At 57.2% G+C, this 230686-nt stretch carries 190 protein-coding genes, 3 tRNA genes and 5 pseudogenes (1 of these 198 only partly in view); 124 read left to right on the top strand and 74 right to left on the bottom strand.

Going from position 1 to position 230686, the window contains the following annotated elements; all coding sequences use genetic code 11:
* The 4 genes from ACOYW2_RS11990 to ACOYW2_RS11975 all read left to right on the top strand — a co-directional run.
* Positions 1–1146 carry the 3' portion of an outer membrane beta-barrel protein gene (locus ACOYW2_RS11990; RefSeq protein ID WP_482770546.1) on the top strand. Its footprint begins 93 nt before the window's first position, so only the last 1146 of its 1239 coding nucleotides appear in the window; its start codon lies beyond the left edge, outside the window; it ends in the stop codon at positions 1144–1146.
* 149 nt (positions 1147–1295) lie between these two features.
* Positions 1296–1832 (top strand): polysaccharide biosynthesis/export family protein, encoded by a 537-nt coding sequence (locus ACOYW2_RS11985; RefSeq protein WP_482770545.1) that lies wholly within the window; start codon positions 1296–1298, stop codon positions 1830–1832.
* A 1-nt stretch (position 1833) separates the two neighbouring features.
* On the top strand, positions 1834–4026 hold the full coding sequence (locus tag ACOYW2_RS11980) for a GumC family protein (protein WP_482770544.1): 2193 nt from the start codon (positions 1834–1836) through the stop codon (positions 4024–4026).
* 393 nt (positions 4027–4419) lie between these two features.
* A tRNA-Leu gene (locus ACOYW2_RS11975) sits at positions 4420–4504 on the top strand.
* A 145-nt stretch (positions 4505–4649) separates the two neighbouring features.
* On the opposite strand, the pseudogene ACOYW2_RS11970 reads toward ACOYW2_RS11975, so the two are convergent.
* The 8 genes and pseudogenes from ACOYW2_RS11970 to ACOYW2_RS11935 form a co-directional block, all read right to left on the bottom strand.
* Positions 4650–4772, bottom strand: a pseudogene (locus tag ACOYW2_RS11970) (tyrosine-type recombinase/integrase); the annotation flags it as partial.
* Between the two features lie 130 nt (positions 4773–4902).
* Entirely contained in the window at positions 4903–5070 is a 168-nt protein-coding gene (locus ACOYW2_RS11965; protein WP_482770543.1) for a hypothetical protein, read from the bottom strand.
* Positions 5071–5990: 920 nt separating this feature from the next.
* Positions 5991–7211, bottom strand: a pseudogene (locus ACOYW2_RS11960) (IS256 family transposase).
* A 317-nt stretch (positions 7212–7528) separates the two neighbouring features.
* On the bottom strand, positions 7529–7747 hold the full coding sequence (locus ACOYW2_RS11955) for a hypothetical protein (RefSeq protein WP_482423107.1): 219 nt from the start codon (positions 7745–7747) through the stop codon (positions 7529–7531).
* 95 nt (positions 7748–7842) lie between these two features.
* Complete coding sequence (locus ACOYW2_RS11950) at positions 7843–8079, bottom strand: hypothetical protein (RefSeq protein ID WP_482770542.1); 237 nt, start codon at positions 8077–8079, stop codon at positions 7843–7845.
* Between the two features lie 285 nt (positions 8080–8364).
* Entirely contained in the window at positions 8365–8694 is a 330-nt protein-coding gene (locus ACOYW2_RS11945) for a nuclear transport factor 2 family protein (protein WP_482770541.1), read from the bottom strand.
* A gap of 19 nt (positions 8695–8713) precedes the next feature.
* Positions 8714–9841, bottom strand: coding sequence for an NADH:flavin oxidoreductase (locus ACOYW2_RS11940; RefSeq protein ID WP_482770540.1), 1128 nt, complete (start codon positions 9839–9841; stop codon positions 8714–8716).
* Positions 9842–10214: 373 nt separating this feature from the next.
* Entirely contained in the window at positions 10215–10814 is a 600-nt protein-coding gene (locus ACOYW2_RS11935; RefSeq protein WP_482423103.1) for a TetR/AcrR family transcriptional regulator, read from the bottom strand.
* A gap of 1156 nt (positions 10815–11970) precedes the next feature.
* Between ACOYW2_RS11935 and ACOYW2_RS11930 the strand changes: the two genes are divergently transcribed.
* From ACOYW2_RS11930 to ACOYW2_RS11885, 10 genes and pseudogenes are all read left to right on the top strand, one after another.
* Entirely contained in the window at positions 11971–13992 is a 2022-nt protein-coding gene (locus tag ACOYW2_RS11930) for a molybdopterin-dependent oxidoreductase (protein WP_482770539.1), read from the top strand.
* Between the two features lie 154 nt (positions 13993–14146).
* Complete coding sequence (locus tag ACOYW2_RS11925; RefSeq protein ID WP_482771020.1) at positions 14147–14485, top strand: molybdopterin dinucleotide binding domain-containing protein; 339 nt, start codon at positions 14147–14149, stop codon at positions 14483–14485.
* 119 nt (positions 14486–14604) lie between these two features.
* Positions 14605–15093 (top strand): NADH-quinone oxidoreductase subunit NuoE family protein, encoded by a 489-nt coding sequence (locus ACOYW2_RS11920; protein ID WP_482770538.1) that lies wholly within the window; start codon positions 14605–14607, stop codon positions 15091–15093.
* A 151-nt stretch (positions 15094–15244) separates the two neighbouring features.
* Positions 15245–18424: pseudogene (locus ACOYW2_RS11915) on the top strand (FAD-dependent oxidoreductase).
* Position 18425: 1 nt separating this feature from the next.
* Positions 18426–19079, top strand: coding sequence for a methylenetetrahydrofolate reductase C-terminal domain-containing protein (locus tag ACOYW2_RS11910; protein WP_482770537.1), 654 nt, complete (start codon positions 18426–18428; stop codon positions 19077–19079).
* A 394-nt stretch (positions 19080–19473) separates the two neighbouring features.
* Positions 19474–20361, top strand: a complete 888-nt coding sequence (locus ACOYW2_RS11905) for a methylenetetrahydrofolate reductase (protein ID WP_482770536.1) — start codon at positions 19474–19476, stop codon at positions 20359–20361.
* Between the two features lie 123 nt (positions 20362–20484).
* Positions 20485–20766 carry a PilZ domain-containing protein gene (locus tag ACOYW2_RS11900; protein ID WP_482770535.1) on the top strand — a complete coding sequence of 94 codons (282 nt, stop codon included), beginning with the start codon at positions 20485–20487 and terminating at the stop codon, positions 20764–20766.
* A 237-nt stretch (positions 20767–21003) separates the two neighbouring features.
* A complete protein-coding gene (locus tag ACOYW2_RS11895; protein ID WP_482770534.1) occupies positions 21004–21264 on the top strand; it encodes a TetR/AcrR family transcriptional regulator in 261 nt (86 codons plus the stop codon).
* Positions 21216–21572: a TetR family transcriptional regulator C-terminal domain-containing protein gene (locus ACOYW2_RS11890; RefSeq protein ID WP_482770533.1), complete on the top strand. Its 357-nt coding sequence runs from the start codon at positions 21216–21218 to the stop codon at positions 21570–21572. The genes ACOYW2_RS11895 and ACOYW2_RS11890 overlap by 49 nt, the downstream gene beginning before the upstream one ends.
* A gap of 511 nt (positions 21573–22083) precedes the next feature.
* Positions 22084–23079 (top strand): YhdH/YhfP family quinone oxidoreductase, encoded by a 996-nt coding sequence (locus ACOYW2_RS11885; RefSeq protein ID WP_482770532.1) that lies wholly within the window; start codon positions 22084–22086, stop codon positions 23077–23079.
* A 109-nt stretch (positions 23080–23188) separates the two neighbouring features.
* Here the strand turns inward: ACOYW2_RS11885 and ACOYW2_RS11880 are convergent, their stop codons facing one another.
* Positions 23189–23584: a QcrA and Rieske domain-containing protein gene (locus ACOYW2_RS11880; RefSeq protein ID WP_482770531.1), complete on the bottom strand. Its 396-nt coding sequence runs from the start codon at positions 23582–23584 to the stop codon at positions 23189–23191.
* Between the two features lie 750 nt (positions 23585–24334).
* Between ACOYW2_RS11880 and ACOYW2_RS11875 the strand changes: the two genes are divergently transcribed.
* From ACOYW2_RS11875 to ACOYW2_RS11865, 3 genes are all read left to right on the top strand, one after another.
* Positions 24335–24697 carry a hypothetical protein gene (locus tag ACOYW2_RS11875; RefSeq protein WP_482770530.1) on the top strand — a complete coding sequence of 121 codons (363 nt, stop codon included), beginning with the start codon at positions 24335–24337 and terminating at the stop codon, positions 24695–24697.
* 118 nt (positions 24698–24815) lie between these two features.
* Positions 24816–25814 (top strand): ATP-binding protein, encoded by a 999-nt coding sequence (locus ACOYW2_RS11870; protein WP_482770529.1) that lies wholly within the window; start codon positions 24816–24818, stop codon positions 25812–25814.
* Positions 25815–26201: 387 nt separating this feature from the next.
* Complete coding sequence (locus ACOYW2_RS11865; RefSeq protein ID WP_482416161.1) at positions 26202–26762, top strand: outer membrane beta-barrel protein; 561 nt, start codon at positions 26202–26204, stop codon at positions 26760–26762.
* Positions 26763–26918: 156 nt separating this feature from the next.
* Here the strand turns inward: ACOYW2_RS11865 and ACOYW2_RS11860 are convergent, their stop codons facing one another.
* The 4 genes from ACOYW2_RS11860 to ACOYW2_RS11845 form a co-directional block, all read right to left on the bottom strand.
* Entirely contained in the window at positions 26919–27578 is a 660-nt protein-coding gene (locus ACOYW2_RS11860) for a LutC/YkgG family protein (protein ID WP_482416162.1), read from the bottom strand.
* Positions 27571–29001 carry a LutB/LldF family L-lactate oxidation iron-sulfur protein gene (locus ACOYW2_RS11855; protein WP_482770528.1) on the bottom strand — a complete coding sequence of 477 codons (1431 nt, stop codon included), beginning with the start codon at positions 28999–29001 and terminating at the stop codon, positions 27571–27573. The genes ACOYW2_RS11860 and ACOYW2_RS11855 overlap by 8 nt, the downstream gene beginning before the upstream one ends.
* Entirely contained in the window at positions 28994–29746 is a 753-nt protein-coding gene (locus ACOYW2_RS11850; RefSeq protein ID WP_482423088.1) for a (Fe-S)-binding protein, read from the bottom strand. The genes ACOYW2_RS11855 and ACOYW2_RS11850 overlap by 8 nt, the downstream gene beginning before the upstream one ends.
* 297 nt (positions 29747–30043) lie before the next feature.
* Positions 30044–30244 (bottom strand): cold-shock protein, encoded by a 201-nt coding sequence (locus tag ACOYW2_RS11845; protein ID WP_180144650.1) that lies wholly within the window; start codon positions 30242–30244, stop codon positions 30044–30046.
* 505 nt (positions 30245–30749) lie between these two features.
* Between ACOYW2_RS11845 and ACOYW2_RS11840 the strand changes: the two genes are divergently transcribed.
* The 3 genes from ACOYW2_RS11840 (at position 30750) to ACOYW2_RS11830 (ending at position 33001) form a co-directional block, all read left to right on the top strand.
* Positions 30750–31166: a DUF2721 domain-containing protein gene (locus tag ACOYW2_RS11840; protein ID WP_482770527.1), complete on the top strand. Its 417-nt coding sequence runs from the start codon at positions 30750–30752 to the stop codon at positions 31164–31166.
* A 92-nt stretch (positions 31167–31258) separates the two neighbouring features.
* Complete coding sequence (locus tag ACOYW2_RS11835; protein ID WP_482416166.1) at positions 31259–31450, top strand: hypothetical protein; 192 nt, start codon at positions 31259–31261, stop codon at positions 31448–31450.
* A gap of 120 nt (positions 31451–31570) precedes the next feature.
* On the top strand, positions 31571–33001 hold the full coding sequence (locus ACOYW2_RS11830; protein WP_482770526.1) for an MATE family efflux transporter: 1431 nt from the start codon (positions 31571–31573) through the stop codon (positions 32999–33001).
* Between the two features lie 15 nt (positions 33002–33016).
* Here ACOYW2_RS11830 and ACOYW2_RS11825 read toward each other — a convergent pair whose 3' ends face one another.
* The 4 genes from ACOYW2_RS11825 to ACOYW2_RS11810 all read right to left on the bottom strand — a co-directional run bounded on the left by ACOYW2_RS11825 (position 33017) and on the right by ACOYW2_RS11810 (position 37137).
* Entirely contained in the window at positions 33017–34879 is a 1863-nt protein-coding gene (locus ACOYW2_RS11825) for a response regulator (RefSeq protein ID WP_482770525.1), read from the bottom strand.
* The gene (locus ACOYW2_RS11820) at positions 34876–36468 is read right to left on the bottom strand and encodes a HAMP domain-containing protein (RefSeq protein WP_482770524.1); all 1593 of its coding nucleotides are present in this window, start codon (positions 36466–36468) and stop codon (positions 34876–34878) included. Before ACOYW2_RS11820 ends, ACOYW2_RS11825 begins: the two co-directional genes overlap by 4 nt.
* 259 nt (positions 36469–36727) lie before the next feature.
* Positions 36728–36814, bottom strand: a tRNA-Leu gene (locus ACOYW2_RS11815).
* Between the two features lie 236 nt (positions 36815–37050).
* Positions 37051–37137, bottom strand: a tRNA-Leu gene (locus tag ACOYW2_RS11810).
* 167 nt (positions 37138–37304) lie between these two features.
* On the opposite strand from ACOYW2_RS11810, the gene ACOYW2_RS11805 reads away from it, so the two are divergent.
* Entirely contained in the window at positions 37305–38246 is a 942-nt protein-coding gene (locus ACOYW2_RS11805) for a bifunctional riboflavin kinase/FAD synthetase (RefSeq protein WP_482770523.1), read from the top strand.
* Between the two features lie 85 nt (positions 38247–38331).
* On the opposite strand, the gene ACOYW2_RS11800 is transcribed toward ACOYW2_RS11805, so the two are convergent.
* Positions 38332–38766, bottom strand: coding sequence for a 3'-5' exonuclease (locus ACOYW2_RS11800; protein ID WP_482770522.1), 435 nt, complete (start codon positions 38764–38766; stop codon positions 38332–38334).
* Positions 38697–41684: a UvrD-helicase domain-containing protein gene (locus tag ACOYW2_RS11795; protein WP_482770521.1), complete on the bottom strand. Its 2988-nt coding sequence runs from the start codon at positions 41682–41684 to the stop codon at positions 38697–38699. The genes ACOYW2_RS11800 and ACOYW2_RS11795 overlap by 70 nt, the downstream gene beginning before the upstream one ends.
* 410 nt (positions 41685–42094) lie before the next feature.
* Here ACOYW2_RS11795 and ACOYW2_RS11790 point away from each other — a divergent pair, with 410 nt between their 5' ends.
* The 6 genes from ACOYW2_RS11790 to ACOYW2_RS11765 all read left to right on the top strand — a co-directional run bounded on the left by ACOYW2_RS11790 (position 42095) and on the right by ACOYW2_RS11765 (position 49454).
* Complete coding sequence (locus tag ACOYW2_RS11790; protein ID WP_482770520.1) at positions 42095–42298, top strand: hypothetical protein; 204 nt, start codon at positions 42095–42097, stop codon at positions 42296–42298.
* Positions 42299–42634: 336 nt separating this feature from the next.
* Positions 42635–43441, top strand: a complete 807-nt coding sequence (locus ACOYW2_RS11785) for a hypothetical protein (RefSeq protein ID WP_482770519.1) — start codon at positions 42635–42637, stop codon at positions 43439–43441.
* 53 nt (positions 43442–43494) lie between these two features.
* A complete protein-coding gene (traF, locus tag ACOYW2_RS11780) occupies positions 43495–44571 on the top strand; it encodes a conjugal transfer protein TraF (protein ID WP_482416172.1) in 1077 nt (358 codons plus the stop codon).
* 476 nt (positions 44572–45047) lie between these two features.
* Complete coding sequence (locus ACOYW2_RS11775; RefSeq protein ID WP_482770518.1) at positions 45048–45845, top strand: hypothetical protein; 798 nt, start codon at positions 45048–45050, stop codon at positions 45843–45845.
* A gap of 32 nt (positions 45846–45877) precedes the next feature.
* A complete protein-coding gene (locus ACOYW2_RS11770; protein WP_482770517.1) occupies positions 45878–46981 on the top strand; it encodes a hypothetical protein in 1104 nt (367 codons plus the stop codon).
* Between the two features lie 304 nt (positions 46982–47285).
* A complete protein-coding gene (locus tag ACOYW2_RS11765) occupies positions 47286–49454 on the top strand; it encodes an acetate--CoA ligase family protein (RefSeq protein WP_482770516.1) in 2169 nt (722 codons plus the stop codon).
* A 60-nt stretch (positions 49455–49514) separates the two neighbouring features.
* On the opposite strand, the gene ACOYW2_RS11760 is transcribed toward ACOYW2_RS11765, so the two are convergent.
* Entirely contained in the window at positions 49515–50312 is a 798-nt protein-coding gene (locus ACOYW2_RS11760; RefSeq protein WP_482770515.1) for a pterin-binding domain-containing protein, read from the bottom strand.
* 468 nt (positions 50313–50780) lie between these two features.
* On the opposite strand from ACOYW2_RS11760, the gene ACOYW2_RS11755 reads away from it, so the two are divergent.
* Positions 50781–51239, top strand: a complete 459-nt coding sequence (locus ACOYW2_RS11755) for a hypothetical protein (protein WP_482416177.1) — start codon at positions 50781–50783, stop codon at positions 51237–51239.
* Between the two features lie 99 nt (positions 51240–51338).
* Here the strand turns inward: ACOYW2_RS11755 and ACOYW2_RS11750 are convergent, their stop codons facing one another.
* The 5 genes from ACOYW2_RS11750 to ACOYW2_RS11730 all read right to left on the bottom strand — a co-directional run bounded on the left by ACOYW2_RS11750 (position 51339) and on the right by ACOYW2_RS11730 (position 56300).
* Positions 51339–52046: an ABC transporter ATP-binding protein gene (locus ACOYW2_RS11750; RefSeq protein ID WP_180144692.1), complete on the bottom strand. Its 708-nt coding sequence runs from the start codon at positions 52044–52046 to the stop codon at positions 51339–51341.
* Positions 52039–52836, bottom strand: coding sequence for an ABC transporter ATP-binding protein (locus tag ACOYW2_RS11745; protein WP_482423071.1), 798 nt, complete (start codon positions 52834–52836; stop codon positions 52039–52041). The genes ACOYW2_RS11750 and ACOYW2_RS11745 overlap by 8 nt, the downstream gene beginning before the upstream one ends.
* Before the next feature lies 1 nt (position 52837).
* Positions 52838–54091, bottom strand: a complete 1254-nt coding sequence (locus ACOYW2_RS11740; protein WP_482416180.1) for an ABC transporter permease subunit — start codon at positions 54089–54091, stop codon at positions 52838–52840.
* Between the two features lie 65 nt (positions 54092–54156).
* Positions 54157–55065 carry a branched-chain amino acid ABC transporter permease gene (locus tag ACOYW2_RS11735; RefSeq protein ID WP_482423070.1) on the bottom strand — a complete coding sequence of 303 codons (909 nt, stop codon included), beginning with the start codon at positions 55063–55065 and terminating at the stop codon, positions 54157–54159.
* 104 nt (positions 55066–55169) lie between these two features.
* Positions 55170–56300, bottom strand: a complete 1131-nt coding sequence (locus ACOYW2_RS11730) for a branched-chain amino acid ABC transporter substrate-binding protein (RefSeq protein WP_482770514.1) — start codon at positions 56298–56300, stop codon at positions 55170–55172.
* 548 nt (positions 56301–56848) lie between these two features.
* Here ACOYW2_RS11730 and ACOYW2_RS11725 point away from each other — a divergent pair.
* Positions 56849–57520 carry a CBS and ACT domain-containing protein gene (locus ACOYW2_RS11725; RefSeq protein WP_482416183.1) on the top strand — a complete coding sequence of 224 codons (672 nt, stop codon included), beginning with the start codon at positions 56849–56851 and terminating at the stop codon, positions 57518–57520.
* A gap of 102 nt (positions 57521–57622) precedes the next feature.
* Positions 57623–57955 carry a hypothetical protein gene (locus ACOYW2_RS11720; protein WP_482416184.1) on the top strand — a complete coding sequence of 111 codons (333 nt, stop codon included), beginning with the start codon at positions 57623–57625 and terminating at the stop codon, positions 57953–57955.
* A 124-nt stretch (positions 57956–58079) separates the two neighbouring features.
* On the opposite strand, the gene guaD is transcribed toward ACOYW2_RS11720, so the two are convergent.
* Positions 58080–59399 carry a guanine deaminase gene (guaD, locus tag ACOYW2_RS11715; protein WP_482770513.1) on the bottom strand — a complete coding sequence of 440 codons (1320 nt, stop codon included), beginning with the start codon at positions 59397–59399 and terminating at the stop codon, positions 58080–58082.
* 365 nt (positions 59400–59764) lie between these two features.
* On the opposite strand from guaD, the gene ACOYW2_RS11710 reads away from it, so the two are divergent.
* The 10 genes from ACOYW2_RS11710 to dnaE all read left to right on the top strand — a co-directional run bounded on the left by ACOYW2_RS11710 (position 59765) and on the right by dnaE (position 72818).
* On the top strand, positions 59765–60826 hold the full coding sequence (locus tag ACOYW2_RS11710) for a BMP family ABC transporter substrate-binding protein (protein ID WP_482423066.1): 1062 nt from the start codon (positions 59765–59767) through the stop codon (positions 60824–60826).
* Between the two features lie 46 nt (positions 60827–60872).
* Positions 60873–62015 (top strand): ABC transporter permease, encoded by a 1143-nt coding sequence (locus ACOYW2_RS11705; RefSeq protein ID WP_482770512.1) that lies wholly within the window; start codon positions 60873–60875, stop codon positions 62013–62015.
* The gene (locus tag ACOYW2_RS11700) at positions 62012–62932 is read left to right on the top strand and encodes an ABC transporter permease (RefSeq protein ID WP_482770511.1); all 921 of its coding nucleotides are present in this window, start codon (positions 62012–62014) and stop codon (positions 62930–62932) included. The genes ACOYW2_RS11705 and ACOYW2_RS11700 overlap by 4 nt, the downstream gene beginning before the upstream one ends.
* A gap of 83 nt (positions 62933–63015) precedes the next feature.
* Positions 63016–63507: a xanthine phosphoribosyltransferase gene (gpt, locus tag ACOYW2_RS11695; protein ID WP_482416189.1), complete on the top strand. Its 492-nt coding sequence runs from the start codon at positions 63016–63018 to the stop codon at positions 63505–63507.
* On the top strand, positions 63504–64994 hold the full coding sequence (locus ACOYW2_RS11690) for an ABC transporter ATP-binding protein (RefSeq protein WP_482416190.1): 1491 nt from the start codon (positions 63504–63506) through the stop codon (positions 64992–64994). The genes gpt and ACOYW2_RS11690 overlap by 4 nt, the downstream gene beginning before the upstream one ends.
* Before the next feature lie 205 nt (positions 64995–65199).
* Positions 65200–65349, top strand: coding sequence for a hypothetical protein (locus ACOYW2_RS11685; RefSeq protein ID WP_482770510.1), 150 nt, complete (start codon positions 65200–65202; stop codon positions 65347–65349).
* The gene (locus ACOYW2_RS11680; protein WP_482770509.1) at positions 65327–65584 is read left to right on the top strand and encodes a GGDEF domain-containing protein; all 258 of its coding nucleotides are present in this window, start codon (positions 65327–65329) and stop codon (positions 65582–65584) included. Before ACOYW2_RS11685 ends, ACOYW2_RS11680 begins: the two co-directional genes overlap by 23 nt.
* A 299-nt stretch (positions 65585–65883) precedes the next feature.
* Entirely contained in the window at positions 65884–66819 is a 936-nt protein-coding gene (locus ACOYW2_RS11675; RefSeq protein WP_482771019.1) for a polysaccharide deacetylase family protein, read from the top strand.
* Positions 66820–67564: 745 nt separating this feature from the next.
* Positions 67565–69028, top strand: a complete 1464-nt coding sequence (gene guaB / locus ACOYW2_RS11670) for an IMP dehydrogenase (protein ID WP_482770508.1) — start codon at positions 67565–67567, stop codon at positions 69026–69028.
* A 238-nt stretch (positions 69029–69266) separates the two neighbouring features.
* Positions 69267–72818: a DNA polymerase III subunit alpha gene (gene dnaE / locus ACOYW2_RS11665; RefSeq protein WP_482770507.1), complete on the top strand. Its 3552-nt coding sequence runs from the start codon at positions 69267–69269 to the stop codon at positions 72816–72818.
* Positions 72819–72929: 111 nt separating this feature from the next.
* Here dnaE and ACOYW2_RS11660 read toward each other — a convergent pair whose 3' ends face one another.
* From ACOYW2_RS11660 to ACOYW2_RS11635, 6 genes are all read right to left on the bottom strand, one after another.
* Positions 72930–74408 (bottom strand): hypothetical protein, encoded by a 1479-nt coding sequence (locus ACOYW2_RS11660; RefSeq protein WP_482770506.1) that lies wholly within the window; start codon positions 74406–74408, stop codon positions 72930–72932.
* Between the two features lies 1 nt (position 74409).
* Positions 74410–76116, bottom strand: a complete 1707-nt coding sequence (locus ACOYW2_RS11655) for a hypothetical protein (protein ID WP_482770505.1) — start codon at positions 76114–76116, stop codon at positions 74410–74412.
* Positions 76113–78197, bottom strand: a complete 2085-nt coding sequence (locus ACOYW2_RS11650; protein WP_482770504.1) for a hypothetical protein — start codon at positions 78195–78197, stop codon at positions 76113–76115. The genes ACOYW2_RS11655 and ACOYW2_RS11650 overlap by 4 nt, the downstream gene beginning before the upstream one ends.
* A 3-nt stretch (positions 78198–78200) precedes the next feature.
* Positions 78201–79604, bottom strand: coding sequence for a hypothetical protein (locus ACOYW2_RS11645; protein WP_482770503.1), 1404 nt, complete (start codon positions 79602–79604; stop codon positions 78201–78203).
* Positions 79605–79667: 63 nt separating this feature from the next.
* Entirely contained in the window at positions 79668–80129 is a 462-nt protein-coding gene (locus tag ACOYW2_RS11640; protein WP_482416199.1) for a hypothetical protein, read from the bottom strand.
* Positions 80130–80144: 15 nt separating this feature from the next.
* On the bottom strand, positions 80145–80786 hold the full coding sequence (locus tag ACOYW2_RS11635; RefSeq protein ID WP_482770502.1) for a MotA/TolQ/ExbB proton channel family protein: 642 nt from the start codon (positions 80784–80786) through the stop codon (positions 80145–80147).
* 336 nt (positions 80787–81122) lie between these two features.
* Here ACOYW2_RS11635 and ACOYW2_RS11630 point away from each other — a divergent pair, with 336 nt between their 5' ends.
* The 4 genes from ACOYW2_RS11630 to ACOYW2_RS11615 are packed head-to-tail and all read left to right on the top strand — an operon-like array spanning position 81123 to position 87929.
* A complete protein-coding gene (locus tag ACOYW2_RS11630) occupies positions 81123–81668 on the top strand; it encodes an exodeoxyribonuclease V subunit gamma (protein ID WP_482770501.1) in 546 nt (181 codons plus the stop codon).
* Positions 81668–84376 (top strand): exodeoxyribonuclease V subunit gamma, encoded by a 2709-nt coding sequence (gene recC / locus ACOYW2_RS11625; protein WP_482770500.1) that lies wholly within the window; start codon positions 81668–81670, stop codon positions 84374–84376. Before ACOYW2_RS11630 ends, recC begins: the two co-directional genes overlap by 1 nt.
* Entirely contained in the window at positions 84373–87414 is a 3042-nt protein-coding gene (locus ACOYW2_RS11620) for a UvrD-helicase domain-containing protein (RefSeq protein ID WP_482770499.1), read from the top strand. The genes recC and ACOYW2_RS11620 overlap by 4 nt, the downstream gene beginning before the upstream one ends.
* Positions 87369–87929, top strand: a complete 561-nt coding sequence (locus ACOYW2_RS11615) for a PD-(D/E)XK nuclease family protein (RefSeq protein WP_482770498.1) — start codon at positions 87369–87371, stop codon at positions 87927–87929. The genes ACOYW2_RS11620 and ACOYW2_RS11615 overlap by 46 nt, the downstream gene beginning before the upstream one ends.
* A 22-nt stretch (positions 87930–87951) precedes the next feature.
* Here the strand turns inward: ACOYW2_RS11615 and ACOYW2_RS11610 are convergent, their stop codons facing one another.
* Entirely contained in the window at positions 87952–88512 is a 561-nt protein-coding gene (locus ACOYW2_RS11610) for a DUF3334 family protein (RefSeq protein WP_482416203.1), read from the bottom strand.
* Between the two features lie 104 nt (positions 88513–88616).
* Between ACOYW2_RS11610 and ACOYW2_RS11605 the strand changes: the two genes are divergently transcribed.
* The 11 genes from ACOYW2_RS11605 to ACOYW2_RS11555 all read left to right on the top strand — a co-directional run bounded on the left by ACOYW2_RS11605 (position 88617) and on the right by ACOYW2_RS11555 (position 98536).
* Positions 88617–90107 carry an AAA family ATPase gene (locus ACOYW2_RS11605; protein ID WP_482770497.1) on the top strand — a complete coding sequence of 497 codons (1491 nt, stop codon included), beginning with the start codon at positions 88617–88619 and terminating at the stop codon, positions 90105–90107.
* Positions 90070–90453: an ATP-binding domain-containing protein gene (locus ACOYW2_RS11600; RefSeq protein ID WP_482770496.1), complete on the top strand. Its 384-nt coding sequence runs from the start codon at positions 90070–90072 to the stop codon at positions 90451–90453. The genes ACOYW2_RS11605 and ACOYW2_RS11600 overlap by 38 nt, the downstream gene beginning before the upstream one ends.
* The gene (locus ACOYW2_RS11595; protein ID WP_482770495.1) at positions 90450–91442 is read left to right on the top strand and encodes a hydantoinase/oxoprolinase N-terminal domain-containing protein; all 993 of its coding nucleotides are present in this window, start codon (positions 90450–90452) and stop codon (positions 91440–91442) included. Before ACOYW2_RS11600 ends, ACOYW2_RS11595 begins: the two co-directional genes overlap by 4 nt.
* Positions 91439–91834 carry a hydantoinase/oxoprolinase family protein gene (locus ACOYW2_RS11590; RefSeq protein WP_482770494.1) on the top strand — a complete coding sequence of 132 codons (396 nt, stop codon included), beginning with the start codon at positions 91439–91441 and terminating at the stop codon, positions 91832–91834. Before ACOYW2_RS11595 ends, ACOYW2_RS11590 begins: the two co-directional genes overlap by 4 nt.
* Before the next feature lie 13 nt (positions 91835–91847).
* On the top strand, positions 91848–92408 hold the full coding sequence (locus tag ACOYW2_RS11585; protein WP_482770493.1) for a hydantoinase/oxoprolinase family protein: 561 nt from the start codon (positions 91848–91850) through the stop codon (positions 92406–92408).
* 5 nt (positions 92409–92413) lie between these two features.
* On the top strand, positions 92414–92584 hold the full coding sequence (locus ACOYW2_RS11580) for a hypothetical protein (protein WP_482771018.1): 171 nt from the start codon (positions 92414–92416) through the stop codon (positions 92582–92584).
* 37 nt (positions 92585–92621) lie between these two features.
* Positions 92622–94208 (top strand): hydantoinase B/oxoprolinase family protein, encoded by a 1587-nt coding sequence (locus ACOYW2_RS11575; protein ID WP_482770492.1) that lies wholly within the window; start codon positions 92622–92624, stop codon positions 94206–94208.
* Positions 94209–94318: 110 nt separating this feature from the next.
* Positions 94319–95863: an acetolactate synthase large subunit gene (locus ACOYW2_RS11570; RefSeq protein WP_482770491.1), complete on the top strand. Its 1545-nt coding sequence runs from the start codon at positions 94319–94321 to the stop codon at positions 95861–95863.
* A 61-nt stretch (positions 95864–95924) separates the two neighbouring features.
* Entirely contained in the window at positions 95925–96668 is a 744-nt protein-coding gene (locus tag ACOYW2_RS11565; protein WP_482770490.1) for a dienelactone hydrolase family protein, read from the top strand.
* 157 nt (positions 96669–96825) lie between these two features.
* Positions 96826–97407, top strand: coding sequence for a cache domain-containing protein (locus ACOYW2_RS11560; RefSeq protein ID WP_482770489.1), 582 nt, complete (start codon positions 96826–96828; stop codon positions 97405–97407).
* 55 nt (positions 97408–97462) lie between these two features.
* Positions 97463–98536: a methyl-accepting chemotaxis protein gene (locus ACOYW2_RS11555; protein ID WP_482770488.1), complete on the top strand. Its 1074-nt coding sequence runs from the start codon at positions 97463–97465 to the stop codon at positions 98534–98536.
* Between the two features lie 235 nt (positions 98537–98771).
* Here ACOYW2_RS11555 and ACOYW2_RS11550 read toward each other — a convergent pair whose 3' ends face one another.
* Genes ACOYW2_RS11550 through ACOYW2_RS11540 form a run of 3 tightly spaced genes read right to left on the bottom strand, consistent with a single transcriptional unit; the run spans position 98772 to position 102611 of the window.
* Positions 98772–99560, bottom strand: a complete 789-nt coding sequence (locus tag ACOYW2_RS11550; protein WP_482770487.1) for an alpha/beta hydrolase — start codon at positions 99558–99560, stop codon at positions 98772–98774.
* A gap of 43 nt (positions 99561–99603) precedes the next feature.
* Positions 99604–101763 carry an acetate--CoA ligase family protein gene (locus ACOYW2_RS11545; RefSeq protein ID WP_482416210.1) on the bottom strand — a complete coding sequence of 720 codons (2160 nt, stop codon included), beginning with the start codon at positions 101761–101763 and terminating at the stop codon, positions 99604–99606.
* 2 nt (positions 101764–101765) lie between these two features.
* Positions 101766–102611, bottom strand: a complete 846-nt coding sequence (locus tag ACOYW2_RS11540; RefSeq protein WP_482770486.1) for an enoyl-CoA hydratase/isomerase family protein — start codon at positions 102609–102611, stop codon at positions 101766–101768.
* 315 nt (positions 102612–102926) lie between these two features.
* Here ACOYW2_RS11540 and ACOYW2_RS11535 point away from each other — a divergent pair, with 315 nt between their 5' ends.
* Positions 102927–103337: a hypothetical protein gene (locus tag ACOYW2_RS11535; RefSeq protein ID WP_482416212.1), complete on the top strand. Its 411-nt coding sequence runs from the start codon at positions 102927–102929 to the stop codon at positions 103335–103337.
* Positions 103338–103412: 75 nt separating this feature from the next.
* On the opposite strand, the gene ACOYW2_RS11530 is transcribed toward ACOYW2_RS11535, so the two are convergent.
* Complete coding sequence (locus ACOYW2_RS11530; RefSeq protein ID WP_482770485.1) at positions 103413–104741, bottom strand: UDP-glucose dehydrogenase family protein; 1329 nt, start codon at positions 104739–104741, stop codon at positions 103413–103415.
* 356 nt (positions 104742–105097) lie between these two features.
* Here ACOYW2_RS11530 and mfd point away from each other — a divergent pair, with 356 nt between their 5' ends.
* The 17 genes and pseudogenes from mfd (at position 105098) to ACOYW2_RS11445 (ending at position 124592) form a co-directional block, all read left to right on the top strand.
* Positions 105098–108613 (top strand): transcription-repair coupling factor, encoded by a 3516-nt coding sequence (gene mfd / locus ACOYW2_RS11525; protein WP_482770484.1) that lies wholly within the window; start codon positions 105098–105100, stop codon positions 108611–108613.
* On the top strand, positions 108591–108875 hold the full coding sequence (locus tag ACOYW2_RS11520; RefSeq protein ID WP_482423035.1) for a hypothetical protein: 285 nt from the start codon (positions 108591–108593) through the stop codon (positions 108873–108875). The genes mfd and ACOYW2_RS11520 overlap by 23 nt, the downstream gene beginning before the upstream one ends.
* Positions 108875–109264, top strand: coding sequence for a hypothetical protein (locus ACOYW2_RS11515; RefSeq protein WP_482423034.1), 390 nt, complete (start codon positions 108875–108877; stop codon positions 109262–109264). The genes ACOYW2_RS11520 and ACOYW2_RS11515 overlap by 1 nt, the downstream gene beginning before the upstream one ends.
* Positions 109265–109384: 120 nt before the next feature.
* Positions 109385–110068 carry a SurA N-terminal domain-containing protein gene (locus ACOYW2_RS11510; RefSeq protein ID WP_482770483.1) on the top strand — a complete coding sequence of 228 codons (684 nt, stop codon included), beginning with the start codon at positions 109385–109387 and terminating at the stop codon, positions 110066–110068.
* 35 nt (positions 110069–110103) lie between these two features.
* A pseudogene (locus tag ACOYW2_RS11505) lies at positions 110104–110211 on the top strand (hypothetical protein); the annotation flags it as partial.
* Positions 110212–110224: 13 nt separating this feature from the next.
* Positions 110225–110485, top strand: a complete 261-nt coding sequence (locus tag ACOYW2_RS11500; protein ID WP_482771120.1) for a hypothetical protein — start codon at positions 110225–110227, stop codon at positions 110483–110485.
* A gap of 61 nt (positions 110486–110546) precedes the next feature.
* Entirely contained in the window at positions 110547–110813 is a 267-nt protein-coding gene (locus ACOYW2_RS11495; RefSeq protein WP_180144811.1) for a RodZ domain-containing protein, read from the top strand.
* A 269-nt stretch (positions 110814–111082) separates the two neighbouring features.
* On the top strand, positions 111083–112447 hold the full coding sequence (mgtE, locus tag ACOYW2_RS11490) for a magnesium transporter (RefSeq protein ID WP_482416218.1): 1365 nt from the start codon (positions 111083–111085) through the stop codon (positions 112445–112447).
* Between the two features lie 6 nt (positions 112448–112453).
* The gene (recO, locus tag ACOYW2_RS11485) at positions 112454–113233 is read left to right on the top strand and encodes a DNA repair protein RecO (protein WP_482770482.1); all 780 of its coding nucleotides are present in this window, start codon (positions 112454–112456) and stop codon (positions 113231–113233) included.
* A gap of 13 nt (positions 113234–113246) precedes the next feature.
* Positions 113247–114317 (top strand): GHMP family kinase ATP-binding protein, encoded by a 1071-nt coding sequence (locus ACOYW2_RS11480; protein ID WP_482770481.1) that lies wholly within the window; start codon positions 113247–113249, stop codon positions 114315–114317.
* A 419-nt stretch (positions 114318–114736) separates the two neighbouring features.
* On the top strand, positions 114737–115615 hold the full coding sequence (gene glyQ, locus ACOYW2_RS11475) for a glycine--tRNA ligase subunit alpha (RefSeq protein WP_482770480.1): 879 nt from the start codon (positions 114737–114739) through the stop codon (positions 115613–115615).
* 80 nt (positions 115616–115695) lie between these two features.
* Complete coding sequence (gene glyS / locus ACOYW2_RS11470) at positions 115696–117762, top strand: glycine--tRNA ligase subunit beta (protein WP_482770479.1); 2067 nt, start codon at positions 115696–115698, stop codon at positions 117760–117762.
* A gap of 139 nt (positions 117763–117901) precedes the next feature.
* Positions 117902–118162, top strand: coding sequence for a hypothetical protein (locus tag ACOYW2_RS11465; protein WP_482416222.1), 261 nt, complete (start codon positions 117902–117904; stop codon positions 118160–118162).
* 303 nt (positions 118163–118465) lie between these two features.
* On the top strand, positions 118466–119197 hold the full coding sequence (locus tag ACOYW2_RS11460; RefSeq protein WP_482416223.1) for a nucleoside phosphorylase: 732 nt from the start codon (positions 118466–118468) through the stop codon (positions 119195–119197).
* A gap of 102 nt (positions 119198–119299) precedes the next feature.
* Positions 119300–121138 carry a BRCT domain-containing protein gene (locus ACOYW2_RS11455; RefSeq protein ID WP_482770478.1) on the top strand — a complete coding sequence of 613 codons (1839 nt, stop codon included), beginning with the start codon at positions 119300–119302 and terminating at the stop codon, positions 121136–121138.
* 224 nt (positions 121139–121362) lie between these two features.
* Positions 121363–123597 (top strand): dynamin family protein, encoded by a 2235-nt coding sequence (locus ACOYW2_RS11450; RefSeq protein WP_482770477.1) that lies wholly within the window; start codon positions 121363–121365, stop codon positions 123595–123597.
* A 500-nt stretch (positions 123598–124097) separates the two neighbouring features.
* Positions 124098–124592 carry a GNAT family N-acetyltransferase gene (locus tag ACOYW2_RS11445; protein WP_482423029.1) on the top strand — a complete coding sequence of 165 codons (495 nt, stop codon included), beginning with the start codon at positions 124098–124100 and terminating at the stop codon, positions 124590–124592.
* 77 nt (positions 124593–124669) lie between these two features.
* On the opposite strand, the gene panF is transcribed toward ACOYW2_RS11445, so the two are convergent.
* The 4 genes from panF to ACOYW2_RS11425 all read right to left on the bottom strand — a co-directional run bounded on the left by panF (position 124670) and on the right by ACOYW2_RS11425 (position 129932).
* Positions 124670–126160: a sodium/pantothenate symporter gene (gene panF / locus ACOYW2_RS11440; protein WP_482416227.1), complete on the bottom strand. Its 1491-nt coding sequence runs from the start codon at positions 126158–126160 to the stop codon at positions 124670–124672.
* Positions 126157–126444, bottom strand: coding sequence for a YhdT family protein (locus ACOYW2_RS11435; protein ID WP_482416228.1), 288 nt, complete (start codon positions 126442–126444; stop codon positions 126157–126159). Before ACOYW2_RS11435 ends, panF begins: the two co-directional genes overlap by 4 nt.
* A gap of 569 nt (positions 126445–127013) precedes the next feature.
* On the bottom strand, positions 127014–128609 hold the full coding sequence (locus ACOYW2_RS11430) for a hypothetical protein (RefSeq protein ID WP_482416229.1): 1596 nt from the start codon (positions 128607–128609) through the stop codon (positions 127014–127016).
* Positions 128610–128993: 384 nt separating this feature from the next.
* Positions 128994–129932 (bottom strand): DMT family transporter, encoded by a 939-nt coding sequence (locus ACOYW2_RS11425; protein WP_482770476.1) that lies wholly within the window; start codon positions 129930–129932, stop codon positions 128994–128996.
* A 528-nt stretch (positions 129933–130460) separates the two neighbouring features.
* Between ACOYW2_RS11425 and ACOYW2_RS11420 the strand changes: the two genes are divergently transcribed.
* The 6 genes from ACOYW2_RS11420 to uvrC all read left to right on the top strand — a co-directional run bounded on the left by ACOYW2_RS11420 (position 130461) and on the right by uvrC (position 140803).
* Complete coding sequence (locus ACOYW2_RS11420; protein WP_482770475.1) at positions 130461–132443, top strand: alpha/beta hydrolase; 1983 nt, start codon at positions 130461–130463, stop codon at positions 132441–132443.
* A 457-nt stretch (positions 132444–132900) separates the two neighbouring features.
* Positions 132901–134577, top strand: a complete 1677-nt coding sequence (locus ACOYW2_RS11415) for a glutamine--tRNA ligase/YqeY domain fusion protein (protein ID WP_482770474.1) — start codon at positions 132901–132903, stop codon at positions 134575–134577.
* Positions 134578–134697: 120 nt separating this feature from the next.
* Complete coding sequence (ispF, locus tag ACOYW2_RS11410) at positions 134698–135177, top strand: 2-C-methyl-D-erythritol 2,4-cyclodiphosphate synthase (protein ID WP_482771017.1); 480 nt, start codon at positions 134698–134700, stop codon at positions 135175–135177.
* A gap of 240 nt (positions 135178–135417) precedes the next feature.
* Positions 135418–136860 (top strand): cysteine--tRNA ligase, encoded by a 1443-nt coding sequence (cysS, locus tag ACOYW2_RS11405; protein WP_482416234.1) that lies wholly within the window; start codon positions 135418–135420, stop codon positions 136858–136860.
* Positions 136861–136979: 119 nt separating this feature from the next.
* Positions 136980–138980: an excinuclease ABC subunit UvrB gene (gene uvrB, locus ACOYW2_RS11400; RefSeq protein ID WP_482416235.1), complete on the top strand. Its 2001-nt coding sequence runs from the start codon at positions 136980–136982 to the stop codon at positions 138978–138980.
* Entirely contained in the window at positions 138977–140803 is a 1827-nt protein-coding gene (uvrC, locus tag ACOYW2_RS11395) for an excinuclease ABC subunit UvrC (RefSeq protein ID WP_482770473.1), read from the top strand. Before uvrB ends, uvrC begins: the two co-directional genes overlap by 4 nt.
* Before the next feature lie 9 nt (positions 140804–140812).
* Here the strand turns inward: uvrC and ACOYW2_RS11390 are convergent, their stop codons facing one another.
* From ACOYW2_RS11390 to ACOYW2_RS11375, 4 genes are all read right to left on the bottom strand, one after another.
* On the bottom strand, positions 140813–141577 hold the full coding sequence (locus ACOYW2_RS11390) for a PilZ domain-containing protein (RefSeq protein ID WP_482423021.1): 765 nt from the start codon (positions 141575–141577) through the stop codon (positions 140813–140815).
* Positions 141578–141888: 311 nt separating this feature from the next.
* Positions 141889–142158, bottom strand: coding sequence for an HU family DNA-binding protein (locus ACOYW2_RS11385; RefSeq protein WP_092211056.1), 270 nt, complete (start codon positions 142156–142158; stop codon positions 141889–141891).
* Between the two features lie 571 nt (positions 142159–142729).
* Positions 142730–144724, bottom strand: coding sequence for an acyl CoA:acetate/3-ketoacid CoA transferase (locus ACOYW2_RS11380; protein ID WP_482770472.1), 1995 nt, complete (start codon positions 144722–144724; stop codon positions 142730–142732).
* A gap of 153 nt (positions 144725–144877) precedes the next feature.
* Positions 144878–145648: a prepilin peptidase gene (locus ACOYW2_RS11375; protein ID WP_482770471.1), complete on the bottom strand. Its 771-nt coding sequence runs from the start codon at positions 145646–145648 to the stop codon at positions 144878–144880.
* A 392-nt stretch (positions 145649–146040) separates the two neighbouring features.
* Between ACOYW2_RS11375 and lon the strand changes: the two genes are divergently transcribed.
* The 6 genes from lon (at position 146041) to rpoZ (ending at position 151976) form a co-directional block, all read left to right on the top strand.
* Positions 146041–148518 (top strand): endopeptidase La, encoded by a 2478-nt coding sequence (gene lon, locus ACOYW2_RS11370; protein ID WP_482416240.1) that lies wholly within the window; start codon positions 146041–146043, stop codon positions 148516–148518.
* A complete protein-coding gene (gene tsaB, locus ACOYW2_RS11365; protein ID WP_482770470.1) occupies positions 148515–149225 on the top strand; it encodes a tRNA (adenosine(37)-N6)-threonylcarbamoyltransferase complex dimerization subunit type 1 TsaB in 711 nt (236 codons plus the stop codon). The genes lon and tsaB overlap by 4 nt, the downstream gene beginning before the upstream one ends.
* Before the next feature lie 301 nt (positions 149226–149526).
* Entirely contained in the window at positions 149527–150198 is a 672-nt protein-coding gene (locus ACOYW2_RS11360) for a phosphatidylserine decarboxylase family protein (RefSeq protein ID WP_180144874.1), read from the top strand.
* On the top strand, positions 150195–150932 hold the full coding sequence (pssA, locus tag ACOYW2_RS11355; RefSeq protein ID WP_482770469.1) for a CDP-diacylglycerol--serine O-phosphatidyltransferase: 738 nt from the start codon (positions 150195–150197) through the stop codon (positions 150930–150932). The genes ACOYW2_RS11360 and pssA overlap by 4 nt, the downstream gene beginning before the upstream one ends.
* Before the next feature lie 206 nt (positions 150933–151138).
* The gene (gene greA / locus ACOYW2_RS11350) at positions 151139–151606 is read left to right on the top strand and encodes a transcription elongation factor GreA (RefSeq protein WP_180144880.1); all 468 of its coding nucleotides are present in this window, start codon (positions 151139–151141) and stop codon (positions 151604–151606) included.
* Between the two features lie 163 nt (positions 151607–151769).
* Positions 151770–151976 (top strand): DNA-directed RNA polymerase subunit omega, encoded by a 207-nt coding sequence (rpoZ, locus tag ACOYW2_RS11345; protein WP_482423016.1) that lies wholly within the window; start codon positions 151770–151772, stop codon positions 151974–151976.
* Here the strand turns inward: rpoZ and ACOYW2_RS11340 are convergent.
* Positions 151938–152069 carry a hypothetical protein gene (locus ACOYW2_RS11340; protein WP_281374543.1) on the bottom strand — a complete coding sequence of 44 codons (132 nt, stop codon included), beginning with the start codon at positions 152067–152069 and terminating at the stop codon, positions 151938–151940. The genes rpoZ and ACOYW2_RS11340 overlap by 39 nt on opposite strands.
* Before the next feature lie 63 nt (positions 152070–152132).
* Here ACOYW2_RS11340 and ACOYW2_RS11335 point away from each other — a divergent pair, with 63 nt between their 5' ends.
* Both ACOYW2_RS11335 and folE2 read left to right on the top strand, forming a co-directional pair.
* A complete protein-coding gene (locus ACOYW2_RS11335) occupies positions 152133–152864 on the top strand; it encodes a PP-loop family protein (RefSeq protein ID WP_482416243.1) in 732 nt (243 codons plus the stop codon).
* Positions 152865–152924: 60 nt separating this feature from the next.
* Positions 152925–153842 carry a GTP cyclohydrolase FolE2 gene (gene folE2, locus ACOYW2_RS11330; RefSeq protein ID WP_482770468.1) on the top strand — a complete coding sequence of 306 codons (918 nt, stop codon included), beginning with the start codon at positions 152925–152927 and terminating at the stop codon, positions 153840–153842.
* Here folE2 and ACOYW2_RS11325 read toward each other — a convergent pair.
* The 4 genes from ACOYW2_RS11325 to ACOYW2_RS11310 all read right to left on the bottom strand — a co-directional run bounded on the left by ACOYW2_RS11325 (position 153795) and on the right by ACOYW2_RS11310 (position 157823).
* Positions 153795–155009, bottom strand: coding sequence for a D-alanyl-D-alanine carboxypeptidase/D-alanyl-D-alanine-endopeptidase (locus ACOYW2_RS11325; RefSeq protein ID WP_482770467.1), 1215 nt, complete (start codon positions 155007–155009; stop codon positions 153795–153797). The genes folE2 and ACOYW2_RS11325 overlap by 48 nt on opposite strands.
* 13 nt (positions 155010–155022) lie before the next feature.
* Positions 155023–155463 (bottom strand): D-aminoacyl-tRNA deacylase, encoded by a 441-nt coding sequence (gene dtd / locus ACOYW2_RS11320; RefSeq protein WP_482416246.1) that lies wholly within the window; start codon positions 155461–155463, stop codon positions 155023–155025.
* A gap of 94 nt (positions 155464–155557) precedes the next feature.
* Positions 155558–156514 carry a helix-hairpin-helix domain-containing protein gene (locus tag ACOYW2_RS11315; RefSeq protein WP_482770466.1) on the bottom strand — a complete coding sequence of 319 codons (957 nt, stop codon included), beginning with the start codon at positions 156512–156514 and terminating at the stop codon, positions 155558–155560.
* A 97-nt stretch (positions 156515–156611) separates the two neighbouring features.
* A complete protein-coding gene (locus ACOYW2_RS11310; RefSeq protein ID WP_482770465.1) occupies positions 156612–157823 on the bottom strand; it encodes a Tex-like N-terminal domain-containing protein in 1212 nt (403 codons plus the stop codon).
* A gap of 760 nt (positions 157824–158583) precedes the next feature.
* On the opposite strand from ACOYW2_RS11310, the gene ACOYW2_RS11305 reads away from it, so the two are divergent.
* From ACOYW2_RS11305 to ACOYW2_RS11230, 16 genes and pseudogenes are all read left to right on the top strand, one after another.
* Positions 158584–159504 carry a hypothetical protein gene (locus tag ACOYW2_RS11305; protein ID WP_482770464.1) on the top strand — a complete coding sequence of 307 codons (921 nt, stop codon included), beginning with the start codon at positions 158584–158586 and terminating at the stop codon, positions 159502–159504.
* Between the two features lie 90 nt (positions 159505–159594).
* Positions 159595–160203, top strand: coding sequence for a GTP-binding protein (locus ACOYW2_RS11300; RefSeq protein WP_482770463.1), 609 nt, complete (start codon positions 159595–159597; stop codon positions 160201–160203).
* 118 nt (positions 160204–160321) lie between these two features.
* A complete protein-coding gene (locus tag ACOYW2_RS11295; protein ID WP_482770462.1) occupies positions 160322–161485 on the top strand; it encodes a cyclic nucleotide-binding domain-containing protein in 1164 nt (387 codons plus the stop codon).
* Positions 161486–161634: 149 nt separating this feature from the next.
* The gene (locus tag ACOYW2_RS11290; protein WP_482416250.1) at positions 161635–161970 is read left to right on the top strand and encodes a PilZ domain-containing protein; all 336 of its coding nucleotides are present in this window, start codon (positions 161635–161637) and stop codon (positions 161968–161970) included.
* A gap of 290 nt (positions 161971–162260) precedes the next feature.
* Positions 162261–163131, top strand: a pseudogene (locus tag ACOYW2_RS11285) (phosphoribosylaminoimidazolesuccinocarboxamide synthase).
* Between the two features lie 418 nt (positions 163132–163549).
* Positions 163550–163945, top strand: coding sequence for a roadblock/LC7 domain-containing protein (locus ACOYW2_RS11280; RefSeq protein ID WP_180144915.1), 396 nt, complete (start codon positions 163550–163552; stop codon positions 163943–163945).
* A 62-nt stretch (positions 163946–164007) separates the two neighbouring features.
* Complete coding sequence (locus ACOYW2_RS11275) at positions 164008–164628, top strand: GTP-binding protein (RefSeq protein WP_180144918.1); 621 nt, start codon at positions 164008–164010, stop codon at positions 164626–164628.
* 2 nt (positions 164629–164630) lie between these two features.
* The gene (locus ACOYW2_RS11270; protein WP_482770461.1) at positions 164631–165179 is read left to right on the top strand and encodes a hypothetical protein; all 549 of its coding nucleotides are present in this window, start codon (positions 164631–164633) and stop codon (positions 165177–165179) included.
* An 18-nt stretch (positions 165180–165197) separates the two neighbouring features.
* On the top strand, positions 165198–165659 hold the full coding sequence (locus ACOYW2_RS11265; RefSeq protein ID WP_180144923.1) for a DUF8082 domain-containing protein: 462 nt from the start codon (positions 165198–165200) through the stop codon (positions 165657–165659).
* 136 nt (positions 165660–165795) lie between these two features.
* Positions 165796–166968 carry a HAMP domain-containing protein gene (locus tag ACOYW2_RS11260; RefSeq protein ID WP_482770460.1) on the top strand — a complete coding sequence of 391 codons (1173 nt, stop codon included), beginning with the start codon at positions 165796–165798 and terminating at the stop codon, positions 166966–166968.
* Positions 166969–167131: 163 nt separating this feature from the next.
* On the top strand, positions 167132–168136 hold the full coding sequence (locus ACOYW2_RS11255; RefSeq protein ID WP_482770459.1) for a hypothetical protein: 1005 nt from the start codon (positions 167132–167134) through the stop codon (positions 168134–168136).
* Between the two features lie 86 nt (positions 168137–168222).
* Positions 168223–169260 (top strand): response regulator, encoded by a 1038-nt coding sequence (locus ACOYW2_RS11250; RefSeq protein WP_482416254.1) that lies wholly within the window; start codon positions 168223–168225, stop codon positions 169258–169260.
* Between the two features lie 34 nt (positions 169261–169294).
* Complete coding sequence (locus ACOYW2_RS11245; protein WP_180144937.1) at positions 169295–169675, top strand: hypothetical protein; 381 nt, start codon at positions 169295–169297, stop codon at positions 169673–169675.
* 39 nt (positions 169676–169714) lie between these two features.
* A complete protein-coding gene (locus tag ACOYW2_RS11240) occupies positions 169715–172096 on the top strand; it encodes a GspE/PulE family protein (protein WP_482770458.1) in 2382 nt (793 codons plus the stop codon).
* Positions 172097–172192: 96 nt separating this feature from the next.
* Positions 172193–172660 carry a PilZ domain-containing protein gene (locus tag ACOYW2_RS11235; RefSeq protein WP_482416256.1) on the top strand — a complete coding sequence of 156 codons (468 nt, stop codon included), beginning with the start codon at positions 172193–172195 and terminating at the stop codon, positions 172658–172660.
* 26 nt (positions 172661–172686) lie between these two features.
* Positions 172687–173154 (top strand): PilZ domain-containing protein, encoded by a 468-nt coding sequence (locus ACOYW2_RS11230; protein ID WP_482422997.1) that lies wholly within the window; start codon positions 172687–172689, stop codon positions 173152–173154.
* 95 nt (positions 173155–173249) lie between these two features.
* On the opposite strand, the gene ACOYW2_RS11225 is transcribed toward ACOYW2_RS11230, so the two are convergent.
* The 9 genes from ACOYW2_RS11225 to ACOYW2_RS11185 form a co-directional block, all read right to left on the bottom strand.
* Complete coding sequence (locus ACOYW2_RS11225; RefSeq protein ID WP_482770457.1) at positions 173250–174590, bottom strand: pyridoxal phosphate-dependent aminotransferase; 1341 nt, start codon at positions 174588–174590, stop codon at positions 173250–173252.
* Between the two features lie 97 nt (positions 174591–174687).
* Positions 174688–176745: an elongation factor G gene (gene fusA, locus ACOYW2_RS11220; protein ID WP_482770456.1), complete on the bottom strand. Its 2058-nt coding sequence runs from the start codon at positions 176743–176745 to the stop codon at positions 174688–174690.
* A gap of 215 nt (positions 176746–176960) precedes the next feature.
* Positions 176961–177683 carry a TlyA family RNA methyltransferase gene (locus ACOYW2_RS11215; RefSeq protein ID WP_482416260.1) on the bottom strand — a complete coding sequence of 241 codons (723 nt, stop codon included), beginning with the start codon at positions 177681–177683 and terminating at the stop codon, positions 176961–176963.
* 40 nt (positions 177684–177723) lie between these two features.
* Positions 177724–179634 (bottom strand): 1-deoxy-D-xylulose-5-phosphate synthase, encoded by a 1911-nt coding sequence (gene dxs / locus ACOYW2_RS11210; protein WP_482770455.1) that lies wholly within the window; start codon positions 179632–179634, stop codon positions 177724–177726.
* A 75-nt stretch (positions 179635–179709) separates the two neighbouring features.
* Positions 179710–179898 carry a hypothetical protein gene (locus ACOYW2_RS11205; RefSeq protein WP_482770454.1) on the bottom strand — a complete coding sequence of 63 codons (189 nt, stop codon included), beginning with the start codon at positions 179896–179898 and terminating at the stop codon, positions 179710–179712.
* Complete coding sequence (locus tag ACOYW2_RS11200) at positions 179870–180499, bottom strand: polyprenyl synthetase family protein (protein ID WP_482770453.1); 630 nt, start codon at positions 180497–180499, stop codon at positions 179870–179872. The genes ACOYW2_RS11205 and ACOYW2_RS11200 overlap by 29 nt, the downstream gene beginning before the upstream one ends.
* 102 nt (positions 180500–180601) lie before the next feature.
* On the bottom strand, positions 180602–180844 hold the full coding sequence (xseB, locus tag ACOYW2_RS11195) for an exodeoxyribonuclease VII small subunit (protein WP_482770452.1): 243 nt from the start codon (positions 180842–180844) through the stop codon (positions 180602–180604).
* On the bottom strand, positions 180825–182174 hold the full coding sequence (xseA, locus tag ACOYW2_RS11190; protein ID WP_482770451.1) for an exodeoxyribonuclease VII large subunit: 1350 nt from the start codon (positions 182172–182174) through the stop codon (positions 180825–180827). Before xseA ends, xseB begins: the two co-directional genes overlap by 20 nt.
* A gap of 470 nt (positions 182175–182644) precedes the next feature.
* A complete protein-coding gene (locus ACOYW2_RS11185) occupies positions 182645–182917 on the bottom strand; it encodes a hypothetical protein (protein WP_180144961.1) in 273 nt (90 codons plus the stop codon).
* Positions 182918–183326: 409 nt separating this feature from the next.
* Between ACOYW2_RS11185 and ACOYW2_RS11180 the strand changes: the two genes are divergently transcribed.
* Positions 183327–184028 (top strand): Bax inhibitor-1/YccA family protein, encoded by a 702-nt coding sequence (locus tag ACOYW2_RS11180; RefSeq protein WP_482416264.1) that lies wholly within the window; start codon positions 183327–183329, stop codon positions 184026–184028.
* A 161-nt stretch (positions 184029–184189) separates the two neighbouring features.
* Here ACOYW2_RS11180 and glmM read toward each other — a convergent pair whose 3' ends face one another.
* On the bottom strand, positions 184190–185533 hold the full coding sequence (gene glmM, locus ACOYW2_RS11175; RefSeq protein ID WP_482770450.1) for a phosphoglucosamine mutase: 1344 nt from the start codon (positions 185531–185533) through the stop codon (positions 184190–184192).
* Between the two features lie 39 nt (positions 185534–185572).
* On the bottom strand, positions 185573–186823 hold the full coding sequence (locus tag ACOYW2_RS11170) for a protein GlmU (RefSeq protein WP_482770449.1): 1251 nt from the start codon (positions 186821–186823) through the stop codon (positions 185573–185575).
* Positions 186824–187156: 333 nt separating this feature from the next.
* Between ACOYW2_RS11170 and pgi the strand changes: the two genes are divergently transcribed.
* A complete protein-coding gene (gene pgi / locus ACOYW2_RS11165; protein WP_482770448.1) occupies positions 187157–188791 on the top strand; it encodes a glucose-6-phosphate isomerase in 1635 nt (544 codons plus the stop codon).
* Between the two features lie 484 nt (positions 188792–189275).
* On the opposite strand, the gene ACOYW2_RS11160 is transcribed toward pgi, so the two are convergent.
* Complete coding sequence (locus ACOYW2_RS11160; RefSeq protein WP_482416268.1) at positions 189276–190289, bottom strand: 3-oxoacyl-ACP synthase III family protein; 1014 nt, start codon at positions 190287–190289, stop codon at positions 189276–189278.
* A gap of 16 nt (positions 190290–190305) precedes the next feature.
* Positions 190306–191235, bottom strand: a complete 930-nt coding sequence (locus ACOYW2_RS11155; protein WP_482422985.1) for a foldase protein PrsA — start codon at positions 191233–191235, stop codon at positions 190306–190308.
* Between the two features lie 1258 nt (positions 191236–192493).
* Here ACOYW2_RS11155 and ACOYW2_RS11150 point away from each other — a divergent pair.
* The 5 genes from ACOYW2_RS11150 (at position 192494) to ACOYW2_RS11130 (ending at position 197598) form a co-directional block, all read left to right on the top strand.
* The gene (locus ACOYW2_RS11150) at positions 192494–193777 is read left to right on the top strand and encodes an MFS transporter (RefSeq protein ID WP_482422984.1); all 1284 of its coding nucleotides are present in this window, start codon (positions 192494–192496) and stop codon (positions 193775–193777) included.
* A gap of 138 nt (positions 193778–193915) precedes the next feature.
* A complete protein-coding gene (locus ACOYW2_RS11145; protein ID WP_482770447.1) occupies positions 193916–194659 on the top strand; it encodes an alkaline phosphatase family protein in 744 nt (247 codons plus the stop codon).
* Positions 194656–195249 (top strand): alkaline phosphatase family protein, encoded by a 594-nt coding sequence (locus ACOYW2_RS11140; protein ID WP_482770446.1) that lies wholly within the window; start codon positions 194656–194658, stop codon positions 195247–195249. Before ACOYW2_RS11145 ends, ACOYW2_RS11140 begins: the two co-directional genes overlap by 4 nt.
* A 188-nt stretch (positions 195250–195437) precedes the next feature.
* Entirely contained in the window at positions 195438–196718 is a 1281-nt protein-coding gene (locus tag ACOYW2_RS11135) for a Y-family DNA polymerase (RefSeq protein WP_482770445.1), read from the top strand.
* A 64-nt stretch (positions 196719–196782) separates the two neighbouring features.
* Positions 196783–197598, top strand: coding sequence for an SDR family NAD(P)-dependent oxidoreductase (locus ACOYW2_RS11130; protein ID WP_482770444.1), 816 nt, complete (start codon positions 196783–196785; stop codon positions 197596–197598).
* A 91-nt stretch (positions 197599–197689) separates the two neighbouring features.
* Here ACOYW2_RS11130 and ACOYW2_RS11125 read toward each other — a convergent pair whose 3' ends face one another.
* Entirely contained in the window at positions 197690–197983 is a 294-nt protein-coding gene (locus ACOYW2_RS11125; RefSeq protein WP_482422979.1) for a hypothetical protein, read from the bottom strand.
* 1217 nt (positions 197984–199200) lie between these two features.
* Here ACOYW2_RS11125 and ACOYW2_RS11120 point away from each other — a divergent pair.
* Entirely contained in the window at positions 199201–201306 is a 2106-nt protein-coding gene (locus tag ACOYW2_RS11120; RefSeq protein ID WP_482770443.1) for a SulP family inorganic anion transporter, read from the top strand.
* Positions 201307–203040: 1734 nt separating this feature from the next.
* Here the strand turns inward: ACOYW2_RS11120 and ACOYW2_RS11115 are convergent.
* The 5 genes from ACOYW2_RS11115 to ACOYW2_RS11095 form a co-directional block, all read right to left on the bottom strand.
* Positions 203041–204597, bottom strand: a complete 1557-nt coding sequence (locus ACOYW2_RS11115) for a hypothetical protein (protein WP_482770442.1) — start codon at positions 204595–204597, stop codon at positions 203041–203043.
* A 17-nt stretch (positions 204598–204614) separates the two neighbouring features.
* On the bottom strand, positions 204615–206345 hold the full coding sequence (gene ade / locus ACOYW2_RS11110) for an adenine deaminase (RefSeq protein ID WP_482770441.1): 1731 nt from the start codon (positions 206343–206345) through the stop codon (positions 204615–204617).
* 12 nt (positions 206346–206357) lie between these two features.
* Positions 206358–207221 (bottom strand): adenine deaminase C-terminal domain-containing protein, encoded by an 864-nt coding sequence (locus ACOYW2_RS11105; RefSeq protein ID WP_482770440.1) that lies wholly within the window; start codon positions 207219–207221, stop codon positions 206358–206360.
* Positions 207218–207520 carry a hypothetical protein gene (locus ACOYW2_RS11100; RefSeq protein ID WP_482770439.1) on the bottom strand — a complete coding sequence of 101 codons (303 nt, stop codon included), beginning with the start codon at positions 207518–207520 and terminating at the stop codon, positions 207218–207220. Before ACOYW2_RS11100 ends, ACOYW2_RS11105 begins: the two co-directional genes overlap by 4 nt.
* A gap of 69 nt (positions 207521–207589) precedes the next feature.
* Positions 207590–208132, bottom strand: coding sequence for a hypothetical protein (locus ACOYW2_RS11095; RefSeq protein WP_482770438.1), 543 nt, complete (start codon positions 208130–208132; stop codon positions 207590–207592).
* Between the two features lie 666 nt (positions 208133–208798).
* On the opposite strand from ACOYW2_RS11095, the gene ACOYW2_RS11090 reads away from it, so the two are divergent.
* From ACOYW2_RS11090 to ACOYW2_RS11030, 13 genes are all read left to right on the top strand, one after another.
* On the top strand, positions 208799–209227 hold the full coding sequence (locus tag ACOYW2_RS11090; protein WP_482770437.1) for a hypothetical protein: 429 nt from the start codon (positions 208799–208801) through the stop codon (positions 209225–209227).
* Positions 209228–209625: 398 nt separating this feature from the next.
* The gene (locus tag ACOYW2_RS11085; RefSeq protein ID WP_482770436.1) at positions 209626–210006 is read left to right on the top strand and encodes a hypothetical protein; all 381 of its coding nucleotides are present in this window, start codon (positions 209626–209628) and stop codon (positions 210004–210006) included.
* Entirely contained in the window at positions 209949–210455 is a 507-nt protein-coding gene (locus ACOYW2_RS11080) for a hypothetical protein (protein WP_482770435.1), read from the top strand. Before ACOYW2_RS11085 ends, ACOYW2_RS11080 begins: the two co-directional genes overlap by 58 nt.
* A 2680-nt stretch (positions 210456–213135) precedes the next feature.
* Positions 213136–214674, top strand: a complete 1539-nt coding sequence (locus tag ACOYW2_RS11075) for an arylsulfatase (RefSeq protein WP_482770434.1) — start codon at positions 213136–213138, stop codon at positions 214672–214674.
* A 175-nt stretch (positions 214675–214849) separates the two neighbouring features.
* A complete protein-coding gene (dcd, locus tag ACOYW2_RS11070) occupies positions 214850–215371 on the top strand; it encodes a dCTP deaminase (RefSeq protein ID WP_482422969.1) in 522 nt (173 codons plus the stop codon).
* Positions 215372–215661: 290 nt separating this feature from the next.
* Complete coding sequence (locus tag ACOYW2_RS11065) at positions 215662–218583, top strand: autotransporter family protein (protein ID WP_482770433.1); 2922 nt, start codon at positions 215662–215664, stop codon at positions 218581–218583.
* A 1021-nt stretch (positions 218584–219604) separates the two neighbouring features.
* Positions 219605–220078 (top strand): hypothetical protein, encoded by a 474-nt coding sequence (locus ACOYW2_RS11060; RefSeq protein WP_482422967.1) that lies wholly within the window; start codon positions 219605–219607, stop codon positions 220076–220078.
* A gap of 73 nt (positions 220079–220151) precedes the next feature.
* Complete coding sequence (locus ACOYW2_RS11055) at positions 220152–221189, top strand: ParA family protein (RefSeq protein WP_482770432.1); 1038 nt, start codon at positions 220152–220154, stop codon at positions 221187–221189.
* Between the two features lie 86 nt (positions 221190–221275).
* The gene (locus tag ACOYW2_RS11050; RefSeq protein WP_482770431.1) at positions 221276–222163 is read left to right on the top strand and encodes a hypothetical protein; all 888 of its coding nucleotides are present in this window, start codon (positions 221276–221278) and stop codon (positions 222161–222163) included.
* Between the two features lie 147 nt (positions 222164–222310).
* Positions 222311–222679 (top strand): hypothetical protein, encoded by a 369-nt coding sequence (locus tag ACOYW2_RS11045; protein ID WP_482770430.1) that lies wholly within the window; start codon positions 222311–222313, stop codon positions 222677–222679.
* A gap of 79 nt (positions 222680–222758) precedes the next feature.
* Positions 222759–223454, top strand: a complete 696-nt coding sequence (locus tag ACOYW2_RS11040) for a hypothetical protein (RefSeq protein WP_482770429.1) — start codon at positions 222759–222761, stop codon at positions 223452–223454.
* Between the two features lie 231 nt (positions 223455–223685).
* Positions 223686–223982, top strand: a complete 297-nt coding sequence (locus ACOYW2_RS11035; protein ID WP_482422962.1) for a super-infection exclusion protein B — start codon at positions 223686–223688, stop codon at positions 223980–223982.
* 95 nt (positions 223983–224077) lie between these two features.
* On the top strand, positions 224078–224515 hold the full coding sequence (locus tag ACOYW2_RS11030) for a hypothetical protein (protein ID WP_482770428.1): 438 nt from the start codon (positions 224078–224080) through the stop codon (positions 224513–224515).
* Between the two features lie 1127 nt (positions 224516–225642).
* Here the strand turns inward: ACOYW2_RS11030 and ACOYW2_RS11025 are convergent.
* The 5 genes from ACOYW2_RS11025 to ACOYW2_RS11005 form a co-directional block, all read right to left on the bottom strand.
* Positions 225643–226656 (bottom strand): AraC family transcriptional regulator, encoded by a 1014-nt coding sequence (locus tag ACOYW2_RS11025; protein WP_482770427.1) that lies wholly within the window; start codon positions 226654–226656, stop codon positions 225643–225645.
* Between the two features lie 272 nt (positions 226657–226928).
* Positions 226929–227624 (bottom strand): SDR family NAD(P)-dependent oxidoreductase, encoded by a 696-nt coding sequence (locus tag ACOYW2_RS11020; RefSeq protein WP_482770426.1) that lies wholly within the window; start codon positions 227622–227624, stop codon positions 226929–226931.
* A 524-nt stretch (positions 227625–228148) separates the two neighbouring features.
* Entirely contained in the window at positions 228149–228709 is a 561-nt protein-coding gene (locus ACOYW2_RS11015; protein WP_482770425.1) for a hypothetical protein, read from the bottom strand.
* A gap of 20 nt (positions 228710–228729) precedes the next feature.
* Positions 228730–229260, bottom strand: a complete 531-nt coding sequence (locus ACOYW2_RS11010) for a hypothetical protein (protein WP_482770424.1) — start codon at positions 229258–229260, stop codon at positions 228730–228732.
* A 299-nt stretch (positions 229261–229559) separates the two neighbouring features.
* Positions 229560–230186, bottom strand: coding sequence for a hypothetical protein (locus ACOYW2_RS11005; protein ID WP_482770423.1), 627 nt, complete (start codon positions 230184–230186; stop codon positions 229560–229562).
* Positions 230187–230686: the final 500 nt, after the last annotated feature.

Raw genomic sequence — 230686 nt, 5'->3', positions numbered from 1 at the left:
ATGTTCGGGCTTGAGTCGGATGTGATTCATCCTTTTATCTCCTTTTCCGGGGAATACACGGATAACGTGTTTGCCACCAACGACGACGAAGAAGATGACTTGATCAGCTACATCACCCCGGGGGTATGGCTGGCCCTTCCCGGTGCCGATGCCGAGGTGATCAACATTGCTGCTTCCAGCTCCGTACCGGGCGGCATGGCCCAGACCCGGTTTCAGAATGAAGAGATGGGCAGGTACCAGGGCTTTTTCAGATATGCTCCGACCTTCGAGAATTATTTGGATTTCGATGAGCGGGATTTTATCTCCCATAAACTCGATGCCTATGCGGCCTGGAACCTTGCCGGGGGCCTCTCCTTTGAATTGATGGATCAATACCAGGACTCCCGGGATGCCGTAGAAGAAGAGACGGACAGTGCTGAGTATAACAATAACCTGCTGGCGCTGACCACCTCCTATGCCATCAGCGATAAGCTGAAAGCGCGGTTGGATTTGGGCTACTACGATGTGAACTATAACTCTGACGCCCCGGAAAAAGATCGTAAAGACTTGTATGCAACGGGCTTTGTCCTTTTCGATATCCGGCCCAAGACGACGCTCTTCGGCGAGATCTCCCATACGGATATCGATTACGATACGAAAGATTTTGACAGTACGGAATTCAAGGTGTTTGCAGGGGTCAAATACGATGCCAGCGAGCGTATCAACGCCATGGGTAAAATTGGTTACATAAACAAGGACCTCGATGACCTCGATGAGACTGATGACACCATCGGTCTTGAGGCCTTTGTCAGTTACGACCTGAGTGACCGAATCGACCTTTGCGCCAACGCGAAAAGAGGGAATGAAGAAACCACCACCAGCCGTTTTGTCACGGAAAGTATGTTGAGCGTTTCGGGAACCTATAGTCTGACGTCGCGTATCAATTCTGCGCTGCGCCTCTCTGTCTCCGAGGAAGAGTATAAGAAAATCGACAGGGACGACACCACCTATACGGTCTCACCGTCGGTTAAGTATCAGTTTAACAAGCGAATCTACGGAAGCCTCGCTTATATGTATACGGACAGAAGCGCTTCCGGCCGAGACAAAAGTGACCAGAGTGATTACACGGAAAACAGCGTGATGTTGACCGTAACAGCCTCGATGTAAGGGCAAAACGGGGCTGAGGGGAATAAAGGGGCCGGCGTGTGAATGGCTCCTTGAAGAATATGCCTTAACACGCCGGTTGGTTTGGTTTTTCCCTTAGCCCTTGCCCGAACATCCCCCCCACACGACATTTTTTATTATCGAAGGGAATTATGAGAAATACAGCAGTGCTATTGATTCTTATTTTCTTACTTGGTCCTCTTTGTCCGGCTTTAGCGCAAAATTTCCGGGTCGGCAAAGGGGATTTGTTGTCTATCAAGGTGTATGAGCACGAAGATTTGAGTATGAATGTACGGGTGAGTGCCGACGGCACCATCAAGATGCCTTTTGTAGGCAGCGTAAAGGTGAGTGGGCTGACCGGGGAAGAGATTTCCGAGCACCTGATGCGGCTGTACGTGGATGAAGAGTATCTGGTGAACCCTCAGATCAATGTCTTTATCGATGAGTACCGCAGCCGTAAAGCCAATATCCTTGGGCAGGTGACTGAACCGGGGCGTTACGAGATCGACGAGGACACTTCCATCATGGTCCTTGTCACCATGGCCTCTGGGTTCACGCGCAGGGCGTATAAGAAAACGGCTCAGGTCATCCGCCGGGTCGACGGGGAGAAGCAGATTCTCGAAGACGTTGATATGGGTGAGAAAGTAATCCCCGGAGACATCATTGTGATACAGGAGAGTTTTTTCTGATATGGAAGAAAGAGAGATCCACTTACGCGATTACTGGCGGGTGATTCAAAAGCGGCGGCTGACTGTCCTGACTTTTTTTATTTTAACTCTGGTCCTGACGATCATCGGGGTGTTTACCTCCAACCTGGAACCTACCTGGGAAGCCACGACCCGGCTCCTGATCGAAAAAAACGAAAGCTCTTCACCCATCATAGAGTCCCAGGGCTATGTGCGCTGGGACCCCCAGTTCCTTGAAACCCAGTTTCAGATCATTCGAAGCAAGCCTGTAGCCGTTAAGGTGGTGGAGAGGTTGGGGCTTGCCACGCGCTATGGTTCCTGGTTTCTGGAGACAGATGAAGAAAAGGGCTCGTTGTGGGAAGACGCCGTTTCGTGGGGCAGGGACGTGATGAAATCATTTTCCGCCACGGAAGGGCAGGACCAGGGGCTGGAAGGGGGCGCCGTTACCGATGTTGATATTATTGCCAAGATCTTGATCGAAGAACTGAAGATCAAGCCAACCAAAGACAGCAAGATCGTCAACATCAGCTATGAGTTCGACAACCCGGTTATTGCATCCATGGTGGTGAACGCTTTTACCCGCGCCTACATGGATGAGCTCCTTGAAATGCGTATGAAAGCCACCGGGTATACCGTAGAGTGGATGAGTAAGAAGGCCGAAGAACAGCGAAAGCAACTTGAAGCCGCGGAAAAGGCCCTGAACGCCTACATGCGCCAACAGGACATCGTGGCCATCGAAAACAATATCAACATCGGGCCCCAGCGTGTTAACGAACTCTCCGCCAAAATGACTGTTGAGGAGACCCGCAAAGAAGAGCTTCGGGCCATTAGCGAGAGGCTGCGTACTGTCACAACCGAAGAGGCCCTTACCGTTCCGGCTGTTTCAGATGATGAGGCCATTCAGGATATCCGCCGTGACCTGGTCAAAGCAGAACAGACCATCCTGGAGCATTCCAAAAAGTACGGGCGACGTCATCCGGTGATGATCCGCAGCACCAATGAGCTTGCCCTCCTTCAAGACAAGCTCGCCACAGAAACCAAGCGGGTGATCCGGTCCATCCAGAACAACTATGAGATGGCCCGTGAAAATGTGAAAAACCTTAAGGCACAGCTTCTGGCTGCCAAGAGCGAGGCCATCACTCTGAGCGAGAAATATGTGCAGTACAAGATTCTCAAACGGGATGTGGAGACCTATCGCCACCTGTACAACGCCCTTATCGCTAAAATCAAAGAGCAGACCCTTTCTGAAGAGGTTCAGACAGTCAGTGTCTGGACCGTTGAGGCGGCTGTCCCCCCTGTGGAGCCGGTGGATACGCATCGTGCCCGCAACCTCCTGCTCGGGGTGCTGCTCGGGCTGTTCGGCGGCGTCGGGCTCGCCTTTTTTGTGGAGTACCTGGACAACACCGTTAAGTCTGTTGAGGAAGTCGAAGAGCGTTTTGAGTTGCCTGTGCTCAGCGTGGTGTCTCAAATGGATGCCAAGGAAGGGCGTATCGAGACGGTTCTGAAAGAGGCTCCTTTGTCCAGTGTTTCAGAGAGCTACAAGTCCCTGAGGGTGGCCCTGATGCTCACGAGTAAAGACACCCCGCCCCAGAGGATTCTTTTTACCAGTATGGCCCCGGCAGACGGAAAGACCACCACCGCCGTAAACCTGGCTACGGCCCTTGCCAACAGCGGGAAAAAGGTGCTGATTATCGACGGGGACCTGAGGAAGCCCAACCTTGGAAATCTGTTGGGTCTTACCAGCGAAGTGGGCCTCAGCTCCTACCTGAGCGGCAACAGCGATGAATCCGTTGTTGTAAAGACAGATGTCGAGAACCTCCATGCGGCCCTGGCCGGACCGGTCCCGCCCTTGCCTTCGGAACTCCTCAGCTCTGAGCGTCTCAAGGCCTTTCTGGACTCAATGTCGAAGGTCTACGATATGGTGGTGATTGACTCGCCTCCCGTCATGCCTGTTTCGGACAGCCTGATCCTGAGCCGCCTTGTGGATACCACGGTGGTGGTGGTACGCGCCGGTAAGACCACCTACGACATGCTGGACCGCGGTCTCAAGGCCATGGAGCATGTGGGGGCTGACGTAAAGGGCCTGGTGATTAACGGGGCAGGGAAGAAAAACGGCGGTTACTACTATTATGGTTATGGCGCTTATTACGGGGGCTATACCTACGGAGGGGATGACAGGCAGAAGGCGTGTGGGTAAACAGATCAATTGCTTATACGGGTGCCGGGTGACCTCCCGGTGATTCCATTAAAAAAGCGGAATGCATGTTTCATGCATTCCGCTTTGCTTTTAAGGCCAAGCCGTTCGGAGGTGAGCTATGGCAGTAGACCCTCGCTGAACGGCTTGCAGGGGACCGTATGGCTGCCACCATCAGTCACACCTGTCTATACACTACCGTAAAATGGGGGAGGGGTCAACGTGAAATTCAAGGTTGGCGCACTTTTCAGGGATTGGCCCACCTTGGTACGGAATGACGTGAAAGGGTAAAAAACGGGTTGACAGCATGCTGCTGGGACTGTATAAAAACGTGGTTTTTCAGACCCTCATTGATCGTTGCAAATGGAAATGAGGTCCTGTATAAATTAACAACATGCCGAAGTGGTGGAATTGGTAGACACGCTAGACTTAGGATCTAGTGCCGCAAGGCGTGGGAGTTCAAGTCTCCCCTTCGGTACCAATGATAAATACAAAGGGTTACGGTGAGGTCGCCGTAACCCTTTTTTTGTCCCCAGAGCCCGTCTGCGACACTTTTGCGACACTTGTCCGTTTCTCAAAAATCCCTCAAATTGGTGCATCGCGTCGACAGCCTCCTCGTCCGATACAAAATTGTATCTGTCGAACATCTCCCGGGTCGAGTGAGCTGTGATTTTCATGATGACCGTCTCATCTACTCTCGCTCGTCTCATGTTTGTTATGAAGGTGTGGCGAAGGTCGTGGAAGGTGATTCAGTCTTTTGATTTTCTACCGTAGGGGATGTCTGTGAGCTTGCAGGCCTTTTGCAGTGATCCGCGGATGTCTTTTACAGGGAGAGACTTGTAAAGGAGGGTATAATCTGTGTGTAGGTGCCGGGGAAGATCAAGGAAGATTTCCAGAAGAGGGGAGGGGGTGAAAACGAGCCTCATCATCTTTCGTGATATCATCATCAACGGTAATCTTCCGACGCTTCAGGTTTACAATCTCATTTCTCTGCATGCCGATGTAATAGCCCGTGGCCCAGATGCTGTTTAGTATGGGGGCACTCATTGCTCTTTTCCTTTTGGCGGACGTCCCTTGCCGTACTTGGGGTCATTCTCTATAGATACCCTGATATCATGGAGAGCCGAACGAGCCGCGGCCAACTTTTCAGCAGCATCTTGGGCGTCCTCCCTGCAATGGAACTCGATTGATCAAGCTTCGCAGCTCTGTTTTTCAAGGCTTTCCCGATCTTTTGTGAGTTGACGATCGATTTTCTTATGTCGTCGTTTGTCGTGGGCGGAAAAATGGACCACCAAAGCCCTTATTCGGCGCCATAGAGAGTTACCGCTGCTTCCTGTTACCGATAAAGCCGCTGGACTATTGGTCGCCTGATCTTGGGAGAGCTTGCCGATATGGATCCAAGCATCCTCACCTCTTTCCGTCGCTCCTCGTATGGCCTAGCAGCGGTTGCTGGGCAGGAAGACGAGTGATGAACTTGATATTGTCACCGCGGAAACGTCGAGGATATTCTGTCCGATGAGCATGGCCGAGCCTGCCACATAAACCGAAGCACCGGTTCCAATGCCATGTTTAGTCAGGTGCGTTGAGATCTGGTTAGTAGTTTCGTTATTGAGCTTATTATCACTGGCACTCCCGTCTCTCACGGGTATGTTTCGGTCGGTGCAAAGAAGCGAGATCATAAGTTGCTTCAAGTCCGGTCTGTGATCTTGAAGATCGTTTGGGTTCATCGGTGCCCCCAGAAGACAGTAGAGATCCTGAGATGAGTAATAATCTGCCAATCGGTACAATGGCGTTCGGAACGACAATGTATCCATGATAAGGGGGAACAGGAAACAGGTTACGGCCTATATCCACTTGCACCTCGCTATCAATAAGGGTGTTGAAAGTGCGTTGCGTCCATGAGGGGTTTAAACTCATTGGCCGTGATGATCGAGACTGTCAAATAAACTGTGTATCTGGCGTTTAAATCAAAGAGGGACTCTCCCCTCAAATACAATCGAAAAATAGTTGAGAGCAGCAGCCCAGTCCCTGATGGGGCGCGACCACTTCTCAGAAGCCTTTAATATCGCCAGATACAGAACCTTTCGCACTGAATCCTCTGTTGGAAAAGCTGCCCGTTTCTTTGTAATTTTCTTCAATGATGCGTTCAAAGATTCGATAGCATTTGTCGTATAAATGACTTTACGTATCGGTTCTGGGTAACGGAAGAACGGCGCTATATTTTCCCATTTAGAACGCCATATTTGGCCGATAATTGGGAACCTTTCTCCCCACTCTTGCTCAAATTGATCCAAAGCTCTCAAACCAGCGTCTTCTGTGGGTGCAGTGTAGATTTCCTTTAAACTCTTTACGACGTTCTTTCGCTCTTTCCAACCAACGTATCTCAAAGAATTACGCACCATATGAACGATACAGAGCTGGACTTCCGTCTGAGGAAAGACGTTCCCAATGGCTTCAGGAAAGCCCTTTAAGCCGTCAACACAAGCGACCAAAATATCTTTTACCCCTCGGCTTTGAAGCTCAGTGAGGATGCCAAGCCAAAATTTTGCACCCTCAGCCTCTCCAATCTAGAGGCCAAGAAGCTCTTTGTTACCTTCAAGGTTTACACCCAATGCCAGATAAACAGCTCGATTTTCAACATGGCTGCCTTTACGAATCTTTAGATATATTGCATCCAGGTAAACGATGGGGTAGACCGTATCCAACGGACGAGACTGCCACTGGCGAACATCATCTATGACGCTGTCGGTCACATTGCTGATCAGTGTCGGGGATACTTCAACACTATAGAGATCTTTGAGATGGCCCTGGATCTCTCTCACTGTCATTCCGCGAGCATATAGTGCAATGACCTTGTCATCAAACCCTGGAAGCCTTTTTTGGCGCTTTCTGACTAACTGAGGTTCGAAATCACCATCTCGATCCCTGGGAACCTCAATATCAAGTGAACCTCGATTCGTTACAATTGTCTTTTTTGTATTGCCATTACGGACGTTTGTCGAGCGACTCTTTTGGCGTTCATTCTTCTGGTAGCCGAGATGATCGGTCAGCTCGCCTTCCAAGGCGCGTTCCACAAGGCGTTTGGTTAAATCCTCAAGAAGTCCATCTTTATTAAATAGTTCTTTAGGGTCTTCATCTTTGAGCAACTCATCTAAAAGTGCATCTATACGACTCTGCTTTTTGGCCATGGTGACATTCTCCTTTCAGGAGGTTAATACCACAGCCAGATACACAGATAAATTTACACTCTCTGATGATCCGGTTCCTGTGTTCCTTGATTATTTCGGCAGCATTTTTGAGAGATTCAGAAACGGGCGCAAGGCCTCATAGGAGACCTTGTCGTTATCGGCCGTTTTCTTCATTTTCTTAAATTTCACTGTCCTGAGGCCTGCTCTACAAGGCAGAGTTCATGACAGTGGCTTTGTTAAGGTGAACGATGAAGCTACAAACAGCTCCTCCATAGTTGTCTTGAATGAGCATCTTGGGGGTGATAGTTTTTACACACTTAAAATACCCCATTGGCATTTCTGATTTTACCGCCTTTTAGCAAATTATAGAATCGCATGGATGTATCAAGTGGTTGAATCGAGTCCCAGTGTTCTACAATTCTACCGTTTTTAAGCCTCCACGTATCTATGATGTTCATCCCTTTCCGGTCATTTCCTCGATCCTTTTCTTTTAGTGTTGCATGTGGTTGAAAAATTCCCATTGATTTAGCATCCACGTAATTGTTTTCCTCATACGTGTAAATCTGGATAAATCCTTGAACAAATTTTTCCGGAACTGCTGCCAGGCGCTGTGATTGTTCAGAAATTTCTGTTAGTAGTTGTCTGAATCGTCGTTATATTTCTCCAAAACATAGTCAAAGTTGTGATTGTTCATTAGGTTTTGTACAAAATCCGTAATCAGTTTTGCGTTTTCTGTTTCTTGTTCTGACCAGCTTTCTCTCTGCAGGGATTCGAAATTTATAGCTAATTTCTCTGACTGTGCGTGAATATCGGTTGAAAAGGCAACGCAACTCACAATAAAAAATGATATTATGATGATTTTCCACATAATTATTTCCTCTTAAAATATAGATGTATATTTCTACTGACCAATGCCACGTAATGCATGCCAGGCTAAGCTATTAGTAGATTTTGAAATTTATGGATTCTATCTTTAGCCCACATGGCAAATGGAATAACTGGTTAGAAAACCCCATTTGTGTTAAGCACTGCACCACCTGTGATCCAGTAATACAAACGCATAAAACTATCGAGAGGCTGAACCGCATCCCAGTGCTCCGTTAACTTTCCGTCTTTAACAAGCCAGGTATCAATAATATTGAACCCTTTTCGATCATTTCCCCGATGTTTTTGCACGGTTCGCTGCAGTCGAATGCAGAATGACATAGTCACCGTCGACAAAAATGTTTTTTACTTCATAGGAAAAGTCCGGAAATCGCTTTGCAAGGGTGCTGACAGAATTAACCACCCCCTCAATGCCATCTTCCATGCTTCGATTATGCTGGATGTAAGTGGCATTTGAATACTGCTGTTCAATGAGTTCAAAATTGTGATCATTCATCAGGTGTTGTACGAATGAAAGGACAGTTTCAGCTTTTTCCTTTTGGGCCGGTGACCAGTGATCTTTTACGAATGAGTTCATCGTGTTGCGAATAGTCTCCATGGCTTCCTCCTTTTTGAGATTATGATTTATTTTCAAGTGACTTTAGGAACTTCATCGTTTCTTTTTGTGCTGCTTTTTCTTCCTTTCCTAATTCAAAAAAGCAAATTGTGCCGTTTGGGTTATAGCACCCATTACAGGCTATACATGCAGCATCCTGCCTGTCGCCTGCCATCCACCTTTCGACAAGTTCCGGTTCACGAATCAGGGGGCGTGACATGGATATTGCCGCTATGTTTGTTTCTGAAAGAATACGATCAATAGTATCAATATTTCTGAGCCCACCGACAAGAATAACCGGAACAGATACGTTGTTGGCCACTTTTTCCGCATATTCGAGATGATAGGCTGTATGTTTTTTTGATCGGCTTGGTGCGTGTTTACCAGTCAGGGTTCCGCCGCTTACCTCAATGGCATCGATTCCATTTTTTGCTAATTCGTTTACAATTAAAAGAAAATCCTCTTCTTTTAACCCTTCATCTGTTGGATGAAAGTCTGAACAATTCAGCTTGACCCAAACAGGGTAGTCTTTTCCGCATTTTGCTTTAATTTCGTTTAATATTTCGACAAGAATACGGGCATTTTTAACAGGTGAACCACCATAGTCATCTGTTCTTTTATTAAAAGCCGGACTTAAAAATTTGTAATAAGGTGAACCATGAATCTGCACACCGTCAAATCCAGATTTTTTAGCTATTAAAGCAGCGTTGCTAAATTCTGTAATAAACTCTCCTATCTGTTGGTTCGTAAATGACAGAGGGGTAATACCACTGACAGGATCAGCTACCTCTGAAGGACCATAGACCTGCCCCTTTGGCGGAGATAATAGTTGAGAACCTGAATGGTTGATTTGAGTCACGATTTTAGATCCATGTTGATGAACGGTTTCGGTTAATTTTTGTAATCCTGGCAGTGAGGCCTCATTCAAAGCCACCGTTCCTTTACTGTGGTGGTCGGTTTCTGAAAAAACATGGTACCCCGTGATGATGAGCCCTACATGACCTTTAGCAAGATTACGATACGTATCTAACAACAGGTCACTGACCTGGCCGTTCTTTGCGGTCCCTTCATGAGTGGCTGATCGAAAAATCCTGTTTTTCACTTCAATGCCACCTACACTGGTTTTTTCAAATGTTGATTTTGTTTTCATTTTCATTCCTTGTTTATTGATTTTGTACTGTTTGCTTAGTGATTGGCGAAATTCATGAAAGGCATAAACCCTCACCTAAAGAACTGCCTCGTCATGACCTCGAAACTTATTTTTCATATCATTTTCTCCTTAACCTCAATGTTATAGTAGACCGGTCGTCTTGGTTCTTGCGCTAAAAAAAATCTATCAACAGTTCGCTTCCATCAATAAATTTTTTTAGCAATTCAATAAGCCCTGAATCAACCTGTGGTGTTGCTTGTGTAGTGTACGACAGGTACGCCGTGAAACAAGCGCCCTTGGAGTGCGCCTCCTTGCAACCCCTTGGTTGACCCGGTGCTTGCAACGTTTTTATTTCTGAATTGGAAATGGGGCACTAATTATTCTTAAAAAGAACATCTAACATGTGATCAAGGGCGTTTCGGGCAGATGCGGTGTCACCCTCCACTTTCATTCGTAACAACGCCCCTTCCCACTGATTTAAAAACAACATAGATAGTTGCTCAGCAGTGAGGTCATTTCGAATGCTACCAGAATCCTGACCCTTTTGTATCAATCCGGTCATTCTGTCCTGCCATGCCTTGAAAGCATATTTTAATGCAGTCTCGCAGAGTTTACTCTGCCCGCCTATTTCTGCTGAAAGATCGCCAATAAGACATCCTTTGAGGCACTGTTGCTCATCTGCACTGTCCAAAACATGGAGATACATGGTCTTGATTATTTCCAATTCATCCCCGTCACTTTCTTCGACATAAAGATCAAACTGCTCCATCATAGCATTGTTATATGTCCGGATAACCTCGACGGTAAATTGCTCTTTGCTTTTGAAGTAATTATAAAATGAACCTTTCGGTACCTTAACAGCGTCGAGTATTACCTTAAGGCCAGTCCCGTGATATCCATGCTCCGACAGAAGTTCGATACCCTGCTGAAGAATTCTTTCTCTTTTATCGTTATGTTGTTTTTTTTGTGCCATGGAATGTAGCATACGACCGGTCGTCTTGTTTGTCAAACGATTTTTCTAAAATGGCTTTGTCTGAAAACGACCGTACATGCGCATTTTGTCATTTTGTAATCATGACGTATCACAAAACTAAAGAGAATAGAGGGTCGCCACGTCTAATATTTTGATTTTATGATGTTTGTTGTGGCTTGGTGTGATGAAAATTCGGGGCTTAGGATATGGTGCCGCAAGGCGTAGGAGTTCAAGTCTCCTCTTCGGTACCAAACAATAAAAAGGGGTTACGACTATTCGGTCGTAACCCCTTTTTATTGTTTTTGAGACCGCGTGCGACACCCGCACAGTCGGTTCACATGGTCCTTTAACCTTGGTGTGTCGTGTCGATTACCTCAACATTGAGGCTGTCTTGTCAAAGGTGGGCACGCTTCGTTTTGCCCATCGGGGGGGGGTACTGTCTGAAAAATGGTAAATTAGGTACTATTTTTGATATTGTACTTGATGGATGTGTTTCACGCCTATTTCCCTGGCAAACCAACATAATAGCCCTGGTATCTTTTGTGTTGGATGGTATAATGAACACAAAAAATAGTATTGGTATTTTTGAAATAAAGTTTTTAGTTGTATCATCTGTTTGACCGTCCGGCCCCAATCCCACCCAATGGCCGGACCGGTTATGCCTCGCAAGGGGGAGGAGGCGCTCATGGCAATTCATAAAGGCATGAGAAACATGTCGTGGGATGAATGTTGTATTCCAGTCACCCGTACGTCAGGCCACGCCACAACGCATCATATCGTCATGATGCACAATTTCACAGAAGACGGACTGTACTTTGAATCCAAGGATCCTGTAGGGCCCTGTACCCACGCCATTCAAACTACGGCAGGCAGCCTGCCTGCAGATACTATATTTACGGTAACCACGGTGTCACAAAATCGGCCATGACGTTGCCAATGCCTATCGTTTCGGATTGATCTTCCCTGTTTTTGTCTTCTTCGTCCCCATTCTCATTCCATTTTAGCTCCGACGTTCTGATTTGGACCCGCCTTGATCCCGCAGTCCCTGAGATCGGTCCCCGATAAGGGCTCACCCTTTTTGTCTGTTTATTTTTTTGCAGGCAAAGAGGCTGCCGCGAAACCAGGAAACAAAGGGGAGTGGCTTTTGGAATCAACGGTGATCTCAATAAACGGAAAGAAAATCGGTTGCCCGGTCGGGACATCCGTTCTCGAGGCTGCGGAATCGGCTGGGATCTATATTCCGAGGCTTTGTTATCACCCGGAATTGAAACCCCATGGAGCCTGTCGCATGTGCCTTGTTGAGGATGAGCACAGCGGAAGGCTGCTGGCCTCGTGCGTCACCCCGGTCTTAGGCGGGATGAGCGTGCAGACGGACACAAAGGGCGTTTTGCGACACAGGCGTAATATCGTGCGGCTGATGATAGCCGAGCATCCGGAATCCTGTGTGGTCTGCAGCAAGGGCAACAGGTGCCAGCTCCGACGGGTTGCGGCCGAGCTCGGGGTGGGGGAGCCGGAGCTGTATCCCATGCCCAATGCCAATGAACTGGATGAGTCGAACCCCTTTATCGTTCGGGACCTCTCCAAGTGCATCCTGTGTGGGCGATGCATCAGGGGCTGCAAGGAGCTCGTTGCCCAGGGCACCATCGACTACAGCTTGCGTGGATTTGATTCACGTCCGGCAACGCTCCATGGCCACCCGTTGACCGAGTCGTCCTGTACATTCTGCGGGACCTGCGTTTCCCTGTGCCCCACTGGGGCCCTGTCCCAGAAAAAGAGCGTGTTTGCCGGGACCCCGGAGCGCGAGCATGACACGATCTGCGGTTTTTGCGGCGTGGGCTGTTCTCTTTCCCTGGGCGTTTTCGGCAGCAGGGTTGTGGAGGCGGGCCCTGCCCGTTCAAGGGAAAGCGTCAACGGCGTCACCCTGTGCGTCAGGGGGCACTTTGTCCATGACTACCTGAACTCAACGCACCGACTCCTTCGCCCGAGGGTGAGGAAGGCCGGAGAACAGGCTTCGGTCCCATGGGATGAGGCTGTGTCGGCTGTATCTGAAAAGCTCCTTGAGATCAGGGACAAGCACGGTGCTTCGTCCATCGGCTTTTTCGGCTCCACCAAATGCACGAATGAGGAGAATTACCTTTTCCAGAAAATGGCAAGGGGGATACTCGGAACACACAACATCGACAACGGGGGCGGTTTCTGCGGTCGAAACCGGTTGGCTGATTTTTTCAGGAAAACCCGTGGCATCTTCGGGCCTGCCCGGCTTTCCGATATGGAAACAGCTGAGGTCATCGTCATGGCCGGGGCCGATCAGGGGGAAACCGTCCCGGTTGCGAGTTACCACGTGAAAAGGGCCGCACGAAACGGGGTCCCGCTCATCGTGATGGACAGCCTGGCCTCGGATTTTACATCCCTTTCGACACGCTGGCTAAGGCCATTACCCGGTAGCGGGCATCTGGGGCAGGTGATGCATGCCCTCTCCGCCCTGGTGCTCAGCCACAGCAACACCCATCGAGACGGCATCGCCGGGTTGGTCGATAATTTGGGTGATTTTGAACGGGACGTTAGCCTCCTTGACATCGAAACGATGTGCCGCACAGCAGGCGTGGGCGTTGAAGTGCTCAAGGAGGCCGCAGAAATCATCGCAGGCCGCCGGGTTGTGTTGGTTGCCGGGTGCGAGGTGTTGGAGGCCGACGACGGGGGCTCGGCGCTGAATGCCCTGATCAATCTTGCCCTTGTCTCAGGAGACCCGGGACGCTCGCCTGCAGGGGTATGGTTCTCAACACGTGAGAACAACCTGTTGGGTGCATGGGCGATGGGCACGGATTTTTCTCCTGACGCGGGGCTGAGCATGGTCGGCATGATTGAAGCCGCTGAAAAAGGCGACTTAAAGGCGCTCTACATCATGGGGGAGAACCCCCTTCGGGCCATGCCCCAGCAGCAGAGGGTGAAGGCGGCCCTTGAAAACCTCGAGCTTGTGGTGGTGCAGGATATCCTTGAAACCGAAACCGTGAACATCGCGGATGTGGTGCTTCCCGGAGCAGCCCCAGCTGAAAAAACCGGATCGTTACTGGAAGGAAGAGTTCAGCCTTACCCCTGCGGTGCCTCCTCCGGGGGAAGCCAAGGCCGATCTCGATATCCTGGGCCTGGTTGCAAAAGGGCTGGGATACCGTGGAGATGACTTGGGGTTGGAGGCGGTTCGGGTCGAGATCAAAGGCCTTGCCCCATTGTGGGCACGTGACGAGAGTCCCGTAGAGAACCATGGAGACGATGCCAGGATATCTTTTCAGCCCATCGCATATGCGGAAGGGACGGACGATCCGGCTTATCCCTTCATGATGGTTGCAGGATCCCGAAGGCTTCACGCAGGCAGCGGAACACGGACATCTCACTCGGAACGGATCAGGACGGCAGGAGAGGGCGGGGCCATGGAAATTTCCGAAGCGGATGCCGGGATGCTCGGCCTTCGGGAGGGAGACCCGGTGCGGATTGAATCCCGCCATGGGGCCATAGAAAGACGCGTTGTTATCGCGTCGGACATGGCCAAGGGCGCGGTGCTTATCCCCAGGGGCTTTTGGGGCAACGACGTCATGAATCTTTTTCCCCTTTCGCAAGCGGGGGGGAAGGGGGGGATGTCGTGCAGGGTAAAGATAGAACGGGTGAATAGGGGATAGTGAATGGTGAGTGGTAAGTAGTGAGTAGGGAGTGGTGAATAGGTCAGGGGGAGTATGGACGTGGGGGACGTTGAAGAGCATTTAGCGATTTGATCAAGAAAAGGGGCGCGGAGGTGCCGATGGAACCAAGGAAGATAGACTGGGAAACGCTTTCGGCGATTATCGAGAAGCACCGGGGGGAAAGGTGGGGGCTTATCCCGCTTCTGCAGGAGGTGCAGGAAGCGCTGGGCTACATTCCGCCGGAGGCCATTGCCCCCATCGCCTCGGCGTTGAAGCTCTATCCCAGTGAGGTGCAGGGGGTGATCGAATTTTATGCCGGTCTGAGCCTGAAACCCAAGGGCAAGCATGTCTTCAAGGTCTGTCGCGGCACCGCGTGCCACGTCAAGGGGAGCCGGAGCATTCTTGCCATCATGAAAAAGGAACTCGGCCTCGATGAAGGGGAGACAAGCCCTGATTACAAATATTCCCTTGAAACCGTCGCCTGTCTCGGGGCCTGTTTTCTCGCCCCGACCATGATGGTGAACAAGGAGTACATGGGCAGGCTGTCCCCCAGGAAGATCGAATCTGTTTTAGCGCACTTTACCGAAAGCAAGGAAGAGGAATCGTGATTGTTCGGTAAAAATAGTTGGTTACGATACCGGTGGAGAAGCCACCGATCGAGAATCGACACAGTTAGGCTGGGATAACCTGCCGTGCTGTTGAACCACGGGCGCAGCCCGTCAGCACATGTGAAGGGCCCGAGGAACGAGGGCTCAGAGCATGTGCGAGCCTGGGGTGCAGGGGCTTAGCCCCTGCCCGCCGGAGGCAACATGGAGTGGACGTCATATGAAAAAATTCCTTTCCATAGGGCAGCTTGAATGGCTCAGGAACACCCTCCGTGTGGGCAGTGGTGATGAGAAAACCACCGTGTTGGTCTGCATGACAGGGTGCAGGGCGTACGGGGCAAAGGAGGTGCTCACATCCATCGGTAGGGAGGTGGAGAGGCAGGGCCTTTCGAGGCGTGTGGAGGTCCGCTCCACAGGCTGTCACGGGTTTTGCGCAAAAGCGCCTGTGGTTGCCATCGAGCCCATGGGGATCCAGTATCAGGAGGTCGCACCTGAAGACGCCTCAGATATCGTGTCGGAGACGATCAAGGCAAACAGGCTGGTGGACAGGCTGGCCTACAGGGACATCACCACGAACCAGCCGATATTCTACAAAGACAGGATTCCTTTTTACAAAAAGCAGGTGCGGCGGGTCCTTGCAAACTGCGGGAAGATCGATCCGACAAAGGTGGAGCACTATATCGCATCCGGCGGGTATCGTGCCCTGGCCAAGGTGCTGGGCACCATGTCCCCCGATGAGGTCATCGACGAGGTGACGGCAGCCAGGCTTAAGGGGCGTGGCGGGGCCGGTTACTCCACGGGCCTGAAGTGGGCGTATACCAGAAAAGCCACAGGCTCGCCCAAGTACGTCATCTGCAACGCGGACGAGGGCGACCCCGGGGCCTTCATGGACAGGGCCATGCTTGAGGGGGATCCGCACTCCGTCATCGAGGGTCTCATGATCGGTGCCTATGCCATGGGGGCCGAGCACGGGGTGATCTATGTACGGGAAGAGTACCCCATTGCCGTGGAGCACCTCTCCATTGCCATCCGTCAGTTGGAGGCCTTGGGGCTTCTCGGAGAAAACATTCTCGGAACAGGTTTTTGTTTTCACCTCTCACTGAAGAAGGGGGCCGGAGCCTTTGTGTGCGGGGAAGAGACCGCCCTCATGGCCTCCATCGAGGGAAGGCGGGGCATGCCCAACCCCAGGCCTCCGTTCCCGGCCCAGGAGGGGCTGGACAGGAAACCGTCCAACATCAACAACGTGGAGACCCTGGCCAACGTCCCCTTGATCATCAACAACGGGGCGGCCTGGTACACCGAAGTGGGCACGGACCAGAGCGGGGGCACCAAAATCTTCTCCCTGGCCGGGAAGGTCAACAACACCGGACTGGTGGAGGTCCCCTTTGGTACCAGCATCCATGACATCGTCTTTGGTATCGGCGGCGGGATTCCCAAGGGGAGAGCATTCAAGGCGGTCCAGATGGGCGGTCCGGCAGGGGGATGCATCCCGGCGCAGCTTATGAACACGCCCGTCGATTACGAGACGATTTCACGGCTGGGCGCCATCATGGGGTCCGGCGGCATGGTGGTGATGGACGAGAACAACTGCATGGTGGAAATCGCCCGGTTCTTCCTCGGGTTTACCCAGGCCGAGTCGTGCGGGAAGTGCGCTCCCTGCCGCCTGGGGACCACCCAGCTCCTCAACATTCTAACGCGGATCACCCAGAAAAAGGGACAGCTTCGGGACCTTGACACCATCCGGGAGATCGGCGCCACCGTAACGGAAACCTCCCTGTGCGGCCTGGGGCAGGCCTGCGCAAAACCGGCCCTCTCCACCCTGAAGTATTTCGAGGCGGAGTACAAGGACCACATCCTGGAGCACCGCTGCGCCGGGGCCACCTGCGACGAGATCGTGATCTCCCCGTGCCAGCACGCGTGCCCGGCCGGCATCGACGTGCCGAACTACGTGGCTGCCATCGCCAAGGGGGAGTACCAGAAGGCCGTGGATATCATTCGGGAACGTAACCCCTTCCCGGCGGTGTGTGGCAGGGTGTGTATCCACCCCTGCGAGTACAAGTGCAGGCGGGGAGAGCTCGACGAGCCCGTGGCGATCCGCTCCCTCAAACGGTTTGCTTCAGACTGGTATTTTAAGAACATCGGGCTTCCGGAAAGCCCCTTTCCCCTCACTCAGGCGCAAAAAGTCGCCGTGGTGGGAGCTGGCCCGTCCGGCCTCTCCTGCGCCTATTTCCTTCGAAAGGCAGGATACGGGGTCACGGTCTTTGAAGCCCAGCCAAAGGCCGGGGGGATGCTCAGCATCGCCCTGCCGGAGTTCAGGCTCCCACCCGAGGTCATCGACGCGGAGGTCCGGTACATCGAAGCCTGCGGTGTGGAGATCCGGTACAACACGCCGGTGGACTCACGGCATACGGTGGATGATTTGATGGGCGAAGGGTACGACGCCGTGTTCATCGCCGCCGGTGCCCAGACCAGCAAGCGCATGGGAATCCCGGGCGAGGAGAAAGATCTGACAGGGCTCCATTACGGCCTCGGGTACTTGTGTGATGTGCGGCAGGGAAAGGTGAGGGGGTTTGACGGCAAGACCGTGGTCATCGGCGGCGGGAATGTTGCCGTGGATGTTGCCAGGACCGCCCTGAGGACCGGGGCCGCCCATGTTCACCTCTTCTGCATGGAAGACAGGGACATGATGCCCGCCTGGGAAAAGGAGGTGGCCGAAGCCCTGGAAGAGGGGGTTGTGATCAACCCGAGGTGGGAGCCCAAACGGATCATACACGACAACGAAAAGGTGACCGGGATCGAGTTTGTCCGTTGCGTTTCGGTCTTTGACCAAGGAGCACTTTGAAAAGCGATGAGTCGGCGACGTCAGGTCATCGATGCGGACCGTGTGACGTCCATCGGCCAGGCCCCGGATCCTTTCATCTCAGAGGACAGCCAACTTGAAAGGGAACTCTGGGGAAGCCTTGTGGTGGATGAGAACAGCCTCTCCACCAATATCCCCGGGGTGTTTGCCGGGGGGGATTTCACCTCAGGCCCCACCTTTGTGATCCGGGCCGTGGCATCGGGGCGCAGGGCCGCCATCGCCATTGAGAGATACCTCAAAGGGCTCAAAGGCCGCATTGAGGTAGCAGATGAAAAGACCGACATGGCGGTGGATGCCGGGCTGGCCCTTGAAAGCGAGAAAGAGGGCGACGCCCCGAGGGTCTGCACCAAGCATGAGGATCCGTGCGACCGCATCAGGGATTTCCGTGAAGTGGAGATGGGGTTTACGGAAGAGGAGGCCATTCGAGAGGCCGTAAGATGCCTCCGGTGCGACCTTGAAAAGGAGAAGAAATAATATGATCCGGGCCATTACACGACAAAAAACGGAAGAGGAGATTGACCGGCTTCTGGAGGGGTGTGCCAGGGTCTTTATCATCGGCTGTGGCACCTGTACGACCCTTACCCGCACCGGCGGTGAGCCCGAGGTTCGTGCCATGAAAGAGCGGTTGTCCGGCGCAGGCAAACTGATCACCGGCCATACGGTGGTACCCGTGGCCTGTGACCACCTGACAGGAGAAATCCTTGCCGACTACGGCAACAGCATCTCCCAGGCCGATGCCCTCCTTATTATGTCCTGTGCCTTCGGGGTCCAGACCATCGCAAGGCAGCTCAAAGCCATGGTCATTCCGGCATTGGATACCCTCTTTGTGGGGAAAGAAACGGCCCCCGGTGAGTACAACGAAATCTGCACCCAGTGCGGGACCTGCATCATCGGCGAAACCGGAGGGATCTGCCCGGTGACGGCCTGCCACAAGGGGCTGGTAAACGGTCCGTGCGGCGGGACTGATAACGGGAAATGCGAGATCGACAAGGAGAAGGCATGCGCCTGGACCCTCATCTACAACCGGCTGAAAGAGCTCGGAAAGCTCGATCTGATGCGAAAGCTGCAACAACCCAGAAATTGCCTCGGGGAGCCGTCCCCCGGCAAATCCAGGCTGCCTTTTGAATAAGGTTGAGGGCTCAGAGAAAAAACAAAAAAAGCCTTCTATCTGGAAAAAAGCATGCCTCCGGCGGCGAGGTGAGCCACCTCGAAAGCTGATTGCCGTTGCGATTTGTCCCTCGTTCCTCGGGCCAAATCGCAACGGCCTTCGCCTGAAGCATATGCTGGTGGTTTGTACGAGCGATGCGACAAGCCTTGAATGGCTATGATTCGTTATCGTAACTCATTGATTATCAGCTTTAACCGGACTGCCTCCGGCAGGCTTTATTGAACTGAGTCGTTACGGCTGACCAACTTTTTACAGTCTGCCACGGGCGAAGCCCGTAAGCGAATGTGCAAAGGGCGAGGAACGAGCCCATGGAACATTCGCGAACCCGTAACATTTCAATGGGGAAAGACGCGATATGGCATCCTTATTTAAGCAAGCACTCGATTCGGGAAAATTTGTCGTTACCTGCGAGGTGGCACCTCCCAAGGGGACAAACCTGGAGGCGATGGCTCACCATGTGGAGCTCTTGAAGGATAAGGTGGATGCCATGAACCTCACCGATCACCAGAGCTCGGTGATGCGCTTTCCGTCCCTGGGCGCGGCCCTGCTCGTCAAGGAGATGGGAGGGGAGCCGATCCTGCAGATGACGTGCCGGGACCGCAACCGCCTTGCGCTCCAGGCCGATCTGTTGTTCGCGCACAGCAGGGGCATCAACAACGTCCTCTGCCTCACCGGTGACTCGGTGATGCTGGGCGACCACAAGGAAGCCAAGGGGGTGTTTGACCTTGATTCAAGCCAGCTTGTCATGGCGGTGAGGATGCTGGAAAACGGGAAAGACTTAGGGGGGAGCGAACTGGAAGGCGGCATCTCCTTTTGCGCCGGTGCCATTGTGACGCCTGAGGCGAATCCCCTTGAGCCGCAATTGATAAAGTTTGAGAAGAAGATTGAGGCAGGGGCGGAATTTATCCAGACCCAGGCGGTGTTCGACATGGAGAAGTTTAGCTCGTTTATGGGCTACGCAAGGCAGTTCCCGGTGAAAGTGCTGGCAGGGATCATCCTGCTGACATCGGCTCCCATGGCTCGGTTTATGAATGCCAACATTGCTGGGGTGTACGTCCCGCCTGAGCTGGTTGACGAGATGGCTTCAGCCCCCAAGGGCGGGGCGCTTAAAAAGGGAATAGAGATTGCCGGTCGCATGATCAGGCAGATCCGTGACGAAAAGGTGTGTGACGGTGTCCACATCATGGCGATCGGTAAGGAAGAGCTTGTGCCGGAGATCATGGCTGCGGCAGAGATCCAATGATCACCGGCAGGGCTGGCCCTTTTCCGGCCCGTGACGTTTCCGGGCCCGGGGGCGGGGACATAGGGTGCCGCCCCATTGAAAGGGCATGATTGCTTTACCCTCGTTTGGGGAAAGGGGGAGACCATGAACGAATCAAAGGAGAAACGACACGAAGAACGCAATGAGTTTGATACCCAGGTTGTATTTACCGATGGGTCTGCCGATCACTATCATGATGCCATGATGTGCAACTTCAGCGAAGACGGCATGTGCTTTGAGTCCGACACGCCCATGGAGCCCGGAACCGAAGTGTTCATCAAAACGGTGAACTTTCCTTCCACCAACAAATGCACGGTGGCATGGTGTCACAAAGTCGGATCCGGGGACGACGAAAAGTACGATATCGGCCTCAAGTGTGAGATTTGATCGACATCGGGTGGCCGTGGGATCGTTCGCAGGGAAACAGGCGGTGTTTTTGTTCTGGCTGAAGGGTGAGTGGCGTCGGGCCCGGGAGCCCGGGCCGCTCATCCTGTCTCGGAACATACAAAAACCACAGCATGGGGGATGCTGTGGTTTTTTTGTTTTTGACAAGGTTTCGGAGAATGCGTAATATTGCCGAGAGACCGACCGGTCTGTCCTACGGATTGTTGAACAGGAAACAGCATGGCACTTAAAGACAAGATCATTACCGAATCCCTGCGTTTGTTTTCCACAAAGGGCTTTATGAACACCTCCATCTCCGATGTCATGGCAGCGGCCGGGGCATCCAAGGGGGGGCTCTACAACCATTTTAAAAGCAAGGACCAGCTTTTTGCGAGGCCCGGAGCATCTGGCGGGACAAGAACCTGGATGGCCTGGATGAACTGGACGACCCGGTGGACAAGGTGGTCCGCCTCTTTGACAACTACCAGTATCGGTACCTGACGTCCGACGACCTTCCGGGCGGGTGTATCTTCGTGACCTTTGCCGTGGAGCTCAATGATCAGCGGGCAGACCTGGCGGTCGAAGTGAACAAGGGCTTCGAGAGGTTGAAGGCCATGGTGAAAGGGCTCCTGGATGAGGCCCAGGGCAACGGGAAACTGAACGCTTCCGTCGATACCGGTGCCGTTACGGAGATGCTGGTCTCAGGGCTTTTGGGGGCCTGTGTGATGTACACCTCGGACAAGTCCAAGGCCAATCTGGAGGCCACCATCGGGTCATTGATGGGGTACCTTGCAAGCCTCAGGCCTTGAGTTTATTCCGGTGGGCAAAGGATTATTGAGCTTGCCTCTGGCGGGTCGTTTTTTTGAAAAAAAGCTCCGCAAAAAACGTCCCTGATGCAAACAGGCAAAGTCATCACCTCTCCGTCGAACGGGAGGTTTGTATAATAACCGCTCAAAGCGGTCTGTTTCTGCGCCTTAAGGCGCCAATATCAGGTTTTTTTGGCCTTTTGCATCGTTCCATTAGCTTGTTTTCATTACCATTGAGTCCCCCTTGACCCCTGGAGCGCCGCACTCCGGTGCGGCATGGGGAACAACGGACCAAAAAGCCGCACAGGAGTGCGGCGCTCCGTTTCAGTGCGTCTCGCTCAGTATGATGAACCGTTAATATTTATGATAAGTTGTCTGCTTCAACTGGTGGAACTGTCAAACTTTTTAAACGTTTGGCCCCCGGCAGGGCCGCCGGAGGCATAAGCTGAATAGGTAACATTTTTTTTGTCAATCAAAAGGGGAGACCGGTCGGTTTCTCATGAAAGGAGAAAACATGATGAGAACATTCAATGCGTTGGTGGTTCGGGAGATGGCAGACGGGTCATGCAAGGGCACCATTGAGGCCAGGAGCATCGACGACCTGCCCGAAGGGGAGGTTGTGGTGCGGGGCTACTACTCCTCGTTAAACTACAAGGATGCCCTGTCCGCCACGGGGAACCGGGGAGTGACAAAGGCTTATCCCCATACCCCGGGCATTGACGCGGCTGGTGAGGTGTACCGGAGCTCGGATGCGCGTTTCAAGGCCGGGGACAAGGTGATCGTGACAAGTTATGACCTCGGGATGAATACATCGGGGGGCTTTGGTGAGTACATCCGTGTGCCTGCAGGATGGGTGGTGCCGCTGCCAGAGGGGCTCTCCCTGAAGGAGAGCATGGCCTACGGCACCGCAGGCTTCACCGCGGCCATGTCCGTGGATTCCCTTTTGGCAGGCGGGGTGACCCCGGACAGGGGCGAGGTGCTTGTGACCGGAGCCTCTGGGGGCGTGGGCAGCGTTGCCGTGGCCATCTTGAGAAAGCTGGGGTACCGCATCGCCGGGGTAACGGGCAAAACGGACGAAACCCCGTACCTGAAGTCCCTGGGGGTAGAGACAGTGCTCTCCGTGGCCGAGGCCGAGGATACTTCGGGGCGCCCCATGCTGAAGGCACGGTGGGCCGGTTGCATTGACACCGTGGGGGGCGATATCCTGGCATCGGCCGTTAAGGCCACAGCACCCACCGGGGTGGTCACAAGCTGTGGCAACGCTGCCGGGGCGAATCTGGACCTTACGGTGTATCCCTTTATCCTGCGCGGGGTATCCCTGGTGGGTATCGATTCCCAGAACTGCCCCATGGCGCGCCGCCAAAAGATCTGGAAAAAACTGGCCTCGGACTGGAAGCTCGACACCATGGACGAGGTGGCCAGTGAAATCCGGTTGGACCAGCTGAGTACAAGGATAGACGACATGCTGGCCGGTCGCCACAAAGGGCGGACCGTTGTTGGGCTGGGGTAGGTCGGGGTGTCACCGAACCGATGGAGGGGTGCCCGGTCCAATAAGAAGCCGGGAGGTGCTGATTGCCTCCCGGCTTATTGCAGCCCCCCTGCGGGGACAGAAACCCAGCTTATGAGGCCATGTCAATTACCAGGACATGGTCCCTGGTTTCGACGGCAAAATGATGAACCGGGCGTTTGGCGGCCCCTGCCACCGGGGTGCCGGAGCAATCGAAGGTCGAGCCTGAAATACTGCAACACGTCACGGTTCCCGGTTTGCTTCCGGGGTCCAGGCGCCGCCCCATGTGGGTGCATTTGTTCTCCATGGCGTGGTAGGTATCCCCTTCTCCGTGGATTACAAAGATCCTTTTTTCAAGGCCCTTGCCCTCCAGTCGAATGGCCCCTCCGTGCTCCTGCAGTTCGGGAAGCTTTGACAGGTCCAGGGTCAGCAGGGAGCCGGTCCGTGTCCATGCCTCGGGGTCTGCCGGTAAGCGTGTGTCGCAAATGCCCAGTATCTTCTTGATCAAGCCCAATGTGTCCATCCTTTGTTGTGGGTGGGTTTTATGTGTCACAGGGTGGTGTTTGCCTGCGTCCGTAAAGGTCTCGCTTTTTGTTGATAGGATGTTGACGCACCAGCTTAGCCCCTGTGATACCTTAACGTCAATCCATAACAGGTGGTTACAAAGAAGGAAAAGCTGAGGGTTCCGGTGGGTCCATTGCATGGCTTTTCTCTCTGTAGAAGAAAATCATGGGGGAATGCAGGCGTGGCATGGAATCAGGGCATGGATGCCGCATGGGCTGATAGGACGAGGCGCGTTTATTAGGCGATATCTCGTCGGGGTGGCCTGTCCTCTGACGTTATGTCGCCGGTTGTCCGCTCCCCAAAACTTGAGAGAGGCCTCTCCTGATCCTTAATGCTGGCTTTTTCCTTTTTGGCTCATACCTTGCTTTGCTCATTCGTCAACCCCGATCTCTTGGTCGGGCGAGGGGTCTCTCCGGTGGGGAGACGATGGTCACAGAGGCTGCTAAAAGGCTCGGGAAACACATGGCATCTCTCGATGCCAACCTTGATGATGGAAACCGTGACTTGCGGGCTTCAGTGTTGAACCTTTACCTAACCCGGCTCGCCCGAAGGGTGAGAAAATCAAACAGCAAACGCTGATTTACATTTTAAAAAGAGCTGATATTTTTATTGTAGCTGTATGAAATTATGAAAGTTTCTTTTGGAGTCGTTGTTTTCTCATGAAATATCCGGGCTAAAAAATCAGGAGAAGGACATGTTTGATGCAAGACGATTGAAGATTGCTGTTTTTATGGGGTTTCTTTGCGGTGTTGCCTGCTTTCTCATGGGGAAATACCTTTATGGTCTTCCCTTGGGGGCATCGAATTTGGGCTTTATCCTTCTCAACAGGGCCATGATCGGGTTTGCCGTTGGCATATCGAACATCACCACACTGACCTGGAGTCGACACGGTGCCCTTATGGGGGCGGTTGTGGGAGCGATTTTTGCCTATGCCGATGCCATGCTCGGGTTCTCGTGGGTTGTCATTGTCTCCATTCTTTGTATCAATCCGATCTTCGGCATCATTATTGAGTTCGGAACCACGGTTCTGTTCGGCGCCCCCATCAAAAAAACGTGACAAAGGCCCGGATATCTTTCAGAATTTATTGTCGGATGTTCAATATGTTGCTGTTCGCTGGTATGATGAGCAACCCCCAGAAGGTGGGTGGGGAGAAACCAAAAAAGGAGCATAGCACATGACCGAAACAACATCGTATCAACGCTTTGCCGCCAACATGCTTCACCCGGATTCCGTATATATCCCACACATTTTAAAGAGCATGATTACTGACGTCCAGGCCGATCTCCTGGTGGCCCTTCCGGGCACCGTGGCTGACCTTGCGATGAAAACGGATCGCCCGGAAGGGGCGATTGAAAACGACCTGAACGATATGTTTCGCAAAGGGCTTGCCTTTAAGAAAAAGAAGCCCGGCCAGCCAGTAAGCTGGCGTGCTCCCATGCACATTGCCCAGTTCCACGATGCGAGTATTGTCTGGCCCGAAGCAACGCAGGAGTTCCTCGGGTACTGGCAAGCCTATATGGAAACCGAGTGGCCCGTCCTTGCACCTCAGCTCGCAGGGTTTCTGCCCAAGCCGTACACCCGGGTGATCCCCGTCAATGAGGCCCTTTCTCCGGTTGAACACACCATACTGACCTCTGAAAACCTGATGGGGATCGTAGATAACGCCGAACAGCTTGCCGTCACCAAGTGCACCTGTCGCCTGACCATGCAGAAGTGCGATGCCCCCATTGAGGTCTGCCTCCAGATTGGCCGGAGTGCGGCGTATGCCTTGGAGAGGGGATCCGGGCGGGAAATTGATAAAGAGGAAGCCCGTCGGATCATCCGGGAGTGTGCCGAGGCAGGCCTGGTCCACGTGGCAATGAACACCTCTGATGCGGGTCATTTTATCTGCAATTGCTGTGGTTGCTGCTGTCAGTCCTTTTCCATGATGATTTCAGAAGATGTCTCCCTGTGTGATCCCAGCAGGTATCAGGCCCGGGTGGATGGGGCGCTGTGCACGGCCTGCGGAACCTGCGTGGACCGATGCTACTTCAATGCCATCAATATCCCGGAAGGGGAGCATGCCATGGTTGATCTGGAAAAATGCATGGGGTGCGGGCAGTGCGCTGTGGGATGCCCGGAAGGGGCGGTCTGCATGAAAGAGGTCAAGGAGCCGTCATTTATCCCCGGTTAAATGCGGGTTCCCAGAGCATAAAGCGCGTTCATCCTGTCGGTGTGGTGGCGAATTATCTGCGAAAATAAGATAAGTGCTTTAAATGACAGGTTGATGGTGGTAATATTCTGTTCGAGTCAATTCCCGGGATTTCCTGTGGCGCATGGCGTGCCATCGCCACACGGGGTGATCTCGCCTCTCTCCATATCATTCTTACCTTACCGATTACGAACGTGAAACAGAGAGCGTGCAACGCGACGTCGAATCGTTGTGCGATTGTGGGGCCACATGGCTCTGAAAGGGCGGCAAGGTGGTTCTTTGGTTTTCAACCAGGGGAAGGGCCGATGTGCATCGTTATGCGTCATCATATCAGATTGTAAACAGAAAATTTCAAAGGAGAAACGAACGATGAAACAGCGAATCAGTGCAGTTGTGTTTGTGGTTTGTCTTGCTCTCTTTGCTCTGCCTCAGGTTGCTTCGGCCGGAGACGACGGGTTCTTTATCGGTGCCAGTCTTGCGTATGCCGAGGTAGGGGCGGATTTTGATTTTGATGATGCCACAAAGGGGGAGTTCGAGGAGAGTGACCTGGGGTATAAAATTTTTGGGGGGCTCAAGTGGGGGCTTCTCGGTGTTGAAGGGGGCTATGTGAACTTCGGCAACCCCGATGGCGATACCAACGGCAGGAACGGTGATGTCGAGCTGGACGGCTTTGATCTTTTCGGGATGCTGATTTTTGGCTTGGGGCCCGTGGATGTGTTCGGCAAGCTGGGCGGTTTTGTCTGGGATGCAGATTTTTCCGGAAGTGACCTCGTCAACGGTGGTGACGATGGCTTTGATGTGGCCTGCGGGCTGGGTGCGGCCATCAATCTGGGTAGCTTCGGTATCCGGGCTGAAGTGGAGTATTTTGACGTCAGCGGCAGGATGGACGGGGCCACCATGCTCTCAACCGGCCTTGTGTATACCTTTTAAGAAAACCCATGGAGGGGCGGTGAATGGCAGCAGGGTTGCCATGTCACCGTGCGATTTTTTAAAAAGAGGTTATGGGTAAAAAATGGGCCGCAGCATCCGTGGATGCTGCGGCCTTTTGGTTTTGCATAAACCGGGGAATACCGTGCCCTTAAAGGGCTAATCAATGACAAAGACGATGAGGTCCGTGGGCCCGTGCACACCGAACTGGAGGATCAGCTCGATGTCCGCTGTCTTGGAGGGGCCGGAGATAAGCAGGCTGTTGGTGGGGGCTTTTTTGGACCAGTTCAGTTTTTTGATGGCCTCGGGAAAGGATGTGAAAATCTCCTTGGACCTGACCAGTGCGATATGAACCGGAGGCACCAGGGAGAGAAGGCGCGGTTCCTGGGGTGTGGGCCAGAGGATCAGGGCAGCGGCTTCGGCGATGCCTCCCATGGTGGTGGTGATCCCGGCGTTGATATCGAACAGCTCATCGCGAAATGCCTCCACGTCCTGGGTCCAGGGGATGAGGTCCGTGGGGTGGGCTTTCTCTTTCCAGCTTTTTTCAAGGATATCCCCGCACCACGTCCCCTGGCCGTAGGCCATGGTGGCAATTTCCCGGGTGCGAAGGATTTTTCGCAGGGCAGGAGCCCACTCGTCCCCCTTGACTCGGTAGACTTCCGATCGCACAGCCTCCATCAACTCCACAAAGCGGTTGATGCGTTTGGCCGGGCTCAGGGTAGGGGGGCTCCAGGGCGGGGCCTCCGGGGTGTAGCCCGCTGTTTCGGCGTTTTTGTAGAGGCGCGAGAGGATCCGGGCTCTGGCAGACGATCTACTCATGGCGTATTCCCTCCTGTCGAATCAGCTCTTTGAGGCTCTCTTTGGCTAAGACGGGTTTTGTCCGGACGCGGGACCAGGTTTTCAAGGGGCCAACCTTCGGGAGAATGCGGCCGGTAATGGCCAGGGTTTTCAGCATGGCCCAGTGGAGCAGGGGAATGGTGTGGGCATACCGCCACCCCTTCCAGATTGCCCACTCAAGGGCATTGCGTTTTGAGCCGTGCCCCGGAACCACCCCGGTGCCCTTTTTCAGGTAGCTCTCATCTCGCATGCGTCGCAGCAGCTCGGGGATGGGGATTTTTACGGGGCAGACATCGCTGCAGGCGTTGCAGAGGGAGGAGGCAAAAGCCAGCTCCCCTTTGGCCTTGAGCCCGGCCAGTTGCGGCATGAGGATGGAGCCGATGGGGCCGGGGTAGGTGGCGTCGTAGGCGTGGCCACCGATGCGTGTGTACACAGGGCAGTGGTTGAGGCAGGTACCGCATCGGATGCACTGCAGGGTCCGGCGAAGCTGGGGATCCCCAAGCATCCGGGATCGACCGTTGTCCAGGATCACCAGGTGCACCTCTGTGGGGCCGTCTTTTTCCCCTTTTTGTCGCGGACCCTTGATCATGTTGAAGTAGGTGGTGATGCGCTGGCCGGTGGCCGACCCGCAGAGCAGGCGGTACAGGGGCGGCACATTTTCAAGTTTTTCCACCACCTTTTCAAGGCCCATGAGGGCCACATGCACGGGTGGCACCGTTGTGCACATGCGCCCGTTGCCCTCGTTTTCCACCAGGCAGAGGGTGCCTGTTTCGGCCACGGCAAAGTTCACCCCGGAAAGCCCTATATCCGCCGTGCGGTAGTGTTCCCGAAGCACCCTTCTGGCCGTTGCCAGGAGAATGTCCGTGTCTTCGGTGTAGGTGGTGCCGGGGATGTTGTCGGCAAAGATTTTTCCGATCTGTTTCCTGTTTTTGTGGATGGCCGGCACAATGATGTGGGAGGGGGGCTCGTTGTTCAGCTGGATAATGAATTCCCCCAGGTCGGTCTCAAGGGCTTCTTTGCCGTGCTCTTTCATAAAGGCGTTGAAGTGCATCTCTTCAGAGACCATGGATTTGCCCTTCACCACCTTCCGGGCACCGTGCTTCTCCATGATGGACAAGACGATGCGGTTGGCCTCGTCCGTGGTCTCCGCCCAGTGCACGGCCATGCCGTTTTCCGTGCAGCGGGCTTCCAGTTGTTCCAAGAGATCGGGCAGCCGGGTGAGGGCCCCCGCCTTGAGGAGGTTTCCCGTATCCCGAAGGGCCTCGGTGGCTTCAGGGTCGTCAAAAACGGCCATGCGCTTTTGCCTCAGGCTCTGGGTGGCAAACCGCAGGTTGTCCCGAAGCTGGGTATCGGCAAGGGCACCGGCCGCTTTCTGGGCAAAGGTGGATTTTCTGGTCTTATCCATGGATTCGCTCCAGTATGAATTCTGCAACGTGATACCCGGAGACAGGTTTTTTGACGGTTCCCATGTGGCCGTTGATGTTCATCATGCAGCCGCAGTCTCCGGTAAGGTAGGCGGTGGCGCCTGTGTCCTGAATGTCGCGGACTTTGTCCTTTACCATGGCGGCAGAGATTTCCGGTCGTTTTACGGAAAACGTCCCGCCGAATCCGCAGCACTCGTGTTCATTGGTCAGCTCCACCAGGGTGACGTTGGTCAGTTGCCGGATGAGGGCTTTGCTGTCTTCGGTGCAGGCCATTTCACTTCTGGCGTGGCAGGAGCCGTGCCAGGTAAGGGTCACGGGAGGGCCCTTGTCCGTATAGGTGACCTTGAGGCTGTGGCGTAAAAAGGAGGTGAGCTCAAAAATGCGTTCGGAAAAGCGCTTGACCTCGAAGTACTCGGGTTCGTTCTCAAAAAGAAGGGGGTAGTGGATGTGCATCATGCCCGCGCAGGATCCCGAGGGAACCACAATGGGCGCGTTGCTTCCGGAGAAGGCCTTGACCTGGGCCAGGGCCACGGCCCGTGCCTCATCCGGAAAGCCTGAATTGTAGGCAGGCTGGCCGCAGCAGGATTGTTTTTTGGGGTAGATGACTTCCACCCCTTCTCGTTGGAGAAGGCGGATGCCCGCCAGGCCGGCCTTTGGGTAGATCATGTCCGACAGGCAGGTTCCAAAGTAAAACACCGTGGAGGGGTTTTGTGGAAATTCGGTCATGGTATCGTCCTGTATCCGGGATGGATGGGGAAAGTTGGAAGGATCCTGTGAGGGTGAGATGATGGGGTGATGCGGTCAGGATCAAAGAAAAATCAATGGCTTATTATGCCGAATTGAGGGGCGGGTGTCAATGAGGTGCCGTGGGGCGGCGTTGCCAGCTGGTGGGGACGTGGCTGACGTGTGAACCAGGGGATCGACCGGGATGGGATGACGTGATGCGTCGGGGTGGGCGGGGAAATTGAGCAAAAAAAAAGGGCGCCTCGGCTCGAAAGCCGGGCGCCCCTGGATAAGCTAAATCTATACGACAGTTACGTTAACTGCGGCGGGACCTTTCTGGCCCTGCTCGATGTCAAACGTAACTCGCGCACCTTCTTCAAGGGATTTGAAGCCGGTGCCGTTGATACCTGAGTGATGTACGAAAACATCGGGTCCGTCTTCCTGCTCAATGAAACCAAAACCTTTTGAGTCATTAAACCATTTTACGATTCCATTAGCCATAGTGACTTTTCCTTACTTAACTTTGATGATTTAAAGTTGGTTCGATGTTCAGGTATCGCCAAGCATTACATGGATCTTCCTAAATAACGAAACCCTTCGTCCCTTTTGAGACACTGGCGGACATTTTTATCGATCTCAAAGAAAAGGTCAATGATTTTTTTATGATTTTTCAAAATATTGGGCCCATTAGGGTGGATATCGCGGCCTGTGGTGGCCCTGGTTCGTTTCGCCGGCATGGTTCTTTCCAAGGTAACCCGTTTGATATTAAACCAAATACGTGTTGGATGGTGAAACGTCCGGCAGGCAAGGGTCTCACACCCCAGGACGTCCGTCAGGGGGGATTCTCCTTGATTCCATTGGAGCAAAGGGGTATGGAGAGCGGATGATCCGGCCGCTTCGGGAGAGGGCTTCTGGGGCAGAACCGGTGAATCGCCCTTCGGGATGCTGTATTAACGCCGTTGTGTTTCGTCGACACAGGCATGCCCCTTCATACAACGGAGTGCCAATGAACCTGACCACGCCAGCTTTGCTGTTTCCCGCCATTTCACTGTTGTTTCTCGCCTATACCAACAGGTTCCTTGTCCTTGCGCAGTTGATCCGCCAGCTCCATGATCGGGAAGGGGATCAGGTGAGGGAGATGGTGTATCGGCAGATCAACAACCTAAAGAAACGGATTGCCTTGATTCGCTGGATGCAGGGGCTTGGCGTGTTTGCCTTTATTCTCTGCGCCGTGGCCATGTTTTGCCTGTTTGTCAAGATGGATTTAGTGGCGGAGGTGAGCTTCGGCCTCAGCCTGTTGCTTCTTGTTTTATCTCTTGTGGTGTCTCTGTATGAGATAGCCATCAGCACACGGGCCATACAGATCGAACTCGAAGACCTGGCCATGAACCATCCCAAAGACAAGAAGGCAGATAAAAGGTAAGGGCTGCAGGTGACGGATTTTGGCGGTTTACATCTGCTTAACCGTTATGTATTCTTTGGTATACACCAACAATTTACACATAGGGAGGGGTTATGTTTTGTAGCGCATCAAAACTGGATGACAAAAAACTTGACGCCATCAAGGCGCTGGAAAGGGATCTCGGCAAAACCCTGGTGGCATACTCCTGCTCAAACCCCGAGCCAAGCACCCTCAGCGATGCCGAACTCATGAAGATCAAAAGCCTTGAGGAGAAATTGGCTGTCACGCTCGTTGCCTTCGAATAACCCGTCGGCCTTGCCCGCCGGTATCAGATGAAAAGCACCTTCCGGATTCGGAAGGTGTTTTTGTTTTTGTCCCTTTGCATGTTCATGCTGTAACGTTTATTTTTCTTGATTGTGATGTTTATGACACTCCCCGCACGTACCTCAAACTTCCATGGAGCCCCAAGAAGCCGGAAGGCGGAAGCCTTCTCCATTGCAAGGCTCGCCCTCCCCATTATCCTTTCCCAGCTTTCCGTAGCGGCAGCGGGTTTTATCGATACCATGATGGCAGGGCATTACAGCAGCAACGCCCTTGCAGGGGCTGCGGTGGGCGGCAGCCTGTGCTTTCCTTTTATTATCGCCATGAACGGGTTGATGATGGCTGTAACCCCCATCACGGCTCAGCTGACCGGCGCAGGCCGGAAAGGGGAGTCCGGCCGGGTGGTTCGCCAGGCGTTGTGGCTGGCCCTGGCATTTTCCATGCTGCTGTTTGTGGGGATTCGGCACATGGACCCTGTGCTGGACTTGATGAAGATCACGGATGAGGTGGTTCCCATCATCAAGGGGTACCTTGAAGGGATCTCTTTCGGGTTTCCGGCCATTGCCGGGTACTTTGTCCTGAAGTCCTACGCCGAAGGCATCGGAAGGACCAAGCCCCAGATGATCATCTCGTTGCTGACGGTTCCCTTTAACTACGTGGCCAACGATATATTGATATACGGGAAATTCGGGCTGCCTGCCCTGGGCGGGGCGGGGTGCGGATGGGCCAGCGGGCTTACCTTCTGGCTCTTTTTCCTGCTGATGCTCCTTTACACCTTGTCCAGCGAGACCTGCAGGGAGGGGGCGCCCTTTGCCGAGTTCAGCCTGCCGTCCCCGGCCGGTATGGGCGAGCTGCTGGCGCTGGGGCTTCCCATTGCTGGGACCATCTTTATGGAGTGCAGCATTTTTGCCTGCATTACCCTGTTTCTGGGGGTGCTGGGGCCCGTGGTGGTGGGCGGCCATCAGGTCGCCCTGAACTTTTCCGGGCTGGTGTTTTCCATTCCATTGAGCATCGGCATGGCCCTGACCATCCGGGCCGGGCACGCGGTGGGGGCCCGGGACCCTGAGGGAGCCAGGTACTCCTGTTTCACCGGGTGCATGATGGCCATGGTGGTTTCCCTTTTTACCTTGAGCTTCACCCTTGGGTTTGCACGGGAGATCGTAGCGGTGTACACCCGGGACCCCGAGGTCACGGCCGTGGCCGTGGATCTTCTCTTTCTGGCTGCCCTCTATCAGGTCTCCGACTCCGTGATGACCACGTCCCAGGGGGCGCTTCGGGGGTACAAAGACGCCAAGGTGACCTTTTTTCTGACCTTTACGGCGTACTGGGTCATTACCCTGCCCCTGGGCTACACCCTGTCCATGACCGATGTCCTGGTTCCGGCCATGGGGGCACGCGGGTTCTGGCTCAGCCTGATTGCGGGGCTGACCGTGTCCGGGTTGTTTCTCGGGGTGAGGCTGGTGCTGGTGAGCGGACGCGCCGTGGCGGCGTGCAGGGCGGCTGATGCCGCCGGGGAGGGGCGGTTGGCGGCCTGAGGGAACGTTTCTCTTTCACGACTCCGTCGGCAGCCATTTGCTGAGGATTTCGGCCAGGTCTCTGGGGGAGAACGGCTTTGAGATGAAGTCGTTCATGCCTGCATTGAGGCACTTCTCACGATCCCCGGCCATGGTGTTGGCTGTCAGGGCGATGATGGGGATGGCGCGGTTCAGGGCCGTGGAGCCCGATTCGCGAATCTTTCTGGTGGCATCAAAGCCATCCATCTCCGGCATCTGGCAGTCCATGAGCACCAGGTCGTAGGGAATGGATGAAAGAGCCTGGATCGCCTCTTTGCCGTTGGCCACGGCATCGGCCCGAAGACCCAGCTTTTTCAGGATTCCCATGCCCACTCTCTGGTTGATGGCGTTGTCCTCCGCCAGGAGAATGCGACCGCTTTCGGTTTTCATCTCCGGGATGATCTGACGGGTCATCACAGGCCTCCATGTGTTGTCCTTGTTGCCTGCCAGGACCGTGACTAGGCTGTCGAACAGGTCGGACTGGCGGACAGGTTTGGTCAGGTAGGCGGAGAAGCCGATCTCTTCGAGTCGCCGTCTGTCGCCCCGTTCTCCCAGGGAGGTCATCATCATCAGGCGTGTTTCGGAAAACCGGGGGTTCGATCGAATCGCCTTTCCGAGCATCTCGCCGTCCATTTCGGGCATCTGCATGTCAAGGATGGCCAGCTGGTAGGGGGTCCCATTGTCGGCGGCTTCCTGCAGCCGTTCCAATGCTGTCCGACCGTCCTCCACCTCCTCCGGTTTCATGCCCCATGTGGTCAACTGAATGCGAATGATGTCCCGGTTGGTCCTGTTGTCGTCCACCACAAGGATTTTTGTGCCCTGGATGTCGGTGGTGGGGAGCTGCTGGGGCTTCTGGTCCGTCTGTTTGATGAACTGGGTGGTAAACCAGAATTCCGTTCCCTTGCCGGGCTCCGAGTGGACCCCGATTTCTCCGCCCATGGCCTCTGTGAGCTGTTTGGAGATGGCAAGGCCCAGGCCGGTGCCTCCGTATTTGCGCGTGGTGGAGGCGTCCACCTGGGTGAACTGCTCAAAGAGGGACTCCTGCTTCTCTTCGGGGATGCCGATGCCGGTATCGCGCACTGTAAAGCGGATCATGGCGGTGTTGTCGGTCTGGGAGTCGAGGTCCGCATGCACTTCGACTTCTCCTTCATGGGTAAACTTGATGGCGTTGCCCGTCAGGTTGATGAGCACCTGGCGCACGCGCCCGGGATCCCCCCTGAGATAGGAGGGCGTTTCAGGGGCGCTTGCGCAGATGAATTCCAGGCCTTTTTCATGGGCCTTAAGGGCCATCAGTTCTCCGAAATCTCCCAGCAGGGAGTTAAGATCAAAGTCCAGTTGCTCCATTTCCAGCTTGCCGGCCTCTATTTTGGAAAAGTCGAGGATGTCGTTGATCAGGCAGAGGAGGGACTCGCCGCTGGTTCGGACGGTTTCGGCATAACGGCGCTGTTCCTCGGTGAGCCGGGTGTCCAGCAGGAGACCGGTCATGCCGATGACGCCGTTCATGGGGGTCCGGATCTCATGGCTCATGTTGGCCAGGAATTCCGATTTGTATTTGGAGGTGACCTCCAGGTCTTTTGCTTTCTGTTCGAGCTCCTTGCGAACGGCTTCAAGTTCTTTGTTCTTCGTGTTGATGTTCTTCTTTTGTTCCTTGAGTTTTTCTGACTGGGCCCGGAGGGCGTCGTTGCTCCGGCGCAGCTTGTCCTGCCCGGCGGCGAGTTCATTTGCCTGCTCCTGGGTCTGCTCCAGGAGGTTTTGAACGGTGGTGTGGGACAGAGGTGTGGACGGACACGGCGATGTGGTCTGAGGCCGAGTAAGAAATTGAGGCGCTCTGGAAAACGCCCCAGGTTTCAGGACCGTCACCCCGATGACTCATCGTGCACAAAGGGGGTGATGGCCATGGCGTGGGGCGATATGTCGCCCAGGCCGGTGTGGATACTCATGCCGTCGTCCGGTATCCGGTCCAGCAGGATTCGCCTTTTTTCAAGGGCGGCCTGTCCCACCAGTCCCTGGCCGGACTGGAATTCACGGATGGTTCCCGTGGCCGGTGCGTAGGCATAGCTTCCGGTGAGCGTCAGATCGTTGTTATCGTCGGCAATGTAGATGGCGCCGATGTCCATGTTCAGGTAGGTGGCCAGAAAGGTGATGATGCCCCGGCAAAGGTCGGGAAGCCCCTGGATGCCTCGTATTTCCGTGTTCAGGGATACCTGGCCTTTTTGAAACCATTCCGTCAGGCGGTTTGTCTCTCTGTTTTTTCTCAGGGAGTCCATCATGGTGTTGAAGGCGTCGGCCAACTCCCCGATTTCGTTTTTAGACGAAATGTGAATGGTCTGTGAGTAGTCCCCGCCCTCCACCTGCTTGGCAGCCGAGGAGAGATGGGCTACGGGGCCCGCAATACGCCGGACGGTGATCACCGCAAAAAGGATCACGAAAACGGCGGTTGTTCCGATGAGGAAAAGGGTCAGCCGTCGCAGTTCGTAAATGCCGGAGAACGCCTCTGTCTCCTCAATTTCTGCGATAACGCCAAAATCGATTCCCTGGATCAGGAAACTGCGATGGATGCCCAGTACCTGGTTGCCGGTATGGCTGGTGTAGATCGATGCCCCGTGATCGTGGTGCTCCATAAGCGGTGCGGTTTGGTCGGTGAGGATCTTTTCCTTGATGAGGCTTTTTTCCCTGTCCAGCACAGAGTTGGACCGCAAGGTGAGGTCCGAGCCCACCAGAAAGGTCTCGGACCGGTCTCCCAGGCCCGTTTCCCTTTGCATGATGGCGTTGATGGGGTCGATGAAGAACTGAAAGGTGAGGCAGCCTATTCGCTGGCCGTCGAGGTTCAGGACCGGGGCGGTAAAAAAGCCGCACACCCTGTTTCCCGAGGGCTCGAAGTGCTCGTAATCGGAAAAGACGATCTCTCGGGTCTGAACGCATTTTCTGAAGGAGGCCGCAAGTTTGGTGGCTTTGTATGGGCCGGTAAGCAGGTTTGTGCCGAGGTCCGGCTCCTGGGCCACCGTATAGAGGATGTCTCCATCCTGGCTGATAAGAAAAACGTCGTGGTAGCCGAAGGTGTCTTTGACATGGCGGAGGTTTTCGCCAAGGGAGGCGCTGATGGCGCCCCAGGTGTCCGATGTGACGAAATCCGTAAGCTCTTTTCCCGAACGGCGAAAAGCCGAGATCATCTCCTCGAGCAGGGCGATGTTGGCGAGGGTTTCGGCTTCGAAGGAGAGTTCAGCCAGCATGTGCTTGAAATAGGTGCTGATCTCCTGCGTCTTCATTTCAGCAGCTATTTCAAGGGTTTGGGTCGAAGCCTTGAGGCTTCGGTGGGCTTTGTCGTAACCGATAATGCTCACCAGGGTCAGGGGAACCAGGGCAAAGAGCAGGAATCCGCTTGTGAGGGTTCGACCCAGCCCGGAAAAGAGGGTGAAGGACGTGCCGGTTTTTGGGGCAGAGGGTGTCATGGGTTTTGATTCTGTCCTTGGGGTAACGGAGCGGCCGACGTATGGAAGCCGGCATGGGCGCATTTAGGCGATGCGTTGGGCGCGAGGGCGCCACATCAGACGGCAAGGATAGGATTTATTAAATATACATGACATGACGTGGAACGGCAAACGACAAATCCGGGGCCGTGGGGCTTTCAGGCTGAGGTGGGGTACGTGCAGCGAGTGCCGAAAACAAAAAAGCCCCTGCTTTTTTCAAGCAGAGGCTTTTGAATTCGTTTGGTGCCGAAGGGGAGACTCGAACTCCCACGAGATTGCTCTCACTAGTCCCTGAAACTAGCGCGTCTACCAATTCCACCACTTCGGCGATTTGTGAAAAGCGTTATAGCAGCGCTTTGTCCGCCGATCAAGCCTTTTTGCGCACGTATTGGGACTTTTTTTTGTGGCCGGAACGCGGCAACCCGTGTGGGCGCGCCGGATGCCATGTGAGACTCACGTGTTACCCGTGGCTACCTGCTGCGGTTCCTGTTTAAGGCGAGCCATCTCCCGGGGCACAAAACAAAAAAGCCCCTGCTTTTTCAAGCAGAGGCTTTTAAATTCAGTTGGTGCCGAAGGGGAGACTCGAACTCCCACGGGCTTGCGCCCACTGGTCCCTGAAACCAGCGCGTCTACCAATTCCACCACTTCGGCAATTTGTGAAAGCGTTATAGCAGCGCCTTTCGGCTTGATCAAGCCTTTTTTGCAAAAAAGGCCCAGGAAAAAGGAGATGGGAAAAACATTGATTTTACCAACAAAAAAATTTATAAATTTCTTTTTATACGCAGTCAAGTTGAAAAATGGAGATATGCTGAAATATCATGGAATTATACGAAGGATTCGAGGGAATCGAGCATCCCTTCCAAAATAGTGTGATCACCATCGGTAACTTAGACAGGGTTGGTGGGGGAGGGTTCCAGGCACTTCTTTCATTGGCCGTTGACAGGGCGGCACAGATCGGGGGCCGGAGCGTTGCGGTCACCTTTGAACCCCATCCGAAGCGGGTTCTCTGTAATGGTGATCATCCGCCGCTTATCACGATCCATGAGCAGAAGGCCGAGCTCATCGGTGCCTGCGGTGTGGATGCCCTCGTGACCGTGCCTTTTACCAAAGAATTTTCTTCCATTGATGCTCGGCGCTTCGTGACGGATCTCCTGATCGGCAAGCTGGGGATGAAAGCCATCATTGTCGGAAACGACTATTATTTCGGACGCAAACGGGAAGGGGATATAGCCCTGATGAAACGGTTTGGCGAAGAGATGAATTTTGATGTGATTACCCCGGAGTGGGTGAACCTGGGGGGGAAGCGTATCAGCAGCACCCGAATTCGGGAGATCATCAGCCGGGGCGAGGTGCACCGGGCTCCGGAACTTCTGGGCCGGTTTTACCAGGTCCGGGGGAAAGTGGTCTCCGGTCGGGACCGGGGCGGAAAGCTCCTGGGGTTTCCCACGGCCAATATCAACCTGAACGACGAACTCTGCCCGGCCTCCGGTGTGTATGCCGTCACCGTGGATTGCAGCCTGGGGCAGTTTCAGGGCGTGGCCAACATCGGCTACAGCCCCACCTTCGACGACCATATCTTTACGGTGGAGGTCCATATCCTGGACTTTTCCGGTGACATCTACGGGGAGACCATCAAGGTCAACATGATCCAGAAACTGCGCGACGAGCAGAAATTTTCGGGCATCGACGAGCTCTCCCGTCAGATCGAAGCGGACATCGACAACGCACGGGTGCTTTTCAAGGACCTCGCCGCCGTCTGATCGCGGCCGGACATACTGATTTGACTTGGCTGAAGCCGGGCACCCCAGAAGCGGGTGCCCGGTTTTTTGCGTTTTTGGGGGCTGTTTAGAACAGGGACATCTGCACCGGGCCCTGGGCCTTTTTTTGGGGGAGGGTGCGTTGTTGGCTCTGTTTCAGGTGTTCTTCGATGTCGGCCAGGTAGGGGGAAGGGGCGCACTCCACGGGTTCGCCGAAGCGGAGGCGCCTGGCAGCGTGGGTCAGGAAGAGGCGGTCTTTGGCACGGGTCATGCCCACGTAAAAGAGGCGGCGCTCTTCCTCGGGGTCACCGGGCTCTCCGTACGCAGGTTCAAAGGGAAGGTTCCCAGCTTCACATCCTGCGATGAAGACCACAGGAAACTCAAGGCCCTTGGATGCGTGAAGGGTGAGGATGCTCACTTTTTCAGCCTTGACGGCAAGGGTGTCCTGCTCCTTTACCAGGGCGGCCTGGGCGAGAAACCGGGCCGTGGAACCCCGGGATTCAAAGGCCTCGGCCCGGTCCAAGAGGGCTGTGAGGGCGTCAGCCAGCCCCTCGTCTTTTTGGCACTCCGCAGCAACAGCAAAAAAATCGGAAGCAGGCAGCGGATCTGCACGGCGGGTGCCTGGCTTTCGCAGGCCATCCGAAGCTTCAGGATCGCTCCCAGGGCGTCCACCATCGCCTCCCGGTCGCTGCACCAGGTGTCGGTGAGCAGGTAAGGGTTGGCGATGAGATCTGCCATGCTCAGCTGCGTTCCGTCCTTGGAGACAGGGGGGTAGAGGGGGAAGGTCACGGCCTTGTCGGTGAACAGGGGAAGAGCGGTCTCCAGATCCATGAGGCTTCCGCAGTCCGTGGCAAGCTTCACGGCGGCGATGAAGCGATGCATGACGGGGTGGTCGAAGGCGCCTCCTTTGGCTGTGACGGCACAGGGGATTCCCGCCGCCGTAAGCTTGGCAGCGATTTCCACGCCGTGGGCATGGGTGCGGGTGAGGATCGCCATGTCTCCGAAACTCAGGTCTGTGTCGTTGTAGGTGGCCCCGCCGAAATCCATGGAGTGGAATCCCATGCCCCCGATGAGCTGTTCGACCTGTTTTCCGATGGCAACGGCCTCCTCCTCGCCGCTGCGGCAGGGGAGGATGGTGATGTGCCTGGCGCCGTCGATGTAGACGACTTGTTGTCCCAGGATACTCCCCGATGCCGCCAGGATGGTTTTGCTGGATCGGTAGTTCTGGGTCAGGGTGATCCGGGTTGCGTCGGGCTGATCCGAAAGGAACCGGTGGAAGTAGTGGGCCGAAGAGCCCCGGAATCCGTAAATGGCCTGGTCCGGGTCACCGATGACGCAGATGGCGTGGCCTTGGGGGGCCAGCAGCTGGGTGAGGCGATACTGGGCATGGTTCAGGTCCTGGTATTCGTCGATGAAGATATGCGCAAACCGCCGGGTGAGCTCGCATCGGAAGTCGGTGTCTTCTTCCAGTGTCCGGACAAGTCGGAAAATCAGGCCTTCGAAATCCATGAGGCCGTTTCGCTTCAGGAGCTGTTCGTAGGCGCTGTAGCAGCGCCGGAAAAGATCTGCATGGATCTCCGTGATTCTGGAGAGGTCGTCGTCCGGTGAGATGAGCTGCTGGCGCGCCCGTTCGATGAGTCGACTCAGGTGGCCGGGACGCATGGCCTTGCGCTCTTCCGCAGACAGAGAGACAAGGAGCGCCTCCTTCAGCAGCCGGTTCCTGGCGGTGTCGTCGGCGATGGCCACGGGTGTTTTTTCCCGTTGGTTCAACAGGTCCAGGGCCAGGGCGTGGAAGGTACAGGCCAGGGGGATGCTGTGGCCAATGTGTCCCCGGAGGCGCTCGGCCATCTCCTCGGCGGCGCGGTTGGTAAAGGTGATGGCAAGGATGGAGGCCGGGTCGATGCCGTTTTCAACCAGGCGTGCGATGCGCCGGGTGATGGTGTGGGTTTTGCCTGTCCCCGGCCCTGCCACGATGAGAAGGGGGCCCGGGGGATGGTTCACGGCTTCATCCTGCAAGGCGTTTAGCCCTTTGGCGGGAGGTGCTGGAGGCTCAGGAACGGTGTCGTTTTTTTTTACGGCCGGTGGCACCGGTTTCTCAGATGGCCCTGCATCGCGAATGCGATCCGCAGGGGGCGCTTTGGGGACCTGAAAGAGAAGTGTCTGGCCGGGAAGCTCGGCCTTGTCGTCTTCTGAAAAGACTTTGACCACCCCGTACTCCCCGTCGAATCCGCCTTCGAGTACCACCCGGCGCTGGCGGACACGCATGATGGCCTCGCCGAGGAGGGGAATACCTGATTCGGAAAGCTCGTCGCGGGAGCGATCCCGCAGAATGGCAAGCTCAGGGCCCAGCTTGGTGATGAGGCCCGAGAGCTGTGTCTGGACCTTTTTGGATTTTGGGCCCACGGAGAAGATCTCCGAGAGAATTTCCTCCAAAGGAATGAGGCTCTCAAACCCAGGGTAGCGGGGGGAAACGGTCTCCGCCTCCTCTTCGGACCGGTCGGCCAGCGCGAGGACCCGGTGCAGCACGCCCAGGGTCAGGGGTTTGCCGCATACCGGGCACAGGTCTCCCAGGGCCACCGACTCCTGGGGATCCAGGCTTACCCCGCATTTGCGGTGGCCGTCCATGTGGTACTTTCCCTCTTCGGGGAAAAATTCCAGGGTCCCCTCAAAGCCGGGGTTTCCTTCGGTCTTCAGGGCATGGAAGATGGCGTCGTAGGAGAGCTCCGTGTCAAAAAGGTTGGCCTCCCGGGCCAGCTTGGCCGGTGAATGGGCATCGGAGTTGGAGATGAGGGTGATGCCGTCCAGCATGGAGACTCGGCGGTTCATGGGTGGGTCCGAGGAGAGGCCGGTTTCACCGGCAAAGATGTGATCGCTCAGGTCTCCGAAACAGGCCGACACCGAGTCAAAGCCGGATTTGGACCCCAGCATAGAGAACCAGGGGGTCCAGATGTGGGCAGGGATGAGGACGCCGGAATCGTCGGTTTCAAGGACGATTTCCAGGAGGTCTCGGGCGTCGAGGCCCAGGATCGGTCGGCCGTCCGAGGTGATGTTTCCGATGGCGTCGAGTTTTTTGTTGAAGGCTTTGGCCGAGTCGATGCTCGGGAAAAAAACGAGGTTGTGGTTTTTTCGGGTGGCCCCGTCTTTTTTGTAGATGCAGCTGATCTCAGCGGAGAGCATGTAGTGGAGCTCCCCGGAAACAGAAGGGGACAGGCCCTCGGCGGATGCCTCGGCCAGGTCGGGCCTTAAGGTAAAAAGGCCGCCACCGGTGGGGACAAGTTTCTCCTCGATGTCGGCCATCCAGGCCGGGTGCGTGAAATCACCGGTGCCGAGAAGGTCGATGCCCTTGAGGCGGGCGTGGCGGTATAGGGTTTCAAGGTCAAGGTCCCGTGATGTGGCCCGTGAGTACTTAGAATGAATATGAAGATCGGCGATAAACGGCATAATTCTCCCCGCAGGTGGTTCATTTGTTGGGCACATCATAGTGCAGGCACAGGGCAAAGGTCCACAGGAATATCCGGGTGGGCGCCGGGGGAGCGGTGTCTAAGCATCGATGACGTTTTACATTTCTATGGATGCAGAAGGATATGACTCTATATGCTTCTGTGTCGGTATGTTGTCTGGCAGGTTGTTTTACCACAAGAGTCAAGCTGAGGGAACGATGGATGATTGTCATGATATGTCTGCAATTCTTTGGTGTTGACGGTCCCGGGGAGACGTGGGGAATTCTCCCGGATTTTTAATGGTATTAACTTATATACGGGACGTTCAATATCTCATATGATGCGAGGTGAGTGGTAATTTGCATGTCGGCAGAGGTTTAATCGTTTTAAAAGGTAAGGGGGGAGGAAGAGATGCCCGGTTTGGACCAAAGAGAACGAAAGGCGATGGAGGATCGGATGAATCGTCTGGCTTCCAAGGAAGAAGAATATCACATATCACGCAAGCTTGCAGAGTATATCGATATGCTTGAGACCTACCTCATTGAGATGGACGAACGGGTGGCATCCCTGGAGACGATGCTTGGGCTGAGAGGCCTTGAGCCTCCGCAATACTGAGCCCCATACCTGACCGTAGTTTATCCGGGCCCCGCATGGAAACATGCGGGGCTTTTTTTTGTGCTGAGCCGCCATTTTCCTTTCCATGATTTGCCCACCTTGTTGTCTGTCCCTAGTTTAAAATCTGATTTTAAGTCATCCTATATCTAAAGAATGCTCCTTGGTGTGACGAATAGGAAATATATCGTCAGCAAACAGGTCTGTTCCCCGGTGGGTAGCGTCGCTGGGCGGGCTGAACAGCGTCTTCGGGTCGCTGTTGTGTGACGATGCAGCGGGTGTCGCCTGCTTTGGGCCACCCAGGTGTTGAACCGTTTTGAGTCGTTATTGAGGGGAACTATGAATTCTGTGAACATCGGTAAATCGGCGGCACCGTTGCGCGTGGCAATGGTGCTTTTCTGTCTATTGTTTTTTTGTGCCTTCACCGTGGGGTGTGATGATGAGTCGAGCCATGAATCGAAGCTGGAAGAGGCGCGGATGGCCATTGACGGCGGCAATTACAGCAAAGCGATCTCTCTGCTGGACGGAATGGTGGGGACCGATGTTCTCCAGGTCCTGGCATCCGCCCATGCGGGGCTCGCAGGCATCGACACCTTTGAAATTCTGAAGCAGGTGGACGACGGGGGCTCGGGGGACGGGAGCATCGATCTCATCGGCAAAATGCTGGGGACCGGAGAGGACGACATCCTCACTGCTGCGGACATATCAACCAAGCTTTCTGAAATCGACCTTGCCAAGTCCATCCTCCTGGACTCCGTGGGAGGTGTGGCGGCCAACCTCGATGACGACGGCAAGGTCAAGCTTGCCATCTACGGATTCACCGACATTGTGCTGGTGATGGGAAAAATGATCTCGTCAAAGGATGGCGACAAAGATGTGACCCTCACCGAAGAGGCCATCCGGGCCCTGGGGGGGGGATTTGTCGAAGCGGACATCACAGGTCTGGCCCTGGGGGACGGTGTGGATCCCATGGTTCTGATCAACGGGGACTTAGATGCCGTTGAAGCAGGGATTACGGCCCTGGGCACCGGCATTGAGAACAACGACCTGGGCGAAGAGTTTGATGCGTTTTTGAAAGAGATCGACACCAGCAGCGACGGCTATGTCAGCGCAACGGAATTTGTGACGTACCTCAACACGATTTAATAAGGGCCCCAGGCACAACGGAGATGATGATGGTTTTAAAGATGTATGGAAAAATGTCTATTTTGGTGGCAGCTGTTCTTCTTCTGGCCTCCTCGGGCTGGACCGAACCCTACCGCTCCATGAACATGGGCGCGCGCCCCCTGGGCATGGGCGGTGCTTTTACCGCCGTGGCCGATGATCAAAACGCCATCGACTACAACCCGGCAGGGCTGAGCCGGGCACGGAATTTCGGCATGGGCATCCTCAACCCCCTGGTGGAGGCTTCCGAGGACAGCTATGACCTCTACAATGATTTTGACGACATCGATGAGAACGACACGGCTGAAGTGACCGAGCTGCTGAGGAAATACGTGGGGGAGAACCACCACGTGAAACTGGCTGCCGACCTGTATGCGGGGTTTCGCATGGGCAACGCCGGAGTGATGGTGGCGGGCGTCGGCCGGGGTTATGCGGACATGGCCATTCGAAACCCCACCTACCCGGAACTGCACCTTACCTCGGACATCGACTACGGCGGCCAGGTGGGGATTGGCTATGAACTGGCCATGGTACCGGGGCTGAGTATCGGCGTGGGGGTGAAGGCCCTGAGCCGGAAAAGCATCGACGAGGTGTACACGGCCGTGGACATTGCAGACGATGATTTTGAAGATACCCTGGAAGACGACCAGAAGGACGGCAACGATGCCTCCTTTGACCTGGGCATGATCTGGAGCAGCGAAATTGAAGGGTTGACCCGTGTGAGCCTTGGTCTTGCGGGAATCAACATCAAGGAGATGGACTTTGGGGAGGCACGGGACCAGAAAACCCAGTACAACGCCGGGGTGGCCTTTACCCAGAGTTTTTTCGGGTGCACCCTGACCGAGGCCTTTGACTACCACGACATCACAGACAACCTCGCCGAAGACGACTCCACGGAGAAGAAACTTCATATGGGGGCTGAGTTGAAGTTCCCCATGCTCCTGGCCTTAAGGGGCGGTCTCTCCCAGGGGTACTACACGGCCGGTGCCACCCTGGATTTCAAGGTGCTGCGTGTTGATGTGGCCACCTACGGAGAAGAGATGGGGGCCTACGCCGGGCAGAAAGAGGACCGACGGTATGTGGCCCAGATCTCCATGGGCTGGAGCTGGTAAGAACGCATACCGAGCAAGGTGGTCCACCATATAAGAATACGTTAATATACATCCGCGCGTTTTTCGGAGAACAGGAAAGCGCGCGGATGGAACCAAGGGCGTTTCTGCGGTCTCCCTCCCATGGGGTTGTGAGAGGCAGGCGTCATCGTCATGGAAAACCTTGCCTTTACGGCCCTTCTCCCCGATAATGAAAAACACGGACATGCGATACAGCATGCGACACCTCCCCTGAGAATCAACCGATTCGACCTCCCCTTTATCATGAGCGTCCCGAGTCTCCACCTGGGCCTGTTTCCCCGGCCCGTGGCAGCCTGCGTCCTGAGCAGGGATCCCCAATACCTGCGGACTGGGTTTCATGCCCCTTTACCTTATAAGACTTACATACACAGACATTTCGGCGCATGACCGGCGGTGGGTTCTGGAATTCGCCCCGTGATGCGTTGCAACCCGGCAGGATTTGAGTCACGGGAGGGACGATGCAATCAAACCGTTTCGGTTCATGCGTTGTGGGGGCTCTCGCGGCAGTTCTGGCCTGTGCCCTGTTTCTGGCATTCCTTGGCACGGGCTGCGATGACGGCGACAGCTACGAGGCCCGTCTCGAAGATGCCAGGATTGCCGTTGACGACGGCGACTATGACACGGCCATCGCCATTCTTACTGGTCTGGAGCAGACCGGGGAGGTGCTGGAGACTCTCTCCACGGCCTACGCGGGAAAGGCAGGCGTCGACAGTATAGCGATATACAGCGGTGCGGCTGATGGCGGCGGCACCATCGATCAGTTCGGCAGGATGCTGGGCCAAGGAGACGTGGGGCTTCTGGCCTGTTCCGAGATCGGTGCGAAGCTCTCGATTATGGATCAGGCCATCACCGCGCTCATTGGGTCTTCTGGGGGGACATCCGGTTTGAGCGACTACGGCAAGGCCAAGCTGGGGATCTACGGGCTCACCGATGCGGTGCTGATCCTCGGCCAGATTTTTTGCCGCAACTTCGGGGACCGCTTTACGCCCCCCGATTTCGTGGGACTCACCGAGGCCTGGATAAAAGAGGCCAGGGGGCTGGTTGCCGGGGACTTTGTCACCTTGCGTATCACGCCGGAGGAGCTTGCGCAGATTAACCGGGATGTCGGCTTTGTCTCACTGGCCGCAGCGGCCCTTGGGCCGGGAAACGTTCTGGGAAGGGAGTTCGAGGCGTTCCTTGGAGAGATCGATACAGGCGGAGACGGGGATGTCTCCTTTATCGAGTTGATCGACTATGTCAACACCCTGGGGGAGTAGACCCCGAAACCGGCATGCACACGGAGAGACCCATGGGAAACCCTGTGTACACAGTACGATACCTTCTTGTTGCTGTCCTGCTTCTTTTTCCAGCGGCCACCGGAAGGTGCGAGCCGTATCGGTCGGTTCTCATGGGCGTGCGGCCCCTGGGCATGGGCGGGGCCTTTACGGCCGTGGCCGACGACCGGAACGCTTTGGACTACAACCCCGCCGGCCTGAGCAGGCTCCGGGGAGGAAGCCTGGGGATCCTCAACCCCATGGTGGTCGCCTCCGAGGATACCTTTGACCTGTACAGCGATTACGACGACATCGATCAGGACGATGTCATCGAGGTCACCGAATTGTTGCGAAAGTACGTGGGGGAGAACCATCACATCACCCTGGGGGCGGATATTCATGCGGGGTTTCGCCTGGGCAGCGTGGGCGTGATGGTGGCAGGGATTGGCAGGGCCGCGGCGGATTTGACCATTCGCAACCCGGTCTATCCGGAGCTCCGAATCGTCTCCGATATCGATTACGGTGGCAAGGCCGGTGCGGGCTATGAGCTTCCCCATGTGCCGGGCCTGAGCCTCGGGGTGGGCGTGACGGCCTTGAACCGCAGCAGCATCATGGAGACCTATACGGCCCTGGATATAGCCGACGGAGATTTTGAGGACACCCTTGACGACGACCAGGTGGACGGGAGTGATGCCTCCTTTGACCTGGGTATGATCTGGCGCAGGGAGATTGAAGGGGTGACCGACGTCAGCCTGGGCGTTGCGGGCATCAACCTCCGGGAGATGGATTTCGGCGAGGCCCGGGACCAGGAGTCTCAGTTCAATGCAGGGGTTGCCTTTACCCAGCGGTTTTTCGGGTTTTCCCTTACCGAGGCCTTTGATTACCACGACATCACGGACAACCTCACCGGAGACGGTTCCACGGAGAAGAAGCTTCACATGGGGGCCGAACTCGTATTTCCCATTCTGCTGACCCTCCGGGCCGGGCTTTCCCAGGGGTATTACACAGCCGGGGTGACCGTGGATGTTTCCTTTTTGCGGCTTGATGCGGCCACCTACGGAGAGGAGGTCGGTGTCACCGGAGGCCAGAAAGAGGACCGTCGGTATGCGGCCCAGCTCTCCGTGGGGTGGAGCTGGTAGTTTTTTTATATGTTGACGGGATGTTGACGAAAAAAGGGGACGGAGCCGCTTCAGGGCAGCTCCGTTTTTGTTTTTTTCGTGTGTTCGGAGTCCCTTGAAGGGGAACTGTTTGACATGATCCTTCAAAATGGGGTTTACTGCAAACGAAGATTTTGCGTTTCCTTGTTTTCTCGCCACCTGCAAGGTGTTTTTTTGTCCTGCGCCGGAAGGGAAAGGGGCCGGAATGCCTAGGTGGTTGTCGTTGCTTTGATGCTCAAAGGTTTCTGCCGATTTGACATCAACCCACAGCCAAGGAGGTCGACCCATGGGACACAGTCTGGACGCCATCTTTTCACCTCAATCCATTGCCGTTCTCGGCACGTCTACCACCAAGGGAAAGGTGGGCCACGACATCTTCAGCAATATCCTGCACGGGGGGTTCCAAGGCACCCTCTACCCGGTGAACCCCAAAGCCAAATCCATCCTGAGCGTTCGCTGCTACGAGTCGATCCTCTCCATCCCCGACCCCATCGACCTGGCCCTGATCATCCTGCCCCCGCCGGCTGCCCTGAAGGCCATTGAGCAGTGCGTGATCAAAAAAGTCAAAGGGGTGGTGATCATTTCGGCGGGCTTCAAGGAAGTCGGGGGGGAAGGCCTGGAGATCGAGGAGAAGATCAAGGTCATCTGCAAGGAGGCGGGGATCCGCATCGTGGGGCCCAACTGCCTGGGGGTGATCAACCCGTCGCCCACCGTGTCTCTTAACGCCAGCTTCTCTGCGCGCATGCCCTCCAAAGGCAACATCTCCTTTATCTCCCAGAGCGGGGCCCTCTGCACGGCGGTCCTTGACTTTGCGGCGGATCGCGGCTTCGGCTTCTCCAAGTTTGTCTCCATCGGAAACAAGGCCGACGTGGATGAGCTGGACCTGCTTCGGTATTACCACGCCGATCCGGAGACCCACGTGATCATGATTTATATGGAGGAGCTCGGGCGCAAGGGCAAGGAGTTCATCGACGTGGCCAAGGAGATCACCTCAGGGGACAACCCCACCCCTGTGCTGGTGATCAAGTCCGGGCGCTCGGTGGCCGGTGCAGCCGCCGCGGCGTCCCATACCGGCTCTTTGGCCGGAACGGACGCGGTATACGACGCGCTGTTTGCAGAAGCCGGCATCATCCGCTGCGAGTCGGTGAACGAGCTGTTTGACCTGGCCCAGGGGTTCTCTCCGAGGAAGTACCCCACCGGGCGGAACATCGCCATCGTCACCAATGCGGGGGGGCCGGGGATCATCGCCACGGACATGACGGAAAACGCGGGCATGAACCTTGCCGTGTTCAGCGAAGAGACCGTGGAAGAACTCAAGCGCCACCTGCCACCCACGGCCAACTTCAACAACCCGGTGGACGTCATCGGGGACGCCGCCCGGGACCGTTACGAAAACGCCTTGACCACGGTGATCAGCGACGAAGGGGTGGACGGCGCCCTCATCATCCTGACCCCCCAGTCCATGACCGATGCCATCGGCACGGCCACGGCCATCTCCGAGATTTCGCGTCGGACCTTGAAACCCATCACCTGTGCCTTTATGGGGGTCGTGGACGTCTCCCCCGGGGTGAAGATCCTCCAGAAGGCCGGGGTGCCGGTGTACGATTTCCCCGAAAACGCGGCCAAGGTGCTGGGAAAGCTTTATCTTGCCCATTGCTGGCTGAGTCGGCGGGTCCTTCCCCAGTACAAGCTGGAGGTCGATGAGGAGCGGGCCCGGGCCCTTATCCGGGGGCACCTGGACAACGGAGATACCCTCCTGGGCGAGTACGAGGGGAGCAGTATCCTTCAATGCTACGGACTCAGGACCCTGGATATGGAGATCGCCACCTCGTCGTCGGAGGCCGTGGACATCGCTCGGCGCATCGGGTACCCCGTGGTGATGAAGATTGTTTCACCCGATATCATCCATAAATCCGACGCCAAAGGGGTCCGGGTGGGGATCCGCGAGCCCGCCGAGGTGGAGGCCGCCTACGCCGATATCCTTGCGTGTGCCGAAGCCTACAAGGAAGACGCCCGCATTCGGGGGGTCCTGGTTCAGCAGATGGCCATGGCAGGGGAAGAGGTGATCATCGGTACCAAGCAGGATGAGCAGTTCGGCCCCATGGTGATGTTTGGTTTCGGCGGGATCTTTGTGGAGCTCTTCAAGGACGTGGTCTTTCGTGTGGCCCCCTTTGGTCGCAACACGGCGCGTCGCATGATCAAGAGCATTCGGGCCTATCCCCTGCTCACCGGGTTCAGGGGCAAGCCCGTTGCCGATATCGAGGAGATCGAAAAATGCCTGGCCCGGGTGGCGCGGATGGTGACCGATCACCCGGAGATCCGGGAGCTGGATATCAACCCCATGCTGGTGCACCCCAAGGGCAAAGGAGCCACCGTGGCCGACATTGTCCTGCGCCTGAAGGATCTCTCCGAGCCTGGCTGCGACGATGGGGATGAAGAGCCCACCGAGCCGTAAAGGGCAAGACTGTTTGACACACATAAAAAACGCCGTGGAGAAAGGCTCCACGGCGTTTTTTTATTTCAGGGCTTCCCAGGAGAAGGGGAGGCCGCCGGTGAGGAGGTCGGCGGCGTGGACCGCGCGAACGCTTTCCTTCCGGTTGGTGTTCATGAGGATGTAATCCAGCCCGGCTTCGGCCAGCAGGGGGATGTAGGTGTGTTCCATGGTTTTGCGCTTGTCCACGGGAACCTTGCCGCTGGTGAGGTTGGAGAGCCCGGCCATGCTTTGGACGGGCCGTCCGGCAAGTTCCTCAAGGGCTCGCAGGGTGCGGATCACCTCCAGGGCCTGGAATGCCCCTTCGTCCCAGAGCAGGGGCACTACCACCGGGTCCACGATGAGCCGGTCCAGGAGGTCTGTGCCTGCCTCGGCAACGGCCGTGAAGAGGTGGGCTGCCACATGGAGCCGTCCGTCGGGTTCTGTGGGGACCGCCCCGGTTTCCGTGAGCAGGTATCCCACAAAACGGGCCTGTTCATGCCGGGCCATCAGGGGGAGAAACGCGGCCAGGCGGTGGGGCTGGAGGGAAAACCCGTTGATGTGGATGTCCGGGTGGCCCGTCTCCAGGGCCTGGCGCGCGGGCTCCGCATGGGGGGAGTCGATGAACAGGGGCAACGGCGTGATGCCCCGCAGCACATCGATGAGGTAGGGAACCACCGCAGGGTTGCGCCTGGCCAGGGGGCCGATGTTCAGGTCGATGGCGTGGGCCCCGGTGGACAGGAGCCCATGGATGACGGCTTCCATGGCCGAGGTGTCTTTTCGGGCCACAGCATCCTGGAGCATCGGGTTGATAAGCTGAAAGTTGTCGGAAACGATACGCATGGCAGGGGCCCTTTCATGGGTTGGCGTCAGGGGTGCTCGGGGCCTGAATCCGGGCAATGGAGTCAGGTTGCGGCCCATATCGCTTTTTCCGGGGCTTTTTCCTGATTGTTCCCACATGAAAACAGAAACCCTGGGGGTTTCTCCTGGATAAAAAAGGGGCAGGTACGTGGGATTGTCCCGGGATTTTGTATGATGCAACGTTCCTTCGGGGGGAATGCCCATGAAAATGATAAGGTGTATCTATAGACAAAGCATCACCTCCAAAATATTATGGACCCCACGTCGAAGTAAACACACGTTACGGCAAAGAACGCGGTCTGTTCGGAAAATCCCATCCTCTGATACCCGAAGACTCCTGTCAACAGTGATTTTTGCAACCTCCTCAGCGGATCGGCCGGGTTTGACACTTCAGCGATCTTCGCCTCATCTCACCTGAAATCAGTAATGTACAGATCATGGAGGTCTATTATGTTGGAGCAAAAGGAACGTCGTCTGGATGTCACCATGTGCCATCGATGCCTCATGCGTCAGAAAGCTGAAAAAGCACTTCAGGGTGAGCTGTGTGACAAAAGGGCGCCCCGCGGGTTGGCGTGGCTTTCCGACGGCGTGTACGCGGTGATTCCTGAAAAGGCACCTCAGATTTGTCAGGTGCTCTCCATCAGTCATGAATCCATGAGCTTTTTTTATTTCGGCGAGCCGCCCCTGGAGCAGGGGCTCCTCTCAAGCGCGGAAATCGTGGTGACGGGTCGGGGGTTCCTGGCGGACAACCTTCCCTTTAAAGTGATCTCGGATACCCCTTTGGATGAGCGGGGGCCTGGAAAATCAAGCAAGCGCCTGTGCAAGGTGCGGTTCCTGGCCCTCAATGAGGCCTCCAGGGCCCAGATCGATCATGTCATCGCAGTGAAAGAGGTGGTGTCCATCCAGTAGCGGAGGAGAGGTATGGAAGAACAAACCAAAGGGGCGTTTCCACCGGCAAGCACGGTGGAGACGCCCCTTCGTATTTTTTAAAGGAGGGGGGAAGGCGTATCAGATACCGAGGTACGCCTTTTTTACCTCTTCATTGGCCAGGAGGTTTTCAGCGGTGTCCGAAAGGGTCACGGCGCCGTTTTCCATGACATAGCCGCGGTGGGCAGATTTCAGGGCCAGGTTGGCGTTCTGTTCCACAAGGAAGATGGTGGTGCCGCTCTCTTTGTTGATGCGGGTGATGATGTCAAAGATCTGGCGGATGATCAGGGGAGCCAGGCCCAGGGAAGGCTCGTCCAGCAGCAGGAGGCGCGGCCGGGCCATGAGGGCCCGTGAGATGGCCAGCATCTGCTGTTCGCCCCCCGAAAGGGTGCCGCCTGCCTGGTGGCGCCGCTCCTTGAGGATGGGGAAGAGGTCCATGACGTACTCAAGGTCCTGCCGGACCCCGGTTTTGTCCTCCCGGAGATAAGCGCCCATGTCGAGGTTTTCCAGGATGCTCAGCTGGGGGAAGATGCGTCGCCCTTCGGGCACCTGGCAGAGGCCCATCTTGACGATTTTTTCCGGGCTCATGGCGTGGATGGGGACCCCGTCAAAGGTAATCTCCCCGGATCGGGGGGGCACCACACCGGAGATGGACATGAGGGTGGTGGTCTTGCCGGCCCCGTTGGCGCCGATGAGGGTGATGATTTCTCCCTCGTTGATCTCGATGGAGAGGTCCTTCAAGGCCTGGATGTTTCCGTAAAACGTGTTGATGTTGCTGATCTTAAGCATCGACCACCTCTTCTCCGAGATATGCCTTGATAACGGCGGGGTTGTTCTTGATCTCCATGGGGGTGCCGGTGGCGATCCTGCTTCCGTAGTCCATGACGTAGATGCGTTCGGAGAGGTTCATGACCAGCTTCATGTCGTGCTCGATGAGGAGGATGGTGATCTCCTCTTCATCCCGGATTTTTCGGATCAGGGTGTCGAGCTCCTGGGTCTCCTGGGGGTTCATGCCGGCGGCGGGCTCGTCCAGGAGCAGAAGGACGGGGTCCGTGGCCATGGCCCGGGCAATCTCCAGGCGCCGCTGGGCTCCGTAGGGCAGGTTTTTGGCAAACTCATCGGCCCAATCCGCCAGGTCCACCTTTTCAAGGAGCCCGTAGGCGTCGTCGGTGATCTGTTTTTCTTCCCGGCGGGCCGAAGGGGTTCGGGTCAGGGCGCTGAAGATGCCGGACCGGGTCCGGATATGCCGTCCGATCATGACGTTTTCCAGCACCGTCATGTTCTGGAAGAGACGGATGTTCTGGAAGGTCCGGGTCATGCCGAGGGCGGCAATGCGGTTGGGCTTGATGCCGTTGATGCGGGTGGGGTGACGGGTGCCGTCCCCCAGGAACACGTCTCCGCCGGTGGGTGTGTAGATGCCCGTCACGCAGTTGAAGAAGGTGGTCTTCCCCGCCCCGTTGGGGCCGATGAGGGCGACGATTTCGCCTTTTTCGATGGTCAGGTCCACATGGTTCAGGGCGCGGAGGCCTCCGAAGTCCATGGTGAGCTGTTTGACGTCCAGTATTTTTTCGGTGGCCATGCTAGTTCCGTCCTCCCCTGTCGATCTTGTAAATCTTGCGTACGTTGGCGATGATTCCCTGGGGGCGGAAGATCATCATCACCACCATGCTGGCGCCGAAGAGCAGCATGCGGTAGTTGCCCACCTCCCGCAGGTACTCGGGCAGGAGGATGAGGATCAGGGCGCCGATGATGACCCCCAGAATGGACCCCATGCCCCCCAGGACCACGATGGACAGGATGATGGCAGACTCCATGAAGGTGAAGCTCTGGGGGTTGATGAAGCCTGTCTTGGCGGCAAACAGAACCCCGGCCATTCCCGCGAAAAAGGCGCTTAAGGCAAAGGCGGTGAGCTTGGTGCGGGTGATGTTGATGCCCATGGCCTGGGAGGCGATCTCGTCTTCGCGCATGGCCATGAGCGCCCTGCCGATGCGGGAGTTCTGGAGCCTGTAGGTGGCAAAGACCGTCAGGGCGGCCAGGCCCACGGCCAGGTAGTAGACGTACATGATGCCCTGCTGGGTGGTGAGCTCCATGCCCAAAAGGCCGGGTTTGGGGATCTGGGCGATGCCGCTGGGGCCGTGGGTGAGGGCGTCCCAGTTTTCCAGGGTGATGCGGGTCATCTCCCCGAAGCCCAGGGTGACGATGGCCAGGTAGTCTCCCCGCAGGCGCAGTACCGGGATGCCCAGGGCGATGCCGAAGACGGTGGCCAGGATCCCGCCCAGGGGAAGGGCGGCCCAGAAGCCGATGCCGAAGTGCATGTTCAAAAGGGCGTAGGTGTAGGCTCCCACCGCGTAAAAAGCCACGTACCCCAGGTGAAGGAGCCCAGCCAGGCCCACGGCGATGTTGAGGCCGAGGCCCAGGATCACGTACATGAGGGCCGTGGTGAGGATGGTGGTCTGGTACTGGTTCACAAAGGGAAAGAGGAGGGCCGCCACCACCAGGAGCCCGTAGAAGGTGCGCTGGATCATGGGGTTGGACTCCCGGATGACTCCGTCCTTCGTGGGGCGGTCCGAGAGGGGGGCCTTTGCCATGCGCTTTGCAAGGCGGTTGCCGGTGAGCAGGGAGAGGGGGCTCTTGCCGGCGGCCTGGCTTTCCTGGAGGTAGCGCCAAATCAGGGAGACCACAAAGCTCCCGATACCGATCATGAACATGTTGCGCCATCGCCAGGTGATGGCGTTTTCAATGGTGTTTACCTTGATCACCATGATGGGAAAGGTGAGAAAGATAAACCAGAGGGCGACGACAAACGATTTTTTTATTTCAGATAACTTGAACATCCTGGGTCCTGTATCCATGGTTGCGGTTCCGAAGGACGGCCCGACCGGGGGCGAGCCGCACCCGATCAAACCTTCTGGGTGGTGTTGCGCCCGAGGAGACCGGCAGGCCTGAAGATGAGAATCAGGACCAGCAGGGCAAAGGCGAAGACATCTTCATAATCGCTGGAGATGTAGCCGGTGGCCAGGCTCTCGGTCATGCCGAGGACAAGCCCCCCGAGCACGGCTCCGGGGATGCTGCCGATGCCTCCGAGGACGGCTGCGGTGAAGGCTTTGATGCCCGCCATGAAACCGATGTAAAAGTTGATCTGTCCCATCTGGGAGGCCACCAGCACACCGCCGATGGCGGCCAGGCTGGAGCCGATAACAAAGGTAAAGGAGATCACCTTGTTCACGGAGATGCCCACCAGCATGGCCATGGTGCGGTCCTGGGCCGTGGCCCTCATGGCCTTGCCCATGGTGGTGTATTTGATGATGTAGGTCAGAAGCATCATGATCACCACGGTGGAGATGAGGATCACAAGGGAGGGGGACCCGATGATATGGGAGTAGGGTTCCCAGAAGTCGAATTCAGGAATCAGTTCGGGAAAGGGGAGAAACTTGTCGGTCTGGGCCAGAAGCACGTAGTTCTGGAGAAAGATGGACATACCGATGGCGCTGATGAGGGGGGAGAGCCTTGGGGCTTTCCTCAGGGGCTTGTAGGCCACCTTTTCCACGGTGAAGCCGTAGGCGGAGGCCCAGATGATGGCCGCCAGCCCCGCCATGATAACGATGGCCAGGTGCGGAAAGCCCAGGACCGTCAGGACGCTGGCGACGATAAGGGCGGTGTAGGCCCCCAGCATGTAGATTTCGCCGTGGGCAAAGTTGATCAATTCGATGATGCCGTACACCATGGTGTACCCCAGGGCGATGAGGGCGTAGATACTGCCCTTCACCAGGCCTCCCAGAAAGAGTTCCAGAAAATACTCCAGATCCATATGTCCGTCTCCAACGGCCCTAACGTGGCCGGTCCTGCTTTCGGGGCGGTCCCTTTACGGGCCCGCCCCTGTTTGATGTTGCGGTCAGGCATTAGGGGCCGGTCTTAGTTCAGCTCGACAAATTTGCCGCCCTGAACCCGGTACATGGTGAAGCCCACGCCGATGGGGTCGCCCTTTTCGTCGAAACGGATCTTGCCCAGGGGGGTGTCCACATCTTCGGTTCTCAGGGCCTTGACGATGGCGTCGTAGTCCGTGGAACCGGCTTTTTCAACGGCATTGAGGATGGCCAGGGTGGCGGCGTACGCTTCCAGGTAGAAGGCACCGGGGTCTTCGCCGAAGGCCTTCAGGTGCTGCTCCTTGGCTTTGATGGCAAGGGGGTTCTTGGAGTAGTCCATGGGGCCGGAAACGTAGACGCCTTCGGCATCTTTACCGGCCACCTTGATGAAGGTCTCGTCCTTGAGGCCGTCGGCGCCCACAAACAGGGATTTTACCTTCTTTTTGTTCATCTGGCGGATGATCTTGGAGGCGTCGGAGTGGTAGCCGCCCCAGATGACAACATCGGCGCGGGAGCGCTTCACCTTCTGGACAATGGGGCCGAAGCTGACCGACCCGGAGGTGACGCCTTCAAAGAGAACCACCTCGGCCTTGGGGCTGGCCTCCACAAATTCTTTGGCCAGCAGGGCCGCGCCTTTGCCGTAGTCGCCCTTGTCGTGGAGGATGGCGATTTTTTTGGCGCCCAGGGTTTCGATGACGAATTTGACCTGGAGTTCGGCCTGGACCTTGTCATGGGCGATGGTACGGAAGAAGTTGGGGTAGTCGCCGCTTACGGTGAGGTCCGGAGCGGTGGCGGACGGGGAGATGCAGACAAGACCGGCACCGTTGTAGATGCCCAGGGCTGCCTTGGTGGCGCCGCTGCAGATGTGGCCGAGGACGATATCCACGTTGCTGGTGACAAGTTTGGTGGCGGTACTTGCGGCCACTTCGGGCTTGCAGACGTCGTCTTCGGTGATCAGCTCAACCTGCTTTCCGAGGACGCCACCTGCGGCGTTGATATCGGCGACAACAAAGCGGGCGGCGTTGACTGTGGGAAGACCGTAGGAGGCGAGGTCCCCACTGTGAGCGCCTGCGACTCCGAGCTTGATGGTGTCAGCCGCAAAGACCTGGCCAGCTGTGAGACACAGCGCGAACAATACCGACAATACCGTAGCGGTTAAAGAAATACGAAACCGTTTCATGAGTCTCCCTTTTGATTGGAATTGAGTGAAAAACCGAATTAAATTTGCAAAACAACACCAAATCGTCACCCTTGTATTTTCTTAATGAGAGATATTGTGGGGACGAGTCAGTAATCTTTTTTCATAATATAACCTTTGCGTAAAAGTCAATTGCAATTACGTGAAACATCGGAGTTTCTGGTGAGAATATCCTTAAGTATTTCAGGTGGTTTCTTTTGTATTTACAGAGTTTTACTTGACAGGTCCATGGGCATGGCATAGGCTTGAAAAAACGGGAATTATGATTCCCTATCATCCGTGAAACGGATGGCCTCGGGAACCTGTTGTCAATGCTCTCGGGGGATGCAGGCGCCGTTGTCCGTATTTTTCCATGATGACGGTCTGTTGACTCGATTTGTTTGGTTTTAGTAGATTAAAAATAAGATTTGTATTACTTATATTGATGTGTAGATCAGCAATGGCAGGCTTGGAGAGGATGCGCGCCTTTTAGGAATGGCGCGGGCGTGTTTCCTTGAAAATCCATTCTTTATCACGAGGGAGCAGTTATTATGTACGTTGGCAGAATCATGCACACCAACCTGATTACGGTTAAGCCTGAAACCACCATCAAACAGGCGATGGACCTGCTTAAGGAACATCATATCGAGCACCTGGTCGTTCTTGATGATGCGGGCAATCTCAAAGGGATCCTGTCGGACAGGGACGTCAAGGCCAACCTGGCCTCGCCGGCAACCACCTTCAGCACCCATGAACTCAATTACCTCCTGGACCAGGTGACGGTGGGGATGATCATGGTGAAAAACGTGATCACCGTGACACCGGGGACCCCGGTGGAAGACGCCGCCCTTGTGATTCGCGAAAACGAGATCAGCTCGCTGCCCGTGATGAAGGAGGGGCGTCCCGTGGGAATCGTCACCAAGACGGATGTCATGGGGGTGCTCATGGACGCCATCGGGCTGGGGGAAGAGAACGAGCGGCTCATCGTGCTGGTGAGGAACCGCCTGGGCATGATCGCCGACATCACCAGTCGGCTGCGTGACGAGAACATCAATATTGCGAGCCTGATCACCTGGCCGGAGAAAGGGCTCGAGGGGGTCTATCAGCTGGTGATCCGTGTGCACGGGCGGGACAAGGCCAAGGCGGTCCAGGTCCTGGAGTCCATGGATCTTAAAGTGATCACCGGGTATGTCGAGGATCACTCTTCGTACGTATCCGATTGATGGGCGGGCCAAACCGGATACTTCACGGTCAACGGCCAATAAGGCCATGACGGCCGGTTACTGTGGCGTGTCCGGGGGACGTGCCCGACAAGGAGGCACACCATGATTGAAAGCACCATGAAGCGTATTGAGGCTCTCCTTGAGTCTGCGGATCAGATGGATCCGGTCAGGCGAGAGGAACTCCAGAAGCTCTTGGAGACACTCAAGGGCGAGGTGAAGATCCTTGCGGAGAGCAACCGGGAAGAGGCGGAGAGTATCGCCGGATTCACCGGGCTCACCACCCATGAGGTGGTGCGGAAGAGCCCCGATCCCAAGCTGGTCTCCATTTCATCCGAGGGGCTCATGGCCTCGGTGGAGGGGCTGGAGGCCTCGCACCCCAGGCTGGTGTCGGCGGTCAACGCCCTGTGTACCTTTTTTTCGAATATGGGGATTTAGACGGTGGTTTGACGGCGGACCGGATGTGTCTGGTTTGCCGATGCTTCGGGCATGCTCAAAGCGGGCGCAGCACCATGGGTGCGGCGCCCGCTTTTTTGTCGCGTTTCGGCTTGAAACAGAGTTCTTAGGGTCGGGTGTAGGCCGGTTCCCCCAGGATGTGGGTGGCGGCCACAAAGCGGTCGTCCCCCAGGATCATCAGCACGAAGAGGAGCTCTTCCAGGCTCTCCGCCCGCTGGGTACGACGCGCCGAAAGGGGGGTGGCCTCGGGGTCGATGATTACAAAGTCGGCCTCGGCCCCTTCTCGGAAGGTGCCGACGGTGTTTTCCAGGCCCAGGGTACGGGCCCCTCCCAGGGTGGCAAGGTAAAAGGCGGTGGTGGCCGATAAGGGGGTGCGGCAGAGCTGGCACACCTTGAACCCTTCGGCCATGGTGTGGAACGGAGAAAAGGAGGTGCCGCCGCCCACGTCGCTTCCCAGTCCCACGGGGATGCGGTGCCTCTCGGCGTTGTCCATGCGGAAGAGGCCGCTGCCCAGGAACAGGTTGGAGGAGGGGCAGAACGACACCGAGGCGCCGCTCTGGGTCAGGTGCTCATACTCCTCTTCACCCAGGTGGATGGCGTGGGCAAACACCGACCCCTTGCCCACGAGTCGGAACCGGTCGTAGACGTCCAGGTAGTTTGCAGCTTCCGGGAAGAGCTCCCGCACCGTACGGATCTCCTCGTGATTTTCCGAGAGGTGGGTGTGCATGATGAGGCCATCGGCCTGGCTCATGAGCTCTCCGGCGGCTTCCAGCTGCTCGCGGGTGGAGGTGACGGCAAAGCGCGGGGTTACGGCATAGCCCAGGCGCCCGTTGCCGTGCCAGCGGTCGATGAGGTCACGGCTTTCGTCGTAGGCGGACTCCGGGGTGTCGGTGAGGGCATCCGGGGCGTTGCGATCCATGAGGGTCTTGCCGGTGATGAACCGAAGCCTGCGCTTTTGTGCCTCCTGAAAAAGGGCCTCGGCGGATCCGGCGTGGACCGTGGCCATGGCAAGGGCCGTGGTGGTGCCGTTTTTCAGGGTCTCGTCAAAGAACCGGGTCGCTCCTTTTCGGCAGACCTTTTCATCGGCGAAGCGCTGCTCCTCGGGAAAGGTGTAGGTGTCGAGCCAGTCCAGGAGTTCAATGCTGTTGGAGGCGATGACCGAGAGCTGCGGGGGGTGGATATGGGTGTCGACAAAGCCCGGCATGATCAGCTTGCCTGAATAATCGTACCAGGTGGGCTCGGCGTCGTGGGGCATGGGAGCGCCGCTTCGGTCCCCGGCGTACAGCACGGTACCGTCTTTGATAAGGAGGAGGCCGTCCGGGTGGTGGTGCCAGGCCTTTTTTCCTATGCTCCTGGGGTCTTCCGTAAAGTGAAGGATATTTCCTTTTACAGCAATGTATTGCCTGTTTTTTTCTTGAGTGGACATTTTTATTTTATTTCACATGTTTTTGTAATACATATCGTGGTTCCGGTACCTTGGGTGACGCATGCGTCACGGGCAATGTCTGGGCCGAAAGCTGCAAGGCCCGGAAAAAAGGATATCTCGTGTGCCTGTTATGGCATGGGTACAGCAGGTGCGCAGGTGTCTTTGCTGCCCCGGGAAGAATGCCCGGGGGCTTGGGATTTTGACGCGACGGACAGAATAACCATTTTCATACGGGAAATGCAAGGATTCTCTCTTTTCTACGGATTCAGGTGGCTTTGGTCTTGCTGAATGCAGGACTTTCATATATTTCGAGTGCGTCACAGTTCATTTATGATTGCACCAAACTACACACGTGGAGGATGTACATGCGTAAAGGTCTGGTTCTGCTGGTGCTCGCATTGCTTATGGCAGTGGGGACGACACAGGCGGCAGAAAAGAAAATGAAGGTTGGTTTTGTCTACGTATCACCCGTGGGAGATGCAGGATGGTCCTATGCCCATGATGTGGCCCGACAGGCCATTGAAGCCCTGCCCGATGTAGAGGTCAAGTACCTGGAAGCGGTCAATGAAGGGGCCGACTCCGAGCGCGTCTTTCTCAACATGGCCCGCAAAAAATACGATCTGATTTTCGGCACCAGCTTCGGCTACATGGATCCCATGCTCAAGGTCTCCAAGCGCTTTCCCAAGACAGTGTTCATGCACTGCTCCGGTTACAAGACCTCCGAGAATATGGGCAACTACTTCGGCCGTATGTACCAGGCCCGATACCTTTCCGGCATGGTGGCCGGTTCCATGACCAAGAGCAACGTGCTCGGGTATGTGGCTGCCTTCCCCATCCCCGAGGTGATCCGCGGCATCAACGCCTTTACCCTGGGTGTCCAGGCCGTGAACCCCGATGCCGAGGTGCGTGTGGTCTGGACCAAGACCTGGTATGACCCCGCCAAAGAAAAAGAGGGTGCCAAGAGCCTCCTGGACGTGGGGGCCGATGTCATCGCCCAGCACCAGGATTCCCCCGGTCCCCAGGAAGCTGCCCAGGAGCGCGGTGTCTACTCCATCGGGTACAACACCGACATGAGCTCCTTTGCCCCCAAGTCTCACCTTGTGGCCCCCATCTGGAACTGGACGCCTTTTTATATGGAGGTGCTCAAGAGCGTCAAGGACGGCTCCTGGAAGAGCGGCTCCACCTGGAACGGCCTGGCCGAGGGCGTGGTGGACCTGAGTCCCATGAGCGATCTTGTGCCCGCCGACGTGCAGGCCAGGGTCCTTGCCCGTCGTGATGAGATCAAGAAGGGCGATTACGTGGTCTTCTCCGGTCCTGTGAAGGATCAGGCCGGTACGGTCCGCATCGCAGAGGGCGCTGTGCCCGCCGATGGTGAGCTCCTCGGCATGGATTGGTTTGTGAAGGGCGTGGTGGGTACCACCAAGTAACACCCTAATAAGCGGCTCATCCCCGGATCGGGGAAGTCGCCGGCCCGTGCTTGACGCTGTGGGGGGAACGGATGTTCCCCCCATTCTTTTATTGATCCACCACAAAGACGAATCCCATACCACGATGTTTGATTTAACCATCAGAAAACGCCCGGAAACCCTGGGATGGACAGCGGCTCTTATTTATTGCGGGGCGGTGGTCATGTCCCTTGTTATCAGCGCGGGCATGCTGCTTTTTCAGGGCAATTCACCGCTGGAAGGGCTCGGGCTTCTGCTCCAGGGCGCCTTCGGGTCCTCCTACGCCATTGAGGATTGCCTGATTAAGGCCATCCCCATTTACCTCTGTTCCCTGGGGGTGGCCATTGCCTTTCGGCTCCAGATCTGGAACATCGGCGCCGAGGGCCAGTTTGCCTTCGGTGCCATCGGCGCCACCTGGGTGGCCATCAGCTTTCCCGGTCACTCCGCCTGGGTGATGATCCCTGCCATGATGACGGCCGCTTTTCTCTTCGGCGGGCTCTGGGGTGTGATCCCTGCGGTGCTGAAGCTCAAGGCAAAGGCCAACGAGATCATTGTGACCCTGATGCTCAACTACATCGCCATCCTCTTTCTCGACTACCTGGTCTATGGGCCCTGGAAGTCCCCGGACAGTTTCGGCTTTCCCATGACCCAGGAGTTTTCCGCCGGCGCCATTATCGGCAAGATCGGTGAGACCAACCTCAACTGGGGACTTCTGATTTGCGTGCTGTCGGGGCTGGTGATCTACGTTTTTTTCCGATTTACCCTTATGGGCTTTGAACTCAAGGCCAGTGGGGAGAACGTGCGTGCCGCCCGGTATGCCCGGCTGCCCTACGAACGGCTGGTGATCATCTCCATGCTCCTCAGCGGCGCCTTTGCGGGCTGGGCCGGGTTTGTGGAGGCATCGGCCACCCTCAACAGGCTCCAGCCCACCATTATGGTGGGGTACGGGTACACCGCCATTGTGGTGGCCTGGCTGGCGCGCCTCAATCCTTTTTATATAGGTATCTCTTCGTTTCTCCTGGCCGGGCTGCGGGTGGGGGTGGAGAACCTTCAGCTGGAACTTCAGGTTCCGGCCGCCTTTGGTGAGATCATGGAGGGGCTTATCCTGTTGACCATCCTGGCAGGTACTTTTTTCGTCAACTACCGATTCGCACGGAGGCAGCGCCCATGACCCCGGATATCCTCATACCGCTGCTGGCGGCCACTGTGCAGTCCGGCACCCCCATCCTGTTTGCCACCCTGGGGGCTATTTTCTGTGAAAAGTCAGGGGTCCTGAACCTCGGCGTGGAGGGCATCATGGCCGTGGGCGCCCTGGCGGGTTTCTCCATCTCCCTTGCCACGGGGAGTCCCTGGCTCGGGTTCCTTGCCGGCGGGCTTGCAGGCGTTCTGGCAGGATCCATTCATGGGCTGGTCTGTCTCGGTTTTCTCGGCAATCAGGTGGTCTCCGGCCTTGCCCTGACCATCCTCGGGGTGGGCATGGCCAATTACCTCGGCACGCCCCTCATCGGGATGAACGCCCCGGGGTTCGGACCGGTGGATTTGCCGGTTCTTTCCAAGCTGCCCATCATCGGCCCCGTTTTTTTCCGGCACGATCCCCTGGTGTACGTCTCCTACCTGATTCCCGCGGGCATGTGGTACTTTTTTCGATACACCCGGGCAGGGCTCCGGCTCCGGTCGGCGGGTGAAAACCCGGACGCTGCCCAGGCGGCGGGGATCAGCTCTGTCAATTACCGGTGGATGGGCGTCATGGCCGGCGGTTTTTTCATGGGGCTCGGCGGGGCGTATCTCTCCCTTGCCTACACCCACATGTGGGCCAACCACCTCACCGCCGGAAGGGGCTGGATTGCCGTGGCCCTTGTGATTTTTGCCTTCTGGAACCCGCTGCGCGCCGTTGCCGGGGCGTACCTGTTCGGGGGCGTCATGGCCTTTCAGTTCCGGCTCCAGGCCTCGGGGACCCACATCCCTTCGTCTTTTCTGTTGATGCTGCCCTACGCCCTGACCCTGAGTGTTCTGGTCTTTTCATCCTGGAGGGGCGGCAGCTCTGCCACGCCCCAGGCCCTGGGCGTCAACATAGAACCTGCAGATTGATTTTCGGGGTAACCATCACCCCCGAAGTTGTATATACTTTGCATAGTGTTAACCATTACCGATGCGTAAATGTGGAGTGAAGCATGAGCGATTCGACCCAATACCAGAGAAGCTATCCCATCTCCTGGGAGCAGCTGCACCGTGACGCCAAGGCTCTTGCCTGGCGCCTTCTCGACATGGACATCAAGTGGAAAGGCATTGCCGCCGTCACCCGCGGCGGCCTGGTGCCTGCGGCGGTCATCGCCCGGGAGCTGGATATCCATTACGTGGAGACCATCTGTATCTCCAGTTACACCTGGAAAGACCAGGGGCAGGCCACCATCATCAAGCCTCTGCGGGACAGCGGAGAGGGCTGGCTCATCATCGACGACCTCGTGGACACCGGCAAGACCGCCCAGGTGGTGAGGAACATGCTGCCCGGCGCCCACTTTGCCACCCTCTATGCCAAGCCCGAGGGCAAGCCCCATGTGGACACCTTCATCACCGAAGTGGGCCAGGACACCTGGATTCTATTCCCCTGGGACTCCGAGTCCCGTTTCGTGGAACCCATAGCCGGGATGAATAAGAAAAAATGACACAGCCTGCCAAGACTGTCATCGCTTTGGAGGGGATCAGCAAATCCTTCGGGACCGTCCACGCCAACCGGGATATCTGCCTGTCCATCCGCCAGGGCACGGTCAAAGCGCTCCTTGGTGAGAACGGGGCGGGCAAGAGTACCCTTATGAGTATCCTGGCCGGGCGCCTTCAGCCGGATACCGGGCGCATTGTCGTGGACGGTGTGCCCCGCAGGTTCGCCTCGGCAAAAGACGCCATCGACGCCGGCATCGGCATGGTCTACCAGCATTTCAAACTGGTGGAGTCCATGACCGTTGCCGAGAACGTCTTTCTGGGTCAGGAAGGCGGCCGCCTGCTCAAGCCGCGGGAGATGGAGGCCACGGTGAAGGAGCTGGCCGTCTCCCACAGCCTGGACATCGATCCGGCGGCCAGGGTGTCCGATCTCTCCATGGGTGAGAAGCAGCGGGTGGAGATCCTCAAGCTCCTCCTGAGAAAGAGCCGGATTCTCATTTTTGACGAACCCACGGCCGTGCTCACCCCCCAGGAAGGGGACCAGCTCTTCAAGGCCTTGGCCCTCATGGCGGAGCAGGGAAAGTCCATCGTCTTTATCAGTCACAAGCTCGGAGAGGTGATGCGTGTGGCCGACGAGGTGGCCATCCTCAGGAAAGGGGAGGTCATCGAGGAAAAAGAGATCGCCGAGGTGGCGTCCCAGGACGAGCTGGCCCGCATGATGGTGGGCAAGGAGACCATTCTTTCGGTGGTGAAAGACGAGGTGGAAGAAGGGGACGTGGTCCTGGACGTGAACAACCTGGCCGGAAACGGGCTCAAGGGCGTTTCCCTTTCCCTTCGGCGCGGGGAGATCCTCGGTATTGTGGGCGTGGCCGGAAACGGGCAGAAACCCCTGGTGGAGACCATCTGCGGCCTGCAGGTGCCGGAGCGGGGTGAGATCTCCATCCTCGGCCACACCTGGAAGTCTTTTTTTTCCAAACGGAAAAACCGGGAGACCCTGAGCTATATTCCCGAGGACCGTATCGGTCTGGCAACCTGTCCTTCCCTGAATCTCTCCGACAACTTTCTGCTCACCACCCGGAAAGGCTTCAGGCGGGGCCCCTGGTTGAGACGGAAACGGGTGGAGAACGAGTCCAAAAATGTGGTGGACCGCTACAGTGTACTGCCCGGGCTCCTTTCATCCCAGGCCCGTCATCTTTCCGGCGGAAACCTCCAGAAACTGGTTCTGGGCCGTGAGTTTTTCAGGAATCCGGGCCTTATCGTGGCGGAACAGCCCACCCAGGGCCTGGACATCGCCACGGCCAAGGCCATCTGGGCCCACCTGGTGAGCGCCAGGGAAAGCGCCGGTATCCTCCTGGTTACAGGGGACCTGAACGAAGCGTTTTCCCTTTCGGACCGGGTGGCGGTGATGTTTGAAGGCCGGATTGTGGATGTCTTCGACGTCTCGGACAACGACAAACGGGATCGTGTCGGCCTGATGATGGCCGGAGCCGCCTGAGGTTCTTTAAAAAACGTTTCCAACGGGGGGCGCCAGTCGCCCCCTCTCGCATCTGTACCCGGGCTGGACGCCTTGTCCCGGTTATGAGATCATAAACCATCTTTCATCTCGCCCCGGAGTCATCTTTTTTCCCGTTCAACACCTTCCATCGTCTTTATTCCGTTCACCATCTTTGGACAGCAGGACCAACCCCAAGGGGGTCTTTATGAAGACAACAAGCCTGACACTGCTTAAGCAGCTCAAGTTTTCACCCCATGAAATTGTGCGTCGCAAGGAGTATCTGGATATTGATGAAGAGTGCAGGGAGGCCCTGGTTTCCATTCGGGGAGGTGATGGCAAGGTACGGCGGCGATGAATTCTGCGTCGTTCTGTCCGATATTACCCTGGAAGACACCCAAAAGGTCTGCGGGAGGCTGTGCGATGAGGTTGGTAAACGGACAAAGGGCTCGGGGGTGACGTGCAGCATGGGGGTTGCCATTTCGACGCCCGATAAGAGCGTGGACGTAAATTCCCTTGTGAAGGCTGCGGACAAGAAGATGTACGAAGCAAAAAAGGAACCGGGGTTTTCAATCAAGATGCCGGAAGAGTGACCGATTAAAAGATTGGCCCCCGGCACGTCCGCCGGGGGGCTTTTTCAACTGGCAGTTGCAAGGGGATGATCATGCCGTTTGTCGGGCTTTGCCCATACTCGGCGGAGGATACCGCCCTGGGAAAGCGCTGGGGGGTATGGATGGAATCAATGGGGTTTCATGGAAATGGAGTTGTCTGATTAATGAGGTTGATTGGTTTAAGGTGTATGATGAAGGCCCTCATGGGTCTGTTGGTTGTTGGTATGTTCTGCGGTTGGGCGCCACCGGCGCATGCCGGATCCGACTCTGCCGTGATTTTTATGTACCACCGGTTCGGTGATGGGCGGTTTCCGTCCACCAACATTCGGATGGAGCAGTTCAAGGAACACGTGGCGTATCTGGAGGAAAACGGCTACCGGGTGGCCCCGTTGGATGAGGTGATGGCCTCCCTGCGGCGTGGCGACGCCTTTGCGGAAAAGACCGTGGCCCTGACCATGGACGATGCCTATGCCAGCGTGTATGAGAACGCCTGGCCTATTTTGAGGGAGAAGGGGTGGCCCTTTACCGTGTTTGTTGCCACCGACGGCGTGGACAGGCGGTTTTCGGACTACATGACCTGGGACCAGATGCGTGAACTCAAGGCGGCAGGGGTGCAGTTCGCCAACCATTCGGCGTCCCACCCCCACATGATCGACAGGGCCGAAGGTGAGACCGAAGCCCAGTGGCTTGCCCGGATCAGGGCCGATGTGCTCAAGGCCCAGGCGAGGCTGGACAAGGAGCTGGGGCCGTGCCCGAAAATGCTGGCCTATCCGTACGGGGAGTACAATGGCAAGGTGGCAGACCTGATGGCCGAGCTGGAGTGTTCCGCCCATGGCCGGCGGCCCGGGTGGCGGCCGCCACCAACTGGGCATGCAGGTCCATGTAGGAGGCATCGGGCCGTCGAACTCGTATCCACCACAAGCCAACAAATTACTTGCCATTGTCCTGTCTGCCGTAGAAACCCGGAAACTCACGATCGGCAACCGGAGCTGGAGGTGTCTGTGGGGGAGGGCGATATCATCTGGAAGGAGTTGAGCTGTTTTGTTTCCGGTCAGGGCCGGGTGGAGGTCCGGTGGGTGGTGCCGGGCAAGACCTTCAAGGTACGTGCTGAAAAGCCGTTGCCCGCTGGCCGTCACAAATACAACCTGACGGTCCCGGCTGGGGATCGCAGGGCGTATCACTGGTTCTCCAGGCAGTGGATCGTTCGAGAAGAGTAGGTCCCGGTGAGTGCCCGTCCCCTCGTTTTCCAGGGGGGCGGGCACCGGTGAAGGCCCCCGCCGGAGTGAGGAAGGGGTTTTGCGCCAATATCGTGTAGTCCAACGAAAGCGAGTGGATACATCTTGTATGCCGGTGCCGCCTGAAGAGTTTTTTCAAGACCCGCAAAAAGAGTTTGCCAGAGGGGGCCATCTCATGTATTATTCCGCCCAAAAAAAGCGGGGTAACATGAGTTCTTGTCATAATTGCCCCGAACCCAATCCGGTTTTCCCGGATTTTTTTGTACCCCTGATGCATTTTCGGCCCATGGGGCGGGCCTTTTTTTTCGAAATGAGTAAAATCTCGGAAAGAGGAAAAAGGGCTCACGTTCAGCATGATCCCGAGAATGCCGCTACAACCTGAACAAGGCTTCAAGGACCGGGGGGGAACCCGGCCCGCACGACCTGCCTTCTGCATCCCCACACCCCGGAAATGATCCCAGCGGTACTGGGCATTTTTGTATTCGGACGTCGTTACCGAAAGGGTGTCGTGTATTCAGGAGTTGATGAAGGCGAGGTAAACCGAATTTCGGTGCCGGAACCACGGGCTCGCACTGCGGTGATGTGACTTTATTCCAAGGGGATAAGCGCGCCGTGGCAACGACCGGGTTCGGCTGCCCGTCTTTGCCCTTCCGGGGTGGGTTCGTGTTTTTTTCCCCTGTGGGCTTCGGTCTTTTTTTTACACATCCGCTTTTTGGAGGTAACTTCCATGAAAACCATTCCGCCGGAACAAGCTTTTTCCTTTGATGATGTCCTTTTGATCCCCAACTACTCCGACGTTCTTCCCAACAATTGCGACTGCTCTACGCGACTGACCCGGAATATCACCCTGAATATTCCCCTGCTCAGCGCAGCCATGGACACCGTCACCGAATCCCGTGCCGCCATCAGCATGGCACGTGCAGGCGGTATCGGCATCATTCACCGCAACATGCCCATTGAGCGGCAGGTCATCGAAGTCAACCGGGTCAAGAAGTCCGAAAGCGGCATGATCATCGACCCTGTGACTGTCCGGCCCGATGCCACCATCTACGAAGTGAACAAGCTTATGCGGCACTTCCGCATCTCAGGAGTTCCCGTCACCGAGGGTGAGCAGCTGGTGGGTATCGTCACCAACCGTGACCTTCGGTTCGAGACCAACCTTGAGCGCAAGGTCTCCGAGGTCATGACCGCCGAGAACCTGATCACCGTCCCCGAAGGCACCACCCTGGAAGACTCCAAAGCCCTCCTGCACAAGCACCGCATCGAAAAACTCCTCGTCGTCAATCCCGAAGGCAAGCTCTCCGGCATCATCACCACCAAAGACATCGAAAAGGTCAAGAAGTACCCCAACGCATGCAAGGACAGCATCGGCCGTCTCCGCGTGGGTGCAGCCATCGGTGTGGGTGAGGACATGATGGAGCGCGCCGAGGCCCTGCTCAAGGCCGGTGCCGACGTTCTCTGCATCGACACCTCCCACGGACACTCCAAAAACGTCATCGACGCCATCACCAAGCTCAAAGCCACCTTTGACTCCGTGGAGATCATCGCAGGCAACGTGGCCACCGCCAAAGGGGCCCAGGCCCTGGTGGACGCAGGGGTTGACGCCATCAAGGTGGGGATTGGTCCCGGCTCCATCTGCACCACCCGTATCGTCTCCGGTTGCGGGGTTCCCCAGCTCACCGCCATCTCCAACTGCAAGGCTGTCTCCGACCGTACCGGCGTGCCCCTTATCGCAGACGGCGGCATCAAGTTCTCCGGTGACATTGCCAAGGCCATCGGCGCAGGCGCCCACAGCGTTATGCTCGGCGGTGTCCTGGCAGGTACCGAAGAGAGCCCCGGGGACACCATTATTTACCAGGGTCGTAGCTACAAGGTCTACCGCGGCATGGGCTCCCTCGAAGCCATGCAGTCCGGCAGCAAGGACCGTTACTACCTGGGTGAGGACGAAGAGAACGAAAAACTCGTTCCCGAAGGGATTGTCGGCCGCGTGCCCTACAAGGGCTCCCTGGTGGACAACCTCTTCCAGCTCATCGGCGGCCTCAAGGCCGGCATGGGCTACGTAGGCTCCCGCACCATCGAAGAGCTCCGCGAGATGGCACGCTTTGTTCGCATCTCCAACGCAGGGCTCCGTGAGAGCCACGCCCACGACGTCATCATCACCGAAGAGGCGCCCAACTACCGCCTCGAGTAAGGTGTTTTCCGGTTTTGGGCGGCCCATTTTTCCATGGGCCGCCAGCCGATTCAAGGCCCCCTCCCGCCCAGGGAGGGGGCCTTTTCTGTTCCCGGAGAGAGCCGCGGATAAAAAGGGTTGCAACGGGGTCCCAATGGCGATATTCCTGACCCTGCCGTAGCCTTCCCATCTGGCGGCCTGGCCTCCGGCAAAACGTGAGCACTTCCTACAACCTCCATACACCCCGATTATAGAGATCATGACCCAATCAACCGATATCCCGGATTTTGTTCATCTGCACGTACATTCCCAGTACAGCCTTCTGGACGGTGCCATCCGACTGGACCCACTGCTCGACCGCACCAAGGAGTTCGGCATGAGCTCCGTTGCCGTCACCGACCACGGCAGCATGTTTTCCGCCGTGGAGTTTTACGACAAGGCCAACAAAGCCGGGGTGAAACCGATCATCGGGTTTGAGGCGTACATGGCGCCCCGGGGGTTGAAGCGCAAGGAGGGGGCCGAAGACGGCACCGGCCTGTTTCACCTGGTGCTCCTGGCCGAGAACAACGCCGGGTACACCAACCTCTGCAAGCTGGCCTCCATTGCCCAGTTGCAGGGATTCTACTACAAGCCCCGTATCGACCGGGAGGTGCTGGCCCAGCACAGCGAGGGCGTCATCGCCCTGTCCGCCTGCCTGGCAGGGGAGATCCCCAAGCTGATCATGAAGGGAAAGCTCCAGGAGGCCGACGATCTGGCCCTTCATTACCAGAAACTCTTCGGGGAGCAGAATTTCTTTCTGGAAGTCCAGGAAAACGGCCTCACCGAGCAGTACCAGGTCAACGAGGTCCTCTTCGACATGGGCAAACGCCTGGGGATTCCCATGGTGGCTACCAACGACTGCCACTACCTCAACTACGAGGACCACAAGGCCCACGAAATTCTCCTGTGCATCCAGACCGGTACCACCATGGACGACCCCAGGCGGTTCAAGTTCGGCACGGACCAGCTCCACTTCAAGTCCCCCGCCGAGATGGCCCGGGCCTTCGGCGACACCCCGGAGGTGCTCGCCAACACCGTGGCCATTGCGGACCGCTGCAACATCGAGTTTGATTTCAACACCTACCATTTCCCCCAGTTCGACGCCACCAACGACCTCTCCACGGACGACCTGTTCCGGAAAACGGCCCGGGACGGTTTTGACCGGCGCATGAAGGCCATTCTGGAGCGAAACCCGGACACGGATGTGGCGGTGTATGAGGAGCGCCTCAAGTACGAGGTGGATACCATCATCACCATGGGTTTTCCGGGGTATTTCCTCATCGTGGCCGACTTTATCCAGTACGGAAAGGACAACGGGATTCCCGTGGGACCGGGCAGGGGCTCGGCCGCGGGCAGTATTGTGGCCTATGCCATGAACATCACCGACCTGGACCCCATTGAGCACGGGTTGATCTTCGAGCGATTCCTCAACCCTTCCCGAATCAGCATGCCGGATATCGACGTGGACTTCTGTATCCGTGGCCGGGAGAAGGTGTTCAACTACGTGGTTGGCCGGTATGGGGGCGGCGATTACGTGGCCCAGATCATCACCTTCGGGACCCTCAAGAGCAAGGCGGTGATCCGGGATGTGGGCCGTGCCCTCAATATTCCCCTGGGCGAGGTGGATCGCATCGCCAAGCTGGTGCCCGAAACCCTGGGTATCACCCTGGACAAGGCCCTCATCGAGGAGCCCGAGCTCAAGGAGCTTGTGGACTCCAGGCCCGATTACACCGAGCTGATGAACGTCTGCAAGGTCCTGGAAGGCCTCACCCGCCACGCCTCCACCCACGCAGCCGGCGTGGTGGTTTCGGACAAGCCCCTGGTGGAGTACCTGCCGCTGTTCAAGGGAAGAAACGACGAAACCATCACCCAGTTCGACATGAAGAGGGTGGAGCAGATTGGTCTCGTCAAGTTCGACTTCCTGGGCCTTCGAAACCTCACGGTCATCGACGACTGCCTGGGCATGATCGAAAAGCAGGGCATTGAGCGCCCCGACATGATCAACATCGATTTTGCGGACAAGGAGACCTTTGACCTGCTCTCCAGCGGCAACACCACCGGCGTGTTCCAGCTGGAAAGCTCGGGCATGAAGGACCTTCTCGTGCGGCTCAAACCTGAAAAATTCAGTGACATCACCGCCCTGGTGGCCCTGTACCGCCCTGGGCCCCTGGACTCGGGTATGGTGGATGCCTACGTCAACCGTAAGCACGGTCGCGAGCCCGTGGAGTACCTGCTCCCCGGCCTTGACGGCATCCTTGAGGAGACCTACGGGGTTATCCTCTACCAGGAACAGGTCATGAAGATCGCCGGTGTCATTGCCAACTACACCATGGCCGACGCAGACGGCCTGCGAAAGGCCATGGGGAAGAAAATTGCCGCGGCCATGGCAGAGCACCGCACCCTGTTTATGAAGGGGGCCCTTGAAAACGGCCACCCGGAGGAGACGGCCGGTGAGCTCTTCGACCTCATGGAAAAGTTCGGCGGCTACGGCTTCAACAAATCCCACAGTGCCGCCTACGCCCTGGTGTGCTACCAGACCGCCTGGCTCAAGACCCACTTTCCCGTGGAGTTCATGGCCGGCCTTCTGACCAGTGAAATCGGTAACGCCGAGGGTATCGTCAAGTTCATTGCCGAGTGCAAGAACAACCACATTGAGGTGTTGCCCCCGGACATCAACGAGAGCCAGGGCGTCTTCTCCGTTCTGGACGGAAAGATCCGTTTCGGCCTCACCGCGGTGAAAGGCGTGGGGGAAGGCCCCATTGAGGTGATTCTTGAAGAACGTGAAGCAAATGGCCAGTTTTCCACCATTTTTGAGTTTTGCGAGAGGGTGGATCTTCGCAAGGTGAACAAGCGGGTCCTGGAAGCCCTGATCAAGAGCGGTGCCCTGGACTCCACAGGTGCCACCCGAAGCCAGCTCACCGCGGCCATGGAAGACGCCCTGGACCACGGAGCAAGGGTCCAGAAAGAGAAAAAAGATCCCCAGCTAAGCCTTTTTGGCGATCCCTCCCAGGGCGGGGCACGCATCAACGTGCCGGTGCTGCCCGACATGCCGGAGTGGGAAGAGCGCCACCGCCTCACCCTGGAAAAGGAGGTGCTGGGCTTTTATATCTCCGGCCACCCCCTGCACCAGTACGAAGATGTGATGAAGAGCTACGCCACCCTCACCGGCCTCAACAAGGAGAACGCGGTGGAGGGATCTGCGGTCCGTTTCGGGGGCATGATCACCATGGTCAAGGTGATCCGCACCAAAAAAGGGGACCAGATGGCCTTCATCACCATTGAGGACCTCTACAGCGATATCGAGGTGGTGGTCTTTCCCTCCACCTTTACCGATGTCCGGGAGTTTTTACACGCCGACTCCATTGTCATGGTGGAGGGCGTGGCCCAGGTGAAGGAGAACAACGTCACCATCGCGGCCGAGCGGCTGGTGCGCATGGACCAGGTAATCGGGCTCTGGACCGGGGGCATTGCCCTGCACCTGGACGCAGGGGAGATCCAGATGGAGCTGATCCCCCGCATTGACGCCGTGCTCAAGCGCTACCCCGGCCCCAGCACGGTGACCGTCCACCTGCTGCTTCGCGGCCACTCCGTGACCACCATTGAGCTGCCCGACTACGCCGGGGTGACGGTCTCTCCTCAGATTATCGATGACCTCAAGGCCCTGGTGGGTGACAAGAGGGTCCGCACCGTGGCCATGCCTCCCAAATTGAAAGAGCGGAAAAAACCGGCCTGGATGAACCGGAAAAAGGCCAATGGAAACGGCAACGGATAGACATCGGCGCGGGTGCGCTGCAAAGAAAAAGTGATCGGGGATACAACGCAAACGGGTCCCGGGGCAAGATGCCCCGGGACCCGTTTTGGTTTCAGGCGAATTTGTGTTTTTTTATCGCTTACCCGAGGCGCAGCCCCTGCCGATGTGGATCTCCGAGGCGTCGTCGCGGGTGATGTTTCGGGAGGTGCCGTACATGCGCGTGTTCATGCGGATGTAATCGAGGGTGTCCTCGTAAAAGCTGAGCTCGTGGTTGTAGACCTTCACCTCGGTGACCGCCTTGTCCGGGTTCTGCTTGGCGCAGTGCTGGCCCTTGTAGCAGGGGACCAGCTCGATGAGGCCCAGGTATTCTCCCCCCTCGAAGAGCCGGTAGGTGCCGTAGCGTATGGGGCTCCCCGGCCTCAGCTCCCCGTTGGCCGGGACATTGCCGTAATAGGTCATGGCGTCGCTCTCCTCGGCGTCCACCGCCTTGGGGCTTTCCACCCGGGAGATGTAGAGTTCTTTTTCTTCGGTGGTGCTGTCCGTGATGTTTTCTTTCTCTTCGAGCTTCAGGGTCCTGAAATCGGTGCGGGTAAAGCCTGTATACCGGCAGAGGCGCTCCAGGCCCAGGGTGGTGTTGTCCGGGGACGCATAGCCCAGGATGGCGTCGTCTTTCAACGCCATGCCGTATTGCCCCTTGATGATGGGAAGCCTGTAGACCTGTTCCCGGCCGCTGGTGTTGTCGATGCCCTGGCTGAAGGCGTCGTTGTACTTTATCCGGTTGAAGAACCGGATGATCTCGCTGAAGTGGATGACGCCGCTTTCCCCGTCTCCCAATTCAAGGAAGGCGTTGTCGTAGTAGCTCAGGAAGGTGAGGTTGAAGGGGTTGCCGCCGTCGTACTCGTCCACCTTGAGGTAGGCGTTGATGCTGTCGAGGTCCGAGGGGAAAAAGTAGGTCATGCGGATCTCCACCACCTCCAGGTTGGCGCTGATGAGCTGTTGCAGGCGCTTGAGTTCCTGGGTGAGGGCAAAGGGCTGCTTTTTCCCTTCGATGTCCATGAGGGGGATGGTGAACTCCCTGGTGATGATGTCCTCGTTGGTGGTCAGGGCGTGGCTCATGGCAAAATCCCCGGTGCGCATGTAGGCGTAGGCGAGGATCTGGTAAATCTTGGCCTCCAGGTCCCGGACCCGGGTCTGGCCGTGGTTGGACTTGTTGGCCGTGGTGTCCGCATAGCTGATGAACTCTTCGTAGAGGGCGTCGAGCTGACCCTCAAAATACTCAAGCTCCCGGATGTAACGCTGGATCATGGATTTGGAGACGGGTTTGCCGGTGCTGATGTCGGACCAGAACCTGGGGTAGTCGCGGTTGATAAACAGCTCGATCCCCTCAAGGAAGATCCGGCAGTCGTCATAGATGCTGGTGAGGTAGTTGGCCTTGAGCTCTTCCATGGTGGAAGACTCCGCGGCTCGCACGGCAGGGGCGTGGAGTCCGGTGGTCAGCAGGGCGCATGCAAGGCACAGGCATCCCATGAGGCGAGCGATGGGGTGTCGACCGGTGCGGGCTCGACGGGGTGTGGCGGGGTGGTTGGGGTGATCATGGGTTCGTCGTGTCATGCTAACTCCTGTTCTGCTGTAATGTCGTCTCAATGATGCGATCGGCACGATACTCCCGGGGGGTCGAGGCATCGGGGCTCGTGGGGTATTTTTTCTGGTAGTAGAGGAAGAGCTTCAGGAACTGCTGGGATTCCGGCATGCCCCGGAAGGCCTCGACGTTGCCTCCCTGCCCGTTGAGGGAGAGCTTTTTGCACAGGGTCAAAAAGGCCTTTCGGGAGTGGTAGATGGCCCGTGCCTCGCTCCGGTCTTCGTGGGCACCGGCGTAATACTCCGCCAGGCACCGGTGAAACACCGAGGCATAGCGCCAGTAGGAGTTTGCCGACGAGGTGAGGGACTCTACCAGGGTGCCCTCCATGTCGGCATACCTGGCCGAGTTGTCCGTGAGGCCGGAGAGCCTTTTCTTCTCCAGGATATTGGCAACAAGGTAGGCCATGGTGAACCGTGCGGAGTCTCCGATGAACCGGTCCCCGTCATCGGGCCCGGGGATCCGCATGCCCATGAGGCCGTACTGGTAGAGGATGTCCTCCATGAGCCGGAGGTTGCCGGTCTCCACCCCCAGGAGAATCAGCTCGTTGTAGATGGTTTTGCGGAAGGTGATGTTGTATCGGACCTGCTGGGCTGCCCGGTCGTAGTACTGCTGGTACAGGGTGAAAAGCTCTGCCTTGGAGGCGGGCAGGGTGCCGTTGCGCAGCACGGCAAAGCCCCGCCTGGCCAGGTAGAGGCTCACCAGAAACCGGGTGTTGCCCGAGTCTTTGCTGGCCTCTTCCACGTACCGCTCGTACGGGGTTCCCCCGCGGATGCCTGCGGTCTTGCCCAGTTCGCAGAGTCGGCTCAGCAGGGTACGGGTGCGGGTGTGGGTAAGGGGGTCGAGCTTCTGGTCGTACCGAAGGCTCCGACCCAGGAAGTGGTATCGCAGGTAGAGCTCGTACAACGAGAAGAGCTGTTCCGCCGACGGGACATACACCCGCTCCCTGCTTTTCCGGTGGTAGCGCTTCCAGAGGGTTTCCAGCCAGTGCCAGGTCTTGGCATCACAGGTCAGGTTGATGGGTTCCGGTGAGTCCGACCCGATCCAGCCGCCTGCCATGCGTTCCTCTTCAATCATCATGGCCAGGAAGTGGACGTTCAGGTAAGACTCGGGGTTCCCCCGGACCCTGAAGGTGACGTCGTCCGCCACCCGGTGGGACGTCATGGCCTTGTCGGACTCCTTTTTTTCGAGGAAGGGGGAGAGGTAGTGGCGGCTCAGCATCAGGTACTGACGCAGCTCGGTGTCGGTGACGGGGATGCTCTGGTCCGGGAGCCGTTTGGTGTCGCTGAAACCGTATTTGATCTTCTGGTAGTGGAGGTAGAGGAGAAAATATTCGTAGGCGATGTCGAAGCGGAGTCGCTGAAGCCGCTCTCCGTCCTTGGAGGCTTCAAACTCCTCGGTGAGGCCGTCGATGCGCTTGACCATGGTTTCGATGTCGTCCACCGGGAGAAAGGGACCCTCTTCGGGGGTGGCGGCCAGGGTGTTCACCAGGTCCATGTCCTTCCGGCTCAGGGCCGTGATGCCTGTATTGGCCGGGAGGGGGTGCCGGGGCACGGCGTGGAGCAGGCTGATGCTGCGGCCACGGGTCTTGAACTCTTCCATGAAATCAGCGCCCGCAGGGCAGCTCCACAGCAGCACCAGGAGGATCGTCGCCGCAAGGCGTGGTCGTCCCTTTGTCATCATAACAGATACCCTTCCGGATTCCTTGAATCCTGCATCCGGTTGTAAAGGTCCACGTCCTCCGGGGGCAGGAGAAGCAGGATCTTTTTGCCGAGTTGTTTTGCGATGGATTGATAGTACTCGTATTGCCGCTCGTAATCGTCCACCTCCGTGGCGTCGGCGGAGAGGGCCCCGGGCAGGGTGCCGGAGATAAAGCCTTCCCGCCTTGCCGCCTCAATGTAATAGGTGCGGGCCAGGTCAAAGCTCTGGGCCGCCACCTTCAGGGCCCGGGTGCGGAGCCGGGGGGTGGCCAGGTAGGTGTCGGCGATGATGCGGTAGATGTCGTAGCGGTTGTCTTCCCTGTGTGCCAGGGCCGAGCCAAGCCTGTAGCGTTCGGAGCGGATCAGCTCCTCCATCTCCCGCTCGTGGAGGGTGATGAGGCTTACCTTGCCCTGGGCGGCCAGCTCCCGGAAAAGCAGGGTGTAGGCGTTCAGGAGGTTGACGTGGTTGACCCGCAGCTCCGGCGCCTTGACAAAGGCGGCGGTGAAGTCGTGGAGGCAGCTCCTGGAGGCGTTGGCCAGGGGGAGCCTGGCCTCGGAGAGGGCGTCACCGTAGACTTCTGCCTGGAGAAACTCAAAGGTGTAGTCGATCTCGCCCCGGTACCGGTGGAAGGTGTGATTGATGCTGGTGGCTTTGTACTCCCCGCCGTAGATCTCTTCTCCGCCGAAGATCTTGACCAGGTCGTTGAAGACGATGTCGATTCTGGACTTGGCCTCATAGTAGAGGGGCTGGACCTGTGTGTCGAAGAGGGCTCGGCGCTCCCGGCTGCTGAGATCCTCCCATCCGGCCACGTAGCCCTTCATGGCCGCCAGGGGCTCCCGGCAGGCGTAGAGGTTGTAGAAGATCCAGCCGGTGGGGCAGACATTGAGCTCGTCGAGGATTTTTTTGTAGGTGGTGCGGTCTTCCACCTTGATGCCCTGCTCGATCTGCTTGAGGAGCCAGCTCTTCATGGCCGAGAGCACCACCAGGTCAACCTCGCGGTTGTCCATTTTCAGCATGGACAGGGTCTCGTTGAAGAGTTTTTCCACGCTGAACTGTTTGGTCCCCTTGTTGATAAAGAGCATGAGGGGCAGGACCGTGCGGTGGGAAACCGCCTGCTCGGTCCAGGTCTGGCGAAGGCTGTGGGCAATGACGCGGCTGCTGATGGACAGGGGCAGGGTGCGCTTGAACCAGTCGTAGCTGCTCAGGGCGATGTGGGTCTCGATGTTGGTGAAGTAGGCCAGGGTGGCGTCGAGCCAGGCGCTCTCCTCCGGGGTGAAGATGCGCTCCCAGGGAGACTCCTTGGCGGCAAGGCCCCTTCTACGGAGGTTGTCGAGTTCCGTGCACACCTTCACCGTGGTTTCAAGGCCCCTGATCTGTTCCTGGGTGAAGGGAGGGGCGCCGTCCGGGTCCTTGGAGAGGTATGCCACGGCACCGTTTATGGCCCGGACCAGGTCTTCCTGGGTGAGGTAGAGGTAATAGTAGAGGGATTTGTAGTAGGGCTCCTCTTTGACAAACAGGGCTCTGTTCGGGTGGTATCCGTTTTCGAAGTACCGGATGAAGCGGGGGCCTTCATCGGCCCGGTTCAGCACGCAGGTCTCAAGGTAGATGGCGTTGTATCCGGTGAGGTTGAGCTTGTCGTCGAAGTAAATGTTGGAGAAGGGCTTCTCCCTGAGGCCGCTGTACCGGCTCAGCCGGGCTGACGCCTGGCGCGCGACGGCGATGTCCAGGTGGCCGTCTGCCTGGATCCCCAGGTGGCTCTCCAGGGTCTCCAGAAGAGACGTTCGTTCCTTGGGGGACAGGTCGTCTTTCATGTAAAGGCGACCCACCGACGCGATCCAGAGCATCTGCCCGTTGTCGTTGGAGACCGAAATCTTGGGGCTGGTCGCGGGGGGCGGCTCCTCTTCCATCTCCATGCCCATCTGGCTCTCTGTCATGATGGAGACGGCGGCAAGGGACGGCGGAAAGATCAGCAGGGCGCAGGTAAGCGCCCACAGAAAGGCGACTGTCCGTGCATGGCATAGCCCCGGACGGGGCGGCGGTGTGGTGCGGCATTCAGACATCATGGGTTACATCGTCCTCCGTGGCAGCGACCGCTCAAGGGCGGACACCACCTCAAACGTGGCGTCGTTGGGTTCAAAGCTGAGAAGGGCCGTTGGTGGGGCTCCGTTTCGGATGACCACCGTGCAGGTGTACCCCCTTATGCGGAAGGTGTACGGGCTCTTCTCCGGACTCATGTGGCGTGCTTTTCGGTAAATTTCTTCCTTGAGGCTCGTGACACGCAGCGAGTGATCAAGGGTGCTTCCCCGGATGGTGACCAGGGCGTGGATATCCGGCGCTTCGCCTGCAGAGGGCGTCGGGACCGTCCCCGTGGGCAGGCTTTCCGGAAGTGCGGTCAGGGACGGGCGCCGGGGGCGCGACTCTTCCTGGGTCGGCGTGGTACCTACGGACGCCAGGGGCAAGGCTGCCGGGCCCTGTGTCGGCGCAGGAGAAAGCCCCTTGAGGGCTGTACCCTGGCGTGGCCCCGGGGCCTCCATGGACGCCGACGGGGCTGCGCTGCGTGCCGACGGGGCGGACAGCTGGCTCAGGACGGGCGCAGGGCCGGAGCGCCTGGGTTTTCCCCCAAGGGCCGGGGGGGGGGACGGCGTTTTGGCTCGGCCCATGGGCATTGCGGCAGGTGCATCTGAAAGAGCCAGGGGCGTGAACCGCTTTTGAGGGAGCGCCTCCGGGACCGCTGCAGGGGCCTCGTGAGCCGGTTTCGTGATGACCGGGGACAGAGCTGCCTTGGGCTCTGGAACGGCTTTGTGGGGACGGTGCGGCGCCGGGTTCCGAAGGGGCTGCCGGGGGGCCCGGGCAGAGAGGGGCAGTGGCTGCGGCTGCGCAGTGGAGAGTACAGGGGCTGCTTTTCGCTTCAATTCTCTGGTCACCGGTTGCATTGACCGTGGTGACGGGGTGTGTGGGGCCGGGAGATCAGGGGCCGGTTTCATCCGAGCCGTGGGCCGCACCTCGGTCAGGGGCCGGGGTGCAGGTGCAGGGGTGGCAAGGGCTTTGGGGGGAGGGGCCATGGGCATCCTGGGTGGCGGTACCAGCAGGCGGGGTTTTGCCTTTGCGGGTGGGGGCGGCTCCTTGGGGAGGGCCACAGGGGGCTCCAGGATGCGTTTGAGCTCCTTTTTTCTTGGCTCGGCACGTTTTTTTGCCGCGTCTTTCACCACCTTGATGAAGCTGATCTTTTTTTCCACCGTGGGTTCGGGCAAGGGCTCTGTGCGCGGGATGACGATGATGGTTCGGGAACGGGTCAGGGAGAGGGGCTCGTTGAAGAGGAGCTTGTGCACGGCAAAACAGATCAGGGAGAGCAGCAGGAGCATCAGCGAGGGGCTTACAAGCCATTCGCGGCGAGCACCACGGGCGACGGTCCCCGGCATGGTGATGCGGGCGGAGCCGTAACCGTAATATTGCATGGGAATGGTGCGCATGACGAATTCCGTCCCCTCTTTTCCTGATCTTTGTTTTTCTGATCTTTTTTTTCGGTCCGGGCCCTATGGCATCCCGGAGATTTTTCGGACAGTGACGCGTTTGCCGTGGTCGTCGTAGATTTTTTCGATGAGGGACATGGCCATCAAGGTGTCCTTGCTCAGGGAAAACTGGTCCGGAACCAGCATGGGGCGGTTCTTGCCTTCACGGAGCATCTGGGTCAGGCGATCGCTCAGGTCCTGGGCGTTCAACGTGTGTTCATCAGCATGGAGCACGCCGTCCACCACCGTCACCAGTTGAAACGGCGTGGTTTCGGGGATGGTGGGCTTGAGGACACGGATCTGGTACGACACCCGGGGCTGGTCCAGGCTGGAAATGGTTTGGGCATCCACCACCTTGGGGATGGTCATCTCGCCGATGTGAACGGGGTTCCTGCCGATGGTGGAGGCCTGGGTAAAGGCGATGAGGAGCAGAAAGGCCAGGTCGGCAAAGGAGAAGAGCCAGATTTTTGAATCGTCGTATCTCATGGTGCTCGCCGGATGTTATGGGGTGATGGCCGCGTCTGCGGACAGAGGGGCGTCTTCCGTTGCCGGGGCCGTCATTTCACAAATGGATTGATGGTACCCAAGGGCCCGTTCAATGCGAGAGGTGGCCAGGTTGATGAGGCTTTTTTTGAACACCTCGAGGATCACGAAGCAGGTGAGGGCGATGAGGGTGGTGAAGAGGGCCACTCCGAGTCCGGTGGTGTTGAGGTCGCTGTTGGGATCTCCCTTGGCCAGGAAGATCATGATCATCCCGAAAATGGTGCCGATGAACCCCATGGGGGGGAGCAGGTTGGTGATCATGGTGATTTTGTTGATGTAGCGGGTGTGGTAGGTGTTTTCCATCATCTGGTGGGTGGCGTCGATGAGGAACGAGACCGGGTAGGCCGTGGCCTTATGCTCGTCGTGGGCGGAGCGGAGGGTCTTGACGGCGGCGGTCATCAGGGGGTCGTCGAGGGTTGCGGGGTCCGCAGCCAGGGCCATGAGCTCGTTCTCCTTGATCAGGCGGGCATGGCGATAGGCCAGGACAATCAGCCACAGGGCGTTGAGGAACAGCAGGGTACTGCCGATGTACACCACCCCCTGAACAAGGTCGCTGATGAGGTTGGGGTAGAGTTTGAAGATGTGAACGATAAATTCCATACGGCCTCGGGGTGTGGGTTGTCGGTGGTGCGTAAGCTGCGCTGCGCGTGCCGTGATGCCCTCTTGCGAAGGTGTTGCCGTGTTGTCGGTGTGAAATGTATGTTCTCTGTGTAATCATTGTAAACTCAGGTAAGCAAATTAGGTGATAAGGCCTGTATTGTCAATACTATTTTGGGTTCGAGCCTGCTGTAGCGGGCCTCTCGGCCCGGGTGGCCCCGTAGCGGTAACATGGAGGCGGAGTCAAAATGGCATCTTGCGTCCGTGGGGCGCAAGTGGCATATCAACACAAGGCTTACCTTAACGATGAATTATTGACGGTATCGGAGACCAACGCGCATGGACGCTGGATTGAATCTGTTTACGGGGAATCGCCTGGAAATCCTTGCCATGGGGCTCTCCAAGATCCTGGAAGCCCCCACAGGCAACCCCTTGAAAGAGGACGTGGTGGTGCTTCAGAGCCAGGGCATGGCCCGGTGGCTCTCCCTGGCCCTTGCCCGCAACAACGGGATCTGCGCCAATGTGCGCTGGCGGTTTCCCAACGCCTTTCTCCAGGATATGTTTGCCCTGGCCGTGCCGGGCTTTGCGGATACCAGGCGGTTTGACGCCAAGAGCGCGGCCTGGAAGATCATGGGGAACCTCTCTGCGTGGACGGCGCAGCCCGTCTTTGCCCAGGTGGCCCATTTTCTGGGCGGGGACGGCGACGCCCTGAAGCGGTATCAGATCTCCGAACTCCTGGCCGACACCCTGGACCCCCGTTTTTACCTGACCTACCGGCCGGACATGATCAAGGAGTGGGAAAAGGGGGAAGGGGATGATTTCCAGGCGGTCCTCTACCGGAGCCTCCTGGAGGAGCACTGGATTTTCGCCACCGGGTTCACCTGATGGAAGACTTTAAGGCGTGGGTCGAATCTGCTGAAAAAAATAGTGAAAAAGTCCCTGAAAGGGTGTGCGTGTTTGGCATCTCTTCCCTGCCGGAATTTCACATGGAACTCTTCACCGCCCTGTCACAGGTGTGCCAGGTCAACCTCTTTCTGCTCAACCCCTGTCCCCAGTACTGGGGAGACATCCTCTCCGACTCGGAGCAGCGGCGTCTCAAGGAGAAACAGGGCCTCGATCAGGGGGAGGACGAAACCCTTCTCATGGAAGGGGGCAACCCGCTCCTGGCGTCCATGGGAGGCCAGGGGCGCGAGTTCTTCGACATGATGGCCGAACGCGGCCTGGAGGAGTTTCCCCTCTTTGTGGAACCTGAAGGGGAGACCCTGCTGGGGGCTGTGCAGTCCGATATCTATCATCTTCAGGACCGCTCCCGGGGTGATGGGGAGCCCTTTGTGCTGGACCCGTCCGACACCTCCCTGAGCATCCACAGTTGCCACAGCCCCCTGCGGGAGGTGGAGGTGCTGCGGGACGCCATTTTGGCCATGATGGATGAGGACCCGGAGCTGAAACCCTCGGACATCCTTGTGATGGCTCCAGACATCAACACCTATGCCCCCGTCATCGAGGCGGTGTTCAGCAGGCGCGTGGAAGGGGGCATCCGTATTCCCTTTTCCATTGCCGACCAGGCCAACGGCAGCGGGGACCGGGCCGTGGAGGCCCTTCTCCTTCTCCTGGACCTTGCCGGGTTCCGGTTTGAGGCCGGGGGTGTTCTGGAACTTCTGGAAAACGACCGCATCCGAAGCGCTTTTGCCGTGGACGAAGGGGACCTGGAGCGGGTGGGCAGCTGGATCCGGGAGACCTCGGTTCGCTGGGGCGTGGACGGTTCCCAGCGCGGGGCCGAAGGCTTTTCCCCCTTTGACGGAAACAGCTGGAAGGCTGGTTTTGACCGGCTTTTCACAGGGTATGCCGTGGGGGACGAAGAGGCGGCCCTCTATGACGGGATCCTTCCGGCCGGTCCGGTGGAGGGGGAACACGGGGTGCTCCTGGGGCGCCTGAACTGGTTCCTGTCCAGCCTGACAGCCTATGTCAAGGGCCTGGAAACATCCCGGACCGCCCGGGAGTGGGTCGATTTTTTCGAGTGGGTCCTGGGGACCTTTCTCACCGATGACGAGGGGGCCGGAGAAGGGCTCCAGGGAATCCGGGACTGCCTGAACCGCATGGGCGATGCCGCGGAGGAGGCGGAAAACGGAGAACCCGTGGAGTATCCCGTGGTGCGCTTTATCCTCAAGACCGCCCTGGCCGCACCGGACCCGGTATCCGGCTTTATCACCAGCGGGGTCACCTTCTGCGCCATTCTCCCCATGCGGAGCATCCCGTTTCGGGTCATTGCCATCCTGGGCATGGGGCACGGCACCTTTCCGCGCCAGCACAAGGCCCCGGGCTTTGATCTCATCGCCGCCTCCCCGCGCAGGGGGGACCGATCCCGGCGGAAGGACGATCGTTACCTCTTTCTGGAGATCCTCCTTTCGGTGCGGGAGACCCTCTGGGTGAGCTACACCGGCCAGAGCATCCGGGACAACAGCACCCTTCAGCCCTCGGTGCTGCTCTCCGAGCTTCTGGACTACGTGGACGGCATGACCGGCGGGGCGGCCTCGGAGCAGGTTGTGGTGGCCCATCCCCTGCACCCCTTTTCCGGCAGCTGTTTCCAGCCCGGGGATTCCCGGCTGTTTACCTTTGATGCGGCCAGTCGCCGTGTGGCAGGCCGCATGGCCCAGGTGCCGGTGCCGCCCCCGCCCTTTGCGCGCCTTGCCGATCCGGACAGCGCACCTGTCCTGCCCCCGGGGCTCTCCCTTGAGGCCCTGGAGGCGTTTCTGGCCCATCCGTGCCGGTATCTTCTGCGGGAGGGGCTCGGCATGGAACTGGGGGCCGGGGAGGAGGCCCCGGAGAGCTGCGAACCCTTTACCCTCACTGGCCTGGATCGGTATCGGGCCGGGACCTTTCTGTTTGAACGGGCCCTGAACGGGGACGCTTTGGAAAAAGCCCAGGGCGTGGTCTCCGGCATGGGGATCCTTCCCAGGGGGGAAGTGGGGGCCCACCTGCTTCGGGAACTGACCCATGAGGCGGGGGCCGTGGCCGAGGCCGTGGCATCCCTGGTGGACGGAGAAGAACCTTGTGTGGAGCGACGGTGGGCTGAAGTTTCCGGTGTCGCTCTGTCGGGCGAGGTGGGGCCCTTTTTTGGGGAGACCCTGGTGGCGGGGCGCTTCGGCAAGGTCCGCAGCAGGGACCTGATCTCCGCCTGGGTGCGCCTCCTTATGGCCGCCGAGTCCGGCATGGCCGTGTCCCGTGCCGTTGTGGTGGGGTTGGATCGCAAAACCGGAGGGGCAGAGATCACCTCCATGGTGGTGCCCCCCAATCCGAGGGCGTGTCTGGAAGACCTTGTCCAGCTCTTTGCCGCGGGGGAGGGGGCGCTCTTGCCTCTGTTCCCCCTTGCCTCCGAAACCTACGCCCGGGAGCTGGCTAAGACCCGGGATGAGGCCAAGGCCATGGCAAAGGCACGTTCCGCGTTTTACGGAAATGCCTTCTCCGTGATGGCAGACCTCAACGATCCCTGGATACGGACGGCGGTGCGAGGACGGGATCCCCTTGCAGAGCCCGCCTTTGCGCGATGTGCTGAACTTCTTTTCCGCCCCATGCTGGAGGCAACCGAACAATGACACATACCCTGGCAACCCTGGACCTTGCAGCCACACCTCTTTCCGGTCGGAACCTCATCGAGGCAAGCGCTGGAACCGGAAAAACCTACACCATCGCCGCCCTGTACCTGCGTCTCGTGGTGGAAGAGAAGATCTCCGTGGACCGCATCCTGGTGGTGACCTTCACCGAAGCCGCCACCCAGGAGCTGGCCGAGCGGATCCGGGGACGGCTGCGCGAGGCCCTCTCTTTCCTGGAAGGGGCGCCCCATGAGGATCCCTTTTACGCCACCCTGTTTTACGAAAAGGAGGGCCGGGACGAGGCGGCCGGTCGCCTGAGGGCCGCCCTGCGCAACTTTGACGAGGCAGCCATTTTTACCATCCACGGGTTCTGCAGGCGCCTTCTGTCCGACCACGCCTTTGAGACCGGCTCCCCCCTGGACATGGAGCTGGTCACCGACCTGAACCATTTGAAACAGCGGGCGGTGGAGGACTATTACAGGCGTATGGTGGAGGGGGTCTCTGCTCTGTACGCGGCGTGGATCAAGGATCGAAAGATCTTGCCCGAAGGGCTCCTGGCGTTTCTTTCCTTCAGCACCCCCTTGTCCCGCATCACCTTTCTGCCCGACTCTGAGCCGTTGCCCGTGGCCGATGTCGAAATGCGGTTTGCCGAGCTTCAGCAACGGGCCGCCCTGGTGTGGGAGGAAGAGCAGGAGAGTGCCCTGGCCATCCTGGCCACAGACCCTGCCCTGAACCGAAACAAGTACCGCAAAGGGGTGGACAAAAAGGCGGGGGCTGCGGCCCGTGCCCTTTTTTCCGGCAGTATTCCCTTTGGCGACACAAAGGACCTGGAGAAGCTCTCCCGGGCCACCCTGCAGGCTGCCGCTAAAAAGGGAAAAGCCGTGGCCGAGAACCCCCTGTTTGAGGTGATGGAGCCCCTGCTGGAAGCCCTGGACGAATTGAAGGCGCTCTATGAAGGGAACCTTGTTGCCCACTGCATTGCCCTTGCGCGGTACGTGGACGAGACCATGGACCGGGAAAAGGAGCGGGCCGGGATCATGGGCTTTGACGACCTCCTCTCCCGGGTGGCCGGGGCCCTTGGGGCAAACGGGGGGGAGCGCCTTGCCCGGAGCGTGGGGCAAAACTACGACGCGGCCCTCATCGACGAGTTTCAGGACACGGACCCCGAGCAGTACGAGATCTTTGATCAGCTCTTTAAAGAGACCACCCTGTTCATGATCGGGGACCCCAAGCAGGCCATCTACGGGTTCCGGGGGGCCGATATCTTTGCCTATCTGAGGGCCGCCGGAGAAGCGGAAAAAGGGTACACCCTGGATGTGAACTACCGCAGCACCCGGGGAATGGTGCGGGCGGTCAATACCTTCTTCTCCCGGGGCACCTCCCCCTTTCTCTTTGAGCAGATCCACTTTTCTCCGGTGAAAAGCGCAGGGGACGAGGGCGAAGAGACCCTGACCATAGACGAATCACCGGTGAGTGCCATGGTGGTCCAGCGGTTCGAGGCAGGGGAGAAACCCCTCTCCAAAGAGGCGGCCCAGAACCTGTGCATCGACCTGTGCGGCTCCGAGATGGTCTCGTTGCTCAGCCTGGGGCGCCAGGGCAGGGCCTGCATTGGTGAAGCGCCCCTCTCCGAAAAGCATGTGGCGGTGATTGTGCGTACCAACGACCAAGCCCGGGCCGTGAAAAATCACCTGACCTCCCTGGGAATCCATGCCGTTCTCTACAGCTCCGGCAACATCTTTGACAGCGAGGAGGCCGAAGAGACCGCCCTGTTCCTTGCTGCCTGTCTCCGGCCCTGGCGCCTCTCCCTCATCAAGGCGGCCCTTGGGACCACCCTCATGGGCATGGATGCCGACACCCTGGCCTCCCTGGACGAATCCCCCCGGGACCTGGAGCGCTGGAGCGTTCGTTTTGCCGAGTGGCATGCCCTCTGGAAGGAGGACGGGTTCATGGCCATGATCCGGGGCTTCATCAAGGCAGAGGAACCCTATGAGCGCCTTGTGGGCATCACCGAGGGCGAGCGCCGTGTCACCAACATGCAGCACCTCATGGAGCTGTTGCACCGGGAGTCCGTTTCAAGGCGCCTCTCACCGGAGGGGCTCTTGAGGTGGGGGCTGTCCCATGCACTGCCGGCCTCGCCAAGACTGGAGGAGCATCAGCTCCACCTGGAGAGCGACCGCACGGCCGTGCAGATCGTCACCATCCACAAGAGCAAGGGCCTGGAGTACGGCGTGGTGTTTTTGCCCTTTCCTTTCATGGGGTACCGGGAACCCAAGGGCGGGGCGCTTTATCACGGGGAGGAAGGACGCCTGGTGTACGACGCGGGCTCCGAAGAGCTGGAAGAGCACATGGCCCTGGCCGCCGGGGAATCCCTGGCCGAAGAGCTTCGCCTGCTTTACGTGGCCCTCACCCGGGCAAGGCACCACATGGTGATCCCCTGGGGGCGGGTGAAGGGCATGGAACGCAGTGCCATGGCCCGTCTGCTTCACGCCCCGGAGAGCGCAAGCGCCCCGGAGGCAGCCTCCCTTATCAGCGCCCTGGGTGAACACGAGCTGGCCACCCATCTCCACGAGGTGGCTGCCGCGTCCCAAGGGGCCGTGGATGTCCGACTCTGTGAGCCGGAAGAGGAGGTGCAGACCCTGTCCTTCAAGGAAGACAGCACCGAGCTTGCACCGGCGCGCCGTTTTGAGGGGATCCCGCCGGAACCCCGGGTGGTCACCAGCTTTTCCGGGCTTGCCTCTTCGGGCAGAGAGAGCGGCGAGGCCGATCACGACGCCAGGGCCCACGCAAAACCCGATGATGAGATTCCCCCTGAAGGCATCTTTGCCTTTCCCAAAGGGGCCACGCCGGGCACCTTGATGCCGTTACCCCTCTATTCGAGCCATCCCCTTTTGACGCGGCGATTGGGGCCAGGAACGCGGCCTGTACCGATCTGCTCACCCGACACGGGTACGACCCGGAGGACTGGGAAGAGCCTGTCTCCACCATGGTGGCCCAGGTGCTGTCAACACCCCTTGAGTCCTTTGGCACCCCGTTTGTCCTGAAGGAGGTGCCAGCCGGTTCACGCCTCCACGAGATGGAGTTCACCTTTCCCCTGAAACGCGTCACCGCAGAGGCCTTAAACGAGGTGCTGAACCGCTGGGGTTACGGCTCCTTTGACGACGGGGAGCTCATCATGGAGGGGCTTCGTTTTTCTCCGGTGCAGGGGTACCTCAAAGGGTTTGTGGATTTGATCTTTCAGGTGGGGGAAGGCTTCGGCATCATCGACTGGAAGTCCAACCATCTGGGAAACAGCCCGGAACGCTACGGAAAAGAGGCCCTGGCAAAGGCCATGGGGGAGCATCACTACGGCCTTCAGTATCTTCTCTATACCGTGGCCCTCAACCGCCACCTCGCCCTGAAGCTGGGCGAGGCCTACGATTACGATACCCACATGGCCGGGTCCTGGTACCTGTTTCTACGCGGGGTAGACGGAACCGGCAACGGGGTCTTTTTTGATCGGCCCGAAGAAGGGTGCATCCGGGAACTCGATGAGCTGCTCATTGAATGCCAGGCCTGAGAAACAAGCCTCCGGCGCCTCCTTATGACGACGGGCGCTTGAAATCCGGAAGGCGGGTGAATTGGGTCTGTTCCAGGGCCAGCTCGGCCTGGAAGCGGTCGTTGTCGATGGAGAAGGCCAGGCGCCGGTTTTCGTGGTAGTCCGCGTCGATGGTGAGGGTGATGGCGCTGGTGAGAGCCAGCACCTTGGGCTGACCCCGAAGGATGGAGAGGCCGAATTCGGTTTCGACGAGGCGGGTGAAGTCACCCACCACCTGGTTGAAGATCTCACCGATGCTGTCCGTCACCTCGTTGGAGGTGAAGTCCTTGACGAGATCTCCTTCGGGAATGCCCATGGAGGTCATGTAGCTTCGGTAGAGCTTGACGGCGGTGCGGTCGTTGAAATTAAAGACAATAAGTCCGTTGAAGTCACCGCTGAGCTGGACAAAGCAGCTGATGTCGGGCCGCATGATGAGCTTGGGGATGGTCTGGAGGGTTCCTGCGCATGCAATGGATTTGCGAGTGCTGATCTCCAGTACATGGGACACCGCTTCGGAGAGGACGGCGGCGATGATGTCGATGGACGATGATTCTTCAAGCTTCATGATTATGCCTGTCGTACTGATGGGTTAAGAATGTTTACCGGCCTGTTCGGCCAGGCGGCCGCATGCCGTGGCGCAGTTTACCACAACGGGGAAGAGATGATCCAATGAATTTAAAGCAGGAGTCCATGGGGCAGGTGGAAGAAGAGCCGGGCGGAGTCCCGGGCTGGGAGTCATGGACGGAGCAGGGCTTTTCCCTGACGGATGTGAGTTTTGCGTCGTTTCTGGCGAAAAAATACGGGCAGGACCAGGCCGTTTTCCTGGCTGCGGCCCTGGTGAGCCGGGAGTGCCGTCATGGGCATGTCTGTGTGGATTTGAACCGGTTTGCAGGGGTTCACGTTGCCGGGTGCACCTGGGAGAAGGACGGCGCGGCCTGGGGAGCCCATCTCCGTGCCCTGGGCGCAGCCGGTGGGGAGGACGATGAGACCCTTCTCGTTCTGGACGGGCGGGATCGGCTCTACCTGCGGCGGTATCACCGGTTCCAGCAGGCCGTGGCCCGGTATATGGCCATGGAAACCCGGCTGGATGAGCCCGCGCGTGAGGAGATGATCGCCCTTACAGAGGGACTGGGTCGCTATTTTCCGGGGCCTTCCGACGGCGAGCCCGACCGGCAGAAGCTGGCGGCGGCCGTGGCCCTGGTGACACGGTTCTGCGTAATCTCCGGCGGACCGGGAACAGGAAAGACCACCACCGTCACCAAGATCCTGGCCCTGCTCGTTGAGCAGCACCGGAGGCGATTCAGCGGCGCCCCGGTCATTGCCCTGGCAGCGCCCACGGGCAAAGCCGCCGCCCGTCTCATGGAATCCGTGGCAGGGGCTGTGGACCGGCTTGGGCTGAGTGACGCGGTCAAAGCTGCCCTTCCCAGGGAAGCGGCCACCATCCACAGGCTCCTGGGCAGCCTGGGGCGCGGCAGCCGGGAACTTTTTCGCAGCGGGGAGACCCTGCCCTGCGATATCCTGGTGGTGGATGAGGCTTCCATGGTGGACCTGCCCCTCATGGGGCGGCTCGTGCGCTCACTGGCTCCCTCCACCCGGTTGATCCTCATGGGGGACCGGGACCAGCTGGCGTCTGTGGAGGCAGGTTCGGTCATGGGGGATCTTTGCTACGGAAAAAAGGGAGACACGGTCTCCGAAGCCCAGGGCAAGGTCCTCACCGAACTCACGGGCCGTCGCCTCTCCACCGGGCATAAGCCTCCCCTTGATGCCGGTGGCCCACCCTTGGCCAACTTACAGCTTGGGGCCTGCCCGGCGTACCGGCCAGGCGAGCGCAGCCGAGCGGGGGGATGCAAAGGCTCTGGCGGGTATCACCGCCCAGGGGTTTTGCCTGTGCGGCCCCTCCATGGGGAAGGGCGTCGAAGAGTGGCTGGAGGCCGAGGTGCGACGCCACCTGGCCGGGTACGGGCGGCTCAGCGACCCAAGGGAGATGCTGGCAGCCCTGGACCGCTTTCGCATCCTCTGTGCCGTGCGAAAGGGCCTTTCCGGGGTCGGGCGCATCAACCGCCTGGTGGAGCGCTGCCTGGGGGTTGGTGGGGGAGAACTCTGGTACCCGGGCCGTCCGGTGATGGTGACGGAAAACGATTACACCCTGGGGCTTTTTAACGGAGACACCGGGATCACGGTGCGCAGGAACGGAGAGCTGGCCGTGGCCTTTCCGGATGAGATCGGTGGCATGCGGTATATCCACAGCGCCCGGCTGCCCAGGGTGGAGACGGTGTTTGCCATGACGGTTCACAAGAGCCAGGGCTCGGAGTTCACCCATGTTGTGTTGGTGCTTCCGGAGAGTGATGCTCCGGTGCTGACCCGGGAGCTGGTTTACACGGGCATCACCCGGGCCCGGGAAGAGGTGGCTTTGTGGAGCGCGCCCGAGATTCTTGATAAAGCACTGGGCAGGCGAACCCAGCGGGCCTCGGGGCTCCGGGAGCTGCTCTGGAAAAAGGGGGGATGATGAAAGGGACTGGGTTGTTCCGATTTTCCGTTGATCGCGGTGGGACCTTTACCGATGTGTACGCTGAGGTTCCGGGGGAGCCGGGGTTTCGCGTGATCAAGCTCCTTTCGGAGGACCCTGCCAATTACCCGGACGCCCCCAGGGAGGGTATCCGGCGCATCCTGGAGGAGGTAACGGGCGCCCCGGTTTCGCCTGAGGCTGTTCCCACGGACGCCATCGAGTGGATCCGCATGGGAACCACCGTGGCCACAAACGCCCTGCTGGAGCGCAAAGGGGCCCCCACGGCCCTTGTGGTGACCCGGGGCTTTCGGGATGTCCTGCAGATCGGAAATCAGGACCGCCCCCGCATTTTTGACCTGGAGATCCGCAAACCCGACCTGCTCTACACCGAGGTGGTGGAGGCCGACGAGCGCCTCCGGTTCTTCTCGGACCATGACAAGGGCTCCCCAACGGGTCCCGAAGGACCGGTGGTGACGGCCCGCACCGGGGATCGCCTGGTGGTCCGAACCCCTTTGGATGAGGCCGATATCCGGGCAAAGCTGTCGGCAGTCCGCAGCCGGGGCATCGACTCGCTGGCCGTGGTCCTGCTGCACGCCTACGCCTGGCCCGACCACGAAGAGAGGATCGGGGCCATGGCCCGGGAGCTGGGCTTTTCCCAGGTCTCCCTCTCTTCGTCTGTGATGCCCCGCATCAAGCTGGTGCCCCGGGGCGACACCACCCTGGTGGATGCCTATCTGACGCTGCATATCCGTAACTATCTCCATGGGTTCAAAAAAGGGTTTAAAGGGACGCTTAAAGGCGAAACCTGCCTCTTCATGCAGTCCGACGGGGGACTCACTTCCGCCGACAGCTTCACCGGCAGCAGGGCCATCCTCTCGGGTCCGGCGGGCGGGGTGGTGGGGTACGCCATGACCACCGGCAGGGAAGAGGAGAACCAGCCGGTTCTGGACTTGAAGTGGGAGCACCTGGGCGTCTCCCGTAGGCAGTGACTGACCTGACCTTTGAGACCGAAACCGCAGGGGTGCGCATCCAGGCACCCCAGCTCAATATCCGCACCGTGGCCGCAGGGGGCGGAAGCCGTCTCTTTTTCGAGGACGGCATGTTCCTGGTGGGGCCGGAGTCCGCAGGGGCCCATCCCGGCCCGGTCTGTTACCGCAAAAACGGGTACGCCACGGTGACCGACGCCAACCTGGTGCTGGGGCGCATCCAGCCGGAACACTTTCCCCGCATCTTCGGAAAGACCGAAGACCTGCCCCTGGACTGGGAGGCATCCATTCATGCCTCCCCAAACTTACAGGGATTCGGGTCAACGCCTTTTATGCGGCCAAGGGACAGCCCCACCTACTCCGTGGAGGAGGTGGCATTCGGGTCGGTCCGGTAGCGAAAGCAGGGTGATGGTGCGCCCCATCCGCGAGATCTCCGTCATGCGGGGATTTTACATCAAGGACCATGTGCTGGCTGCCTTTGGCGGGGCAGGGCCCCAGCATGCCTGCGCCGTGGCACGGGCCCTGGGGATGTCCCGGGTGTTTGTGCATCGCTTTTCCAGTGTGCTCTCCGCCTACGGCATGGGCATGGCCGATGTGGTGACGGAAAAACAGACTCCCGTATCCGCCGAGGCCACGTCCGAAAACCTGGAGCGTCTGGACAGGGACCTGGATCGCCTGGAGGAGGAGGCGGCAAAGAAACTCGTGGCCAAAGGGTTTTCACCACGTCAGATTCAGTGCACCCGGTACCTTAACCTGCGCTACCAGGGCACGGACACGGCCTTGATGGTGGCGTGCCCTGATGATGGCGATTATGTTTCTTCTTTTCTGGAACGTTACAGCCGAGAGTTCGGGTTTACCCTCAAGGACCGAAAGATCGTGGTGGACGACCTGAGGGTGCGGGCCAGGGGCAAGGTCCGCGGCGCTCGCAGGCAACCCATGGCACCGGCCAGGGGCCCGCTGTCCCTTTGAACCGGGTGACCTGTCGTTTTGATTTCGGGACCCGGGACACCCCGCTTTACCGACTGGATGACCTCGGCCCGGGCACGTCTCTTCAGGGCCCCGCCCTTATTGTCCATGAGACCACCACCATCGTGGTGGAGCCGGGGTGCACGGCAAGGGTTTCCCCTTATCAGATGGTCGATTGACGTCGGAGTCGATGATCTCCCGCCCACCGATACCTCCGTGGATCCCGTGCGCCTGTCCATCTTCAGCAACCTGTTCATGTCCATCGCCGAGCAGATGGGGCGCATGCTCCAGAAGACGGCGGTCTCCACCAACATCAAGGAGCGTCTCGACTTCTCCTGCGCCCTCTTCGGCCCCCACGGGGAGCTGGTGGCCAATGCCCCCCATCTTCCGGTGCATCTGGGCGCCATGAGCGAGGCGGTGAAGGCCCAGATCCGCATGCGGGGGAAAGATCTCAAGGTAGGCGATGTGCTGGTGAGCAACGACCCTGGGGCCGGAGGCAGCCACCTGCCGGACATCACGGTGATCACACCGGTCTTCCGTGAAGGGGAGATTATCTTCTGGGTGGCTTCCCGGGGTCACCACGCCGACATCGGCGGTATCTCGCCGGGGTCCATGCCTCCCCACTCCAAGACCCTTGGGGAGGAGGGGGCCCGCATCACCTCCTTTAAGCTGGTGGAAAACGGGGTGTTTCAGGAGGAGGGGATCCGTGAGCTGCTCATGGCTCCGGCAAAGGCCCAAAGGGAACCCGGGTCTCCGCCCGCTTCCGGGACCCGGCTCCTGGCCGACAACCTGTCGGACTTAAGGGCCCAGGTGGCCGCCAACCAGAAAGGCATCGCCCTGGTTCTGGAGATGGTGGACCATGACGGCCTGGACGTGGTCCAGGCGTACATGGCCCACGTGCAGAACGCCGCCGAGGAAGCGGTGCGGCAGCGGCTGAAGGAGCTCTCCTTGAAAAACGGCATGGCCGAGGTGGATACGGTGCGTGCCACGGACCACCTCGACGACGGCTCCCCCATCTCCCTTGCCCTCACCATCGACAGGCGTGAGGGTAGCGCCCGCTTTGATTTTAACGGCACAGGCCCGGAGGTGTGGGGCAACGTCAACGCCCCAAAGGCCGTCACCACCTCGGCCATTCTCTACTGCCTGCGCTGCCTCATCCAAAAAGACCTGCCCCTGAACCACGGGTGCCTGGTACCCATCGAAATCCATATCCCCGAGGGATCTCTCCTTGCCCCCTCACCGGATGCCGCCGTGGTGGGGGGCAACGTCCTCACCTCCCAGCGCATCACCGACGTGGTCCTCAAGGCCTTTGGCACGGCCGCCGCTTCCCAGGGCTGCATGAACAACCTCACCTTCGGCAACGAGACCTTTGGCTACTACGAAACCATCGGGGGCGGCGCCGGGGCCGGGCCCACCTGGGACGGTCAGTCCGGGGTCCACACCCACATGACCAACACCCGCATCACCGACCCCGAGATCCTTGAGCGTCGATACCCCGTGCTCCTGCGTGAGTTCTCCATTCGAAAGGGCTCCGGCGGTGAGGGCGCCCATCCGGGGGGCGACGGCCTCATCCGGGACCTGGAGTTCCTTGCTCCTCTGGACGCTGCCATCCTCTCCGAACGTCGCGTTTTTCAGCCTTACGGCCTCAAGGGCGGAGAGCCCGGCAAGCCCGGTCAAAATCTTTTGATCCGCACCGATGGCTCTCCCTTGAACCTCGGGTCCAAAAACCAGGTGTGCCTTGCCCCGGGCCAGCGCCTTCGCATTCTCACACCGGGCGGCGGCGGATATGGGGATGCCAGTTAAAACGCATCGCAGGATTGCATTGTTATTCCGGGATGTATGCTTATCTTCCCTGAAGGACCTGTTGAAGGGAAATCCTGTTGACGGGACAACCCATACCCACGGGAGGGACCATGCGAGCCGCAGACCTTGTCTTCAGCGCGGCGGGAGCCGCAGGGATACGCTACAGTTTTGTGAACCCGGGTACCACGGAGATGCCCCTGGTGGAGGCCTTTGATCGGGTAAAGGGGGTGAGGCCGGTCCTCTGCCCCTTTGAGGGCGTGGCCACCGGTGCTGCAGACGGGTATGCGCGCATGGCCGGGGTGCCGGGCCTCACCGTGCTGCACCTGGGCCCGGGATACGCCAACGGCATGGCCAACCTGCACAACGCCCGGCGGGCCCGAAGCCCCGTCATCAACATCATTGGCGAGCACACCACGGCCCACAGACCCTTTGATCCGCCCCTGGCCATGCCCATCGAGGCCCTGGCCGCCGCCCTTCCGGGCCATGTGCGCACCGTGCTCGAAGCCGCGGATGCGGGCACGGCCTTTGCCGAATGCTACGGGGCAGCCACCCGCGGGCTCATCTCCCACCTTGTTTTTGCTCATGACCTTCAGTCCGCGGAGGTGGAAGGGGACCTGTCCGTGCTGTCCGCGGCAAGGCGGGAGACCGTGCCGCTGGAGACCGTTGCGGCTGTTGCCCGTGCCCTGAACCGCGCAGAAAAACCCGCCCTCCTTCTGGGGGGCCAGGCCCTGGGTGGTGAGGGGCTGCGCCTTGCAGGCCAGGTGGCCGAAGCCTGCGGGGCGGCTCTTTTCCATGAAACCTTTGCCGCCCGCATCGAACGGGGGGCGGGCATGCCCAGCCCCATACGGCTTCCGTATTTCCCGGAATCGGCACGGGATGCGCTGGCGCCCTATGATCTGGTGGTGCTGGTGGGGGCTCCCTCTCCCGTGGGCTTTTTCGGGTACCCGGGGGTGAGCGGTCGCCTGGTGGAGGAGGCACGGGAGAGCACGCTTTGCAAACCAGAAGCGGATGTGGGCCGCACTCTCCAGGACCTGGCCGATGCCCTGGGCCTCTCCGCGGATTCCCCCCTGTGTCCTGTGCCCGAGTACCGCCTGCCGGATCTTCCCAAGGGGCCGTTGACCCTGGAAACCCTGGGACAGGCCTTTGCCGCCCTTCAGCCCGAAGAGGCGGTGGTGGTGGACGAGGGGATCACCTCGGGTTTCTTCTACCATCCCCTGGCGGCAAACGTCTCCCCCCACACCACCCTCACCATCACCGGAGGCGCCATCGGCTGCGGCATTCCCATGGCCATTGGCGCGGCCCTGGCCTGCCCGGATCGTCCCGTCCTGGCCCTTCAGGCCGACGGGAGCGCCCTGTTCACCGTCCAGGGGCTCTGGACCCAGGCCCGGGAGAATCTCAACATCAAAACCGTGATCTGCTCCAACAAGAGTTACGACATCCTTAAGCTGGAGGTGGCCCGGGCGGGCAACACCGATCCAGGACCCATGACCCAGAGCCTGACGGACCTGTCGCGACCCGACATCGGCTGGACGGAGATTGCCCGTGGGTTCGGGGTGCCCGCCCTGTCGGTTCGAACCGCCGAGGCGTTCGTGGCAGCCCTGCAAACAGCCCTGAAAGAGCCGGGCCCTTTTCTTGTGGAGGCGGTTCTTGGCTAACCCAAGGGTCTCATGGCTTAAAAGTCCCTGGTATTTTGCCGGGGGTAAATTGGAGGCGCGAATGATGCGTTACCTTGTGTGTGTGTGTGCGGCCCTCGTGGTCTCTGCATCGGCTTTTGCCGACAGCGGGAAGTCGGTTCGCTACCAGGTGAACGGGCAGGATTACGAAGGGTATTATGTATCACCGGAAAAGGGCGCCCCCCTTGTTCTGCTGCTCCACGACTGGGACGGGTTGACTGCGTATGAGGTGACCCGTGCCCGCATGCTGGCAGAGGAGGGGTATGCCGTCTTTGCGGCGGACCTTTTTGGGGCGGGGATCCGTCCCACCAAGGTGCAGGATCGAAGGGAGCACACCGGCGAGCTTTACAAAGACCGGGATAAAATGCGGGCCCTCATGAACGGGGCTTTAGCTAAAGCCGCCTCCCTGGGGGCGAACACCGGAAACGCGGTGGCGGCAGGGTACTGCTTTGGGGGTGCCGCGGTTCTGGAGCTGGCGCGTTCCGGTGCAGATCTCAAGGGGTTTGTCCTGTTTCATGGAGGGCTCTCTACCCCTGAGGGACAGGATTACAGCCGGGTCAAAGGAGAGATCCTCGTGATGCACGGCACCGCCGATGACGCCATCCCCATGGACTCCTTTGCCGAATTGGCGGAGAGCCTTGAAGGGGCCGGTGTTGCCCATGAGATGGTGACCTACGGGGGCGCACCCCATGCCTTTACCGTGTTTGACAGCAAGCGGTACCGGCCCGAAGCGGACCGGAGGTCATGGGAGCGGTTCCTGACGTTTCTCCGGCTGAAAACCCTTTGACCCAAAGTCCCTGAACGCCTTTAACGACGGGGATCCTCACCATAGCCTCACACGGCCCTTACAAAATCCTCACACGGGCTCCGTATACCGTTCTTCAACCTTGAACGTATTGGGAGACAACGGGATTTCTTTGAACGGGTCGGTGAAGGAGGATGTGGTGAGTATTGCAAAGAAGAACCTCGCGCTGGTGACGGTGTGCCTGACGGTGTTTGCCGTGGTCACGGTGCTGATCACGACGGCATCCCTCAGGGAGCGCAGTTGCACGGAGATGGCATCGTTCCGGCTGCAGATGCTGGAAGAACGCAAAGGGCGGATCCAGGACCTTGTCCTGTCTGCCCTTTCGATTTTTGAGACCGCCAATTTTTACGAAGATGCCCTGCGGGCCCTTTCGGCAACGCGGTTCGGCAACGAAGGGATAGAGAGCTTCGGCATCATGGACCGCAGCGGCATGGTCATGATGCATCCTTCGGACACCTCCCTGGAGCTCAAGCAGATCGAGGAGATGGGTGACCCCTTGTGGTCGGCGTTTCGGGAGAAGACCGAGGCGCTGCTCCAAAGCCGGGGCGAGGGGTTCATCGAGCACACCTGGCTCCATCCGGTTACGGGTGCACAGGTACGCAAACTCTCCTATGTCAGGCTCTACGAACCCTGGGGGTGGGTCCTTCACACCGGGATTTACCTGGATGAGATCGATGCCATGGTCCGGGAAAAGGAGGCGGGGGTGGCGGCCCTGCGGTAGCGAAACGCTGGGGCTCCTGCTATCGGCGGCCGCGTGTCTTTTGGTCACCGGGCTTGTGAGCGGGTGGCTTTCGCGGCGACTGGTGCGCCCCCTGCGGCAGGTGACACAGACCCTGGAAGGGTTGGCCTCGGGCAAGGCGGACCTGACCACCCGGCTTTCTGCCACGACCCGGGACGAGGTGGGAGGGCTTGTGGGGCATGTCAACGCCATCATGGACCGGTTCCAGCATGTGTTTGCCTCCATTGCCGACAACGCAGAGCACCTTGGCGGCGCCTCGGAAGGGTTGATCCGGCTGTCCGGGTGCATGGCCCGGGATGCTGCCTCAGCGAGCGGTAACTCCCTTCTGCTCAGTGATGTCTCTGCTACCTTGGACAGGGAGATGCGGTTGGTGGGGGAGGTCATGGACGGGGCACGTCGGGACGGTCTTTCTGTTTTCAAATCGGTTGAGGGCATGGCCGAAGCCATTGGCGGGATCTCCGAAGAGACAGCAGAGGCCCGCCAGGAGGCAGAAACCGCGGCCGGGCGCATGGGAGATGCGGTGCGGGAGGCCCAACGTCTGGGTGAAGGTGCAACGGCCATCGGCGAGATTACAGAAACCATCAACGATTTTTCCGACCAGACACACCTGCTTGCCCTCAACGCCACCATCGAGGCGGCCCGTGCAGGTGACGCAGGCAGGGGATTTGCCGTGGTGGCAGGTGAGATCAAGGGCCTTGCCGCCCAGACAGCGGTCTCCACACGTGAGATCGGTGAGAAAATAACCCGGATTCAGGAGGCGGTCTGCTCCACGGTGACGGCCATGGAGGAGGCCACCCTTCAGATCGGCCTGATTCGGTCCCGCATTCAGGGGATCGACAACGCCGTAGCCTGCCAGACAGCGAACGGGCAGGAGGTCTCCAGATACCTGAAAAAAGCCACCGAGGACCTGGCCGAGGGCGCTCGGGCCGTGGCTGTCACCACGGGCGTCGCAGGTGACATGGGGGATGCGGTTCACGGCAACAAGACCCTCTCCGAGCAGATAACGGTAAACAGCGGCAATGTGGCGCAGAGTGCCCGGGTGCTTGAGGGGCTTTCCAGGACCCTCGGCGAGCTGACCTCGGGGTTTGCCGTTTCCGGTCATTCTCAATGAACCCTTCATCCCAAGGGAAACGAAGGGGGCAGGGGCAGCGCATTTAATCGAACCGCGGCGGGTCGCTTTTTGAAAAAAGCTTCGCAAAAACATTCCGGTAATTAAACCGGTAATTAAAAAAGAAGAGGGGGCTATGCCCTGTAGGGACGAATCCTCAAAAAATAAAATCTGTTTGTCAAACTTTTTAAATATTTGGCCCCCCAGGGCCGCCGGAGGCAAAACTGGGGGAGCTGGGTCAGGTCATGAGGCGACGGGAGAGGCGGGCCAGGCTCTCCAGGTAGTCGCGGAATCCCACGTAGAAGATGTCGTTGTGCCCGGCGTGCCGGATCCCCAGGAACTGTTTTTCCGAGGAAGGCGAGGCCGCAAAGAGGTCTTCCCCTTCGTGGAAGGGGATGATGCTGTCTTCGTGGGCATGGATGATGAGCAGCGGCCCTGGGTAGGTGCTGATCTTGGCCAGGTTGGCGGGGCCTTCGGATTCGTCGGGCAGCTCCACCCAGTGGGGAAGGCCGATGGTACGCAACAGGGGGCCGAGGCGGGCAAAGCCGCTTTCGATGACCAGGGCACGGATCGTGTCGGGAAAGGCCGCGGCCAGTTCCATGGCCGGGGCGCTGCCCAGGGATCGCCCCATGGCCACCATGGGGCCTGTGTACCCTTTTTTGATGAGCCATGGGTTTACAAAGGCAAAAGTTGCCCTGGCGTCGGCCAGCATATGGGCCACGGACGGTTCGCCCCGGGAGAGGCCGTAGCCTCGGTATTCTGCAATGACCAGATTGAATCCGCACCCGGTGAGGTGGGAGGCTGCCTCATCGTAATCCGAGGCCACCTCTCCGTTGCCGTGGAAGAAGAGGAGGGTGGGGAGCGCCTTGTCCGTCAGGTGGCAGCGGACGGCGAGGCGTTCTCCGTCATGGGAGGGGATAAAAAGATCAAAGCAGCGGTCCGACTCTTCAAGGACGGGCAGGCCGGGGCGGGGATGAAACAGAAGGCTCAGAAATTCCGGGCGGTCAAAGGGGGACGGTTCCGTCATGGCGGTTCTCCTGGTTTGGGGGCCATAGGGGGTGCAGTCAGCCCTATCCCTTGGGGACCACGGGCTCTTTTTTCAGTATCATACGGGCGTCGGCGATGTCGATGCCCTGGTCATGGACGATGACGGGGTTCAGGTCCATCTCCTGGATATCCGGGTAGGATTCTATCACCTCCGAGACGGTGAGCAGGAGCTGGCTGAGGGCCTGCTTGTCCAGGGCGGGAGATCCTCTGAATCCGTTGAGGATCGGGGCGGATTTAATTTCGTCGATCATGCGCGAGGCAGCGGTACGTGAAAGGGGCAGCACCCGGAAGGAGACATCCCGCACCACCTCCACCAGGATCCCCCCGATGCCGAACATCACCACCGGGCCGAACTGTCGGTCGATTTTGGTGCCGATGATTACCTCCACCCCCTTTTTCTTCATGCTGGCTACCAGGCACCCTTTGATGACGGCGTCGGGCTTGTACTCCCGTGCGTTGTCGATGATGCGGTGGAAGGCGTTGCGAATCTGGTCCTCGTTTTCCAGGTTGAGGCGCACCCCGCCGGCGTCGCTTTTGTGGAGGATATCCGGGGAGACGATTTTCAGCACCACGGCCCCGCCGATCTCCTCGGCCAGGCGCACGGCGTCGTCGGCGGTTTTGGCCAGGTGTTCCCGCATGGCCGGAGCGCCGTGGCTGCGCAGAATCTCCTTGGCTTCGTGTTCAAAGAGATAGCGGCGGCCCTCAGCCCGGGCGTTGTGGATGAGCTTGACGGCCTTTTTTTTCGCCTTGGCCCCCCAGTTGAATTCAAAGGTGGTCTTGTATTTGTAGGCGGAGATGTACTGGCCGTAGCGGGAAAGGGCCCCCACGCACCGTGTGGCGATGTCCAGGGATTCGTACACCGGGATGCCGTAGTAGCGCAGGAGCTCCAGGGAGTGGGGCTTCACCGAATTGTAGAGGCTCTGCAGGACAATGGGCTTGCCCGATCTCTGGACCAGCTTGCCCATCTGGTGGGCAGCGTCCTCTTCCAGGAACCGGAGCTTTTCGGCAAACCGGATGGCGTAGCCCCCGAAGAGCCCGGCAATGAGAAGGCCGCCCACGTTGGCGTCGTTTAAGATGATCCTGGCGCAGCGGGCAAAGATTTCGGGGTTGGCGTCACTGCCCCCGGCAACATCCACCGGATTGGATACCGAGGCATTGTGGGGCAGGATCTCTCGCAGTTTGGCCTGGGATCGCTCCGACAGGGTGGGGATTTCAAGGCCCAGATCGGTGAGGAGGTCCGAGGCGATGGTGGCGTGCCCGCCCCCGTCGGCCAGGATGGCTACCTTTCTGTTGCGGATGTGCGGCAGGCTGGAGAGGGTCTCGGCCACGGGAAAGAGCTGGTCCGGGTGTTCGATGTTGATGATTCCCGCCCGCTCAAAGGAGGTGCGGGCCACCTCGGAGATGCCTGCCAGCGCCCCGGTATGGGACCCCGCTGATTTTTGCCCCGTGGAGGTCCGGCCGCTTTTCAGCAGGATGATGGGTTTCTGGCGGGAGGTTTTGTAGACCTGCTGGAGAAAGGTGCGGCCGTCCCGCAGCCCTTCAACGTAGATGAGGATTGCCTTGGTCTTCTCGTCGTGCCGGAAAAACTCCAGGTATTCGTCGAAATGGATGTCCGACTCATTGCCCACCCCCACATAATAGGAAAAGCCCTTGTGGCTTCGCAGGGTGGCCTCGGTGATGAGGTGAAGGGCGATGTTGCCGCTCTGGGTAAGCAGAGCGATGTCTCCTTTGGGGACGTTGGAGAGTCCCACCAGGTTGAGTCCCGTCCACATGTTGATGATGCCCGAGGTGTTGGGCCCCACCAGTCGCACCTTGTGAGCCCGGGCTGTCTCCAGGATTTCGTCTTCCAGGTGCTTGCCCTGGGGGCCCATCTCGCCGAAGCCCCCTGCAATGATGACGGCACCTGCAATGCCCTTGCGGCCGCATTGGGCCAGGAGGCCCGGGACTGTAGAGGCGGGTGTGGTGATGAGGGCCAGGTCCACCGGCTCTTTGATCTCCTCCACGTCGGCGTAGCATCTCAGGCCGAGGACGCGGCGTTCCCGTGGGTTGACCGGGTAGATGCCCCCTTCGAACCCGCTCTTCTTCAGGGTGGCCACGGCCTGGTAGCCCCGTTTGGTCTCATCCCGCGACGCGCCGATGACGGCCACGGAGTCTGCGTTGAGTATGCGATGAAGGTCTTCCATGGCTACACCCCCTTGAATATGGGTCGGCGCTTCTCTTGAAAGGCGTCAATGCCCTCCTGCCAGTCCCGGCTTTTCATGCAGGCAATGATGGCCTTGGTCTCTTCGTCGTAGGTCTCTTCCAGGGTGAGGGCGGGGGCCCGTTCCATGAGGGATTTGGCAAGGGCCATGGAAAGGGGCGCTTTGTCGGTCATGCGTGCGGCAAGGGCCAGGGCCTCCTCCATCAGATGATCCCGTGGGACGCTGGCAAGGGCCAGGCCGGTCTCCACGGCATCGGGGCCCGTGAGAATTCTTCCTGTGTAGATGAGCTCCCGGGCCCGCGCAAGGCCCACGATGCGTTCCAGGTGGCGGGTGACACCGCCCCCCACCATGGTGCCGAGGCCGGTTTCGGGAAATCCCAGGGTGGCTGTGTCGGCCATGATGACGAAATCGCAGTTAAGGGCCAGCTCGGTACCTGCCCCCCTGGCCGGCCCGTTGACCGCCGCGATAACGGGTAGGGGAAGGGTTCGGAGTTTGAGGCAGGTGGCATGGGCCAGTTCAATGTAGGCTTTTTTTTCTTCGGCGGTTCGCTGCCCGTCGGCGTGGTGCTTGAGGTCCGCCCCTGCGCAGAAGGCCTCTTTGGGGGGGCTGGGGAGCGGCGTGTCTGTTACGGGGGGGGCACCGGTGATGATCAGGGCCCGGATGGCGAGGTCTGAAGAGAGAGAGTCCAGGACAGACCCCAGCTCTTCGTACATGCGTTCAATGACGGCGTTCATGCGGTGGGGCCGGTTGAGACGCAGGATGCCGGTATTGTCCCGGGCTTCGAAGAGCACGGTGGCAGGGGCTATATGAAGCCTCCATACTGGTTTCAACCGACGGGAACGGGCCGGGGAGAGGGATGAAAACCGTGTGTGTGGTGTAATTGACCGATAAATCAAAATTTTACCAAAGGCGTTATCTCTCCGTCAAACAGAACGTTTGCAATTTTCAATCAAACATGCAACCCTTTCCTCCAAAGTTCAGTACTTCACCCGGGATGTCGTTTGACTAATAGACGACGATTCGGGTCCTTGTTTCTGCGGTAGCGTCACGGGTGTCTTCTGGTTTGGTGGGCCCGGTTATTATTGAGTATGCGGGTGGTGGGGCGTCTTTGCGGAGTGGTCATTTTTTCTGATACGGATGGTGTTATGACATGTAAAAAATTGGGGTTGATCCTGCTGCTATTTGCCTGTACTGCCTGCTCCTCACAGGAGTACAGTCACCCCGTGCACTTCGAGACCCTGTTGAACGATCATTCCATTCTCACCTTTGACGTGACGGTGGTCATGAAAAGCGAGAAAGGCTTGGAAGAGTTGAAAAAAAAGCTGTCCCAGGTGGAGTACGGCATGCGCATCGTCTTGACCCAGAGGCGCCCGGATCAGATCGACACCCCCAAGCGCATCAAGAGCGTCATGCGAAAAATCTGCGAATCCCAGATGGCCAACCGGGTGGAACGGTTTGATGTGACCCAGATGAGGCTCCGGCGATACGTGGGCGGGGCAAAATACGTGGAAGATGGCCCCAAGAGCATCAATCGAAAAGGTCTCACCGGGCAGTAACGAGCCTTGCAGGGGTATGGTTTTTAAGGGCGGGTGCGCTGGTAAACAGCGAACCCGCTCTTTTTGTTTGTCCCTTTAGCGACCGATGCCTTCGTAGTGAAAGCCTTCTGTTTTAAGTTGCTCAGGGCTATACTGGTTTCGCCCGTCAAAGATAACGGGCTGCGCCATAAGGCGCTTCATGGCCTCAAAGTCCGGCTGGCGAAAGGGTTTCCACTCGGTAACCAGGAGCATGGCGTCCACATCCTTGACCGCGTCGTACTGGTGGTCCGCTAAAATGAGGCTGCCGTTTTGCAGGTGGCCGGCCAGGCACTGTTCGGCCTCTTCCATGGCCACGGGATCGTAGGCCGTCACCGTGGCTCCTGCGGCGATCAGTTGCTCGATGACCACCACAGAAGGGGCCTCCCGCATGTCGTCGGTGCCGGGTTTGAAGGCAAGGCCCCAGATGCCGAAGCGGCGTCCGCTCAGGTCCTCCCCAAAGTGTTCCACCACCTTTTCAAAGAGGCGCTTTTTCTGAAAGGCGTTTCGCGTCTCCACCGCCTTGAGGATCAGGGGCGTAAAGCCCACCTCTCCGGCGGAGCGGATCAGGGCCTGGACATCCTTGGGGAAACAGGACCCGCCGTAGCCGCACCCGGCATAGATAAAACTGTAGCCGATGCGGCTGTCCGAGCCGATGCCCTTGCGGACACTCTCCACGTCCACGCCCAGTTTTTCGCACATGAAGGCAATCTCGTTCATAAAGGAGATCTTGGTGGCCAGAAGGGAGTTGGCCGCGTATTTGGTCATTTCTGCGTCTCGGATTCCCATGGAGACGATTTTGTCATGGATCCGGGAGAAGGGGGCATAGAGGGTCTTCATGATGGCTTCGGAACGGGGGGAGTCCGTGCCGATCACCACCCGGTCGGGGCGCATGAAGTCCCCCACGGCCGCTCCTTCCTTGAGGAACTCGGGGTTGCTCACCACGTCAAATTCTACTGAGACCCCGCGTTTGTCCAGCTCCTCTTGAACGACTTCACGGACCTTGTCCGCCGTGCCCACCGGAACCGTGGATTTGTCCACGATGACGCCGTACCGGTTGAGATGCTGCCCGATCTCCCGGGCCGCAGCCAGGACGTAGCGCAGGTCGGCGGATCCGTCGTCCCCCGGCGGGGTCCCCACGGCGATGAAAAAGAGGTCGGAGTGGGACATGGCCTCGGCCAGGTCCGTTGTGAAGTTGAGAAGCCCGAGTTTGCTGTTGCTGGTCACCAGGCCTTCGAGACCCGGCTCATAGATGGGAAGGACCCCTTGGTTGAGGTTGTCGATCTTGGTCTTGTCAACGTCCACGCAGGTGACGTTGTTCCCCATCTCGGAAAAGCAGGCGCCGGTGACCAGGCCTACGTAGCCTGTACCGATGACAGTGATATGCATGGTGATCTCCCGGTTTGGATGGTCCTCATCCGCTTTCAGATTTCAGACAAGGTTGGTCAAACGTTGGGTTGCCATGTCGCCGCCCTGAAGTCCGGGCGTGTTGCCTCATGCTCCGGTATGGCTCAACCTGGGGGAGCTCGCATAAAAGGGTGTTGGGGTATTTCCTGTAGGCTCTGTGCACGCATCCTGCCGGATGCTTCTTTATTGTTTTATCTTCACTTCTCTTTTGAGGCTGAAATAAGGGGAGGGGGAAGAGAACCGGCATCGGTGCGTCCCATCGGCTGTGGCGTTTTGGGGTAGTGTCGTGCCGGCAAGCGCTTTTTGTTTTCAATCCGTAATGTTTCCGTACAGTGAATATGGCTCAAAATCAAGTGGAAAACATCCTGCGTCCTTTCCTGGCGCAACTTCAGGGCAAAGGGACCTCCTCCGTCATCGCCGGGCTGGCCGGGTCTGAAAAAGCCCTGGTCACGGACACCATCTCCCGGCTGGTCCCGGGCCCCCTTGTGGTGGTCCTTCCCACCACAAAGGACGTGGACCTTTTTCTGGGGGACCTATCCCTGTTTGCCGGGGTGCCCACAGACGACGTGGCCGCCCTGTTCCCCCCTTATAATATCCTGCCCTATAAATCGGTGTCCTATCACGCGGAGACTTCCGCCAAGAGGATCCGGACCCTTTATGCCATGCTGGAAGGCCGCATGCCCAAGATCGTGGTGACCACCGTGGACACCCTGATGCAGCGGCTGATCCCCAAGGAGGAGATGAACGCCTACGCCGATCTCCTCATGGTCAACGAGGAGGTGGATCGCGGGGAACTCATCTCAAATCTGGTGGCAGGGGGCTATGTCCGCACCTCCATTGTGGAGGAGCCCGGGGATTTTTCCGTTCGGGGGGGCATCGTCGATTTCTTCTCACCTTACCATGACGACCCGGTGCGCGTAGAGTTTTTTGGTGATGTGGTGGACTCCATTCGTCTGTTTTCCGCCACCAACCAGAGGCGAAAGGGCTCTCTCATGGAGGCGGTCCTCCTTCCCGCCAGGGAGACCATCCTGCGCCGTGAAAAGCTGGAAGAGGTGGTGGGCAGGATACGAAGGGCTGCCGCAGCCGCGGGTGTTCCCCTCGACGAGGTGAAGGACCTGGTGGGCCGCGTCAAAGAGGAAGAAGGGGGCGCCACGGTGGAGAGTCTCCTCTCCCTGGTCTACCCGTCCCTGGATACGTTTATGGATTACCTGCCCTCCAATGCCCTGATGGTGATCCCGGATCCGGACGGCCTGCGCAGGAGCAGGGACACCTTTCTCCAGAGGGTGGCGGGCAACTACGAGCTGGCGCAGAAGGGGAATCGCCTCACCGTTGAGCCGGAGCAGCTGTTTCTGGGGAAGGAAGAACTGGAAACCCACCTCAAGGCGTGTCGGGTATTGGAGTACGCCATGGTGGCCACCGAGTCCATGGGTGCCGGTGGAAGCCTTCCCCTGGCCATTTCCGATCACAGTGCCCTCACCGCTGAACTCAAGACCCGCCACACACGGGACGAGTCTCCCTTGCAGCCCCTGGTGGATCGCCTTGAGTCCCTTCGCCGGGAAGGGCATCTCACCTGGATCCTCTGCAGTCGTGAGCCCCAGGTGGAACGGCTCCTGGAGCTGTTGAAACCCTACGGCATCGAGCCGCCCGTGGGAACGTACAACCGGGAGGCGACCCCCCGCGGAGGCGCCCTTCGTATTGCCGTGGGGCATCTGTCCACCGGCTTTTTCTGGGCCGACGCGGGCCTGGCCGTCATCACTGAGGACGAGATCTTCGGAGCCAAACGGCGGGTGGTGCGAAGTGCCAAGCGGCGGGCCCGGGACGAGCTCCTCTCCCTGGGAGAGTTGAAGGAAGGGGATCTCGTGGTCCACGACGAACATGGCATCGGCCGTTATGTGGGGCTGACCAAGATCGTGGTGGGGCGGATTACCAGCGACTACCTGGCCATCGAATACAAGGACGATGACCGTTTCTACCTGCCCGTGGACCGCATGGGAATGATCCAGAAGTACGTGGGTGTCGAAGGGCACAAGCCCCTTTTGGACCGCATGGGGGGCAAGTCCTGGGACAAGGTCAAGGCCAAGGCCAAGAAAGAGGTGGAGAAGATGGCCGGCGAGCTTCTCAAGCTCTACGCCGAGCGAAAGGTGAAAAAAGGATTCAAGTTTTCCGCCTCCGATGCCTACTTCAACGAGTTTCAGGCCTCCTTTCCCTACGAAGAGACCCGGGATCAGCTCCGGGCCATCGACGATGTCCTGGACGACATGGAGAAAGAGAACTCCATGGACCGCCTGGTCTGCGGGGACGTGGGTTACGGCAAGACCGAAGTGGCCATGCGCGCCGCCTTCAAAGCCGTGGCCGACGGCAAGCAGGTGGCGGTGCTGGTGCCCACCACGGTCCTGGCCGAGCAGCACCTCAAGACGTTTCGGGAGCGGTTCGATCGTTACCCGGTCATCGTGGAGAGCCTCAGCCGCTTCCGCAAGGCTGCGGAGCAGCGCCGCATTGTCGAAGCCCTGGCAGAGGGCAAGGTGGACATCGTCATCGGGACCCATCGCCTCTTTTCCGGAGATGTCGACTTCAAGGACCTGGGCCTTTTGATCATCGATGAGGAGCAGCGGTTCGGGGTTCGCCATAAAGAAAAACTCAAGGGGCTCAAAAGCACCGTGGACGTGCTGGCCCTCTCCGCCACCCCCATCCCCAGGACCCTCCACATGTCCCTTGCGGGCATGCGAGACATCAGCGTCATCTCCACGCCCCCTGAAGAGCGGCAGGCCATCATCAGCTATATCGCCGAATACGACGACGCCATTGTGGGGGAGGCCATCACCCGTGAACTTGGCCGCCAGGGGCAGGTTTTCTTTGTCCACAACAACGTGGCCTCCATCGAGCGCATGGCCGATCGCATCCGGGACCTGGTGCCTGCGGCCCGGGTTGGGGTGGCCCACGGACAGCAGACCGAGCGGGAGCTGGAAAAGGTGATGTTCGCCTTTGTGGAAAAGCAGATCGACGTGCTGGTGACCACAACCATCATCGAGTCCGGCCTGGACATCCCTTCGGCCAACACCATGATCGTGAACCGGGCCGACCGGTTCGGGCTCTCCCAGCTTTATCAGCTCAGGGGGCGCATCGGCCGCGGGGACGAGCAGGCCTTTGCCTATCTGTTCGTACCCGAGGAGGCCCGATTGAGCCGGGATGCGGCCAAGCGCATGAAGGTGCTCATGGAGCACACCGACCTGGGGGCCGGATTTCAGATTGCCATGAGCGATCTTCAGATACGGGGCGGGGGCGCTGCCCTGGGTGCCTCCCAGTCCGGGCACATCGCCGCCGTGGGCTACGACATGTTCCTCACCCTCATGGACGAGGCCATCTCCGAACTCAAAGGACAGCCCAAGGTCCATGCCCTGGAACCCGAGATCAACGTTAATTTCTCCACCTTCTTCCCGGAGGACTACGTCCCGGACATCGAGCAGCGGCTGGTGCTGTACAGGCGCCTTGCCAAGATGCGGGAGCTCCGGGAGATCGCCGATATCAAGGGCGAGATCGTGGACCGTTACGGCAAATTGCCGGAAGAGGCCATGAACGTCCTTTTAAAGATCATGCTGAGGATCGAGGCGGTGAGGGCGGGGGTCAAAAAACTCGAACTGTCCGGCACCCAGCTCTCCCTGTCGTTTTCCGATCTTCACCAGAAGGTGCCCCACGCCATCGTGGAGGTGACGGCCAGGGGAGAGGGGCGCTACGAGCTGACGCCGGATCTTCTCTTCCGGGCGACCCTGACCAAGGGAACCAACAGCAGCCTGCTGACGCAGTGCAAGAATATTCTCAAGGAGGTGGCGGCCTATGTTAACCCGTCAGACAATTAAGCGGGGGGTGCTGGCCCTTTCTGTCCTTGTTGCTTCAGGGCTTTTTACAGGGTGCACCGGCGGGGCCGGTCAGGACCCGGAAACACCTCTGCTTTCATGTCGGGGGCGGGCCGTGACTGCGGGGGATTACCAGGATGCCTTGAAGCTGGCGCTCCAGGGCTATCCCTATGAGAGCCTTTCCAAGGGTGAAGAGGTGGCGGCCATTCGCAAGGGGGTGCTGCACCAGCTCCAGGAGGAAGCTCTCTGCTGGCGGTCTGCCTGATGAAAAAGGGCATCACCCTTCGGGAGGGGGCCCTGGACGCAGCCGTGGCTGATGCCGGGGCAGGGTACCCCGAGGGGGCCTTCGAAAAAGAGTTGACGGATCGCGGGATCTCCTTTGCCCTCTGGAAGCGGCGGCTGGCCAACCGGCTCCTGGCAGAGCAGGTCCTTGCGTCGGAATTCAGGAATGAACGCCTCCTTTCCTATGCTGATTTCCAGGCGGTCCAGGGCGGAACGTCTTCAACATTGAGTGAAGAGGGGTTGGTCAGGCAGGTCAGGCGTTCACGTATGGAAGCAGCCTATCGTGCTTGGCGGCGGAGCGCTCAAGGAAAATATTCAATTGAAGTTAACGGCGAATTGTGGGAAAAGATCCTTGAAGAAGGCAGACCGTAGCGTTCCTTGGTGGGAAAAAACGTCCCGCGGAAATGGGGGGCATTTTGGCTGCAAGTGTTGAATCGCTCTTTATTTCAGGTGATTCGGCGAGGCAGTGTTTAATCGGAGTCGGACGAATTTATGATTAAGTCAACGACCGGACAATGTAAAAAATGGGTGTGGTGTGTGCTCGTGGCTGTTTCAGCCTGTCTTGTGGCAGGGACGGCGGCGGCGAAAAAAGCCGAGGTGATCGATCGCATCGTGGCCGTGGTCAACGATGATGTGGTGACCCTTACGGACCTGAACGAAGAGCTGGCCCCCTATGAAGCAAAGATCCGCCAGATGAATTACCCTCTTGAAAAAGAGATGCAGATGCGGTTCAAACTGCGTGAGGATCTGATCAATCAGCTTGTGGAGAAAAAACTCACCGATCAGCTTGTGGCGAAAAAAGATATCCATATCGGCGAAAAGGAAGTGGACCGGGCCATTGAACGGGTCAAGAGCCTCAACCAGTTCACCGATGAGGCGTTACGGGCCCAGCTCAAAGCCCAGGGCCTGGATTACGAGACCTACCGCAGCGAGATCAGGAATCAGCTGCTGAGGAACCGTCTGGTGAGCTACGAGGTGAAATCAAAAATTGTCATCACCGACGAGGATGTCCAGGAATACTACGAGGCCAATAAAAAGGAGCTTGGGAACAAGCCCCTGGAAGAGGCGCTTCACGCATCCATTACCGATCAGTTGTATCAGGACGCCGTGGGCAAGAAATTCGCCCAGTGGCTCAGTGATTTGAAAAAAGAAGCACATATCAAGGTGATTCAGTAATACCGCAGGCCGGCGGCAGTGAAGGAAGGGGGCGCATGGCTGAAAACAAAGATGAGGTTCGGGAACGGCCCCAATTTAACGAATACCTTCGGGATACCCGGTTGCAAAACGGCATCACCATTGAAACGGTGTGCCGCGAAACCAAGCTCTCCCGTCATGTGGTGGAGAGCATTGAGGCGGGAGACCGCAGCACCCTCCGAGATGCTCAAGAGCTTCCTGCGTTCCATGGCAGAGGCGTGCGGCGCCGACGGGGAAACAGCGGTTTCTCTCTACTTGGAAGCGTACCCTCCGGCTCCGGAGGGTGTCCGCTTCTGCAGCTCCGGGGACCGGAAACGGAACCTGGGGATTCTTTTTGCCCTGCTTTGTCTGGTGACCTTTGTGGTCCTGGGGGTCTCTTTTTTTTTTGACGCCCCCTGACACCGGCGTATCAGAGCAGGCGGAGCCTCCCTCAGAGGCTCGCACCATACCCGAGAAAAAAGTGAAAGAGAAAAGGCGCTCCGAAAAGACCCGTGAGGGGCTCCTTCTGGAGATCCTGTCGGCCGGAAAGGCCCATGTCAAGGTGAGTGCCGACGGCAGTCAGCCCAAGCCCTATGCCATGAGACAGGGGGAGCGCATCTCCATCCGTGCGGTGGAGAGTTTCAATATTCTTCTGGAAGACAAGTGCGCCGTCGCCTTGTTTTACAACGGGCGGCCCGTGGAGATTCCCGGGCCCTGCGGGCGGCCGGTGAACCTCTGGATTCCGTAACAGATCCTTGGAAGGGCCGGGCCACCGCCGCAAAAGCCGGCAGGCACAGGCCGGCTTTTTTGTTTTTACTCCGCCACCTTGAGGTGGCGGGAAACCTTTTGACCCCGACACGATCAGGACAACAGCGCCTCTGATCTTGTCGGGCCTTGGAAGCAGGACACGGCAGCCCCGAAGGGCGTTCCCCGATTTGTTTCGTGGGGCCCTTGGGGAGTACCGTGCCCTGTCTGCCGTCAGGGCCGTTGGGGCCCTGTCATGCGGGGAGGATTATCATGAGCGAAGACAGGAACAAAATTCTTGAAGAGACCATCAAGCGGCTTTTGAGGCGCGGGGCCCTCACCAACCTTCAAAAGATCGTCAACAAGACACACGCGGCGGACCTCTCCGTTGTCTTCAGGAACCTTTCGGTCAACAGTCAGCGCAAGCTCTTCGACATGATAGAGGACTACGAGCAGAGGGCGGTGCTCCTGAGTGAACTCAGCGAGTACACCTTCACGGACTTTATCGAGACCATCGAGGTGGAAGAGCTTCTGGACGTCTTCGACCACATGCCCGCCGACGACGTGGCCGACCTCATCGCAGACCTGCCCAAAGAGAAGGCCGACGCCGTTCTCGAAAAGATGAAGACCGAGGAGTCCGAAGAGGTGGAGGACCTCCTCAGCTATGACGACGACACCGCGGGCGGGATCATGGTCCCGGACTTTGTGGCCCTTGCCGAAGAGATCACCGCGCGGGAGGCCATCGAGTCCCTTCAGAAGGACTTCCCCGATGTGGAGATGCCCTTTTACCTTTACGTCGTGGACGACCATGAACGGCTTGTGGGGGTGGTCTCCCTGCGTCAGCTCGTGGTGGTCAAGCCCGGTACGCCCCTGAAGGACTTCATGACCACGGACATCTTCTCCGTGACCACCGACATGGACCAGGAAGAGGTGGCCAAGATCGTTGCGCGCTACGATATCCTGGCGGTGCCTGTTGTGGACGACAACAATCGCCTCATGGGGATCGTCACCGTGGACGACGTCATCGACATTTTCCGCCAGGAGGCCACCGAGGACATGCTGAAGATGGCCGGTGTGGGCGAGGAGTTCGTGGAGACCCAGTCCATTGTGAGCAGTACCCGCATCCGCCTGCCCTGGCTTTTTGCCAGCTGCATCGGGGGAATTCTTGCTTTTTTCATCATCGGGCACTTTGAAGACACCCTGAAGCAGGTGACCTACCTGGCCGCCTTTCTCCCGGTGATCATGGGGATGGGCGGGAACATCGGCACCCAGTCCTCCACCATTGTGGTGCGGGGCCTTGCCACGGGGCGTCTCGTGGCCGACGACCTGAGGAACGTGGTGTGCAAGGAACTCAGCATCGGCATGATCCTGGGCATCATCTACGGGGGGCTCATCGCCCTTGCCGCCCAGGTGCGGTTCGGCTCGGAGATCAACACCATGATGCTCGCCGTTTCCGTGGGGCTGGCCGTTCTTTCGTCCATGTCCATCGCCGCCCTGGTGGGCTCCCTGGTTCCCATGGTGTTCGGGCGCATCAACATCGACCCGGCCGTTGCCACGGGCCCCTTTGTCACCACCAGCATCGACATTATCAGTGTCTATTGCTATTTTAAGATTGCCACCCAGCTCCTGGGGCTATAGGCCGGTATGGCTCTCGTCCCCCAGGTGATCATCCGGAAGGCCCGGGCTATTTTGCTGCGCAAGGTGGAGTACGGGGACCATGATGTGGTCCTCACCTTCCTCACCCCGGACAAGGGCAAGGTGAGTGCCTTTGCCAAGAACGCCAAGAAGAGCGTGAAGCGGTTTTCCGGTGTTCTGGAGCTTGCCACCCTCCTGGAGATCGTGGTGCGCCAGGGAAAGGGCCTTCCCTACCTGGAAGAGGCCTCCATTCTGGATCCTTACGAATCCATCCGTACCGACTATCTGCGCTCCGCCTATGCCGGTTACTGGTCCGAGGTGACCATTCAGTGGCTGGAAGAGGATGTTCCTCAGAAGCGCCTCTTTACCCTTTTCGAGTCCGCCCTGGGCGCCCTCAACGACTCCCGGAGATCTCCGGGGAGTGTCAGTATCCTATTTCAGATGCTTTTCCTTGATATCGCCGGCTTTGCGCCGTCCCTGGCCCAGTGCGCCGGGTGCGGCGCCTCCATGGAGACCCCGTCCGGAGACCGGGTGCTCTTCGACCTGGACCGCGGGGGCCTGGTCTGCCCGCAGTGCCGTGGGGAGGCCCGCCATCGCATGGCCATCTCCGTGGGGACCCTGAAGCAGCTTCGCTGGGTGCTGGATGAAGGGCTGGAGGGTGCCTTTCGCGTGCGATTCAGTCCCAACACAGAGCGAGAGGCCCTGGCCCTCATGGAACGTTTTCTGCCACGGCACCTGGGACGAGAGCCCAAGAGCCTCTCTTATCTATCCAAAATCCGATCCATGTAAAGGATATCCCGCCATGCCCCATGACACAGGCCGTCCCATCTCTTCAACCGTCGTGACCTCCGCACCCTGCCGGGTGGATATGGGGGGGACCCTTGACCTGGCCACCTTTCATCTCCCGTTGCGGCATCTGGATCCCGTCACCTTCAACCTGGCCCTGGACCTGCGGACGCGGGTTCGCATCGCGCCGTACACCCCCGGGCGGGTGCGCGTCTCCTCCCGGGGCTTTGAACCCGCCGAATTTCCTGCCAGGGAGCTTCCCTTTGATCACCCCATGGGCCTGATGTTCGGCATCGCCGCCTATTTTGATGCTTCAGGGGTGGCCATTGACATCGATTCAGCCTCGCCGCCCCGCAGCGCCCTGGGGGGCTCTTCTGTTGCAGCGGTGGCCCTGTGCGCTGCCTTTCTCATCGCCCTTGAGGGCATGGAGGACGGCCATGCCCTGAAAGAGCGCGCCGCCCGTATTGCGCAATCTGTGGAAAGCGCCGTGGCAGGCGTTGTCTGCGGTATCCAGGACCAGATGGCCGCCGCCTTCGGCGGGGTTTCCCTCTGGCACTGGGACGGGGAGGGGCGGTACCGGCGGACGCAGCTGTGCGACGCCGGGGGCGCGGACCCGGCGGCTCACATGGCGGTGGCCTATTGCGGCATTCCCCATGATTCCCTGGACGTCAACGGGCGATGGGTCAAAGGGTTTCTGGCCGGTCGTCACAGGGCGGAGTGGGTTCGCATCATCGAGCTGACCCACGCCTTTGCCGAGGCCATGGCCGCGGGCCAGTGGCGACGGGCCGGAGAGCTCATGAACCGCGAGACACGCATCCGTCTGTCCATGACACCGGATGTGCTGGACGAAACGGGAACGCGCCTGGTGGAAAGCGCTGTGGCCCTGGGTTGCGGCGCCCGCTTCACCGGTGCCGGTGGCGGCGGGTGCCTCTGGGCCGTGGGGGAGGCCGGGGACATGGCAGCCGTGAGGGATGCCTGGGCGTACATCTGCGCGGAGATTCCCGGGGCAAAGCTCCTGCCGCCTGCCGTGGCATGGCGCGGGGTGACCACCGAGGGAGACGAGGCCTGGGAGGCGCCTGTTTCCTGACAATCCGGGCCGCAGAGGACAGGGGTGTCCGTCTCCTTTGTCAAGCTTTTCAAACCCTTGGCCCCTGTCCGGGTGCAATGAGTTATTTTTTCGTGTTTCCGGGCCCTTGCGAAGGCCCCGGCACGGGGCGGATGCCCTGCGCCTTTTGATTGACTATCGCTATCTTATCATGTAGTTTTCTTTGGTTAAAATAAGATGACCGTGCAGCAAAGGGATGTAATCTGGACGTTTTCCACGCATGTTGTGTTGCGGTGGCGAGGTACCCCATTATATAGCGTGTCGCATCGCGATACCCTGCGCCCTTGCAGGCCATCACAGGATATAAACCTTTACGACCGTGAAAGGGGCGGGGTGTGGGTCCACACCCGTTTTTTAAGGAAGCGTCTTTCCAGGCACCGAGTTATTTGAGGAATCAAAAGATGAATTTTCAGGATGTGATTTTAGAGTTGCAGAAATACTGGGCGGGCACCGGCTGTGTGCTGAGCCAGCCCTTAGACCTTGAAGTGGGGGCCGGGACCTTTCATCCTGCGACCCTTTTGAGGTGCCTCGGGCCCGAGCCCTGGAAGGTTGCCTACGCCCAGGCTTCCCGTCGTCCCACGGATGGTCGCTACGGCGACAACCCCATGCGCCTGCAGCACTACTACCAGTTCCAGGTGCTGATGAAGCCCTCACCCGACAACGTCCAGGAACTTTACCTGAACAGCCTCAAGGTGCTGGGGATCGACCCCATGGACCACGATATCCGTTTTGTGGAGGATGACTGGGAGTCGCCCACCCTGGGGGCGTCCGGCCTTGGCTGGGAGGTGTGGCTCGACGGCATGGAGGTGACCCAGTTCACCTATTTCCAGATGGCGGGCAGCATTGAGGTCAAGCCCGTGTCCGTGGAACTCACCTACGGCCTGGAGCGCATCTGCATGTACCTGCAGGGCGTGGACAGCGTCTACGACCTTAAGTGGAACGACACCCTCACCTACGGGGATATCTTCCACCAGCAGGAGGTGGAGCAGTCCACCTACAACTTTGAGGTGGCCGACGTGGACATGCTTCTCGACCTCTTCAAGAAGTATGAAAAAGAAGCCGAACGCATCATCGAGCAGGGCATCGTCCTGCCCGCCTACGAGTGCTGCATCAAGTGTTCGCACCTTTTCAACCTCCTCGACGCCCGCGGGGCCATCAGCGTCACAGAGCGAACCGGTTACATCGGCAGGATCCGAAACCTGGCTCGTATCTGCGCCCACGGGTACATCGAGCAGCGGGAGCGTCTCGGTTTCCCCATGCTGAAGAAACAGCAGGGCTGATGAGTTCCCCGTGCGGGCTTCGGCCCGTCCTTACGACAGATTTTGCTGCACCATCATCGCAGCCGACATACAGGTGAGATATGAAGACCTTACTTTTTGAAATTGGAACGGAAGAGATTCCTGCCGGGTATATTCGGCCCGCCCTTGACTTTTTAGCCGCGGCCGTGGCCGACAGGCTGAAAGAGAACCGCATCGACGCCGGGGAGGTGACCACCTACGGCACCCCCCGTCGCCTCACCGTCATGGTTAAAGGCGTGGCCGAGGGCCAGAAAGCCGAGACCACCGAAGTGACCGGGCCCCCTGAGTCCGTGGGCTATGACGCCGACGGCACCCCCAAGATGCCCGCCGTGAAGTTTGCGGAGAAGGTGGGCATCGACGTGTCCGAGATCCAGATCAAGGAGACCAAAAAAGGGCGGTACCTTTGTGCCAGCGTGGCCGAAGAGGTCAAGCCTTCGGTGGAGGTCCTCTCGGAGATCCTTCCCGAGCTGATCCACAAGGTGCCCTTTCCCAAGACCATGCGCTGGGCCGACCTCTCCGTCACCTTTGCGCGCCCCGTCCAGAATATCGTAGCGCTCCTGGGTGAGACGGTGATTCCCTTCTCCTTCGGCAACGTTACCAGCGGAAACGCCTCCTTTGGTCACCGCTTCATGAACCCCGGGCCCGTGGCCATCGACAACCCCGATGCCTACCTGGAGATCCTGGAGAAGGTCAACGTCATCGCAGATTTCGACGCCCGTCGCGTCATGGTGAAGGAGCGGGTAACCGAAGCCGCCAAAGAGGCGGGTGGTGTGCTGCTCCCCGATGAGGAGCTCTTCGACACCGTCACCAACCTCATCGAGTATCCGGTGGTGGTCGTCGGGACCTTTGACGAGGATTTCCTTGCCGTGCCCGACGAGGTGCTCATCACCTCCATGCGCGAGCACCAGAAGTATTTTGCCGTGGTGGATGAGGCGGGCAAGCTCAAGAACGCCTTCCTTGTGGTGAACAACACCCGCGTCAAGGATCTCTCCCTGGTGCGCCGCGGCCACGAAAAGGTTCTGCGCGCCCGTCTTGCCGATGCGAAATTCTTCTTTGACCAGGACCTCAAAGAGACCCCCGATGCCTGGGTGGAGCGCCTCAAGGGCGTGCTGTTCCAGGCCAAGCTCGGCACCGTTCACGAGAAGGTGGGACGCATCCGGCACCTGGCCGGCGTCCTGGCCCGGGTTGCCGAAGCCTCTGCCGATACCGCGACCCACACCACCCGTGCGGCTGAGCTTTGCAAGGCCGACCTCGTCAGCCACATGGTTGTGGAGTTCACCAAGCTCCAGGGTGTCATGGGTCGTGTCTACGCCGAGAGGGCAGGGGAGGACGCGGCCGTGGCCGCCGCCATCCAGGAGCACTACAAGCCCCTCTACTCCGGCGGTGAGCTTCCCCAGACCGAAGAAGGGGCTCTGCTGGCCCTGGCCGACAAGCTCGACACCCTCTGCGGCTGCTTTGCAGCGGGCCTCATCCCCACCGGGGGCGCCGACCCCTATGCCCTGCGCCGTCAGGCCATCGGCATTGCCCAGATCATGGTGAAGATGGGGTACGCCTTTCCCCTGCGCCCCGTGCTGGAAGAGGGCGTTGCCGCCTATGCCGATCGTATTGAGGTCAACACGGACGAGACCGTTGCTGCCATCATCGATTTTTTCCGCGGACGCATCGATCACCTTCTCTTTGAAGAGGGGTACGCCAAAGACGTTGTGGCGTCTGTCACCTCCGTGGGCATCAACGTGGTACCGGACATCTGGATGCGTGTGAAGGCCCTCTCCGAGCTTAAGGAGAAGGCAGACTTCGAAGCTGTGGCCGCAGCCTTCAAGCGTGTGGTCAACATCATCAAAAAGGCGGACCTTCCCGCGAGACCCCCGCTTTTTGAACACGAGAGCGAAAAAGAGCTCGTCAACGCCTTTGCCGCCACCCGCACCGAGGTGGAAGACGCCCTCAAGGTCGGTGGCTACGACAAGGCCCTCACCGCCGTGGCCGGGCTTCGACCTTCAGTAGACCGGTTCTTTGAAGACGTCATGGTCATGGCCGAAGACCCCGGTGTCCGGGCCAACCGCCTGGCCATCCTGGCCGGTATTGCAGGGCTCTTCGGGGATATTGCTGATTTTTCCAAACTCTCTGCTTGATCTCAACAGGCCCCGCGGTACCTTTTTGAAAGGGGCGGACGTACGCCCGTATCGGCCACGGGGCCTTTATCTAAACCACCACCCATCCGGTTTTTGTGCTTAGGCAAAAAGCGGTATACAGAAAAAAATGGAGGAGTCCATGGCTGGATTTGATCCGGAAAAGGATAAGAAACTCAAAGAGTGGCGATGCGAGGACACCGGTCTTCTTGTCTCCATCAACCAGTACGACAAAGGCGAGCCCAAGGTGCAGATCGGCCCCCGAATCCTCAAGAAAAAGGACGGTACCGATCGAGCCCCTGCCAAGGCGGGTCGCCTCTCCATCAGCGACATCAGCTTTCTGTACGATATCATTGATGATATCAAAGACGAGCTGGAAAACAACCTTGACCCCATGGGGTAACGGGTTGTAGGCCTGCCGGTTTGTCGGCGGGCCATTGACTGATTCAGGCGCCCCGTGCCGGGGCGCCGACAAATGGGTCCCATGACCTATTGCCGCCCTTTTTGCGTTGCCTCCCCCCAATTCGCGCTTCCTGCCGTCGTTTTCCATGGGGCGGGGCACGTGCCGCTGGTTTCCTGCAATATTGCGAATCCGTTAAATAATCTAAGGTGCCGTTCAGCGATCTATTATATAGTGAGACTGAGGCACGTGTCGGATGGACGCCACGTGTGACGGCGTGATCGGAAAATTAAGGAGGATGCAACCATGACAACAGGCATTGTGACCCCCCCGGAAGGGCCGGAGATTCCCGAAAAGGTGGTCCTTGTGGCCACTCAGCCCGATTTTTCCGAATTGATCAGGACCCTGGACGCCAAGGAAGTCAAAGGCGTTCCCATGCCCATGCGGTTGTTTCGCACCGGCAATGTCGCCGTGGCAGGGCCCTTTATGGGGGCACCCCAGGGCGTGATGCTCCTGGAGAACCTCGTGGCCTGGGGCGGTAAGTATTTTCTGTTTACCGGATGGTGCGGGTCCCTGACAGGCAAGCCCGGCATCGGGGAGACACTGCTCCTCACCGGGGCCTTTGTGGATGAGGGGACGTCGCTTCATTACGGGGTGGAGGCTGTGGGGCACTGCGTGGCCCCTTCCGCTTCCCAGACCGCCTTTGTCCGGGAGACCCTGGAGAGGGCCGGCACTTCCGTGTCCGAGGGCAAGGCCTGGACCACCGACGCCATGTACCGCGAGACCCCGGAGCGGATCAACCGGTTCAAGGACCTGGGAGCCATCGCCGTGGAGATGGAGGCCTCGGCCTTTTTCACCGCGGCCCGGTACCGCAAGGCCAAGATGTCCGCGCTGATGACGGTCTCGGATGATGTCTCCGGGTTGAGCTGGAACAAGGGCTTCGGGACACCGGCCTTTAAGGAGGGGCGCAAACGGACCCTTGAGGCCGTGAGCCTTATGGCCGGGCAATCAAGCTGGGGGCAACCCCAGGACGGCTGATAAAACGTTCCGTACGCACGGCCTCGTCTCCTTGGAGGCGGGGCCAAAACGACATGATAAAAAATGACTGGCTGACCTGGCCTGCACGATAGAACGGACTCTATGAATGACATTGAACGGCTCGTTGAAGAGCTGAAGCGGTTGAATGCGGCGTATCGAAACGGAGAGCCCCTGGTTTCCGATGCGGAATACGACGAGAAGGTGGAAGCCCTTCGAGCCATGAATCCGGCCCACCCATACCTCGGGGCCGTGGAACCGGAGACCTTTAACGGCAAGGGAAAGGTGCGACATCCCGTTCCCATGCTCTCCACGGAAAAAGCGTATAAAATCGAAGATCTCGAGCGCTTTGTTAATCGAGTGGATAAAGCGGCCCTGGAGATCGGGCTCTCCTCCGTGAGCTATCAGGTCATGGCCAAACTCGACGGCCTGGCCGGCAGGGACGACGGCACGGAGTTTGCCACCCGCGGCAACGGTTTTGAAGGCTATGAGATCAGCAGCGCCCTGGCCAAGGGGGTGATTCCCGTGGGCGGGCGCGGCAAGGGGCTCGGCGAGATCGTCATGAGCCTCTCTTATTTTGAAGAGAACCTCAAAGACCACTTCGAACATCCCCGCAACATGGTCGTGGGGATCATCACCTCAGATGTCCTCAATGAACACGCCCAGAAAGCCCTGGAAGACAAGGCGGTGCGCTTTGTCCCTTATTCGGAGCTGAATAAATGGACGGGCAGCGGCCCGGAGATGATCGAGTCCATGGATTCCATCCGCGAGGAGGTCCTTGGCGGGATCGATTACCCGGTGGACGGCCTGGTGGCCGAGGTCACGGACGAGGCCCTGCGTACCCACATGGGCGCCACCAGCCACCACCACCGCTGGCAGATCGCCATCAAGACCCGTGGAGAGAGCGCCGTCACCACCGTGGAGAGCGTTACCTGGCAGGTGGGCCGCACCGGCAAGGTCACCCCGGTGATGGAGGTGAGCCCGGTGAAGGTCTCCGGGGCCACCATCCGCCGCGTCACGGCCCACAACCTGGAGCGCCTCCGCTCCGAGAGCGTAGGTCCCGGTGCCGAGATCGAGATCATTCGAAGCGGGGAGGTGATCCCCAAGCTTGAAAAGGTCCTCACCCCGTCCGAGGAGGTTTCCATCCCCGAGACCTGTCCTGTCTGCGACGCTCCCCTTGAAGAAGACGACAAGTTCTTGCTCTGCGTCAATCCCATGTGCAGCGCCAAGGCCGAGCAGCGCATTGTCCACTGGTTCAAGACCCTGGGCAGCGCGGACTGGTTCGGTAAAAAGACGGTGCAGAAGCTGGTGGAGAAGGGGTACGACACCCTGGAGAAGATCTACAAGCTGAAGGCTATGGAGTTCCAGGCCCTGGGCTTTGGCCCGGTGCAGTCGGAAAACCTCTACAACGCCCTGGGCATCAGTCGCACCGAGCCCGTGGAGGACTGGCGGTTCCTGGCGGCCTTCGGGGTACGCAGCCTGGGCAAGAGCGAAGCCCGGAACCTTCTTTCGGTCTTTCCCCTCACCGAACTTATCGAGAAAACGGGGGATGAGATCCTTGCCGCCGATATCAGGGGGTTTAAAGGGGCCAAGTGCGAAAACATCGGCACGGGCCTTGGCGTCGTCCGTGAGACCATCCGTCACATGTTGGATCTCGGGTTTCAGCTGGAATTCACCCCCCTGGCCTCCGAGGTGGCCGAGTCTGCTTCGGATTCGCCCCTTTCCGGCAAAGGGGTGGTCTTCACCGGAAAGATGGTGCGGGGAAGCCGGGAGGAGATGCAGGAGATGGCCCGAAAGCTCGGGGCCGTGGTGCAGTCCTCGGTTTCGGGCAAGACCGATTTTCTGGTGTGCGGCGCCAATGTGGGCGCTAAGAAGGTGGAAAAAGCCCGGGAAAAAGGGGTGGAGGTTATCGACGAGGACCGGTTCTATGAGCTGGTGTCCTAAAAGTACGGCATCTCATTGTGGCCTCACCCTTGGGCCCCAGATTGCCAAAGCCCTCTCCCTTCGTTCCTTAAGGGGAGGGCTTGCGTGACGGGTCCCATGCAACCAAACAAAATCGGTCCAGGGGTCCAGGGGATAAGGGTGTTCGGGGTCTTTAAGCATAGAAGACCGTTTTGACCATAGCTGGTGGGCAGTAACAATTATCAATCATGCGGGTTAAGGTGTTTATGAAGCGATACAAGGAGCTGAAAGAGGAGATTCTTAAAGCGGGCCGTGACTTCAGGGCCCTTTTTTCAAAAGCGGCCGGGGCCATGCCCGTGGCTGACGGGACCTTTGATCGGTGGGAGAGGACCCTGGACGGCATCGACCGCCAGATCGGGGACGAGAGTTTCCGCGTGGCCGTGGTGGGGCCCATCAAGTCCGGCAAGAGCACCTTTGTGAACTCGTTGTTCAAGGGGGATTACCTCAAGCGGGGGGCCGGGGTGGTAACCTCCATCGTTACCCGCATCCATTGCGGGGAGACCCTGGCCTCGGAGCTTACCTTCAAAAGCTGGGACGAGATCAACCGGGAGATTGCCCATGCCGCCGAACTCCTGCCGGGCATGGACCTCGCCGTGGAGGAGACGCCCTTTGACCTGCGTAAGGAGGGGCACCGGGCGGCCCTGGCCGAAGGACTCGAAGGGCTTTCCCGGGACATGCTTATCACCGAAGACGCCCGCAACGTCCACACGGTGCTTCTCTCCTCCTACCTTAAAGGGTATGAGCGCATGGAGGGGATGATCCGCCCCGACGCGGTGACCCGCCGCTTTGAAGGGGATGATTTTGCCTCCCACCGGGACTACTCCGGGGATGAGGTGCTGGCCGTCTACTTAAAGGATGTCTGCCTCACCATCGACACTGTCTCCTGGGACCCCTCGGTGGAGATCGCCGATTGCCAGGGGAGCGATTCCCCCAACCCCCTCCACCTTTCCATGATCCAGGATTACCTGGTTTATGCCGACCTGCTGGTGTACGTCATCAGCTCCCGCACCGGCCTTCGCCGGGCCGATATCCGCTTCCTGACCATGATCCGTGAGATGGGCATCGCCGAGAACACCACCTTTGTGGTGAATTGCGATTTTTCCGAGCACGACTCCGTGGAGAACATGGAGGCCATCGTGGCCAAGATCACCGAAGAACTCTCCCTGCTGATCCCGGAGCCCGAGGTTCACACGGTATCGGCCCTGTACCAGCTCCTGACCTCCCTGGAAGAGACCCTCTCCCAGCGGGACCGCATGCGGTTGGAGCAGTGGCGCCTGGACGAGGCCTTCAGCAGCGCGTCTGTATCCGGCATGGAGGGGTTCATCAAGGCCCTGGAGGAGAAGCTCACCCTGCAGAAATACTTCATTGCCCTGAACAACCATGCCGAGCGCCAGATGGTCATTGCAAGCGGGGTGCAGCAGTGGATCCGCCTCAACCGGGAGATGCTCACCCGGGACCGGGACAGCGCCTCCCGTCTTGTGTCGGGCCTGACCCATCAGCAGGAGAAGATGACCCATGTCAGGACCATGATCCGAAGCACCTTGGACGGGGCCCTGAAAAAAGTGAAGGGCGACCTCTCCGGCCGGGTGGATCGGTTTTTCGATGCCTCCCGGGGGCAGGTGGTGACCGATGTCATGACCCACATCCGGCAGTATGCGCCGGACTACGGGACCTATGCCACACAGGACGAAGACGAGGACGCCTTTATCCGCGCCATGGGGGCTGTGCATCGCGATTTTCGACAGGACATGGACCGGTTCCTGACCGAAGAGATCTCTCCCAAGATCATCGGCCTTGCCAGGGAGCTGGAAGAGTCCCTCATGGCCGATCTCGACAAGATCACCGCGCCGTACGGGCTGATGATTAACGACACCCTGGGGGACTACCGCCAGGCCGTGGAAGAGCTGGGCCTCACCCTGGGGGAGACCGCCCCCTGCAGCCTTCCTTCCATGGACATGGAGACGGCAAGGAAGGTGTCGGGTATCCGTTTTCCTTCGGTGTCGGCTGTTCTGGACTACTCCCTGCGTGTGCGTGCCGAGGCCATGGTGCGGTTCGGGGCCTACACGGTGATTAACTTTGTGAGGAACCTTCTCAACAAAGCGCCCCAGGATCGCGCGGCCATCTGTGAAAAAGCCCTTGCCGACGGCATGAACCGCACGAGAAAAGAGGCACTGGAGTCCATGGGCCAGCACCTCCGGGATTACAAGGAAGCCCTCAAGGAGGGGTACCTCTACAAACTGGCCGACGCCCTGGCCGATCAGCTTTTTGAACGGCACGCCGAAGGGTTCCATGTTTATATCGGACGCCTCGACGAGCTGACCCGCCGCATCGAAGAGACGGGCAAAGACAAGGAGACGGTTCTGGACGCCATGGACGCCATGGAAAAGGACGCGATCCGTCTCTTCAGGCAAGTGGATCAAGTGAAAATGATGGTGGCATAAGAGCTAAAAGCTGGCCTCCGGCTGCCAGGGGATAAATCCCCTGGACCCTAGGTTTGGGAATGCTCTTTCGCCTTCGTTCCTCAGGCTCATCACATTCCCTGACGGGCTTCGCCCGTGCTGAATATGGAAAGGAGCAATTTTCTGCATCAGGGTCTCTTTCGTTCCCAGGCTCTGCCTGGGAATGCGACACGGAGGCTCTGCCTCCAGAATTGAGATCGCCTCATCCTGTAAGCTCCAGTGTCAAGGTGGGGGAAACTTGTAAACTCATTTGTAACTATTCAGCTTATGCCTCTGGCGGTCTTTCCGGGGCCTAAGATTATAAAAAAAAACTTAACAAAAAGGTTTGAAAAATTCCTTTTAAATGAATTTTGCGTTTAAAGGCGGATGTGATTTGACCCGAGGAACGAGGGGCAAAACGCATCCGCAACCTGCTTTCAAGGTGGTACACCTTGCCGCCGGAGGCATGTGTTTAAATCTTATTTTAAGGAGTATGGATCGACGTGTCCTTGGTTTTTCGAAATGCGCAGTTGAGTGATGTGGATGTGTGTCATCGTATTGAGTCTTCGCGGTACCCGGAAGATGAAGCGGCAAGCAGGGAGAACATCGAAAAGCGGATTGCAGCTTTTGCCGAGGGGTTCCTTGTGGCTGAGCGGCAGGGGGAGGTTATCGGCTTTGTGAACGGCGGGGCCACCTCCAAGGTGGATCTGGCCGATGAGGAGATCAAGGCGATGATCGGCCATGACCCCAAGGGGGAGAACCTGGTGATCATGTCGGTTGTGGTGGATGAGTCCGTGGCCGGAACCGGCGTTGCCGGGCAGCTCATGAGGGCCTATGTGGCCGGGGCCTGGGAACAGGGACGCAAAAGCATTTTTCTTCTCTGCAAGACCCACCTCATCTCTTTTTACGAAAAATTCGGATTCCGGTGGATCTGCAAGTCAAACTCCACCCACGGTGGTGCCGAGTGGCACGAGATGGCCGCTGAGGTTCCCGCTTAACGAGTACCGATCATTTCGACTGAAAAAAAACACCCCGCAAGAGCGCTCTTGCGGGGTGTTTTTGTTTAGTGAGCGTGTCAGTCACCGGTTCCCCAGAAGAGATCCAGGGTGGCTTTGCCCGGTTTGGGGTTGAGGAGGCTCACAAGGACAAAGACGCCCAGGGTGATGGCCAGGACAGGGACAATGACGTGCATGCCGGCCACCCGTTTTATGTAGACGGCAAAGATGAAGTAGGAGGCCACGCCCACGACCATGGAAGCCAAAGCGCCTTCGGCATTGGCCCGCTTCCAGTAGAGGCCGAGGACCAGGGGCCAGAGAAAAGCGGCCTGGAGCCCTCCGAAGGCAAAGAGGTTGAGCCAGACGATGAGGTCCGGCGGGTTGAAGGATGCGCCGAAGACAATGAGTCCCAGGATTGCCGTGGTGTAGACGCTGAGGCGTTTCACCATGGGGCGTCCGGACTCGTCTGCGTCGTCTGTTCCCGGGACCTCTTTTTTAACGTAGGTGATGTAGAGGTCCTTGACGATGGTGGCCGAGGCGAGGATGAGCTGGGAGTCGATGGTGCTCATGATGGCTGCCAGGGGGCCTGCCAGAAAGATACCTGCAAACACCGGGGGCAGAACCTTGAGGGTGAGGGCAGGCATGATCTTGTCCCCTGCGGTGAGGCCGGGGACAATTACCCTGCCGAAGGCCCCGCACAGGTGCATGCCGAGCATGAGAAAGCCCAGGACAAAGGTGCCAACGATGATGGCACGGTGCATGGCGCGGCTGTCTTTGTAGCCGAAACAGCGAACGGCCGTGTGGGGGATGCCGATGACCCCGAAGCAGACCAGCACCCAGAAGGAGAGGATAAAGGGTTTGCTTAAGAACCCGTTTGGGCCTGCCGGGGTGATAAGGGCCGGGTCCACGGCCTGGAGAGAGGCCACCAGGTTGGGGATCCCGCCCCCTGCCTTGATGACCCCGGCGAGCAGGGCTGTGGTGCCCACGAGCATCACCACGCCCTGTACGGCGTCGGTGAGGGCCACGGCCCGGAATCCGCCGATGGTGGTGTAGAGAACCACGGTGGATGCGAAGATGACAAGGCCGGTGTTGTAGGAGAGGCCGGTCATGCCCTCAAAGAGGCGGGCACCGCCCACGAACTGGGCCACCATGGCTGCGATGAAGAAGATCACCAGGGCCAGGGATCCGAAGATTACCACCCACTGGTTGTCGTAGCGGGCGCGCAGGATGTCGTTGATGGTGACCGCGTTGATGCGCCGGGCGATGATGGCGTATTTTTTTCCCAGCACCGACAGGGAAAGCCAGGCCGCAGGCAGCTGGATCATGGCCAGGAGTACCCATCCCAGGCCCATTTTATAGGCGACGCCGGGGCCTCCCACAAAGCTGCTGGCACTGGTGTAGGTGGCCACCAGGGTCATGGCCAGGACAAATCCGCCCATCTGGCGACTGCCGATAAAGTACTCCTCCAGGAAGTTCCCGCTCTTGGAGAGAATCCGGTTGGCGTAGGCTGCCAGGAGATAGACCAGGATCAGATAGACCGCAAGGGGGACGATGAGGGCGGGTTGCATCATGCCTCACCTCCTTTGGGCGTGTCGGTTTTTTCCAGGGAAACCTCCCGAAACAGGAAACGCACCATCAAGGCGGCCAGCAAGGCAAACATGAGAAAACCCGCCACGCAGCTGTAGAAAAACCAGGCCGGGAGCCCCAGGACATAGGTATACTCGGAGACGGGCTTGTCCCCGAATCCGTAAGCGGTGGCATACCACCAGATAAAATAGGCCAGGCTCAAGGCAACGGCAATGGCCGCCTCTTTGTTGGCCTGGATAAAGCGTTTGTCTGTTTGGCGTTTCTTCAAAACCCTTCCCCCTTGAAAAATCAGCAGAATAGCTCTCTGTCCGCGTGGCAGATCAACGTCCGGTAAGTCGTCCATTGATCATCCAGCGCGCCCTGCACCATAGGTTGCGGCACTATACCATGGAGGGTCGAGGTATGACCACTGGATTTCAAAAATAGAACATCCATTCCTTTTGCCTGTCCGGGGGAGGGGAACATTCGGGAATATGAGGTAGGGTGCCCTTGCGCACCGCCGAAGCGCCGCACCGCTCACCAAAGCCGATGAGGTTGGTGGGTTTTTGCATCGTATAAGCTAAGGAGAAGGGTGTAGATTCCCCGGGACCATGGTGCGCAAGCACACCCTACGGTGTGACGCGTGAATATCGGTGTCGGGGATATGAGGCAGGGTGCCCTTGCGCACCGCCCATCAAATCCGATGCGGTTGGTTGTTTGTTGTACAGGGCTTTCCCTTCGCCAGCCATCATACCAAAAAAGGCCGGGAGATCCCGGGGAGGGATATCCCGGCCCCATTCCACTGGTCAAGGCCGGATTGGGTAGCCGAGGAGGCGGCCTCTTGCAGGGAGGGGGAAGCTAGAAGAAGAACTCCAGTTTGTGGTACAGGGCGTAGGTGTCTTCTGTGGCAGTGCCGCCGCTGCGATCTTCCCAGTAATCCCCTGCCTGGAGGAAGGCTGCCACACCGCTGTAGACAAGGTTGTCCATGATGTTCCAGCTGAAAGTCAGGTCGTATTCGATGCCGTGGTCGTCGTCGACGTTGGCCGGGGTGTCGTCTGCCTGGGAGCTGGCGATGAGGGCGCCCAGATTGACCCTGTTGTCAAAACAGGTGTAGTTGACCCCGGCGTACATCATGCGGTAGCCGTCCAGTACCGCGGTGTAGGCGGTGCCGAAGCCGTCGCCGATGAGGTTGCCCAGGCCGTCGCCCAGGGTGGTGTTCATGCCGTGCTCGTCACTGGTGAGGATAAAGGCCTTGGCCCAGTCCGAGCCCGGGGCCACGTAGCCCATGTTGCCGATGTCGTCGTCGGTGTAGTCGGCGTCGCCGGTGGTGATGGCGTAGCCTGCCTGGAGGGTAAAGTCCGCGATGTCGTAGCGGAGCTCCCCGAACCAGGCGTAGCCTTCCACGTCCCGGTCCGTGTTGTTGGCGTCGTACTCAGCCTCGCCGAAGATGTAGTCCAGCTCTGTGGTGATGCCCAGGGGGCCGAATTTGCCGTCAAAGTAGGGGGCCAGGAGAAAAACCTTGGCTTCGGTTGTGGCGCCGCGGGGCAGGGCCTGGAGGGCGGCAGCTGCTTGCAGGGCCTCCGATGAGGCCGCGAATGCGGCGGCTTGCTGACCAGTACTTCCCGCTTGCGCAAGTGCATTTGCAGCCAAGGTACCGTATGTTGCGGCCAATGTACCATTACCATCGGTTGCAGCTGCGGTGGCAAGGGCTTGGTAAGTAGCTGCATCGACCCCGAAGCTTTGGGCTTGTGCGACAAGGCTGTCGAACTGAGCCTTGTCTGCCGTGGCCTGCTCGGCACCCCCGGCATTCTCCAGGTCGGTACTCAGCTTGGCCTGCTGGGGGTCTTGAAAGAGGTGAAAGTTGTAAAAGGCGGTGAGCAAGCCTGTGCTGTACCTTTTGGTCTTGTAGGTGGCGCCGATGTAGTACTTATCATTGTCGTCATTGGTGATGTGGTCGTTTTTGGCGTTTTCCGTCACCTTTTCGGCCACGGCCCCGATGTAGAGTTTGTTCTCGCCGATGGGGATGGGGGTGACGAGCTTGATGCGGTCGGTGTCGGTCTCGTCGTCGGACCAGCTGGTGCCCCAGACCACACCCTGCATGCGACCGATGGAGAGGAGGCCGATGGGGGTGATGATTTCCGCGTAGGCTCGGTCGAAGTCAAAGTTGTCGTCGTCTTCGTTGTTGTCAAAGGCGGAGTCCCTGGAGCTGAGGACCTTGTCCAGGGCGTCGAAGCGGGTGATGATCTTGATGTTGTCGGTGATTTGGGCCTCGGTGAGGACACGAAGCCGCATTTCCCTGAAGCTGTCGGTGGAGTCGCTCTTCTGAAGGGTGGCGTTTTCGTTGTTAACGCCTTCGAACTGGAGGCTGCCGCTTATATCCAGATCCAGGGCGAGGGCTGGGGAAGCAATCAGCATAGAAAGAACGAGGGGAAGGAAAAGCAGGCATCGTCTCATGTTTTCGTCTCCTTTGAGTGACATAGGTACCGGTGTGTGTCCTGAGGTAAGGCACATAAACAACGTTTTGTGTCGGCGCGACTCAAAACCGGATCCGCCATGGGCAATGTCTCAAAATAACTCAACTGAGGGAGATGTTAGTATGCGTAAACGATGTTATTTTACCCGAAATTAAATGTCAAGTGCTATCGCAAGTAACGGCACGCTTTTTACGGGTGTCTTATTAAGCGAAACCAAGACGCTTTTGCGTGGAGTGTTGAGGGAACTTTTTCCTCGTTAAAAGGGGAGGGGGGAAAGGCTTCCTAAGCGGTGGGTCTTTTTTCTTATATACCTAACTGGGCCACCGGGTGACGTATCCGAATTGAGGAGGACCTCTGCGGATATTCACCCGGTGATGGCATGGGGGGTGAGAAAAGGCGTCTCATCACCCCCTGGCGGTCGGCGTGGCCTTTTTGGGGGCCATGGCCGGGTGGCGCACGCCCGGAGGTAGAAGGCTCCGAGCCACCCGACGAGGGTGAGGGCGGGTTCGGCGGCGATGACAGGGCCCAGGAGTGCGGCCAGAAGGATGCGGGAAGACGAGATGATGCTTCCTTCCACGGCGGTGACAAACCGGAACCCAAAGGTGATGAAGACCTGCCCCATGACGCTCACCACCGAACAGAGCCCCACAAAGAAGAGGGCTTTGCCGCCGGGCCAGACAATGCGGTCCCGGAAGAGAAGAAAAATGATGACACACCCCAGGGCGAACATGAAAAAGAGGGTGGTCTCCGTGGAGTGGACCCGCCGCGAGAGGTTGAGGTAGATGATGGCCACCGACGCGCTGATGCCCGATCCCAGTCCCCAGAGGGAGTTGATATTGAAGTGGGAGAAGAGGCCGCTGTGGACCATGTCCGGCACGAGGATCATCACCACCCCGGCAAAAGCAATGAGGACCACGCAGATGGATGCGTAGTTGCGCTCATCCTTCAGGGTAAACCAACTCACCAGGGCCACAAACAGAGGATAGGTCATGTTGAGGATATTGCCCTCGGCCACGCTGGTGAGGTCCACGGCCTTGAAAAAACAGTAGACGGCCATGGTGTTGGCCAGGGTCCTGCCGATGAGATAGTGCCAGTTTACAGGCTTAGGGGGCCGTTTTTTCATGACGAGGAGGACGCCGACCATGACGAACCCCAGGAAAAAGCGTCCGAAGACGAAGTTGGCCGAATCGATGGTCACCCCGCTGAGTCTTGCCCATCTGAGGGCGGCGGTGGCGAGGTAGAAACAGACGGCCGATGCAAAGACCGATGAAAATCCGAGTAATTTGTTGGACGGCTGGCTCATAAGGCAATGGTTCGGGCGGGCATGCCCGTATTGGATTTTTATATAAGGTGGCGCCGGGATGTCATCAGGGCCAACGGGTCACAAAGGGGACCATTCCGGAGGGGACGGAGGAGGAAAAGGCAGGGAGGGGACTCGGGCGGCTCTTTTCCGCCCATGTGTCCCGTGCCGGTCAGACGGCCTGCTGTACTATGCAACCATGCAAATGGATTTGCCTATTGCAGGAATTGTCAATGGGTATGGACTTTTGAAACCAAACCCTGTTTAATGTTCGTGTCCGTATCCCCTCACGGGATCTGTTTCTCACCCTTCACGCTGACACATCCTGTTTTTCGGAGAGACTGATCATGAACCGATTTGCCTTTCATTCCACCGGACTGGCCATCAAGGCCATCTATGACATGGCCCGCGCCCGGGTGAACCTGTACGGTGAGGAAAACATCCCCGACGGGTCCGTCATCTTTGCCGTGAACCATTTCACCCGCATTGAAACTATTTTCCTTCCCCTGCACCTTGGGAAACCGCAGTGCTGTGTGGTCCCTGGCCGATTCCGCCCTGTTCAAGGGGTTCGTGGGGGACTTCATCAGCGAGGCCGGGGCGGTTTCCACGCGGGACCCGGACCGGGACAGGCTCATGGTGAAGACCCTGCTTACCGGTGAGGCCAACTGGGTGATTTTTCCGGAAGGGCGCATGGTCAAGACCAAGAAAATTTACGAAAACGGGGAGTTCGTGATTCGCGCCGAGGGAGGCCCTCATCCGCCTCGAACCGGTGCGGCCACCCTGGGCCTGCGCACGGAGTTTTACAGGGAGCGCCTGAAGGTGATGCAGGAGAAGAAGCCGGAAGAGTACCTGCGTCTGCTGGCGATGTTTGGCATGGAGGCGTCTGAGGCCAGGTTGGACCAGGCCACCTCCATCGTGCCGGTGAACATTACCTACTACCCCTTGCGGGCCCGGGAGTCCATCATCAGTCGCATCACCGGTTCCCTGCTGGACAATCCCTCCACCCGTACCCTGGAAGAGCTCATGACCGAGGGGAGCATGCTCCTGGACGGGGTGGACGTGGATGTCCGGTTCGGCAAGCCCATCAAGGTGCGGCCCTATCTCAAGAATCCGGTGGTGGCCTGGGACATCGCCACCACCGACCCCATCAACTTCGACGACCCCATCAACTCCAGGGACGTGCTCCGGGAAGCCTCGCGTACCTTGATGAAGGCCTACATGAGGGCCATCTACAGCATGACCACGGTGAACCACGACCACATCTTCGCCCTGCTGATGATGCGCCACAGAAGCGATTACATCGACCCCATGGATTTGAAGACCCGGGCCTTTGTGGTGAGCGACTGGCTTCGCAAGCAGATCGGGATCTACATCCACTCCAGCCTGGAGGATTCCCAGAGCCACCTGCTCACCGACGACCGGTACGAAAAATTTTCCAACATCATGGAGGTGGCCGAGGCCAAGGGGGTGGTGAGGCGAAGCGAAGAGGGGGACATCATCCGCAACACCGAGCTGTTGGGGGACGAAGGGCAGTTCCATACCCTGCGCATCCAGAATCCCTTGATGGTGATGGCCAACGAGGTGGAGCCCCTGACGGATTTCACCGCCTTTGTGGACCAGGTGGCCCGGGAGCCCGCTGCCCAGGTGCGGCGGCGGATTTTCGGGCTGTTGATGGAGAAAGGGATCAACGACTTCACCAAAGACCGCGAGGCCTTTTTCATTGACGGAGAGACCAAGCCCGCTGAAATCGGGAGCCCCTGTCTCCTCAAGGGGGACGAGGAGAGGCGGGGTGTCCTTCTCGTCCACGGATACATGGCGGCCCCGGCAGAAGTCAGGGGCCTTGCCGACGAACTCCAGCGCCATGGTTACTGGGTCTACATGCCTCGGCTCCAGGGGCATGGCACCGCCCCCGAGGACCTTGCCGAGCAGCGCTACCTGAACTGGGTGGTCTCGGTGGAGGAGGGGTACGCCCTGCTGAAGAACATGTGCGACACCCTGTTTGTGGGGGGCTTTTCCATGGGCGCGGGGCTGGCCCTGGACCTTGTGACCCGCATTGCCGTAGCCGACGGGGTGAAAGGGGTCTTTGCCGTGGCCCCGCCCATGAAACTCCAAGACTATTCCAGCCGGTTCGTGCCGGCGGTGGACACCTGGAACGCCCTCATGAAGCGGCTTCGCATCGACCGGGTGCGCAAGGAGTTCATTGAGAACCGGCCGGAGAACCCCCACATCAACTACGCGCGCAACCCCGTCTCCGGGATTCGGGAGATCGATCGCCTCATGGACCAGCTGGCGCCCAAGCTCGAAGAGATCACCATGCCCGCCCTCATCGTGCAGTCGGCTCGGGATCCTGTGGTGAGCCCCAAGGGAAGCCGGAAGATTTTTGATCGCATCGCCTCCGAAGACAAGGAGTACCGGCTTTTCAATTTTTCCCGACATGGGATTCTTCTCCATGAGGGGAGCGAAAAGGTCTACCGGGCCGTGGTGGAGTTCCTGGCCGACCACCGGCAGGGTTAACGCATTTAGATTTTTGCCTCCGGCGGCCCTGCCGGGGGCAAAACGTTTGCCAATTTAGATGCCTTGGGTTTGACAAACAGGTTTTGTTTTTTGAAGATGCGTTACCGCAGAGCATAGCCCCTCTTCTTTTTTAATTTATAAAGGCGCTTATCTCCAGCCCCTGCGGGGCTTGAGATAAGCGCCTTGATTACCGGAACGTTTTTGCGGAGCCTTTTTCAAAAAGCGACCCGCCGGAGGCAACTGATTTTTTAAATGCGTTGCCCCTGCGACCACCGGTGATTCCTTTTGTGTTGGCACGGGGGTTGTGATAAAAATATCGATTTTGAGCAGAAGACCGCCGCAGGGAACAGGGCCGCCTTTTTACGCAGGGAAGAGCCCGTTTGCTGCCGCTTTTTCATACATTTCAGACGACACCATCACACAACAACGGGTGTGAGCCAAGAGGGAGCTGCCGTACATGAGCGAGACCGAAAACAAACCGGTTGATTTTATTCGAAACATTATCAACGAAGACCTGGCTTCCGGGAAACACGAAGGCGTGGTGACCCGTTTCCCGCCCGAGCCCAACGGCTACCTTCATATAGGACACGCCAAGTCCCTCTGCCTCAACTTCGGCATTGCCGAGGAGTACGAGGGGGCTGTCTGCAACCTGCGTTTCGACGACACCAACCCGGAAAAAGAGGACGTGGAGTACATCGACGCCATCAAGGCAGACGTCTCCTGGCTGGGCTTCTCCTGGAACGGTGAGCCCCGGTACGCCTCCGATTACTTTGAGGCCCTCTACGCCTACGCCGTGGAGCTGGTCAAAATGGGCAAGGCCTATGTGGACAGCCTCACCGCAGAAGAGATCCGTGAGTACCGTGGCACCCTCACCGAGCCGGGCAAGAACAGCCCCTACCGGGACCGCAGCGTGGAAGAGAACCTGGCCCTTTTGGAGGGCATGAAACGGGGTGATTTCGAGGAGGGCACCCACATCCTCAGGGCCAAGATCGACATGGCTTCCCCCAACATGAACATGCGGGACCCGGCCATCTACCGAATCCGCAAGGCCGATCACCACCGCACCGGTGATGCCTGGTGCATCTACCCCATGTACGACTTTACCCACTGCCTCTCCGACGCCATGGAGGGCATCACCCACTCCCTGTGTACCCTGGAGTTTGCCGACCACCGCCCCCTGTACGACTGGGTGCTGGAGACCCTCAAGACCCCGAGCCATCCCCAGCAGATTGAGTTTTCCCGGCTCAACATCAGCTACACGGTCCTCAGCAAGCGCAAGCTCCTCCAGCTGGTGGATCAGGGCCATGTCAGCGGGTGGGACGACCCCCGCATGCCCACCATCAGCGGGATCCGCAGGCGCGGTTATACCCCCGAGGCCCTGCGCAACTTCTGCCGTCGCATCGGCATCTCCAAAAAGGAGAGCCGCATCGACTACACCATCCTGGAAGACTGCGTCCGTGAGGATCTGAACGAAAAGGCACCCCGGGTCATGGGTGTGCTGGCGCCCCTTAAGGTTACCGTCACCAACTACCCCGAAGACCTGGTGGAGGAGATGGACGTCATGAACCATCCCCAGAAACCGGAGATGGGCACGCGCAAGGTGCCCTTCTGCAGGGAACTCTACATCGAGCAGAACGATTTCATGGAAGAGCCCCCCAAGAAGTTCTTCCGCCTGGGACCCGGCCGTGAGGTGCGCCTCCGAAGCGCTTACTACCTCACCTGCACCGACGTGGTGAAGAATGAGGCAGGCGAGGTGGTAGAACTCCTCTGCACCTACGACCCCGAGTCCAAAGGGGGCTCCACCCCTGACAACCGCAAGGTCAAGGGCACCATTCACTGGGTCTCCGCCCGTCACGCAGTCAACGCCGAGGTCCGGCTCTACGATCGCCTCTTTAAGGTGGAAAACCCGGAAAAAGAAGGGGACTCCTTTCTGGATAACCTCAACCCCGATTCCCTTACCGTCCTTGCGGACTGCAAAGTCGAACCGGGGGTGGAGAAGAACGAAAACGGGGCCTTCTTTCAGTTTGAACGCACCGGGTACTTTAACCTCGATCCCGTGGACAGCACCCCGGAAAAGCCGGTGTTCAACCGCACCGCCACCCTGCGTGACGCCTGGGCCAAAATGAACAAATAAGAGCCGGGAAAAAACGCCTCCGGCGGCCCTGCCGGAGGCCAAACGTTTAAAAAGTTTGACAAACAGGCCTTGGAAGCATTTGCAACCTGGCTCATTCCCTGGCGTTGGAGGCAAAACGTGATACGAATAGGAAAAGGGTATGATGTTCATCGCCTGGTGGAAGGGCGTGAGCTGGTCCTGGGCGGGGTGACGGTGCCTTATGAGAAAGGGCTCCTGGGGCACTCCGATGCCGATGTGCTCCTCCATGCGGTGTGTGACGCCCTGTTGGGGGCGGCGGGCCTGGGGGATATCGGGGAACACTTCCCGGACAGCGACTCCCGTTTCAAGGGAATCAGCAGCCTGGTGCTGCTGGCCCACTGCACGGCCCTCTTGGATGAGAAGGGGTATGAGGTGGTGAACATCGACGCCACCCTCATGGCGGAAAAACCCAAAATTTCCCCCTACAAGGCGGCCATGCGGGAGAACATCGCAGAAGTGCTCTGCCTGGATCCCGATGCAGTGAACATCAAGGCCACCACCACCGAGGGGCTGGGGCCCGTGGGGCGCGGGGAGGGCATGGCGGCTCTTTGCGCGGCCCTCATACAAAAAGTGGAGAGCTGAATCCGTGCCTGCCCTGGGTGTGGCCCACAGCGATTCATTGCAGATTTATCCTTTGGTCGCCCCTCTGATGCCTTGACAGGGGCGGCAATCGTGATGATTATCTAAACTGACTTTTACAGATGAGGGCCCCGGTGACGGGGCTTGAGCGTTGAGGGCGGCACAACGGCCCTACAGCGGATACATAAGGCGGCACACAGCGTGCCCGAATGATAACGACAGAGAAGAGACGGTGAACTGAGCATGGCGCTTCGCATTTACAACACATTGTCCGGACAGAAAGAAGAGTTTCAACCCATCGAAGAGGGCGAGGTCAAGATGTACGTCTGTGGGCCTACGGTCTACGACTCCAGCCATATCGGCCATGCCCGATCCGTGATCTTCTTCGACGTGGTGTACCGCTACCTCAAAGGCCTGGGCCTGGATGTGACCTATGCTCGAAACTTCACCGACATCGACGACAAGATCATCAACCGTGCCGAGCAGCTTGGGGTAACGGCCAAGGCCGTGGCCGAGAAGTACATGGATGAGTTCCATCGGGACATGGACGCCCTGCACGTCAAGCGTCCGGACCTTGCCCCCCTGGCCACGGAACACATCGACGACATCATTGCCCTGATTACGCGACTCATCGACAAGGGCAAGGCCTACCCCGTGGACGGCGACGTCTACTTCCGCGTCACCTCTTTTGACGGCTACGGCAAGCTCTCCGGTCGAAAACTGGAGGACATGGAGGCCGGGGCCCGCATCGAAGTGGACGACCGCAAGGAGAACCCCTTTGACTTTGCCCTGTGGAAGGCCCAGAAACCGGGTGAGCCCGCTTGGGAAAGCCCCTGGGGCATGGGACGGCCCGGCTGGCACATTGAGTGCTCGGCCATGAGCTCCCGTCTTCTGGGGGAGACCATCGATATCCACGGCGGCGGCAAGGACCTGATCTTTCCCCACCACGAAAACGAGATCGCCCAGTCCGAGGCCGCCTTTGACGCCCCCTTTGTGAAGTACTGGATGCACAACGGTTTTGTGAACATCAACGCCGAGAAGATGTCCAAGTCCCTGGGCAACACCACCATGATCAAGGATGTCCTCAAGAACTATCATCCTGAGGCGGTGCGTCTCTTCCTGCTCTCCAACCACTACCGCAGCCCCATCGATTACAATGAGCAGGCCATGAAAGAGGCCGCAGGCAACCTGGACAAGCTCTACACCCTGCTGCGTCGCATCTCCGATGAGTTCGGCAACCTGAGCATCCTGCGGCTCCAGTCGTTCAACAACAAGTTCGGGGACCTCTTCCGTGAGTTCTGCGAAGGCATGGAAGACGACTTCAACACGGCCCGCGGCATGGCGGCCCTGTTCGAAGCCCTTCGCGCCACGAACCGCACCATCGACGAGATGACCGATGAGAACGCCTTTGAGTCCAAGATCGAGATCGACGGGCACATGGTGGACCTGTTCAAGATGGCCAACATCCTCGGGGTTCTCAACGAGAACCCGTATGAGTACTTCGAGGCCAAGAAGGACAAATCCGGAGTGGACGCAAGCCGCGTGGAGGCCCTGATTCAGGAACGGGCCGAGGTGCGCAAGGCCAAAAACTTTCAGCGGGCCGATGAGATCCGCGAAGAATTGACCGCCATGGGGGTCGCCATTGAAGACGGCCCCGGCGGTACCACCTGGAAGATGATGGACTAGGCCAAGGCGCTGTTCACCCCTTCCGGGACCATCAATCGATAAAAAAAAGCGGCCCGGCATACGGACCGCTTTTTTTTGTGTTTATCGGGACTCCTCGCAGACAGGCAGGTTATATCGCCATGGAACCATTTAAAATTGTATCGTCATTTACCCCCCAGGGCGATCAGCCCAAGGCGATCCGCCGCCTGGTAAAGGAGCTGAACAAGGGAACCGCCAATCAGGTCCTCCTGGGGGTGACGGGGTCGGGCAAGACCTTCACCATGGCCCACGTGGTGGAGCAGACCCAGCGTCCCACCCTGGTGCTGGCTCCCAACAAGATCCTGGCGGCCCAGCTCTACAGCGAGTTCCGGGAGCTTTTTCCGGACAACGCCGTGGAGTACTTTGTCAGCTATTACGACTACTACCAGCCGGAAGCGTACATTCCCAGCAGCGACACCTACATCCAGAAAGACTCGGCCATCAACGAGCTCATCGACAAGATGCGCCATTCGGCAACCCGCAACGTCCTGTCGCGGCGGGATGTCATCGTGGTGGCCAGTGTCTCCTGCATCTACGGCCTCGGGGCGCCGGAGGACTACCTGGCCCTGAGGGTGGAGCTCTCCACCGGGGATGAGCGGAGCCGGGAGTCTCTGCTCACAGACCTTGTCTCCATCCAGTACGAACGCAGCGACATCGATTTTCACCGGGGCTCCTTCCGCGTGCGGGGGGACCGGGTGGAGATTTTTCCGGCTTACGAGGAGAAGGTGGCTGTGCGGGTGGAATTTTTCGGGGATGAGATCGACACCCTGGCCGAGTTCGACCCCCTCACGGGCAAGACCCTGCGAAAGCTTAAGCGCACCGTCATCTATCCGGCCAGCCACTACGTCACCCGAAAGAGCACCCTCAAGAAGATGCTCAGCAATGTGGAGGTGGAGCTCAAGGACCGTGTGGAGCACTTCCATCGGCTCAACAAGCTCATTGAGGCCCAGCGCATCGACGAACGGACCCGCCTGGACCTGGAGATGCTGCGGGAGATCGGTTACTGCAACGGCATCGAGAACTACTCCCGGTACCTCTCCGGGCGCAATGCAGGGGAGGCGCCGCCCACCCTCCTGGACTATTTCCCCGATGATTTTCTCCTGCTGGTGGATGAGAGCCATATCGCCCTTCCGCAGGTGCGGGCCATGTACAAGGGGGATCGCTCACGCAAGGAGACCCTGGTGGGCTACGGCTTTCGCCTGCCCTCGGCCCTGGACAACCGGCCCCTGAAGTTCGAGGAGTTCGAAAACAAGCGCGGGCAGGCCATTTTTGTCTCCGCCACCCCTGCGGAGTACGAGATGGAGGCCGCCGACGGCATGGTGGTGGAGCAGATTGTCCGTCCCACGGGCCTGGTGGATCCCGAAATCGTGGTGAAGCCCGCCGAGAACCAGGTGGACGACCTCTACGAAGAGATCCGGAAACGCCTGGCGGCCCGGGAGCGCGTGCTGGTCACCACCCTGACCAAGCGCATGGCCGAGGACCTCACCGACTACCTCACCGACCTCGGGGTACGGGTGCGCTACATGCACTCGGACGTCAAGACCATGGAGCGCATCGAGATTGTCCGGGACCTGCGCCTGGGCAAGTTCGACGTGCTGGTGGGCATCAACCTCCTGCGGGAGGGCCTTGATATCCCGGAGGTCTCCCTGGTGGCGGTTCTGGACGCCGATAAAGAGGGCTTCCTCCGGTCGGAGCGGTCCCTGGTGCAGACCTGCGGCAGGGCCGCGCGAAACGCCAACGGCAAGGTGATTCTCTATGGGGATAACATCACCGGCTCCATGCAGTACGCCATGGACGAGACCAAGCGTCGACGGGCCATCCAGATGGCGTACAACGAAAAGCACGGCATTGTTCCGGCCACCATCTCCCGGGAGATTCAGAGCAGCTTCGGGGAGCTTTACCATTTTGACGACGAAACCGCGGATGACGCGGTGATGGAAGAGGTGGCCGAGTACGGGGCCGAGTCCATGGACGACGGCGCCCTCCTGGAAACCCTGGAGGCCTCCATGCAGGAGGCGGCCCGCAACCTGGAGTTTGAAAAGGCCGCTCGCCTGCGGGACCAGATTCAGGAGATCAGGAAGCGGATAGGGGAGGCGTCGTGAACCAGGGCATCATGATTCCGGAGGCCCTGGCCGAGCAGTTGAACTGCCTTGTGACGGACCCGGGGGTGTACCGGTTCAAAGACGAAAAGGGGACCGTCATCTATGTGGGCAAGGCCAAGAATCTGAAGAAGCGGGTCTCCAGTTACTTTAATCGCACACACACAGACCCCAAGACTGCGGCCCTGGTCCGCAAGGTGGTCTCCCTGGATACCGTGGTGACGGCCACGGAAAAAGAGGCGCTTATTCTGGAGAGCAGCCTCATTACCCGCCACAAGCCTCGTTACAACATTATCCTCAAAGACGATAAGCGCTATCCCTCCCTGCGGATAGACCCCAACGAGGAGTGGCCGGGCCTGGCCATCGTACGCCGTATTGAAAAGGACGGGGCTCTCTATTTCGGCCCCTACACCTCGTCTTCGGCCGTGCACGCCACGGTGAAGTTCATCAACCGTCACTTTAAACTGAGGAAATGCACCAACAGTACCCTCAAGAGCAGGTCTCGGCCCTGTCTCAACCACCAGATGGGCCTCTGCCTGGCCCCGTGCTGCCTGGATGTTTCCCGCGAGGCCTACATGGAGATGGTCTCTCAGGTCATCCTGTTTCTTAAAGGGCGCACCCCGGAGCTGGTGGAGAGCCTGAGGGCAGAGATGGTCCGGTGCGCCACCGAAGAGCGCTTCGAAGAGGCGGCCGAGTTGAGGGATCGCCTCTTTGCCGTGGAGAAGACCCTTGAAAAGCAGGTGGTGGTGGCTACGGACATGGGGGACCGGGACGTGGTGGATGTCTGCATGCACGGGCCCGCGGTCTGCATCACGCTGATGCAGGTGCGCGGCGGTGTGCTCCTGGGGAGCCGGAGCGTTCATCTCCTGGAGACCATGGCTGGGCCCGAAGAGGTCGCAGCGAATTTTATCTGCCAGTACTACGAAAAACATGCCGCCCCTTCCGAGGTGCTGGTTTCCCATCGTTTCGATGGGGTTGAGACCGTATCCGACCATCTGCGGGAGACCGCAGGGCGCCGTGTGCAGCTTCTGTTTCCCTCCCGGGGGGAAAAGGCAAAGCTCATGGCCATGGCCCGCAAAAACGGAGAAAAACGCCTGGAGGAGATCATGTCTGGGGCGGACGCGGACCGCAAGGTTTTAGAGAACCTCATGAAACGCCTGGGCATGGACCGGCTTCCCGAGCGCATCGAGTCCTACGACAACTCCAACACGGCGGGCAACGACCCGGTTTCGGGGATGGTGGTGTTTGAAAACGGGCGGCCCAAGAAGAGCGACTACCGAACCTTCCGCATCAAGGCCGATACGCGGTACGACGACTACGCCTCCATGGCCGAGGTGCTCACCCGGCGTTTCGGGGACCCGGTGAAACGGGAGCCCCTGCCGGATCTTTTGATGGTGGACGGGGGAAAAGGGCAGCTCAATGTGGCGACCCGGGTCCTGGAGGAGCTGGGGCTTCTGGGGGCTTTTACGGTGATCGGCATCGCCAAGATGCGCGAGGAGGCCGGTGAGACCCAGGACAAAATTTATCTTCCCGGGCGTTCCAATCCCGTGAACATGGGGATGCAGCCCGACCTGCTCCTCTTTCTTCAGCGCATGCGGGACGAAGTGCACCGGTTTGCCATCACTTTTCAGCGTCGTGTGCGCGGCAAGCGGTCGGTTTCTTCGAAACTGGACCATGTGCCCGGGGTGGGGAAGAAGAGGAAGACCATGCTCCTCAAGCATTTCGGGGGAATTACGGCCATGAAGGCCGCGTCTGAAGACGAGCTCGCGGCCCTGCCCGGCATCACGCAGGAGATTGCCGGGGCCATCCGGCGCGCCCTGGAGTGATCCTTTGGGTCAGGTATGGGTGAGGCTGCGGATTTCGTGGAGTTGGGCGTTGTGGATGAAGTGACTCAGCACCTCTTCATCCGCGCTCTTCAGGCGGGTGAATCGGCATCCGGCAAACAGGGAGAGTTCATTGAATCGGCGGTTCACCCGGACCACCGAGAGGGCAGTGTCCATGGTATGGAGCTGCTCTTTTTTTTGGCTGTGGTCCCGGAGCACGATGCCCAACCGGCCCACATGGCCCGCTTCAAGCCCGGCAAGGGGGTTTTTTCCTTTGCCCAGGAGGCGAGGGATGATCAGGCCGACCCCGGTGGTGGATATATTGCAGATGCGGAACTGCTTTCCTGAGAAAAAATCATGGCTGCCGACGACAAGTTTGCCCAGCACCTCGTGGGTAGCGGTGGGGATGTATCGAAAGGCGGAGCGGACGTTGACATCTTCCGGGGTGGGGTCGTAGCTCAAGGCGAGGGCCTGGGTGGTGTTTCCGTTGGCCAGGCGGTAGCCGGGGAGCGTCTTGAGGATCTTGCAGGGGAACCCGATGCGTTTCTTTTCTCCGGAGTCCATCCGGACCATGGTGCTTACGTGGAGCTGCCTGCTTGCCGCATCTTCGGAGGCCCAGGATGCCCCAGTGGCTGCCACGGTGAGTCGCCTGGAGGCCGGGTCCGCTTCAAAGATGACCGAGGCATAGGAGACGGGGCTCAGGCTGTGCAGGTCTATGACAAGATCAATACCGGTTCCGGGTCTAAGGACAGAGTCGTCAACGGGTGCTGTGGCCAACGGGAAATTCCTTCTGTTATCCTGTTTCTTTTGGGCGCGGCTCAAGCCGCAGAACATGGGATTCATCTACCACAAGGCCGTGCAAAAATCAAAGCCATAGACAAACCCTGTTGGGGCTGCAGGGGAACAGACAGGTTTGCGAATTCAGTAATATGAAGGGGATGGGCTAAAATAACGGAAGGTTGTGTATTCTGTGCGGCGGGAAAATGACTGATTGCGAAACGGCGAATTCAGGGAGAGGTAAAACGGCGAAAAAAAGTGTGTCCGCCTGGTAGTGTAGACAGACGGACACGGAAAAAACAGTCGTCCGCCTACTTCAAAGCGTCTTTCAGAGCCTTGCCAGGTACAAACTTGGGAACCTTGCGTGCGTCGATGCTGATCTCCTGACCGGTCTGGGGATTGCGGCCTTTGCGGGCTTTTCTTTCAACGGCCTTGAAGGTGCCGAAGCCAACGAGGGTCACGGCGTCGTTACCGGTGAGGGCATCGGTGATGGTGGAAAGGACACAGTCTACGGCTGCCTGAGCTTCTTTTTTGGAGCTGACAACTTTTGCAACTTCGTTGACGAGATCACCTTTGTTCATCCTTGAATCTCCTTTTTGTAAGGGGTTTTAAACAACGGCTTGCTTATGATGTTATTCAGTAATGCAGTGTATATCGGGAAATCAGGATACGACATGCAGTGAGTATCCTATCTGGTAAGGCGAAGTCCAATATTGGCGGCCTTTTTTGAAGATCACCGTACTTATTTGGTTTCTAAGTGTCAAGCAATAATTGAGTTGGATGTCAAAAAAAAAAGCCCAAAAGACTTGATATATGGGCTCTTTAAGGTTTGACAATGATGAATAACCCGTGTTGGGGGCACACTTCCGGCAGATGAGTAAACAGGGTGAGAGGTATGGAAATATTGAAGGGGTTTTGTTGATAAGTCTAATAAATACAGCGCTTTAACAATGAGTAAATTTTCCTCTTTCAACCGCGATGGCGCGGGTTTGAGAAACCGTCGCTTCGTCCGGATTTCAAGGGGAGAGTCTTGCTGCGGGACCGTTGATCGGGCCCGTATTTCTCGGGATAATACGCGAAGAGAGGCCGTTTTGAAAGGGTGTTCAGGCCTTCAAAGCGGTTTGGTTACCCTCGAAGGATTCTGCAGGCGGTCTATTTCAGCAGGACCTTGACGGCTTCGGCCCCTGTTTCATAGATGTGGGGGGCCACTCCCCGCTTGGACAGGGCGTCTTTGAGCTTCATTTTCAGGAAGGTGCTGGTTGTGTATCGGGTGACCCCTGAATAATAGGTGGCGACAATGTGTTTGACCATGGCGGTATAGGGCTCCATGAGTTCGGGGTGGATCTGGAAATGGTCGTAGTTGACCACGGCAAAGACCTGCCTGTCTATTGTCTTGAGTTTGGATTCCACCGCTTCCTGTATCTCCTCGATCATCTCCGGTGAATCCACCACCAGCCCTTCGAAATTGACAAAGAAGAGATTGGACTCTTCGTTGTAGGTGAGTCGGTCGCTGAGTTTGACGGCCAGGAGGTCGTCCTTGAGGCCCATGGGGTCGGTGCGGAAAATCCGGCTGTCCATGGGGGCCGGTGGGAAGGGCATGGCAGGTTCGAAGGCCATGTGGGCAAGGATGTCTTTCGCAAGGTCGATGCCGGGGGCCACCTCTGTGAGGGTCATCCCCTGGGCCGTGAGGGCAAAGACGCATCGCTCCGTCACAAAGAGGACCGGCTGGTTGCGCTGCCGCGCGTAGTCCCCGCTGAAGGTCACCTGTTCCACATCGGCCATGAATTTCTGAACGGACCCTTCCCGGAGAATCTCCAGGGCGCCGTCGGCAATGCCAATCGAGAGGCCCTTGGCCGTGAAGGTACCGGTGAAGACCACCCGGCGTGCGTTCTGGCTGATGTTGATGAACCCTCCGGCCCCGGCGATACGGGGACCGAACCGGCTGACGTTGAGGTTGCCGTGGCTGTCGGCCTGGGCCAGGCCAAGGAAGGCGATGTCCAGGCCGCCTCCGTCGTAGAAGTCGAACTGGGCGGGTTGGTCGATGACGGCGTCGGGATTGGTGCCTGCGCCGAAGCTCAGGCCCCCGGCCGGGACCCCGCCGATGAGGCCTGGCTCTGCCGTGAGGGTGATGTAGTCGAGGATGCCCTCTTCATGGGCCACGGAGGCGATGCCCTCGGGCATGCCGATACCCAGGTTCGTCACACAGTTGACGCGCAGCTCCATGGCGGCACGGCGGGCGATGATCTTGCGCGGGGTCAGGTCCATGGGCGGCATGTGCTGCAGGGGGATGCGGACTTCGCCGCTGTACGCGGGGTTGTAGGCCTCGGCAAAGGTCTGGTGATGGTATTCCGGCTTGGAGACAAAGACGCTGTCCACCATGATGCCGGGCACTTTGACAGCCTTTGGGGGGAGGGTCCTTTTTTCGGCGATGCGCTCCACCTGGGCGATGACCACGCCGCCGGAGTTCTTGGCAGCCATGGCCAGGGCGAGGCTCTCCAGGACCAGGGCCTCTTTTTCCATGGTGATGTTGCCCAGGGTGTCGGCGGTGGTGCCCCGGATGACAGCCACATCAATGGGGAAGGTTTTGTAGGCGAGGTAACGTTCCCCGTGGATCTCCATGGAGGTGACCAGGTCCTCGTGGGTGCAGCGGTTGATTTTCCCGCCGTCGATGCGCGGGTCCACAAAGGTGTTTAAACCCACCCGGCTGAGGGTGACGGGGCGGCCTGCGGCAATGTCCCTGTAGAGGTGGCAGAGCACGCCCTGGGGGAGGTTGTACGCTTCGATCTCATCGGCCACGGCCAGGGCCTGGAGGGCGGGGACCAGTCCCCAGTGCCCGCCGATGACCCGTTTGAGCATTCCCTTCTGGCCCAGGTGGTTGAGGCCTTTGGAGGCGCCGTCCCCCATGCCTGCGGCGTAGACGAGGGTAAGCTCTGACGGGGTACCCGTCCGTGTGAAGCGCTCTTCCAGGGTCACGGCGAACTCTTCGGGAAACCCGATGCCCACAAACCCGCCGAATCCGATGGTGTCCCCACTCTGGATCACCTCGGCTGCTTCGCGGGCGTTGACCACTTTTCCCTTTGGGGAGACAAGGGGGGAGAGGCTTGAAAGAATGGGATGGGACGAGCCCTGGTTTTTTGGGGTAGGCATGGCAACCTCCATATGGGGGTGTCGGAGACATGATGGCGTGTTTCCGATAGTTTACCAGAGAAGGGGGAGAGGGTGCCAGGGGCGTCTTGGGTGTGGGGAAAAACGACGGGGCGGCTGCCCCGTCGGGAGGTGCTGTAGGACGAAATATCCAGGTTAGCCCATGAGGCCGAAGTACCAGCTGATAAGGCGCGCGCCGAAGAGGGTGTAGGCCACGCCCCCGGCGGCCAGGAAGGGGCCGTAGGGGATGGCCATTTTCATGTTGCCCCTCTGGACGAGCATGATGGAGAGCCCGATGACACTGCCGGTGAGAGAAGAGAAGAAGACGGTGAACAACACACCTTCCCAGCCGATGAATGCACCCATCATCCCCAGCAGCTTGATGTCGCCGCCACCCATGCCCGCTTTGCCCGTGGCCCGTTCATATCCCCAGGCAATGAGCCAGAGGCTGCCGCCTCCGGCAAGGATTCCCAGTGCGGCATCCTGCCAGGAGAGGGTGGGGACGGCAAAGGAGAGCAGGAAGAAAATGGGAATTCCCGGCAGGGAGATCACATCGGGGATGATGCGATGATCGATGTCGATGAAGGTGAGGGTGATGAGCACGCAGTAAAACAGAAAATGGGCCAGGGCGCTCAGGGTGGGCCCGAAGCTATACAGGGCGACAAGGGCCATGAGGCGGCGGGCCTCGATGGCCGGGTAGCGGATGGAAACGCGGTGTTTGCAGGCTCGGCATCGCCCCATTAATATAAGGTAGCTCACCACGGGGATGTTGTCGTACCAGCGGATGGCCGTACCGCAGGAGGGGCAGGCAGAACCCGGCCTGACAATGGAGCGGGAGAGGGGCACCCTGTAGATACAGACATTGAGAAAGCTGCCCACGCAGAGGCCGTAACAGAGGGCGGCCAGGCTAACGAATAAGGGGATCATGAATTTTTCCTGCTTCATCGGGTGGATGTCGTGGGCGGCTGGCCCGTCGGCCGCCTTGGGTCGTCGGCCTCATACCCGGGTAAAATAGAAGCCGTGGCCAAAAAAATCAAGAATGATATTGTAAATGGGGAAATGTGTCTTATAATTACTCCGTAGCTCTCCCTATTCCCCGGAAAAACCTTGTCTGGAGGCCGTTTCGGGCGTTGTGGCAACACGGCGCGCTGCCCGGGGGATGATGTTTGCGTTCAAAAAATCATGATGGCGTCAAAAAATCGTCGATTTTTAGACATCTCGCCTGCGCCTTTGACGTCTTCCCGGTCGGTTTTTCTCCGCCGGGGAGCCGGGACCCTTTCCCGGGCTGCGGGGCCATCGCATCATATGCAGGAGTTGGAATGGCTGTTACCGACAAAGACGATCTGATCAACCTCATCGAAGAAGAGGTTCCCGATAACGAAATCCCTGAAATTCTTCCCTTGATGCCTGTTCGGGATGTGGTGATCTTCAATGACATGCTCCTGCCCCTGTTCATCGGCAGGGACAGGTCGGTGCGCGCCGTGGAGCATGCCCTGGAAGGGGATCGCTTCATTTTCCTTGCGGCCCAGAAGGATCCGGCGGACGAAGAACCGAAGACCGAAGAGATCTTCACCGTGGGCACCGTGGGCAAGGTCCTTCGCATGGTGAAGCTGCCCGACGGCAAGATCAAGGCCCTGGTCCAGGGCATGGCCAAGGGACGGGTCGTGGAATACGTGGACGAATCGCCGTTTTTCAAGGTGCGTCTTGAGCAGATCGAGGAGGAAGCCTCTCCGGAGATGGATCTCACCGCCGAGGCCCTTATGCGCAATGTCCGAGAGCAGAGCGAAAAGATCCTGACCCTCAAAGGGGAGTTCAGCACGGAGGTGTCCGCGGTGCTGGAGAGCATCGACTCTCCGGGCAAGCTGGCCGACCTTGTGGCTTCCAACCTGCGGCTGCGGGTGGACGAGGCCCAGCAGGTCCTCGAATGCCAGGATCCCATGGAGCGGCTGAAGAAGGTTTACGGGTACCTCAGCCGGGAGGTGGAACTGTCCGCGGTGCAGGTCAAGATCCAGACCGATGTGCGGGACGAGATCTCCAAGACCCAGCGTGATTTTTACCTGCGGGAGCAGGTGAGGGCCATCAATCGGGAGCTCGGCGAGCAGGACGACAGGATCGCAGAACTCACCGAGTACAAGGAGAACATTGCCAAGGCCGGCATGTCTCCGGCAGCGGAAAAAGAGGCCCTGAAGCAGCTCAAGCGTTTGGAGCAGATGCACTCCGATTCGTCGGAAGCCTCGGTGATCCGGACCTACCTGGATTGGATGGTGGAACTCCCCTGGAGCGTCAGCACCAAAGACCACCTCAACATCAAGCGCGCGGCCAAGGTGCTGGACGAAGAGCACTATGGACTGGAAAAAGTCAAGGAGCGCATCCTTGAATTTTTAAGCGTTCGAAAGCTCAACCCCAATGTGAAGGGGTCCATCCTCTGCTTTGTGGGCCCTCCTGGGGTGGGCAAGACCTCCCTGGGCAAAGCCATTGCAGCGGCCATGAAACGGGAGTTCGTGCGCATCTCCCTGGGCGGCATCCGAGACGAAGCAGAGATCCGCGGCCACAGAAGGACCTACATCGGGGCCTTGCCCGGCCGGATCATCCAGGGGCTGAAGCAGTGCGGCTCCAACAACCCCGTCTTTATGATGGACGAGGTGGACAAGCTGGGTTCCGATTACAAGGGGGACCCCTCGTCGGCGCTCCTGGAGGCCCTGGATCCCGAGCAGAACAACGAGTTCAGCGACCATTACCTGAACATCGCCTTTGACCTGTCCAAGGTGATGTTCATCCTTACGGCCAACCAGCTGGATACCATTCCGTCGGCCCTGCTGGACCGCATGGAGGTGATCTATCTCTCCGGGTACAGCCATGAAGAGAAGCGGGTCATTGCCGATAACTACCTGCTGCCCCGACAGGTCAAGGAGAACGGCCTGAAAAAGCGTCACCTGCAGCTGAGCGCAGGGGCCCTGGACGACGTCATTCAGCACTACACCCTGGAGGCCGGGGTTCGAAGCCTGGAACGCGAGCTGGGTTCTGTCTGCCGCAAGATCGCCCGCAAGGTGGCCGAAGGCGCCAAGGGCGGGCAGCGTGTCAGCCGCGCCAATCTGGAAAAGTACCTTGGTCCCCCGAAGTATCTCTCGGAGCTGGACAAGGAAGAGAGCCAGGTGGGCCTTTCCACCGGCCTCGCCTGGACCCAGGTGGGCGGGGAGGTGCTCTATGTGGAAACCTCCATCATTCCCGGCAAGGGGGAACTCATTGTCACCGGCCAGCTGGGCGAGGTGATGCAGGAGTCTGTGAAGGCGGCCATGAGCTATACGCGCCATGCCCTTGCAGGCCTGGGATTCAAGGACAGTTTCGATGACCTGGATATCCACATCCACGTGCCGGACGGGGCCACCCCCAAGGACGGGCCTTCGGCGGGCATTGCCATTGCCACCTCCCTGTTCTCCGCCGTGGTGGACCGGCCGGTGAGCAGTGATGTGGCCATGACCGGCGAGATTTCCCTGCGCGGGCGGGTCCTGCCCATCGGCGGCTTGAAGGAAAAGGCCCTGGGGGCCTTGCGGGGCGGGATCAAGACCGTTCTGTTTCCGGTAAAGAATGCCAAGGACCTGGCGGAGATTCCCCAGAGTGTGAAAAAGCGGATCTCCTTTGTGCCTGTCCGGCACCTGGACGATGTGCTCAAGATCGCCATCGAGGGGTTCGACACCCTGGCTGAGGACGCTGCCCGCCTCAAGAAGGAGGAGGCTGCCGCCGCCAAAGGCAAGACCAAGGCCAAAGGCAAGCGCAAGGCTAAAGAGGAGGCGGCATGATGCGACTCCTTGCCGTGGATACCTCCACCCTGTCGTGCGGTGTGGCCGTCACCGATGGGGAGGGTCTTCTGTCCGAGAGCCTCTTTACAAGCCGCCAGACCCATTCCCGCCACCTGCTGGGCATGGTGGATGAGACCCTTTCCCGTTCCGGGCTGGCCCTGGGAGACCTGGACGGCTTTGCTGTCACTGTGGGGCCCGGCAGTTTTACCGGGCTGCGCATCGGCATGAGTGTGGTCAAGGGGCTGGCCGAGGTGGCGGGCAAACCCGTTGTGGGGGTCAGCACCCTGGAGGCCCTGGCCCGGGGGGCGGCCCTGGCCGGAAAACCCATTGCCTCCATGATCGACGCCCGCAAGGGCGAGGTGTATGCGGCCCTCTACCGGCCGGACGGGACAGGCGGTGTGACCGAGGTCTCTTCCCCCGAGGCTGTTCGGCCGGAAGACTTTTCGGAGCGGCTCACCGGTGAGGTCCTCTGTGTCGGGACCGGTGCGTCTGCCTACGGGGATCTTTTTAAGAACACCTTGAAAGAAAAGGTTTTTTTTGCTCCAGAGTATGATACTATCCGCCCTTCCGTTGTGGCGGCCCTTGCCCTGGAAGCCCTTGAAAGGGGGGAGGGGAAGGACGCGGCTGCCCTGACGCCTCTGTACCTGAGAAAGTCGGACGCCGAGATCGCCCTGGAGCTCCGAAATGCTTCAGAGGGGCACGGTTAGGGGCTTTCGTTTGACAAGGCATGGGTGATCTGATACTCCTCAATACAGAAGGAGGCATTTAAAAATGCCGAGATTGCGGGGCGTGGACGCCCCGCAAACAACGTTTGATTCCCATCTGTTGCCATGGCACGGATGGCGGCTGTGAGTCTTACCGACCTCATCAGATGCACCACGCCAACAGGAAGCGTGCATAAGCAACGATGATATTGATGTCTTGCGTCGGCTGTCCCCGGGTGCGTATTTGCACCAGGGCGAGACGGTGGGCGGAGGCGTTTCAACCATATGAATACTGGAACCGCGAATGGATCGTTTTACCTGGCCTGAAACACCGAGTCTGAAAGCATTTCAAGTTGCAAAACCCGGCATACCCTTTATTGTGGTGGCCTGTGTTTCCACTCTTTTCCTTGCAGGGATTCATTTCCACACCCTCGCCCTGATCTCTTTTTTCATCACCCTGTTTGTCTGCTACTTCTTCAGGGACCCGGACCGGGCCGTGGAAGTGGGGGAGGGCTATCTCTCGTCCCCTGCGGATGGCAAGGTGATTTTCGCCGAGGTTGTGGACGAGAACCCGTATGTCGAGGGGAAATGCTTTAAGATCAGCATTTTCATGAATGTGTTCAACGTGCATGTCAACAGGGTCCCCTTTGACGGCACGGTCAAGGCCATTCATTACCACCCCGGAAAGTTTTTCAACGCCAGCCTGGACAAAGCCTCCGAGCACAACGAGCGCAATGCCCTGGTGATTGAAACAGACCAGGGAGTGACCTTTGCCACCGTCCAGATTGCAGGGCTTGTGGCCCGGCGCATTATCTGCGGCGTAAACGAAGGGGACCGCGTTACTCGGGGCCGACGCTACGGCATGATCTGCTTTGGCTCTCGCCTCGATCTTTACCTGCCCACCGACTTTGCCTGCCGTGTGGCCATCGGCGATAAAGTTCAGGCCGGCACAACGGTTATGGGGGTACTCTCATGAAAGATGCACGAAAAGAACGGCTGAAAAAAGGAATCTACCTGCTGCCCAACGCGTTTACATCCATGAACCTGTTCTTCGGGTTCCTCTGCATTGTCTCCGCTCTGGAGGGACGCTTTGAGTTCGCGGCCATTGCCATTTTGATTGCGGTGGTTTTTGACTCACTGGACGGCAAGATTGCCCGCGCCACCAACACCACCAGCCAGTTTGGCATTGAGTTTGACTCCCTGGCGGACCTGGTCTCCTTGGGCTGGCGCCTGGCAGGTCTCTCTTGGATCTTGAAGCCCATGGGACGCATCGGTTGGCTTGCAGCTTTTCTTTTTACCATCTGCGGGGCCCTGCGCCTTGCGCGGTTCAACACCATGGCCGAGGCAACGCCCAGCAACCATTTTCTGGGGCTTCCCATTCCGGCTGCCGCGGGCATGAACGCCACGGCCGTGATGTTCTGCACGAAGTTTGGTGTGCCGGCTTCGGAGTTTCCCCTTGTTTTCCTGCTCGGCATGTACGCCCTGTCGTTTTTGATGGTCAGCTCTGTGAAATACGAGAGCTTTAAAAAAGCCGAGCTCTTTAAGAAGATGAAGTTTAACATGCTGGTTTCCGCCATCCTTGTTTTCATCTTCATTGCGCAGAAACCGCATCTGGCACTTTTTGTTATTTCGCTCTGTTATGTGGTTTCCGGGCCCATCCTCACCATTGTGCTGGCCCGGCGTGCCAAGCAGGCGGAAGGACGCGCCTGATCCGCGCCCAGCGCTTTTTTTGTGTAAGAACAAGGCTCCTTCATGTATGATGGGGCCTTTCTGAAAAGATAAACAGACAAAGCCCCTTTCGTTGCCGGGGATTCAGTCGATGGATCCCAAAGGCGAAAGAGGTTTTTGTTTTTAAAGGACACTGTAACGGGGTCGGGCTTTTGCCCGGGTCCCACAGAAACACCAGGAGCACTATTTTGAAGACCATTCCCATTACCAAGGAAGGCTACGAAACGTTGAAAAGGGAACTCCACCAGCTGAAGACGGTGGACCGCCCCAAGACCATTGAAGCCATCGAGGTCGCACGAAGCCATGGGGACCTTTCGGAGAATGCCGAGTACGATGCGGCAAAAGACCGTCAGTCCTTCATTGAAGGGCGTATCATGGATCTGGAGTACAAGGTCGCCAACGCTGATGTGATCGATCCCGAAACCCTTCCCTCGGACAAGGTGGTCTTCGCCAGCCGATTTGTTCTTGAAAATGTTGACACCGGTGAAGAAGTGACCTATCAGCTGGTCGGTCAGGAAGAGTCGGACATTGCAAAGGGCAAGGTCTCTGTTTCGTCCCCCCTGGGTCAGGCCATCCTCGGCAAGGCTCCGGGAAGCGAAGTGACTGTCCAGGCCCCCGGCGGCCAGCGACTCTACGAGCTTGTTGAGATCTTGTAATCTTTTATCGGTTCGTATATAGTAATAAGTCGGCATGGGGCCCGGTTTCGTTTTTGTCACGGCCCGGCTCACCCGTAACGACCGTTGATTTCCCCCGGAAGAGCGCGGCTTTTCGCGTTTCAGACCGGTATACAAAACACGTTATTTTTCGAACACAAGGAGAATGACCTTGGCCAGAGTAACCGTTGAAGATTGCCTTGAGAAGGTACCCAATCGCTTTATGCTCGTGCATATGGCTTCCAAGCGCGTACGTCAGATTCGTGACGGAGCTGAATTCGTCGTTCAGTCCGCCAACAACGAAGATGTTGTCACCGCCCTTAGAGAGATTGCCTCAGGCAAGGTCTTCCTGAAAACGGAAGACGAGTCGTAGCCCGCTTTCGATCAGGTCAGCCTGTGACAGGTCACCTTTCACTTCGGGCCGCAGTTTCTGTGGCGGCCTGAAGGGGTGGCTGTCGTCCTTCATGATCCTCTCCTTCCCGGCTTTTGCAGGGCCCACCCAACCATTCCACAGATTTTCAGGAACAATGTGATACGAGAAACGCGAATATACCAGCGCCTCAATCGTGCCATGGGGAAAGCCATCCACCAGTACGCCATGATTGAAGACGGCGACCGGATTGCTTTGGGGCTTTCGGGAGGAAAAGACAGTCTGACTCTTTTGACTCTTCTTGTGGAGCGGCTTCGCAGGATCCCGGTGACTTACTCCATCCACCCGATCTATATTGATCCCGGATTCGACGGTGGGTTTGCCGACGAGCTGGCGGCGCATTGCCGCGGGCTGGGGTTGACCCTGACGTGCGAAATCACGAATCACGGCCCGGAAGCCCACAAGGATGAGCAGGCCGCGAACCCCTGTTTTATCTGTTCGCGCCTGAGACGAAAGCGGTTGTTTGAATTGACCTCCGAGCTGGGGTGCCGCACCCTGGCCCTGGGTCATAACAAGGATGATGTCATTGAAACCCTGCTCATCAACATGTTTTACTCGGGACAGATCAGCACGATGATGCCTCACCAGTCGATGTTTAACGGTGAAGTTACGGTGATCCGGCCTCTCTACCTGGCCGAGGAAGCCGACATTGTCCGGTTTGCATCGGAACAGGAGTTGCCGGTCTACACCAACCCGTGCCCTTCGGCGGCGGTGTCGAAACGCCGTGAAATCAAAGATCTTTTGACTGCGCTTTGCAAGGATAATCCCCACGTCAAAGGAAATCTTTTCCGATCCCTGAGCCAGGTCCGGTTGGACTACTTGTTGACATAGCGTCGTTTCTTTGCTTTTGTTGTTCTACAACTCACTTTGACAGGGGACGGAACAGACAACATGATTGATATGCAGAAACAGCCTGATTATCGCAATATTCCTATTGATCAGGTCGGCATTAAAAATTTGAAATACCCGGTGCGTGTCCTGGACAGGTCCAACGGAACCCAGCATACGGTGGCCTCCATCAACATGTATGTGGATCTGCCTCACCACTCCAAGGGTACCCATATGAGTCGCTTCGTCGAGCTGTTGCATTCCTTTCGAAACGACCTGGAGCTTTCGCTTCCCACCCTCTCTCGTATACTAGTTGAGATGAAAAAAATCCTGGGCGCGAAATCTTCCCATGTGGATATTACTTTTCCCTATTTTATTGAGAAAACTGCTCCGGAGAGCCACTCCCCCGGGCTGGTGGATTATTCGTGCCGGTTCCTGGGAACGAGCAATGAACACGACGAGGTTGATTTGATCTCGGAGGTGGTGGTTCCCATCACCTCTCTGTGTCCTTGCTCCAAGGAGATCAGCGCCCACGGAGCCCACAATCAGCGCGGTGAAGTGCGACTGGCCACGCGATTTCGCAAGTTCAACTGGATCGAGGACATGATCGAGCTAGTGGAGCAGGCCGCGTCGTGCGAGATCTATTCGGTGCTCAAGCGTGTGGACGAAAAGTACGTCACGGAGCAGGCCTACAACAACCCCAAGTTTGTTGAGGACATTGTCCGGGATATCGCCACGGCCCTGAACCGGGACGACAACATCACCTGGTTCGAGCTGAGCGCTGAGAATTTTGAGTCCATTCACAACCACAGCGCCTATGCGTATATCGCAAGCACCAAAGGGGGTGTTCGCCGGAGCGTGAGCCTCCCTTTTGCGGGTCTACGAATGATGGAAACGGGTCCGTTGACGCAATGCGTCGGCGGGCCCGTTTTTTTATTGGTGGGGTGTCTGGGCGGCCAGGGCGGCCTTGAGGGCCTTTAAGATGCGGCCCGCGTTTCCGTTTGCGCGGTGGGTGAAGATGACAAAGCGATACTTCCGGCCGTCGGGCATGGTGAGGTATCCCACCCGGGTGGAGACCCCGTTGAGGGTTCCGGTTTTGTAACGGGCGCCGTTCTCTTCATGGAGCAGGGGGGCGTGGGGCGCAAAGCACACCAGCAAGGCGTCCATGGTGCGCGCCGTGAGCACGTTTTTCCGGGAGATGCCGGATCCTTCCACCACGGCGGGGCACTGCCCGATGAGGTGGTTCATCACATCGCAGAAGGTGCTGCGTCCTTTTTCCAGGGTGGCGGGGCTCCCTTTGGAGTGGGCGCCGGAGGCCAGGAAGAGCTGGTTGGCCATGAAGTTGTTGGAGAAGGCCATGAGCTTTTGCACAACCTCGGGAATCGCCCAGGGGGAAAAAAGCCGCCGGGTGTAGGGGAGGGGACCCTCCGGCATGGCCTGCGGCGTCACGGTACCCGTAACGGTGATGCCGTGCTGTTTCAGGAACCAGGCGAAGAGGTGGCCCGCATAAAGGCGGCTCTCGGTCGGGGAGAGGCGGATGCGCCCGCCCGGGGCATCCCGTGGAATCCGTTTGGCCACAAAGGGAAGCAGGGGCGTCTGGGGCTCGGCGCTCACAAGGGTTCCCTTGTTTGTCCTGCGATAATTCACCGTATTGAAATTGGCGCAGAGGGCCCCGTTGGGGGCATCGTAGGGCTGGGTCGATCGGGTGGACACCCCGGGGATGGTGATGCGGTCAACGTAGGTGTCGTCCACACGGATGCCGGTGATGTGGCGTACTCCCCGTGCGACAAGCTCTCCTGCCACCTTTTGCCCATAGGCTGCCAGCACCTCGGAGGTGAGCAGGGGGTCGCCGTACCCTTTGAGGAAGAGGATATTTTCTTTGGTAAGGGCCACATCCGTGGGGAACCGGTAATCCTCCCCCAAGGTCTCGAAGGCCGTCAGGGCCGTGGCGACCTTCAGAGTGGAGGCGGGGACGGACAGGGTGTCGGGGTTCTGGGCGTAGACCACCCTGTGGGGCTCTTCGGTGACCAGCAGGGCGTCGGAAGGGCGAAGGACAGCAGTGAGGGATGGGGGCAGGACCTCGCCGCCCGCCAGGGAGGGCAGGAGAAGACAGGCGAGGCCCACAAGGATTAATAAAGGGCGTTTCATGGGGTTAAAGCCTCTACTTGCTCTCGACAATGAGGGTTACAGGCCCGTCGTTGGTGAGGGAGACCTCCATGTGGGTCTGGAACCGCCCGGTCTCTGCGGAGATCCCCTTGAACCGCACCGCTTCGATAAAGCAATTGTAAAGGGCATCGGCCTCATCGGGCGGGGCTGCATCAATAAAGGAGGGGCGTCGGCCTTTGCTGCAGTCTCCGTAGAGGGTGAACTGGGAGACCACCAGCATGGCGCCCCCCACGTCCTGGAGGGAACGGTTCATTTTGCCGTCTTCGTCTTCAAAGATCCGCAGGCCGGAAATTTTGTCGGCCAGATAGCGGGCCTCCTTTTCCGTGTCGCCCCGGCCGACGCCGAGGAGCACCACCAGCCCTTTGTCGATGGCTCCGGTCTCTTCACCTTCCACCTGAACCGATCCCTGGCTGACGCGTTGTACCACTGCTCGCATTCCATACTCCGTATCTGGCTGTGACGGCCCGCGCTGTGGCGGGCCGTCATATTAAGGGGCCGGACCCTGTCTTGGCAGAGAGGCCCGGCAGGGGTTATTTTTTCAAGAGGTCGGCAAAGGGGTTGTTGAAGGGGCGGCTCTTGTCTTCCCTGTGCTGGGAACCCTTGGGCTGCCGTTTGGGCTTTGTCGGCCGTGGGGGCTGTTTTTTGTCCTGGGGGGCAGACCCGCCTTCGGAGGGGCTCTTCATGGACAGGGAGATTCGCTTCCGGGGTTTGTCGATGCCGATGACCCGCACCTGCACCTTCTGGTGGACCTTCACCACGTCAGCAGGGTTCTTGACGAATTTATCGGACATCTCGCTGATGTGCACAAGCCCGTCCTGGTGGACGCCGATATCCACAAAGGCACCGAAGGCGGTGACGTTGGTGACGACGCCGGGAAGGCGCATGCCCTCCTCCAGATCGTCCATGGTCTCCACCCCTTCCCGGTAGTTGAAGAGCTTGAAGTCGTCACGGGGGTCCCGCCCGGGCTTGGCCAGCTCCTCGCAGATGTCGGTGAGGGTGGGGAGCCCCACGTTGTCCGTGATGTAGGCGGAGAGGTCCAGTGCCTGCTTCAGGTCGGTGCGCCCGATGAGGGAGGAGACGTCCGCATGGAGGTCTTTTGCCATGGCATCCACGATCCCGTAGCTCTCCGGGTGAACCGCGCTTGAATCAAGGGGGTTTTGCGCTTTGACGATGCGGAGGAACCCGGCGCACTGTTCAAAGGCCTTGGGACCCAGGCGGGGCACCTTGAGAAGGGCCTTCCGGGTTTCGAAGGGGCCGTTTTCATCACGGTGCGCCACAATGTTGCGGGCCAGCTGGGGACCGAGGCCCGACACATAGGTGAGGAGCTCGGCACTGGCCCGGTTGACGTCCACGCCCACCCCGTTGACACAGCTGACCACGGTGTCGTCCAGGGAGTTTTTCAGGGCGGTCTGGTCCACGTCGTGCTGATACTGGCCCACGCCGATGGATTTGGGGTCGATCTTCACCAGCTCGGAGAGGGGATCCATGAGTCGCCTGCCGATGGAGACGGCGCCCCTTACGGTGAGGTCCAGGTCGGGAAACTCTTTTCTGGCGGTCTCGGAGGCCGAATAGATGGGTACCCCTTCACTTCATGACCAGGGTGACGATGATCTCCCTGGGCAGGCCCAGGCCTTTGACGAACCGTTCGGTCTCTCTGCCGGCCGTGCCGTTGCCGATGGCCACGGCTTCCATGTCGAACCGCTTCACCAGGTTCAGGATGGTCTCGGCGGCCTTTTTATCTTTGTGCTCCCCCATGTTGGGGTAGATGGTGTCGTGGTGGAGCAGCTTGCCCTGGCTGTCCAGGCACACCACCTTGCAGCCGGTTCGGAATCCGGGGTCGATGCCCAGGACCCGCCTGGCACCCATGGGCGGGGAGAGGAGGAGTTCTCGTAAGTTGTCGGCAAAGACCGTGATGGCCTCCCGGTCGGCCCGCTCTTTGGACAGGAGCCGCGCTTCGGTCTCCATGGCCCGTGAAAGCAGGCGCTTGTACCCCTGCTCCAGGGCTTTGCGCACCAGGGCGGAGTCGGGGCCGTCCCCTGTGATGAGCAGGGTGTTCAGGATCTGGAGGGCATCCTCTTCGGTGGGGCGGATGGTGAGGTTGAGGACCTCTTCCCGCTCACCGCGCCGGGCGGCGAGGATTCGATGGGACGGGGCGTCGTGAAGGGGTTCGTTCCAGTCGAAGTAGTCCCGGAACTTGGCGCCTTTCTCTTCCATGCCTGTGGCCACGCGGCAGGAGATGGTGCTCTTTTTTGCGTAGAGCTCGCGCAGGGCTTTTCGGACAGGCTCCTGTTCGTTGATCCATTCGGCCATGATGTCCACGGCACCGGCCAGGGCATCTGCCGGGGTCTCCACGCCCTTTTCGTCGTCCATGAAGTCCGGGGCCAGGGCGTCCGGGTCTTTACCTGTCTGGGCAAATATGGCCTCGGCCAGGGGCTCCAGTCCTTTTTCACGGGCCTGCTGGCCTTTGGTACGCCGTTTGGGACGGAACGGGAGGTAAATATCTTCGAGGTCGGCCAGGGCGTCCGAGGCCCGGACCCGTGCCTCCAGTTCATCGGTGAGGTGCCCGTTTTTTTCAAGGGAGGTGAGGATGGTCGCCTTGCGTGCGTCCAGTTCTCTGAGCTGGGCCGAAAGGTCCCGTATTTCGGCGACGGCCACTTCGTCGAGGCTGCCTGTGGCCTCTTTACGGTAGCGGGCGATAAAGGGAACGGTGGCGCCCTGGTCGAGGAGGGCCAGGGTTTCGGTGACCTGGGCCGGCGACACGTTCAGTCGGCCGGCAATCATTGCTGTGTTGTCCATTCAGTTGACCCGTTTAATCAGGTTAATGGGGTATGCGAGGGCTCGGGCACGAAGGCGCCGTGTCGTCACTTCGGGGCCCGCCCGGAGGAGAGCCCTGCGCCCTGTGCGCTGTCGGTTTTGTTTATGGTCTGAGCCTGCGTCCATGGACGGAGGTGGAATCCGTATCCGTCACGGGGCCATTGTCCATGGTCGGCTGTCATCGTTACCATGAAACCGGTGGCGTGAAAAACCCTTTTCGCAGAACGCAGGTGAAAAGGCGGTCCATGGTCCGTGCTGCTCATTTGTGTTTGACATCCTCCCTGTGTAAGGCAGATAATAAAAAGGTGTAGGAAAATAGCTGCACTTTACTGAAATAAAGGATAGGCATCGGATTTTCAATTGAATTTTCCTGATGGCGAGGCGTCCACCGCGAGGAGGGGCCATGCGCCTTACCTGCTGAATCACACCATCTATCAAGGGATTTTGAAATTTATGTGTTGACATAATGCGCTGAAAAAATAATATTTCTGTTTCAGAACGTGAGTTTGGCAGCCTGGTCGGCGGCCGACGGGAGGGCCTAACCTGTTCCCCATGCAGGCTTTTTTGGACCGTCGCAATCAGGCAGGCCGGTCCTGCGGCGTCCCTGATGCGGTTTGACGGTATGTCAGCCGGGAAAAGGGCACCCTCAGGGGAAAATGCAACCCCTGTGCAACTCACGTATTCACATGCGACCTGTATCATGGTTGGCGGTACAGCATTATTATCCTTCAGGGGTCGTTGAATGAATATCAAAGAGAGAGTCAAATCACTGCTCAAAGAGGCCGAGCTATACAAGTCTCAGCGCCTTTTGAGAGAAGCCCGTAAAAAATACACCCTTGTCATCGACATTCTTCAACAACAGACCCGCATCCAGAATCGTGACGTCCTCATCGCAGCCGTGGAGAAAAAACGGGAAGATCTGGACCACGCCATTGCCAAGTGGGACCAGTCCCGGGTCAACCCCGAAGTTTCAAGCAAAGTCCAGGACTTGATCAAGCGGCTTTTCACCACGACCGAAGAGGGGGTGAGCGACGATGAAAAAGAGATCAACGAAGCCATCACCCTTGCCAAATTCGGTCAGCATCGAAAAGCCCTGGAAGAGTTCCGGCGGTTGGTGCGCCGCCCCGGCATCAGCCTTTCGGCTGCGAAAAACGCAGTAAAGTGCCATCTTGAGCTTTCCGAGGCCGCTGAGGCCGTGGACATGGTGAAGCGCTGGTGGTCACAGGGCTTTTTTACTCCGGAGCAGTATACCTCCCTGACGCAGTTCATGCAGGCTGCCTTCAAGAACGGCCTGGCAGCGATCGCCGCCATGGCCACCGATGGCGGGGCGGTTTCCCTGGAGGAGGACTTTACAGCTCCGGTGGACGACGATATCATCGACATCACGTCCATCGGCATCAATTTTCAAGGGGGGCCCATGGAGGGGCAGCACGTGGAACTGGATGTCAGTTTTCAGTCCGGGAGCCTGCTGAGCCTTATCGTGGCGAGCAGCGAAAAGGCGCTTCTGGAGTATCTGGGAAAAGGCAAGCCCATCCACGACGTCGACTTTTTTTCCCCCATTGCGATTTTTAAGGGTGCTGCGGTGGTGGAATCCAACACCGAGATCCTCTCCGGTCCGAAAAAGGGGGATTTCAGCCTGGATATCCGTATCAACAGTATGTAACGCCCACTGCATGGCGGGTGATGCAGACAATCCGTTTTCAACAGGTACAACAAAATGGGCCACGCCCATTTGCCACAATGCGGGAACCATATGGCCATATTTAACATCCAGAAGCGTGAAATTGAGTGCAAGATTGTCTACTACGGCCCCGGCAGGTGTGGGAAGACGACCAACCTCGAGTACATATTCAAAGCCTTTAAAAAGCAGGTGACCGGTGAAATGGTCTCCGTGGATACCGAAGGGGACAGCACGCTTTTTTTTGATTTTCTTCCCATGGGGCTTGGCAAAATCAACGGATGCGACGTGCGTGTCCAACTTGATGTCTGGCAGCAGAAGTACAGCTCCACCCGTAAGCTGGTGCTCAAGGGGCTGGACGGGGTTGTTTTTGTCGCCGACTCCCTGGCGGTTCGCCGGGAGAAGAACATGCTCTCCCTCAAAGACCTTCAGCAAAACCTGAAAGAGTACGGTCAGAGTATCACGCGGATTCCCCTGGTACTCCAGTACAACAAAAGGGACCTTGCCGATGAGGGAGTGCCCATCATGTCCGTAGAGCAGATGGAAAGGGACCTCAACCGCCAGCTCAAGGTGAAGAGTTTCGAAGCCAGTGCCACCCGGGGGACCGGTGTGGGCAAGACCCTTCAGGAGTGTCTGAAGCAGACCCTGATATCTCTTCACAAGGAGTTGCAGTGGGCCAAGTAAGGGCCGGGGCGTCGCCCCTTGGCCTTTGGTATGCGACATTGCAGTAATGGTTGATGGAGACCGCGCCCATGGTGCGGTTTCTTTGTCCGTAAACCGATGAAAGACGATACGGGGCACGATGAGTACACAACCTGTACTGACAGGCGATTTGAGTTTTTTTGACCTTGCGGATCTTCTGCAGCTTCTCAGTGCCGACGGCAAGAGCGGCGTGGTGAAGCTTTCCAGCCGGTATGTGGATACACCCGGCGTGATCTACGTCCTCGACGGCAACCCCATTAACGCTTTCTGCGACGGCAGGGAGGGGGAGGATGCCCTGTACGCCCTGTTTGGCTGGGGCGAGGGCGGCTTTGAGGTGTCGCAGGAGGAGTTTCCCCAAAACCGGGTCATCCAGAAATCCGCCATGGCCATTATTCTGGACGCCCTGAAGATGGTGGACGAGGGCGAGATCGAAAAGGTGGGGCCCGTTCAGTACACCGGGGACAAGATGCGGGATGAATCCGGTCGCATTCACCTGCCCGTGGCTCGCGGGCCCGCGTTCTCCGATTACATGTACCTTGCCGATGAAGAGGCTTTTCGGGCCGGAGACCGTATCATTGAACAGGGTCGCCACGGCAACTGGATCTGGGTGGTGCTGGAGGGCGTGGTCAAGATCGTGAAGAACACCTCCATGGGTTCTGTGGTGGTCTCCCGTGTGGGGAGCGGCGCCTTTGTGGGGAACCTCTCCTCCCTGACGCGTCCCGACCACCCCCGCTCGGCCACGGCAGTGGCTGAAGGGGATGTCCTTTTGGGGGTCATCGATACCCGGCAGCTCACCTCGGCCCTTGCCGGGCTCTCCGAAGAGTTTCTCTATGTGGTCAGGGGGATTGAACACCGCCTTGCCATGATTTCGGACCGGGCCGTTGCGTTGAAGTACGGCGGGAAGCCCATGTCCGGGCTGCCCCGTGAGATCAAGCCCGTGGTCCGCCAGGGTGACCACGTCACCAAGATGTTCTCCATCGAAGCAGGCCAGGCCTATCTTGTCCAGGAGAACGGGGGAGAAAAGGTGTTTCTGGGAGCCATGGGCCCGGGGGACTTCATCGGTCGTCTGCCCATGTTCAAGCATGCCCATGAACCGGACATGGCCTCGGTGTATGCCTCACCGGATTTGAAACTCAGCATTCTGGACACGGATGCGCTGATGGCTGAGTATGACAAAGCGCCGAACCTTATCAAGAATATCATCGAGTACACCTCGGTCTGTGTGTCTCTGATCACGGACCTGGCCTCTCGAAATATTTTGTAAGTTACGATGCCGCAGCGGACCTTTGAAAACCTGCCGATGGTTTAGGGTCCCTGGTGCATCCATGCGATATGGTGTTGACGCAGGGGAAGGGGTGCCGGCCTTTCCCTGCAGACGAAGAGTGTCCGGCATCAACCGTCAGGACTGCCCCCATGGAAAAAAGAAAACACACACGCTACAACTCGACCAACCTCCTTTCCTACGCCTGTGTCAATGCGGAGAACACCGTGGTCCAGCAGGGCATGGGAAAAACCCTTGACGTCAGCGAAGGGGGGATCCTTCTGGAGACCCATGTCCCCATTGATCCAAGCCACAAAGTTCACCTGGACATCGGGTTCAGGGATGATGTGGTGGCGATTGTCGGAGACGTGGCCTACACCCGCACGGGGAAGACCGGGCGGGCAGAATCCGGAATCCGTTTCGGGGAGCACAGCGACAAGGACCGTGAGATCCTCCTGAAGTTTATCGAGGGGTTCCAGAAGGGGTAAATGTCGGCGGGAAACCCTGTGGTACGACCCGTTTTACCTTAGTTTATGCCACGGCCCGGGTCGGGTTTTTCGGGATGCATCCGCCGATGCAGGGGGAGGGGGGCTGTCGCCTCGGCTTTCAGTGTCTCTTTGTCTGGATCTGCGCGCATCCTGAGGGGGAACACCGACCTGAAACCTTTGGATTTACCTGTTATTGAATAAGTGCTATACAGTGAAGCAACATAAATACCGGCCTGCACTGGGCATGATGTTTTTTTAAACCGAGTTTATCTTCTTTATGGAGTAATGGTATGTACACCAGCAATCTTGAAGGCGTTCAACTGGTTCAGAAGGGGAAAGTACGGGATATCTATGATCTTGGAGATTCCCTCTTGATGGTGGCAACGGACAGGCTCTCGGCCTTTGACGTGGTGCTGCCCGATCCCATCCCCGAAAAAGGGCGGGTTCTGACCCAGATTTCACTGTACTGGTATGAGCAGATGCGCTCTCTCATCGACAACCACCTGATCACAGCGGATGTGGACGCGTACCCTGAGATCCTGAAGCCTCACGCGGAAGCCCTCAGGGGCCGCAGCATGATCGTCAGGAAAGCCAAGCCCCTGATGGTGGAGTGCGTGGTCAGGGGATACATTTCCGGGTCCGGCTGGAAGTCCTACAAGAAAGACGGCACCGTGTGCGGTATTCCCCTGCCCGAAGGCCTGAAGGAATCGGATCGCCGCTCGTTGGTTTACCCCGTCCACCAAGGCGGATGTGGGGGACCACGACATCAACATCTCCTTTGAAGAGGCCGCCGAGATCATCGGAGCGGACATGGCGGAAAAGGTGCGGGACATCAGCCTTGCCATCTACAACAAAGGGGTTGAAGTCGCCGCTGAAAAGGGCATCATCATCGCCGATACCAAATTTGAGTTCGGGATTTGCGACGGGGAGTTGATCCTCATCGATGAGGTCCTGACTCCGGACTCTTCCCGATTCTGGCCCAAGGCCACTTACAAGCCCGGCGGTGCCCAGGAGAGCTTTGACAAGCAGTTTGTCCGGGATTACCTGGAGACCCTGACCTGGGACAAAACCCCTCCGGGCCCCTCCATCCCCGGGGAGGTGCTTGAGCGCACGTCCAAAAAATACCTGGAAGCCCTCGAACTCTTCACGGGAAAGGCTTAAGGGACATCGTACCCATGAGGGACATACGACCCATGACGCCTTTCCTTGCCCGTGCCGGGGGTTCCTCCCGCACCGGGTGCGGTATGTCCTTACAGATGCCGGAGTGCCTTGTTATTGAGGTGGATCGGTTCCTTCAGGGCCTCTGCCGGAAAACCTCCCGAACACACATATGCCGTAGAAAACAAACAGCGGATCAACCCTTGATCCGCTGTTTGTCATTTGTTTTAAATTGATTAATCAATTTAAATGAGCTATAGGGTTATAGGATCTGCCTGTTATTACTTAGGATCAATGTTTTCTGGTCTGTTCGAGTAACCGGTTGATATCGACAGAAGAAACCTCTGCCTGTAGACATTCCAGACGCACTGCCGCCAGGCATGAAACCCATCAACAGATACGGAGCGAAGGACCCGCCAATATGGATTTTCCCTTTGATTTCAGTAAAAAACAGCTTGAATCCATTGAAGATGTTCTGAATGAAGAGCTCATTGAACTCGGTGTTCAGAGCGTTGTGCTTATCGACCTGGCAGGCAACGTGATTGTCAACCTGGACAACGGTCGGTGCCAACACGACGTGTATTCGCTTGCGGCCCTTGCTGCCGCGAATTTCGGTGCGGTCAGTGCCATGGCCAACATCATCGGAGAGGAAGAGTTTTCTCTGTTGTTCCACAAGGGAGAAAGCGACAGCATTCATTTCAGTAAAATTGGAACCGATTTGCTTCTCCTGACCATTTTCGGAAAAGATGTGTCCCTGGGATTTCTTCGCTTGAAAGTCAACGAGGCAAACGACAGGATCCGGGACCTCCTGGTTTAGAGGCGTCGGACCGCCGGCATGTTAGAGAATCCGGGCAATCATGTATCAGAGAGGTTAATGGTTTGGCACTGATAAATCCAAAAAAACGTGAAGTCCAAGTTAAGATTGTCTATTATGGTCCGGGCAGGGGGGGCAAGACCACAAATCTGGAGTACATCAACGAAAAGTTCCGAAGCAGGATCAAGAGTGAAATGGTGACGGTGAAGACCTACAACGACCGCACCCTTTTTTTTGACTTCCTGCCCTTTGACATCGGGATGATCAAAGGGTACACCATTAAGGTACAATTCTACACCGTACCGGGGCAGGTAAAGTACAACGCCACCCGAAAGCTGGTGCTGCGCGGTGTGGACGGGATCGTGTTTGTTGCTGATTCCATGACGCTGAGGCAGGAGATGAACATCCGTTCCCTGGAAAACCTGGCGGAAAACCTTGTCTCCTTCAACAAGAACATTGAAACCATCCCACTGGTCATGCAGTACAATAAGCGGGATCTGGAATCCGAGGGAATCCCGGTCCTGCCCGTGGAGGTGATGGAAAAAGACCTCAACACAAGCCTCAAAGCACCCTACTACACAGCCAGTGCCGTGAACGGCGATAACGTGGCGGTGACCATGAAGCGGATCATCTCCATGACGGTGATGTCCATTCGCGAAAAGCTTGAGCTCGGAGGGAGTGTTTAACAATGACGATAAACGGTTCATCCATGAACGAAGAGCTGGACAGCCGCCTGGACGAGCTGTTCGACGACGGTCCGGCCCGGAAGCCGGAGACGTCCGGGGATCCCTTGGAAACCCTCAAGGCCGTGATCCTTGAGATGGAGTGGGAGATCGGGGACAAAAACCTCGATGCCTACCTGCAGGAGTTGAAACGCCTCGGGGGCAGCTGTTGCGACGACAAGGCCCTGACCATTTATATCAAACTCCTCGACACCATCGGTCGCTACCTGAAAGCCAAAAAAGCCGCCGCCCATCCCGAAACCGTCTCGTTTTTGAAATCCCTTTTCGACAGCTTTGAAGCGGCCGTGGGCTCCGACATGTCCGAAGAGCAGAAAAACCGCTCGGCGGCGTACCATGTGCGTGAGTTCAAGCGGTTCAAGGGGCTCATTGCCCAGCACGGGGCGGCAAAGCCATCTGCCTCGGGCAGGGCAGGGGTCGGGCTTTCCGATGAGGTGAAGGCCTTTATTCGTCAGGCGGTTCGAGAAGAGATCGCTCGGTTGGTGAAACGGAAATAGGAGCAAGTGCAGGTTGCCATGGTTTTAAAAGGAAACATCGCGTCGTCCGTATACCGGCGAGCCGTCAGAGAGGACCTGGGTGAGGTGTCGCTGGACAGCCGCATGCTCACCCTGCTGATGCAGCTCAACGGTGAAAAAAATACCGCTGAGCTTGCCGGAGAACTCGGGCTGACCCTGTCCGATATCCGGGATGTCCTGATTCGCCTGGACCATCTCGGCCTCATTGAGGAGGTGGTCTCTTCGGTGCCGACCCTGTCGGGTGATTTTTACCCTTTTCTTACGGATCAGCTCTCCAAGGCCATGGGGCCCATGGCGGAGATCCTCCTTGAGGATCTTCTTCAGGAGATGGCCCTTGATCGTGAAAGTATCCCCCTGACACGTGCGGCTGAGCTGGTGGACGCCCTGGCCCGGGAAATCCCCCGGGACGAAAAGAGAGCGGAGTTCCAGCAGGTCCTGTTGTCGAGGCTAAAGAATTTCTGACGGACCCACTGCAGGCCAGAGCACCTCAATTCCAACGGTGACAATCCCCAACGAGATTTCAACAGTCAGGAGTACAGGGACTGTCGCCAGATGTGAAGAGTGCGGGAAGATTTACCATCTGGACCCCGGAAAACTGATGAACCACATCAAGACTCCGGATGGCATCAAGATCAAATGCAAAGTGTGTGAACACATCATTACCATCCGTCCTCCCGGGGAAGAAGAGGTCGCTGTCGGAGAAGGCTCCGGGCCTATCCAGTCGGTGCCCGTCAGCGAAAATTCCCCTGAGTCGGACGCGGCTCCTGCATCTCCGGCCACTCCCCCCCTGAAGGTTGTCTCCAAGAATTCTGCCCCTGAAGAGAAAACGGCGGACGGTCCCCGCGTGGCCCGAAAGAAAAAGACCTCGTACAAGGGGTTCGGCCTGCGGACCAAGATGTTTTTTCTCTTTTTCGGGATTCCCATTTTGCTGTTCATCGGCAGCAGCGCCTTTACCCAGTACCAGATGCTCACCCTTGCCAATAACATCACCGGAGAGAGCACCGGCGTGGTGCGCCAGATGGCCGAGGAGATCATCGTCAATAAAGCCAAGAGCGTGGCCTCCCAGTGTTCTATCTTTCTTCGGAACAACCCGGACCTGAACAAAGACGACTTCTACTACGACTTTGACATGCGGGATATTGCGGTTCAGGATGTCGGCACCGAAGGGTTTACAGCCTTGATCGAGATCCCCGCCCCGGATCAGGATGAAGAGACGGGCTACCGTATCTGGTGCCATCGCAACGAGTCCTACCTGGGTAAGCCTCTCCTGGGCAAAATGAAGGAAGAGCTTGGCCTGGGCTATCAGAGCTTTGAAGAGGTGTTCAAGGCCATGAAGGGGGGGCGGGGCATCAAGGGGTACTACCGAACGGTCAGTGCGGACAACACGGAAAAAGAGAAGTTCATGGCCGTGGAGCCCATTGAGCAGACCCCCTACCTGATTTTGAGTACCACCTTCATCGAAGACTTTACCGGGCCTATTCAGCTCATTGAAAAGAGTGCCACCGGCCTCACCGAAGCCACACAGAAGATGACCATCGGGTTCATCGCTGTGGTGATCCTTTTCATCGGCCTGTCCATCATGATCTACGGCTACCGGCTTACCTCCAACATCCAGATGCTGACGGATGCGGCGGACCGGATCAGCGTCGGGGAGCTTGATGTGGTCATCGATATCAAATCCCGTGATGAGATCGGCAGTCTGGCCGAGGCGGTAACGCGCATGCAGGATAGTTTGCGATTTTCCATTGAACGGCTCCGCAAAAAGCGGTAGCGTTTCCATACGGGTGTTATCAGCGGGAGCAGAGACCAGGCGGAGAACGGCTGTTTTTCCACGTCACCTGAGATGCTCCCGTTTGTGTTGATGCGGGGCGGCGTCCCGTGATTGCAGCCGTCAGGGACGGCAAGACTGTTTGTCCAACCAGTGAGATTGATCTATGATAGTCATTCCCAGAGAGACCCCTGTGGTCAGCAACCTGCACACCGGTTACATACGCATCAGGCGGTTTGTCGATCACTTTCGAAATGCCTTGCCCTCGGGCTGTGTCATCATGCGGGCACCCGCATCGGAAGGTGTCGTTTTTTTTGACCAGGGGGCATTGATCAATGCCCATACCTGCATCGACGGCCGGGACAGGGATCGGCAGCCGGCCCTTGACGAGCTGTTGCGCATGGCCGATGAGGCCCGGCACACCCTCTCGGTCTTCGAGATCCCGGATGAGAGCATCGGATACTGGGCCAACCTCAACGAAGCGGCGCTGATCCACAAAAACCTGACCTCCTCCACCGTGGACCTGGAGGCGCTCATGAAGAAAATTACCCAGGACCGGTTCACCGGTTTGATCGAGGTGCTGAACCCTTCGGGGAAGGCGGACCAGGTGCATGTCATCATGGGAGAGATCGCCGGAGCGGTGCTGGGTAAGAGCGGCGGCATTCTCCGGGACCCGAACCAGGAGCTCGGGCGCATCATGGCCAACGCCAAAAACAGCCGGACCCGTATTGCCATCAAGCGGGTTCAGATGGAGATCCATCGGCTCAGCGACGACTGCCTGAAGGACAGGGCACCTGTCCCCGGTGAGGGCAAAGGAGGACAGGGGCAGAATGCCGTGGAGATGCTGGAGGTCCTCCTGGGGGTTTTCGAGCAGACCTATACCGGGGTCAAGGAGCAGGCCGACCCGTTTGATACGGTGCTGAAGCGGAAATTCCTCGAAAAAGTATCCCGGTATGAGTTCCTGGATCCGTTTACCGAGGAGTTCAGCTACCAGGGCGGTTCCATTACCTACACAGGGACCGACAAGGTCCAGCGGGTCGTGGCGGCGGTGACCGAGTGTCTTCGGGAGCTGGCCCTGGAGCGTGGGCTCGGCATGGAGCTTCAACAGAACCTGAAAACCTGGCGCCAACAGTATCAACGGGAGATCGATGCGTTTAAAGCGGTTGTCTGACGCCTTGCCCCATTGAAAGCCCGACGCCGGTATCTTTTTTATCCCTTCCCCCATGGGGGGCAGGGGAAACACAGGATGGTCACACCATGGTCAGACAGATTCTCGTCGTGGACGACAACCAGCCTTTTCTCAACCTCATCCACAAGCTGTTTTCCAAGCTGAAGGATCGGTATGCGGTCCTTACGTGCACCGACGGCGCTGAGGCTGTAGAGCTCTTGAAGCGGCGCCCCATTGCCCTTGTGGTGACGGATCTCCAGATGCCCAATGTCGATGGGTACGGGCTTCTGGAAAAAATCCGGCGGTTTTTTCCCGATGTCCCCGCCATTGTCGTCACCAGTTTCGATAAGCCCAAAACCCGTGAAGCGGTTATGCGCTACGGGGCACGGGCCTATTTTACGAAGCCGCTGGTGGTTGAGGATCTGGTTCGGACCATTGACCAGATCTTCAAGGAGCAGGCCGGGGGCGGCACCCTGAAAAATGCCTCCCTGGAGATGTTCCTGCAGCTTATCGAGATGGAAGCCAAGACCTGCACCATCCGGGTGGTCAACGAGATGACCGGCACCCAGGGCGTCCTTTTTTTTCGTGACGGGGACATCCTCAATGCACGCTACGGCCCCATGACAGGCAACAAGGCCGCCTATCGCGTCCTGGGATGGGAACGGGTAACCCTGCTCATCGAAAATTCCTGTGTTCTCACCCGGAAAGGGATCCAGGGTGAGCTCCAGGCGATTTTGTTGGACGCCATGCGGCTGAAGGATGAGATGGGAAGCGGCTCGCCGGGTCAGGTTGCTGACCAGGGGAGGGATGCATCCACCGGTGATCCTGTGGATGGTGACCGGGGCGGCTCCCCGGATGAACTGGAGCGCCTTAGGGAACTGGTCGTCAAGGCAAGCGGTAACTCCGATGCCGTGGAGTCGGCAGCCTGGGCTCCGGAGTTGACGGATAAGATGGCCGCTCTGCAGATGTTCGGAAACATTCTGGGGGCCGGGCCACTCAAGGCGGTGTTGAGCAATCGGGAAACCGATCAGCGTATGGTGGTGATGGGAGCCGGGGTCCCGGCCCGGCTGGTGGTGGGAGCAAAGGTCCAGAAAGAATCATTAATTGACGCTGTACTGGACGTGTGAATCAGATTATAATCTTTTATGTATTCAGGTGGATATGGCAAACCATTTTGATGATTTGTTCAGCATCGACGGGGTTCAGGGGGTTTTTTACATCAGCGACGCCGGAAAGCCCCTGGTTGCCGAACTTTCCGAGTCCCATGGTGGCAGCGAGCACGAGTGTCGCGAGGCCAGGGCTTTTCTTGCGGAGAAAATGCGGTGGCGCGATATGGCTCCCCTGGTGGACGGCGCCACGGAAGGGGAGATCCTGTTCGATGCCCTGCGAGTCTACTACCGTCGAACCGTCGACGGAATCCTTTATATCCTCATGGCCCCCGGGTGCGTGGCCGCCATGGTTCGCATGACGTGCGATCTTATTTCAACCGATATGGATAAAAGTCGCAAGACACGAGGTTTCGGTCGTTTCTTTAAAATGTAGTGCACCTGAAGGTGTGCGGCAAATTTGCGAGGATACGCTTTGGAAAAACAGCTGAAGTCTAAAATCGATACCGCCAAAGCCTACAAAAAACACGGTCTCTACGGTGAGTCCATTGCCGTTTATACGGCAATTCTGGATGCATACGACGGTGACCTCGACGAAGAGGTCAACGACTTCATCGGGATGGAGCTTGGCGAATTGAAGACAAAGGCGGCCGAGCTGGATGACGACGATGAGGTCATCGAACTCAGCAGCCAGGAGCTCAGCGCCATCAAGAACTCCTGGTCCGAAGACAGCGCCGATGAGATCCTGGAGAGCGCCCACGCCTTTAAAGAACTCGGCCTGCAGCGGGAAGCCCTGGGCGAGCTTTTGAAACTTCTCAACACCAAGTATCCGGTGGCCAAGCTGGTGCCCCAGCTTGCCGACGTCCTGATGCAGCTTCATGCCGTATCCAAAATTCGCAAAAAGGTCCTTGAACTCATAGAGACGAACAACGTGACCCAGGAAGCGGCGGCCGATATTCTCTTCCGGTTCGGGCTGGAGATGGAAAAGCTCGAAAAGAGCGACGAGGCCATGGGTTTCTACGAAGATGTCCGCGGGCTGGATGCGGGCTACACCGGGCTGGATGCCCAGGTCGAGGGGATCAAGGGAGCGCGGAGTTACGAATCCCGCTACGGCTACCTCCTGGAGACGGATCAGGTCAACACCGCTCAGTTGCAGAACGCCCTCAACCTTGCGAGAAAAACCGGGAAAAGCTGCGAATCCATTCTCATTGAAGACATGTATGTGGACAAAGAGGAGCTCGGCAAATCCCTCTCCTATTATTACGAGTGTCCCTTTGTGGAATTCGGCACCGATATTCCCATCCCCGTGGAGCTCCTGGGGAAGCTGAAGAAGAGCTTTCTCATCCAGAACAGCTGGGTGCCCCTGTCATGGGACATGACCGACGGGGTGGTGGAAGTTCTCATTGATGACCCGAAAAACCTTGAAAAGACGGACCACATCTACAGCCTTCTCAGTGCCAAGCACATCCGATACTCCGTGGGTGTACGGGAAGAGATCATCGAAGTGATCAAGTTCTTCTACGATTCCGACCGCCATACCGAAGAGGGGCCCGGAGAGGAAGACGGCGACTTCGACATGATGCTCGACGTGGAGTTCGAGGAAGAGGTGGACGAGATACCGGACGATCAGGAGGCGGATCCGTCCCTCTCCGAGTCGTCGAGCCAGATCGTGAAGATGGTGGACCAGGTGATCATCACCGCCTACCGGAAAGGGGCCTCGGACATCCATGTGGAGCCGTCCCCCCACTCCAAGAAGGTGCATATCCGCTACCGCATCGACGGCGTGTGCCAGGATGTGCTCAAGGTGCCCATCTCCAACGCCATGGGGATTCTTTCCCGCCTGAAGATCATGAGTCATCTGGACATTGCCGAACGGCGGCTTCCCCAGGACGGAAAGATCAAGTTCAAGAGGAAAGGGGTGAAGCCCTTTGAGCTGCGTTTGGCCACCCTGCCCACGGCAGGCGGGTTTGAGGATGCGGTGCTCCGTATCCTGGCAGACTCCGGGGCCATGAAAATCGACCAGATGGGGCTCAGCGACCGCAACCTGGAGATCCTGAAAAAGATCGTCGCCCAGCCTTACGGATTGATTCTCTGCGTGGGGCCCACTGGGTCGGGAAAGACCACCACCCTCCATGCGGCCATGGCACACATCAACAAGCCCGGAATCAAGATCTGGACCGCTGAGGATCCCGTGGAAATCACCCAGCCCGGCCTGCGGCAGGTGGAGTGCAAGGCAAAGATCGGCCTGGATTTTGCCCGGGTGATGCGGGCCTTTCTCCGGGCCGACCCGGACGTGATCATGATCGGCGAGATGCGGGATCACGAAACCGCCTCCATCGGCATCGAAGCCTCCCTCACCGGCCACCTGGTTCTCTCCACCCTTCATACCAACAGTGCCCCGGAGACGGTAACCCGGCTTCTGGACATGGGGCTCAACCCCCTGAACTTCTCCGATGCGTTCCAGGGGGTCCTTGCCCAGCGGCTGGTCCGAAGGCTGTGCACCAACTGCAGGGACGAGTACACCCCGGACCGGGACGAGTTTGACCGTATCGTGGAACTTTACGGTAAGGAGGCCTTTGAGCAAACCGGGATCCGGTATTCCTCGGACATGCGCCTTTTCAAGCCCGTGGGATGCTCGGTCTGCTCCGGCTCCGGTTACAAGGGCCGGGTTGCCATCCATGAATTGATGTACGGCTCTCCTGAGGTCAAGCAGATGATCAAGCGGGCCGCCCACACCGACGAGTTGTTCCGTGTGGCCGCAGAGCAGGGGATGACGACCTTGATTCAGGACGGCCTCGTCAAGGCGCTGGACGGCGTCACCGATGTTGCGGAGATCCGCAGGGTGTGCGTCAGTTAACGGCGCTGTACCGGGACCCAGAGAAGGTCAGTGAAGCTGGGGTAATGCGTGTCAGGGTGCCTCGGGACTTCGACCCTCCAAATAAAAGGCAAGGCAATGGCAGAAAAAATATTTCTCGGAACCAGCACCACGGCAACCTTTGTGTGCCCTGTCTGTGAGCGATCCCGGACCACGGATATCTCCAAGCTCCTGACCGCCAAGGCGCAACTCAGGATCAAGTGCACCTGCAAATGCGGTCATGTTTTTTCCGTGGTGATCGAGCGGCGAAAGTACTACCGCAAATCCCTCGAATTGTCCGGGGTGGCCTTCGGTTCCCATGACGGCCGCAAATTCATCATGACCGTCAAGGACCTGTCCCGTTCCGGGTGCCGGATCCGGGTCAACACGGCTTTTCCCTTTGCCATTGAAGATATTATTCACGTGGAGTTCAACCTCGACGATAAAGATCGCTCATTCATCAGCAAAACAGCGGTGGTCCGAAGCATCAACGGCCCGTTCCTGGGCCTTGAATTCACCGAAATAGAAAAATACGACAAAATCGGCCAGTATCTTATGTTTTCATGACTTCCGGCCGGTGAGGACGGGAAACCATGCTTGCTACGATTCTTGTGAAAGAAGATTTCCAGGCGTTTATCACCTGCCCATCGTGTCATCGGGTGAAGGAACAGGATGTCTCCACCTTCATGGGGGTCCAGAGTCATGTAAAGATCCGGTGTCGGTGCACCTGCGGCCACAGCTTTCATGTGCAGCTCGAACGGCGGCAGTTTGTCCGCAAGGATGTAGAACTGCCGGTGGTCTGCAAGGTCCAGGAGCGGGGATACAACCTGTCGGGAACGGTGACGGACATCTCCCAGTCGGGTCTGCGGGTTCGGCTGGTGACCTCGGTGCCCCTGGAGGTGGGGATGCGGGTGGAGCTGGCGTTTCACCTGGACGACAGGGAGCACTCCCTCATTGAAAAGTACGGCACCATTCGCAGCATCAGCGACCTGGAGGTGGGCATGGCCTTTGACTCCACCCAGCACTACGGCAAGCTGGGACTTTATATCGAGTTTCATTAAAATCCCGAAAGCCCTTAAACCAACAAAGCCCCTCGAAGACGGAAAATCGTTTCCGTCCGAGGGGCTTTTGTTGTTAAAGCCGGTAGCCTGTTCTTTTACACGGCCAGTCGGCACGCCTCATCACCGGCGGAGCCTCGGTTGGACTCCAGGTAGGCGCGGATGCTGTCGGCCACGGTCTGGAAGGTCCACCGGCGTTTGTCGTCGTCGGTTTCAAGGAGGGTGATGCGGAATCCCTTGCGGGAACAGCAGAATCCGGTGAGGGGAACCACGCAGATGCCGGTGGCGGCAAGCAGGTAGTAGACGAAGCGCTTGTCCACTTCCACGTTTTCGATCTTCTCTTCGATGTAGCTTCGGACGCGTTCGTCGCCGATGGCAAGGGTCTGGTCGCTGTTCAGAACCCCGTCATCAAAGAGGACGGACATGTAAAAGGCCCCTTTGGGCTTGATGACCGAGATACCTTCCACATCCTTGAGCATGTCGTAGGCTTCGTCGGCCCGGCGGTGGAACATGTCCCGGCGCATCTCAAGGTGTCCCCGGTAGTTGGGGTGGCCCATGACCAGTGGGATGGAGTGCTGGGGAAGGCTCGTGGAGCACACCTCCAGCATCTTGGCGTTGACGATACTCTGGATGTACTGACGGAACATGGGGTAGCTGTTCTGGTTGTACACCTCAAGCCATCCGCACCGACCGCCGGGCCAGGGGTACTCTTTGGAGATGCCGCGGAGCGCCATGCCCGGGACTTCGCCGATGACTTCGCTCAGGTGAACCGTGGAGGCGTCGTCGTAGACGATGTGGGAGTAGATCTCGTCGCAGATGATGAAGATACGGTGTCGCCGTGCAATGTCCACCATCTTTTCCAGGACCTCCCGGGGGTAGACCGCGCCCGTGGGGTTGTCCGGGTTGATGATGAGGATGCCTGCGATGGCGTCGTTGTATTTGACCTTGTTTTCCAGGTCCTCCAGGTCCGGCAGCCAGCCGTTCTCCGGGTCCAGCTCGTAGGTGAGGTGGTTGTAGCCCGAGTGGGCCGCCTCGGCAGAGGAGTGGGTGGAGTAGGCGGGGGAGGGGCCGATGACCCGGGCTTCACGCTTGAGGAACCCGAAAATCTTGGCCACGGCGTCGCCCAGTCCGTTGAAGAAGACAATGTCATCTTTGGTGATCTGTGTGCCTCCGCGGCTGTTGACGCATTCGGCAAGGAACTGCTGGGTCTTGGAAACGCCCCGAGTGGCCACATAGCCGTAGGTGTCGTCTTGTCCCACGAGATCGGTGATGATCTCCTTGATCCAGTCAGGGATGGACTCTCCCTTTGCCACAGGGTCTCCGATGTTTTCCCAGGTGATGTCGACGCCCAGTGCTGCCAGTTCGTTGGCCACGGCTACGATTTCTCGGATTTCGTAGGTGAGCTGCCCGGATCCGACATGTACAATATTTCGTCTCATTTTTTTAAAGTCTCTTCCTCTCTCAAAAACAAAACAGCAGAGGATACGGGTGAACCGCATCCTCTGCCGTTTCTTATTCAGAAACATTCAAGCGAAGCTAATTTTCCTGCTCCGCCGCAATCTTTTCAAGTACTTTTTTGGCGATATCCCCGGGAACCTCGTCGTAGTGCGAAAATTCCCGGGTGAAGGTGCCCCGTCCACCGGTCATGGAGTTGAGATCCGGGGCGTAGGTGAGAATCTCGGCCATGGGCACATGGGCGTTGATCACCTGGTATTTGCCTTCGCTGTCCATGCCGAGGACGCGTCCTCTTCTGGAGTTGAGGTCCCCCATAACGTCGCCGGTAAAATCATCGGGAACGATGACGGCCACGTTCATGACAGGCTCCAGAAGCACCCCGCCGGACTCTTCGCACGCCTTGCGAAAGGCCAGGGATCCGGCCATTTTGAAGGCCATCTCCGAGGAGTCCACGGCATGGAAGGAGCCGTAATCCAGGGTCACCTTGAAGTCCACACAGGGAAAACCGGCGAGGACCCCTTTGGAGGACGCCTCTGCAATCCCTTTTTCCACGGCGGGGATGTAGGTCTTGGGGATGACCCCGCCGACAATGGCGTCCACGAATTCAAAGCCGTCGCCTCTCTGCTGGGGCTCCAGGACGATCCAGCAGTCCCCGTACTGACCGTGCCCGCCGGTCTGTTTCTTGTGTTTGCCCTGGACACGGACTTTTTTGCGGACGGTCTCTCTATAGGGGACCTTGGGGGGCTTGATCACCACTTCGAGGTTGAACTTCCGCTTGAGCTTTTCAATGGTGGCCTCCACGTGGACCATACCCATACCGTTCAAAAGGATCTCTTTTGTTTCGGCAATACGGTCGAGGCCCAGGGAGGGATCTTCCTCCTGGAGCCTGGAGAGGGAGGAGAAGACCTTGTCTTCGTCTCCCTGGTTGGCGGCCTCCACGGCAAAGGAGATTACCGGGGCGATGGGGTCCGTGGGCTTGAGGATCACCTTGCGGGATTCGTCGCACAGGGTGGCTCCGGTGAACGTCTCTTTGAGCTTGGCCACAGCCACGATGGCACCGGCTTCGGCATGGTCGATGGGCTTCTGGTCTTTTCCGGCAAGGTAGAGAAGCTGGGAGAAACGCTCTTTGCTGTCCTTGTCGGTGTTGTAGACGGTGCCGTCCTTGCCCAGGGAGCCGGAAACGATCTTGATCAGGGAGAGGCGGCCCGCGTAGGGGTCCACAATGGTCTTGAAGACATACCCTGAAAAGGGGGCACTTGGGTCAAAGGCCACGCCCTCTCCGTCCGTGGTGGGGAAGGGGGCGCGCTCCAGCGGGCTGGGCAGGCCGTCCACGATGAAGTCGGCCAGGAGGGTCACGCCCATGTTGGCCGTGGCCGCCCCGCAGAGAACCGGCATGAACTGACGGTTTTTGGTACCGGTTTTGAGCGCGGCCACCAGCTCTGCGTCTTTTATTTCGTCGCCTTCCAGATAGCGCTCAAGGAGCTCGTCATCTGCTTCGGCGATGTTTTCAATGAGTTCGGCTCGTTCGGATTCCACATCGTCGGCCATGTCCGCAGGGATGTCCATGGGCTCGGCCTTGCCGTCTTTGAGGCTGTAGGCCTTGTTGGCGATGAGGTCCACGACACCGGTGAAGGTGTCTTTTTCCCCGATGGGGAGTTGAATCAGAATAGGCTTGGGATCAAGGGCGTCCACCGCGCTGGTGAAGGCCTGCCTGAAGTCGGCACGCTCGTGGTCGAGTTTGTTGATGAAACAGACGGTCGGGATGGCGTTTTCACCTGCAAATTGTGCGGATTGTTCGGTGCGGATATCGGAGCCCGTGCAGGCGTCGATGACGATGACGGCAGCGTCGGCTGCGGGCATGCAGGTTTTGGCGTCGGAGAAGAAGTTTTTGTCACCCGGGGTATCGATGAGGCTGATGATGTGTTTTTTCCACTCATATTGAAAAAAGGCGCTGCTGAGGGACGCGGTGCGGCGCTGCTCTTCTTCCGAGTAGTCCATCACGGTGTTGCCCTCTTCCACACGGCCAAGTCGGCTGGTTGCGCCCGCGTTGAAAATCAATGCCTCGGCAAGGGATGTCTTGCCTGCACCTCCATGGGCTGCCAGAGCGACGTTACGCAGTTTATCAGAAGATAACTTCATTAAACAACCTCCTCAATATGTGAATGATTCAAGCCTATGTCTATGTGACTGTCTCTTCTCCTGAATTACATGTTTTGCTTCTCGACCCCGCATCCCCGCCTCTTTCGAGCGGTTCGTGCCGGGTCGAGTGCTTCTGCCAACGCCCTGTGAGAAATCCCCTTGGGGCGTTGTGTATAAACATACCGTTACGAACTTAGGTATATATATCAATCCCGTCAGTATTTCAAAGAGATAATGAACTCGCGATTGCCCTTGGGGCCGAGGATGGGGGAGGGGATGACAGCCTCTTTTTCAAGGCCGAGTTCCTGGAAGAAATCGCTAAGATTGTCGATGACTTCCGCGTGCTGTGCCGGGTCCTTGACGACCCCGCCTTTTCCCACTTTCCCTTTTCCTACCTCAAACTGAGGTTTGATGAGCGCGAGAATTCGTCCCTCTTTTTTGAGAAAACCAAGGGCCGCCGGTACCACCAGCTTCAGTGAGATGAAGGAGGTGTCGATGGTGACCAGGTCCACCTTCTCGGGGACCTGCTCTTCCGTCAGGTAGCGGATATTGGTGCGTTCCAGCACCACGACCCTTTCATCGTTGCGCAGGGACCAGGCCAGCTGGCCGTAGCCCACGTCCACGGCATAGACTTTGTCTGCCCCGTGTCGGAGCAGGCAATCGGTAAAGCCTCCCGTGGAAGCGCCGATGTCCAGACATACATCATGGGCAATGTCGATTTCAAGGGTTTTCAGGGCTTCTTCCAGTTTCAGGGCCCCTCGGCTGACATACGGAATCTCGTCCTCTTTGACGTGTATCTCGGCGCTTGTCAAAACCTTGGTCCCGGCCTTGGTGACAGGTACCCGGTTTACCAGTATTTTTCCGGCCAGAATCAGCGCCTGGGCTTTGTGGCGGCTCTCCACCAGCCCCTTGTCCACGAGGAGCTGGTCAATTCTCATTTTCACTTCCTGACTCAAATGTTTTCCTTGTCCTTTCTCGTTATCGGCCCTTTCCGGCCAGGGTGGTGACGCTTTCGGTCCGTCCCGTTACACGGAACGCGGCCTCCATGACACCCTCGGTGGAGATGCCCTGGCGACGGCACAACTCTGCCCGGGGACCGTGCTCCACAAAGTGATCTTCGATGCCCACACGGGCGGTGGTGATGTGTGCCAGGCCCTCGTCGGAGAAGAGCTCCAGAACTGCGCTGCCGAAGCCGCCGGCCTTCATGTGCTCTTCCACGGTCACCACGCGGCCTGTTTTGTCCGCCCAGTGGAGGATGAGGTCCTTGTCCAGGGGTTTGACAAAGCGTGCGTTGATGACGGCGGCTTCAATGCCCTGGGCCGAGAGCTTCTCGGCCGCTTCCATGCAGGTGGCCAGGGTGGTGCCGATGGCAAGAAGGACAAGGTCGCTGCCCTCCCGGACCAGGGCGCCTTTGCCGATGGGAAGGGCAGGGGCCGAGGCATCCACGGGGACCCCTTCGGCAGCCCCGCGCGGGTAGCGGATGGCAATGGGGCCGTCGTGGTCCAGGGCGGTGCGGAGCATCTGCCGCAGTTCGTTTTCGTCGGCAGGGGCCATGATGACCATGTTGGGCAGGGGCCGCAGGTAGGCCAGGTCAAAGAGCCCGTGGTGGGTGGGACCGTCTTCGCCTACGAGGCCGCCGCGGTCCACGGCAAAGATCACCGGGTGCCTGTCCAGGCAGACATCGTGGAGGATCTGGTCGTAGGCCCTCTGGAGGAAGGTGGAGTAGATGGCCACCACCGGTTTCATTCCTTCGGTGGCCATGCCCGCGGCAAAGGTTACCCCGTGCTGTTCGGCGATGCCCACATCAAAGAATCGCTCGGGGAACCGGGAGGCAAACTCCGTGAGCCCTGTCCCTTCGGGCATGGCCGCGGTGACGGCCACGATGCGTTTGTCGGTTTCGGCCAGCTCCACCATGCTCCTGCCGAAGACCTCGGTATAGGAGGGGGCCTTGGGCCTGGCCTTCATGCTGGTCCCCGTCTCTTTCTCAAAGGCGCCCACGCCGTGGAAATAGACGGGGTTGGCTTCGGCCGGGGCGTAGCCCATGCCTTTTTTGCTCATGACATGCAGCAGCACGGGCTTGTTGAGCTTTTTGATGTTTTCCAGGATGTCGATGAGGTGTTCCATGTTGTGGCCGTCGATGGGCCCCAGGTATTCGAACTTGAACGCCTCAAAAAGCATGCCGGGGGTGACGAAGGCCTTGAAGGACTCTTCGGTCTTCTTGGCAAACTGGTAGATGTCGTCTCCCACCTTGGGCAGGGCTTTCATGGCCTTTTTGAACTCGCCCTTGAGGTCCTGGAGGTACTTGGCGGAAAAGGTGCGGCTCAGGAAGGAGGAGAGGGCGCCCACGTTTTTGGCGATGGACATCTCGTTGTCGTTTAAGATCACCAGGTGGTTGCGACTGGAGGGCCCGGACTGGTTGAGCCCTTCGTAGGCGATGCCGCCGGTGAGGCTGCCGTCACCGATGATGGAGATGACCTTTCCGTCTTCGCCCTTCATGTCCCGGGCGCAGCTCATACCGTAGCCAGCAGACACCGAGGTGCTGCTGTGGCCGGTGGTAAACGCGTCGTAGGGGCTTTCGCTCACCTTGGGAAATCCGGAGATGCCCCCCAGGGTCCTCAGGGTTGGGAAAGCGTCCCGCCGCCCGGTGAGCAGTTTGTGGGCATACGCCTGGTGGCCCACATCCCAGACGACCTTGTCAAAGGGCACGTCAAAGACGTAGTGAACCGCAATGGTCAGCTCCACCACACCTAAACTGGAGGCCAGGTGCCCGCCGTTTTTGGACACCACATCCACAATATTGTCCCGAATCTCCCGGGCAAGCTGGGGAAGCTGGCTGCGATCCAGCTTCTTCAGGTCTGCCGGGGAGTCGATCTGTTCTAAAAGGGTCATCACCATCACCTGTATGGTTCCCCCCCACCCATGGTGAGGAAATAAAAGTTCGGTTTCTGCCCCTGGGGGCGGAAATCAACGCTGGCGCTGGACAACGTACAGGGCCAGCGCCTTCAAGGGTTTTGCTCGTTCATCGAGGACGGCCAGGGCGCTTACGGCCTCCTCCACCAGCTGGTTTGCGTAGGCCTTGGACTCTGCCAGCCCCATGAGGGACGGGTAGGTGGCCTTGTCGTGTTCAGCGTCCGTGCCGACCCCTTTGCCCATGGTCCAGTCCCTGCTCCACGTTGAGGATGTCGTTGTCGGTTACCTGAAAGGCCAGGCCGATCTTTTCGGCGTAGCGTGTCAGAGCCTCCCGCTCGCCGTTTTCCGCATCGCCGATGACGGCGCCGGACTCCACGGAGGCGCGGATCAGGGCACCGGTTTTGAGGCCGTGCAGCTCCCTTAAAGAGCCAAGGTCCAGGGCGCGGCCTTCGGCTTCGATGTCCCGCATTTGGCCTTCGATCATGCCGAAGGCCCCCGAGGCATCGGCAATGATGCGAATGACATCCAGGGTCACCTCGGCACGGGGCCCCCGATCCAGGGCCATGAGGTGAAACGCCGAGGTGAGCAGGGCGTCCCCTGCCAGGACGGCCGTTGCTTCGTCAAAGGCCTTGTGGCAGGTGGGGCGTCCCCGCCTGAAATCATCGTCATCCATGGCGGGCAGGTCGTCGTGGACCAGGGAGTAGGTGTGGATCATCTCCAGGGCGCACGCCGCCTTCATGGCTGTTTCGGGGTCTCCGCCCACCGCCTCGCAGGCGGCCATGCAGAGGATGGGCCGCAGCCGCTTGCCCCCGGCCATGAGGGAGTAGGCCATGGCCTGTGCCACCCGCGTTTCCACGGAAGGGGTCAGGGTGTCCAGGTGTCCTTTAAGGGCGCCTAGACCACGGCGACTCCGTTTCTTCGAGGTACCCTTTCAAGTCGAATGCGCTCATTCCGCGCCCCGCTGATCGGTTTCGGTAAAGGGCGCGTCCTGGAGGCCCTCGGCGGTCTCTCTGGTGAGGATCCGCACGCGGGTCTCGGCTTCGTCCAGGGTGTCCGAGCAGGTCTTGGAGAGCTTGACGCCCTCTTCAAATCGTTTCATGGCCTTGTCCAGCGGAAGATCCCCTGACTCCAGATCTTCGACAATGGCCTCCAACTGAGCCACTGCCTCTTCAAATTTTTTCTTTGCCATCGTCTTTCCTTTCCACAACGGCTTCAAGCAAGCCGTCTGCAAGAACCACATCCAGGGAAGAACCGATCTCCACCTGGGCTGCGCGGGTGATGACCTCACCGCTTTGTGAATCGCGCACAATGCTGTAGCCCCGGTCCAGGACCAGTTGGGGGCTCAGGGCGCTGAGGTTTTGTTCCAAGCGTTTCAGGGTGTCCCGACTTCGGGCCAGCCGAGCCTCCATGGCAAGCTCCATGCGCCTGGACAGCTCCCGAACGTCGCGGCGTCCGGCCTCCACGGCCAGAAGGGGAGTGGCCTTGGCCAGCCGATCCCGGCGCCAGGTAAGGGCGGTCCGGCGATCGCTCAGTTCCCGGCGGATTGCCCGTGCCATGCGCTGGGTCAGTTCGTCTACCCGCAACCTGTGATCATATATCTTTTTCTTCGGGTCCACAAGGCGGCGTGATGCCGCGTTCAGTCGCAGCCTCCCGTCGTCTATCCTTCGGTCCAGGCAGAGGCGGAGTCGGGCCGCCAGCAGGGCCACGTCTTCTTTAAGCCGTTTTTTGTCCGGAACCGCAAGGGACGCGGCTGCCGTGGGGGTCGGGGCCCGCATGTCCGCCGTGAAATCGGCGATGGTGTAGTCCGTCTCATGGCCCACGGCGCTGATGACGGGAAGCACCGACCCGTGGATGGCCCGGGCCACCTCTTCGCTGTTGAAGGGGGCCAGGTCCTCCAAGGACCCGCCGCCCCGGGCTACTATAATAAGGTCAGCGGTCATGTGCCTGTTGATGCCGGCGATGGCCGCCGGGATATCGAGGCAAGCCTGCTCGCCCTGGACCCTTACGGGCACCACCAGAAGCTCCGCATTGGGATAGCGGAGACGAAAAACGGTGAGCATGTCGTGGACCACGGCCCCGGTGGGGGAGGTGACCAGGGCAATGCGCTCGGGGAAGGGGGGGAGTTTTTTCTTAATGGCCTCGTCAAAGAGTCCCTCGGCAGCGAGTTTTCGCTTGAGCTGCTCAAAGGCGAGCTGCAGGGCCCCGGCGCCCTTGGGTTCCATGTATTCAAAAATGATCTGGTAGGTGCCCCTGGGCTCATACAGGCTGACGCGTCCCAACCCGGTGATGGTCTGGCCGTCCTGAAGGCGAAACTTCAGCCGGGAGGCCTGGCCGCGGAAGAGGACGCCGCTGACCTGGGCGCTCTGGTCCTTCAGCGTGAAATAGCAGTGGCCCGACGAGGGAATGCGAAGGTTGGATATCTCTCCGTAAATCCACACGTATGGGAATCGGTTCTCAAGCACGCCTTTGATTTCGCGGGTCAGGCTCGAGACCGAATAAATCTCTTTTCGTTCCGTCATCTCCAATGTCTTTCCTGAAGGGGTTGCCAAGGGGTGCCCGACGCCGGAAATCGGCACGGGCTGCGCACAGACTATCAGCTCCGGGTTCGCCAATCTAGCACAGTTGCAGGTGGGGTTCAACAAAAGAGCCGATTTAGCCCGGCAACTGGGACGCCGGCTACCAAGCTGCCTCGTTATTGGCCGATGGGGTTTTGGGATGGGATCGCAGCTTTCCAGGTGACGTCCCGTGTCGTCTGCCGTGGTGACGATACGCGGATCGGCGTAGATGCAAGTGGCACCGTTCATGTTGCAACAAACGCTGTGGGTTGCAAATGGGCTTATGACACTGCGTTAATGAAAAAGGTATGGAATCAGATGGATGGCTGCGTCGTGATGTAGGTCTCTATCTATTAATAACGTCCGATAATAGATATTATGTAAACTTTTGGATATGGAACCCGTGTCAGGGTTCGAGGGCCTCCCCTGATGCATCACGATGCATCTCCAGAGATAAATTCCCTCACCGCAGGCGGAATGTGGACGGTGTCCAGGTCCATGCGTGCCAGGGCGCGGCCGAGGATGCGATTCTTCTCGCGGAGCTTCCGCCGTTTGTCCATGATGAAGCAGAGTTCCCCGCGAACCACGCAGAGGCCGCTCTTGACCGGGATCGTGGTGGCCCGGAAGCTGTGTTCCTGATACGTGGCACCCATTTTTTCAAGGGTCGTCTTCAGGTGCTCAAAGAGTTCGGTCTGACTCAGTTTCATGGTGGATGGTTCCACTGCGGTTGTCGGTTGGTTTTGTGCTGCTGTGTCCATATCTCCTTCGCATATCCCGGATGGCAGGCCCAGGTCAAGTGCGGCACGTTCCTTAAGGGCAAAACATCCCCGGGAATCCCCCGTGACCCTGCCGCTGCCATCGTGGCCATGGGTTGTTTTTTTTCTGTCCCCGGCCACCTGTCCCCATTAAATTTTTGAAATGAGTGGCTGTTTTTTGCTTTATGTTCCCGCGCAGATCATTCTTGCCGGGCGCTGCCGCGTTTTACAGGTTGAAATCGCGGATACCTGTGTTATCTTTTCTGCTGTGGGCCCGGATGGTCCGATAAAGATCCGGTATCCAACGAGATAGCCTCGCAACATTGCGGCGTCATCATCAACTTCTCAATTCGGAGGATCAATGCAGTCTTCATCTGTTCAAAATGTCCGTTCCCAGGCAGCGGTAAACACCTTTCTGATGAGTGTTTACAACTGGATGGCGGTGGGACTTCTTCTTACCGCCGGTGTGGCGTGGTACGTAGCCAACTCCCGTGCAATGCTCGAACTCATCTTTGGCAACCGCATGGTCTTTTTCGGTCTGATCATCGCAGAACTCGGCATGGTCGTGGCCATTTCAGCCGGTATCCAGCGGATCAAGGCAAGCACGGCCACCCTGCTCTTCGTGCTTTATTCCGCCCTGAACGGCGCCACCCTCGCCTCTATCTTTATCGTCTACACCCGGTCGTCCATCTTTTCGACCTTTGTGGTGTGTGCGGCCATGTTCGGGACGTGCAGCGTCTACGGCATGGTGACCAAAAAAGACCTGACGGGCATGGGCAACTTCATGTTCATGGGCCTCATCGGCATCATCATCGCCACGGTGGTGAACATCTTCCTCAGAAGTTCCGGTATGGCCATGATTATCTCCTACGTGGGCGTCATCGTCTTTGTGGGCCTCACCGCCTACGACACCCAGAAAATCAAGATGATGGCCCTCTCCCAGCCCGGAGACCTGGACGCAGGGACCCTGCGCAAAGGCGCCATCATGGGTGCCCTCACCCTCTACCTTGATTTCATCAACCTCTTCCTCATGCTCCTTCGCATCATGGGGAACCGCGAATAGCCCACAGCTTTTCTGGTGAATCCAAACGGCCCGTGTTTCCGGTTATCCGGGTAACACGGGCCGTTTTTTTTAGGGCGTATACACGGGCCCTTCCGGTCAAAGTCAAAAGCGCATTCGCAACCTGCTTTCGAGGTGGCACACCTCGCCGCCGGAGGCTTTTTTTATCCGATCTCTCGGCGAACAGCCTCGGCAATGGCCTCGGCCCAGTAGCGTGTCAGGTCGGCGTCCTCCCCTTCCACCATCACCCGGAGCATTTTCTGGGTGCCGGAGTAGCGCACCAGGGTGCGCCCTTTTCCGTTCAATGCTTTTTCTGCTTCGTCAATGGCCTTGGGCACTGCGGTGAGCTCTTCCAATGGCTTTTTCTCGGCAACGTCCACGTTGATGAGGACCTGGGGAAACACGGTCATGGCCTGCTTCAGTTCGGACAGCGGTTTGCCGGTCTCTTTGAGGACGGTGAGCAGGAGAAGCGCGCTCAACAGGCCGTCTCCGGTGGTGTGGCGATCCAGAAAGATCATGTGGCCGGAGTCTTCCCCGCCCACCACGGCGCCCTGCTCTTTCATGGCGAGCATGACGTGGCGATCCCCCACCGCGCTCTTGGTGTGGGTGACCCCCTTTTCTTCCAGGCATGCGGAAAGGCCCATGTTGCTCATGACGGTTGTGACCACGGTGTCGTTGGCAAGGATTCCCTGGGTTCGGTAGTATTCGGCCACGATGGCGATGACCTGGTCGCCGGAGACGATTTCTCCGGTCTCGTCCACGCAGATCAAGCGGTCGGCGTCTCCGTCAAAGGCAAGGCCGGCGGAAGCTCCGGAGGATGTCACCAGGGCCTGTACTTCGTCCGGGTGCTCGGAGCCGCAGCCTGCGTTGATGTTGATCCCGTTGGGGGCGGCGTTGATGAGGGTCAGCTCGGCTCCCGCGCCCCTGAGCAGGGGCTCGGCCAGGCTGCTTGCCGCGCCGTTGGAGGCGTCGGCCACCAGCCGCAGGCCGGAGAGATCCACGGGGCATGCCTCTTTAAGGAAGCCCAGGTAGCGGGTGGCGGCATGAGGGATGTGGTTCATGGTTCCCACGGTGGATGCTGCTTCCAGGTGCGACTGAAGGGCGTCGGTGTCTGCAACCAGGGCTTCGATGCGGGCTTCCACGGCCTCGTCGAACTTGAAGCCATCTTCATTAAACAGCTTGATGCCGTTGTCTTCAAAGGGGTTGTGGGAGGCTGAGATCACCACGCCCAGGGCTGCCTCGTCATGGGCGGCTGTGAGAAAGGCCACGCCGGGTGTGGGAATCACACCCGCCAGGGCCACATGGGCGCCCATGCTCATGACGCCTGCGGCAAGGGCCGAGGACAGGGCCTGGCCGGATTGACGGGTATCCCGCCCGATGATGACGGTGTGCTTGGACGGTGTGGCAAAGGTGGCTGCCACGGCCTGGCCCACCCGAAGGGCGGTTTCCACGGTCATGGGATGCTGATTGAAGGTTTCGCGGATGCCGTCGGTTCCGAATAATTTCATGGATATCACCTTGGTTTTTAATGGGTTGTGACCCATGTTTTAAGCGTAAGTTAAGGAGAAGTGATCGGCCCCGAGGGCCTCGGTGCGGCGAACGATGTCGAAGAGCCAGTCCCGACCCAAGGCGCGTTCCCGGTCGTCCAGGCCGTGGATGGTTTCAATGTAACCGGCCCCGGCGGCCATCTGGCCCACGACCTCTTCGAAGGGGCCGGGAACCTTGGGGTGGGCGCCAGGAGCGGCAAAGGCCTGGAGAGCCTCTTGAAACGCTACGAGTTGTGCCGTCACCTCTTTTTTCTGGGCGGCCAGGGAGGAGTCGGCTGGAACCGTCCCCTTTTCCATGCCCATGGCAAGGGAGGCGGGAAGCTTTTCGGCAAAGGCGCGGAATCGCTTCATGCGTTCATTCAGGGCACGGTCCAGGTTGGCCAGGTGTCCCTGGTGCACTGCCTTGGGGTAGGCCCTGCCCACAAAGGCGCTTCGGACCTGGCGGGTCCAGGCGGAGAGAGCCACGAGGTTGCCCATGTAGCGGATATTGTGCTTCACGATGCGGGTGACGTTCTGGTAGATCCCTTCGGGGGCGGCAACGGAGCCTGCCCGCATGGCGCCTCCGAAGTGGAGCCGTCCTTCGGTCTCCTCGTCCTTGCGCATGAGGGTGCCTGCGGCCACCACCGTGCCGAAGGCCAGGTGGCACGGCCCCACCAGGCCCCCCTGCCCTCCCAGAAAGATGGGCTTCTTGTCCAGCATCACCCCTTCGGGGACGTTTCCTAAAAGGGAGGCCGTGGCCTTGTCCTGGTTGGGGGTGAAGTTGAAGTGGATGTAGGAGCTGCCCACCTCACTGTGGTCGCGTCGGCTGGTGCCTCCGGCCATGAGCACATCGCAGAAGTTGATGAGGCTCCCCAGGGTGACAAAGGGGAGCAAAATGGTCTGCTTGAGCCCCACGGTGTGGGCGCAGGAGGCCTCTTCTTCCAGAATGGTGCCTTCGCGCAGATGGGCGCCGGAGCCGACTTCGGCTTTTTCCAGGAAGACAGTTTTTTGGGCAAAGCCTCCCTTGAGGCGGACGCCTTTGGCCAGCTGGCAGGAGTCCACGGTCATGGGGGCCTCTTCGCCGAGGACGACCCCCGGGCCGATGAAGGTCTCCTCCCCGGAGATGCGGCAGCCCCTGTGAAGGGTCACCCCGTCGCCGGAGATACGATCGATACGGACCTCCGGAGAGATCTCAATGCTCATGGGGGCGGGAATATTGACGCCTTTGTCCAGGAGCGCGCGAATGATGTCACCGGGTTCTGTTTCGTTCATGATGGCCTCTTATGGTAGGATGGTGTGGTCAGGTTTATAAATATCATGTTTTTAACGGCTGGTGAATGGCAAGTCAAGGGAAAGGCCCGGCGGAGGATCCCTGGACTGAGGGGTGCTGCGGCACCGGCACCGGCCGGATGGCGTAGGCGGTCATCGCCTGGTTTTCACCGTCGCCATTTTTAAAGAACGGATGTACTGGTGATCCGGTATCTTGGCCAGTGGCAGCCGTCGCGGATTTTTTTCCCTTGTCACACCCTGGCCCCGCCCTTATAATTTAATCTTTTTTTAACCCGATTGCCTCGCGGAATCACAACAACACGAACTGGAGAGACGATGGCTGAAAAAGGTTTCAGGATCAGCAAAACCCCTGTGTGGAAAAAACTCAAAGCGCATGCGGAAGAGATGAAGAGGCCTGAATACCATTTGAAGCACCTGATACAAGAAGACGGCCGGATGGAGGGATTTTCCTTAAAGCATGTAGACTTCTTCTACGATTTTTCGCGGCAACGGGTCACGCGCAAGACCATGGACCTTCTCTTTGAACTCGCCAAGGTCACGAAAGTTCATCGCAAATATCGCGACAAGGTGGACGGCTGCAAGGTGAACGTGACGGAAAACCGCGCTGCCCTGCACACGGCCGCCCGCAGCTTTTCCGGCCAGTCCATCTGCGTGGACGGGGTCAACGTGATGGATGAGATCGACGCGGTTCGTCGCCAGATGAAGGAGTTCAGCGAAAAGGTCCACGAAGGCACGGTGTGCGGCAGCACCGGGAAAAAGTTTCGTCACATCGTGGTCATCGGCATCGGCGGCTCCTACCTGGGCACCGAGTTCGTGGCCAACGCCCTGTTTGCCTATGCCGACAAAGGCATGGAGCTCCATTTTCTCTCCAACGTGGACTCCCACAATTTCGAGACCATCAAGACCAAGATCGACCCGGAATCCACCCTGTGCATCGTCATCTCCAAGAGTTTCACCACGGTGGAGACCATGGCCAACGCCCAGCAGATGAAGGCCTACATGACCTCCTGCGGCCTGGATGCCGTAAAGCATTTCGTGACGGTGACCAGCAAGGGGAGCCCCGGGGACAAGGGCAAAGAGTCCGGCATCGAGACCTTTCACATGTTCGATTTCATCGGCGGCCGGTTCAGCGTCACCTCGGCGGTGGGGGGCGTGCCCCTGAGCCTCTACCTGGGCTACGACCGCTTTAACCAGTTTCTGGAAGGGGCCCGGGAGATGGATATCCACACCAAGTACGCCCCCTCCCCTGAGAACATCCCTCTGGTGTCGGCCCTCATCGGGATCTGGAACAACAATTTCCTCGGGTACCAGGCCCAGGCCGTGATTCCCTATGCCTCTCCCCTCTCCAAGCTGGCCCCCCACATCCAGCAGCTCAATATGGAGAGCAACGGCAAGTCCGTTACCATCAACAACTACGAGATCGACCAGTCCTCCGGGGTGATCATCTTCGGAGAGCCCGGCACCAACGCCCAGCACTCCTTTTTCCAACTGGCCCACCAGGGCCACCCCTTCCCCATCGATTTTATCGGGGTGATCACGCCCCAGTACCCGGAAGGGAGCTGCCGCCCCCACGGGGTGAGCAACCACCAGGAACTCTGGGCCAACCTCATCTCCCAGGCCACGGCCCTTGCCGTGGGGAAAGATTCCGAGGAAAAGACCCGGTTCTTCCAGGGCAACCGCCCCTCCTCCACCATCTTGCTCAACGACCTCTCCCCGGTGAACGTGGGGCGTCTCCTCGCCTACTACGAGGCTCAGACCGTGTACAAAGCCTTTATCTGGGACATCAACCCCTTTGACCAGTTCGGGGTGGAGCTGGGCAAGACCATCGCCAACGATCTGCGCCGGGAGATCGTGGCGCGCAATACGAATCCGGAGCACAGCTTCGGTCATATGGATGAGATCACCCGGTTCTATCTGGAACGGTTGTTTGCCGGACGGTTGCCCCTTTAAGGGGCATGCCTCTGGCGGCCCTGCCGGGGGATTTCAATGTTTTTCGGTGCGCACGGCGCACCCTACGAACCACCGACCGGTTACGCGTGCTGTAGGGTGCGGCTCCCGCACCGCCTGACGTAGCGTTTGCCACCGTCCTTTGCCAAAACCCTTACAATATCGACATCTTGAATGTTTTTCGGTGCGCACGGCGTCCCTCACGAACCACCGACCGGCCTCGCGGATCAAAACGAAAGAAATGCCGCCACACATTGACCAGAGGAACGAGGGTCAATGTGTGGCGGCAACCAGCTTTCAAGGTGACTCACCTTGCCGCCGGAGGCGCTTTTATTCTATTTTTCGCCAGCCCTACAACGGAAGGCGAGCGCGCGTCCGTTAAGATGGCGCAGGTCTGGTCGCCTATGGCCCAAAACAAAAAACGGAGCCGCTTTTTAAAAAGCGGCTCCGTTTTTTTGTTTGGTCAAGTGCCTTGCGGCAGCGGCTGCTACTCGCCGAAGCGGTAGATCATGGCCGCCCAGGTAAGCCCTGCGCCCAATGCGGAGAAGAGGACGGTGCTTGATGCGGGGTCCACGAGGCCCTGCTCAATGGTTTCGTCCAGGGCGATGGGAATGGTTGCGGCTGTGGTGTTGCCGTATTTCTGGATGTTGTTGAAGATTTTGTCGCTGGGGAGTCCCAGGGTTTTCTGGTAGGCCTCGTTGATACGCAGGTTGGCCTGGTGGGGGATCACCATGTCGATCTCGTCCAGGGTCATGTCGGCCTGGTCCAGGACCTCACGGGTGACCTCGGGGAGCTTGCGGAGGGCCAGCTTGAAGATGCGGGTGCCGTCCATGGTGGGGAACTGGCCGCCGGTCTTGAGCAGCTCGGCGTTGATACGCTCCGGGTACTTGGAGGCAGGCAGCTCCAGCATGAGCTTATCGGCGAATTTGCCGTCGGCCTTCAGGATGGTGCCGAGGATGCCTATGTTCTTCTCTGTCTCGATCCCCTCCAGGCAGACGGCGCCTGCACCGTCTCCGAAGAGCACGGCCACGTCACGACCGGCTGTGGTCTTGTCCAGGCCGGTGCTGTGGACTTCGGCCCCGATGACCAGGACCTTGTTGTACATGCCGCTGCGGATGTAGGCGTCTGCCGTGCCCATGCCGTAGATAAAGCCGGTGCACTGCTGGCGGATATCAAGGGCCGGTGTCTCGGAGAGGCCCAGCTTGGCCTGAAGGAGGCAACCGGAGCCGGGGAAGAAGATGTCCGGGCTCAGGGTGGCGAAGATGATCAGGTCCAGCTCTTCGGCTTCCCAGCCGGCGGTGGCCAGGGCCTTTTTGGCTGCTTCCAGGGCAAGGTCGGACGCCCCGACGATCTCCCCTTCCGGAACCCAGTAACGGGTCTTGATGCCGGTGCGCTGCTGGATCCACTCGTCGTTGGTGTCCATCATCTTAGAAAGATCATCGTTGGTGACGCATCGGGAGGGGATACAACGGCCGGTGCCTCTGATTACACTTCGTTTCATATATGTATGTTCCTTTCTATTTAAGGTAGATTTTAATGTCGGCCTTGTCTGCCATGGACTTTTCAAAGTAGGCGCGCTGGATCTGCAGGCGTTCTTTGGTCATGTTGTTCTTGATGGAACTTTTGACTTCGTCGAAGCCCATGGTGGAGGGCGCCTTGCGATCGGTCACTTCAATGATGTGGTAGCCGTCCAGGGACTTGACGATGCCGCTGCGCTCACCCTTTTTCAGGGAAAAGGATGCATCCAGCAGGGATTTGGCCACGGGAGAGTCTTTGGTGATGAACCCGACATCCCCGCCGTTCTTGGCGTCCACCGCGTTGGATTTGGCCTTGGCAACCTCGGCAAAGGGTTTGCCGGCGTCCAGCTCTTTTTCCACGTCCTGGATCTTTTTAAGGGCCTCTTTGGTCTCTTTGTCGGTGGCGTCGGCGGGAAGTGCGATGTGGATGTGGCTGACGCGTACCTTCTCCGGGGTGCTGAAAAGGGAGGGCTGCTCATCGTAAAAGAGTCGGGCTTCCTCGTCGGTGACCACGATGTTGGCTTTTTTATCGAGCTGCTCCATAAAGGCCTGGACCATGAGCTGCTTTCGGATGCCGTTTTTGATGTCTGCCGGTGTCTTGCCCTGGGAGGCCAGGAGCTTGTCGAAGTCCACCTTGTCGCCGGTGAACCTGTTTTTCAGCTTCTCATAGTTTTCGGTCACAAGGCTCTCTTCCACCTTGATTCCCGCTTTTACGCTTTCCTGGTAGTAGAGGGTGTTGATGATAACGCGCTTGAGGACCTCCTGCTGGAGCTTCCGATACTCCGGAAGAGTCTGGACGGCGTAGTTCAGTTCCTTGAGGGTGATGGCTTCGTCATTGACGGAAGCGATCTCCATGGCCCCGGCTCCACCCGCCATAAGCATGAGGCATGCCGAGGTGGTGGCAAGGAGTCTGGTGAGAGGTTTCAGCATGTGTGGTCTCCAAAGTGTTTTTAAATGGGTACATGGTTATGCAGGACCTTGTGAGGGCTTGGATGCCCTCCATCGTGCTCTGACACTCTACGCACTGGCGTGCGATATGTCAAACAGGGACAGGCGGGACGTCCCGGTGCGCATAATAAACAAGGGCCACCGCCTTATCGCCTTATTATTAAGGTAAGCCTACGCTACGGCTGTTGCCGTCCCCTGTTTTTGGATCGTGGGGTCATGTGGTCAGACTATCCCGGATAGTTCACGAGTCGAGTGCACCTATATTCAAGGCATCAGAGCTGCAGATGTAGTGGTTTACCTCAAGGCTCTGATAACGCAAAAAATGGGTGAACTCGGCTCGCCCGGAGGCTGAGAAAATCGAGCAGAAAACCGTGGGTTTTGTAAAAAACGCTTAATATATAGCTGTTATGGTTTTTTATTGCGTGTTGCTTCCCCTTCCCTATTTTCAAAGTGGTTGGTGTTCCTTCCTTCCTGCCGAACAGATCGGTCCTTTCCCCGCAGCTGAATAGTTACGAATGAACAACAAATTCATCGAGAACTCTTTCAAAAAGGGACATGGGCCGACCACGTATTTCACCCCGACTCCTCATTAAACGTATGATTCGCAAGAAAATGGCATATCGGTTGTTTATTCCTAAATGACAAATATATTTGTCAATACATACGACAAATATATTTGTCATTTCATTCTTTGGGTCAACATATAGACAAATATATTTGTCAGGCTTTTCTTGCCCAGAGTGTAAAATAAAAAAAGAGCAACATATATTTCTGATATTAACATTTTGATTTTTTTAGAGAATAGATTTGCCTGTCCGTTTCTGGGAAGGCAGGAACGGTGTTTTGCTATGTGGCCGGCACGTAAGTTGCTGTGTGTTACTCTGTAATAGTTAATATTGTTAGCACAAGGACGGATACAAGGTTTACCGGGATATGGAATGCACTACCGCCAGTTAGATTCCTTTTGACTTTTCGATTTATTCGGATTGGGTGCAAGTGCTTGTAATGTTCTGATGCGATGAAAAAAATAGACTCAAAGGTTACGAATACTAATTTTTTCATGTGCGTTTTTGGTTATGAACCCATAGCTCAGCTAAACCCCGACTGTGACGGTACTTATCTTATGAGCCGTTAAACTTTTTAGTAAAGTTGACTACTTCCACTGGTGGAACTGTCAAACTTGGGGAGTCCCCCCACCCGAGGTGGGGACCTCTGAATTTACCAGAAGAGGAGGAGGATAATGGGAGATAAGCAGGTAAACAGATGGTTTAGATTTATGGTTCTGGTTCTTGGTGGGGGAACAATATATAAACTTGCATCGTTGAAAGATGCATTTTATGTCCCTATGCAGGAATATTTCAACCTGACGCATACCCAAATAGGTAACGCCATGTCTGCTTGGGGAACTGTAGCGTCCTTTGGTTTTATTTTTTCAATCTATCTGTCCGACAGATTCTCAAAAAGGATATTGATACCTGTGTCATTGATTTCGACCGGGTGCCTTGGGTTCTACCTGACGACATTTCCCAGCTATACCGGAATTCTTGTCACCTGGGCGTTATTCGGCGTTGTCTGCGACATGGCCTATTGGCCTGTTCTGCTCAAAGCGGTAAGGTTGTTAGGAAATAAAGATGAGCAGGGAAGAATGTTCGGATTCCTTGAAGCCGGAAGGGGCGTTGTCGACACCATCGTCGCTTTCAGCGCACTGGCAATATTTGCCTGGCTGGGCAAGGAGGCTGCAGGATTCAGGGGGGCAATCATATTTTATTCCGTAACTGTTATTGTTGTCGGGATTATTTCATATTTCCTGATTGAGGATGATAAGATAGAAGCGGCTCAAGCTAAAGGGGCTAGCCGAAACAAGCTTGCCATTGACGGAATGATCAAGGCCGTAAAAACCCCCCAGATCTGGACGGTGGCATTCACCATTTTCTCCGTGTATTCCGTATTCTGCGGTTTGACATATTTTATTCCCTTTTTGAAAGATATCTATGGGCTGCCTGTTACCCTGGTCGGCGCATACGGTATTATCAATGTCTATGGCCTAAAAATGGTGGGCGGTCCTATCGGCGGGATGCTGGCAGACAAAAAGGTGAAATCCGCATCACGCTATTTAAGGCTCGCCTTTATCGCGTTTATTGTCGCCATGACGGCATTTATCCTGCTGCCCCACGAATCCATGAATGTCTATGTAGGGATGGTGGTTACCCTTGGTATTGGTGCCATTGTATACACCCAGAGGGCCGTGTTTTTCGCCCCCATGGATGAAGTGGATGTTCCCAGAGAAATCAGCGGTGCCGCCATGTCCATAGGAAGTTTCATCGGATATGCTCCGGGTATGTTTATGTATTCGGTCTATGGCAGACTGCTTGACCGTACTCCGGGAATTGGCGGATACAAGCATGTTTTCATTTTGATGACGGCTTGCGCCGTGATGGGTGTTATCGTGAGCAGCATCCTTTGCAAAATGGTGGCAAAGAAAAAAGAGGCCGCGCAAAAGGAAGCCCAGGAAGCATTTGCCTGACGTGTAGGAATAATATGACACGGACCTGAAATGGTCCGTGTCTATAAGGTACGGCCAGGCAACACACGGTTACAGATGGCCCTTGGTTTCGTCTAATAGCACATTTTAAACCGTGTTTGCAGAGGACACATCTAAGAGGTGGTGAAAGTGAATAAAACGATAAGACCAAGCGTTGTGCTGGTATCAATAGATGCCGTAAAGTCTGAATTCGTTTTCGATTCCGATCGTCTCGGGCTGAATTTACCCAACCTTCGCAAATATTTTGTGGAGAACGGCACTCATGCCTCCTGCGGCGTCAAAAGCGTTTTTCCCACATTTACGTATCCCTGTCATCAGTCCATCATCACCGGCACCCATCCGGGCACCCACGGAATACATACCAATTATGTCTTTGATCCTGAAGGAAAGCACCTTAAAGCGTACAACTGGTTTGTCAGCGAGAGGGTTCAAAACCTGTGGTACTATGCCGGGAAAAATGGTTATGTCTCAGTTAACGTGGGATTCCCGACATCCGTAGGAGCGGATGCGGATTATAATATTCCCGAGTACTGGAGGGACGGAACCCATCTGGACAGTAAAATACTTGACGCGGTAAGCCGCCCTCAGGGCCTGGTCAGGGAAGCGGAACAAGAAATAGGGCAATACCCTGCAACGGATCTGAGCCTTAAAGGAGATGGAAAACGTCTGGAATTCTCATCATGGCTACTTGAAAATAAGGTAGCCTCCGGCGCTGGAACCCCCCCCTTTTTTTTGACAACATACATTGCTGCATATGATACCGTGGCCCATGAGGTGGGAACCTACGGCAAGGAGGCCTTGGAGGCCCTGGAAAAGATCGATCATGTTGGGTGCGTTCGACCTCCTGCTTATTCGATGAAATGACCGGCGGTAATGTTGTTGTGTGCGTGGTCTCGGACCATGGAATGCTGGACAATATCGGAGATATAAGGCCCAATACGCTTTTTGCCCGGGAGGGGTTAATTTCGTTTGATGAAAGTGGCAATGTCTCGGACTGGAAGGCATGGTGCCAGCGTTCAGGCGGATCAGGGTACATCAAGCTGAAACATTCCCATGACAGCGCCGTCAGAGAGAAGGTAGAGGAAATATTGAACCGGCTTCAAGAAGATGAGGACAGCGGAATCATGGAGGTGATGACCGGTCAGCAAGCCTTTGCCAAAAGAAAAGGCGTATCTGAATTCGATTATGTTCTTGTAACCAAGCCGGGCTATGAAATACAGGAGCAGACTCAGGGAAACTATTTTAAATCAGAGCCCACCTATATGGCTCAGCACGGCTATTCAGAAACGTTTCCCGAGATGAGGGCCGCCTTTTTTCTTGAAGGGGTGAGCATTCCTAAGAATAAAGACATCAACGGGATGGAGCTTGTGGACATTGCGCCGACACTTGCCCATATTATGGGTTTTGCCATTCCGACTGCCGAAGGGAGAAATGTTCTGGAGGATAATGCCTGATAGTTGTGAAGTGATCTGCTGTTGTTCTGATGACATCATGTGCCGTGCCACACAATGTCCAAGACCCGCAGAGATCATGGGGCGGGGCCGCCTTGGGTAACAAATCCTTCCAAAAGGTTGCCCGAGCCTTTATTCTGTGATTGTATCCCTCATCAGGAACCCGAACCATTACCTTTATCGAGGCACCCATGGCCCGCTTTGCCCTTGTGGACTGCAACAATTTTTACGTCTCCTGCGAGCGCGTGTTCAACCCGACCCTTGTGGGTCGCCCTGTCATCGTCCTTTCCAACAACGACGGATGCGCTGTGGCGCGTTCCAACGAGGCCAAGGCCCTGGGCATCGGCATGGGGGCTCCGGTCTTCACCCTGGAGGCGCTGCTCAAAAAGCACGACGTGGCCGTCTTCTCCTCGAACTACGCCCTCTACGGGGACATGTCCCGACGGGTGACCATCACCCTGGGCCAGCTGGTGCCGGACCTTGAGGTGTACTCCATCGACGAGTCCTTTCTGGACCTTTCTGCGTTCCGGGCGGCAGATGTTCCCGGCCTGTGCCGCACCATCGCCCAAACCGTGACGCAGAACACGGGCATCCCGGTCTCCGTTGGTGTGGGCCCCACCAAAACCCTGGCCAAGGTGGCCACGGGCTTTGCCAAAAAATGCCCCAGCCTTGGCGGGGTCTGCGATATCTGTGATCCGGTCTGGCATGAACGGGCCCTTGCGGCCACGCCGGTGGGCAAGGTGTGGGGCGTTGGCAGGCGGTATGCAAAATTCCTGAAGGTTCGGGGGATCAACACAGCCCTGGACCTGGCAAAGGCGGACCGGGCCATGATCCGCAAACGCATGGGGATCAACGGTACCCGGATCATGGACGAGCTCTCCGGGATCTCCTGCTACCCGTTGGAGGCCAATCCGCCCACAAAAAAAGGGGTCGGTGTATCCCGCACCTTTGTCAGGGGCATCGATGACCTCCGGGAACTTCGGGAGGCCCTCTCCTCCTATGCAGAACGGGCCGCTGAAAAGCTTCGAAAAGACGGCCTCCGGGCAGGCGCCATGGAAGTCTACGCCATGAGCAGCAGGTTCCGCAAAGACGATTTCTACTACAACACGGCCACGTTCCGGTTCCCGACCACGACCTCGGACAGCCCGGAGATCATCAAGGGCGCCCTTGAAGCCTTTGACACCATCTACCGGGAGAACACCCCGTTCAAAAAACTCGGGGTCCACATGCGGGAGCTGACCCGGGAAGCCGCGGAGCAGCAGCTCCTCTTCGATACCATGGACCGCACCCGCTCTTCGGCCCTGATGAAAACCGTGGACGCCCTGAACACATCCATGGGGCGGCGTACCGTGGGCTACGCTTCTTCCGGGCTCGCCGCAAGCCGCCTGGCCCCCAAGGCCTGGCACACCCGGTTTAATCACAAGTCCCCTTCCTACACCACGCGCTGGGATCAGGTCCTTCGGGTGACCTGATCGTCCACGCAACCCACCGGGGCGGCATGATAGCCAATGCGCCCCAAGAAGATCGGGAGGAAGCATGGAACCGAAAACCATTCTCCTTACCGGAGCCACCGACGGCATTGGCCTGGAAACGGCCAGGATGCTGGCTTCGGACGGCCACACCCTGTTGCTGCACGGGCGCAACCCCGCCAAGCTTGAATCGGTTGAAAAGGTGCTGGCTGCATTGCCCGGTGCGGGGCCAATGTACGGATATGTTGCGGACCTCTCCCGGCTGGCCCATGTGGAAACCATGGCAAAGGCGGTGTTGGACGCCCACGACAGACTTGATGTGCTGATCAACAACGCAGGGGTGTTCACAGCACCTGAAACCGAGACGCCGGACAGGCTGGACATCCGGTTTGCGGTCAACACCATTGCACCCTATCTCCTGACCAGGCGCCTGCTTCCCCTGATGGGCGCCACAGGCCGGGTGGTCAATCTCTCGTCCGCCGCGCAGGCCTCCCTGGCCCCCAAGGCGCTGCATGGCCCGAGTCGGCTCGGCGACGGCGCTGTCTATGCCCAGAGCAAGCTGGCCCTGACCATGTGGTCCCGCCACATGGCCCTCTCCCTCAGGGACAAAGGGCCGTCCGTCATTGCGGTGAATCCCCGCTCCTTTCTGGGCAGCAAGATGGTGAAAGAAGCCTATGGCAGAGACGGCGCAGACCTGGGCATCGGCGCGGACATTCTCTGCCGTGCCGCCCTTTCCGAAGAGTTCGCCCATGCCTCCGGCACATATTTCGACAACGACGTGGGCCGGTTTGCCTCCCCCCACCCCGATGCCCTTGACGAGCAGAAATGCAGGGCGGTGGTGCGTGAAATCGAAGCGATTCTCAGCGGTATGGTCCACCGTTAAACCTCGAGCGTGGTTTGACGTAACGGAGCCCATCCGGCCTGTCGGCTCCCGCATCGCCTGACGCAATGGGAGCCGAGGGCCTCAAACATGTCTATCCCCTCCCCTTCTTGATCATTTTTTTCTGCTCTTCCCGATAAAACGATACGATTTGATCAACGGCCTGGTACTGCCGTTCCAGAAGATCTTCGGTGATGGTGCGAAGCCCCCATTTTTTGAAATCGATCTGGAGGCCGTTTCCACCCGGGGCCTCAGCGTTCTCCAGTTCGGAAAAGAAAGCTCCCACGGACGTGAGGAGGCGGTGAACGTCTTTGATGGCATCGCAGAGTTCAGAGATTTCCGACCCTGAAAACATGCCGGGGCCGGGCAGGCTGTTTGGTGAGGTCATGGTGAATCACCTGTATTGGGTGTGAATCGTAAGTGGATCTCCGTGGGGAGAGATGGATCGCCTCGATCACCCACGGCGCACCCCTGGTCAACCCGGATATTTCATGGGAAAAATCGAGAAATATCCGGGCCGTGGAGTCGCCGGGCACACCGCGGGTGATTGAGGATCAGTAAACAGAGATCGCATTGAGAGATACGTCAACAGCGGTTATGGCTTATCAGTCCGCTATGACATGCTCCCCGCGCATTGTTCACCAATCACTACCCCGCGGGAATGTACAACGCCGTTTTAGCAGGGGAAAGATGCGCAACGTTGCGCGGTTGAAGGAAAATACGACTTGAAATGGGGATGGGTGTGGTGTAAAAAACCGTGTAGCCATGACGACCTCCGAGAAAGGTTGTTTTGGTCAGGCCTGGCAGGATGTTGGTGCATCCTGTCGGGTCGCATCATGAATTCCAAAAACGTCGTAATAACTAGTTATTACATCCCAGCCTAATTTCATATTTTTACCGTGTCAATAGTTTTTTTGTGGTAAATCCTTGGGGTTATTCACTTCTATTCTTTCAGAACTACCCTGTCCCATTATGGAACATGTCACGAAAATTAAACATTATAGTCTTGGCTGGAGATCCCTGTATGTCTTTGGATGTATAGCTCTTTTTGTCTCATTGAACTGGGCAGTAAACTCAGTGGCTATGGCTTCTGTCTGTACATGGTTGTTTCTGTGCTCCATGGTATCGTTCGTCATTTCTAAAACAGACTATGCTGTCATTTCGATCGATGGCATATCATTTAATACCGGGAAGTTCACTTCATCAAAGGCGCTTCAATTTACGTGGGGTGAAATCGCGGATGTAATTTTCGGTGCGCACGGCGCACCCTACGATTTTTCGTGCCCTGTGGGAACTCGTTAGACTGCACGTGCCGTTTTGTGTCATGCGGGCCATCGACCGTAGCCGCCGATAACATCATATCAACCTTACTTAATTCCTTTTTTTGATATGTCGCTTTTGCGACCCCGTTCTTGTCTTGGTGTAGTACGTATGTTAATCCATTGTTTGGTAAGCATAATTTGCCCCGGATGGTGAAGGGGGTTCTTGCCTTATTGTGCCTGGTGATTTGCTTAATTTCTGGTGGATATCTGTGCAGGATCGTAAGCAGACGGGGACCACCGTTTGCCAAACCATAACGCTCCACTGTAGAGGGGGAAAACCCACATGCTAACCAGGATTTTTCCGTTTTTATCATGGTTCAAGGCGTACGACTCAGGCACATTCAAAACCGATCTCGTGGCCGGTATCACCGTTGCGATGGTGTTGATACCGCAGTCCATGGCGTACGCCCAGCTTGCCGGGCTTCCGGCGTATTACGGTCTGTATGCGGCATTCCTGCCGCCCATGATCGCAGCGCTGTTCGGGTCGAGCCGCCAGCTGGCCACAGGGCCGGTGGCCATTGTCTCCATGATGTCAGCGGCCTCCCTTGAACCGCTGGCCACAGCGGGAAGTGCCCAGTTCATCGCCTACTCTGTGCTCCTGGCGCTTACCGTGGGGATCTTTCAGTTCCTTCTGGGGGCGCTTCGCCTGGGGCTGGTGGTGAACCTTCTCTCCCATCCTGTGGTGAACGGGTTTACCAATGCTGCGGCCATTATCATCGCATCCAGCCAGTTTTCAAAGCTCTTCGGCGTGTATGTGGACAAGGCACCCCATCACTACCAGACCATTATCCATGTCATCCAGTCCGCCCTTCATTACACCCATTTGCCCACCCTGGGCCTGGGCGTTTTTGCCATTGCCGTCATGCTGGTGCTCAAACGCGTGGCGCCAAAGGTCCCGAACGTTCTGGTGGCCGTGGCCCTGACCATTGTCCTGTCCAAAGCATTTCATTTCAACAACGATCAGGTGGTGACAACGGCCGATATCCATGCACCTAAAGTCCTTGAGACCATTGCCGCCTTCAACGATGACATCCGATCCATTGAACATCTTGCTGAAGAACGGGCAACCCTGAACAACAGGCGAAAAGAATTATCGCCCCAGGCGCCTTCCTCGGAACAGCTTGAATTCGATTACAGGCTGGCCATGATCAACGCGGAAATCCAGGGGCTCAAGGAGGCCTCCCGCCAAAAGCGGGAAGCCCTGAGACGGGTGCACCTCCTTGCGCCGGACGAGACTGCGGGCATACGCGGGTTCTACGTAAGCGATACCCTGCCACCGGGCATGAAGACCGATGGCCGCACATGGCGCATCCGGGTAAAAAACCGGGTCATCGCAGACGACGCCATTGAGATGATCGGTGCGGGAGCCGTTGTGGGAGAGGTCCCCCGGGGCTTGAAACTCAGTGTGCCTGCCGCACCGGAGAACAGCAGCTACCTGGCGGCTTTTGCTCAGCTGTTGCCCTATGCGGTGATTATTTCCCTGCTGGGGTTTATGGAGGCCATCGCCATTGCCAAGGCCATGGCCGCCAAAACGGGACAAAAACTCGACCCCAACCAGGAGCTCATCGGCCAGGGCCTTGCCAACATGATCGGGGCTTTTGGCCAGAGCTACGCGGTCTCCGGTTCCTTTTCCCGCTCTGCGGTCAACCTTCAGGCCAACGCGGTGAGCGGGATCTCCTCTGTGGTCACCAGCATCATGGTGGCCCTGACCCTGCTCTTTTTTACCCCCCTTCTCTACCATCTTCCCCAGGCAGTGCTGGCGGCGGTGATCATGATGGCAGTCATCGGGCTGATCAATGTGCGAGGGTTTGTCCATGCCTGGAAGGCAAAGCGGGCCGACGGCGTGATTTCCGTGGTGACCTTTGTCTGCACCCTCTACTTTGCCCCCAACCTGGAAGAAGGCATCTATGTGGGGGTGGGCATGACCTTTCTGGTTTTTCTTTTCAAGAGCCTCAGGCCCCAGGTGGCGCTTCTCTCACGATCCCATGACGATTCCCTGAAGAGCGCGGAAAAATACGGGCTCAAGGAGTGCGACCACATTGCCGTGGTCCGTTTTGACGGGGCGTTGATCTTTACCAACGCCACCTACCTTGAGGACAAGGTCCTGGCGTATATCGCCGAAAAGCCGGATTTGAAGCACGTCATCATCGAAGCCAGCGGAATCAACGACATCGACGCATCAGGGGAAGAGGCCCTGGCCATTCTGGTGGAGACCGTGCGTGAAAGCAATCGGGACGTCTCCTTCAGCGGAGTGAAGGAGAGGGTCTTCGACGTGTTGAAGCGAACCCATCTTCTGGAGACCATCGGCGAGGATCATTTTTATGCCACCGGTGACGAGGCGCTGAAATCCGTTTATGAAAAGATTCACAGGGAGGGGGGGTGCCGGTAGATTACCTTCCACCTACCTGCCCAGGGAAGAAAAATCCCGCCACAAGGTTAGGGCCTGATCGAGAACAACGGGGGCATGCACTTGACCTCACGGTTAGTCTGAGGGACACATGCCCCCTTCCCTACTGAAGGTCACGACAGGTAACGCTCTTGCTCGGCAAGGTTCATTTTGCCGGGACGCTGCGTTTTTTTCTTTTGCTTTTAACGTGTTGGTGGGCATGGCGGCTGATTTCTGGTATGTATTTAAGGCTATGATCCATAACGGATGCTTCTCTTAACCGTAAATGTATGAGGAAACCATGTCGTGCCTCGCAGATTTTAAGGTGTTACCGATTTTAGATGACACAACAGACGAGATCGTTTCTGACCATCTGGCAAAAAGGGATTCTTCCCTTTTGAAGAAAATCACACGGAAATTGTCCACCGGTACAAGCCGGATCATTCGGAAATATATTTTTCGGAATATTTATTGAATTCTTAGGCCTCTGCTGAGGTACGAAGCGGTATGTCCATGTCCCATCGTCGGCGTCCGGTTTTCGTTGGGTACGGCCCCCGCACCGCTTGAGGCAACGAGGGCCATCGGCCTTACGCCTTTGGCGGTTTTGATTACACGGGCGCCTTTCAAAAAATCGTTCAAATTCGGTTTGTTGGATGCCTCTCGGTGCGCACGGCGCACCCTACGGCACATCTCCTACTGTCGAAGCTCGCGGCGGTATGACCCATCGTCGGCGTCCGGTTTTTGTAGGGTGCGGCCCCCGCACCGCGTGACGTAACGAGGACCATCGGCCCTACGCCTTTTGCGGTTTCGGTTACACGGGTGCCTTTTAAAAAATCGTTTAAACTCGGTTTGTTGGATGCCTTTTGGTGCGCACGGCGCACCCTACGGCACATCGCCTACTGTCGAAACACGCGGCGGTATGACCCATCGTCAACGCCCTGTTTTTGTAGGGTGCGGCTCCCGCACCGTTTGACGCAACGAGGACCATCGGCCTTACGCTTTTGGCGGTTTCGGCTACACGGGTGCCTTTCAAAAAATCGTTTAAACTCGGTTTGTTGTATGCCTTTCGGTGCGCACGGCGCACCCTACGGCACATCGCCTACTGTCGAAACACGCGGCGGTATGACTCACCGTCAACGCCCGGTTTTCGTTGGGTGCGGCCCCCGCACCGCGTGACGTAACGAGGGCCATCGGCCTTACGGCTTTGGCGGTTTCGGTTACACGGGTGCCTTTCAAAAAAACGTTTAAACTCGGTTTGTTGGATGCCTTTCGGTGCGCACGGCGCACCCTGCGGCACATCGCCTACTGTCGAAGCTCGCGGCGGTATGACTTATCGTCAACGTCCGGTTTTTGTAGGGTGCGGCCCCCGCACCGCGTGACGTAACGAGGGCCATCGGCCTTACGCTTTTGGCGGCTTCGGTTATACGGGCGTCTTTCAAAAAAAAATCGTTCAAACTCGCTTTGTTGGATGCCTTTCGGTGCGCACGGCGCACCCTACGGCACATCGCCTACTGTCGAAACACGCGGCGGTATGACTCATCGTCGGCGTCCGGTTTTCGTTAGGTGCGGCCTTACGCCTTTGTCGGTTTGGTTGCACGGGCGTCTTTAGTTGTTCCGCCCCACCCCTCCCCCACAAACACCAAACGCCCTTCGGCGCGAAGCCGAAGGGCGTTTGGGTTTTCATCGTCTATTCTGAGCTCTGGCCCCGGGCGTCACACGGCCGGAGCACCGGAGCTGTTACACATAATCAAAATCTTCTTCGGCGTCGAACCACTTGCCGCGTCCCAGGTGGAGGGCGAAGCAGACGCAGCCCATGACCACATAGGCGAGGACAAACTCGGAGGTGGGGAAGAAGCCGAGCATGGCGCTGTGGATAAAGCCGAACGCCGAGAGGCCCGCTGCGGCAAAGGAGACGATGGCGGCTTTGTCCAGGCGGCGGTCGATGATGAACACCACAAAGCTGCTCAGGATGATGCCGATGATGATGGCACCGGCTTTCACGGCGGGGACGCCGTTCCACATGACGCCTGCTTCCATGAGGTTCTGGGTGACCTTGGAGCCGTACCCGGCGAGGCCGGAGGCCTGGGTTTCGGCCCAGACACCGGAGATGCCCACGGCGCCGGTTACCTGGGTGTAGAGAAAATCGGCGATGGGGGGAACCATGGCGATGCCCACACCGGCGTAGTGCTTGGGCTTGCAGTCCTTAAAGGCCTGGGCAAGCATGATGGTTGCGCACCAGAGGTAGGTGATGGCCGCCACCGCAGGGGGCACCAGGGCGCTGAAAAAAGTGAAGAGTCCGAAGATCCCGGAAAGCCCCAGGAGAAGCCCGCCCAGCCAGGAGAACCCGATGCAGGCCCCGGCCTTTTTGAGACCGGCATGGCCCAGCCATACGGTGTTGGGAACCACACCGCCGAAGAGGGCGGAGATCATGGTGGCCACGCCGTCTGCGAACTGTGCGTTGCGGACGTTGTAGTTGTCCCCAGCAGCGTTGGCAGCTTCCACGTTGTCCATGGTCTCAATGAAGTTGTAGACCTCAATGGGGATAATCACGGAGAGGTAAGGCAGCACCACGGCAAACCCGTTGAGGAGCGCGTCAAAGGCTCGAACAGGGTTGGGGGTGTAGAAGCCGATGCCGCTGAAGTCGATGGAGGTGCGGCCAAGGACAAGGGCGTACACAATGCCGCCCACGATGGCCACGGCAAAGGGAGGCATGCGCTTGGGAAACAGGTACCCGCCGAACACGCCCATGACGGCCACGGCCAGGATGGGCAGCCCCACCAAAGGATCGCTGTAGAGGTCGAATACCCCCTGGGTGGACATCCAGATAAACCCGATGCCGGCCACGGTGCCGAGGAGGGCTGCACGGGGAATACGCTCCTTGAGCCAGGGACCGATGAATCCGCCCAGGAACTCGATGAACCCGCCGATAAAGCAGGCGGCAACGGCTGCGGACCACTCCAGTTCAGGGTCGCCGAGTGCGTAGTGCAGCGGCATGATGACGCCGAAGAGGATCACGAACATGGCAGGCGTGGACACGCCCGAGGGCAGTGCGGTGACATCGGTGCGGCCTTCGGTCTGGGCCAGGCGCCAGGCGTTGTAGGCATAGTAGAAACCACTCACCAGGAGTCCCATGGAGAGACCGGGGATCACGCGTCCGTAGACAATTTCGTCCGGCCACCCGAGGACACCGGAGAGTGTCGCGATGACAATGATATAGTTTACGATGTTGTTGGCCAGGATGTAGGTGAGGCCGCCAATATCGCCTTTGCAGAACAAGGGTAACTTCGTACTCATCTTTTTAAGCCAGTCCTTTATGCTTCAATGGAAATGAAATCAAAACGGGTCACATCAAACAACCCCATGTCGGTGAGTTTGATCTCCGGGATTACGGCAAGGGACATAAAGCAGAGGGTCATCACCGGCTCCACATCGCCGCTGACGGACAACACCTCGTGGGCTTTTTCGTGGATGGCCGTCAGGCGCTCTTCCACCCACTCGCCGCTCTTATCGCTCATGAGACCTGCGATGGGCATGGGCATGCTCTCCACCACCTCGCCGTTGCTGGCCAGGACAATGCCGCCGCCCTGGGCAATGAGGGACTCCACGGCAAAGGCCATGTCCTCGTCGGTGACGCCCACCACAATGATGTTGTGGGAGTCGTGGGCCACAGACAGGGCAATGGCGCCCTGTTTGATGCCGTAGCCACGAAGAAGCCCCACGGCCACGTTGCCGGTGTTCTGGTGGCGTTCAACCACGGCCACCTTCACCACGTCCTTGTCCGGGTTGTGGAGGAATTCGCCGTCGCTTGTACGGGAGATCTCTTCAACGCCTTTTTCGGTGACCACGCCGCCGGGCAGGATCTGGATGACGTGTGCCTTGTCGGAGTTGATCTTAAGGGAGAGTTTCTCTTTGGAGAACTCCTTGACCTTGAAGTGACCCTTGGTGGCGGAGATGTCGTGGCGCGTAACCTCGGGCAGGTAGGCACCGGCGTCTCCCACCAGGGCTCCGTCGATCCATACCTTCTGAACACCAAAATCCCTCAGGTTGTCAAAGAGCACGATGTCGGCCTTCAGGCCCGGGGCAATGGCGCCTCGGTCGGTGAGCTCGTAGCACTCCGCAGCGTTTAAGGTGGCCATCTGGATGGCCATGATGGGATCGATGCCCTCTTCTGCGCAGATGCGCAGGTGGTTGTCCAGGTGACCGATGCTGAGGATGGTCTTGGGCTGGCAGTCATCCGCGCAGAACAGGCAGCGCCTGCTGTTGGAAGCGGTGACGCCTTTGAGGAGGTCTTTGAGGTTGTGGCAGGCCGAGCCCTGGCGCATGAGCACGTACATGCCGCGGGCAATGCGGTCGTGCATCTCTTCCACGGTGGCGCACTCATGGTCGGTGCGGATGCGGGCGGCGGCATAGGCGTTGAGGTCGTTGCCGAACACGCCGGGGCTGTGCCCGTCAACGGGCTTGCCCGCGCGTTTTGCCACCAGGAGCTTGTCCAGGGAATCATCCAGGCCGTTGACAACGCCGGGAAAGTTCATGAACTCGCCGAGGCCCAGGACCTCGGCACGCTTGATGGGCTCTTCCATGGCCTGGGCGTCGATGGTGCAACCGGCGTGCTCAAAGGGTGTTGCCGGCACGCAGGAGGGCAGCATCATCTGCACGTCCAGGGCGGTGAGCTTGGATGCGGAGATCATGTAATCCAGGCCCGCAAACCCGCAGACGTTGGCGATCTCGTGGGGGTCGGCAATGATGGTGGTGGTGCCGTGGGGAACCACCAGGCGGCCGAGCTCCTCCGGGCTTACGTAAGATGATTCAATATGGATATGGCTGTCGATGAATCCCGGGGCCGCGTACTGGCCCTTGGCGTCCACTTCGTTGGCGGCGGCATACTCGCCCACACCGGCGATGAGGCCGCCTGTGACGGCAATGTCGCCTTCCACGATGGTGCCGTTGTAGACATCAACAACCTTGGCGTTTTTGATAACAAGGTCGGCTTCGACGCGGCCTGCGGCCACATCGATCAAATTTTTCAGCTCTGTCTTTTTCATGGGTTTCCTCCCCTACTTCGCCGGGGTAAGGCCAAGGATGGGGTCAAAGGTTTCAAGGGCGATGCAGTCCACAGGCCCTACGTCCGTGATGGCGTAGTCGGGGATCGCCGTAATGGGCAGGAAGAACATGTACATCAGTGGCTCAGGCAGGTCGCAGCCAAGGGCCTGGGCCGCCTTGTTGAGCAGGGTCTCCTGATGCGCGATCTCCTTTGCGTCCAGGTCGCTTGCAATGCCGCCCACGGGCAGGGCAAGGAACTCGATGATTTCTCCACCTTCAACAATCACCTGGCCGCCGCCGTTTTCAATGAGATGGTTCACGGCAATGGACATGTCCTTTGCATCGGCGCCCATGACCACGATGTTGTTGTCGTCAGGTGCTGCAGAAGAAGCCATGGCTCCTTTCTTCAGTTTCCAGCCGGAGCAGAACGCCAAGGACTTGTTGCCGTTGCGGCCGAACCGTTCCACCACGGAGACCATGAGGGCGTCCTGCTCGGTATCGGGCTGGACGATGTGGTTCTTAACCTTCAAGGTCACGTCGCGGCGCTTGCGGACAAAGGGGCCCACCACGTTCATGGAGAGAACCTCTGCGGTGCCCTCTTTCATGTCCACGCGGTACTCAAAGTCGGCCTGGGTGGTTTTCTCACATTTGAGCTCGCTGGAGAGCACGGTGCTGCGTTTGGGAGCGTTCAGCTCGTAAGTCAGGTCCCTGCCTTTGGAGACCAGCTTGCCGTTGGTGATCACCGCCTCGACGTTGAAGGTCTCGGGGTTGTCCACCACAAGGATGTCCGCAAGCTTGCCCGGGGTGATGGAGCCCACCAGGTGGTCCACACGGTAAGCCTCGGCGCTGTTGATGGAGCCCATCTGGATGGCGGTCATGGGATCGACACCCTCTTTGATGGCCAGGCGCGACCAGCCACGTGGTCCATGTGCCCTTTCTCCAGGATGTCCGTTGCCGTGACATCATCGGTGCAGAAGCTTACGCGGCGCGCAAAGGCGGGGTTCACCTCGGTGACGGCGCGGATGTTCTCTTTCAGGAAATGGGTAACGGACGACTCGCGGATCAGCATGTGCATGCCGTTTCGCATTTTTTCCACCACCTCTTCATGATCGTAGCTCTCGTGGTCGAGGCGGACACCGGCACAGAGGTAGCCGTTCAGGTCCTTGCCGCGGGCCATGGGGGCGCATCCGAAGATGGTATTCCTTGTCGCGATAGCCAGGGCCCCAAGGGTGCTTCGTTCTTCTTATTACCGCTTCGCGGCAGTCTCCCACACGCCGAAACACTCCGGCCACGTCTGGACCTCTTTGTGGGTCTCTTCGGTGAAGTTGTAGGATACCGTGGATTTGGGGAAGGTGTACGGGGTCTTGTACGGGGCTCCCCAGAAGACTTTCAAGGGGCTTTCCTTGATCTCGGCAAAGACTTCCTTCAGGCCTTCGATCCCCGACACGGAGATGTACTCGTCAAGGCCGGAGACGATGCAGGTCGTTCCACAGGGAACCACCGCCTTTGCAAAGCTTGTGATGCTGAGTTTGCTGCATTCGCTGTGCAGGTGCCCGTCAATGAGTCCGGGTGCAAGGTACTTGCCGGTGGCGTCGATGATCTCGGTCTCTTCGCCGATGTAGTCTGTCACATCACCGATGGCGACGATGATCTCATCATAGATGGCCACGTCTGCGGGGTAGATTTCACTGGACATGACATTGACCAGCTGACCGCCTCGTACGACTTTGTGTGCCGGAACAAGGCCACGTCCGGCCCGAATGAGTCGTTTCAGCCTATCTTTACCCATTTGCATAAATCCTCCTATAAATAGTTATGAGATAGGCCGTCCATTTCTGGCAAATCAGGTTTCCCGTCCTGCAACACATATCCCGACGAATTTATGAAAGATTACAAGCGCTTACAAAAGAAGCTATGTTGTGGATGAGGAGCTATATTAAACCATATGGAAATTATTTCAATCTTTTTTGAACAAGACGAATTGAGGAGATGATTTTTTAGTTTCCCTTGAAAGGCACATTGCTGAGGCAAAACAATGCCGCAGGGGGCCGGGCATGTTCTCCCCTCCCCTGACATGATGCCGCAAACACCAAAGACATTCGCACCACGCCTTCGTATGACGAGCAGCGGAGAGTGTCTTTCATTGGTCATTTACCCATACCGTTCAAAACCAGCTCATCCTTCTATCGCCGTCCTCACTTTTCTTTCCATGGATCTGGTATTTTCTTGTGGTGGAAATTTGTCATGGGACTTTGTGTTATCTCTCGCAATGTTTCGTTTTGCCTGGAAAAAAACGACTATTAAAGCTATAAGTGGCTCACCTGCCAATGGCGACGAACCATCATTACTGCTTACCTGAATAATTTGTTTTTTACCGAGAGCCTGAACGAATTTAAGATTGGTCTACAACCGGTTACTTGTGGCATTCATCATCAATTTTAAATGGAGGCGTTAAATGAAACATGTCATTTTAGTCATTCTGGTATCGGTTTGTCTTACTGCGTGTTGCATGAACAGTCTCAAGGTGAGACCTGAAATGAGTGCCGTCGATGTGAAAAATGCAAACGTCGGTGTTGTGAAAGCAGACATTGAATTTGATTTTAGCGAGTGTTGCCCGTCCAAAGAAGAAAAGAAGATTGCTGAGAATATCAAAAAGAAATCTGAAGAGTTGTGCGCACAGCTTGTGGCGGGTGATATAACAATTGAGGCTTACAATTCCAAGATAGAAGCCATCCATAAAGGCTTATACATGGTTGTATATGCTTGTGCTGCCAGCACAGGAAGAGATATCAACGATCTTTCGAAACCTCATTTTACGATTCCGACTGTTTCTGTCCAAGAGGCTTGGGAACATTTGGAAGAGATAGATGAAATAATCGAGTAGCCTACAGCCACCGTCAGGCCCAGGGTTACGCAGCATAGAACCCTTTAAAAACAACAATATTCACATGGCCAAATCCCGTATGATGGGCAGCGGAGCGTGCCCATCATCGGTCAATACCCCACATCATTCATCACCATGAAAACGCTGTTTTTCTCTCACGGCCATCCCGGGCATGGGCGGCTCGTCACATGCCCTCCCCCCCCCAAAAAAAAATCATCCTCCCCTGCCCTTAAACGTCGCCACGTGATGATGTCTCCCCTTGATAACAACCGTGAACCGTACTACCATTTGGCGCGTTTTTAAGTAAATCAGGAAACCGGCAATACATTTCTGTGCGTTTGAACTGCTTTCCGGCGGCTTGACTGGATGGCCGAAACCGATGTGAGGTAAAAAGAGACATGAAAAAGACGTTTACGGGCTGCCTGCTGTCAATGATTTTTCTCATAAGCATGCTTACCCCTGCCCTTGCAGACACCCAAACACCGCTAACAGACCGGCATCGGTTTGGCGTGGGGCTGAAAACCCACTATTTCGACTACAAAGAACCCGGGATCATGGAAGAGACAGGCTTCATGTATGGCGTTGTCGGACACTATACGCACCACACGGCTTACAATGTGATGGTTCATGCCAGCGTCGAATACAGCATGGGCAGCCTCGATTACGACGGTCACCTCCAGGAAACGCACAATCTTTCGGTACAGATACGGATGATTGGCTCGTGGAGTGCCGGGGTCTTATCGGCTATGACATCGGCATCAAGGGCAGGTACCTCATAACGCCCTACACGGGAGTCGGGTATCGCTACTGGAACGACGTTATCTCCTCTGCCTACGGATATGAACGAGAAATTCACTACTGGTATGCCCCCATCGGTGTGAAAACGGCGGGACCGCTTGCCGAGAAGTGGACCTGGGGATTGACGGCGGAATATGATCTTTTTTGCCGGGGGACCGTGAAAAGCCACGTGAGCGATGCAGACCCAGCCTACAATGATCCTTCCCTTGATCAGGACTTTGGCGAAGGCTATGGGGTCCGGTGCTCCCTGATGTTTGAAAGGGCTCTTGCCGGGGGCGCTTCAGTCTCCATCGAGCCGTTTATTTCCTATTGGGACATGCAGCGTTCAGAGGTTGGCGACCTCTACTCCGATGGCGCGCCCATCGGCCATGTGGTCGAACCGGAAAACGAAACGCTCTCATACGGGCTGAGCATAAGCCTCAACCGGTAAGTAGAAAAAAAGGGCGCGTCATGCTCATTGACGCAGACCGATAAAGGCCATTCCAGGCATGGCCGGTTTTCCGCATACCTGATGGGCACGGCGCCAAGGCCGTCGCCCGCCCAACGGTTGCGGGCTTGCCTTTGCCCATCCTACAGGCTCTGGTTAACGACCCCGGTAGCCGTGTGTCACACGTAGGATGGGCAAAGCGAAGCGTGCCCATCTTTGAACGGTTAACCCGCACCTTCCCAACCAACAGAATCTTTCGCCATACGCGATGGGCACGGCGCCAAGACCGACGCCCGCCCAACGGTTGCGGGCTTGCCTTTGCTCATCCTACAGAACTCGGGGTAACGACCCCTGTAGCCGTGTGTCACCACGTAGGATGGGCAAAGCGAAGCGTGCCCATCTTTGTCTGGTTACCCCACACCTTCCCAACCAACAGACCCTTTCGCCACACGCGATGGGCACGGCGCCAAGGCCGACGCCCGTCCAACAGGTGCGGGCTTGCCTTTGCCCATCCTACAGAACTCGGGTTAACGACCCCGGTAGCCGTGTGCCACACGTAGGATGGGCAAAGCGGAGCGTGCCCATCTTTGCCCGGTTACCCCACACCTTCCCAAGCAACAGAATCTTTCGCCATACGCGATGGGCACGGCACCAAGGCCGTCGCCGCCCAACGGTTGCGGGCTTGCCTTTGCCCATCCTACAAGAGCCTCGGGTTAACGATCCCGGTAGCCGTGTGTCACACGTAGGATGGGCAAAGCGGAGCGTGCCCATCTTTGTATGGTTACCTCACACCTTCCCAACCAACAGAATCTTTCGCCATACGCGATGGGCACGGCGCCAAGGCCGTTGCCCGTCCAACGGGTATACGTTTTGCCTTGCCCATCCTACAGAACTCGGGTTAACGACCCCGGTAGCCGTGTGCCACACGTAGGATGGGCAAAGCGGAGCGTGCCCATCTTTGTCCGGTTACCCCACACCTTCCCAACCAACAGACCCTTTCGCCATACGCGATGGGCACGGCGCCAAGACCGTCGTCCGCCCAACGGTTGCGGGCTTTCCTTTGCCCATCCTACAGGGCTCGGGTTAACGACCCCGGTAGCCGTGTGTCACACGTAGGATGGGCAAAGCGGAGCGTGCCCATCTTTGCCTGGTTACCCCACACCTTTCCAACCAACAGACCCTTTCGCCACACGCGATGGGCACGGCGCCAAGGCCGTTGCCCGCCCGACAGTTGCGGGCTTGCCTTTGCCCATCCTACAGAGCCTCGGGTTAACGACCCCGGTAGCCGTGTGTCACACGTAGGATGGGCAAAGCGGAGCATGCCCATCTTTTCTTGGTTACCCCACACCTTCCCAACCAACAGAGTCTTTCGCCACACGCGATGGGCACGGCGCCAAGGCCGTTGCCCGCCCAACGGTTTCGAGCTTGCCTTTGCCCATCCTACAGAACTCAGGTTAACGGCCCCCAGTAGCCATGCCACGCGTAGGATCGCGGACGACATGCCATCGTTGCCCGGTTACCCCACACCTTCCCAACCAACAGAATCTTTCACCACACGCGATGGGCACGGCGCCAAGGCCGTCGTCCACCCAACGGTTGCGGGCTTGCCTTTGCCCATCCTACAGGCTCTGGCTAACGACCCCGATAGCCGTGTGTCACACGTAGGATGGGCAAAGCGGAGCGTGCCCATCTTTGCCCATTCCACACCTTCCCAACCAATGGAACAGCTTCGCCGCACGCGATGGGCACGGCACCAAGACCGTCGCCCGCCCAACGGTTGCGGGCTTGCGTTTTGCCATCCTACAGAGCTCGGGTTAACGACTCCGGCAGCCGTGTGCCACACGTAGGATGGGCAAAGCGAAGCGTGCCCATCTTTGCACGGTTACCCAACACCTTCCCAACCAACAGACCCTTTCGCCACACGCGATGGGCACGGCGCCAAGACCGTTGCCCGCCCAACGGTTGCGGGTTTGCCTTTGCCCATTCTACAGGCTCGGGTTACCACAACCCCGGTAGCTGTGTGTCACACGTAGGATGGGCAAAGCGGAGCGTGCCCATCTTTGCCCGGTTACCCCACACCTTCCCAACCAACAGACCCTTTCGCCATACGCGATGGGCACGGCGCCAAGACCGTCGTCCGCCCAACGGTTGCGGGTTTGCCTTTGCCCATCCTACAGAGCTCGGGGTAACGGCTCCGTTAGCCATGTGTTCCACGTAGGATGTGCAAAGCGAAGCGTGCCCCTCTTTGCCCGGTTACCCCACACCTTCCCAAACAACAGAGCCTTTCGTCATACGCGATGGGCACGGCGCCAAGGCCATCGCCAGCCCAACAGGTGCGGGCTTGCCTTTGCCCATCCTACAGGGCTCGGGTTAACGCGACGCCAGTAGCCGTGTGTCACACGTAGGATGGGCAAAGCGAAGCGTGCCCATCGTAGCACTTGCTTTTATTAGAGCTTGCCTCAGCCCTATGTCACCTTTATACTTACCCATAACAGAGGAGATCCCGACTCCCTTCGCTACCAATTTCAGCTCCTTTCCCACTGCCACAATCTCCCCTTTTCCTTTCAAGGCCAGACCTTTTTGCAGAACCCACGTTTTTTTCAAACATAGACGTTAAGTCAACGGCAACCGGACTATCAGCCAGTCCCGGATGCCCCCTCACCCCAAGCGTAAGGAGTCTTCCATGAAGCCCATCATCGTCTTTTTCGCCAGCCTCCTTGTCGTACTGGCATTCCCTTTTCAATCTGCAGTCGCCGCTGATAAACCCAACATCCTTGTAATCTTTACCGATGACGTGGGGTGGTCCAATATCGGGGCCTACCACCAGGGGCTCATGAGCGGTCGCACCCCCAACATCGATAAGCTCGCAGCCCAGGGCATGCGATTCACCGATTACTATGCTCAGCCCACCTGCACGGCCGGGAGATCGGCGTTTATCACCGGCCAATTTCCCGTGCGAACGGGCATGCATACCGTGGGGCTTCCCGGGGATCCTGTGGGGCTCAAACCGGAGACCCCTACCCTGCCTGAGCTTCTCAAGCTTCAAGGATACGTCACCGGTCAGTTCGGCAAAAACCACCTTGGGGACCGTGATGAATTCCTTCCCACAAAACATGGGTTTGATGAGTTCTGGGGCTGGCTCTACCATCTTAACGGCATGGAATACACCTCGGATCCGGAGTGGCCGGACAGCCCGGAAGCCAAAGCCTTTGAGCCGAGAAATGCCATCCACGCCTGGGCTACCTCCAAGGGCAAGCAGAAAATCGAGGATGACGGCCCAATCCCCCCCAAACGCATGGAGACCCTGGACGATGAGGTGAACAAACACACTCTGGCCTTCATTGAAAAAGCCGTGGCCGACAAGAAACCCTTTTTTACCTGGTATTGTCCCTCACGGGCCCATGTGTGGTCCTACTTCTCTGAAAAATATGAAAAAATGCTGGGGACCAATGGATGGGGTATGCAGGAGGTGGTCATGAAGGATCTGGACGACCACGTGGGGGAAGTGCTGGACCGTCTGGACAAACTTGGGGTTGCCGACAACACCAATCGCCTGCCAATTTCCACAGCAGACAACGGACCGGAGATCATGACCTGGCCCGACGGTGGCATGACCCCCTTCCACGGCGAAAAGGGTACCACCTGGGAGGGTGGCGTGCGGGTTCCCATGATCATCCGCTGGCCCGGCAAGATCAAAGCGGGCGTGGTAAACAACGGGCTTTTTGACGGCATGGATTTTCTTCCGACTCTGGTAGCAGCAGCGGGGGGACCAAAGGACCTGAAAAAGAAGCTGCTCAAAGGGTACAAAGGGCAAAAAGCCCACCTGGATGGGTACAACCAGATGGACCTTCTCACCGGCAAGGGTCCATCCAAACGAAAAGAGATCATCTACTACGAACGCACCACCCTTCAGGCCGTTCGCTACGGGGACTGGAAAGCGCATTTCATCGTTCAACGTGGAGGATGGTTCGGGGCCAAGGAGAGGCTGGGTGCTCCCCTTCTTTTTAACCTGCGGCAGGATCCTTACGAGCGGGCTGCCGATGAGTCCGGTATGTACATCAACTGGATGGGCAAAAAGATGTGGGCCTTCGGCCCGGCCCAACGCTTGGTTCAAAAGCACCTTGCAACCTTTGAGGAGTGGCCCCCGGCAAGTGCAAGTGCAACGAAAAACAGCGATGAGCTTAAGTCTTTTATGGAAGGAGATCAGGGCATGGGCCAGTGATCAAAGCAAGATAAACCCAGTTCCTTGATTTTTTTGGCCGCTTTTGCCATAAAAGCGGCCAAAATGCGTTTGGAAGCCAAACGTTTGCAATCGACAAGCCTCCTTCTGTATATACCCCTTACAAGAAAACCTTCGAATGTAAGCCCACCTCAACCAGACCCGCAAGGAGATCAACATGATTTTATCCGGAAAAGAGATTGAATCGAGGCTCAACGGCGACATTTGCATCGACCCTTTTGATAAAAAAAGGATAAATCCCAATAGTTACAATTTGACATTGCACGATGAGCTGTTGATCTACACCGACCCGGTCCTTGACATGAAAAAAGAGCACAGCACCGAAAGCATCACCATTCCAGCCGAGGGGCTGATCCTGGAACCCCACCGGCTGTATCTGGGCCGGACCGTCGAATACACAGAAACCAGCAATCTGGTCCCGATGCTCGAAGGCCGCTCCTCCATCGGACGGCTCGGCCTGTTTGTTCATGTGACGGCAGGTTTTGGCGATGTCGGGTTCAAAGGGTTTTGGACGTTGGAGATATTCTGCATCCAGCCCATCAGGATTTATTCCGGTGTCGAGGTCTGTCAGATCTATTACCACACCCTTGAAGGCTCCCATGAAACCTATTCCAGCGGGAAGTATCAGGGCAACAAGGGCATTCAACCCAGTTTGCTGTACCGGGATTTCAAAAAGTAGGAAATACCTTTCATCCCCTCTTTCTCGTTGTTATTCAGGTGCGTCAATGCACTATCACGCCCTTTCGCATGGCGCCCTTGCCGTCCCTTGACGCAAGGATAAAAAACTGAGATCATTGAGATTATGAAATGGACAACTCTCTTATTTCTCTCCTTTTTGCCTTTCACACAAAGCACCCTCACTACCCCGGCGAGCTGAATGCTCCCATCTTCTGCGTTATCTGAGCTTCAAGGTAAACAACTACATCTGCAGTTCAACGCATCGCACAAGCTGTGACAGGAGGAAACACGATGAGAAAACAGCTTCTTTTCGCATGTCTTGTTCTCGGGATGGTCAGCTCCGTGGCCGCCGACACCCTTGTCCAGACGTCAGGTGGATTTATAAACGGGTTCGGCATGATCGGATCCTATGATCCGAAGTACGACGCCCTGTTCTTCCCCGCAGGTCGGAATTACAAATTTTTTGTGGAAAGAGACACCTCCATCACTGCGTATCCTCACAGAGTCTGGGCAGATGTTACCTTTGGCGACCTGACGGACCCACACCGCATGGCCATCAAATTCCAGGGCTCGGATTTCGACCAGATGCACATGAGCGGCTGGAAGCGCACCTTGCAGTGCAGCCATTTTGAGATCAACAACGCCGATGTCGATTCCGGGGCCATCCAGCTGTTGTTTTATGGGGCCGACAACCGCCTCACACTGAACAACTCGACCATGGATTTCACCATACGAAGCCCAGGGTTTATCGCCACAGCCCCCATGGCCCTTCATATCGGCAGCGGGACCAACAAGATCACGGGCATGCAGCGGCTGTATGCACCGCAAACCTTCAACCTTGACATTGACCCCGGGGCATCCCTGGAATTTTTCTACTCCGGCTCGCTGTCAGCAACCTATGACGACGAGCGCCTCTACTTTCATTCGCCCGTCAGCGGCACCATCAACGGAGGGGCGCTTACCTTTACCTACAGCAACGCGTATTTCAACTCCACGGACCAGTTCCGGCTGATAAACGGGGCTCAACTTGAGCTCAAGGGATCCCGGACATCGTTGGAGCTGGAGAAACTTTACGTGGAAGACAGCCATGTGGTTGTCGGGGGCAACACAAGCATCCAGATGAACGATGAGCTGACCGTTAAAAATTCAACACTTAATTTCGGGTCCGGTGGGCACCTTACCACAGACATTGTTATTGTAACGGATGGGGCCGTGACCCTGGATGGTTCCGACATAGACTCGGGGATTCGCGGCAAAAGCATCATCGACCTGAACCACAACGGCGCCACCACCCAGTACACGCAAAACAATATCTCGGATGCTGTATACAGCCATGTGTTCATCGATGCCGGTTCATCCATAACGCTCAACGACTCCATGCTGACGGTGCTGGACCAGCTCCACCTGCACGGCCATGCCGATATCACTATCAACAACCAGGGTGTCCTGCGCCTGTTTGGCGGGGTCGACTCCAGAAGCTCTTTGGTGGACCTGACCATTGCCTCCGGCGGGCAAATGAATGTCTACAAAACGGCGGCGTTTTATCACAACGCTTCGTCCAACATCACAAACAACGGACGAATCGGTGTTTTCGGCGAATACCATGCCCACGGGACCCTTGCCGGGACCGGTAGCCTCACTGTGTATGACGACGGCCTTCTCTGGGTGGGCCCCTCCTACACCAGCCTGCACTCTGCAACAATCAATAACCAGCTGGCTTTTGGACCGTCAGAACCCCTTATTCGGTCCACCGGCGGTAAGTTTTGGGCGACCCTTGATGTCAACGGCGGCGTGGCGGCCAACGATGTTCTGCATTACGGAGACGGCGACGTGGATCTCACCACCATCGGAGAGGTGAAGGTGGCCACATTAAAGCCATTGACAGCCAGCGCCATGGACAGCAAGGAATTTACGCTCATTGCCAGCAACGGCGGCGCAGGGACCCTGCAGACCGGCTCCAACCTTCCCCTTGTGGAGGACGGCACCATCCCTGCGTTGATCGATTTTACCGTGGGAGACAAAAACACAAACGGAAAACCGGATCTCACCCTGACAGCCGCCAGGCAACCGGTCTCGACCCTGACGACCCACCCTGCAATCCAGACGGCAAACCACTCCGGTTCCGCTAATCTGCTGGTAAACGCCAGCCTGGCAGGCAACGCCACCATCAATCAGGCCCTGGACGCCCTCACCAACGCGCAAGTAGCCAGTCACATGGATTCCATCCATGCAGAGCCCTACTCCTCGTATATGACGGTGGCCCTGGAGCACATGGATATGACCATGAACACGGTCTTAAACCATGCCTTCCAAGGCAGCCGCATTGCAACCGGCCAAGGCCTGGAGACCAGTGACGTCACCACCCGCAAACGATTTTGGGCCGATGCCGGTTATGTGCGTGGTGACATCGACGGAGACAACGGCCTCGGCGATTTCAATTACGATTTATTCGGCCTGGTTGTGGGCACGGATCTTACGCAGAGTGAGGACGCCGCCTTAGGCGTGTATCTTTCGTATGGAACCCAGAAGATGGATGAGCATGATGCCGCCTGGCAGGATTTTGAAAGCGATATCTACCAGCTCGGCGCGTACCTGAACAAAAAGACGGCCTCACGCATCGATATCAGCGGATTGATCGGATATGCCTACGGACGCCACAACTCCGAGCGATCTGTGACCCTGGGCAACACCACAGACACGCCCGAAGCAGATTTTGACAGCCACAGCCTCTACGCCGGGCTCAAGGCTCGCCTGCCCTGGCAACCAACCGATTGGGTAACCCTCTCCCCTGAACTCGGCCTTCTCTACGCCTATTATTATCAGGAATCGTTCACTGAATCAGGCAACCCGGACCTCAGCCTGCAGGTGGACTCAGCCGATGCCCAGTCCATTGTCACCTCTGCCGGAGTCCAGGCACGTTTTAAGAGCATCACAAGCCAAATGGGCCTTCATCCCCTTGCTTTCGTGGGCTATGAGCACGACTGGTATGCCAACAAAAACAGCCACCACACCATTGACGCCGCCCTGGCATCCCACCCGGAAACCACCCTCCCCTTTGTCGGACAAAATCGCGGGGAGCATGTGCTGATCACGGGCCTCGGCCTTGAAACCGACCTCTCAAGCGCCTTGCAGGTAAGCGGCGGAGGCATGTATGTCCTCACAAGCAACGGGTACGAGTGGGGGGCGGGGTTGAATGTGGCATATAGATGGTAGAAATCGGTGGTGATAATGACCCATATTTGAGCGTCGAGTAACGATGGCGTGTTTTGATGAGGTAATAAAAAAGGGGACGTCGCTTTGATGCGATGTTCCCTTTTTTATTTTGGGGGTCGGGGTGGGGGGATTCGAATCTATATTCCAATGTATAAAAGTTCATATAATCAGTCATTATGGTTCGCTGTTACTTTTCATTCGAATTGACCACCCATATCTGTAATGAACAACTGTATAAAAAAGAAACAGAATTTGTTATCAATACATAAAAAACAATGGTACACGATGGTTCTATGCTTGGTGAAGAATGGTTATGTCCTAAAAATCCATATATAAAAATGGGATAAATGAAATCAGGGTGTTATGAATATTAACGGAACCTTGACCACGTATCTTGTGCAAACTGTTACATTGGGCCGTCAGTCTCTCTTTGTATATAAATGTCTTCACCTTCAGTGCAGGTCTTTTACGGCTCAGAGATTATCAAGGGGGCTGTGCGGCAACACCGGAAAGACGTCATGTTCAAAATGCAGGAAGTCCACATGTTGGCAGTGACCAGTGGAAAACTTGTCTTGAGAGATTTACTTCGGCTCTAAATAAAGCCATAGGACTATCTATTATCAATATGGACAAACTTACAGCAGGTTATTCATCTTCTGGGTTTTCCATTTGGCACTATATCATAGGGCATGGTGTAACCAGTTGGCCCAAAAGCCCTCTTCCAGAGCTATTCTATAGTCATAGCGTCTTGAAGTAATGTGAACCCTTAAATCATAATGGTTCACATCCGCTCTTGCATTTATGTGAATCAAGGAGTAAGGATTTGAGTCAGCAATGATAAATATCTGAATTGACATTGACTATATCGCTGGCATAATTTGCAATATTTTGGGGTGAGTTTCAATCGAAGCAATAGTTATATGTTCTAGAATATGAATATGTTCCGTTTATAGAAAATGACGAATTTTAGAGGGTGTCTGGCTGTCTTACCCTAATACTGCTTGTTAAGCCCGAGGTGCTAATGAGAGATATTTTACCAATTCCAACGTTGCAAACTTATGAAGATTGGTTGCTCAAAGCCAAATATGACTTTATGAATTTTGAGAAAACAAGTAATGTATATGACTTAGCAAATTGTCTTCTCTCCTTAAACGCGTTACCTGAATGGCTTGCTAATTCAGAAAATGTTTCCGAGGATATAAGGACTCTTGGGAAGAATAAAAATGATATTATGAAAGGAGAAGAAGGTAAATTTGTCTTCGATGAAAGTAAATTGGATCAGATCGATCAGCAACTTAGAATGATACGTTTATTTTGCAACCATGCAAAACACTGTAAAAAGAAAGAATGCTTTGTGAAAATTTCTACAACAGCAGCATTCCCAGTATCGTTTCCTTGTAAGTTTGAACAACTGGAGGTTGGGTCTACAAGCGTTAATGCCTCAGAAATAATTAGAAACGTAATAAAGTTTTGGGAAAAAGCTCTTTCAAAGTAGCTTAATAGAATTTTGTGATTTTTTTTAAAACAGTGAGTTACCCCAACTGTATAGACAAAATAAGGAGTTTGAATTGAAAGTAATATCACTATTTAATCACAAAGGTGGTGTTAGCAAAACAACAACCGCTTTTAATCTTGGTTGGATGCTTGCAGAACAAGGCCATAAAACTCTGATTGTGGATGCTGATCCTCAATGTAACCTAACGGCATTGGTTCTTGATTACAATGACGTTGAAGATATCGAAGAGTTTTATAAAGGCAATCCAGGGTGTGATATTGCTTCAGGACTATCACCCATAATGTCAGGTAGTTTATCAGGCTTAGCACCTGGCAATCCTGTCCAGACTTCAAACGAAAATTTGTTTCTTTACTGTGGTAATTTGATGCTATCGGAATTTGAGACTCAAATTAGTGTTGCATTAACAACTAGCCACGCTATTCCTGCAATCAAAAATATTCCAGGAAGTGTTTGTGAACTTTTCAAAATCACAGGTATCACGCATGAATTTGATTACGTTATAATTGACATGAGCCCCAGTGTGGGGGCGCTCAACCAGTGCTTACTTATGGCGAGTGATTATTTTATTGTCCCAACATCTCCAGACTTTTTTTGCGCTCAAGCCATTAAATCATTATCAAACGTAATTCCAAGATGGAATAAAGAGATTACATCCTTTAGAGAAAGTGGTGTAGACTACGCATTTCCCGAAAATCCACCAAAATTTCTTGGGTTCATATCACAACGATACCGCCCGCGGGGTGGTGCTCCAGCAAAGTCGTTTCAGCGTTGGATAGATATTATAAAATCAACAGTAAGAGACGAACTGATTCCAGCTTTGGAGCCACTCAACATGACGGTTGATTCGTCTACATTCAGAGATAATGTTGGAGGTGATGAACCATTTAATTTAGCCAATATTTCTGATTTTAACTCGCTGATAGCTCAGTCTCAAAAATACAATGTTCCAATTTTTGCACTGACAGACGATCAATTTGAACAAACTGGTGTAATTTTGAAAACGATGCAAGAAAATCGAGAAAAATTCAAAGAGGTTTTTAAGAATTTGGCCAATGATGTCAATGGCTTGGTTGAGGGCGTGTCTCGGTAGGATTAACTCAAACGTTGTAAAGCTGAGCGGCTCATTTTTTCGCAGCACAGCTTTGCAACGCCGGTTATTAAATCTTTGGAGGTACAATGTCGCTATATAATATTCCAGAAGAATACAGACTTATTTCAGGGGGGTCTCTTAAAGAAAAAGGTCCTGAATTTCAGATAGACGTAATGCGTGAATGGTTTTTATCTAAGTTTCAAGACCCAGTCCATGAGTGCCCATATGATGGGAGGGACGGTGGGTATCAATTTATTTATGGTGGCCCCTATGAAGCTCACGACGAATTATTCTCGGAGTTTGGTCAAGTGGTCGATGAGGAGTTAATAATCAAACTTGGCGATGATCTTTCTGTAGATTGCCCAGAGTGGTCTGCTATTCCTACTCGAGAGTTTTATGATGACTATCTATATGATTACGTAGGGAAAAGTGAAAATGCACTACAAAGTTTAAATACTTCGATGGAAAATTTAAAAACTCTTCTTTCGGTAGAAGTTGCTAAATCCGTGGAAGAAACCTTCTTTCAAATGATTTACGTAAACGTGATTACATCGCTTGAAGCCTATTTGTCTGAATTTTTCATTGGAAAAGTTGAATCGGAAGATGAGTACCTCAGAAAATTCGTTGAAAATAGTTCAGAATTTAAGAATCAAAAATTTTCCTTATCAGAAATTTTCAAGAAAAAAGAATCACTGCAAGAGAGTGTTAAAGAGTACCTTATTAATTTACTATGGCACAATCTACCTAAATTAAAGCCAATGTTCAAGAACACACTGAATATAGATTTTCCTGAAAACATTGGGAGCTTAGTACGAGCAACTCATAAAAGACACGACCTTGTTCATAGGGGGGGGAAAACAAAAGAGGGGATTAAAGTATCCATTCAAAAAATTGAAATCGAAAATCTTATAAATGATGTATCTGAATTTGCGAAGTATATTAACAGTAGTTATGTTTGCTCGATTGAATTTTGACTAAATCTTAACTCAGGCCAAGCCGCAAGTTTGTCGTTTAAAAAAATATCGTAATCAAACACTATTGTATTCTCTCTCTATTCTGAATTAATTGGCCTTATCTTGTTAATACTGCTACTGATTATTAACAACCAAATGGAAAAGCAAATGTATTATGTAAGAAGGCTATTAAAAGGAAAGACTCTTTCTCAAGATGACCTTATCCCCTTTTTAGTTCTTGCAATATATTCTTTTGGTGGCAAAGCTCTAAAGAGTGCTGTCGATGAACGAATGTACGAATGGCTTTATTTAGAGTTTTCAAAAACTGTATACCAAGAAAGGGTTGCTAACAATATCGAACGCTGGAAACATGATATTGCTTGGTCCAAAGAGCGCGCAAAACTTCATCATAATTACGTCAAATCAGCTACTCAGGCCGGAAGAGGTGTTTGGGAACTGACACCCCAGGGCTTAGAGTGTGCTAGGAAATTAAAAAGAGAATTAGATACGTCTGTAAAATTACGAAAAAAAACTTAACTATCCACTGGAAAGGGGCCGATTCCACAACAATACAGCACCTAAGCTCCGGTTCCTTACAGTTTTACCATGGTGAATCATGAAGCAAGTGTTTTGTTGGAAACATAAAGAAACATGGCCAAATAATTATGGAACGGAGTATCTTGACTTTCACTCTGATGCTTATTCGTATACAAATTTTTTTTTAAAATCATTCACACATATTAAAACTTACCACCTTTGTCGACCGATAGAAGTTTCAAGCTATATGGAGCAGGGTATTTTACTCTTTGACACACATAGCTTAATCCAAATTTTGAAAGATAATGTAAATAACTATTTAGGTATTGAAATTTCAGATCACGATATTCAGACAACAATTGAAGAGCATAATCATAAATTGTTGAGCCCAGGTGTTTGCTTGGCTATCGATGATAGATTCATGATAAGTGACTGCGCTCATTACGCTATTTATGGTAGTGAGTGTCTTCTCGGGTTAGTCGGGTTATTAAATTCTAAATATCCTCGAATATCGAAACAATTTTTAAAAAGTGTTGGAAGGCCGACAGTTTTTGAAATAGATTTACCGGTTTCATTTTGTGATGAATCTTCTTTAGAAGGCTTGGTTAAAGAAATTAATAATGCCATCTATGACAATGAAATTTCATACGAGGTTGATTTTGCATTTGACTTAAAAGTACCTGTACCACCTGAAAATATAGTGAACTATTATCACCCTAATGAACTCCACAACCCTATTGAATATGGCACTTATATATATGAAACCGAAGACTAATAAATCGTAGTAAGACCTCCCCGCAGTGTCAGAACTCAATCTTCAAATTAGTTTAGGTGAATCAATGGAATGGATTACCAAAATTATAGAAACTCTGAAACTACCAATAAAATATATTTTGGCAATTTTTTTCGCTTGCTTCGTTGTTCTTTTTGTAGATCCAAAAATTTTATTAAAAACAAATATTACGAAATTAAATTAAAAAAATATTCAGCCGAACGATTATCTTGATTGGACGATTTTGAAAAAGGGGTATTAAGAGAGTTTTTTTTGCAAGGTCAAAATACCATTCAACTCCCAATTGATGATGCTGTTGTCTCTGGCTTATTAGAGGTGGGCATTTTACAAATTGTTGGTAATCAGGGACGTAAGTCTCTTGCTGGTAGTTTGTTTAATGTACAAATTTCAAAATTCGTCAGAGGGAAAATGACATATGATTTGTTGAACATGCCACAAAATCCTACTCCAGATGATCTTGAGTTTTTGATGAATAACAGGCCTCGATTTATGCAAAGAATTATGAGATAAAAGTTAATCTTTTAGATAATTTGATAAGTCAAGCCACTATCCTCTCGTTCGTTTCGGAGGCTTCTAAACTCAAATATGTATACGAAGAGGTAAGTATGGTTCCGGCAATTAAATTCGAAGATATTGTAAAAAGAGTTAATGATAGCTTCAACAAAACTTCCATGCGCATGACATTTTTCGATTCAGCGAAGCCTGTTGGTAAAAATGCTGCACACGAAATAAACAAATCCACTAAAAAAACATCACTAGTAGGTGTCCTATTTTGCAATCCTAATTCTGAGTTTTGTCAAAAAGAAATTCTCAGTTTTATTCCGTATTTTCATATAAGATCAGAGGAATACATAAATTTTTTTTGTTGTGGTTATGGTGCGTATTGGCAAGAGGACGATTACCCAGACAAACAGCCTGTAATAAAGGTCAATAATAACCAATGGTTTTATAGTGACAGTGCATTGGTTTTAGCGGTTAAAGAATTTGAAAGTAAGATAAGATGGGAATATAGCGGACAAATGGAGCGGCATTATTCAAAGTAAACCCTTCAAATGATGATCAATTAAATATAAGATATAAAACGGTATTCAACCTTGAACAAATGCAGAAAGATGGTGCATTCACATCAGTTCGTAGCTTTGTTGAGGACTTAATTAAGCATTGCTCTAAAACATCAGATCCAAGTTTGTGGAGTTATAGCGACAAAAAAGGCGTAAAAGAGGCTATTAGTTTGGGACAAAATGTACTTTTAAGTATCGTGCCAAAGGTTTTAAAAGATAGCTACAAAAAGGTAAGACACTTTATCGTAACAAATCCGTAATTTGATTTGGGCAGCCGGGGTGTATCTTTCACACCTCCGGCCGGGCCGTGCTACAAAACAAAAGCCGGACGAAAACCAATATTAGAGTGCACGTACGGGAAGAATATAAGGACAGTGAGAATAAACCGGCCGAGGCCCTGAAGCTCCAGGCACCACCTCGAAGTGTCATTCGCTCACCGTAGTTTTTTATCCACACCCCGTCCTCACCTAATTCGCCATCAACCGGGGCAAGCAGCAGGTGCTTCATGATGTCCGGTACGGTCACACCTTCTTTTGTTTCCAATGATTCGAAGAGGCCATATGTATAGCCGTTAGGCGAGTTTATATGGGTGATTTCATCGGTGGGTTTCGCAGGACCGATTTTGCCCGCGGTGCCCGTGTCGACTGAGTCATACTTGAGAGTGCCAGCTGTACCCGGGGCAATCAGGCCTCCGTCAGGTGCAGCAATCGCCTTCCATGCACTCGACTCGGTAGACTGGTCGGTACTGGTGGTGAGTGTTGCATCGTTGTCCGTGCAAAGGGATCGCGTCTTGACATTTGACACAACCCCCTACTCTTTCGGTTAATTAGTCGGTGGCCTGAGGCCGATTTGGTTATAGGGCAAGAGCCCCACAAACCAGATAATGGGGTCTGCTGTGGCATATAGTGCTAAACCGGAAGGGGTTTGACAGAATGTCCAATGTCAAGACGCGACTCCTTCTTCCGACCCCTTCTTCTAATTCCTCGTCTTGGAGGGATGAGTCTCAGGCCACCGGCAACCAACCGTTTGCTGAGCTCCCAGGTTTGCACCAACCGGTTCAACGACAACTGCCCGTCCCGAGGTGAGCCCTGACAGCCCCAACCTCGAAATCAATGCAATTGATCGGCTTGGAAGTGCTCATTTCGGTACTCCCCCGGCGTTGCTCCTGTCCAGCCTTTGAAAGCCCTTAAAAACGAATTGCTGTCCTGATAGCCCAGCAGGAAGGATATTTCGGGCGGAGAAATGGCAGAGCGGGAGAGGTAATGCTTGGCCAGGGCTTCCCGCGTGATGTTCAAGACCTCCTGATAACTCGAAGACTCCCGGCTCAACTGCCTCTGCAGGGTGCGTTTGCTCACCGCCAGCCTTCGGGCGGCCTCTTCAATGGTGCTTTCGCCGCTGGGGAGCATTTCGAGCAGGGCGCTCTTCACCCGCTGGCTGAAGGTTGTTTCGGCCTCCAGGTCGGAAAGCCTCTGTTTCAGCTCCGTCTCGAAAAAATTCCACATGGAAGCATCTTCCGTGAGAAAGGGACGGCCCGCATCGGCCGCAGAAAACCCGATGCGGATCGCTTTGCCCTGCCGGATCGGATTTTCGAAATACTCGGTGTAGGGGGTGCTGTTCTCCGGAAGCTCAGGTAACTCTAAAACAGTGGGAACAATCCGTTCCCGCGTTGCAAGGCGAATCAGCTGTGTGAAAAACACCAGTTCTGCAGCTCCCAGGGATCGCGGTATACGGTGGGTGTAGCCATAGCAATCCAGGGTGGCACAGGTCACCTCTCTTCCAATCTTCACGTCAATGGTCATGGGGCCGATAAGGGGCTTGAACCTGGCCAGCCGCTGCAGGGCCGTGTTCATGTTCGGGCTGCAAAGGCTTGCGAAGATCGCGGGATCAAAGGACTCCACCGAAATGGCCCGCCCCACCATCAGCGGAAGCTCCTCGGGCCCGGCTATTTGTTCCAGCCCCTCCCAGAGCCTGAAATAATCAGCCGGGCTCAATGCAGCATCCTTCCGCGAAAAAAGATCCGCGGGCAAGCCCGCCAAGGCAAGCACATGGGCCGTGTTGAGCCCCATGTCCGCAAGCATGATTTTCCAGCCGCGTTGCACAACAAATCGGGATGCTTTTTTCATTTTTTTTACCTCCGTGACGCAGCCCCTGCGCATTTGCTTACGGGCTGCGCCTGTGACTAACCAACCCTGGGGTGATTCAAAACCGTTCCGATGAAGACAGCGTTCAGGTATTCGCCATCAGCTTTCCAAGAGCCTCCACCCAGTCAACCCACCTGGCCGCCTGAGGCATCCCGATCCATCGTTACGCTCATTTTTTTTCCATGGCCTTCCGGGAAATTTCAGCACCAGTTTCCTCGGCAGGAAGGGAATAACAATCCAGTTGTAGGTGAATTTTAGGGGCCTGCTTCATTGATTTTGATGAGCTCGCCATTCTGCATTGCTTCGTAGCCACACTTGGCAACGGTATCAGGGGTGGGGGCCTTGTTCCAGATATCGAGGCCGTCAAGATCGCCTGCCTTGACGAAGTCGGTGGCAACAGCGCCGGGACAGAGGGCTGTTGAGGTGACTCCGGTCCCGTGGAGTTCCTCGGCAATGGCCTGGGAGAAGGAGACCACAAAGGATTTCGTGGCGTAATAGACCGCCTGCAGCGGTCCCGGCATGAATCCGGCTGTTGAGGCCACGTGGAGGATGTTCCCCCTGTTTCGTTTCACCATGCCCTGGAGGTAGAGGTGGGTCAGATTCACCAGGGAGACCATGTTGACCTGCATCATGGCCTGGTCCTTTGTAAGATTCCGCTCGTGGAATTTTCCATGCCCGCCGAACCCGGCGTTGTTGATAAGAACATCAATGACAAGGCCAGCTGCTTCGGTGGCGGCAAAGATTTTTTCTGCTGCGTCCGGTTCGGCCAGGTCGGCAGCGATCACCGTGGCAGTGATGCCGCAGGTTCTCTCCAGCTCCGCCTTGAGGTCGTTGAGTTTGTTTTCTCGTCGTGCAACCAGGACGACGTCGCCGCCTTTTGATGCATGATATCGTGCCAGCTCGGTTCCAATACCGCTCGATGCGCCGGTAATCAATGCTGTGTTTCCCATGATTATCTCCCTGTATGTACTTTGGTTTGCGCCTGTGTCAGGCGTGCTGCTTTTTGGATCAATCATAGGGGAACAGGGCGACGCCATAAATAGCACACCGCGCCATACTTCATTCAAATTGTGCCACTTTTGTAAAGAGTGCGCCATAGCCAGACAGCTTTGACAAACTGATTTGGCGTGTGGAAAGGGGTCGCGTCTTGACATTTGAAACAACCCCTACTCATTCGGTTAATTAGTCGGTGGCTTGAGGCCGATCTGGTTATAGGGCAAGAGCCCTACAAACCAGATAATGGGGCCTGCTGTGGCATATAGTGCTAAACCGAAAGGGATTTGACAGAATGTCCAATGTCAAGACGCGACCCCTTCTTCCGCACCGGCCTCGGCCTTGAAACCGAACTCTCAAGCGCCTTACAGATAAACGGTGTGGTGGAGGCTTTCCCTCGGTCCCGGTTACATCTTAATAGATGTCTTTCGCACTTTGCCTCGGGTTCTCATATGGTAAAACGCCCCATTTTTATACTTTGTCAGATATATAGGTCTACCCTTCCCTGATAGGTAATCATGCCCCATGGAAACTCAAGGGCGTGCTGGCCCCTTCCCTTTCTGCCTCTTTCTAATACATATCTTCTTCCCGGCCCAGACCTACGATACATGGGAATAATTGTTTCAAGCTTCGCTTCGTCTTCAAGTTCCAAAAGCATTTGGTCTATTGATTCATCCTCGTCCAATGTATACATGGTCATCAACTTACTCCCTTCAACCGTCCAATAAGCTTCATTCCCATCCAAGTCACCAAACATTCCATAAACTTTAGCAGCACCGGTTTTTTTCACGGTCAGCATAATGAATTGAGCTGTAATAATTCCATCAGCAAAAAGCTCAAAATATGCCCAAAGCTCATTTTCACCAACAGACCTCATATCAAGGGGAGGCTCCACGTCGTCAATGAGAGGGAATATATTTCGAAATGGTTCTTCGACCTCATCCTCGTCCGTCTGCCCCTCATCATCCAAGAAATCAATCGCTTTATCCCGATATTTTTTATCGCTGAATTCGGCCTTTAAATAAAAATAGGTATCAGACATAGTCCCCCTTTAACGTCAATTTAGAACAACGGGGGCAATGGTGCCCCTGCCCACTCCGGAAAATCAATTTCAGATCTAATGGGAAATGCACGCCTTGCATTTATGAAAGGATGGTATTTAACGTTATAAAAAGGATTCATTTTATCGTATCGGTCAACTCTACCCCGATAGTCAAAATAAATAAGGAGATCATGCCCTGTCTTATGCTTGAACACCCGACGCATCAACCGAATATTCAACCTGTAAGCAACTGCCGAGTTGGGATTGTATGCTTTTTCAGGTCGAGGCAATAAAAAGAAAATCGGAGTGTCTTCCGGCATACTGGACGTTGACTTGGGCACCGGCATAATACAATCAACCGGAATAATCGCATCATCACTGTCCACATAATCAGAGGTCGTGATGATTCGATACAGATACCCGGGAATAGCGTCTTCATGATTATACCCAAGGCGTTCTTTTATCTCTGGTGTCAAGTGCTTACCAAGTTCAACGACCTTCACCTCATGTGATGCGAAGTCTGACTCAGTAAACCCCAGCTCTTTATACACCAGAACTGCTGTTTTTATGAAATCAGGGTGAAGCTGATCACCATGAACCGTCAACGTTAAAAAACCCCGATCTTCCAGATCCGAATAAGTTTCTCGTCCACTTTCCTTGGTTTGTAACTAAACTGTACCAGGGCGCGAGATCATCCACCCAATAACTGCTTCGCCCTTCGCGTGTCGACATTCGTTTCCACAGCTGATCCATAACAGGCGGCAACGCCTGATTGTTCAGAAAATCACGAAATGATTCAACCCACAGCTTTTGAGGGGTTTCTTCGCCCGGCATCCCCACCGGTCTATGCTTAGCGCACTGGGAAAAGAATTGATTCATAAAATAATCTTGTGATACGCCCATCTGAGTCGATAAGAGGATCGTCGTCGTGATCATGATATGCATAACTCTTAAAGCCTAAGTGCGTCATAAATTGAAAATGGTACGATGGGTTGGAGCACCATCCGGTGAGCCAGTCACCCATAGTGTGAGCCCATTGAATAAAAAAGCCTCGTCTCGCGTATAAATAGATTTTTTCACCCTTAAAAATGACCATTGGTTCATCACCATCAACATCGCAAAACACACGAAGCATTCTCAGCTGTAGACCATTCATCACATCGAATTCGCCTTCATCAAAAGATTTAAACATGTTTTTTGATTCTACAAAATCTCTGCAATCTGTTTGGCCGATCAATTGCTTCCAATTTTCTTCACTTTGATCCGGATGAAACCACAGCTTCTCAAAAAGCTTAAGCCGTGTTGCAAATAACCAATCCCCGCTCTCTGGTTCTACCCCTGTAAAAAAGTAATCTTTAATGTAGGCTATCTGATCTCTATCAACTATGCGTGAACTTCTAAGAGCCTTGCTTACAGACTTCCATTCTTTTTTTCGGGCCTGCAACCATTTCTTATCGGCTTGCTTTGAATTTGACATTGATACATCCTTAAAACCCATGACTATTCTAAGTTTAGATATATGAAGGGGGCATGGCTTGAGCGGGATCCATTTCCTGGCGAACCCTCGTACGAAGACAAGGGGCAATGGAAACCGGCCCAATCTTTCCAAGAAACCTCATAAAAGCATTATCAACGCCTTGACATTTTTTATTTCAAGGCGTAATTCTATCCCCTGTCTTTCCCTGTTAACCATGAACGTCGGCATTGCCGGAAAGGAGTAAATGTTACCTATGGACATCATCACACGAGAGCTTGTTTGGTTCGTTGCCCTTCGGTAGCGAATGAAGCCAGGGTCCTTTCGGCCCGGGGTGACTCCCCGTCCGCCACGCTGTATTGTCAGGCGCTTTGTTTAAGCGTCACATCTGACACGCTCCCTCTTCATTCCCCGCACCAAGTGCACCTGCCGTTCCGGCAACGATATCCAAACACCAAGAAGCACAGAACACATTACGTTTCACAGCGGTTCCCCTGCGCCTA

The sequence above is a fragment of the Desulfoluna sp. CLI2B genome (assembly GCF_056847375.1).
The sequence above is the reverse complement of the archived record's forward strand: the minus strand, read 5'-3'. Positions and strand labels throughout refer to the sequence as shown.

Excerpts from the sequence above, each read along its gene's own strand:
- ACOYW2_RS11060 (WP_482422967.1), top strand. The coding sequence starts at position 219,605 with ATGAGAGATATTTTACCAATTCCAACGTTGCAAACTTATGAAGATTGG.
- ACOYW2_RS11980 (WP_482770544.1), top strand. The coding sequence starts at position 1,834 with ATGGAAGAAAGAGAGATCCACTTACGCGATTACTGGCGGGTGATTCAA.
- recC (WP_482770500.1), top strand. The coding sequence starts at position 81,668 with ATGGAAGACTTTAAGGCGTGGGTCGAATCTGCTGAAAAAAATAGTGAA.
- ACOYW2_RS11135 (WP_482770445.1), top strand. The coding sequence starts at position 195,438 with ATGGCCCGCTTTGCCCTTGTGGACTGCAACAATTTTTACGTCTCCTGC.
- ACOYW2_RS11630 (WP_482770501.1), top strand. The coding sequence starts at position 81,123 with ATGGACGCTGGATTGAATCTGTTTACGGGGAATCGCCTGGAAATCCTT.
- ACOYW2_RS11415 (WP_482770474.1), top strand. The coding sequence starts at position 132,901 with ATGAGCGAGACCGAAAACAAACCGGTTGATTTTATTCGAAACATTATC.
- ACOYW2_RS11610 (WP_482416203.1), bottom strand. The coding sequence starts at position 88,512 with ATGAAGCTTGAAGAATCATCGTCCATCGACATCATCGCCGCCGTCCTC.
- ACOYW2_RS11765 (WP_482770516.1), top strand. The coding sequence starts at position 47,286 with ATGGGACACAGTCTGGACGCCATCTTTTCACCTCAATCCATTGCCGTT.
- uvrB (WP_482416235.1), top strand. The coding sequence starts at position 136,980 with ATGGAACCATTTAAAATTGTATCGTCATTTACCCCCCAGGGCGATCAG.
- ACOYW2_RS11690 (WP_482416190.1), top strand. The coding sequence starts at position 63,504 with ATGACACAGCCTGCCAAGACTGTCATCGCTTTGGAGGGGATCAGCAAA.
- ACOYW2_RS11545 (WP_482416210.1), bottom strand. The coding sequence starts at position 101,763 with ATGGAAGACCTTCATCGCATACTCAACGCAGACTCCGTGGCCGTCATC.
- ACOYW2_RS11020 (WP_482770426.1), bottom strand. The coding sequence starts at position 227,624 with ATGGGAAACACAGCATTGATTACCGGCGCATCGAGCGGTATTGGAACC.
- ACOYW2_RS11655 (WP_482770505.1), bottom strand. The coding sequence starts at position 76,116 with ATGATGACAAAGGGACGACCACGCCTTGCGGCGACGATCCTCCTGGTG.
- ACOYW2_RS11280 (WP_180144915.1), top strand. The coding sequence starts at position 163,550 with ATGGATTTTCCCTTTGATTTCAGTAAAAAACAGCTTGAATCCATTGAA.
- ACOYW2_RS11635 (WP_482770502.1), bottom strand. The coding sequence starts at position 80,786 with ATGGAATTTATCGTTCACATCTTCAAACTCTACCCCAACCTCATCAGC.
- ACOYW2_RS11120 (WP_482770443.1), top strand. The coding sequence starts at position 199,201 with ATGCTAACCAGGATTTTTCCGTTTTTATCATGGTTCAAGGCGTACGAC.
- mfd (WP_482770484.1), top strand. The coding sequence starts at position 105,098 with ATGGCTCAAAATCAAGTGGAAAACATCCTGCGTCCTTTCCTGGCGCAA.
- xseA (WP_482770451.1), bottom strand. The coding sequence starts at position 182,174 with ATGACGGAACGAAAAGAGATTTATTCGGTCTCGAGCCTGACCCGCGAA.
- ACOYW2_RS11925 (WP_482771020.1), top strand. The coding sequence starts at position 14,147 with ATGATGGTTGCAGGATCCCGAAGGCTTCACGCAGGCAGCGGAACACGG.
- ACOYW2_RS11290 (WP_482416250.1), top strand. The coding sequence starts at position 161,635 with ATGGAAAAAAGAAAACACACACGCTACAACTCGACCAACCTCCTTTCC.
- gpt (WP_482416189.1), top strand. The coding sequence starts at position 63,016 with ATGAGCGATTCGACCCAATACCAGAGAAGCTATCCCATCTCCTGGGAG.
- ACOYW2_RS11875 (WP_482770530.1), top strand. The coding sequence starts at position 24,335 with ATGTTTGATGCAAGACGATTGAAGATTGCTGTTTTTATGGGGTTTCTT.
- ACOYW2_RS11450 (WP_482770477.1), top strand. The coding sequence starts at position 121,363 with ATGAAGCGATACAAGGAGCTGAAAGAGGAGATTCTTAAAGCGGGCCGT.
- ACOYW2_RS11140 (WP_482770446.1), top strand. The coding sequence starts at position 194,656 with ATGACCGGCGGTAATGTTGTTGTGTGCGTGGTCTCGGACCATGGAATG.
- ACOYW2_RS11550 (WP_482770487.1), bottom strand. The coding sequence starts at position 99,560 with ATGACGGAACCGTCCCCCTTTGACCGCCCGGAATTTCTGAGCCTTCTG.
- ACOYW2_RS11260 (WP_482770460.1), top strand. The coding sequence starts at position 165,796 with ATGAACCACATCAAGACTCCGGATGGCATCAAGATCAAATGCAAAGTG.
- ACOYW2_RS11025 (WP_482770427.1), bottom strand. The coding sequence starts at position 226,656 with ATGAAAAAAGCATCCCGATTTGTTGTGCAACGCGGCTGGAAAATCATG.
- ACOYW2_RS11455 (WP_482770478.1), top strand. The coding sequence starts at position 119,300 with ATGAATGACATTGAACGGCTCGTTGAAGAGCTGAAGCGGTTGAATGCG.
- ACOYW2_RS11790 (WP_482770520.1), top strand. The coding sequence starts at position 42,095 with ATGCCCGGTTTGGACCAAAGAGAACGAAAGGCGATGGAGGATCGGATG.
- ACOYW2_RS11510 (WP_482770483.1), top strand. The coding sequence starts at position 109,385 with ATGATTAAGTCAACGACCGGACAATGTAAAAAATGGGTGTGGTGTGTG.
- ACOYW2_RS11225 (WP_482770457.1), bottom strand. The coding sequence starts at position 174,590 with ATGAGACGAAATATTGTACATGTCGGATCCGGGCAGCTCACCTACGAA.
- ACOYW2_RS11885 (WP_482770532.1), top strand. The coding sequence starts at position 22,084 with ATGATGAGAACATTCAATGCGTTGGTGGTTCGGGAGATGGCAGACGGG.
- ACOYW2_RS11005 (WP_482770423.1), bottom strand. The coding sequence starts at position 230,186 with ATGTCAAATTCAAAGCAAGCCGATAAGAAATGGTTGCAGGCCCGAAAA.
- ACOYW2_RS11775 (WP_482770518.1), top strand. The coding sequence starts at position 45,048 with ATGCAATCAAACCGTTTCGGTTCATGCGTTGTGGGGGCTCTCGCGGCA.
- ACOYW2_RS11300 (WP_482770463.1), top strand. The coding sequence starts at position 159,595 with ATGGCCATATTTAACATCCAGAAGCGTGAAATTGAGTGCAAGATTGTC.
- ACOYW2_RS11095 (WP_482770438.1), bottom strand. The coding sequence starts at position 208,132 with ATGGGTAAAGATAGGCTGAAACGACTCATTCGGGCCGGACGTGGCCTT.
- guaB (WP_482770508.1), top strand. The coding sequence starts at position 67,565 with ATGAAAACCATTCCGCCGGAACAAGCTTTTTCCTTTGATGATGTCCTT.
- ACOYW2_RS11115 (WP_482770442.1), bottom strand. The coding sequence starts at position 204,597 with ATGAGTACGAAGTTACCCTTGTTCTGCAAAGGCGATATTGGCGGCCTC.
- dcd (WP_482422969.1), top strand. The coding sequence starts at position 214,850 with ATGATTTTATCCGGAAAAGAGATTGAATCGAGGCTCAACGGCGACATT.
- ACOYW2_RS11865 (WP_482416161.1), top strand. The coding sequence starts at position 26,202 with ATGAAACAGCGAATCAGTGCAGTTGTGTTTGTGGTTTGTCTTGCTCTC.
- traF (WP_482416172.1), top strand. The coding sequence starts at position 43,495 with ATGTCTATTTTGGTGGCAGCTGTTCTTCTTCTGGCCTCCTCGGGCTGG.
- ACOYW2_RS11265 (WP_180144923.1), top strand. The coding sequence starts at position 165,198 with ATGGTTTTAAAAGGAAACATCGCGTCGTCCGTATACCGGCGAGCCGTC.
- ACOYW2_RS11045 (WP_482770430.1), top strand. The coding sequence starts at position 222,311 with ATGTATTATGTAAGAAGGCTATTAAAAGGAAAGACTCTTTCTCAAGAT.
- guaD (WP_482770513.1), bottom strand. The coding sequence starts at position 59,399 with ATGTCCACTCAAGAAAAAAACAGGCAATACATTGCTGTAAAAGGAAAT.
- ACOYW2_RS11675 (WP_482771019.1), top strand. The coding sequence starts at position 65,884 with ATGTACCACCGGTTCGGTGATGGGCGGTTTCCGTCCACCAACATTCGG.
- ACOYW2_RS11850 (WP_482423088.1), bottom strand. The coding sequence starts at position 29,746 with ATGACCGAATTTCCACAAAACCCCTCCACGGTGTTTTACTTTGGAACC.
- mgtE (WP_482416218.1), top strand. The coding sequence starts at position 111,083 with ATGAGCGAAGACAGGAACAAAATTCTTGAAGAGACCATCAAGCGGCTT.
- ACOYW2_RS11585 (WP_482770493.1), top strand. The coding sequence starts at position 91,848 with ATGGTGCGCCCCATCCGCGAGATCTCCGTCATGCGGGGATTTTACATC.
- ACOYW2_RS11460 (WP_482416223.1), top strand. The coding sequence starts at position 118,466 with ATGACAACAGGCATTGTGACCCCCCCGGAAGGGCCGGAGATTCCCGAA.
- ACOYW2_RS11515 (WP_482423034.1), top strand. The coding sequence starts at position 108,875 with ATGAAAAAGGGCATCACCCTTCGGGAGGGGGCCCTGGACGCAGCCGTG.
- folE2 (WP_482770468.1), top strand. The coding sequence starts at position 152,925 with ATGATTGATATGCAGAAACAGCCTGATTATCGCAATATTCCTATTGAT.
- ACOYW2_RS11375 (WP_482770471.1), bottom strand. The coding sequence starts at position 145,648 with ATGATCCCCTTATTCGTTAGCCTGGCCGCCCTCTGTTACGGCCTCTGC.
- ACOYW2_RS11170 (WP_482770449.1), bottom strand. The coding sequence starts at position 186,823 with ATGAACGAAACAGAACCCGGTGACATCATTCGCGCGCTCCTGGACAAA.
- ACOYW2_RS11360 (WP_180144874.1), top strand. The coding sequence starts at position 149,527 with ATGGATCGTTTTACCTGGCCTGAAACACCGAGTCTGAAAGCATTTCAA.
- ACOYW2_RS11185 (WP_180144961.1), bottom strand. The coding sequence starts at position 182,917 with ATGAAACTGAGTCAGACCGAACTCTTTGAGCACCTGAAGACGACCCTT.
- ACOYW2_RS11660 (WP_482770506.1), bottom strand. The coding sequence starts at position 74,408 with ATGACACGACGAACCCATGATCACCCCAACCACCCCGCCACACCCCGT.
- ACOYW2_RS11085 (WP_482770436.1), top strand. The coding sequence starts at position 209,626 with ATGAAAAAGACGTTTACGGGCTGCCTGCTGTCAATGATTTTTCTCATA.
- ACOYW2_RS11500 (WP_482771120.1), top strand. The coding sequence starts at position 110,225 with ATGTGGTGGAGAGCATTGAGGCGGGAGACCGCAGCACCCTCCGAGATG.
- pgi (WP_482770448.1), top strand. The coding sequence starts at position 187,157 with ATGGCTGAAAAAGGTTTCAGGATCAGCAAAACCCCTGTGTGGAAAAAA.
- dtd (WP_482416246.1), bottom strand. The coding sequence starts at position 155,463 with ATGCGAGCAGTGGTACAACGCGTCAGCCAGGGATCGGTTCAGGTGGAA.
- ACOYW2_RS11125 (WP_482422979.1), bottom strand. The coding sequence starts at position 197,983 with ATGACCTCACCAAACAGCCTGCCCGGCCCCGGCATGTTTTCAGGGTCG.
- ACOYW2_RS11745 (WP_482423071.1), bottom strand. The coding sequence starts at position 52,836 with ATGGCCACCGAAAAAATACTGGACGTCAAACAGCTCACCATGGACTTC.
- pssA (WP_482770469.1), top strand. The coding sequence starts at position 150,195 with ATGAAAGATGCACGAAAAGAACGGCTGAAAAAAGGAATCTACCTGCTG.
- ACOYW2_RS11040 (WP_482770429.1), top strand. The coding sequence starts at position 222,759 with ATGAAGCAAGTGTTTTGTTGGAAACATAAAGAAACATGGCCAAATAAT.
- ACOYW2_RS11565 (WP_482770490.1), top strand. The coding sequence starts at position 95,925 with ATGATGCGTTACCTTGTGTGTGTGTGTGCGGCCCTCGTGGTCTCTGCA.
- ACOYW2_RS11820 (WP_482770524.1), bottom strand. The coding sequence starts at position 36,468 with ATGACACCCTCTGCCCCAAAAACCGGCACGTCCTTCACCCTCTTTTCC.
- glyQ (WP_482770480.1), top strand. The coding sequence starts at position 114,737 with ATGAATTTTCAGGATGTGATTTTAGAGTTGCAGAAATACTGGGCGGGC.
- rpoZ (WP_482423016.1), top strand. The coding sequence starts at position 151,770 with ATGACCTTGGCCAGAGTAACCGTTGAAGATTGCCTTGAGAAGGTACCC.
- ACOYW2_RS11530 (WP_482770485.1), bottom strand. The coding sequence starts at position 104,741 with ATGCATATCACTGTCATCGGTACAGGCTACGTAGGCCTGGTCACCGGC.
- ACOYW2_RS11305 (WP_482770464.1), top strand. The coding sequence starts at position 158,584 with ATGAATATCAAAGAGAGAGTCAAATCACTGCTCAAAGAGGCCGAGCTA.
- ACOYW2_RS11725 (WP_482416183.1), top strand. The coding sequence starts at position 56,849 with ATGTACGTTGGCAGAATCATGCACACCAACCTGATTACGGTTAAGCCT.
- ACOYW2_RS11520 (WP_482423035.1), top strand. The coding sequence starts at position 108,591 with ATGTTAACCCGTCAGACAATTAAGCGGGGGGTGCTGGCCCTTTCTGTC.
- ACOYW2_RS11750 (WP_180144692.1), bottom strand. The coding sequence starts at position 52,046 with ATGCTTAAGATCAGCAACATCAACACGTTTTACGGAAACATCCAGGCC.
- ACOYW2_RS11180 (WP_482416264.1), top strand. The coding sequence starts at position 183,327 with ATGCAGTCTTCATCTGTTCAAAATGTCCGTTCCCAGGCAGCGGTAAAC.
- ACOYW2_RS11895 (WP_482770534.1), top strand. The coding sequence starts at position 21,004 with ATGGCACTTAAAGACAAGATCATTACCGAATCCCTGCGTTTGTTTTCC.
- ACOYW2_RS11760 (WP_482770515.1), bottom strand. The coding sequence starts at position 50,312 with ATGCGTATCGTTTCCGACAACTTTCAGCTTATCAACCCGATGCTCCAG.
- ACOYW2_RS11605 (WP_482770497.1), top strand. The coding sequence starts at position 88,617 with ATGAATTTAAAGCAGGAGTCCATGGGGCAGGTGGAAGAAGAGCCGGGC.
- cysS (WP_482416234.1), top strand. The coding sequence starts at position 135,418 with ATGGCGCTTCGCATTTACAACACATTGTCCGGACAGAAAGAAGAGTTT.
- ACOYW2_RS11150 (WP_482422984.1), top strand. The coding sequence starts at position 192,494 with ATGGGAGATAAGCAGGTAAACAGATGGTTTAGATTTATGGTTCTGGTT.
- ACOYW2_RS11535 (WP_482416212.1), top strand. The coding sequence starts at position 102,927 with ATGACATGTAAAAAATTGGGGTTGATCCTGCTGCTATTTGCCTGTACT.
- ACOYW2_RS11215 (WP_482416260.1), bottom strand. The coding sequence starts at position 177,683 with ATGAGAATTGACCAGCTCCTCGTGGACAAGGGGCTGGTGGAGAGCCGC.
- ACOYW2_RS11075 (WP_482770434.1), top strand. The coding sequence starts at position 213,136 with ATGAAGCCCATCATCGTCTTTTTCGCCAGCCTCCTTGTCGTACTGGCA.
- ACOYW2_RS11740 (WP_482416180.1), bottom strand. The coding sequence starts at position 54,091 with ATGTTCAAGTTATCTGAAATAAAAAAATCGTTTGTCGTCGCCCTCTGG.
- ACOYW2_RS11030 (WP_482770428.1), top strand. The coding sequence starts at position 224,078 with ATGGTTCCGGCAATTAAATTCGAAGATATTGTAAAAAGAGTTAATGAT.
- ACOYW2_RS11595 (WP_482770495.1), top strand. The coding sequence starts at position 90,450 with ATGATGAAAGGGACTGGGTTGTTCCGATTTTCCGTTGATCGCGGTGGG.
- lon (WP_482416240.1), top strand. The coding sequence starts at position 146,041 with ATGGCTGTTACCGACAAAGACGATCTGATCAACCTCATCGAAGAAGAG.
- ACOYW2_RS11720 (WP_482416184.1), top strand. The coding sequence starts at position 57,623 with ATGATTGAAAGCACCATGAAGCGTATTGAGGCTCTCCTTGAGTCTGCG.
- ACOYW2_RS11570 (WP_482770491.1), top strand. The coding sequence starts at position 94,319 with ATGCGAGCCGCAGACCTTGTCTTCAGCGCGGCGGGAGCCGCAGGGATA.
- ACOYW2_RS11855 (WP_482770528.1), bottom strand. The coding sequence starts at position 29,001 with ATGGATAAGACCAGAAAATCCACCTTTGCCCAGAAAGCGGCCGGTGCC.
- ACOYW2_RS11860 (WP_482416162.1), bottom strand. The coding sequence starts at position 27,578 with ATGAGTAGATCGTCTGCCAGAGCCCGGATCCTCTCGCGCCTCTACAAA.
- dnaE (WP_482770507.1), top strand. The coding sequence starts at position 69,267 with ATGACCCAATCAACCGATATCCCGGATTTTGTTCATCTGCACGTACAT.
- ACOYW2_RS11710 (WP_482423066.1), top strand. The coding sequence starts at position 59,765 with ATGCGTAAAGGTCTGGTTCTGCTGGTGCTCGCATTGCTTATGGCAGTG.
- ACOYW2_RS11845 (WP_180144650.1), bottom strand. The coding sequence starts at position 30,244 with ATGGCTAATGGAATCGTAAAATGGTTTAATGACTCAAAAGGTTTTGGT.
- ACOYW2_RS11805 (WP_482770523.1), top strand. The coding sequence starts at position 37,305 with ATGGAATTATACGAAGGATTCGAGGGAATCGAGCATCCCTTCCAAAAT.
- ACOYW2_RS11130 (WP_482770444.1), top strand. The coding sequence starts at position 196,783 with ATGGAACCGAAAACCATTCTCCTTACCGGAGCCACCGACGGCATTGGC.
- ACOYW2_RS11015 (WP_482770425.1), bottom strand. The coding sequence starts at position 228,709 with ATGTCTGATACCTATTTTTATTTAAAGGCCGAATTCAGCGATAAAAAA.
- ACOYW2_RS11230 (WP_482422997.1), top strand. The coding sequence starts at position 172,687 with ATGCTTGCTACGATTCTTGTGAAAGAAGATTTCCAGGCGTTTATCACC.
- ACOYW2_RS11920 (WP_482770538.1), top strand. The coding sequence starts at position 14,605 with ATGGAACCAAGGAAGATAGACTGGGAAACGCTTTCGGCGATTATCGAG.
- xseB (WP_482770452.1), bottom strand. The coding sequence starts at position 180,844 with ATGGCAAAGAAAAAATTTGAAGAGGCAGTGGCTCAGTTGGAGGCCATT.
- ACOYW2_RS11830 (WP_482770526.1), top strand. The coding sequence starts at position 31,571 with ATGACACTCCCCGCACGTACCTCAAACTTCCATGGAGCCCCAAGAAGC.
- ACOYW2_RS11900 (WP_482770535.1), top strand. The coding sequence starts at position 20,485 with ATGAACGAATCAAAGGAGAAACGACACGAAGAACGCAATGAGTTTGAT.
- ACOYW2_RS11315 (WP_482770466.1), bottom strand. The coding sequence starts at position 156,514 with ATGGATCCCCTCTCCGAGCTGGTGAAGATCGACCCCAAATCCATCGGC.
- ACOYW2_RS11310 (WP_482770465.1), bottom strand. The coding sequence starts at position 157,823 with ATGGACAACACAGCAATGATTGCCGGCCGACTGAACGTGTCGCCGGCC.
- ACOYW2_RS11235 (WP_482416256.1), top strand. The coding sequence starts at position 172,193 with ATGGCAGAAAAAATATTTCTCGGAACCAGCACCACGGCAACCTTTGTG.
- ACOYW2_RS11645 (WP_482770503.1), bottom strand. The coding sequence starts at position 79,604 with ATGCGCACCATTCCCATGCAATATTACGGTTACGGCTCCGCCCGCATC.
- ACOYW2_RS11160 (WP_482416268.1), bottom strand. The coding sequence starts at position 190,289 with ATGAAACGAAGTGTAATCAGAGGCACCGGCCGTTGTATCCCCTCCCGA.
- ACOYW2_RS11950 (WP_482770542.1), bottom strand. The coding sequence starts at position 8,079 with ATGTGGAAAATCATCATAATATCATTTTTTATTGTGAGTTGCGTTGCC.
- ACOYW2_RS11935 (WP_482423103.1), bottom strand. The coding sequence starts at position 10,814 with ATGGCACAAAAAAAACAACATAACGATAAAAGAGAAAGAATTCTTCAG.
- ACOYW2_RS11465 (WP_482416222.1), top strand. The coding sequence starts at position 117,902 with ATGGCTGGATTTGATCCGGAAAAGGATAAGAAACTCAAAGAGTGGCGA.
- ade (WP_482770441.1), bottom strand. The coding sequence starts at position 206,345 with ATGAAAAAGACAGAGCTGAAAAATTTGATCGATGTGGCCGCAGGCCGC.
- ACOYW2_RS11965 (WP_482770543.1), bottom strand. The coding sequence starts at position 5,070 with ATGAGTGCCCCCATACTAAACAGCATCTGGGCCACGGGCTATTACATC.
- ACOYW2_RS11835 (WP_482416166.1), top strand. The coding sequence starts at position 31,259 with ATGTTTTGTAGCGCATCAAAACTGGATGACAAAAAACTTGACGCCATC.
- ACOYW2_RS11730 (WP_482770514.1), bottom strand. The coding sequence starts at position 56,300 with ATGAAACGGTTTCGTATTTCTTTAACCGCTACGGTATTGTCGGTATTG.
- ACOYW2_RS11155 (WP_482422985.1), bottom strand. The coding sequence starts at position 191,235 with ATGCTGAAACCTCTCACCAGACTCCTTGCCACCACCTCGGCATGCCTC.
- ACOYW2_RS11325 (WP_482770467.1), bottom strand. The coding sequence starts at position 155,009 with ATGAAACGCCCTTTATTAATCCTTGTGGGCCTCGCCTGTCTTCTCCTG.
- panF (WP_482416227.1), bottom strand. The coding sequence starts at position 126,160 with ATGATGCAACCCGCCCTCATCGTCCCCCTTGCGGTCTATCTGATCCTG.
- recO (WP_482770482.1), top strand. The coding sequence starts at position 112,454 with ATGGCTCTCGTCCCCCAGGTGATCATCCGGAAGGCCCGGGCTATTTTG.
- ACOYW2_RS11650 (WP_482770504.1), bottom strand. The coding sequence starts at position 78,197 with ATGATGTCTGAATGCCGCACCACACCGCCGCCCCGTCCGGGGCTATGC.
- ACOYW2_RS11050 (WP_482770431.1), top strand. The coding sequence starts at position 221,276 with ATGTCGCTATATAATATTCCAGAAGAATACAGACTTATTTCAGGGGGG.
- ACOYW2_RS11735 (WP_482423070.1), bottom strand. The coding sequence starts at position 55,065 with ATGGATCTGGAGTATTTTCTGGAACTCTTTCTGGGAGGCCTGGTGAAG.
- fusA (WP_482770456.1), bottom strand. The coding sequence starts at position 176,745 with ATGAAGTTATCTTCTGATAAACTGCGTAACGTCGCTCTGGCAGCCCAT.
- ACOYW2_RS11700 (WP_482770511.1), top strand. The coding sequence starts at position 62,012 with ATGACCCCGGATATCCTCATACCGCTGCTGGCGGCCACTGTGCAGTCC.
- ACOYW2_RS11380 (WP_482770472.1), bottom strand. The coding sequence starts at position 144,724 with ATGCCTACCCCAAAAAACCAGGGCTCGTCCCATCCCATTCTTTCAAGC.
- ACOYW2_RS11250 (WP_482416254.1), top strand. The coding sequence starts at position 168,223 with ATGGTCAGACAGATTCTCGTCGTGGACGACAACCAGCCTTTTCTCAAC.
- glmM (WP_482770450.1), bottom strand. The coding sequence starts at position 185,533 with ATGAAATTATTCGGAACCGACGGCATCCGCGAAACCTTCAATCAGCAT.
- ACOYW2_RS11905 (WP_482770536.1), top strand. The coding sequence starts at position 19,474 with ATGGCATCCTTATTTAAGCAAGCACTCGATTCGGGAAAATTTGTCGTT.
- ACOYW2_RS11940 (WP_482770540.1), bottom strand. The coding sequence starts at position 9,841 with ATGAAAACAAAATCAACATTTGAAAAAACCAGTGTAGGTGGCATTGAA.
- ACOYW2_RS11425 (WP_482770476.1), bottom strand. The coding sequence starts at position 129,932 with ATGAGCCAGCCGTCCAACAAATTACTCGGATTTTCATCGGTCTTTGCA.
- ACOYW2_RS11945 (WP_482770541.1), bottom strand. The coding sequence starts at position 8,694 with ATGGAGACTATTCGCAACACGATGAACTCATTCGTAAAAGATCACTGG.
- ACOYW2_RS11430 (WP_482416229.1), bottom strand. The coding sequence starts at position 128,609 with ATGAGACGATGCCTGCTTTTCCTTCCCCTCGTTCTTTCTATGCTGATT.
- ACOYW2_RS11245 (WP_180144937.1), top strand. The coding sequence starts at position 169,295 with ATGGCAAACCATTTTGATGATTTGTTCAGCATCGACGGGGTTCAGGGG.
- ACOYW2_RS11785 (WP_482770519.1), top strand. The coding sequence starts at position 42,635 with ATGAATTCTGTGAACATCGGTAAATCGGCGGCACCGTTGCGCGTGGCA.
- ACOYW2_RS11620 (WP_482770499.1), top strand. The coding sequence starts at position 84,373 with ATGACACATACCCTGGCAACCCTGGACCTTGCAGCCACACCTCTTTCC.
- ACOYW2_RS11870 (WP_482770529.1), top strand. The coding sequence starts at position 24,816 with ATGACCGAAACAACATCGTATCAACGCTTTGCCGCCAACATGCTTCAC.
- ACOYW2_RS11270 (WP_482770461.1), top strand. The coding sequence starts at position 164,631 with ATGACGATAAACGGTTCATCCATGAACGAAGAGCTGGACAGCCGCCTG.
- ACOYW2_RS11685 (WP_482770510.1), top strand. The coding sequence starts at position 65,200 with ATGAAGACAACAAGCCTGACACTGCTTAAGCAGCTCAAGTTTTCACCC.
- ACOYW2_RS11385 (WP_092211056.1), bottom strand. The coding sequence starts at position 142,158 with ATGAACAAAGGTGATCTCGTCAACGAAGTTGCAAAAGTTGTCAGCTCC.
- ACOYW2_RS11985 (WP_482770545.1), top strand. The coding sequence starts at position 1,296 with ATGAGAAATACAGCAGTGCTATTGATTCTTATTTTCTTACTTGGTCCT.
- ACOYW2_RS11340 (WP_281374543.1), bottom strand. The coding sequence starts at position 152,069 with ATGAAGGACGACAGCCACCCCTTCAGGCCGCCACAGAAACTGCGGCCC.
- ACOYW2_RS11100 (WP_482770439.1), bottom strand. The coding sequence starts at position 207,520 with ATGGCCCGCGGCAAGGACCTGAACGGCTACCTCTGTGCCGGTGTCCGC.
- ACOYW2_RS11640 (WP_482416199.1), bottom strand. The coding sequence starts at position 80,129 with ATGAGATACGACGATTCAAAAATCTGGCTCTTCTCCTTTGCCGACCTG.
- ACOYW2_RS11840 (WP_482770527.1), top strand. The coding sequence starts at position 30,750 with ATGAACCTGACCACGCCAGCTTTGCTGTTTCCCGCCATTTCACTGTTG.
- ACOYW2_RS11090 (WP_482770437.1), top strand. The coding sequence starts at position 208,799 with ATGAAACATGTCATTTTAGTCATTCTGGTATCGGTTTGTCTTACTGCG.
- ACOYW2_RS11105 (WP_482770440.1), bottom strand. The coding sequence starts at position 207,221 with ATGACCGCCATCCAGATGGGCTCCATCAACAGCGCCGAGGCTTACCGT.
- ACOYW2_RS11910 (WP_482770537.1), top strand. The coding sequence starts at position 18,426 with ATGATCCGGGCCATTACACGACAAAAAACGGAAGAGGAGATTGACCGG.
- ACOYW2_RS11255 (WP_482770459.1), top strand. The coding sequence starts at position 167,132 with ATGATAGTCATTCCCAGAGAGACCCCTGTGGTCAGCAACCTGCACACC.
- ACOYW2_RS11680 (WP_482770509.1), top strand. The coding sequence starts at position 65,327 with ATGGCAAGGTACGGCGGCGATGAATTCTGCGTCGTTCTGTCCGATATT.
- glyS (WP_482770479.1), top strand. The coding sequence starts at position 115,696 with ATGAAGACCTTACTTTTTGAAATTGGAACGGAAGAGATTCCTGCCGGG.
- tsaB (WP_482770470.1), top strand. The coding sequence starts at position 148,515 with ATGATGCGACTCCTTGCCGTGGATACCTCCACCCTGTCGTGCGGTGTG.
- ACOYW2_RS11480 (WP_482770481.1), top strand. The coding sequence starts at position 113,247 with ATGCCCCATGACACAGGCCGTCCCATCTCTTCAACCGTCGTGACCTCC.
- ACOYW2_RS11295 (WP_482770462.1), top strand. The coding sequence starts at position 160,322 with ATGAGTACACAACCTGTACTGACAGGCGATTTGAGTTTTTTTGACCTT.
- ACOYW2_RS11600 (WP_482770496.1), top strand. The coding sequence starts at position 90,070 with ATGGTGACGGAAAACGATTACACCCTGGGGCTTTTTAACGGAGACACC.
- ACOYW2_RS11770 (WP_482770517.1), top strand. The coding sequence starts at position 45,878 with ATGGGAAACCCTGTGTACACAGTACGATACCTTCTTGTTGCTGTCCTG.
- dxs (WP_482770455.1), bottom strand. The coding sequence starts at position 179,634 with ATGACCCTTTTAGAACAGATCGACTCCCCGGCAGACCTGAAGAAGCTG.
- ACOYW2_RS11795 (WP_482770521.1), bottom strand. The coding sequence starts at position 41,684 with ATGCCGTTTATCGCCGATCTTCATATTCATTCTAAGTACTCACGGGCC.
- ACOYW2_RS11755 (WP_482416177.1), top strand. The coding sequence starts at position 50,781 with ATGTTGGAGCAAAAGGAACGTCGTCTGGATGTCACCATGTGCCATCGA.
- ACOYW2_RS11065 (WP_482770433.1), top strand. The coding sequence starts at position 215,662 with ATGAGAAAACAGCTTCTTTTCGCATGTCTTGTTCTCGGGATGGTCAGC.
- ACOYW2_RS11205 (WP_482770454.1), bottom strand. The coding sequence starts at position 179,898 with ATGGGCAAAGGGGTCGGCACGGACGCTGAACACGACAAGGCCACCTAC.